Annotated in this window: 194 protein-coding genes, 2 tRNA genes and 6 pseudogenes (1 of these 202 only partly in view); 111 read left to right on the top strand and 91 right to left on the bottom strand. The window is 62.3% G+C overall.

What is annotated here, in order from left to right:
- Nucleotides 1–753 (bottom strand): annotated as a pseudogene (locus WG900_RS12120) (IS5 family transposase); the annotation flags it as partial.
- A gap of 717 nt (nucleotides 754–1,470) precedes the next feature.
- Nucleotides 1,471–1,866 (bottom strand): MerR family transcriptional regulator, encoded by a 396-nt coding sequence (locus WG900_RS12115; protein WP_339967415.1) that lies wholly within the window; start codon nucleotides 1,864–1,866, stop codon nucleotides 1,471–1,473.
- Nucleotides 1,867–1,936: 70 nt separating this feature from the next.
- On the opposite strand from WG900_RS12115, the gene WG900_RS12110 reads away from it, so the two are divergent.
- From WG900_RS12110 to WG900_RS12075, 8 genes are all read left to right on the top strand, one after another.
- A complete protein-coding gene (locus WG900_RS12110) occupies nucleotides 1,937–2,578 on the top strand; it encodes a cation efflux transmembrane domain-containing protein (protein ID WP_339967413.1) in 642 nt (213 codons plus the stop codon).
- A gap of 25 nt (nucleotides 2,579–2,603) precedes the next feature.
- Complete coding sequence (locus WG900_RS12105; RefSeq protein ID WP_339967412.1) at nucleotides 2,604–2,954, top strand: DUF3703 domain-containing protein; 351 nt, start codon at nucleotides 2,604–2,606, stop codon at nucleotides 2,952–2,954.
- A 46-nt stretch (nucleotides 2,955–3,000) separates the two neighbouring features.
- Complete coding sequence (locus WG900_RS12100; RefSeq protein WP_339967410.1) at nucleotides 3,001–3,339, top strand: hypothetical protein; 339 nt, start codon at nucleotides 3,001–3,003, stop codon at nucleotides 3,337–3,339.
- 66 nt (nucleotides 3,340–3,405) lie between these two features.
- Nucleotides 3,406–3,864, top strand: a complete 459-nt coding sequence (locus tag WG900_RS12095; RefSeq protein ID WP_339967408.1) for a hypothetical protein — start codon at nucleotides 3,406–3,408, stop codon at nucleotides 3,862–3,864.
- A 1-nt stretch (nucleotide 3,865) separates the two neighbouring features.
- Nucleotides 3,866–5,077, top strand: a complete 1,212-nt coding sequence (locus tag WG900_RS12090; protein ID WP_339967406.1) for a TolC family protein — start codon at nucleotides 3,866–3,868, stop codon at nucleotides 5,075–5,077.
- Nucleotides 5,078–5,080: 3 nt separating this feature from the next.
- The gene (locus tag WG900_RS12085) at nucleotides 5,081–6,265 is read left to right on the top strand and encodes an efflux RND transporter periplasmic adaptor subunit (protein ID WP_339967405.1); all 1,185 of its coding nucleotides are present in this window, start codon (nucleotides 5,081–5,083) and stop codon (nucleotides 6,263–6,265) included.
- Nucleotide 6,266: 1 nt separating this feature from the next.
- Complete coding sequence (locus tag WG900_RS12080; RefSeq protein WP_339967404.1) at nucleotides 6,267–9,509, top strand: efflux RND transporter permease subunit; 3,243 nt, start codon at nucleotides 6,267–6,269, stop codon at nucleotides 9,507–9,509.
- Between the two features lie 12 nt (nucleotides 9,510–9,521).
- The gene (locus tag WG900_RS12075; RefSeq protein ID WP_339967403.1) at nucleotides 9,522–11,468 is read left to right on the top strand and encodes a heavy metal translocating P-type ATPase; all 1,947 of its coding nucleotides are present in this window, start codon (nucleotides 9,522–9,524) and stop codon (nucleotides 11,466–11,468) included.
- 215 nt (nucleotides 11,469–11,683) lie between these two features.
- Here WG900_RS12075 and WG900_RS12070 read toward each other — a convergent pair whose 3' ends face one another.
- The 6 genes and pseudogenes from WG900_RS12070 to trmB all read right to left on the bottom strand — a co-directional run bounded on the left by WG900_RS12070 (nucleotide 11,684) and on the right by trmB (nucleotide 17,141).
- Complete coding sequence (locus tag WG900_RS12070; protein ID WP_339967402.1) at nucleotides 11,684–12,601, bottom strand: nucleotidyltransferase and HEPN domain-containing protein; 918 nt, start codon at nucleotides 12,599–12,601, stop codon at nucleotides 11,684–11,686.
- A 158-nt stretch (nucleotides 12,602–12,759) separates the two neighbouring features.
- Nucleotides 12,760–13,694 (bottom strand): annotated as a pseudogene (locus WG900_RS12065) (IS5 family transposase).
- A gap of 367 nt (nucleotides 13,695–14,061) precedes the next feature.
- Nucleotides 14,062–14,559 carry a DUF2285 domain-containing protein gene (locus WG900_RS12060; protein WP_339967401.1) on the bottom strand — a complete coding sequence of 166 codons (498 nt, stop codon included), beginning with the start codon at nucleotides 14,557–14,559 and terminating at the stop codon, nucleotides 14,062–14,064.
- Between the two features lie 79 nt (nucleotides 14,560–14,638).
- Nucleotides 14,639–14,848 carry a transcriptional regulator domain-containing protein gene (locus tag WG900_RS12055; RefSeq protein WP_339967400.1) on the bottom strand — a complete coding sequence of 70 codons (210 nt, stop codon included), beginning with the start codon at nucleotides 14,846–14,848 and terminating at the stop codon, nucleotides 14,639–14,641.
- 131 nt (nucleotides 14,849–14,979) lie between these two features.
- A complete protein-coding gene (locus WG900_RS12050) occupies nucleotides 14,980–16,272 on the bottom strand; it encodes a tyrosine-type recombinase/integrase (RefSeq protein WP_339967398.1) in 1,293 nt (430 codons plus the stop codon).
- A 152-nt stretch (nucleotides 16,273–16,424) separates the two neighbouring features.
- On the bottom strand, nucleotides 16,425–17,141 hold the full coding sequence (trmB, locus tag WG900_RS12045) for a tRNA (guanine(46)-N(7))-methyltransferase TrmB (RefSeq protein WP_339967396.1): 717 nt from the start codon (nucleotides 17,139–17,141) through the stop codon (nucleotides 16,425–16,427).
- A gap of 115 nt (nucleotides 17,142–17,256) precedes the next feature.
- On the opposite strand from trmB, the gene WG900_RS12040 reads away from it, so the two are divergent.
- Nucleotides 17,257–18,081, top strand: coding sequence for a helix-turn-helix domain-containing protein (locus tag WG900_RS12040; RefSeq protein ID WP_339967394.1), 825 nt, complete (start codon nucleotides 17,257–17,259; stop codon nucleotides 18,079–18,081).
- Nucleotides 18,082–18,165: 84 nt separating this feature from the next.
- Here WG900_RS12040 and ctrA read toward each other — a convergent pair whose 3' ends face one another.
- The 5 genes from ctrA to dksA form a co-directional block, all read right to left on the bottom strand.
- Nucleotides 18,166–18,861: a response regulator transcription factor CtrA gene (ctrA, locus tag WG900_RS12035; protein ID WP_264414075.1), complete on the bottom strand. Its 696-nt coding sequence runs from the start codon at nucleotides 18,859–18,861 to the stop codon at nucleotides 18,166–18,168.
- A 157-nt stretch (nucleotides 18,862–19,018) separates the two neighbouring features.
- On the bottom strand, nucleotides 19,019–19,435 hold the full coding sequence (locus WG900_RS12030) for a DUF4112 domain-containing protein (RefSeq protein ID WP_339967392.1): 417 nt from the start codon (nucleotides 19,433–19,435) through the stop codon (nucleotides 19,019–19,021).
- Nucleotides 19,436–19,480: 45 nt separating this feature from the next.
- Nucleotides 19,481–20,956, bottom strand: coding sequence for an ABC transporter substrate-binding protein (locus WG900_RS12025; protein WP_339967391.1), 1,476 nt, complete (start codon nucleotides 20,954–20,956; stop codon nucleotides 19,481–19,483).
- A 46-nt stretch (nucleotides 20,957–21,002) separates the two neighbouring features.
- On the bottom strand, nucleotides 21,003–21,374 hold the full coding sequence (locus tag WG900_RS12020) for a PilZ domain-containing protein (RefSeq protein ID WP_339967389.1): 372 nt from the start codon (nucleotides 21,372–21,374) through the stop codon (nucleotides 21,003–21,005).
- A 146-nt stretch (nucleotides 21,375–21,520) separates the two neighbouring features.
- Nucleotides 21,521–21,979 carry an RNA polymerase-binding protein DksA gene (dksA, locus tag WG900_RS12015; protein WP_339967388.1) on the bottom strand — a complete coding sequence of 153 codons (459 nt, stop codon included), beginning with the start codon at nucleotides 21,977–21,979 and terminating at the stop codon, nucleotides 21,521–21,523.
- Between the two features lie 250 nt (nucleotides 21,980–22,229).
- On the opposite strand from dksA, the gene WG900_RS12010 reads away from it, so the two are divergent.
- A complete protein-coding gene (locus WG900_RS12010) occupies nucleotides 22,230–22,559 on the top strand; it encodes an SEL1-like repeat protein (RefSeq protein WP_339967386.1) in 330 nt (109 codons plus the stop codon).
- On the opposite strand, the gene WG900_RS12005 is transcribed toward WG900_RS12010, so the two are convergent.
- From WG900_RS12005 to WG900_RS11985, 5 genes are read right to left on the bottom strand one after another with little or no spacing between them, the layout of a single operon-like run.
- A complete protein-coding gene (locus tag WG900_RS12005) occupies nucleotides 22,556–23,695 on the bottom strand; it encodes a GNAT family N-acetyltransferase (protein WP_339967385.1) in 1,140 nt (379 codons plus the stop codon). The two genes, WG900_RS12010 and WG900_RS12005, sit on opposite strands and share 4 nt — an antisense overlap.
- Entirely contained in the window at nucleotides 23,692–24,465 is a 774-nt protein-coding gene (locus WG900_RS12000; protein WP_339967383.1) for a glycerophosphodiester phosphodiesterase family protein, read from the bottom strand. The genes WG900_RS12005 and WG900_RS12000 overlap by 4 nt, the downstream gene beginning before the upstream one ends.
- A complete protein-coding gene (locus WG900_RS11995) occupies nucleotides 24,437–24,907 on the bottom strand; it encodes a RidA family protein (protein WP_339967381.1) in 471 nt (156 codons plus the stop codon). The genes WG900_RS12000 and WG900_RS11995 overlap by 29 nt, the downstream gene beginning before the upstream one ends.
- A complete protein-coding gene (locus WG900_RS11990) occupies nucleotides 24,900–25,532 on the bottom strand; it encodes an HAD family hydrolase (RefSeq protein WP_339967379.1) in 633 nt (210 codons plus the stop codon). Before WG900_RS11990 ends, WG900_RS11995 begins: the two co-directional genes overlap by 8 nt.
- On the bottom strand, nucleotides 25,529–25,765 hold the full coding sequence (locus WG900_RS11985) for a DUF3572 family protein (RefSeq protein ID WP_339967378.1): 237 nt from the start codon (nucleotides 25,763–25,765) through the stop codon (nucleotides 25,529–25,531). The genes WG900_RS11990 and WG900_RS11985 overlap by 4 nt, the downstream gene beginning before the upstream one ends.
- A gap of 74 nt (nucleotides 25,766–25,839) precedes the next feature.
- On the opposite strand from WG900_RS11985, the gene WG900_RS11980 reads away from it, so the two are divergent.
- Entirely contained in the window at nucleotides 25,840–26,214 is a 375-nt protein-coding gene (locus WG900_RS11980; RefSeq protein WP_339967377.1) for a response regulator, read from the top strand.
- 12 nt (nucleotides 26,215–26,226) lie between these two features.
- On the opposite strand, the gene WG900_RS11975 is transcribed toward WG900_RS11980, so the two are convergent.
- Complete coding sequence (locus tag WG900_RS11975; RefSeq protein WP_339967376.1) at nucleotides 26,227–26,697, bottom strand: c-type cytochrome; 471 nt, start codon at nucleotides 26,695–26,697, stop codon at nucleotides 26,227–26,229.
- A gap of 202 nt (nucleotides 26,698–26,899) precedes the next feature.
- Between WG900_RS11975 and WG900_RS11970 the strand changes: the two genes are divergently transcribed.
- The 4 genes from WG900_RS11970 (at nucleotide 26,900) to WG900_RS20230 (ending at nucleotide 29,251) form a co-directional block, all read left to right on the top strand.
- A complete protein-coding gene (locus WG900_RS11970) occupies nucleotides 26,900–27,139 on the top strand; it encodes an acyl carrier protein (RefSeq protein WP_339967375.1) in 240 nt (79 codons plus the stop codon).
- The gene (gene spt / locus WG900_RS11965) at nucleotides 27,136–28,338 is read left to right on the top strand and encodes a serine palmitoyltransferase (protein WP_339967373.1); all 1,203 of its coding nucleotides are present in this window, start codon (nucleotides 27,136–27,138) and stop codon (nucleotides 28,336–28,338) included. The genes WG900_RS11970 and spt overlap by 4 nt, the downstream gene beginning before the upstream one ends.
- A gap of 87 nt (nucleotides 28,339–28,425) precedes the next feature.
- On the top strand, nucleotides 28,426–28,947 hold the full coding sequence (locus WG900_RS11960) for an SGNH/GDSL hydrolase family protein (RefSeq protein WP_339967372.1): 522 nt from the start codon (nucleotides 28,426–28,428) through the stop codon (nucleotides 28,945–28,947).
- Nucleotides 28,916–29,251 carry a GDSL-type esterase/lipase family protein gene (locus WG900_RS20230; protein WP_417597740.1) on the top strand — a complete coding sequence of 112 codons (336 nt, stop codon included), beginning with the start codon at nucleotides 28,916–28,918 and terminating at the stop codon, nucleotides 29,249–29,251. The genes WG900_RS11960 and WG900_RS20230 overlap by 32 nt, the downstream gene beginning before the upstream one ends.
- On the opposite strand, the gene WG900_RS11955 is transcribed toward WG900_RS20230, so the two are convergent.
- Nucleotides 29,166–29,807 (bottom strand): YqaA family protein, encoded by a 642-nt coding sequence (locus WG900_RS11955; RefSeq protein ID WP_339967371.1) that lies wholly within the window; start codon nucleotides 29,805–29,807, stop codon nucleotides 29,166–29,168. The genes WG900_RS20230 and WG900_RS11955 overlap by 86 nt on opposite strands.
- 138 nt (nucleotides 29,808–29,945) lie before the next feature.
- On the opposite strand from WG900_RS11955, the gene WG900_RS11950 reads away from it, so the two are divergent.
- The 3 genes from WG900_RS11950 (at nucleotide 29,946) to WG900_RS11940 (ending at nucleotide 32,478) form a co-directional block, all read left to right on the top strand.
- On the top strand, nucleotides 29,946–30,227 hold the full coding sequence (locus WG900_RS11950; RefSeq protein WP_339967370.1) for a hypothetical protein: 282 nt from the start codon (nucleotides 29,946–29,948) through the stop codon (nucleotides 30,225–30,227).
- A 492-nt stretch (nucleotides 30,228–30,719) separates the two neighbouring features.
- Complete coding sequence (locus WG900_RS20225; protein WP_417597737.1) at nucleotides 30,720–31,226, top strand: DUF2793 domain-containing protein; 507 nt, start codon at nucleotides 30,720–30,722, stop codon at nucleotides 31,224–31,226.
- 124 nt (nucleotides 31,227–31,350) lie between these two features.
- Entirely contained in the window at nucleotides 31,351–32,478 is a 1,128-nt protein-coding gene (locus WG900_RS11940) for an OmpA family protein (RefSeq protein ID WP_339967369.1), read from the top strand.
- A 107-nt stretch (nucleotides 32,479–32,585) separates the two neighbouring features.
- Here the strand turns inward: WG900_RS11940 and queC are convergent, their stop codons facing one another.
- The 6 genes from queC to WG900_RS11910 form a co-directional block, all read right to left on the bottom strand.
- On the bottom strand, nucleotides 32,586–33,278 hold the full coding sequence (gene queC, locus WG900_RS11935; RefSeq protein ID WP_339967368.1) for a 7-cyano-7-deazaguanine synthase QueC: 693 nt from the start codon (nucleotides 33,276–33,278) through the stop codon (nucleotides 32,586–32,588).
- A gap of 35 nt (nucleotides 33,279–33,313) precedes the next feature.
- Nucleotides 33,314–33,727, bottom strand: coding sequence for a hypothetical protein (locus WG900_RS11930; RefSeq protein ID WP_339967367.1), 414 nt, complete (start codon nucleotides 33,725–33,727; stop codon nucleotides 33,314–33,316).
- Between the two features lie 103 nt (nucleotides 33,728–33,830).
- Complete coding sequence (gene hslO, locus WG900_RS11925) at nucleotides 33,831–34,736, bottom strand: Hsp33 family molecular chaperone HslO (RefSeq protein ID WP_339967366.1); 906 nt, start codon at nucleotides 34,734–34,736, stop codon at nucleotides 33,831–33,833.
- Nucleotides 34,733–35,662, bottom strand: a complete 930-nt coding sequence (argF, locus tag WG900_RS11920; protein ID WP_339967364.1) for an ornithine carbamoyltransferase — start codon at nucleotides 35,660–35,662, stop codon at nucleotides 34,733–34,735. The genes hslO and argF overlap by 4 nt, the downstream gene beginning before the upstream one ends.
- Nucleotides 35,659–36,849, bottom strand: a complete 1,191-nt coding sequence (locus WG900_RS11915; protein ID WP_339967363.1) for an aspartate aminotransferase family protein — start codon at nucleotides 36,847–36,849, stop codon at nucleotides 35,659–35,661. The genes argF and WG900_RS11915 overlap by 4 nt, the downstream gene beginning before the upstream one ends.
- A gap of 138 nt (nucleotides 36,850–36,987) precedes the next feature.
- Nucleotides 36,988–37,758: a cold-shock protein gene (locus WG900_RS11910; RefSeq protein ID WP_339967362.1), complete on the bottom strand. Its 771-nt coding sequence runs from the start codon at nucleotides 37,756–37,758 to the stop codon at nucleotides 36,988–36,990.
- 308 nt (nucleotides 37,759–38,066) lie between these two features.
- Here WG900_RS11910 and WG900_RS11905 point away from each other — a divergent pair, with 308 nt between their 5' ends.
- The 3 genes from WG900_RS11905 to WG900_RS11895 are packed head-to-tail and all read left to right on the top strand — an operon-like array spanning nucleotide 38,067 to nucleotide 39,798.
- A complete protein-coding gene (locus WG900_RS11905; protein ID WP_339967361.1) occupies nucleotides 38,067–38,495 on the top strand; it encodes a protein tyrosine phosphatase family protein in 429 nt (142 codons plus the stop codon).
- The gene (locus WG900_RS11900; protein ID WP_339967360.1) at nucleotides 38,492–38,899 is read left to right on the top strand and encodes a hypothetical protein; all 408 of its coding nucleotides are present in this window, start codon (nucleotides 38,492–38,494) and stop codon (nucleotides 38,897–38,899) included. Before WG900_RS11905 ends, WG900_RS11900 begins: the two co-directional genes overlap by 4 nt.
- 56 nt (nucleotides 38,900–38,955) lie before the next feature.
- Nucleotides 38,956–39,798 carry a sterol desaturase family protein gene (locus WG900_RS11895; protein WP_417597734.1) on the top strand — a complete coding sequence of 281 codons (843 nt, stop codon included), beginning with the start codon at nucleotides 38,956–38,958 and terminating at the stop codon, nucleotides 39,796–39,798.
- Between the two features lie 129 nt (nucleotides 39,799–39,927).
- Here the strand turns inward: WG900_RS11895 and WG900_RS11890 are convergent, their stop codons facing one another.
- From WG900_RS11890 to WG900_RS11880, 3 genes are all read right to left on the bottom strand, one after another.
- Complete coding sequence (locus WG900_RS11890; protein ID WP_339967357.1) at nucleotides 39,928–41,352, bottom strand: ammonium transporter; 1,425 nt, start codon at nucleotides 41,350–41,352, stop codon at nucleotides 39,928–39,930.
- Between the two features lie 21 nt (nucleotides 41,353–41,373).
- The gene (locus WG900_RS11885; RefSeq protein WP_264414026.1) at nucleotides 41,374–41,712 is read right to left on the bottom strand and encodes a P-II family nitrogen regulator; all 339 of its coding nucleotides are present in this window, start codon (nucleotides 41,710–41,712) and stop codon (nucleotides 41,374–41,376) included.
- Between the two features lie 158 nt (nucleotides 41,713–41,870).
- Nucleotides 41,871–42,566 (bottom strand): endonuclease/exonuclease/phosphatase family protein, encoded by a 696-nt coding sequence (locus WG900_RS11880; RefSeq protein ID WP_339967356.1) that lies wholly within the window; start codon nucleotides 42,564–42,566, stop codon nucleotides 41,871–41,873.
- Nucleotides 42,567–42,777: 211 nt separating this feature from the next.
- On the opposite strand from WG900_RS11880, the gene WG900_RS11875 reads away from it, so the two are divergent.
- Entirely contained in the window at nucleotides 42,778–44,028 is a 1,251-nt protein-coding gene (locus WG900_RS11875; protein WP_339967355.1) for a spinster family MFS transporter, read from the top strand.
- Here the strand turns inward: WG900_RS11875 and WG900_RS11870 are convergent.
- Nucleotides 44,025–45,614 carry a GMC family oxidoreductase gene (locus WG900_RS11870; protein WP_339967354.1) on the bottom strand — a complete coding sequence of 530 codons (1,590 nt, stop codon included), beginning with the start codon at nucleotides 45,612–45,614 and terminating at the stop codon, nucleotides 44,025–44,027. The two genes, WG900_RS11875 and WG900_RS11870, sit on opposite strands and share 4 nt — an antisense overlap.
- Nucleotides 45,611–46,366: a sulfite exporter TauE/SafE family protein gene (locus WG900_RS11865; protein WP_339967353.1), complete on the bottom strand. Its 756-nt coding sequence runs from the start codon at nucleotides 46,364–46,366 to the stop codon at nucleotides 45,611–45,613. The genes WG900_RS11870 and WG900_RS11865 overlap by 4 nt, the downstream gene beginning before the upstream one ends.
- 112 nt (nucleotides 46,367–46,478) lie before the next feature.
- Between WG900_RS11865 and WG900_RS11860 the strand changes: the two genes are divergently transcribed.
- From WG900_RS11860 to WG900_RS11850, 3 genes are all read left to right on the top strand, one after another.
- Nucleotides 46,479–46,913 carry a VgrG-related protein gene (locus WG900_RS11860; protein ID WP_339967352.1) on the top strand — a complete coding sequence of 145 codons (435 nt, stop codon included), beginning with the start codon at nucleotides 46,479–46,481 and terminating at the stop codon, nucleotides 46,911–46,913.
- A 39-nt stretch (nucleotides 46,914–46,952) separates the two neighbouring features.
- Nucleotides 46,953–47,204, top strand: a complete 252-nt coding sequence (locus WG900_RS11855; RefSeq protein WP_339967351.1) for a DUF5654 family protein — start codon at nucleotides 46,953–46,955, stop codon at nucleotides 47,202–47,204.
- 137 nt (nucleotides 47,205–47,341) lie between these two features.
- A complete protein-coding gene (locus WG900_RS11850) occupies nucleotides 47,342–48,631 on the top strand; it encodes a dipeptidase (RefSeq protein ID WP_339967350.1) in 1,290 nt (429 codons plus the stop codon).
- On the opposite strand, the gene WG900_RS11845 is transcribed toward WG900_RS11850, so the two are convergent.
- Genes WG900_RS11845 through dapD form a run of 3 tightly spaced genes read right to left on the bottom strand, consistent with a single transcriptional unit; the run spans nucleotide 48,628 to nucleotide 50,230 of the window.
- Nucleotides 48,628–49,062, bottom strand: a complete 435-nt coding sequence (locus tag WG900_RS11845) for a potassium channel family protein (RefSeq protein ID WP_339967349.1) — start codon at nucleotides 49,060–49,062, stop codon at nucleotides 48,628–48,630. The two genes, WG900_RS11850 and WG900_RS11845, sit on opposite strands and share 4 nt — an antisense overlap.
- A 56-nt stretch (nucleotides 49,063–49,118) precedes the next feature.
- Entirely contained in the window at nucleotides 49,119–49,334 is a 216-nt protein-coding gene (locus tag WG900_RS11840) for a hypothetical protein (protein ID WP_339967348.1), read from the bottom strand.
- A 59-nt stretch (nucleotides 49,335–49,393) separates the two neighbouring features.
- Nucleotides 49,394–50,230 carry a 2,3,4,5-tetrahydropyridine-2,6-dicarboxylate N-succinyltransferase gene (gene dapD / locus WG900_RS11835; protein ID WP_339967345.1) on the bottom strand — a complete coding sequence of 279 codons (837 nt, stop codon included), beginning with the start codon at nucleotides 50,228–50,230 and terminating at the stop codon, nucleotides 49,394–49,396.
- 131 nt (nucleotides 50,231–50,361) lie between these two features.
- Between dapD and WG900_RS11830 the strand changes: the two genes are divergently transcribed.
- Both WG900_RS11830 and WG900_RS11825 read left to right on the top strand, forming a co-directional pair.
- On the top strand, nucleotides 50,362–52,761 hold the full coding sequence (locus WG900_RS11830) for a S8 family peptidase (protein WP_339967344.1): 2,400 nt from the start codon (nucleotides 50,362–50,364) through the stop codon (nucleotides 52,759–52,761).
- Between the two features lie 63 nt (nucleotides 52,762–52,824).
- Entirely contained in the window at nucleotides 52,825–53,628 is an 804-nt protein-coding gene (locus WG900_RS11825; protein ID WP_339967342.1) for an SDR family oxidoreductase, read from the top strand.
- A 3-nt stretch (nucleotides 53,629–53,631) separates the two neighbouring features.
- Here WG900_RS11825 and gmk read toward each other — a convergent pair whose 3' ends face one another.
- The 3 genes from gmk to WG900_RS11810 are packed head-to-tail and all read right to left on the bottom strand — an operon-like array spanning nucleotide 53,632 to nucleotide 55,202.
- Nucleotides 53,632–54,264, bottom strand: a complete 633-nt coding sequence (gene gmk / locus WG900_RS11820; protein ID WP_339967341.1) for a guanylate kinase — start codon at nucleotides 54,262–54,264, stop codon at nucleotides 53,632–53,634.
- Between the two features lie 31 nt (nucleotides 54,265–54,295).
- Nucleotides 54,296–54,697 (bottom strand): hypothetical protein, encoded by a 402-nt coding sequence (locus WG900_RS11815; protein WP_339967339.1) that lies wholly within the window; start codon nucleotides 54,695–54,697, stop codon nucleotides 54,296–54,298.
- A 7-nt stretch (nucleotides 54,698–54,704) separates the two neighbouring features.
- Nucleotides 54,705–55,202, bottom strand: coding sequence for an SspB family protein (locus WG900_RS11810; RefSeq protein ID WP_339967336.1), 498 nt, complete (start codon nucleotides 55,200–55,202; stop codon nucleotides 54,705–54,707).
- A gap of 96 nt (nucleotides 55,203–55,298) precedes the next feature.
- On the opposite strand from WG900_RS11810, the gene hisB reads away from it, so the two are divergent.
- The 13 genes from hisB to pal all read left to right on the top strand — a co-directional run bounded on the left by hisB (nucleotide 55,299) and on the right by pal (nucleotide 63,743).
- Nucleotides 55,299–55,892, top strand: coding sequence for an imidazoleglycerol-phosphate dehydratase HisB (gene hisB / locus WG900_RS11805; RefSeq protein ID WP_339967334.1), 594 nt, complete (start codon nucleotides 55,299–55,301; stop codon nucleotides 55,890–55,892).
- A 56-nt stretch (nucleotides 55,893–55,948) separates the two neighbouring features.
- Nucleotides 55,949–56,578, top strand: coding sequence for an imidazole glycerol phosphate synthase subunit HisH (gene hisH / locus WG900_RS11800; protein ID WP_339967333.1), 630 nt, complete (start codon nucleotides 55,949–55,951; stop codon nucleotides 56,576–56,578).
- A gap of 2 nt (nucleotides 56,579–56,580) precedes the next feature.
- A complete protein-coding gene (gene hisA / locus WG900_RS11795; protein WP_339967427.1) occupies nucleotides 56,581–57,309 on the top strand; it encodes a 1-(5-phosphoribosyl)-5-[(5-phosphoribosylamino)methylideneamino]imidazole-4-carboxamide isomerase in 729 nt (242 codons plus the stop codon).
- Complete coding sequence (hisF, locus tag WG900_RS11790; protein WP_339967332.1) at nucleotides 57,306–58,067, top strand: imidazole glycerol phosphate synthase subunit HisF; 762 nt, start codon at nucleotides 57,306–57,308, stop codon at nucleotides 58,065–58,067. Before hisA ends, hisF begins: the two co-directional genes overlap by 4 nt.
- Before the next feature lie 114 nt (nucleotides 58,068–58,181).
- Entirely contained in the window at nucleotides 58,182–58,364 is a 183-nt protein-coding gene (locus tag WG900_RS11785) for a hypothetical protein (RefSeq protein WP_339967331.1), read from the top strand.
- Between the two features lie 132 nt (nucleotides 58,365–58,496).
- Nucleotides 58,497–58,817 (top strand): phosphoribosyl-ATP diphosphatase, encoded by a 321-nt coding sequence (locus WG900_RS11780; RefSeq protein WP_339967329.1) that lies wholly within the window; start codon nucleotides 58,497–58,499, stop codon nucleotides 58,815–58,817.
- Complete coding sequence (locus WG900_RS11775; RefSeq protein WP_339967327.1) at nucleotides 58,817–59,194, top strand: histidine triad nucleotide-binding protein; 378 nt, start codon at nucleotides 58,817–58,819, stop codon at nucleotides 59,192–59,194. The genes WG900_RS11780 and WG900_RS11775 overlap by 1 nt, the downstream gene beginning before the upstream one ends.
- A gap of 72 nt (nucleotides 59,195–59,266) precedes the next feature.
- On the top strand, nucleotides 59,267–59,728 hold the full coding sequence (locus tag WG900_RS11770; protein ID WP_339967325.1) for a YbgC/FadM family acyl-CoA thioesterase: 462 nt from the start codon (nucleotides 59,267–59,269) through the stop codon (nucleotides 59,726–59,728).
- Nucleotides 59,725–60,423, top strand: a complete 699-nt coding sequence (locus tag WG900_RS11765; RefSeq protein WP_339967324.1) for a MotA/TolQ/ExbB proton channel family protein — start codon at nucleotides 59,725–59,727, stop codon at nucleotides 60,421–60,423. The genes WG900_RS11770 and WG900_RS11765 overlap by 4 nt, the downstream gene beginning before the upstream one ends.
- Nucleotides 60,423–60,875 (top strand): ExbD/TolR family protein, encoded by a 453-nt coding sequence (locus tag WG900_RS11760; protein ID WP_339967322.1) that lies wholly within the window; start codon nucleotides 60,423–60,425, stop codon nucleotides 60,873–60,875. Before WG900_RS11765 ends, WG900_RS11760 begins: the two co-directional genes overlap by 1 nt.
- Before the next feature lie 9 nt (nucleotides 60,876–60,884).
- The gene (locus tag WG900_RS11755; protein WP_339967321.1) at nucleotides 60,885–61,802 is read left to right on the top strand and encodes a hypothetical protein; all 918 of its coding nucleotides are present in this window, start codon (nucleotides 60,885–60,887) and stop codon (nucleotides 61,800–61,802) included.
- Entirely contained in the window at nucleotides 61,799–63,169 is a 1,371-nt protein-coding gene (gene tolB / locus WG900_RS11750) for a Tol-Pal system beta propeller repeat protein TolB (protein WP_339967319.1), read from the top strand. Before WG900_RS11755 ends, tolB begins: the two co-directional genes overlap by 4 nt.
- Before the next feature lie 43 nt (nucleotides 63,170–63,212).
- On the top strand, nucleotides 63,213–63,743 hold the full coding sequence (gene pal, locus WG900_RS11745) for a peptidoglycan-associated lipoprotein Pal (protein ID WP_339967318.1): 531 nt from the start codon (nucleotides 63,213–63,215) through the stop codon (nucleotides 63,741–63,743).
- 37 nt (nucleotides 63,744–63,780) lie between these two features.
- Here the strand turns inward: pal and WG900_RS11740 are convergent, their stop codons facing one another.
- Nucleotides 63,781–63,957: a hypothetical protein gene (locus tag WG900_RS11740; protein ID WP_339967315.1), complete on the bottom strand. Its 177-nt coding sequence runs from the start codon at nucleotides 63,955–63,957 to the stop codon at nucleotides 63,781–63,783.
- A 143-nt stretch (nucleotides 63,958–64,100) separates the two neighbouring features.
- Here WG900_RS11740 and WG900_RS11735 point away from each other — a divergent pair, with 143 nt between their 5' ends.
- The gene (locus tag WG900_RS11735; protein ID WP_339967313.1) at nucleotides 64,101–64,634 is read left to right on the top strand and encodes a J domain-containing protein; all 534 of its coding nucleotides are present in this window, start codon (nucleotides 64,101–64,103) and stop codon (nucleotides 64,632–64,634) included.
- A 3-nt stretch (nucleotides 64,635–64,637) separates the two neighbouring features.
- Here WG900_RS11735 and WG900_RS11730 read toward each other — a convergent pair whose 3' ends face one another.
- Nucleotides 64,638–65,858, bottom strand: coding sequence for an MFS transporter (locus WG900_RS11730; protein WP_339967311.1), 1,221 nt, complete (start codon nucleotides 65,856–65,858; stop codon nucleotides 64,638–64,640).
- A 224-nt stretch (nucleotides 65,859–66,082) separates the two neighbouring features.
- Here WG900_RS11730 and WG900_RS11725 point away from each other — a divergent pair, with 224 nt between their 5' ends.
- Nucleotides 66,083–67,381 (top strand): DUF418 domain-containing protein, encoded by a 1,299-nt coding sequence (locus tag WG900_RS11725; protein WP_339967310.1) that lies wholly within the window; start codon nucleotides 66,083–66,085, stop codon nucleotides 67,379–67,381.
- A gap of 16 nt (nucleotides 67,382–67,397) precedes the next feature.
- Here the strand turns inward: WG900_RS11725 and WG900_RS11720 are convergent, their stop codons facing one another.
- Complete coding sequence (locus WG900_RS11720) at nucleotides 67,398–68,693, bottom strand: cystathionine gamma-synthase family protein (RefSeq protein ID WP_339967309.1); 1,296 nt, start codon at nucleotides 68,691–68,693, stop codon at nucleotides 67,398–67,400.
- Nucleotides 68,694–68,774: 81 nt separating this feature from the next.
- Between WG900_RS11720 and WG900_RS11715 the strand changes: the two genes are divergently transcribed.
- Both WG900_RS11715 and WG900_RS11710 read left to right on the top strand, forming a co-directional pair.
- Nucleotides 68,775–69,158, top strand: coding sequence for a DUF6632 domain-containing protein (locus WG900_RS11715; protein ID WP_339967307.1), 384 nt, complete (start codon nucleotides 68,775–68,777; stop codon nucleotides 69,156–69,158).
- Nucleotides 69,159–69,253: 95 nt separating this feature from the next.
- Nucleotides 69,254–69,661: a VOC family protein gene (locus tag WG900_RS11710; RefSeq protein ID WP_339967425.1), complete on the top strand. Its 408-nt coding sequence runs from the start codon at nucleotides 69,254–69,256 to the stop codon at nucleotides 69,659–69,661.
- Nucleotides 69,662–69,694: 33 nt separating this feature from the next.
- Here the strand turns inward: WG900_RS11710 and infC are convergent, their stop codons facing one another.
- The 3 genes from infC to WG900_RS11695 form a co-directional block, all read right to left on the bottom strand.
- Nucleotides 69,695–70,216 (bottom strand): translation initiation factor IF-3, encoded by a 522-nt coding sequence (infC, locus tag WG900_RS11705; RefSeq protein ID WP_339967305.1) that lies wholly within the window; start codon nucleotides 70,214–70,216, stop codon nucleotides 69,695–69,697.
- A gap of 238 nt (nucleotides 70,217–70,454) precedes the next feature.
- Nucleotides 70,455–73,208, bottom strand: coding sequence for a [protein-PII] uridylyltransferase (locus WG900_RS11700; RefSeq protein WP_339967304.1), 2,754 nt, complete (start codon nucleotides 73,206–73,208; stop codon nucleotides 70,455–70,457).
- Nucleotides 73,209–73,211: 3 nt separating this feature from the next.
- Nucleotides 73,212–74,912 (bottom strand): class I adenylate-forming enzyme family protein, encoded by a 1,701-nt coding sequence (locus tag WG900_RS11695; RefSeq protein WP_339967303.1) that lies wholly within the window; start codon nucleotides 74,910–74,912, stop codon nucleotides 73,212–73,214.
- A gap of 106 nt (nucleotides 74,913–75,018) precedes the next feature.
- Between WG900_RS11695 and lgt the strand changes: the two genes are divergently transcribed.
- The 4 genes from lgt to WG900_RS11675 are packed head-to-tail and all read left to right on the top strand — an operon-like array spanning nucleotide 75,019 to nucleotide 78,311.
- The gene (gene lgt, locus WG900_RS11690; protein WP_339967302.1) at nucleotides 75,019–75,882 is read left to right on the top strand and encodes a prolipoprotein diacylglyceryl transferase; all 864 of its coding nucleotides are present in this window, start codon (nucleotides 75,019–75,021) and stop codon (nucleotides 75,880–75,882) included.
- Nucleotides 75,879–76,928: a class I SAM-dependent methyltransferase gene (locus tag WG900_RS11685; protein WP_417597686.1), complete on the top strand. Its 1,050-nt coding sequence runs from the start codon at nucleotides 75,879–75,881 to the stop codon at nucleotides 76,926–76,928. The genes lgt and WG900_RS11685 overlap by 4 nt, the downstream gene beginning before the upstream one ends.
- Nucleotides 76,904–77,530, top strand: coding sequence for a 1-acyl-sn-glycerol-3-phosphate acyltransferase (locus WG900_RS11680; protein WP_339967299.1), 627 nt, complete (start codon nucleotides 76,904–76,906; stop codon nucleotides 77,528–77,530). Before WG900_RS11685 ends, WG900_RS11680 begins: the two co-directional genes overlap by 25 nt.
- Nucleotides 77,523–78,311, top strand: coding sequence for a DUF1295 domain-containing protein (locus WG900_RS11675; RefSeq protein WP_339967298.1), 789 nt, complete (start codon nucleotides 77,523–77,525; stop codon nucleotides 78,309–78,311). Before WG900_RS11680 ends, WG900_RS11675 begins: the two co-directional genes overlap by 8 nt.
- Before the next feature lie 9 nt (nucleotides 78,312–78,320).
- On the opposite strand, the gene WG900_RS11670 is transcribed toward WG900_RS11675, so the two are convergent.
- Both WG900_RS11670 and gyrB read right to left on the bottom strand, forming a co-directional pair.
- Nucleotides 78,321–80,108: a bifunctional metallophosphatase/5'-nucleotidase gene (locus WG900_RS11670; RefSeq protein WP_339967296.1), complete on the bottom strand. Its 1,788-nt coding sequence runs from the start codon at nucleotides 80,106–80,108 to the stop codon at nucleotides 78,321–78,323.
- A 64-nt stretch (nucleotides 80,109–80,172) separates the two neighbouring features.
- Nucleotides 80,173–82,695 (bottom strand): DNA topoisomerase (ATP-hydrolyzing) subunit B, encoded by a 2,523-nt coding sequence (gyrB, locus tag WG900_RS11665; RefSeq protein ID WP_339967294.1) that lies wholly within the window; start codon nucleotides 82,693–82,695, stop codon nucleotides 80,173–80,175.
- Between the two features lie 328 nt (nucleotides 82,696–83,023).
- On the opposite strand from gyrB, the gene WG900_RS11660 reads away from it, so the two are divergent.
- Both WG900_RS11660 and WG900_RS11655 read left to right on the top strand, forming a co-directional pair.
- Complete coding sequence (locus tag WG900_RS11660; RefSeq protein ID WP_339967293.1) at nucleotides 83,024–85,843, top strand: CHAT domain-containing protein; 2,820 nt, start codon at nucleotides 83,024–83,026, stop codon at nucleotides 85,841–85,843.
- A 147-nt stretch (nucleotides 85,844–85,990) separates the two neighbouring features.
- On the top strand, nucleotides 85,991–88,078 hold the full coding sequence (locus tag WG900_RS11655; RefSeq protein WP_339967292.1) for a TonB-dependent receptor: 2,088 nt from the start codon (nucleotides 85,991–85,993) through the stop codon (nucleotides 88,076–88,078).
- Nucleotides 88,079–88,416: 338 nt separating this feature from the next.
- On the opposite strand, the gene WG900_RS11650 is transcribed toward WG900_RS11655, so the two are convergent.
- On the bottom strand, nucleotides 88,417–89,667 hold the full coding sequence (locus WG900_RS11650) for an MFS transporter (RefSeq protein ID WP_339967290.1): 1,251 nt from the start codon (nucleotides 89,665–89,667) through the stop codon (nucleotides 88,417–88,419).
- Nucleotides 89,668–90,080: 413 nt separating this feature from the next.
- On the opposite strand from WG900_RS11650, the gene guaA reads away from it, so the two are divergent.
- On the top strand, nucleotides 90,081–91,640 hold the full coding sequence (gene guaA, locus WG900_RS11645) for a glutamine-hydrolyzing GMP synthase (RefSeq protein WP_339967289.1): 1,560 nt from the start codon (nucleotides 90,081–90,083) through the stop codon (nucleotides 91,638–91,640).
- 7 nt (nucleotides 91,641–91,647) lie between these two features.
- On the opposite strand, the gene WG900_RS11640 is transcribed toward guaA, so the two are convergent.
- The 4 genes from WG900_RS11640 to tldD all read right to left on the bottom strand — a co-directional run bounded on the left by WG900_RS11640 (nucleotide 91,648) and on the right by tldD (nucleotide 94,457).
- A complete protein-coding gene (locus WG900_RS11640) occupies nucleotides 91,648–92,142 on the bottom strand; it encodes an asparaginase domain-containing protein (protein WP_339967287.1) in 495 nt (164 codons plus the stop codon).
- On the bottom strand, nucleotides 92,139–92,561 hold the full coding sequence (locus tag WG900_RS11635; protein ID WP_339967286.1) for a DoxX family protein: 423 nt from the start codon (nucleotides 92,559–92,561) through the stop codon (nucleotides 92,139–92,141). Before WG900_RS11635 ends, WG900_RS11640 begins: the two co-directional genes overlap by 4 nt.
- 9 nt (nucleotides 92,562–92,570) lie before the next feature.
- Nucleotides 92,571–92,975: a hypothetical protein gene (locus WG900_RS11630; protein ID WP_339967284.1), complete on the bottom strand. Its 405-nt coding sequence runs from the start codon at nucleotides 92,973–92,975 to the stop codon at nucleotides 92,571–92,573.
- Between the two features lie 63 nt (nucleotides 92,976–93,038).
- Nucleotides 93,039–94,457, bottom strand: a complete 1,419-nt coding sequence (gene tldD, locus WG900_RS11625; RefSeq protein ID WP_339967283.1) for a metalloprotease TldD — start codon at nucleotides 94,455–94,457, stop codon at nucleotides 93,039–93,041.
- A gap of 103 nt (nucleotides 94,458–94,560) precedes the next feature.
- On the opposite strand from tldD, the gene WG900_RS20220 reads away from it, so the two are divergent.
- Together WG900_RS20220 and WG900_RS11620 are read left to right on the top strand one after the other, a co-directional pair.
- Nucleotides 94,561–94,992, top strand: a complete 432-nt coding sequence (locus tag WG900_RS20220) for a methyl-accepting chemotaxis protein (protein WP_417597677.1) — start codon at nucleotides 94,561–94,563, stop codon at nucleotides 94,990–94,992.
- Nucleotides 94,889–95,320 (top strand): methyl-accepting chemotaxis protein, encoded by a 432-nt coding sequence (locus WG900_RS11620; protein ID WP_339967281.1) that lies wholly within the window; start codon nucleotides 94,889–94,891, stop codon nucleotides 95,318–95,320. Before WG900_RS20220 ends, WG900_RS11620 begins: the two co-directional genes overlap by 104 nt.
- A 14-nt stretch (nucleotides 95,321–95,334) precedes the next feature.
- On the opposite strand, the gene WG900_RS11615 is transcribed toward WG900_RS11620, so the two are convergent.
- Nucleotides 95,335–95,535, bottom strand: coding sequence for a zinc-finger domain-containing protein (locus WG900_RS11615; RefSeq protein WP_339967279.1), 201 nt, complete (start codon nucleotides 95,533–95,535; stop codon nucleotides 95,335–95,337).
- 71 nt (nucleotides 95,536–95,606) lie between these two features.
- On the opposite strand from WG900_RS11615, the gene WG900_RS11610 reads away from it, so the two are divergent.
- A complete protein-coding gene (locus WG900_RS11610; protein WP_339967277.1) occupies nucleotides 95,607–96,542 on the top strand; it encodes an ABC transporter ATP-binding protein in 936 nt (311 codons plus the stop codon).
- Nucleotides 96,543–96,572: 30 nt separating this feature from the next.
- Here WG900_RS11610 and WG900_RS11605 read toward each other — a convergent pair whose 3' ends face one another.
- Complete coding sequence (locus WG900_RS11605; RefSeq protein ID WP_339967275.1) at nucleotides 96,573–96,761, bottom strand: hypothetical protein; 189 nt, start codon at nucleotides 96,759–96,761, stop codon at nucleotides 96,573–96,575.
- Between the two features lie 161 nt (nucleotides 96,762–96,922).
- Between WG900_RS11605 and nadB the strand changes: the two genes are divergently transcribed.
- Entirely contained in the window at nucleotides 96,923–98,497 is a 1,575-nt protein-coding gene (gene nadB / locus WG900_RS11600) for an L-aspartate oxidase (RefSeq protein WP_339967274.1), read from the top strand.
- 78 nt (nucleotides 98,498–98,575) lie between these two features.
- Here the strand turns inward: nadB and WG900_RS11595 are convergent, their stop codons facing one another.
- A complete protein-coding gene (locus tag WG900_RS11595) occupies nucleotides 98,576–100,639 on the bottom strand; it encodes a molybdopterin-containing oxidoreductase family protein (RefSeq protein ID WP_339967272.1) in 2,064 nt (687 codons plus the stop codon).
- A 69-nt stretch (nucleotides 100,640–100,708) separates the two neighbouring features.
- Here WG900_RS11595 and WG900_RS11590 point away from each other — a divergent pair, with 69 nt between their 5' ends.
- Together WG900_RS11590 and WG900_RS11585 are read left to right on the top strand one after the other, a co-directional pair.
- Nucleotides 100,709–101,029 (top strand): hypothetical protein, encoded by a 321-nt coding sequence (locus tag WG900_RS11590; RefSeq protein WP_339967271.1) that lies wholly within the window; start codon nucleotides 100,709–100,711, stop codon nucleotides 101,027–101,029.
- A 402-nt stretch (nucleotides 101,030–101,431) separates the two neighbouring features.
- Nucleotides 101,432–102,940: a PAS domain-containing protein gene (locus WG900_RS11585; RefSeq protein ID WP_339967270.1), complete on the top strand. Its 1,509-nt coding sequence runs from the start codon at nucleotides 101,432–101,434 to the stop codon at nucleotides 102,938–102,940.
- 46 nt (nucleotides 102,941–102,986) lie between these two features.
- Here the strand turns inward: WG900_RS11585 and WG900_RS11580 are convergent, their stop codons facing one another.
- The 3 genes from WG900_RS11580 to WG900_RS11570 form a co-directional block, all read right to left on the bottom strand.
- Nucleotides 102,987–103,367: a response regulator gene (locus tag WG900_RS11580; RefSeq protein ID WP_339967268.1), complete on the bottom strand. Its 381-nt coding sequence runs from the start codon at nucleotides 103,365–103,367 to the stop codon at nucleotides 102,987–102,989.
- Between the two features lie 43 nt (nucleotides 103,368–103,410).
- On the bottom strand, nucleotides 103,411–104,085 hold the full coding sequence (locus tag WG900_RS11575; RefSeq protein ID WP_339967267.1) for a sigma-70 family RNA polymerase sigma factor: 675 nt from the start codon (nucleotides 104,083–104,085) through the stop codon (nucleotides 103,411–103,413).
- A 105-nt stretch (nucleotides 104,086–104,190) separates the two neighbouring features.
- On the bottom strand, nucleotides 104,191–104,709 hold the full coding sequence (locus WG900_RS11570) for a hemerythrin domain-containing protein (RefSeq protein ID WP_339967265.1): 519 nt from the start codon (nucleotides 104,707–104,709) through the stop codon (nucleotides 104,191–104,193).
- A 414-nt stretch (nucleotides 104,710–105,123) separates the two neighbouring features.
- Between WG900_RS11570 and WG900_RS11565 the strand changes: the two genes are divergently transcribed.
- Entirely contained in the window at nucleotides 105,124–105,912 is a 789-nt protein-coding gene (locus tag WG900_RS11565) for a response regulator (protein ID WP_339967264.1), read from the top strand.
- Nucleotides 105,913–106,024: 112 nt separating this feature from the next.
- Here WG900_RS11565 and WG900_RS11560 read toward each other — a convergent pair whose 3' ends face one another.
- Nucleotides 106,025–107,704, bottom strand: coding sequence for a CHASE domain-containing protein (locus tag WG900_RS11560; RefSeq protein ID WP_339967262.1), 1,680 nt, complete (start codon nucleotides 107,702–107,704; stop codon nucleotides 106,025–106,027).
- A 221-nt stretch (nucleotides 107,705–107,925) separates the two neighbouring features.
- On the opposite strand from WG900_RS11560, the gene WG900_RS11555 reads away from it, so the two are divergent.
- Nucleotides 107,926–108,090, top strand: coding sequence for a NepR family anti-sigma factor (locus tag WG900_RS11555; protein WP_339967260.1), 165 nt, complete (start codon nucleotides 107,926–107,928; stop codon nucleotides 108,088–108,090).
- Nucleotides 108,083–108,655, top strand: coding sequence for a sigma-70 family RNA polymerase sigma factor (locus WG900_RS11550; RefSeq protein ID WP_339967259.1), 573 nt, complete (start codon nucleotides 108,083–108,085; stop codon nucleotides 108,653–108,655). The genes WG900_RS11555 and WG900_RS11550 overlap by 8 nt, the downstream gene beginning before the upstream one ends.
- Nucleotides 108,656–108,698: 43 nt before the next feature.
- Here WG900_RS11550 and WG900_RS11545 read toward each other — a convergent pair whose 3' ends face one another.
- Nucleotides 108,699–109,307, bottom strand: a complete 609-nt coding sequence (locus WG900_RS11545; RefSeq protein ID WP_339967257.1) for a superoxide dismutase — start codon at nucleotides 109,305–109,307, stop codon at nucleotides 108,699–108,701.
- A gap of 134 nt (nucleotides 109,308–109,441) precedes the next feature.
- Entirely contained in the window at nucleotides 109,442–109,711 is a 270-nt protein-coding gene (locus WG900_RS11540; protein ID WP_310534762.1) for a GlsB/YeaQ/YmgE family stress response membrane protein, read from the bottom strand.
- A 102-nt stretch (nucleotides 109,712–109,813) separates the two neighbouring features.
- On the opposite strand from WG900_RS11540, the gene WG900_RS11535 reads away from it, so the two are divergent.
- From WG900_RS11535 to WG900_RS11520, 4 genes are read left to right on the top strand one after another with little or no spacing between them, the layout of a single operon-like run.
- Entirely contained in the window at nucleotides 109,814–111,052 is a 1,239-nt protein-coding gene (locus tag WG900_RS11535; RefSeq protein WP_339967256.1) for a diacylglycerol/lipid kinase family protein, read from the top strand.
- A gap of 22 nt (nucleotides 111,053–111,074) precedes the next feature.
- Nucleotides 111,075–111,332 carry a hypothetical protein gene (locus WG900_RS11530; RefSeq protein ID WP_339967254.1) on the top strand — a complete coding sequence of 86 codons (258 nt, stop codon included), beginning with the start codon at nucleotides 111,075–111,077 and terminating at the stop codon, nucleotides 111,330–111,332.
- 16 nt (nucleotides 111,333–111,348) lie between these two features.
- A complete protein-coding gene (locus WG900_RS11525) occupies nucleotides 111,349–111,636 on the top strand; it encodes a hypothetical protein (protein WP_339967252.1) in 288 nt (95 codons plus the stop codon).
- Nucleotides 111,637–111,658: 22 nt separating this feature from the next.
- Nucleotides 111,659–111,958, top strand: coding sequence for a hypothetical protein (locus WG900_RS11520; protein ID WP_339967251.1), 300 nt, complete (start codon nucleotides 111,659–111,661; stop codon nucleotides 111,956–111,958).
- A 273-nt stretch (nucleotides 111,959–112,231) separates the two neighbouring features.
- On the opposite strand, the gene WG900_RS11515 is transcribed toward WG900_RS11520, so the two are convergent.
- Together WG900_RS11515 and WG900_RS11510 are read right to left on the bottom strand one after the other, a co-directional pair.
- The gene (locus tag WG900_RS11515) at nucleotides 112,232–113,500 is read right to left on the bottom strand and encodes a hypothetical protein (protein ID WP_339967249.1); all 1,269 of its coding nucleotides are present in this window, start codon (nucleotides 113,498–113,500) and stop codon (nucleotides 112,232–112,234) included.
- Nucleotide 113,501: 1 nt separating this feature from the next.
- Nucleotides 113,502–114,815, bottom strand: a complete 1,314-nt coding sequence (locus WG900_RS11510; RefSeq protein WP_339967248.1) for a glycosyltransferase 87 family protein — start codon at nucleotides 114,813–114,815, stop codon at nucleotides 113,502–113,504.
- 117 nt (nucleotides 114,816–114,932) lie between these two features.
- Between WG900_RS11510 and WG900_RS11505 the strand changes: the two genes are divergently transcribed.
- From WG900_RS11505 to WG900_RS11495, 3 genes are all read left to right on the top strand, one after another.
- Nucleotides 114,933–115,685, top strand: a complete 753-nt coding sequence (locus WG900_RS11505) for a glycosyltransferase family 2 protein (protein ID WP_339967246.1) — start codon at nucleotides 114,933–114,935, stop codon at nucleotides 115,683–115,685.
- Complete coding sequence (locus tag WG900_RS11500) at nucleotides 115,682–116,389, top strand: TVP38/TMEM64 family protein (RefSeq protein ID WP_339967244.1); 708 nt, start codon at nucleotides 115,682–115,684, stop codon at nucleotides 116,387–116,389. The genes WG900_RS11505 and WG900_RS11500 overlap by 4 nt, the downstream gene beginning before the upstream one ends.
- Before the next feature lie 146 nt (nucleotides 116,390–116,535).
- Nucleotides 116,536–118,629, top strand: coding sequence for a RelA/SpoT family protein (locus tag WG900_RS11495; protein WP_339967242.1), 2,094 nt, complete (start codon nucleotides 116,536–116,538; stop codon nucleotides 118,627–118,629).
- 47 nt (nucleotides 118,630–118,676) lie between these two features.
- On the opposite strand, the gene WG900_RS11490 is transcribed toward WG900_RS11495, so the two are convergent.
- A complete protein-coding gene (locus tag WG900_RS11490; protein WP_339967240.1) occupies nucleotides 118,677–120,167 on the bottom strand; it encodes an amidase in 1,491 nt (496 codons plus the stop codon).
- Between the two features lie 168 nt (nucleotides 120,168–120,335).
- Between WG900_RS11490 and WG900_RS11485 the strand changes: the two genes are divergently transcribed.
- Nucleotides 120,336–121,028 (top strand): ATP-dependent Clp protease proteolytic subunit, encoded by a 693-nt coding sequence (locus tag WG900_RS11485; RefSeq protein WP_339967238.1) that lies wholly within the window; start codon nucleotides 120,336–120,338, stop codon nucleotides 121,026–121,028.
- Between the two features lie 159 nt (nucleotides 121,029–121,187).
- The gene (clpX, locus tag WG900_RS11480) at nucleotides 121,188–122,444 is read left to right on the top strand and encodes an ATP-dependent Clp protease ATP-binding subunit ClpX (RefSeq protein WP_339967236.1); all 1,257 of its coding nucleotides are present in this window, start codon (nucleotides 121,188–121,190) and stop codon (nucleotides 122,442–122,444) included.
- Nucleotides 122,445–122,476: 32 nt separating this feature from the next.
- Here clpX and WG900_RS11475 read toward each other — a convergent pair whose 3' ends face one another.
- On the bottom strand, nucleotides 122,477–123,049 hold the full coding sequence (locus WG900_RS11475; RefSeq protein WP_339967233.1) for a nuclear transport factor 2 family protein: 573 nt from the start codon (nucleotides 123,047–123,049) through the stop codon (nucleotides 122,477–122,479).
- 151 nt (nucleotides 123,050–123,200) lie between these two features.
- Between WG900_RS11475 and WG900_RS11470 the strand changes: the two genes are divergently transcribed.
- Nucleotides 123,201–124,064: a VOC family protein gene (locus tag WG900_RS11470; protein WP_339967231.1), complete on the top strand. Its 864-nt coding sequence runs from the start codon at nucleotides 123,201–123,203 to the stop codon at nucleotides 124,062–124,064.
- A 98-nt stretch (nucleotides 124,065–124,162) separates the two neighbouring features.
- Here WG900_RS11470 and WG900_RS11465 read toward each other — a convergent pair whose 3' ends face one another.
- From WG900_RS11465 to WG900_RS11450, 4 genes are all read right to left on the bottom strand, one after another.
- A complete protein-coding gene (locus WG900_RS11465; RefSeq protein ID WP_417597656.1) occupies nucleotides 124,163–124,759 on the bottom strand; it encodes a fasciclin domain-containing protein in 597 nt (198 codons plus the stop codon).
- Between the two features lie 77 nt (nucleotides 124,760–124,836).
- Entirely contained in the window at nucleotides 124,837–125,532 is a 696-nt protein-coding gene (locus WG900_RS11460) for an anti-sigma factor (protein ID WP_339967229.1), read from the bottom strand.
- On the bottom strand, nucleotides 125,529–126,077 hold the full coding sequence (locus tag WG900_RS11455; protein WP_339967227.1) for a sigma-70 family RNA polymerase sigma factor: 549 nt from the start codon (nucleotides 126,075–126,077) through the stop codon (nucleotides 125,529–125,531). Before WG900_RS11455 ends, WG900_RS11460 begins: the two co-directional genes overlap by 4 nt.
- On the bottom strand, nucleotides 126,061–127,020 hold the full coding sequence (locus tag WG900_RS11450) for a cation diffusion facilitator family transporter (RefSeq protein WP_339967224.1): 960 nt from the start codon (nucleotides 127,018–127,020) through the stop codon (nucleotides 126,061–126,063). The genes WG900_RS11455 and WG900_RS11450 overlap by 17 nt, the downstream gene beginning before the upstream one ends.
- Before the next feature lie 347 nt (nucleotides 127,021–127,367).
- Here WG900_RS11450 and WG900_RS11445 point away from each other — a divergent pair, with 347 nt between their 5' ends.
- Nucleotides 127,368–130,136 carry a TonB-dependent receptor gene (locus WG900_RS11445; protein ID WP_339967223.1) on the top strand — a complete coding sequence of 923 codons (2,769 nt, stop codon included), beginning with the start codon at nucleotides 127,368–127,370 and terminating at the stop codon, nucleotides 130,134–130,136.
- A gap of 77 nt (nucleotides 130,137–130,213) precedes the next feature.
- On the opposite strand, the gene pdeM is transcribed toward WG900_RS11445, so the two are convergent.
- Nucleotides 130,214–130,888 (bottom strand): ligase-associated DNA damage response endonuclease PdeM, encoded by a 675-nt coding sequence (gene pdeM / locus WG900_RS11440; RefSeq protein WP_339967221.1) that lies wholly within the window; start codon nucleotides 130,886–130,888, stop codon nucleotides 130,214–130,216.
- 44 nt (nucleotides 130,889–130,932) lie between these two features.
- On the opposite strand from pdeM, the gene hemF reads away from it, so the two are divergent.
- Nucleotides 130,933–131,799: an oxygen-dependent coproporphyrinogen oxidase gene (gene hemF, locus WG900_RS11435; RefSeq protein WP_339967220.1), complete on the top strand. Its 867-nt coding sequence runs from the start codon at nucleotides 130,933–130,935 to the stop codon at nucleotides 131,797–131,799.
- 71 nt (nucleotides 131,800–131,870) lie between these two features.
- Here the strand turns inward: hemF and WG900_RS11430 are convergent, their stop codons facing one another.
- The gene (locus WG900_RS11430) at nucleotides 131,871–132,032 is read right to left on the bottom strand and encodes a hypothetical protein (protein WP_339967219.1); all 162 of its coding nucleotides are present in this window, start codon (nucleotides 132,030–132,032) and stop codon (nucleotides 131,871–131,873) included.
- 138 nt (nucleotides 132,033–132,170) lie between these two features.
- On the opposite strand from WG900_RS11430, the gene selA reads away from it, so the two are divergent.
- Together selA and selD are read left to right on the top strand one after the other, a co-directional pair.
- The gene (selA, locus tag WG900_RS11425) at nucleotides 132,171–133,538 is read left to right on the top strand and encodes an L-seryl-tRNA(Sec) selenium transferase (RefSeq protein ID WP_339967217.1); all 1,368 of its coding nucleotides are present in this window, start codon (nucleotides 132,171–132,173) and stop codon (nucleotides 133,536–133,538) included.
- Entirely contained in the window at nucleotides 133,538–134,587 is a 1,050-nt protein-coding gene (selD, locus tag WG900_RS11420) for a selenide, water dikinase SelD (RefSeq protein WP_339967215.1), read from the top strand. The genes selA and selD overlap by 1 nt, the downstream gene beginning before the upstream one ends.
- On the opposite strand, the gene selB is transcribed toward selD, so the two are convergent.
- Entirely contained in the window at nucleotides 134,584–136,512 is a 1,929-nt protein-coding gene (selB, locus tag WG900_RS11415; RefSeq protein ID WP_339967213.1) for a selenocysteine-specific translation elongation factor, read from the bottom strand. The genes selD and selB overlap by 4 nt on opposite strands.
- A gap of 84 nt (nucleotides 136,513–136,596) precedes the next feature.
- Here selB and WG900_RS11410 point away from each other — a divergent pair.
- Nucleotides 136,597–136,690: transfer RNA gene (locus WG900_RS11410), tRNA-Sec, on the top strand.
- Nucleotides 136,691–136,795: 105 nt separating this feature from the next.
- On the opposite strand, the gene WG900_RS11405 is transcribed toward WG900_RS11410, so the two are convergent.
- Together WG900_RS11405 and WG900_RS11400 are read right to left on the bottom strand one after the other, a co-directional pair.
- Nucleotides 136,796–137,275, bottom strand: a complete 480-nt coding sequence (locus tag WG900_RS11405; protein WP_339967211.1) for a tyrosine-type recombinase/integrase — start codon at nucleotides 137,273–137,275, stop codon at nucleotides 136,796–136,798.
- A gap of 29 nt (nucleotides 137,276–137,304) precedes the next feature.
- Nucleotides 137,305–137,502, bottom strand: a complete 198-nt coding sequence (locus WG900_RS11400) for a hypothetical protein (protein WP_339967209.1) — start codon at nucleotides 137,500–137,502, stop codon at nucleotides 137,305–137,307.
- Nucleotides 137,503–137,564: 62 nt separating this feature from the next.
- Here WG900_RS11400 and WG900_RS11395 point away from each other — a divergent pair.
- The 11 genes and pseudogenes from WG900_RS11395 to WG900_RS11345 all read left to right on the top strand — a co-directional run bounded on the left by WG900_RS11395 (nucleotide 137,565) and on the right by WG900_RS11345 (nucleotide 160,743).
- Nucleotides 137,565–138,423: pseudogene (locus WG900_RS11395) on the top strand (IS5 family transposase).
- Between the two features lie 97 nt (nucleotides 138,424–138,520).
- Entirely contained in the window at nucleotides 138,521–138,781 is a 261-nt protein-coding gene (locus tag WG900_RS11390) for a hypothetical protein (RefSeq protein WP_339967208.1), read from the top strand.
- Between the two features lie 656 nt (nucleotides 138,782–139,437).
- A complete protein-coding gene (locus tag WG900_RS11385; protein WP_339967206.1) occupies nucleotides 139,438–143,067 on the top strand; it encodes an Ig-like domain-containing protein in 3,630 nt (1,209 codons plus the stop codon).
- 55 nt (nucleotides 143,068–143,122) lie between these two features.
- A complete protein-coding gene (locus WG900_RS11380) occupies nucleotides 143,123–151,975 on the top strand; it encodes a calcium-binding protein (RefSeq protein ID WP_339967204.1) in 8,853 nt (2,950 codons plus the stop codon).
- Nucleotides 151,976–152,100: 125 nt separating this feature from the next.
- On the top strand, nucleotides 152,101–152,691 hold the full coding sequence (locus WG900_RS11375) for a hypothetical protein (protein WP_339967203.1): 591 nt from the start codon (nucleotides 152,101–152,103) through the stop codon (nucleotides 152,689–152,691).
- A gap of 144 nt (nucleotides 152,692–152,835) precedes the next feature.
- The gene (locus tag WG900_RS11370; protein WP_339967202.1) at nucleotides 152,836–154,377 is read left to right on the top strand and encodes a methyltransferase regulatory domain-containing protein; all 1,542 of its coding nucleotides are present in this window, start codon (nucleotides 152,836–152,838) and stop codon (nucleotides 154,375–154,377) included.
- 19 nt (nucleotides 154,378–154,396) lie between these two features.
- Entirely contained in the window at nucleotides 154,397–155,623 is a 1,227-nt protein-coding gene (locus WG900_RS11365; RefSeq protein WP_339967200.1) for a glycosyltransferase family 4 protein, read from the top strand.
- A gap of 133 nt (nucleotides 155,624–155,756) precedes the next feature.
- Complete coding sequence (locus WG900_RS11360; protein WP_339967199.1) at nucleotides 155,757–155,978, top strand: hypothetical protein; 222 nt, start codon at nucleotides 155,757–155,759, stop codon at nucleotides 155,976–155,978.
- A gap of 162 nt (nucleotides 155,979–156,140) precedes the next feature.
- Nucleotides 156,141–157,457 (top strand): TolC family protein, encoded by a 1,317-nt coding sequence (locus WG900_RS11355; protein ID WP_339967197.1) that lies wholly within the window; start codon nucleotides 156,141–156,143, stop codon nucleotides 157,455–157,457.
- Nucleotides 157,454–159,568 (top strand): ATP-binding cassette domain-containing protein, encoded by a 2,115-nt coding sequence (locus WG900_RS11350; RefSeq protein WP_339967195.1) that lies wholly within the window; start codon nucleotides 157,454–157,456, stop codon nucleotides 159,566–159,568. Before WG900_RS11355 ends, WG900_RS11350 begins: the two co-directional genes overlap by 4 nt.
- Before the next feature lie 20 nt (nucleotides 159,569–159,588).
- The gene (locus WG900_RS11345; protein WP_339967194.1) at nucleotides 159,589–160,743 is read left to right on the top strand and encodes an HlyD family efflux transporter periplasmic adaptor subunit; all 1,155 of its coding nucleotides are present in this window, start codon (nucleotides 159,589–159,591) and stop codon (nucleotides 160,741–160,743) included.
- A gap of 294 nt (nucleotides 160,744–161,037) precedes the next feature.
- Here the strand turns inward: WG900_RS11345 and WG900_RS11340 are convergent.
- Nucleotides 161,038–161,280: pseudogene (locus tag WG900_RS11340) on the bottom strand (integrase core domain-containing protein); the annotation flags it as partial.
- Between the two features lie 238 nt (nucleotides 161,281–161,518).
- Between WG900_RS11340 and WG900_RS11335 the strand changes: the two are divergent.
- A pseudogene (locus WG900_RS11335) lies at nucleotides 161,519–161,728 on the top strand (IS110 family RNA-guided transposase); the annotation flags it as partial.
- Nucleotides 161,729–161,950: 222 nt separating this feature from the next.
- Here WG900_RS11335 and ribB read toward each other — a convergent pair.
- A complete protein-coding gene (gene ribB / locus WG900_RS11330) occupies nucleotides 161,951–163,237 on the bottom strand; it encodes a 3,4-dihydroxy-2-butanone-4-phosphate synthase (protein ID WP_339967193.1) in 1,287 nt (428 codons plus the stop codon).
- A gap of 269 nt (nucleotides 163,238–163,506) precedes the next feature.
- Between ribB and ftsH the strand changes: the two genes are divergently transcribed.
- Nucleotides 163,507–165,441 carry an ATP-dependent zinc metalloprotease FtsH gene (gene ftsH, locus WG900_RS11325; RefSeq protein ID WP_339967191.1) on the top strand — a complete coding sequence of 645 codons (1,935 nt, stop codon included), beginning with the start codon at nucleotides 163,507–163,509 and terminating at the stop codon, nucleotides 165,439–165,441.
- Nucleotides 165,442–165,511: 70 nt separating this feature from the next.
- Here the strand turns inward: ftsH and WG900_RS11320 are convergent, their stop codons facing one another.
- Both WG900_RS11320 and WG900_RS11315 read right to left on the bottom strand, forming a co-directional pair.
- Nucleotides 165,512–166,045 (bottom strand): glycine zipper 2TM domain-containing protein, encoded by a 534-nt coding sequence (locus WG900_RS11320; RefSeq protein WP_339967190.1) that lies wholly within the window; start codon nucleotides 166,043–166,045, stop codon nucleotides 165,512–165,514.
- 117 nt (nucleotides 166,046–166,162) lie between these two features.
- Entirely contained in the window at nucleotides 166,163–167,230 is a 1,068-nt protein-coding gene (locus tag WG900_RS11315; protein ID WP_339967187.1) for a DUF3667 domain-containing protein, read from the bottom strand.
- A 91-nt stretch (nucleotides 167,231–167,321) separates the two neighbouring features.
- Here WG900_RS11315 and WG900_RS11310 point away from each other — a divergent pair, with 91 nt between their 5' ends.
- On the top strand, nucleotides 167,322–167,696 hold the full coding sequence (locus WG900_RS11310; protein WP_339967185.1) for a hypothetical protein: 375 nt from the start codon (nucleotides 167,322–167,324) through the stop codon (nucleotides 167,694–167,696).
- Between the two features lie 63 nt (nucleotides 167,697–167,759).
- Here WG900_RS11310 and rpoZ read toward each other — a convergent pair whose 3' ends face one another.
- Entirely contained in the window at nucleotides 167,760–168,104 is a 345-nt protein-coding gene (gene rpoZ / locus WG900_RS11305; RefSeq protein ID WP_310534834.1) for a DNA-directed RNA polymerase subunit omega, read from the bottom strand.
- 132 nt (nucleotides 168,105–168,236) lie between these two features.
- On the opposite strand from rpoZ, the gene WG900_RS11300 reads away from it, so the two are divergent.
- Nucleotides 168,237–169,463: an MFS transporter gene (locus tag WG900_RS11300; protein ID WP_339967183.1), complete on the top strand. Its 1,227-nt coding sequence runs from the start codon at nucleotides 168,237–168,239 to the stop codon at nucleotides 169,461–169,463.
- Here the strand turns inward: WG900_RS11300 and WG900_RS11295 are convergent.
- Nucleotides 169,454–170,968 (bottom strand): replicative DNA helicase, encoded by a 1,515-nt coding sequence (locus WG900_RS11295; protein WP_339967181.1) that lies wholly within the window; start codon nucleotides 170,966–170,968, stop codon nucleotides 169,454–169,456. The two genes, WG900_RS11300 and WG900_RS11295, sit on opposite strands and share 10 nt — an antisense overlap.
- Nucleotides 170,969–171,088: 120 nt before the next feature.
- Here WG900_RS11295 and WG900_RS11290 point away from each other — a divergent pair, with 120 nt between their 5' ends.
- From WG900_RS11290 to WG900_RS11270, 5 genes are all read left to right on the top strand, one after another.
- The gene (locus WG900_RS11290; RefSeq protein ID WP_339967179.1) at nucleotides 171,089–171,574 is read left to right on the top strand and encodes a UPF0262 family protein; all 486 of its coding nucleotides are present in this window, start codon (nucleotides 171,089–171,091) and stop codon (nucleotides 171,572–171,574) included.
- A gap of 24 nt (nucleotides 171,575–171,598) precedes the next feature.
- A complete protein-coding gene (locus WG900_RS11285; RefSeq protein ID WP_339967178.1) occupies nucleotides 171,599–172,297 on the top strand; it encodes a glycoside hydrolase family 25 protein in 699 nt (232 codons plus the stop codon).
- Between the two features lie 9 nt (nucleotides 172,298–172,306).
- Nucleotides 172,307–172,732 carry a cytidine deaminase gene (locus WG900_RS11280; RefSeq protein ID WP_339967176.1) on the top strand — a complete coding sequence of 142 codons (426 nt, stop codon included), beginning with the start codon at nucleotides 172,307–172,309 and terminating at the stop codon, nucleotides 172,730–172,732.
- A gap of 60 nt (nucleotides 172,733–172,792) precedes the next feature.
- Nucleotides 172,793–173,683 carry an SDR family NAD(P)-dependent oxidoreductase gene (locus WG900_RS11275; protein ID WP_339967175.1) on the top strand — a complete coding sequence of 297 codons (891 nt, stop codon included), beginning with the start codon at nucleotides 172,793–172,795 and terminating at the stop codon, nucleotides 173,681–173,683.
- 103 nt (nucleotides 173,684–173,786) lie between these two features.
- Nucleotides 173,787–174,815 (top strand): hypothetical protein, encoded by a 1,029-nt coding sequence (locus WG900_RS11270; protein WP_339967174.1) that lies wholly within the window; start codon nucleotides 173,787–173,789, stop codon nucleotides 174,813–174,815.
- 404 nt (nucleotides 174,816–175,219) lie between these two features.
- Here the strand turns inward: WG900_RS11270 and WG900_RS11265 are convergent, their stop codons facing one another.
- From WG900_RS11265 to WG900_RS11255, 3 genes are read right to left on the bottom strand one after another with little or no spacing between them, the layout of a single operon-like run.
- Complete coding sequence (locus tag WG900_RS11265) at nucleotides 175,220–176,356, bottom strand: M14 family metallopeptidase (protein ID WP_339967172.1); 1,137 nt, start codon at nucleotides 176,354–176,356, stop codon at nucleotides 175,220–175,222.
- Complete coding sequence (locus WG900_RS11260) at nucleotides 176,353–176,946, bottom strand: DUF4136 domain-containing protein (protein WP_339967171.1); 594 nt, start codon at nucleotides 176,944–176,946, stop codon at nucleotides 176,353–176,355. Before WG900_RS11260 ends, WG900_RS11265 begins: the two co-directional genes overlap by 4 nt.
- Nucleotides 176,947–177,001: 55 nt before the next feature.
- Complete coding sequence (locus tag WG900_RS11255) at nucleotides 177,002–177,745, bottom strand: hypothetical protein (RefSeq protein WP_339967169.1); 744 nt, start codon at nucleotides 177,743–177,745, stop codon at nucleotides 177,002–177,004.
- Between the two features lie 150 nt (nucleotides 177,746–177,895).
- Here WG900_RS11255 and WG900_RS11250 point away from each other — a divergent pair, with 150 nt between their 5' ends.
- A complete protein-coding gene (locus WG900_RS11250; protein ID WP_339967168.1) occupies nucleotides 177,896–179,095 on the top strand; it encodes a DUF418 domain-containing protein in 1,200 nt (399 codons plus the stop codon).
- Between the two features lie 49 nt (nucleotides 179,096–179,144).
- Nucleotides 179,145–180,143 carry a UDP-glucose 4-epimerase GalE gene (gene galE, locus WG900_RS11245; RefSeq protein WP_339967166.1) on the top strand — a complete coding sequence of 333 codons (999 nt, stop codon included), beginning with the start codon at nucleotides 179,145–179,147 and terminating at the stop codon, nucleotides 180,141–180,143.
- Between the two features lie 10 nt (nucleotides 180,144–180,153).
- Here the strand turns inward: galE and WG900_RS11240 are convergent, their stop codons facing one another.
- Genes WG900_RS11240 through WG900_RS11230 form a run of 3 tightly spaced genes read right to left on the bottom strand, consistent with a single transcriptional unit; the run spans nucleotide 180,154 to nucleotide 183,235 of the window.
- Complete coding sequence (locus tag WG900_RS11240; RefSeq protein WP_339967164.1) at nucleotides 180,154–181,512, bottom strand: hypothetical protein; 1,359 nt, start codon at nucleotides 181,510–181,512, stop codon at nucleotides 180,154–180,156.
- Between the two features lie 8 nt (nucleotides 181,513–181,520).
- Complete coding sequence (locus WG900_RS11235; RefSeq protein WP_339967163.1) at nucleotides 181,521–182,525, bottom strand: glycosyltransferase family 2 protein; 1,005 nt, start codon at nucleotides 182,523–182,525, stop codon at nucleotides 181,521–181,523.
- Nucleotides 182,522–183,235: a class I SAM-dependent methyltransferase gene (locus tag WG900_RS11230; protein WP_339967162.1), complete on the bottom strand. Its 714-nt coding sequence runs from the start codon at nucleotides 183,233–183,235 to the stop codon at nucleotides 182,522–182,524. Before WG900_RS11230 ends, WG900_RS11235 begins: the two co-directional genes overlap by 4 nt.
- Before the next feature lie 235 nt (nucleotides 183,236–183,470).
- Between WG900_RS11230 and WG900_RS11225 the strand changes: the two genes are divergently transcribed.
- The 4 genes from WG900_RS11225 (at nucleotide 183,471) to WG900_RS11210 (ending at nucleotide 186,180) form a co-directional block, all read left to right on the top strand.
- Nucleotides 183,471–183,830, top strand: coding sequence for an EamA family transporter (locus tag WG900_RS11225; RefSeq protein ID WP_339967161.1), 360 nt, complete (start codon nucleotides 183,471–183,473; stop codon nucleotides 183,828–183,830).
- Nucleotides 183,823–185,205, top strand: a complete 1,383-nt coding sequence (locus WG900_RS11220) for a DUF2142 domain-containing protein (protein ID WP_339967160.1) — start codon at nucleotides 183,823–183,825, stop codon at nucleotides 185,203–185,205. Before WG900_RS11225 ends, WG900_RS11220 begins: the two co-directional genes overlap by 8 nt.
- A gap of 115 nt (nucleotides 185,206–185,320) precedes the next feature.
- Complete coding sequence (gene ykgO, locus WG900_RS11215; protein WP_004210176.1) at nucleotides 185,321–185,446, top strand: type B 50S ribosomal protein L36; 126 nt, start codon at nucleotides 185,321–185,323, stop codon at nucleotides 185,444–185,446.
- Nucleotides 185,447–185,538: 92 nt separating this feature from the next.
- Nucleotides 185,539–186,180, top strand: a complete 642-nt coding sequence (locus tag WG900_RS11210) for an HAD family hydrolase (protein ID WP_339967159.1) — start codon at nucleotides 185,539–185,541, stop codon at nucleotides 186,178–186,180.
- On the opposite strand, the gene WG900_RS11205 is transcribed toward WG900_RS11210, so the two are convergent.
- Nucleotides 186,173–186,493 carry a CC_3452 family protein gene (locus tag WG900_RS11205; RefSeq protein ID WP_339967158.1) on the bottom strand — a complete coding sequence of 107 codons (321 nt, stop codon included), beginning with the start codon at nucleotides 186,491–186,493 and terminating at the stop codon, nucleotides 186,173–186,175. The genes WG900_RS11210 and WG900_RS11205 overlap by 8 nt on opposite strands.
- Before the next feature lie 141 nt (nucleotides 186,494–186,634).
- On the opposite strand from WG900_RS11205, the gene WG900_RS11200 reads away from it, so the two are divergent.
- Both WG900_RS11200 and WG900_RS11195 read left to right on the top strand, forming a co-directional pair.
- On the top strand, nucleotides 186,635–187,159 hold the full coding sequence (locus tag WG900_RS11200; protein WP_339967157.1) for a winged helix-turn-helix transcriptional regulator: 525 nt from the start codon (nucleotides 186,635–186,637) through the stop codon (nucleotides 187,157–187,159).
- 10 nt (nucleotides 187,160–187,169) lie between these two features.
- Nucleotides 187,170–187,847, top strand: a complete 678-nt coding sequence (locus WG900_RS11195) for a peptidylprolyl isomerase (protein ID WP_339967155.1) — start codon at nucleotides 187,170–187,172, stop codon at nucleotides 187,845–187,847.
- Here the strand turns inward: WG900_RS11195 and WG900_RS11190 are convergent.
- The 3 genes from WG900_RS11190 to WG900_RS11180 all read right to left on the bottom strand — a co-directional run bounded on the left by WG900_RS11190 (nucleotide 187,844) and on the right by WG900_RS11180 (nucleotide 189,796).
- A complete protein-coding gene (locus WG900_RS11190; protein ID WP_339967154.1) occupies nucleotides 187,844–188,152 on the bottom strand; it encodes a DUF1905 domain-containing protein in 309 nt (102 codons plus the stop codon). The two genes, WG900_RS11195 and WG900_RS11190, sit on opposite strands and share 4 nt — an antisense overlap.
- A gap of 106 nt (nucleotides 188,153–188,258) precedes the next feature.
- Nucleotides 188,259–189,266: a peptidylprolyl isomerase gene (locus WG900_RS11185; protein ID WP_339967421.1), complete on the bottom strand. Its 1,008-nt coding sequence runs from the start codon at nucleotides 189,264–189,266 to the stop codon at nucleotides 188,259–188,261.
- Nucleotides 189,267–189,391: 125 nt separating this feature from the next.
- Nucleotides 189,392–189,796, bottom strand: coding sequence for a metallopeptidase family protein (locus tag WG900_RS11180; RefSeq protein ID WP_339967152.1), 405 nt, complete (start codon nucleotides 189,794–189,796; stop codon nucleotides 189,392–189,394).
- An 84-nt stretch (nucleotides 189,797–189,880) separates the two neighbouring features.
- Between WG900_RS11180 and WG900_RS11175 the strand changes: the two genes are divergently transcribed.
- From WG900_RS11175 to WG900_RS11155, 5 genes are all read left to right on the top strand, one after another.
- Nucleotides 189,881–189,971 (top strand) — tRNA-Ser (locus WG900_RS11175).
- Between the two features lie 630 nt (nucleotides 189,972–190,601).
- Nucleotides 190,602–192,050: a site-specific DNA-methyltransferase gene (locus tag WG900_RS11170; RefSeq protein WP_339967151.1), complete on the top strand. Its 1,449-nt coding sequence runs from the start codon at nucleotides 190,602–190,604 to the stop codon at nucleotides 192,048–192,050.
- Nucleotides 192,043–192,483 (top strand): DUF5681 domain-containing protein, encoded by a 441-nt coding sequence (locus tag WG900_RS11165; RefSeq protein WP_339967150.1) that lies wholly within the window; start codon nucleotides 192,043–192,045, stop codon nucleotides 192,481–192,483. Before WG900_RS11170 ends, WG900_RS11165 begins: the two co-directional genes overlap by 8 nt.
- 1 nt (nucleotide 192,484) lies before the next feature.
- Nucleotides 192,485–193,903, top strand: a complete 1,419-nt coding sequence (locus WG900_RS11160; protein ID WP_339967149.1) for a phage terminase large subunit family protein — start codon at nucleotides 192,485–192,487, stop codon at nucleotides 193,901–193,903.
- Nucleotides 193,904–194,010: 107 nt separating this feature from the next.
- A complete protein-coding gene (locus WG900_RS11155) occupies nucleotides 194,011–195,486 on the top strand; it encodes an ADP-ribosylglycohydrolase family protein (protein ID WP_339967147.1) in 1,476 nt (491 codons plus the stop codon).
- Nucleotides 195,487–195,594: 108 nt separating this feature from the next.
- On the opposite strand, the gene WG900_RS11150 is transcribed toward WG900_RS11155, so the two are convergent.
- Nucleotides 195,595–195,987 (bottom strand): hypothetical protein, encoded by a 393-nt coding sequence (locus WG900_RS11150; RefSeq protein ID WP_339967145.1) that lies wholly within the window; start codon nucleotides 195,985–195,987, stop codon nucleotides 195,595–195,597.
- A complete protein-coding gene (locus tag WG900_RS11145; RefSeq protein WP_339967144.1) occupies nucleotides 195,980–197,173 on the bottom strand; it encodes a PDDEXK family nuclease in 1,194 nt (397 codons plus the stop codon). The genes WG900_RS11150 and WG900_RS11145 overlap by 8 nt, the downstream gene beginning before the upstream one ends.
- Nucleotides 197,174–197,299: 126 nt before the next feature.
- On the opposite strand from WG900_RS11145, the gene WG900_RS11140 reads away from it, so the two are divergent.
- Nucleotides 197,300–197,515, top strand: coding sequence for a helix-turn-helix domain-containing protein (locus WG900_RS11140; protein ID WP_339967142.1), 216 nt, complete (start codon nucleotides 197,300–197,302; stop codon nucleotides 197,513–197,515).
- Between the two features lie 15 nt (nucleotides 197,516–197,530).
- Here the strand turns inward: WG900_RS11140 and WG900_RS11135 are convergent, their stop codons facing one another.
- On the bottom strand, nucleotides 197,531–197,905 hold the full coding sequence (locus WG900_RS11135) for a DUF2779 domain-containing protein (RefSeq protein WP_339967141.1): 375 nt from the start codon (nucleotides 197,903–197,905) through the stop codon (nucleotides 197,531–197,533).
- Here WG900_RS11135 and WG900_RS11130 point away from each other — a divergent pair.
- Both WG900_RS11130 and WG900_RS11125 read left to right on the top strand, forming a co-directional pair.
- Nucleotides 197,894–198,022: pseudogene (locus WG900_RS11130) on the top strand (IS91 family transposase); the annotation flags it as partial. The gene WG900_RS11135 and the pseudogene WG900_RS11130 overlap by 12 nt on opposite strands.
- A gap of 743 nt (nucleotides 198,023–198,765) precedes the next feature.
- Nucleotides 198,766–199,900, top strand: partial view of a DNA cytosine methyltransferase gene (locus tag WG900_RS11125; RefSeq protein WP_339967140.1) — the 5' portion only. The gene runs 251 nt beyond the window's last position; 1,135 of the gene's 1,386 nt are visible here — the first part of the coding sequence; the start codon lies at nucleotides 198,766–198,768; its stop codon lies off the right edge, out of view.

The following is a 199,900-nucleotide window of genomic DNA, read 5'->3' as shown; positions in this document are numbered from 1 at the left end:
CAGAGCCAGTAGCAGCATGTTGCGGCGATTGAGATGGCGGACATGAAGGTGTGCGAGCAGCGATCATAGCGTGTTGCGACCCTGCGCCAATCCTTGATCCGCCCGAAGACGTTCTCGATTTTGTGGCGCTGGCGATAGAGGTGTTTGTCGTAGTGGTACTGGACCTTGCGGTTCTGACGCGGGGGAATGCATGGGGTGGTTCCTTGTGCGAGCAGCGCGGCGCGGAACCAGTCGCTGTCATAGCCTTTGTCTGCCAGCAGTTCCTTGGCGCGCGGGAGTGCCGGGAACAGCAGGAATGCGCCCTTATGGTCGCTCATCTGGCCCTCTGTCAGCATCATCACGATGGGGCGACCCTCGCCATCGCAAACAACATGCAACTTCGAGTTCAAGCTGCCTTTGGTGCGCCCGATACATCTGGAAAGAGCCCCCCTTTTAACAGGCTGGCCGCTGTGCGGTGCGCCTTGAGGTGGGTCGCGTCGATCATGATCCGCTCGGGCTCTCCGGCCTCACCCGCCAGTTCGGCGAATATCCTGTTGAACACGCCCAGGCGGCTCCAGCGAATGAACCGGTTGTAGATCGTCTTGTGCGGACCATAGCCCTTGGGCGCGTCGCGCCACATCAACCCATGCTTGACGACATAGATGATGCCCGACACAATCCGCCGGTCATCGACCCTCGGAATCCCATGCGACAGCGGAAAAATGGCTCGATCCGGCGCATCTGCGCCTTGCTCAGCAACAACGGTACCTCCATCGGCAGCGCCTCCTCGACGCTGCCATTGAATCAACCAATCAGGCCTCGTGCAAGCGATTTAATAGGTCCTGAGCCTAGCAAGCGTCTGGCTATGAAGCACCGTCTGTTTGTGTATCTTTCAATGGTTTTTGTCGCCCTGTTTCCGTTGGAAGCAAGCTCTGCGCCGGTGGATTGTGCGGCTATGTCCATTGGCATGGATCATTCAGCACCGTCCGAGGATTGTGCTGGCTGCGCCGATGAAGAACGAGAATCCTGCAAGTCGATTTGCGGCTCACAGTGTCAACTGTTTCCACTTGCACTGATGATCGAGGTTCGGACACTTGCAGTTTCAGTTGATAGGCAAATTCCATTTTCCCCGAGACTTAGTCCATCATGGGATGGCGGGCCTGAGCCGCCACCTCCGCGATTAGCCGTCTGATATCAGGACTTAATTTATCAACGGAGAAAAAATTATGAGAAAGCTTATCATCTTCGCAATTGCACTGTTTGGCTCCAGTTCGGCGGCTTACGCTGCTGCCCCGGAGCAGGTTGCCAGCGCTGCCATGGCCTGCTGCGACCTCGTGATGGCATGTTGCGAAGCGGCTATGGATTGCTGCCCCTAAAGGGCTGCGTTCATAAATGAGTAAGTGGGCGCTCGGCCGAAAACCGGGCGCCCCTTTCGTTGTCATTTGCAAAGCACGACATCACTTGACGCCGGGCGATCGCATGGCCTTTCGTTTAATTTGATCGCGGTCCCAGCGTCTCGATGATCTTGCAGTCGGCAACCGTCCAGTGTCGGCACGAACCGATAACGCGGTCGAGTTCTCCGCGCAGCGCAGTTAGGTCGGCGATCTTGCGATCGATTTCGTCGAGGTGGGTTCTGGCGATTCCATCGACCGCTTCGCACGATTGCGCCTTGTCGTCGGACAGCGTGAGCAATTCGCGGACGGCTTCGAGGGTGAAACCCAGATCGCGGGCGCGCCGGATGAAGGACAGGCGCGCCAGATGCTCGATTCCATAAGCTCGATAATTGGCGGATGTCCGGCTGGGCGGTGGCAACAGGCCGATCTTCTCGTAGTAGCGCACAGTTTCGACCTTGGTCGCGGTTGCACTTGCCAGTTCGCCGATCTTCATCGCTTGACCCTGTAGTTGCTACAGGGTGTAGATAGGTGTCCGACTCGGAATTTGTCGAGAAGGAAGTGAAATGGCGGACAGTTGCTGCGAAAGCGCTTGTGGAAGCGAAACGGCCAAGGCCGATCCGCGCTGGCGGCGCATTCTTTGGGTGGCGCTGATCGTCAATGCGGCCATGTTCCTTGTCGAGATGGTCGCGGGTTCGACGGCAGATAGCCGCGCTCTTCAGGCAGACGCACTCGATTTTCTGGGGGACGCGGCCAATTATGCAGTGAGCCTTGCGGTCGTCGGGACGGCGCTGGCGTGGCGGGCACGGGCTGCCCTGCTCAAATCGCTGTTCATGCTCGGATTTGCCGCATGGGTATTTGGCAGCGCAATCTTAGCATTTGTGAACAGCACCGCGCCGGATCCGGCGACAATGGGTGCAGTGGGCGCGCTCGCGCTTGCGGCGAATGTCGGGGTCGCCTTGCTGCTCTATCGCTATCGGACAGGCGACGCGAACATGCGCTCGGTCTGGATTTGCTCGCGCAACGACGCCATCGGCAATGTCGCGGTGATGCTGGCCGCACTTGGCGTCTTGGGGACCGGCAGCGCGTGGCCCGATCTGATTGTCGCGGGCATTATGGCGGCGCTGGCGCTGACCGGGGGTGTGCAGGTGCTGCGACATGCGCTGGCGGAGCTGAAAGCCGGTCCCGCAGCGGCGAAACCGGCATGACGACCGGCAATAGTGAGGCGACAGTATGACTCGTGATCTTGCACAAGCCGTTATGGCAGAGGAGTTCGCGGCGTTTGACGCTGCGCATCGCGCCGGCAACAGGGAGGCAGCGTGGCATGCGCTTGAGCACGCCCATATCGTGGCTCAACCCTATCTTGGGCTACATCTGGCCAGTCATTGGACCATGCTCACTTACGCGCTTCGCAGGAGGGACGGCAGGGAAGCTTTGGGGCAATGCCTGCGGCTTGCCCTCGTTCCTCTGGGTGCCATTACAGGTCGCTTGCCTGTCGGAAATACAGGTCGCTCCCATGTGAGTGCTTTTCGTCCGATGCCTATCCCGCAGGCACTTCTGAATAGAATGGACGGCAAGCCGTGAGCAATTTCTTGTCAGCTTCACGTGCGATTGCTAGTTCACTGCTGTGATGGCCCGTTTCTTCTCGATGCTCTTGGTATTCGCCATATTGTATGGCGGCATCACTGCGCCGGAAGCTGCGCATGCCGAAAGTCTTCTGACCGCACAGGGCATAGAAGGTCTCGTCCCTCATGACCACGAAATGGCCGACAGCGAACAGAACCAGCAGGAAAAAGGCAGTTCGCCTTGTCACGCGCTGGTCCATCACCACTGCGGTCTCGCATTGGCGGCAGATACGGCTTCCGATTGTTCAGCGGTCGGGAGCGGCAAGGACTCAGTGATGTCACTCATCGTTGAACCGATGGCGTCACTGGCCACTGCCCCCCCCACCGAGCCGCCCGCAGTCTGAAATCCCAGCTTTGAACCCGCCGGACTAAACCGGCGTCGATACTGGCTATTTCAGGATACTCATGACATGCGACATTTCATTTTTGGCGCGATTGCGCCTGTGGCGCTTATCGCCACGGCACCTGCTGACGCGCGTGCGACACGCGTCGATATTCCGGTCCAAATAGAACCGAACAATTTGGTCTATATTCTCTGGGTGAAAGTAAATGCTGACGAGGGCCGCACAGCTGTCAGAGGCTATGTCCGTAACAAGCAGTGGTTCGCCCGAAAGAGAGGGGATCTGCACGTTGAGTTTCTGAGGCGCGGGCAGGTGGTCGCCTGTCAGGAAACAGACTGGAAGAAATACCGATATCGGTCGCGGGGGCAGTGGCGCTTTTCAACATCGGCTAACGTATCCGCCACGACCATCGATATCGTTCGTATATCGCATGTGATTCATGACCGGGAAAGGGACCGCGCACGCAACCCTGTGAACGCTTGTTCTGGATTGGCCGAGCCAACCTCATTGAACCCCGGCGGCGCGTGACATGAAGTTCCGATTTTTGATTGCATCCGCCATATTGGCGAGCAGCGCCCATGCTTGGGCGGCTGAGGTTTCGCTTTCTGCCGCACTGGCACAAGGTGCGGAGACCTCACCGCGCGTTCAGGCAGCGAAGGCGAAAGCTGACGCAGCCGAGGCGCGAGCAAGGCAGGCAGGAGCCTCGCCGAATCCCGAACTCAGCCTTGAGGTTGAGAATTTTGCCGGGAGCGGTGCCTTCCAGGGGCTGCGCAGCACCGAAACGACACTGGCACTGAGCCAACGGATCGAGTTGGGCGGAAAACGCAGCGCGCGCTTAGCCGTCGCTACCTCCGAACGCGATTTCGCTTTTCTGTCGCTTCGTGCCGCCGAAGCTGATCTCGCGCGCGACATTCGCATCGCCCATGCCGAATTGCGCGGCGCTGAGGACCGTGCGATGCTGGCTCGCGAAAATGCAGGTCAGGCGGTCGAATTGGCTCGCACGGCCCGGTTGCTCGTTGAGGTTGGACGCGATCCGCCCCTGCGCCAGCTCCGCGCCGAAGCTGTGCTTGCCGAAGCGCAAGCTGAGGAAGCGCGCTCCTTTGGCGAACTTCTGGCTGCGCGCCGCTTCCTTGCCGACCTGATCGGCAGCAGCGATCCTGACCTGTCGGCAATGGTTGCGGACGGCGAGGTTGCGCCTGGCGCACTACCACCCGCGACCCCTTCGCTTGACGAACAGCTTGCCGCTGCCGAACGCGACGCTGCACAGGCGCGCATTCGCGTGGCCCGCGCCGAAGCTGTCCCCGACGTGACCGCAAGCGGAGGTGTGCGTCGGTTTGGCGAGGGCCGCGAAACCGCATTCATCGCGGGCATTTCGATCCCCTTGCCTTTTCGTGACCGAAATAAGGGCAATATCGAGGCGGCACAGGCCGACAGCCTCGCCAGCGAAGCATCGCTGCGACTGGCGTCAATCAATGCTCGCCGCACCCAGCATGACGCTCGAATGATGCTCGGGGCAGCCAACGCCCGGGTCGCGGTGTTGTCTGGACCATCGCTGGCACAAGCTGCAGAAGCCGTGCGGCTCGCCAGCATCGGATACGGCGCAGGCAAATTCAGCCTGCTCGAACTGCTTGACGCGCAATCCGCGCTCACCACCGCCAAAACCGCGCTGATCGAGGCCCGCTTAGACCGTGCCCGCGCGCTTGCCGCACTGATCCGCGCCCAAGCGCGCGCAGGGAATTGAACCATGATCGAAGAAACCAACAGAACGAAACTGATCGCCGGACTTTCCGTAGTTGCGCTCGCGCTTGCAGGCTCTGGCGTCATGCTGGGCCGCTCGCTGCTCGCGCCGAGCGCCGCAACCGCACCCGCAACCGCTGGGGAAGGTGAGCATGGCGAAGAAGAAGAGCATGGCCCTGAAGGCTTCGTTGCAATGGATGCCGCGCGGACGCAGGCCGCAGGGATCGCGACCGAAGCCGTCAGCCCCGGTGGGTTGGCAGCGGAAATCATCGCACAGGGTGTTGTCGCGACGACGTCCGAAGGCGAAGCCGTGCTGACCGCCCGTGCCGACGGGGCGATTGTGCGGATCACCCAACATTTGGGCGACAATGTTCGCGCCGGCGAGACCATCGCACTCCTGGAGAGTCGCGAAGCCGCCACATTGGTTGCCGATCGCAGCAAAGCAGCCGCGCAGGCCAATGCCGCGCGTTCGGCCTATGCGCGTGAAAAGCGACTGTTCGATGCGCGCGTGACAGCCCGGCAAGATCTGGAAGCGGCGCAGGCGGGGCTTGCCGAAGCCGAGGCAGAATTGCGACGTTCGCAGTCTGCGGCGGGTGCGTCTAAACTGTCTGGCGATGGCCGGACGTTGGCGATTACCAGCCCCGTCACTGGAAGGTTGACCCGCGCCGATGCGCGCCTTGGCGCTTATGTGCTGGCAGGCACCGATTTGTTTCACGTCTCCGATCCCAACCGCTTGCAGGTCAACGCATCAGTGCTGCCTGCCGATGCACGGCGGGTCCGGGTTGGCGATACAGCGGTCATTGAACTGGCAGGTGGCGAAACACGGATGGCGACGGTCCATTCGATCACCCCGGCCCTCGATGCACAAAGCAAGACGGCAACGCTCATCCTGACCCCACAAGGTGCGGCGCAACTGACCGCAGGCCAGGGTGTGCGCGTCCGCGTCCGTCCCGGCGGCCAATCGAGCGACGGTCGCATGACGCTTCCTGAGGATGCCGTCCAGACTGTCGAGGGCAAGAACATGGTGTTCGTGCGCGGTCCCAAGGGGTTTCAGGCGACCGAGGTCGTGATCGGCGAGCGCAGCGGCGGGCGGATCGAGATCGTCAGTGGTCTTCCCGCTGGCACAGTCGTCGCGACAAAGGGCGCTTTCCTGCTCAAGGCCGAACTCGGCAAGGGCGAGGCGGAGCACTGAGATGATCGAAAAACTACTCGACGCGGCGATCCGCTTCCGTTGGGGCGTGGTCGTTGTCACGCTCATCATCGCAGCCTTCGGCGGGGCGCAGCTTTTGAAGCTGCCGATCGATGCTGTGCCCGACATCACCAACAAGCAGGTGCAGGTTAATACCGTCGCGCCTGCTCTCGGCCCGCTCGACATGGAGCGGCTTGTTACATTCCCGGTCGAAACCGCGATGGCAGGAATACCGGGGCTGGAAAGCTCTCGCTCGATTTCGCGCAACGGGTTTTCGCAGGTGACAGTCGTATTCGACGAAGGCGTCGACCTGTATTTTGCGCGCCAGCAGGTTGCCGAACGGCTGACCCAGGCGAAGGAAAGCCTGCCCGACGGCGTTGAGCCGCAGATGGGACCGGTGACGACGGGCCTTGGCGAAGTGCTTATGTATGTCGTCGAGTTTGAACCGGCTGGAACGGCGAAGAACCCCAAAGTTGCGGGAAAACCGGGCTTCCAGCCCGATGGCTCCTATCTTACCACCGATGGCAATTCGCTGACCGACGAGGTGTCAAAGCTCGCCTATCTGCGCACGGTGCAGGATTGGGTGATCAGGCCTCAATTGAAGACCGTTCAGGGCGTAGCCGGGATCGACAGCATTGGTGGCTATGAAAAGCAATTCGTAGTGGAACCCGATCCGGCCAAACTCGCCAGCTATCACATTTCCTTCTCCGAACTCGCCGAGGCGCTGGAAAAGGCCAATATCTCTGTCGGGGCAGACTTCGTTGAGCGTGGCGGCGAGGCGTTTCTGGTCAAGGCCGATGGCCGTATCCGGACCTTGGACGAAATCGGGCGCGCGACCGTGGTGACCCGGGGCGGTGTTGGAGTTGCGGTGCGCGATGTTGCCACTGTTCGCATCGGCGGCGAGTTGCGCACGGGTGCTGCATCAGAAAACGGCAATGAAGTCGTTGTCGGCACCGCCTTGATGATCGCGGGTGGCAACAGCCGCATCGTTGCCAACGCCGTCGCACAACGATTGGGCGAGGTCGCCAAAGCGATGCCGCCGGGAATCAAGATCAAGACCGTGCTGGATCGCTCGAAACTGGTCAACGCAACAATCTGGACGGTCGAGAAGAACCTGCTCGAAGGCGCGCTACTGGTTATCGCGGTGCTGTTCTGGCTGCTTGGGAACATCCGCGCAGCCGCCATCGCGACGCTGGTTATCCCGATATCGTTCCTGATGATGGCAATGGGAATGAACGCCACCGGCACTTCGGGCAATCTGATGAGCCTCGGCGCGCTCGATTTCGGGCTGATCGTCGATGGCTCGATCATTATCATCGAGAACTGTCTCAGGCGATTGGCCGAACGACAACATCATGAAGGGCGATTGTTGACGCTTACCGAGCGGTTGCACGAGGTGTTCGAGGCTTCACGCGAGATGGTGCGGCCCACGATTTACGGACAGGCAATCATCTTCCTCGTTTTCGCGCCTTTGCTCACCTTTACGGGCGTCGAAGGCAAGATGTTCGGGCCAATGGCGATCACGGTGATGCTGGCTTTGGGCGGTGCGTTCATCTTGTCGCTCACCTTTGTGCCAGCAATGGTTGCGCTGCTCATTCGCGGCGAAGTGGCCGAAAAGGACGTCAAGGCCGTGGCCATGGCCAAGGAGCGCTATGTTCCTTTGCTCGACAAGGCCGTGGCGCGGCCCTGGCCGTGGATCGGCGCGGGCGTCGGTGCGTTCGTGCTGGCGGGGCTGCTGTTCCTGATGCTGGGCCGCGAGTTCATCCCGCAGCTCGATGAAGGCGATATCGCACTGCAAGGCATTCGCATCCCCTCGACTTCTCTGGGCCAGTCGTTGGCCCTGCAACGTCAGGTGGAAAAGGCCGCTATCAAGCTGCCAGAAGTCGCCTATATGTTTTCGAAAACCGGGACGGCAGAGGTTGGCACTGATCCGATGCCTGCGAATATCTCGGATAGCTTTGTCATCCTCAAGCCTAGGAGCGAATGGCCTGCTGGTGTCACCAGCAAGGAACAGGTGATTGAGCGCCTCGAAGCCAAACTCAAACCCTTGGTCGGCAGCGCTTTCGAGATCAGTCAGCCAATCCAGCTGCGCTTCAACGAACTGATCGCGGGTGTGCGCGGCGACATTGCGATCAAGCTCTACGGCGATGATCTCGAAGCGATGAGCGCCGTCGGCGCAAAGGTGGCGGCGGTGCTGAAGACCGTTCCGGGTGCTGCAGACGTCAAGGTCGAGCAGACCGAGGGCTTTCCGCAGCTCGACGTGAAGTTCGACCGCGATGCCATCGCGCGCTACGGCCTGACCTTGCAGGATGTGACTGACACTGTAGCTGCTGCGCTTGGTGGTCGCGAGGCCGGGATCGTCTTCGAGGGTGACCGGCGGTTCGATATTGTCGTGCGCCTGCCGGGTGCAGGACGCAACGATCTTGATGCCGTGGGCGCTCTTCCGATCATGCTGCCGCAGGAAGGGGCATCCATTCCGCTGAGCGCTGTGGCCAGCTTCAGCTTCTCGGAGGGACTCAATCAGGTCAGCCGAGACAATGGCCAGCGCCGCGTCGTCGTTCAGGCGAATGTTCGGGGGAACGATCTCGGCAGCTTCATCGCCGAGGCCCAAAGTAAAGTCGCAGCGCAAGTCCAGTTGCCGCCCGGCAGTGCGATCGAATGGGGCGGGCAGTTCGAGAATCTGCAAGCCGCCTCGCAGCGCCTGTCGCTGGTCATCCCCATCGTGTTCGCGGCGATTTTTGGCATTCTGTTCGTTGCCTTGCGCGGCTTCAGACCCGCCATCGCCGTCTATTCGGCAATCCCGTTGGGGTTGGCGGGTGGTGTGTTCGCGCTGGCGCTCGCGGGTCTGCCCTTTTCGGTATCGGCGGCAGTGGGCTTCATCGTGCTGGCGGGTGTCGGCGTCTTGAATGGTCTGGTCGTGATGACGGCAATCAACCAGCGGATCGACGAAGGGCTGCCAGTTGCGAAAGCCATCGTGGAAGGCTCGCTCGAACGCTTTCGTGCGGTGCTGATGACCGGGATCGTTCCCGCCATTGGCTTCGTTCCGATGGCGCTGGCTACCGGACAGGGCGCGGAGGTGCAAAAGCCGCTCGCTATCGTCGTGATCGGCGGGCTGATTACCTCGACCATCCTGACGCTGTTCGTCCTGCCGGCGATCAGCCAGCTTTTGCTCAGGGGCAAGCACATGCACCACGAAACCGGCGAATATACCGATGTCGATACGCTCGGCAGCGGACTTCCGGCATAGAAAGGGCGGAACATGAATCGTGACCACAATCATCCCGATGATGCCGCCAACAACGTCGCCCACCATGACGATGACGGCCACGCGCATGGCGGCGGAGAAGAAATGGGCCTGCGCATTTTCCTGTTTGCCTGCGCCGTCGCGGCTGTTGCCTATGGCGTTTCGTGGCTGCGACCCGAATGGTCACGATGGGCCTATGGCTTGGGCGCAGTGCTTTCGGTGGCACCATTCGCCCGAACGGCGTTCGTCAAGGCGCTGAAGGGCCGCCCGTTCAGCATCGAAACGCTGGTCACGGTGGCGGTGCTGGGCGCGATTCCAATCGACGCCGGGGCCGAGGCCGTTGTCGTGGTAGCGCTGTTCTCGCTGGGCGAACTGCTTGAAGGTTTCGCCGCCGCTCGCGCGCGCTCCGGATTGAGCACGCTGGCAAAGCTGTTGCCATCGCAAGCGGTGATCGAGGTCGATGGCGAGCGGCGCACTGTTGATGTTACAACGCTCAGCATAGGCGCGATCATGCTGGTTTCTGCAGGAGACCGGATCGCCGCCGATGGCCGCATCATCAATGGCAGCTCCGCGCTCGACGATGCGGCGATCACGGGTGAATCACGTCCGGTAGATAAGTCGGTTGGTGCCGATGTCTACGCGGGATCGATTAATGGCGATGGCACCTTGAAAGTCGAGGTGACCAAGGATGCATCGAGCAGCGTGGTGGCAAGGATCGGTGATCTCGTGGCGCAGGCTCAGGCCACAACTGCGCCGACTGCCCGCTTCATCGACAATTTCAGCAGCTGGTATACGCCCGCCGCGATAATCCTGGCGACGCTGATCGCATTGGTGCCTCCTCTTGCCTTTGGGGGTGAATGGGCAACCTGGACCTATCGCGCGTTGACGGTGCTGCTCATCGCCTGCCCCTGCGCGTTGGTGCTTTCAACACCCGCCGCGATTGCCACCGGCATCGCAACGGCTGCGCGCAGCGGCATCTTGATCAAAAGCGGCGAAGCGCTGGAACAGCTCGCCAAGATCGGTATCGCTGCCTTCGACAAGACCGGCACGCTGACGCGCGGACACCCGGTGGTTACCGATGTCGCTGGTGAAAACACGCTGGAAATTGCTGCGGCTGTCGAAACCGGTTTGACGCATCCGGTCGCCAAAGCGATCGTTGCCGAAGCAGAGCGGTTGAAAGTCGCTGTTCCCAAGGCGACCGATGTCACCATAAAGCAAGGCGAAGGCGCTGTCGGCATGGTAGGTGGCAAGCAGGTGGCGCTGTTCAGCCCCCGCGCGGCGGGTTCGCTAAGCGCCGACGTAGCAGCGAGCATCGATGCGCTTGAACGCGCGGGCAAGACGGTCGCGGTGTTGCTGGTGGACGGCAAATATCTGGGTCATATCGCAGTTCGCGATGAAGCACGCGAAGACGCCAAGCCCGCCATCGCGGCCCTCAACGCGCTTGGCATTCGAACGCTGATGCTCAGTGGTGACAATCAGCGCACGGCAACGGCTGTCGCAGAAGGGCTGGGCATGGAAGCCGAGGGCGAATTGATGCCGGCCGACAAACTCAAGCGGATCGAGGCGCTCAAGACTGAAGCGCCGGTCCTGATGGTGGGGGACGGTGTCAACGATGCCCCGGCGCTTGCGACGGCAACACTTGGCCTGGCCATGGGCGGCGGCACCGATGTCGCGATCGAGACCGCCGATGTCGGCCTGCTCAAGGACCGCCTGTGGGGTGTGCCAGATGCCATCCGGTTAGCTCGCAAGACCCGCAAGACGATCTTCGCCAACATCGTCATTGCGGTTGGGCTAAAGCTTGTGTTCCTGGTGCTTGCGGTGTTTGGCATCACCAATCTGTGGACCGCCATCATCGCGGACACGGGGGCCACGATCCTGGTGACGTTCAACGCGCTACTGCTGTTCTGGACCTTTCAGCCTACTGCGGTTGATGAAGGTTCAGTCGCCAGTACGGAAGCGTGAGGATGGCTTATACGACATGCAGCCATGCGGACTGACATCGAAGTTTGCGGGTACGTCCTTAAACAGCGCGTTGTACCAATGCGTCTCACGATTGCTACGGTGAATTTTTCATTTTTTTCGACAAGACTGAAAGCAGATAGCCGCGTGCGGCATCCCGATACCTGCCGTTCCAGAATGTCGACAGAGCAGTCATTCTGGCAATCGGTAGAGTGTGTTCAAGCCTTGCTATCCAGCTCCGCAATCCGCTCCGCACAAACCTCGTGCACAACTTGGCCGAGTTCTTCGACCCGCTGGCCGAGCCAAGCCAACTCGACATCGCTGATTCGGTAATGCTTCGAATATCGCGCCTTGACATAGGCTTCCTTGAGTTTCTCAAAAAGCGCGCGGTGCCTGCGATTATCGGCGGGCCAGACGTATGTTAGGCGTCGGTCTAGCCGCTCGGCTTGGGTGCGCAAAAAGCCGAGGTTATGAACGTGCGGTGTGTAGAAGGTGCAGACCAGCAACACGCAGTGGTACAGGCGCTCTGTTGCTTGATGAAGATTGAAGGCAGCTTCCTTCAAGCCTCCCTCTGATATCAAGTGGTTTGAAGCGCTCTGAAATCGAGCCGCGCTCGGAAACCACTCCTCAAAATATTCCTTCGCCATCGCCAGCGCCTGCTTTGGCGTTTTGGGTTTGGGCGTGTGCAGTTCCGTGTCGTCGCTCTGGTAAAGCGCAACACCCTCTTTGGCGACATCTATGAAGAAGTAGCGGCCATGGGCGAGCCCGTCGTTCACTTCCTGCAGGGTATGGACGATGAAGTTGACCGGCGTGCTGAGCGTGCCGGTGATGCCATATTCGCGCATCAGCCGGTCATCGAGCTTGGCCCAGTACTTGACCCGGTCCGTCAGCCGCTTGTCGCTTACGATGATCAGCAGGTCGAAGTCAGACTTGTAGCCCTTGGCGGTGTGCGGCTCATCGATCCACCCGCCGCGCGCATAGGAGCCGTAGAGGATGACCTTGAGGATCCGCCCGGCCTTCTTCCATTCGTGCTTGGCCAGCGCGAAGGCGTCTTCGAATTCCTCGAACAGGATCTGCACCACGCGCTCAAGTTCACGCTGCTTTTTGGCCGGAAGATGATCGAGGTCGGTGCGCATCAGACGCTCATGCTAGCAGAGTAGAACAGGACCTGCCCAGTGGGGCCACCGCAAAATGAGCCACAATTGTGGTATTCGTGGTGCCAGAAACCGTTGCTTGATCTGCGCCGAGACTTTTCGCATCGCACCACTTCATGATCGCGGTTGGATGCAGTTTGTCACGTGTACTCCCAAGCTCCGGCGAGGAGACTCCACCGCAATGGGCGACACACGAATTTGCGAGCCACAATCGTATGTGGGAACTGATGAGGGAATGCGCAAAAGTCAAACTGAAGATAACAGATGAATATCATCATGTTAATAGAGGTTGACTGGGTCGTGTTGACAAAAGACTTCAACCATAGCCTTGCCGCTGCAAGGTTGAGGAAGCTCTCGAAGGATAAGACAGTCTTGTCATAACGGGTGGCGATGCGCCGTTGTTGCTTGAGTTTGCCGAACATGCGTTCGACGCGGTTGCGATCTTTGTAGCGCCGATAATCGGGATGGACCGGTGCCTTCCGGTTCGAGCGTGGCGGAATGATGGGCAGAATGCCGCGCATGAGCAGGTTTTCGCGGAACCTGTCGCCATCGTAGCCCTTGTCGGCCAGCAGAGCCTTGGGCTTGGGTAACGGCAGGGCCATCAGGTCGTCGGCGGCCGTATAATCCGATGCCTCGCCGCCGGTCAGGATGAAGCCGATAGGGAGGCCTTGATTGTCGCAGCGGGCGTGGACTTTGCTCGTAAAGCCGCCGCGTGATCGACCAAAAGCCTGCGCAACAGCCCCCCTTTTCCGCCCGCTGCCGAGACATGGCCGCGAACTGTGGTGCTGTCGATCATGTGCTGCCAGTCGTCGGTGAGGCCCAGATCGACCAGCGTTTGCAGCAGAGCATCCCAGACGCCTTGCTCAGCCCAGCGCCGGAACCGGACATAGACCGAGTTCCACTTGCCATAGCGCTCGTGCATGTCGCGCCAGGGGCAGCCGACCCGCAACACATGAAGCATACCATTGAGAAAACGCCGGTTATCGCCGGCCGGTCGCGCCCATCGCCCACGCTCAGGCGGCAGCAGCGTCCCGATCAAACCCCATTCTTCGTCCGACAAATCCCCACGGCCCATGACTGCTCCCCAAAGAGCAGCCTTGAATCAGAACTCAAGCCGTTTGGGAATCCCTTTTGTCAACACGGCCTGGATGCCCCGCGATCATCGGTGTGTTCCCCAACATCTCACCGAATGATCGTCCAGTCTGTTCCGAAATCAACGGCTTCCATCCGTGCTTCCGGGCATTTTCCATTCTCACAGCAAGGTCCAGTTCGGGCCGGCTCCAGGCGACTTGGCTTATTGTGAAAGCTCAGGGCGGCATGGCGTACTGAATTGGCTTTACCTCCGGGCACAATTCAAGATTTCCATACTGTTAAACCACGGTGTTTCCAATAGGCACATTTCCGGAGAGATGGTATATTTCATCTTAATTTCAACATGTTCATCATCGCAACTGTCCTTTGAGCAGGGCGCGGTAACCGCCGTTCATCAGAGATGTTGCTTCATTGACGAGACGCTGCGTCCGCCGCCTTTCGGACGATGTCTTCCACTCGGCGGCACTTGCAAACCTTGTGCGGGGATAGACGATCAACTGGCCGATTTCCCGGATCAGATTGGGATTGCCGGCGTTGTCCGCGAGATAGTCGAGAATCCTCAGCATCAGATTGAGTCTGCTGCACTGAAACGGGGTCGGGAACAGGCAGTTGGGACCGGGATATGAAGGCGAGTCCCGTAATGAATGGTGAAGCCATTGCAGCGCAGCGATGCGGACAGCGATCAGGTTATCGGTTTGAATGACGCAGTTCAATCCGGCATCCGGTGGAGAATTGTCGAGGCACAGCCGCAAAGGACCTTGTGGATTAGCGAGCACGAGGTGGCGCAGCCCGTCAATTGTCTGATCCAGCAGCGCCGCGCGGCCAGCTATGATCTGGTCAAGCTTCAATGCCACAGCTCCAGGAGTTGCCTGCTCGAGGATTACGATTGCAGGCGACAATTCCGTGCACCAAGCCGCGGGGGCCATATCAGCCGGTACGTCTGGCTGGCATGGGAAACATCAGGCCCCAGGTTCGGGCCATCTCCTTTGCTTCCCTGGGCAGCGTGTCGGGCGCCATCGCTTCAGAGATCCTGGCATATTGCGCCCGATACTCCCGGTTCCGTCGCAGGAACTCCTGCGCGAAGCCGGTGAAATCCAGCACCGGTAGCCTTTGCTTTGCTTCAGACCCCGTCGACACTTGCTTCCCTCCGGCACATGCGGAGGTTGTCGAGGATCAGGTCGGTTGCTCACATTCCGGACCTTGGGCAGGGCACTGCCCAGATTTTGGCAGGTTTCGTGCCTGGGGCCGCGGGAGCGGAAGGGACTTGGTCAGGCTGCTTTGGCAGTGTCGGAATGGAGAGAGGACTGCGCTGCGAGCCTACTCGAGGCCTGGCGGAAGCTTACCTCAGTGATAACTTCACCCACCTGCGAGAGAATTGAAACGATGTGATCATTCCAAAGGCCCAGCGCGTCGCGTTTCTCTGCCTTCCAATCATGCCGTTGATATATGCCAGCGACCCCAGCACGGGAGCCGCCAACATGGTTCAGCACGGCTTCGGTAACCTCGAATCGGACGCCTAGCCGCTGGAAACCTGTTGCGAGTGTTCGGCGAAGGTCGTGAAGGCGCCACGGTGCAATCGGATCACCCCCATCTTCACATACCAAGCGATCAAGTTTCTTCTTGCCCTTATCGTAGGCGGTGAATCCCCCGCCCGTTGACGTGGGAAATATCTTCCCTCGGCGGGGCCAGTTTTCTCCGCCCGCAATTCCATCCAAAACATCGACAGCAAGGGTGTTCAAGGGTATACGATTTGGCTCGCCATTCTTCGCGCGATCACCAGGAAGTGTCCACATCAGCTCACCTCGGTCGAGTTCCTCCCAGGAGAGCGACGCCACTTCTTCTCGGCGTTGCCCGGTCACAATCAACAGTCGGACAATTGGGCCAAAGCAGCGGTGGGTCTTGTATGTCTGATTCCACACTCGCCCCAGTTCAACATCCGACAGCCAGCGGTCTCGAGCTTTTACGGGCGGCGGCGTCTCCATGCCCTCCATCGGGCTTCGCTCGATGTCGCCGCGACTGATAGCCCAACGGAACAAGCGTCGCAGGACAGCAAATACATTACGTCTGTTTGCGACCTGCGGGCCGGGCATCCGGTCGAATACCGATACGACATCTGCTCGTGTGATCTTGGGGAGTGGCTTCGATCCAAAGACCGGCAATACATGGATCCGAAATGAGCGCTCGACCAGAGTCTTCCAGCCCTTGCCGACGCAGGATTTCTCGAAGCGGTCTGCATAATTGTTGAAGGCCAGATCGATAGCTTCTCGGCGTCGTTGCTTTTCAACTTCGACGGGGTCGATTCCTTGCGCAATTAGCAACGAGACACGTTGGGCTTCATCCCGCGCAGTCGTCGGTGTCCACGGCGAACCATGGCTCCCTATCGTGTAGCGCCTTGTTCTGGCTTCACGTCCGCCCATGCGGAATTGCAAGATGTATGAGACAGCGCCTGACTTGGTGATTTTGGCACCGAAGCCTTTGAGGCTATCGTCCCATAAAATGCCTTCCGCACCGAACGAGATCAGTGCATCGACTGACCTCTTTGTAATTTTTCCACTCGCCATTTTTGCTCTCCAAACCCGGCGTCCAGCAATCACCCAGCAATCACCCAGCAATCACCGGGCAATCACCGAGGCGGAAATTGCCGCCAAGGGTTGAGAAGCGTAGCGTAGATAAGCTATTGCGATAACGCGGTTTTTCTACGCCAGACCTACCCTTAAATACGCCTAAATTTGAAGTACCAGACTTCGTGGCCGTAAACCGTGCGGGCCTTGGTCTCGTAGCGGGTTTCCGGCCAGCCCCCCGGACGCTTCAGGAAGTCCTCCGGCTTTTCGCCCAGCCAGTCGAACTGGTGCTTGTGGCGGCGCATCACCATCAGCGCGTGGCGCAAATAAACCGCGTGGTCGGTGCCAAAGCGGAATTCGCCGCCGGGCTTCAGCTTGGCCGCGAACAGGTCAACCGGGCCATCGTTCATCATCCGGCGCTTGGCATGGCGGGCCTTGGGCCAGGGGTCGGGATGGAGCAGGTAAAGAAAGCTCAGCGCGCCGTCGGGAATTCGTCGCAGCACTTCCAGCGCATCGCCGTGATGGATGCGGACATTGCCTAGCGGCGGATTTGCGCCGTTATCGCCGTCGACATGGGTCAGGGCCTGGGCGACGCCGTTAAGGAAAGGCTCAGCGCCGATGAAGCCGTGATCGGGCAGCATGTCGGCACGGAAAGCCATGTGTTCGCCGCCGCCAAAGCCGATTTCGAAGTGCAGCGGACGATCATCGCCAAACAGCACCTGCGAAGTGATCGGCCCTTCGGCAGGCATGGCAATGCGCGGCAGAAGAGTATCGACCAAACCCTGCTGTCCAGCGCGGAGTGGTTTACCCTTGGCGCGGCCGTAGAGCCGGTTGAGCGTTGTCGGGTCACCAGATTTGTGCGCTGTCATGGGGCGGGCGTTTGGCAGTCGGCCCGGCAAGGGTCAAGATTGCGCTGTGAGCCGCAATTCCGCAGACAAAAAAATTGTGATAGACGCCCTGCATGGCCTGTGGTGAGCAAGGGCCATGTCGGCCCATCATCGCCTGCCTGTGTCGCTTGATCGTCTTACGGACAAGGAGCTGGAAATCCTCCGACTTCTCGCGGCTGGGCATACCGTCAAGTCTATTGCTGCCCGCTTGGGTCGGTCAGAAACCTCGATCAACGAGCGTCTGCGCGACGCTCGGCGCAAGACCGGGGTTGGCAGCAGCCGTGAATTGGCGAGATTGCTAGACACCCAGAAAAATTGGGACAACAAATTCGATCTATCTCGGCAGGGGTCTTCCTTCGACGAACCATTACCGCCCGCATGCGACGGGCGCCGAAAGTCGAAGGGAATTAAGATCATGCTTATCACAATGCCTGTTGTGGCGCTTGGGCTCGTCATCATGTCCGAAGGGTCGATGGATCAATCCACGTCCCCGCCGGTCGCTTACGCGGCCGCATCGCTGCAAATTCCCCTGGTCGGCAAATGGGCACTTGATGTCGATCGAATTCCCGCCGGGGAACGGCCACGCCGGGTAACCTTTGATTTCCGCGTAGCACCGGACGATCGATGGACAACACACGTCGAAATCGTCGCTCCCGATGGTTCCGTACAGCACGCTGAATCAACGGCCATGCCTAATGGCAAGCCCGCCCCGATCAGCGGGAATATGGATTTAATTGACACTGTTTCCCTGCGCCGTCCTGCGACGGACACTCTGGTGATGACGCTGGGAAAGAACGGCGCACCGGTCTCAACGCGGGTATATACGGTCGCCAAGGATGGCAAATCGATGACCGAAACCATCATTTGGGCCAACAACGGCATCCCGAAACTTGAAACGACGCATTTCAACCGAGTTCTATGATGCCGCAATGCAAGCGGCCCGCCTCCCCCAGAGACGGGCCGCTGCCCCCAACTGGACCGCGTTGCCGCGGTCCGGTATCTTTCCTCAGGCGGCTTCGGCCTGGGCGTCAGGATCGCGCAGCACATAGCCGCGGCCCCAAACGGTTTCGATGTAGTTTTCACCGCCGCAGGCATGGGCAAGTTTCTTGCGCAGCTTGCAGATGAACACGTCGATGATCTTGAGTTCGGGTTCGTCCATGCCGCCATAAAGGTGGTTCAGGAACATTTCCTTGGTCAGCGTGGTGCCCTTGCGCAGCGACAGCAGTTCGAGCATCGCGTATTCCTTGCCCGTGAGGTGGACGCGGGCGCTATCAACTTCGACGGTCTTGGCGTCGAGGTTGACCGAAAGCTTTCCGGTGCGGATGACCGACTGCGAATGGCCCTTCGAACGGCGCACAACCGCGTGGATACGGGCAACCAGTTCTTCGCGGTGGAACGGCTTGGTGACGTAATCGTCCGCGCCAAAGCCGAAAGAGCGCACCTTCGAATCCATTTCCGAAATGCCCGACAGGATTAGGACCGGCGTCTGCACCTTGGCCACGCGCAGCTTCTTGAGCACGTCATAGCCGTGCATGTCCGGCAGGTTCAGGTCGAGCAGGATGATATCGTAATCATACAGCTTGCCCAGATCGAGGCCTTCCTCGCCCAGATCGGTAGAATAGACGTTAAACCCTTCGGTCGTGAGCATAAGCTCAATTGCACGAGCCGTAGTTGGTTCGTCTTCGATCAAAAGCACTCGCATGGGTGATTCCCCTTTGCCCCGAAACCTTGGCAACACCTCGGTAAGTGGTGTTTCCAGCAATTAACCATAGGACCTATGAAGAGGAAAGGTTAATTTAGCGTAAATGAAGGGAATCCGGCGAGTCGCGTGATTTTAGTCGTGCAGGGCAAAGTCGGCCTCAGCCCTCGATTACGCGTGTTTCCGGATGGTGCCGGTCCAGATGCGCGCGAATTATTTTCAGGTTGCGCGTGTTCGAACGGTAAAGAAAATCGAACAGGTCACCCGCCACGGGAATCGTCCCAATCGCGGTATCGAAGCCGATATTGGCGATCATGCGCCACTGCTTCCAGCGCGGCAGGCCCAGGTTGCGGGCCTCCCAGACGGCATAGATGCCCATCATCGCGGTCAGCAGATCGCCGGCGAAGGGGATCAGGCCGACAATGGCATCAAGCCCGACCTTGCTCCGCAAGACCGGGATCGTCACGACGCGTTCGAGGATCCTTTCCATCGCTTCGATGCGCTGGCGCACGTCGGCAGGACTGGTGCCGAGCGGGATCTGCATCTCCATGCGGCGTGCGGTCTTGGGAAGTTCCATCGTCAGCAACCCTCTGTCAGCCCCTGCAGATGCGGGCGCCTGCCCTTACTTGGGGCGGCGGGCAATCGGCGACAAGGGGTGATAGCCGCGCGGATTGATGGCAAAGCCGGGTTGCGGATCGCGCACCAGCGACCAGCGGATCGGGTTGCCCAGCGGGATATAGGCGTTGGCCAGGGTCAACTGAGCCTCGGCCTCTGACAGGAACTCGGCGCGCTTGGCGGGGTCGGTTTCGGCCCGGGCATCGGCGGCGCGCAGGTCGGCCGCCGTGCTGCACAGTGTCCGTCCCGATGCACAGGCGAACTGGTTAAGGAACCAGTCGGCACGATTATAGCGCGCCACGTTGTCAACCAGCCGCAGGTCCGCAGAGCCAGCGATGTTAACGCGCCTTGCGGTAATGCCGATCGCTGCGAAATCGGATTGCAGGCGGGCAAAAAGCACATCGGCGCCAATCCCGGCGGGCAATGCGATACGCAGTTCGGGCAATTTTCCGCCTTTCGTGGCGCGCGCGAAGCGTTGGCTCGCGGTTGCCCGCCGCGTGGCCATGTCGCTGTTTGTCCATCGCTCCGAGATACCGGCGGCGGCATCGGCTACGCCGGGCGGAATGATCCGCGATGTCGGGACCCAGCCCGGCAATGCCAGGTCGATTGCGAGCGCGTCACGGTCGATCGCCATGGCCAGCGCTTCACGTAGCTCCGCCTTGCCGAGCAAGCCATCGCTGCTGCTGACGGTCAATCCGAACAGGCCGACAGCCGGATCGATGCGCAGGAACCGCTGCGACAGCCCTGAGACCGCGCGTCCGGCCGCATAGTCCGAAAGCGTGCCGCCCAGGACTATATCGGTCTCCTTGTCATTGAACGCCTTTGCTGCGCGCTCACTTGTCATGGGCTTTAGGAAGAGGCTGCGTACCGAGCCGTCCCATTGCGGATCGGCAGGCAGGGCCCGCTTTTCCGGGGGCACCGGTCGCAGCAGCCCGCCGCCCTTCGCTTTGCGGAACTGGAACTCGCCGGCACCCCTGCCGCGGTCAAGCAAGGCCAGTTCAGGCTGAGCCAGCAGGTCGAGCAGGTCAGGCATCGGGTGCGACAGCCGGATTTCCAGGACGCGCCCGGTCATTGCGCGGACTTCGGAAATCCCGTCAAGATCGAGCGCCAATGCCGTTCCCTTGAGGCTGGCGAGCGTCTGGCGCAACGCATCGCGTGCCTTTTCGCCGGTCACTTCGCCGCCGCCGGCATCGCTGCCTTCGCGCAGACGGAAGATATAGGACATGCCGTCGTCGGTCACGATCCAGCGATCGGCGAGCGCCGGCACGACACGGTCCTCGGCATCGAAGGCAACCAGCCCTTCGGTTGTTGCGGCGCGAACCATTCGTCCGGCATCGGACAGCCGCACGCCTGTTTGGGAAAGATCCGCCGCATCGGCAATGATGGCCACCGGGATCTCGTCCTCGTCGGGCGACGTGCAGGCGGAAAGTCCGGCCAGGGCGACGCCGGTGAGGAAATCGAGCAGGACTGGGCGGCGGGGCATCGGATCAGGGTTAGGCTGGCCAGCTGCAAACCTCAAGCAGGGGCGCTCAGATCTTGCGCAGCGGGCCTTCGCTGCGCGCGGCGAGCGCCGCGTTGGGGCGGTGGATCAGCAGGCCATCGTTCGCAGCTTTCGTCGCTTGCGGCGCGCGGGCAAGCTTGGGATCGATTTCTTCGCGAAAGGCAATGCCGAAGCGGCTTTCCTGCACCCAGGCGATCGATCCTTCGACCCAGCCGATATTGCGCAGGTTCACCCAGACGACGAGCCCGCGCATCGCCAGCACGGCGCCTTCGGCCATCATCCCGCCGGCGGAAAGGTTGCGCATTTTCACGCGGTGCAGGGCCTGTTCCCCGTCGATACGCAGTTCGACGAGAACGAACAGGCTGTCGCGCGCAATTTGCCGGTTGTCGGCCTCGGCCATGATGCTCGTCTATTCCTCCGCACAAATCGCCAGACCTCCGTGCAAACGGAAGCCGATAGTACGCCATGCGTCGCAATTAGCGCGGTGACGGCAAACAACCCGTTAATGATTTTTACAGGCGTAACCCCGGGTGCAAATAAATTTGCTCAATCGTCGCGCGAAACCTTTTCGCGCCGCTCGTGCGCCTGCTGTGCCTCGACGGTCATGGTTGCGATCGGACGGGCAATCAGACGGCCGAGGCCTATCGGCTCACCAGTGACCTCGCAATAACCGTATTCGCCTTCCTCGATGCGGCGCACGGCCGAATCAATCTTGGCGATCAGCTTGCGCTGGCGGTCGCGGGTGCGCAGTTCGATGCCCCAATCGGTCTCGCTCGATGCGCGATCATTGAGGTCGGGCTCGCGGATCGGGCCTTCCTGCAAGTGCTGCAGGGTATCGGCCGAAGAATCCAGGATCGCCCGTTTCCACGCCTGCAACAGGCGTCGGAAGTAGTCGAGCTGCGGCTCGGACATGTAGTCTTCATTTTCCGAAGGGACGTAGTCGCCAGCAAGGGCGCGTTTGGCCTTGGCCAGAATGTCGATATCGTCAGCCAGAATACTGGGCATCGGTAATCCTTTTCCTCCCGAGAGGTCGCCCGGCGAAGGGCCCTGCAGCCCCGGATTTTTCCGATGACTGCCCTGCCGCCATTGTGAGCGGGCCTATAGTGATCGCCCCTGTCTCGCACAAGCGGCAAACGCCGTGGAAATACGGCCCTGCACTTTTTAACCTTTGCGTTAACCTTTTGTTATCCATGATCGCCCAGCTTGCACCTCATCGGCGGACAAAAAGGGGTTCCGCCTCAAGGGGGTACGAAGGATGAGCGCAGTTTGGACCAAGCCGGTCGAATTCAGCCCGGCCGACGAAACCGATACCGACATTCTGGTGGCGAGCTGCCTTGCTGCCGCCACACAGGGCGACCTTTCCGCCTACTTCGATCTGGGCGTTGCCTATTCGACCGGAAGCCACGGCGCGCCGTGCGACCTGATCGAGGCGCACAAGTGGTTCAATCTCGCAGCCGTTGCCGGTTACGAGGATGCCGCTCATTGCCGGGCCGACATTTCGGATGAAATGACCGCTCGCGAAATCGCCGAAGCTCAGCGCCGCGCCCGCGAATGGATCGCTGCGACCAGCCGCAAGGCCGCCTAGACCTGATCCTTCCGGAACGGGGTCCTCTGGCCGAGCCACAACTGCTCGCTTGCGACCCCGGTTCGCTCTTTCTCGAGAAAATCGGCGATCGCTTCCCGGAAGCCGGGGTGGACGATATGATGCGCTGACCAGGTCTGCACCGGGGCATAGCCGCGAGCCAGTTTGTGACCGCCCTGCGCACCGGCCTCGACCCGCGCCAGACCCAGCTCGATCGCCGCGTCGATTGCCTGATAATAGCACAGCTCGAAATGAAGGAAGGGCTTGTCGAGCAGCGCGCCCCAATAGCGCCCGTAAAGCGCGTCACCGCCGATGAAGTTGAGCGCGCCCGCCACCGGAGTGCCGTCAATCTCGGCCATGACCAGCAGAACCTTGTCCGCCATGCGCTCGCCGATCAGGCTGAATGCCTCTCGCGTCAGATAGGGCCTGCCCCACTTGCGCGCGCCAGTGTCCTGATAAAAGTTCCAGAAGGCATCCCAGTGATGCTCCTTGATATCGGCCCCGCTCAGACGGCGGATTGTCACCCCATCCTGCGCGGCGCGGCGCTCTTTGCGCAGACCCTTGCGCTTGGCCGAGGACAGTACGGCAAGGAAATCGTCGAAGCTGGCATAGCCATCGTTCTGCCAGTGGAACTGGATATCGCTGCGCAGCAACCAGCCGGCGTCCTCAAACAGCGGCAACTGGGCGGGGTCGATGAAGGTGGCGTGGGCGGATGACAGCCCGTTCTGTGCGCAGACCTGTTCAGCGGCGCGCAGCAGGAACGGGGCAAGGCCGGAATCGCGGGTCAAGATCCTTGGCCCGGTCGCAGGCGTGAAAGGGACGGCGATCTGCAGCTTCGGATAATAGGATCCGCCCGCCCGGTGCCAGGCATCGGCCCAAGCGTGGTCGAAGACATACTCGCCCTGGCTGTGCTCCTTGGTATAGGCTGGCAGGGCTCCGGAGAGGCCGGCTTCACCGCTCAGCAGCAGCGGCGCCGGGGTCCAGCCGCTTGACCCGCCAACGCTCCCGGACTCCTCAAGGAGCGTCAGGAAGGCGTGAGAAACGAACGGGTTCGTCCCATCATGCAGGGCGTCCCAGTCAGCCGCGGCGACCTGGCCGACGGACCCGGCCAGCCGAATTTCCGCTGCACCTTCGGTCATCCCACGCCCGCGCCCTCTGCAATCGGGGCGTCTGCATGGTGCGCGGCGCGCTCGCGGAGTTCGGTGCTGCGCACGGTCCAGGTGGCAACAGGAATGCCGCGCTTGCGCTGGCTGGCGGCGAACCGGCTCGGCAGGTCGCGGATGTCATATGCAAGGAAATCGGGCTTCGCCAGCCACAGCCAGAGATGGCGGCGGATCCGGCCGACCAGCGCCTTGTCATTCTCTTCGGTGACGACCAGTCCGCGTGGGGTAAGCGGGGCATGGCGGGCAAACCACGAGCCAACCCGCGGATCGAAGCTCATGATGGCATGCGGCCCACGATAGCCTTCCAGTGCGCGGCGGACCGCCAGGCAGATCGCCGGGACCGGGCGCTTGCGCTTGGACTTGATCTCGATGAGGATTGGCACTGCACCGCTGATCTGGTCCAGCACTGCACGGAGCGATGGAATGGTATCCGTACTGCCCGAAAGCATGATCGCACCCAACTGCGCGCTGCTGCGGACGTTTATCGGGCCTTGCTCTGCGGTCAGCCGGTCGAGTTCGAAATCGTGGAAGACCATGGCCTGATCGTCGCTCGATTTCTGGACGTCGCACTCGATGCCCCAGCCGCGTGCCTTGGCGGCGGCGAAGGCGGACGGGCTGTTTTCCGGCAGGCCATCGCCGTGCAGTCCGCGATGGGCAAAGCGCGCGCCCGGCAGCCAGCCCACCCGGCTTACGCGCGGGGCCGGTGCCAGCCAGCGATCAAGCGGGGTTAACAGCGACAATCGCATCAACCTCCACAGCCGCGCCCAGCGGCAGGCAGGGAACGCCGACCGCGCTGCGCGCGTGCTTGCCGGCATCGCCGAACACTGCGACCATCAGTTCGGATGCACCGTTGATCACCTTGGGCTGGTCGGTGAAGTCACCCGCCGCATTGACGAACCCGCCAAGCTTCACGACGCGCTCAACCCGCGAGAGCGACCCCAGCGCGGCCTTGAGCTGTGCGAGGATCATCAGCGCGCAGGCCTGAGCCGCGGCATTGCCCTGTTCGACCGAAACGTCTTCGCCCAATCGGCCGGTCACCAGCTTGCCATCAATGAACGGCAACTGGCCGGACACGTGGGCCAGCCCGCCTGCCACGACTACGGGAATATAGGCGGCAACAGGCGCGGCTGCCACGGGAAGGACAAGGCCGAGTTCGGCCAGGCGGCTTTCGATTTCGCTATCAGTCATGGCTCTCTCCGTAGAGCTTTCCGGCAATCCAGGGCAAGGCTTCGTTCCAGTTGTCGATCCGGGCGTGAGCCATGCCAGATTCGTGCGCGCAGGGGATATGCGGCGACAGCAACGGTTCGCCGCAGAGGTGCAGGCGGTGGACGTCGGGGGCCAGGTCGGCAACCGAACCGTGGTGGTGGTGAATGTCGTCGATGAACAGCGCCCGGCTGGGACGATATTCGGCGAGGATCTTTTGCAGCGCTGGCCCCTTTGGCCCCTGATTGGTGAACACCTTCAGGCTGAGACCGTGTGAGAGCAGTTGGGCCGTGCGCGCCTCGTTGAAATGGTCCTGCAGGTTGGTGAGTACGACCACGTCAGCTTCGCGTCCGATCTCGCCGATTGCCTCTATCGCGCCCGCAATAGGATACTGGCGGTCCATTTCGGTCTCGAAGAAGGCACCAAGCAGCCGCCAGGTCTCCTTCTGGGGAACCAGTTCGCCGTTGGCGATGTAATGCACAGCCTTGGCGAAATCGTTGCCGTTCCAGTGGAAATCGATGCCGTGGAATTCGGCCAACCAGTCGCGGAACGGCTTGACCATGTGCAGCAGGACTTCGTCGCAATCGGTAATCAGCAGGGGGCGGGTCAAGCATTCAGCCTTTCAGACGCGGCGGCAAGGACTTGCGGTTCAACGCCCAGTGCGTCGCTTGCCGCGATCAGGTCGGGCTCATGGGCGCAGAGGAAGTCGAGCACCGCGCACAAGACGGCGGAATCGCCGAGTCCGGCGCGCAGTTCCTCGGGTGCCATGCCGGTCAGGTCCATCAGCCGCTGGCGGCGGTCTTCGTCGCCCAGCACCCAGACGAGCGCGGACAGGGCCAGCACCTGCGGGTCGGCATCGGGGGATTTGGGATCGCGCAGAATTGCCAGTCACTCCGTTCCAAGGTTAGAAGACGCGCATGGCAAAGCGCATCCTCGTTGTCGAGGACAACGACCTCAACCGCAAGTTGTTCTGCGACGTCCTGAAAAGCCAGGGCTACGTGGTCGAACCCGTGGCCGATGGCCATGTCGCCTTGCAAAGGGCGCGCGAATTCGTGCCCAACCTGATCATCATGGACATCCAGCTGGCCGACGTTTCGGGTGTCGAACTGATCGAACAGGCCAAGCGCGATCCGATCCTGCGACCGATCCCGGTGCTGGCCGTCACCGCCTATGCCGGCAAGGGCGACGAGGACCGCATTCGCGACGCCGGGGCCGAGGGCTACCTCGCCAAGCCGGTGTCGATCGGCCCGTTCATGGCGGCGGTGAAGGGGCTGGTCGAGCGCACCGTGTGAGCGCGCCCCCGATCAGTCGGTCTTGAATCCGTCGTGGCACTTCTTGCAGGTTCCGCCAGCCTGCTTGACCGCTTCCTGCAAGCCGACAACCGGCTGACCAGCGGCAAAGCCGTCGGCGGCCGCCAGCAGCTTGACCGACGAGTCCTGGAACGCGGTCATTACCGTGCGGAATTCGTCAGGCTTGGTCCAGACATCGGCCTTGGCATCGGTCTTGAGGCCGGCATCCGGCCCGCTGCCGGCGGGGAACCAGCCTGGCATGTCCTTGGCCTTGGCCGCGACAGTTGCAGCGGCGGCGCGGACCTTCTGGGCATCGGGTGCCTGGGCCTTCAGCTCGTCGCCGATCGTCTTGAATGCGTCGCCCAATGCTTCGAAATTCTCGTGCCGCGCATCGGCTGCCCGGCCGCCGGGCGTATCGGGATTGCCGCAGGCGGATAGTGCCAGCAGGGGGGCGAGAATGGCGATGGCACTAAGGGAATTGCGCATTAGTGGTCCTTTCAGGTCGGCGGCGACACCACCGGGAACAGGATGAAATCGGACCTTGGTTCCCGGCCTTGCGCCAGTGATGCCTGCAGATGGCGCGCTTGCCAAGGCTTGACATTTGGCCGCCAGCGCCGCTTTTCGGCCTCAATCGTTGGCCAAGGGGCCGGTGAATTCGCAACTGCAGATTTCGGGAGCACCTTAACTGATGGACCGCCAAGCCACCGATGAGAAGATTCGTGAGCTGCTCGATCCCTTCAACAAGAAGAACGTCGAGGTTACCGACGCGACGACCTTTGCCGAGGATCTTGAGCTCGACAGCCTGTCGGTGATGGATTTCGTCGCCGCCATCGAGGATGAATTCGACATCATCATATCGATGAACCAGCAGGCCGAGATCGAGAATTACGGCCAGCTCGTCGATGCTGTGGTGAAGCTTCAGGCATGACCGATCTGTTTTCCAAATTCGACCCGCTGATCGAGCTGCGGACCAACCTGCTGTCCGCCGGCCAGACCGATCCCTTCGGCATGGTCATGGAAAAAGTGCTCTCCCCCACCGTGGCGATTTGCAACGGGCGCGAGACGATCCTGCTCGGCACTTACAACTACATGGGCATGACTTTTGATCCGGATGTCATTGCATCGGGCAAGAAAGCGCTTGAAGAATTCGGTGCCGGCACCACCGGAAGCCGTGTCCTCAACGGCACTTATGTTGGACACCGTGCGGTCGAGGAAGCGCTCTGCGATTTCTACGGCATGAAGCACGCCATGGTCTTCTCGACCGGATACCAGGCAAACCTCGGGATAATTTCCACGGTTGCCGGCAAGGGCGACTACATCGTTCTCGACATCGATAGCCATGCCTCGATCTGGGATGGCTGCAAGCTGGGCGATGCCGAAGTCGTGCCGTTCAAGCACAACGATATCGAGGCGATGGAAAAGCGCCTGAAACGCATTCCCGAAGGCGCCGGCAAGCTGGTCATCCTCGAGGGCGTCTATTCGATGCTCGGCGATATTGCCCCGCTCAAGGAAATGATCCGCGTCGCCAAGGAAAACGGCGCGATGGTGCTGGTCGACGAGGCGCACTCGATGGGCTTCATCGGCCCCAATGGTCGCGGCGTGGCAGAGGATCAGGGCTGTCTCGACGATGTCGACTTCGTCATCGGCACATTCTCCAAGTCGGTCGGCACGGTCGGCGGCTTCTGCGTTTCCAACCACCCGAAGTTCGAGATCCTGCGGCTGGTCTGCCGTCCCTACGTCTTCACCGCGAGCCTGCCGCCCAGCGTTGTCGCCACGGCCTGCACCTCGATCCGCAAGCTGATGCACGCCGGCGACAAGCGCGCGCACCTCTGGGAAAATTCGAAGACGCTGCACAAGGGGCTGAAGGACGCCGGCTTCCAGCTCGGCACCGATGAGCCGCAAAGCGCGATCATCTCGGTGATCATGCCTGATCTTGAGCGCGGCGCGGCGATGTGGGAGGCCCTGCTCAACGAAGGGCTCTATGTGAACCTTGCCCGTCCGCCTGCAACGCCTGCCAACATGACCCTGCTGCGCTGCTCGCTTTGCGCCGAACACACGGCCGAGCAGGTCCGGACTATCATCGGCATGTTCAAGCGCGCCGGCGCCGCAGCGGGCATCCTCGGCTGAACCTCGGGGTGGCCCGACGTAGAAACTGGCGCAAGTCAGCATGCCGGCTGGAGCTGTATCTGCTGGCTTTCGTCGGGGCGCTCCACCTTGCGGCAAACTGGCTGCGACTACCGATCCGAGGCATGTCCGAAGCGGCTTTGCGGCGAATTCGGCGGCGGCACCGGGCGGCAGGCAGCCAATCTGCTGCGCCACCTTCTCGGCGATCGGCCCTTTGCCGATAACTGGACCGACACTTGCGCCTTCGCCGGCCAGAATGCCAATGTGCTGCGCGCCGGACAGAAGATCGATGTGGCCTTCATCGGCGATTCGCTGACCAGCCATTGGCAGGATTTCGATGCCGCCCTGTTTGGCGAAGGCCGCACCAACCGCGGCATTCCAGACCATTCGAGCGCCCACGTTCTCACCCGCCTTGGCTCAGGCGCCCTCGCGCTCAAACCGCGCGTCGCCCACGTGCTCACCGGCACGAACGAGGTGCTTGGCGTCCACGGCCCGGTCACCCCGGCGATCTGGCAAGGCACCATGCGCGCGATTGTCGATTCCGCGGGGGCCAATGGCGTGACCGTGATCCTCGGGCACCCTGCCGCCGCTGACGAGAAACCCGTTCGATGAAGATCAGCGCCCCGCCGCCGTCATCGCCGAACAGAATCGCTGGCTGCGGTCACTGACGCAGGAAAAAGGGCTGGTCCTCGCAGACTATCATGCCGTGCTTGCTGGCGCACATGGCGGCTATAAGCCGGGCCACACCGAAGACGGCCTCCACCCGTCGGCCGCCGGCTATGCCGCGATGCGCCCGGTGTTCGACAAGGCGCTGGCAGAGGCTGGGAGCCTTACGCCGGCGCCCCGATTGCCGCCGGGCTTTCGCACTTGGCGCTGGTCTTGCCGGGAGCGCCGCTCATGTAGGCCGCCAGGATGAAGCCGCCGACGACCAGCACCACGAAGGCCGCCGAAACCAGCGCGAGATACTTGTCGATGAAGCGCTTGATCGGCGCGCCGAACAGGCGGAACAGGCCGCCGACCAGCAGGAACTGGAAGCCGCGGCTGGCCATGCTGGCAAGGATGAAGGGGACCAGCGGCATGGCAATGAAGCCGGCGGTAATGGTCAGCAGCTTGAACGGAATCGGGGTGGCGCCCTTGATCAGGATGATCTCCACGCCGAATTCGCGCAGGTAACAGGCCGCCTTGGGAAAGCTTTGCGCCAGCCCCAGAACGTCAAGGATCTGCGCGCCCAGTGCCTCGAACACGAAGAAGCCGATGGCATAGCCAAACAGGCCGCCCAGCACCGAAGAGATCGTGGTGATCAGGGCAAAGCGCATCGCCTTTTTCGGCTCGGCCAGACACATCAGCCCCAGCAGCGGGTGCGGCGGGATCGGGAAGAAGCTCGATTCCATGAAGGAGAACGCGGCCAGCCACCATTCGGCGCGCGGATCCGATGCCTTGGCCATGGTCCATTCATAAAGGCGGCGAAGCATTGGATTCCCCTGCAAAGGCATAAGGCCGGATCAGTTGCGCGCCCTCATATCGGCAGCACCGGAACGGGGCAAGCGCGGCCAGTGATTAACCGATATGGTTCTTTATTCTTGAAATCTTCATGTTATTTCGGTACATATATGAAAGATCGCGATGAACCGATTCGGGGCTTCGCCCAATTATCCCGCCTTCACCGCCCCCTCCCATTTCCGAAAGCCCCCTTGCTCATGGCCGACTTGCCGGACGGCAAGCAGCCGTCGCAATCCCGTCGCCGCTTTGGTGCGCCCAAGAACTGGCGTGCCACGTTTCTGGCCACCCTGGCCGATACTTCCAACATTTCCGCCGCGGCTGCCGCTGCCGACATCAGCCTGAGCTGGGTCTACAAGACACTCCGCGACGATGCCGAATTCCGCCGCCGCTGATTCGATGCCCTGTGCGAAGGCTATGACAACCTTGCAATGGAACTGCTGCACCGGCGGCGCATGGGCGAAAGCTAGGACAGCGAGCCAAGCTTGATGCCATGCACAGCCGCGAAAAAGCGGTTGCCATGATGCTCGCCGATGAAGCGGGTTAGCCGAACGTCGCTCCTGGCGATGGAGGATGACGAGCGCCAGAAATTCCTCGCCACACTTGGGAAGTGCGAGAAAGATCGCAGTCGCTGGTTCTGGGACGTTTGGTCCCGCCCGCAACAGCGCGCACTGCAGGGTGACTGGCAGACATGGCTGCTGCTGGCCGGACGCGGCTTTGGCAAGACCCGCGCCGGGGCGGAAAGGGGTCCGCGAAATGGCCCGCCGCCATCCCGAAGCGCGGATTGCCCTGATCGCGTCCTCGCTGGGCGAAGCGCGCCGCGTGACGGTTGAAGGCGAAAGCGTCTTGCTGGCCATCGCCCGGCCCGAACAGCGGCCACTGTATGAATCGTCGCTGCGCAAGCTGACCTGGCCCAACGGGGCGCAGGCGCAGAAGAAGCTTTCGTCAACGGGGCGCTCGTCCGAATCGATGCGCTGCTGCATGCCCGGGTCGAAGGCGTCGCCAGCTCGCCACCAACGTCGCCAGTCGATGGGGATTGCTGGATCGTTGGGGCAAATCCGCAGGACGAATGGGCGGGGAAAGCCGCCAACATCGCTTGCGGTGCGGCGGGCAACTGGCTGTTCGTAGGCCCCCAAGACGGAATGTCCGTGGCCGTAAGCGCCAGCGGCCAGACCATGCGATATCGCACGAGCCAATGGTCCCTTCCCGCTGCCGTCGCGGCCCCGCAAGTGGGAGTAACCGTCGATTCTCAGGCGCGTACTGCGATCTCTGACTTGCTTGCACGACTGATTGAAGCGGCCTGCTTCCTGCCGCCTGAGCGCGGTCAGAGCGCTTGGTGTGCCCATTTGCATGTAAAACCCGGAAAGTGGTGTCTTTTGCGATCATTTTCTTGACCAAGGCATGGAAAATGCGGCATTCCTGCAACAGGTGCTGCCTTTGACCGCTTGCGCGGCAAAACCTTAGGCGATAGACAGTCGTAACTCGGTGGCATCAATTCCAAAAAGAGGGGAATTTGTAATGCGGAAACTGGTCATAGGGATGGCGTTGGCTTCTACTGCCCTCGCCACGCCGGCTCTGGCCCGTGACGATTCATGGTATGTCGAAGTAGATGGCGGCGCCATGATTGTCGAAGACCTGAAGTACGATATCGGCACGACGGCTTCGGCTATGTCGGTCGATCATGAGTACGGCTACGATTTCGGTGGCATTGTCGGTTACGACTTTGGCATGTTTCGTCTCGAAGCAGAGGCGAGCTGGCGTGAAGCTGATCCCGACGTTCTGACGTCGACGGTCCGCATTCCCGCTGCTGGCAGCGTTGCCAGCCTGAAGTCGGGCATTGGTCGTTACGACTACGTCGCTGGTGACAGCAACGCGCTCAGCTTCATGCTCAACGGCATGATCGATTTCGGCGAAGATGATGGCCTTCAGGGCTTCATCGGCGGCGGTGTCGGTGTTGCTCGTGTCGGCGCTCAGTACTCGATCAACTCGGCTGGCCCGGGAATCGTGAACGACAGCGACTCCGGCTTTGCATGGCAGGCAATCGCGGGCGTGCGCGCTCCGATTACCGACCACTGGGACGTTGGCCTCAAGTATCGCTTCTTCAACGTGAACAACGTTGACATGGTTGATACCGACGGTCGCGCGCTTTCCACCCGTTGGCGGTCGCACAGCCTTCTTGGCTCGCTGACCTACAACTTTGGTGGTGCGGAAGCTCCGCCGCCGCCGCCGCCGCCTCCGCCGCCTCCGCCGCCTCCCCCGCCGCCTCCGCCGCCGCCGCCTCCGCCGCCGCCGCCGTGCAACAAGGGTCCGTACATCGTGTTCTTCGACTGGGATAAGTCGGACATCACGCCTGAAGCAGCGTCGATCCTCGACAACGCAATCACGGCTTACGGTAATTGCGGTAGCGCTGCGATCTCGCTTGCCGGCCACGCTGACCGCTCGGGTTCGCCCAAGTACAACGTCGGTCTCTCGCAGCGTCGTAACGAATCGGTCACGGCTTACCTGACCAGCCATGGCGTCCCGGGTGGTGTTGTCACCAGCCAGGCCTTTGGTGAAACGGTGAACCGCGTTCCGACCGCCGACGGCGTTCGCGAACTCCAGAACCGTCGCGTTGAGATCAACTACGGTCCGGGTTCGGGCAACTGATCTCAGCCGAAAGGTTGTTAGAATTGAGGGGCCGGAGAAATCCGGCCCCTTTTTCTATGTCTGCTCAAGACTGAAGCCGTGCTGACCCATTGCCGTGCGGCCCCGCATCACTCGGCGTAGTCGGTACCGTCGCAAATACCGGCCTGGTTGAATCCAGCCTTGCGCAGCCGGCAACTGTCACAGGTTCCGCACGCCCGCCCGTCAGACGTTGGGTCGTAGCATGACCAACTGTCTGCCGTATTGAGACCCAGCCGGTCGGCCTCGGCAGCGATCTCGGCCTTGCCCATGAACTGCAGGGGTGCATGGATGCGGAAGAGTTCGCCCTCCGCACCTGCCTTGGTTGCCAGATTGGCGAGCTTGGCAAAGCTGTCGATGAACTCCGGTCGGCAATCGGGATAGCCCGAATAGTCGAGCGCATTGACGCCAATGAAGATATCGCGCGCGCCAAGGGCTTCGGCCCAGGCCAGTGTGAGTGACAGGAAAACCAGATTGCGCGCCGGAACATAGGTGACCGGAATGTCGTCTGTCAGCCCGGTCTTCGGAACGGCAATATCATCGGTCAGCGCCGAGCCGCCGAACTGGCGCAGGTCCAGCTTCAGAATTTCGTGCCGTTCCGCGCCAAGCTTTGCGGCAATCTTGCGAGCTGCTTCAATCTCTATGCGGTGCCTCTGGTTGTAGTCGATGGTCAGGGCATGAACCCTGAACCCGGATTCCTGCGCCAAAGCAGCGGAAACCATGGAGTCCAGCCCCCCGGAAAGAAGGACGACTGCAGCAGGACTGGCGAGCTTTGGATTTGTCATGGCTTGCAGCTACTCACTCGGCAGCGCTCACGCAATCACTGGTCGCAGCTCCCCAGTCGCCGCACCTCTGCCGCAAAGTCGAAGGGCAATCCTCCGGCGATACCTTGGGATTCAAGCTGGACCAGCTGGTTGCTCTCCATCCGGATATGCGTTCGACCGTATCCTCGGCCGCGGCAGATATACTGCACTGTCACCGAGCTCGGCGTATCTTCGACTACCAGGCGATCGCATGGCTGCTCTGGATGGCGTAGCTGGATCAGGCTTAGCCCATTACGGAGGCAGATGCGCTCAATTGGACGTCGCTCGCCCCGCATCCGAATTTCCCAACGTCCCTCAACAAGCTGGTCCAGCATCGTCAGCTGCCGGCGCTGTCCAGCCGCTGGAGTGACACCAAGAGTTGTGAGCAGAAGAACCGCAAGAAACGGCTTGGCAATTTTCGACTTAGGCATGCATTTTCCTATCGGCGCGCATAAGGCCGCGCCTGCTTCAATTCCTACATATATCCTAATTCGGAATGACGGCCAAATGTGCGGTGTGATCGACCAAACGATCTCAAAATTCGATGTGGAACAACTTCGAGCAGAATGCGCAGTCGACAGTGATACTTCCATCATCCCCACGCATGTCATCGACTTCCACTTGCGGAAAGCGCGAAAGCACATCGCGGTAGTGATCGGCATTGCAGCGACAGCCCTTGGTCAGGAGATGGCGCGGCTCGACCCGGATCTCGCCTTCGTCATGGAAAAGGCGCCAGACCACCTGCTCGAGTGACAGGCCGCCGTCGATCAGCTCCTCTTTGGTCACTGATCCTGCCATGATCGAAACGTGTTCCCATTCTGGATGATCCATCCGCACGTGCAACCGTTCGCGGCCTTCCTCGCCATCCGCGAGGTGCTGGACGAGCATTCCCCCTGCAACCGTTCCGCTTCGCGAGAAGCGCACGCCAATGCGAAGCAGCGTCGGTACCTGCTCCGATTGTGCGAAATAGGCCTCGCAGGCCTCGGCGAGCGAATCTCCTTCGAGAGGCACGATTCCCTGGTATCGCTGCCCGGTCTCCCCGATGTCGAAGGTTATGGCGAGGTAGCCCTTGCCGAACAGCTCTGACAGCGACGGCATGACCTCGAGTGCGGCCAGCCGCTCGGGATCGTGCATCACATAGCCGCGAAGTTCCCCCGACCGATAATCACAGACCAACAGCTGGACGATGCCATCTTCCGAATGGGCCTGCATGGTGAGCTGGCTGCCGTCGTCCTTGAGCAGCGAACCTAGCAGCGCTGAAAGCGTGAGGGCCTCGGCAAGCAGTTGCCGGGTCGCAACCGGATAGGAATGCGATGACAATACTTCATCCAGCACAGGGCCCAGGCGGACGATGCGCCCCCGGGCATTGCGGTCGGGGATCGTAAACCCGAGGACGCGGTCAAATCCGCTGTCCTCGATCTGGATGCCGTCCTCGCTCACAGTTTGCCGAACGCCCAGAGGAGGATGCTCTTCTGAGCGTGGATACGGTTTTCCGCTTCGTCCCAGATCACCGATTGCCGGCCATCCAGCACGCTGTCCGTCACTTCTTCCCCGCGGTGCGCGGGAAGGCAGTGCAGAAACACGGCATCGGGCCGGGTAAGGGCCATCAAGGTATCATTGACCTGGTAAGGTGCCATGGCCGCGATGCGCGCCTCTGCGCCAGTTTGCCCCATGGATATCCATGTATCGGTAACGATGACATCGGCGCCTGCAACAGCCTCGCGTGGGTCCCTTGTGACCGAAATCGTTGCCCCGCGCGCGCGCGCCAGCTCGATGAAGCCGGCATCGCAATCATAACCTTCAGGCACGCCGATGCGCACGGCGAACTTCATCAGTCCGGCGGCTTCGACGATCGAATTGAGCACGTTGTTGCCATCACCAAGCCATGCGACCTGAAGGCCAGGCAGCGCCTTGCCGTGTTCGATGACAGTGAGCAGGTCGGCGACGATCTGGCAGGGATGCGACAGGTCCGTCAGGCCATTGATCACCGGTACCGAGGCATGGGCGGCCATGTCCTCAACCTTGGTGTGGTCATCGGTGCGGATCATGATCGCGTCGACCATCCGGCTCAGTACGCGCGCAGTATCCGCAATCGTCTCGCCTCGGCCAAGCTGCGTCGACCCGGCATCCATGATGATCGCCGTGCCGCCAAGCTGGCGGATTGCCATGTCAAAGCTGACGCGGGTGCGGGTCGAGCTCTTCTCGAAAATCATGGCGAGTGTGTGGCCCGCAAGAGGCGCGTCGGCATCGGCCATGCCCTTGGGCAACAATGCCCGTGCTGCCTTGCGGTCAATCGCGTCATTGATCATCGCGGCGAGGGCATCGCCACCCGCATCGGCCAGATTAAGGAAGTGCCTGCCGCTCACTGGACTTCTGCCACAGCAAAGCTGGCCGCGCCTGCCGACAGGCGTTCCATGAATTCCTCGACGTGGCCGTCATCAATGACCAACGGCGGGACGAGGCGGAACGTGCTGTCTCCGCCTGAAACCGTCAGCAGCTGGTGGTTATCACGCAGGTGCGCGACGAACCCGCGCGGTTCGACTTTCATCTTAACGCCCAGCATCAGCCCCTTGCCGCGGACCTCCTCAAACAGTTCCGGGTAATTGCCGATGAACTGTTCCAGCCGAGCGCGCAGCTTGTCACCCATTGTGCGAACCTGCGCGAGGAACTCCTCGTTACCCACGACGTCCAGCACAGCTTCGCCGGCTGCCATGGCCAGCGGATTGCCGCCATAGGTCGAACCGTGCGTGCCGATGACCATTCCCCGTGCCGCCTTTTCCGTGGCCAGGCAGGCACCAAGCGGGAATCCTCCGCCGATGCCCTTGGCGCTGGCGAGGATGTCAGGCTCGATTCCGTAATGCTCATAGGCGAAAAACTTGCCGGTGCGCGCGTAGCCGCACTGAACCTCGTCAAGCACCAGCATCAGGTCATGTTCGTCGGCCAGAGCGCGCAGGCCTTTCATGAATTCGTCTGACGCGGGGCGGATGCCGCCTTCACCCTGAACCGGTTCGACCAGGAAGCCGGCCGTGTTAGGGCCAATTGCTGCCTTCGCAGCTTCAAGATCGTCGAATTCAACGTATTTGAATCCGGCAAGCAGGGGCAGGAAGCCCTTGTGCATCTTGTCCTGATTCGACGCGCTGATCGTCGCCATTGTCCGACCGTGGAAGGCGTTCTTGAACGTTATCAGTTCGTACTTGTGATCGTTGCCGACATGGCTGTGATAGGCGCGCGCGGTCTTGATCGCGCATTCCACTGCCTCGGCGCCGGAATTGGTGAAGAACACCGTATCGGCAAAGGTCAGATCGACGATCCTGCTTGCCAGCGACTCACCTTGCGGACTGCCGTAAAGGTTCGACACGTGCATCAGCGTTTCCGCCTGACGCTGGATCGCACCAATCAGCCCCTTGTGCGAATGGCCCAGAATGTTGACCGCAATCCCGGCTGCAAAGTCGAGATAGCGCTGTCCGTCTTCACCGATCAGGTGGCAGTGATCGCCTTTGACGGGCCGGAACGCGCACCGCGGATAGACGGGCATGAGCGGGGTAATCGACATCGAACGTATCCTTTGAACTCAAGATTTGGCTGAACCGGGACCGCAAACGACAAATGGCGACTCCATAGGAGCCGCCATTGCCACGTATTTATTCGTTTGCGGACTACCGGTCAATTTCCGGCAGCAGATCGCCGGCAGTCAGTCCTGACGCGGCGTCAGGTTGACCGCCGAGTACTTGCCTCGTCGATCGACCTCGATGTCGAATTCAAGCCGGTCGCCTTCGTTAAGGCCACGCATGCCCGACCGTTCAACCGCGCTGATGTGCACGAATGCATCCGGTTGGCCGTCGTCACGGGTAATGAAGCCGAAGCCCTTCATCGAATTGAAGAACTTGACTGTTCCCGTAGCCTTTTCGCCGGTCAGTTCGCGCTGGGGTGCCTCTTCGCGCTTTTCAACCGCGATGACATCTCCAAGAACGACAAGGTCGCTGGCCGAAATCTTGCCGCCGCGATCGACGAGCGTGAATTCAAGGCCCTGACCTTCTGCCAGACCGTCAAGGCCTGCACGTTCAACCGAGCTGATGTGAACGAAGACGTCTTCGCCGCCACCTTCCTGCTGGATGAAGCCGAAGCCCTTTTGCGAGTTGAAGAACTTTACGACGCCCTTGCCCTGGCCAACAACCTGGGCGGGCATGCCGCCGCCTCCACCGCCGCCGCGCGGGCCGCCGAAGCCGCCACCACCGCCGCGCGAGCCGCCGCTGAAGCCGCCGCGATCACCGCCGCCAAAGCCGCCACGACCGCCGCCGCCGCCGAAGCGATCACCGCCTCCGCCGCCGCCAAAACGATCACCGCCGCCGCCGCCGAAGCGATCACCGCCGCCGCCGCCACCCATGAACGGGTCGAAACTTTCTTCGCCGAAACCGTCCCGCTTGTCGCGCCCCCGGCCGCGACGTCCTCTATCGAAACCCATAAACCTGCAATTACCTTCGCTTCGCCCAGTTGTCGCTGCCCGGACGGCGTGGACGAAACGCGCCGGGCGACAGGTCGAGCAGCCGCCTTTTAGCGGGCGGTACTCCCCTCTGCAGGGTCGGGCATAGACCAAAATCCGCACAAGTGCGAATAGATTCAGATTCATCAGGTTTTGTCATTCGCGGCGTGACATTTCTGCACAGAGACGCCTGCCCGCCACGCCTCACTTGAAACGCGCCTGCGTCTTGCCGCATAGCTGCTGGCAAAGCCGGTAAGGGATCGGCGCGAAGCTTGAGAGGAAAGCCGGCAATGTTTCGAAAACTCACTGACAGGATCTATGCCAGCCCCCAGATCGGGCTCGATGAGGTCGCCCGCGCGGCCGAGGAAGGCTTCTCGCTGATCATCAACAACCGTCCCGAGGACGAGAGCCCGGACCAGGTGCCGGGTGATGTGATTGGCTCGGCAGCAAGGGCGGCGGGGATGGACTACATCGCTATTCCGGTAACCCACGCCGGTTTCAGCGAGCCGCAAGTGCGCGCCATGGCTGACGCGCTCGCCGGCGCTGACAAGGTCCTTGCCTACTGCCGTTCGGGTACGCGTTCGACCCTTCTGTGGACCTTGGCAGAGGCCAGCCGCGGGGTAAGCCCGGACGAGCTTGCGCAAGCGGCGGAACAGGCGGGATATGACATCGGTCCCGTGCGCGCGATTGCCGACATGCTGGCCACAAGATCGCAGTGACCGCGCAGGTCGTCCAACTCCTTGCATCGCTCGTCGCCATATTCGGCCTCGCGTGGCTGGCGAAGCGGATGGGCCTTGGCGGTGATGTGCGGCTGCGCGATGAAGACGAGGCCAAGGCGCTTGCCCGCGCCGCGTCCTGCGGTTTCGAACCTGTCGATACGGTCCTTGACCGCGCGGGTATCGCTGCCCTGCTGCGGGATGAGAGCGGACGGATAATGCTGCTGCGGCGGCACGGCGTGCACTTTGCCGCCCGGCTTCTGGCCAGCCATGAAGGCGCGAGGCTTGACCGGAACTTTCTCACCATTTCGACCGGTGAACGCAGCTTTGGCGCTGTAACGCTCGACCTTGGCGGGCGGGCGCAGGAATGGGCCGTGGCCTTGCGCCGGCTGGGAGGCGTGACGTGAAACTTGACCCCGTCACTCTGGCTACGCCGTTCTTCATCCTGCTCGTCTTGGCTGAAATGGTCTGGGCACGGCGGCGCAAGGCTCAGGCCTATGAGCCGCGCGATACGCTCAATTCCCTGCTGATGGGGCTGGGCAGTGTGCTGACCGGGATGCTGTTTGCCGGAACGGTCGCTGCTGTCATGCTTGCTGCCTACGATGTGAGGCTGGCGACGATCGGCTTGCAGTGGTGGGCGTGGAGCGCCTGCTTCGTGCTCGACGACTTCGCCTATTACTGGATTCACCGCAGCGGTCACCGCGTGCGCTGGTTCTGGGCGAGTCATGTCAATCATCACTCGAGCCAGCACTACAATCTGTCTACCGCTCTGCGGCAGAGCTGGACCAGCGTGATCGCGCTCAATTTCCTGATCCGCTTGCCGCTGGCCGTGGTCGGCTTTCATCCTGCGATGATAGCCGCCGTTGCTGGCGTGAACCTCATTTATCAGTTCTGGATTCACACCGAGGCAATCCGCCGAATGCCGCGCTGGTTCGAGGCAGTAATGAACACACCAAGCCACCACCGGGTGCATCACGCGACCAACCCGCAATATCTCGATCGAAACTATGCAGGGGTTTTCATCGTCTGGGACCGGATGTTCGGCACGTTTCAGCGCGAACATGATGACCTGCGGATCCACTATGGCATCGTCAAGCAGCTCGGCAGTTTCAACCTGCTGTGGACCGCGTTCCACGAATGGATCGGCATGGCTCGCGATGTCTGGAATGCGCCGTGGCGGCACAAGCTTTCCTACATCTGGCGCGTCCCCGGCTGGACCCACGACGGCAGCCGCGACACTAGCGACATGATCAGGACGCGCTGGCAGTCCTGCCAGCCGGACTGTGGCACTTCCCCAAAGCCCTGACAAAATAAGGGTCCGAGCGGCTGGCTCGGACCCGTTTAAGTTTGCGTTCGCAGGAGGAACGTCCGGAGGCGGAACCGGGAGGAGGAGAGGAGGAGGAGCTCCCGATCCCGCCAAGCTTTGTACGAGCGCTTAGTAGTTGTAGGCGCGCTCGCCGTGTTCGTTGAGGTCAAGGCCTTCACGCTCGGCATCCTCGGTGGGACGCAGGCCGAAGATCTTGTCGATGACGAAGAACAGGACTGCCGAGACACCGCCCGACCACAGCAGGGTCAGACCGACTGCCTTGATCTGGGTGATGAGCTGGGTTGCCATGTCGTACTCACCGGGAACGGCGGGGAACTTCGTGTAGTCGAAGAAGCCCTGGCCGCCGAGCGCCGGGTCGGCGACGATGGCCGTGCCGAGCGCGCCGACAATGCCGCCGATGCAGTGTACGCCGAAGACGTCGAGGGTATCGTCGTACTTCAGCTTGTTCTTCACCGTCGAGACGAAGAGGTAGCAGATCGGCGAAACCACCAGGCCCAGCGCGATCGCCGTCATCGGAGCAGCGAAGCCCGAAGCCGGAGTGATCGCGACGAGACCGGCGACAGCACCCGTTGCAGCACCCAGCATCGAAGGCTTGCCGTGGTGTGCCTGTTCGACAAGCGACCAGGACAGCGCGGCAGCAGCCGTGGCGACGAAGGTGTTGATGAAGGCGACCGCGGTCACGCCGTTGACTTCAAGGTTGGAGCCGGCGTTGAAGCCGAACCAGCCCACCCACAGCAGCGAGGCGCCGATCATGGTCATGGTCAGCGAGTGCGGCGGGGTGGCTTCCTTGCCGAAGCCCAGACGCTTGCCGATCATGAGGCAGCCGACGAGACCAGCGATACCGGCGTTGATGTGAACCACGGTGCCGCCAGCGAAGTCGAGTGCGCCCATGCCCCAGAGCAGGCCGTAATCGGTTGGAGCGTCGGGCAGGAAGTCCGGGCCAGCCCAATACCATACCATGTGCGCGATCGGGAAATAGGCGAAGGTCAGCCACAGGACGGTGAACAGCATCAGCGGCCAGAACTTCACGCGTTCGGCAAATGCACCGACGATCAGCGCCGGCGTGATGCAGGCAAAGGTCATCTGGAAAATGACGAAAACGAATTCAGGCAGATAGACATTGTTCGAGAAGGTCGCGGCATAAGTCGAAGCCGAAACGCCCTTGAGGAACGCCTTGTCGAACCCGCCGACCAGCGTGGGCCACGGCGTGTTGGTCGAGGTGAAGGCCATGGTGTAGCCCCAGCCCACCCAGACCAGCGCGGCAATGCTGACGATCATGAAGACCTGCATCAGCACCGAAAGCATGTTCTTGGTGCGCACCAGGCCACCATAGAACAGCGCCAGTGCGGGAATGCTCATCATCAGGACGAGCACGGAGGAAACGAGCATCCAGCTGGTGTCGCCCTTGTCGACCATGCCGGCCATCTGCTCGACCGTGGGGGCCTTGATCGGCCCGTCTTGTGCGAAGGCGGCGGTGGCAGTGAGCATCGAGGCTCCTGCCATTCCGACGCCGGAAATCAGTTTGCGGATCATACTATATCCCTCCTGTTAGCGTCAGAGCGCCGTGTCGCCGGCCTCGCCGGTGCGGATGCGCACGGCCTGGGCCAGGTCGAGGACGAAGATCTTGCCGTCGCCGATCGCGGACGTGCTGGCGACCTGCTGGATGGTTTCAACCACTTGCGGGGCAAGATCGTCGCTTGCGGCGATTTCGATCTTCACCTTCGGAAGCATGTTGGTCGAATACTCGGCGCCGCGATAAATCTCGGTCTGCCCTTTTTGCCGTCCAAATCCCTTGACCTCGGAAACGGTCATACCGGCGATGCCGATCGCGCCGAGGGCCTCACGGACCTCGTCGAGCTTGAACGGCTTGATGATGGCGATGATGAACTTCATCGGTAACCCCCGTAAGCCTGCCGGACCCTTTCCGGCTCATCGACATCAGCAAGGGGTGTGCCAGAATCCGATTCTGGCGGCATTTCATCCGTTTGGCTGAAACGTGCTCTCAGCATTTGTTCCGAGTTGCGCCCGATTCGCGGGCATGTGCCCAAAAATTAGGCAGATAACTCGGCAAAAACCGGCAAGTGGTCCGAAGCAAGCGCGGACAAGGCGCTGTGATGGACGCCCTTGGCGGTGCAGTTCAATTGCGCCGAAACCACGATCCGGTCGAGCGCGGCGACCGGCTGGCGCGAGGGAAAACTGTTGCCAGGAACCAGTTGGGTCCAGTCGCCGTTAAACTCGCGCATGGCACCGCGTGCGTGCGACCACTGGTTGAAATCCCCCATCAGCACCGCCGGACCCTTGCGTCCGCATCGGGCCAGATGATCGAGCACGGCGCGCAATTGATGGCGGCGGCGCAGGCCGGAGAGATCAAGGTGCATGCCCGCCACCAGTAGCGGTTTTCCCGCCACCAGCAATTCAGCGAAGACCGCGCCGCGTGGTTCCAGCATCGGCAGGGCCACCGGCTCGGCATGGACAACCTCGATGCCGCGCCGCACCAGCAGGGCATTGCCGTGCCAGCCGATGGAATCGGCGCGGGTGCGCAGCGGCACCGCGCGCCAGGGAGAATGGTCGTCGATCGCTTGGCGTGGCAGCACGCTGGCGCGGTCGCCAAAGCGCCGGTCCGCCTCCTGCAAGGCGACAACGTCGGCATCGATCTCGCGCAGGACGGCCAGGATGCGATCAGGATCACAGCGCCGGTCGAGGCCGACTGCCTTGTGGATGTTGTAGCTGGCAACCTTCAGACGCATGGATGGTTCAATCGGGGGTGTTTCAATCGGGAAAGTTTCTGCCGGGCGCGGATGCGCGAAAGTAAGTGGTGATGACGGGCTCCGATTTCACCGCGCCTGTCTCGACATCGCGGCCCTGAGGGCTAAGTGTCCGGATTGCCATCCCTTGGTGGCTAGCCGAAGCGGCGCGGCTTGGATAGACCTGCTGCCTGACGATTAGCAGGAGCATCGCGTGCAAGAGGCACCGCAGGAAACCAAATCCCATTCCCCCAACGCCGTGCTCGGCATGTTGCTGGTGGTCTATACGTTCAATTTCCTCGACCGGCAGATCCTCGCCATTCTGGCCAAGCCGGTGCAGACCGATCTGGGCCTCAGCGATACCCAGATGGGCGTGCTGGGTGGTCTGGCTTTCGCACTGCTGTTCACCACGATGGCCATCCCCTTTGGCGTGCTTGCTGATCGCAAGGGCCGGGCTAAAGTCATCGGCTGGAGCCTTGCCGTCTGGAGCGGGTTCACCGCGCTGTGCGGTGTTGCAACCGGGTTCTGGCAGCTGTTCTTTTTCCGTCTGGGCGTTGGCATTGGCGAAGCGGGCGGCGTTGCCCCCAGCTATGCGATCATCGCCGACCGTTTTCCGCCCGAAAAACGGGGCCGGGCGCTGGCGACCTATTCTCTGGGCATTCCGCTCGGGCAGGCAATTGGCGCGCTGTTCGGCTCGATCATTGCCGCCGCCGTCGACTGGCGGCTGGCTTTTATCGTGCTGGGGCTCGCCGGATTGTTCGTTGTGCTGCCGTTCCGCAAGGTGGTCAGGGACCAGCCCATTCCCGTTGATTATGTTTCAGTCCCGATGATGACAACGTTTCGCCGGCTGGCGAAACTGCCGGCCTTCTGGCTGCTGTCGCTTGGCGCTGCGACCGGCTCGCTCTGCGCTTACGGCATGGCCTTCTGGGTGCCGACGCTGCTGCAGCGGACTTACGGTCTGACGCTGGTTGAAGCCGGGCGCTTCCTCGCTGCGCAGCTCGTCCTTGCTGGATGCATCGGCATGTACGCTGGTGGTTTCTTCGCCGACCGCGTCGGCACGAAAGACCGCGCCGGATACGCCCGGATTGCCGCTTACGCCTATATCCTCTGCTTCCCGACGATCTTCCTCGCCTTTAGCAGCGCAAGCATACTGGCGCTGTTCCTGCTGTTGCTGCTGCCATCGGGGCTGGTCTACATCTGGCTCGGCCCGGTGACGACGGCGATCCAGCATCTAGTGCCAGCGAACGAGCGCGCGACGGCTTCGGCCTGCTACCTGTTCATCAACAACGGTATTGGCCTGAGTTTCGGCTCGATCGTCATCGGCGGCCTGTCCGATGTGCTGGCGCCCGAATACGGCACGGATTCGCTGCGGATGGCGATCATTGCGGTCACCTCGCTCTACCTGCTTGCCGCCACTTTCATGCTGATCGGTGCGCCGAAGCTGCGCAAGGCGTGGATTGATTAGGGGGCGTCCTCGCGGAGCATCGCCGCGCCCTTTTCGGCGATCATCATCACCGGCGCATTGGTATTGCCAGAAGTGATCGTCGGCATGACCGAGGCATCGATCACGCGCAGGCGCTCGACACCCTGCACGCGCAGGCGGGCATCGACGACGCTGCCCATGGCGGCCGTGCCGACCGGATGGAAGATTGTCGTCCCGATCTGGCCGGCGGCTTCGATCAATTGCGCCTCGTCGGCATATTGCAGGCCGGGGCGCATTTCCTCGGGGTGATAGCGCGCGAGTGCTGGCTGGGCGACGATCTGGCGGGTAATGGCGATCGACCGCACGGCAACGCGGCGATCTTCCTCGGCGGACAGGTAGTTTGGCCGGATCGCCGGATGATCGTCCGCCCGTGCGCTGCGGATCAAGGACGTGCCGCGGCTCTCGGGACGCAAGTTGCAGACCGAGGCAGTGAAGGCGGGCCAGGGATCAAGACCCCCGCCGAACGCTTCCAGGCTGAGCGGCTGGACGTGATATTCCAGGTTGGCGCTTGCCTGCTGCTCGTCGCTTTTCACAAACATGCCGAGCTGGCTGGGCGCCATCGCCATCGGCCCGCTGCGGCGCAAGACGTATTCCAGCCCGATCATCGCCTTGCCCAGCAGGTTCCCCGCGCGCTGGTTCAGCGTCGATACGCCCGACACCTTCCAAGCGCAGCGCAGCTGCAGGTGGTCCTGCAAGTTCACGCCGACTGCCGGGGCGTTGACCTTAGCCGTGATGCCCAGTTCCCCCAGCCGCGCTGCATCGCCGATGCCCGAACGTTCAAGGATCGCGGGTGAGCCGATCGCTCCCGAGGCGAGCAGAACTTCGCCATCGGCCCGCGCAATCCGCACCAGACCACCGACCGAATAGGCAATGCCGACCGCGCGTCCGTCCTCGATCACCACCCGGTCAACCAGCGCGCTGGTCACGACCTTCAGGTTTGGCCGACTGCGCACCGGGCGCAGGAAACCGTCCGCCGCGCTCCAGCGCCAGCCGCTGCGCTGGGTGACCTGAAACAGGCTTGAGCCTTCGTTGTCGCCGCGATTGAAATCGTCGGTGCGCAGCAGGCCCCACTCTTCGGCAGCGGACTGAAAGGCGTTGAGGATATCCCAGCGCAGGCGTTGGCGCTCGACCCGGATTTCGCCGCCGGTGCCGTGGAACTCGCTCGCTCCGTCGAAGTGGTCCTCGGCCTTGCGGAACAGCGGCAGGACATCGTCCCAGCCCCAGCCATTGAGGCCCAGCTGCCGCCAGTGGTCATAGTCACGCGCCTGGCCGCGCATGTAGATCATGCCGTTGATAGACGAGCAGCCACCCAGCACCTTGCCGCGCGGATATTTGAGCGCGCGGCCGTTCAGGCCCGCCTCGGCCTCAGTCGACATGCACCAGTCCGTGCGCGGATTGCCGATGCAATAAAGGTAGCCGACCGGCACCTTTACCCAGACATAATTGTCGCGCCCGCCCGCCTCAAGCAGCAGTACCCGGGTACGCGGATCGGCCGAGAGGCGGTTTGCCAGCACGCAGCCTGCGCTGCCGGCACCCGCGATGATATAGTCGAAGCGTTCCTCGCTCATGTGATCCCATCCCAGATCAGCTTTGCTCCCAGCAGCACCATCAACCCGTAGACGATTGTGTAGAACCTGTGCGAATTCAGCCGCCGCAGAATGCGCAGGGTGATCAGCGTGCTCACCACGGCTAGCGGCATCAGCAGCGCCGCAGCCATGAACGTCTGCCGGTTCAGGGTGCCCAGCATGACATAGCTTGGCACCTTGAACAGGTTCATCAGGGCGAAGAGCACAGCATTGGTGCCCATGTAGGTAATATGCGGCAGGCGGCGCGGCGTGACCCACATCTGGAACGGCGGCCCGCCGGCATGGGCGATCTGGCTGGTGACCCCGGCGGCGACGCCAAACAGGGTGCCGACCCAGCCGGGCGAATTCGATGCGGCAACGATACGTCCCCCGCGCTCGGTCCACAATCGGAACAGGCCGAAAGCCAGTGTGATAACGCCGAGCAGCAGCAGCAGCCAACGCTCGTCCACCGATGCGGAAAAGCCGGTGGCCAGCGCGATCCCGACGATTGTCCCGGGCAGCATCCAGCCGACAATCCAGCGGTTCCAGTCATGATGGAATGACCATACGCTCACTGCGTCCTGGACGATGATCACTGGCAGCAGGATGGCCGCCGCGACCGCCGGCGGCAAGGCCAGTGCGAGGATCGGCGCGCCGAGCGCGCCGACGCCGCTCAGCCCGCCTTTAGCCGCGCCGATGACGATGACGGCAAGGCAGGCCAGCGCCAAGGCATAGGGATCGGCAAGCAGCGACATGGCTTTTGCGCCAAGCACGAATGATGACCCCGCGCAAGTTGGCCTGTCCTACAGACCCGGGCCTGTGAGAGGATTGTGCGGGGCGAAACCAGCATTCACCATGGAGAATTTCATGAACACTGATGGCAAGACCCGCCACCGCCTGGGCTCGATTTCCGAACGCTTTGAAAGCGGCAGCCGCGGGCCGGGCACTGTCTCTGGCGGGCAGGGCGATCCTGGCGGCGTATCCTATGGCACGTACCAGCTCGCCAGCCGCACCGGCACTGCCGGATTTTCCTCTGCCTGGAAAGACATCGCCCTGCGCGAGGCGGAGGCCTTGGCCTCGGCCCAGCATGCCTTCATCGAGCGGACGCATTACCGGCCGGTAATCAAGGCCGTGGCGGCGGGGCCGGACTATGATCTCGGCCAGCGCCATGCCGCTGCGTGCGACGCCGTCTGGTCAACCGCTGTGCAGCACGGCGGCGCGGCGGGGCTGACCACGGTCGCCGATCGCCGCTATCCTCAAGAACTTGCCGCGGCTCTGGCCTTGTTCGATCATGGCGATTAGGAAATAGGGTGCATTATCAATCGCAAAAGGGGGAATACCATGAATCCACGCGCAATGGTCCAGACCATGATTACTTTGGCATCGGCTTCACTGGGGCTGGTCGCAGCGCTGGCCTGGAACGAGGCGATCAAGGCCACGCTGGCGAAGCTGGGCCTCGGCGATGATCTTACGGGCCTCTACACTTATGCCATCCTCGCCACGGTCATCGCGATTGGCGTGCTCACCTTGCTGGGGCGCATTGCATCGCGCATTGGCGGTCAGGCCGCGTTCGAGCGCGAGGCGGAAGGCTGATCCTTGCCGATCTGACAGAACCTGGCCGCGCGGTTTTTTTGCGCGGCAGGTTCCTGCACCCATCAAGGTGCTTGCTGCGGCGGGCGAAGTGTCGTTTGCTTGGGCCTGAGCCATTTCCGATTCCCGAAAGGAACCCGATGCGTCATTTCCTCGCCGCCGGCGCGAGCCTGCTGTTCCTTCTTGCCGGTCCATCGGCGGCAGGCCCAACTGCAGCAGGCCCAACTTCCGCAGGAACGCCCGAACAGGTCGCCGATGCCGCGCTGAAGTCGGCACCGGTGTGGGATGGTCACAACGACGTGCCCGAACAATTGCGCGACCGGCGCAAGAACATACTTGCCGGGTTCGATTTCAACGACACCACCGGAACGGCTGACACGGCCAAGGGCTTCATCGCCATGCAGACCGACCTCAGCCGGATCCGCAAAGGCAAATTGGGCGCGCAGTTCTGGTCAGTCTATGTCTCGGCCAACCTGACCGATCAGCAGGCGGTACAGGCGACGCTCGAACAGATCGACACGGTGAAGCGGCTTGTCGCGATGTACCCCAAGGACCTGCAGTTCTGCGTCGACAGCACCTGCGTGATCGCGGCCCAGAAGGCTGGCAGGATCGCCTCGCTGGTCGGTATGGAGGGCGGCCACTCGATTGGCGGCAGCCTCGCGGTGCTCCGCCAGATGCATGCGCTTGGCGCGCGCTACATGACGCTGACCCATTTCAAGAACACTGCCTGGGCCGATGCCGCGACTGACGATCCCAAGCACGATGGCCTGACTCCCTTCGGCGAAGACGTGGTGAGGGAGATGCAGCGGCTGGGTATGCTCGTCGACCTCAGCCATGTCAGCGAAGCCTCGATGATGGATGCCTACCGCGTCGCAAAAGCGCCGGTCATCTTCAGCCATTCGAACGCCCGCGCGCTCAACAGCCATCCGCGCAACGTCTCGGACGCGGCGTTGCAGGGGCTCAAGGCCAATGGCGGCGTGTTGATGGTCAACTTCTACCCCGCCTATGTCGTGGGTGACACCCGCGCCTGGAGCGTGCGCCGAGCCGGTGAGAAGGCACGGATCGATGCCAGCCACATCGGCGATTCCGCCGGTGCCAAGGCCGAGCTTGCGGAATGGGAAAAGGCGAATCCCTCTCCCAACGGCGGCATCACCGATGTTGCCAACCATATCGACTATGTGGCCAAGCTGATCGGCCCCGACCATGTCGGATTGGGCGGCGATCTTGATGGCATCGATACCACGGTGAAGGGAATGGAAGACGCGTCGACCTATCCCGCGCTGTTCGTGGAACTTGCTCGCCGCGGCTGGTCGCAGGCCGATCTGGAAAAGCTGTCCAGCCGGAACCTGATGCGCGTGCTCAAAGCCGCCGAAGCCTATGCCGTTTCGCGTCGTGCCGACCCGCCGATCGAGAACCCGACGACGTTCTAGTGCGCGTCAATGCGGCTGAGCATGCGGAAGAAGAACGCGGTCGACCAGCCGAGCAGGAAGACGCCAAGGATGGATTCAAACGCCCCCAGCAGCCGCCATGCGTCGCTGATGTGCGCGTCGTTATAGCCCACGGTCGAATAGGAAATCGTCGAGAAGTAGAGCGCGTTCTCGAGTCCTGAAACCGCGCCGGTCAGCACATAGACGCCGGCAAAGGCCCAGATTTCGATCCCGTGCAGCGCCAGCATCGATACGACGGCGATGAGGGTGAAAATCGCCCCGCGCCGGCTAAGCGGGTCAATATTGCGCAAGCGCTCGATCGACGCTTCGGTGCGGATCGCCTTGCTCAGGCTGAACAGCCCAATGCCGTGGATCGCGACGCACAGCAGGACCATGATCGACGAGACGACAAACTGGACGAGCAATTGCGACATGGCCGTCCTTTGCCCGCAAGCAGCCCGGGAATCCAGCCCTCGCCCCCGGTTTTACGTCAGGGCGTTGGCGTAGGTGTCGGCGATGCCTGATTCGAAATGCCGTCCTGGCGGTGATCCTGCGGGGCATTGAGCGCGCCAGTGATCCACATGGCGCTCAAGATGACGATCGCCAGGAACAGGCTGATGACCAGGATGTTCCGCGCGTGATTGCCCCGGTTGCCCGCTTTGGCCTCCGTCTCGGTGACGTGAATTTCTTCGCCTTCGCGTTCCATGTTCGCTTCCTCGTGAATTGCTCACAAGTAAACGAACAGGGGCTCGCCCGGTTCCCTGATCAGTCGCGCAGCAGCTCGTTGATGCCGGTCTTGGACCGCGTCTGGGCATCGACCGTCTTGACGATCACCGCGCAGTAAAGCGACGGCCCGGGTGTGCCATCGGCCAGCGGCTTGCCGGGGAGGGCGCCGGGGACAACGACACTGTACGGCGGAACCTTGCCGATGTGGACTTCGCCGGTCGCGCGGTCGACGATCTTGGTCGATGCGCCGATGAACACGCCCATCGAAATCACCGCGCCGGTGCCGACGATCACCCCTTCGGCAACTTCGGACCGCGCCCCGATGAAGCAATTGTCCTCGATGATCACCGGGCCAGCCTGCAGCGGCTCAAGCACACCGCCGATGCCGGTGCCGCCCGAGATGTGGACGTTCTTGCCGATCTGGGCGCAGGAGCCAACGGTGGCCCAGGTATCGATCATCGTGCCTTCACCCACGTATGCGCCAAGATTGACGAAGCTCGGCATCAGCACGACGCCCTTGGCGATGAAGGCGCTGCGCCGCACGATTGCGCCGGGCACCACGCGCACGCCGGATTCGCGGAATTTGGCATCGTCCCAACCAGTGAACTTCAATGGCACCTTGTCGAACGCAGGAGCGCCGGCCGCGCCGTATTCCATCACGCCATTGTCGTTCAGGCGAAAGCTGAGCAGCACGGCTTTCTTGAGCCACTGGTTGACCTTCCAGCCGCCCTCGCCGTCAGGCTCAGCCACGCGCGCCGCGCCGCTGTCGAGCAGGTCCAACGCCTGATCAACGATGGCCCGCACTTCGGCCGAGGCCGGGGTCACGGTGTCGCGCGCTTCGAATGCGGCTTCGATCTGGGCGGCAAGATCGGTCATCTGGCAATATCCCGCTGATTTTCGGTTCGCGCCGCGCCTATCGTTCCTGTGTCTTTGTAGCAAGCAAACGTTACAAACCGGATGGTCAACTGTTCACCCTTCCGTCATTCTAATCGGCTTAGGGGATTGCCATGGTCGCAAGAATCGGAGCGTCTGCGGGACGCAGGGACACCCGTCGGTCAAAGCGCGCTGTCGCGGCGATCACCTTTACGCTGCTGCTTAATGCCTGCGGAGGTGGCAGCTCGGGCGGACCGATCAGCACGCCGCCGGTCAGCCCGCCGCCCGCGCCCGCGCCCACGCCGACACCAGCACCCACGCCGACGCCTACAGCCGTATTCGATACTGCGGAATATCGCCGTTCGGACGGGCCCTCTTTCCACAATGTCATTCCTGCCTGGCAACTGGGCGCGACCGGCGTTGGCGTGACGCTCGCCATTATCGATTCGGGCATCGACACGACCAACCCGGAATTTGCCGGGCGCATCTCGGCCGCATCGGCAGATGTCGCCGGCAGCCGCGGCGTGAGCAATGCGGATTCGAGCCACGGCACACAGGTCGCGCTGACAGCGGCGGCGGCGCGCAACAACACCGGCATCGTCGGCATTGCCTATGACGCGACGATCCAGGCCCTGCGCGCCGATTCCCCCGGCTCCTGCGCCACGCCGAAAGTGGGCGATTCGGGCGGCTGTACCTTCTTCGATTCGGCAATTGCCCTCGGGGTCGACCGGGCAATCAGCGCCGGGGCCAAGGTCATCAATATTTCGCTCGGCGGGTTTCCGCCGAACAACGCTCTGCGCGCGGCGATTGTCCGCGCGGCCAATGCCGGGGTGGTGGTTGTCGTCTCGGCCGGGAATGACTCTGTATCGAGCACGACCAATCCCGATTCGCTTGCCGTCGGCATCAGGCAGGCGGGCAACGGCAATGTCATCATCGCCGGGTCGGTCGATGAAAACCGCCAGATCTCGACCTTCTCAAACCACGCCGGAACCGAAGCGCAGTGGTACCTGATGGCGATGGGCGACCGGATCTGCTGCGTTTACGAAAACGGCGCGATCAAGATCACCACCAATGACAGCGGACAGCAATTCGTCACCGTCGTGTCAGGAACCAGCTTTGCCGCGCCGCAGATTTCCGGCGCAGTCGCGCTGCTGCGGCAATATTTCCCCACCCTGACCGCCGCGCAGACGGTCGACCTCCTGCTGCGTACGGCCAACGATGCCGGCGCGGCGGGGACCGACGACATTTATGGCCGCGGCATCATGAACATCGGCGCGGCCTTCGCTCCGCAAGGCGCGACAACTCTGGCCGATAGCTCGAACGCGCTGGTGCCGATCGGCGAAACGAGCGTCTCGGGCTCGCCGGCGATGGGCGATGCGGCAGGTGGCCAGTACCTGCCCGCGACCCTGCTCGACAGTTATGGCCGCGCCTATACCGTGAACCTTGGCGCGACGATGCGCGCGGCGCAGGTTGCGCCAAAGCTGGGCGGGGCGCTGCTGGGCGGAAGCCGCGCAGTGGATAGCGGCGCGGGCCCGCTGAGCATGGCCTTCTCGGTCGCCGATCCGCTGCGTTCAGGTCGGCCAATGGGCTGGGCCGGACAACTGCGCCTTTCCCCCCGCGATGCCGAGGCGGCCCGCGTGCTGGCCGCGCGCGTGGTCGCAAGGCTCTCGCCGCGTAGCACCATGGCCTTTGCCTATGCACAAGGCGTGGACGGTGTCGTCGCGCAGCTTCAGGGCCAGTCGCGCCCGGCCTTCCTCGTCAGCGGCGATCCATCGGGCGATTTCGGCTTCCACCGTACCGGCCTCACGGCAATGGCGCTGCGCCGGCAGGTCGGCGCAACCGGCGTCACGGTGATGGCGGAGAACGGCAAGGTGCTGACCGGCTCGCCGATCACGTTCGCCAATAGCCTGCTGAACCCGCGCCTCACCGATCCCTTCTTCCGCTTCGGCGCCTCGCTCGACCGCCGGCTGGGGCCGATAGAGGCCACACTCGGCGCCAGCTGGCTGCGTGAGGATCGCACCGTGCTGGGCGCTCGGCTTCATGCCGGGCTGGCGGGCAAGGGTGGGGCAAACAGCCTGTTCGTCGATATGGGCGCGGCATGGCAGCCAAACGAGAACTGGCGGCTCGGCGGCACTGTGCGGCGCGGCTGGACGGCGGCGCACCAGAGCGGAACCATCGCCGCCGGGTCAAAGCTTGCAAGTTCGGGCTGGTCGGTCGATGCCAGCCGGATGAACCTGTTCCAGCCGGGCGACAGCCTGTCGCTGCGTGTCTCGCAGCCGCTGCGCGTCAATTCGGGCGGCCTCAGCCTGCGCCTTCCCGGCGTCTACGATTATGCCACGCTGGCCGCGACCAGCGCCATCCGCCAGCTTGATCTCAGCCCGAGCGGGCGCGAACTGATGCGCGAACTGGCGTGGAACGGGCTTGTTGCCGGCGGATCGCTCACCGCCAGCGCATTCTGGCGCAGCGAACCGATGCACTATTCGCAGGCGCCCGATGACTACGGCGTTGGCGTGAGCTGGGCGACCCGGTTCTGACCTTCTGACACTTGCCCCCCGGCAGCCGCTCGTTCAGACCACCGGGCGAGAGGAATTGCCGCCATGGATGTCTCCCGCCTGTTCTCGCTCGAAGGCAAGGTTGCGCTGGTCACCGGAGGATCGCGCGGCATCGGGCGCATGATCGCCGAGGGCTTTCTCGGCGCCGGCACGGAGCGTGTCTACATCACGGCGCGCAAGGCGGATGAGGTCGAAGCCACGGCGGCTGAATTGGGGGAGCGCTGCGTTGCCCTGCCCGGAGACATCGCCACACTTGCCGGGATCGAGGCGCTCGCCGCCGAACTTTCCACACGCGAATCTCGCCTTGATGTCTTGGTCAACAATTCCGGCGTCGCCTGGGGCGCACCCTTTGATATCTTTCCCGAAGGCGGCTGGGACAAGGTCATGGACCTTAACGTCAAGACGCCGTTTTTCCTGACGCAAAAGCTCCACGCCCTGCTGCGCGCTGGTGCGAGCGACATCCGCCCCGCCAAGGTCATCATGATCGCTTCGGTCGATGGCATGCGGCTCAATCCGTGGGAAACCTATCCCTATCAGGCGAGCAAGGCGGCACTGATCCACCTCACCCGGCGCATGGCCGCGCGGCTGGCGGGCGAGCATATCGTCGTCAGCGGTATCGCGCCCGGCATGTTTGCCTCTAAAATGAACAGAGCCGCCGATCACGCGCCTGACAGGGTGGCGAGCCAGATCCCGGCGGGCCGGGTCGGCGCGGACGAGGACATGGCCGCAGCCGCAATCTACCTAGCGAGCCGCGCAGGCGATTACGTGGTGGGCGAAACGATCACGGTCGACGGCGGCTGGGTCAACGCATGGGTGCCGGGCGATTTTGTCGGGCCGGCGGGGGAGTGAACCCTACTTCATCAATTCCCGCACAAACCCGATCAGCCCGGTCTGGCGCTGGCGGCGCATACGTTCGGCTTCGAGGATTTGGCGCACTTTATCGAAGCACAGGTCGATGTTGTCGTTGACCACGACATAGTCATAGCCGTCCCAGTGGCTGATTTCGGCGCGGGCGCGGTCCATGCGGGCCTGGATGACGACTTCGCTGTCCGTTGCGCGGCCGTTGAGGCGGCGGCGCAGTTCCTCAATGCTGGGCGGCAAAAGGAACACGCGGACAACGTCCTGCTGGTCCTTCTGGTAAAGCTGCTGGGTGCCCTGCCAGTCGATATCGAACAGGAAATCCTCGCCCGCTTTCAGTCCGGTGCGGATCTGCGACTTGGGCGTGCCATAGCAATGGTCGAAAACGTGCGCCCATTCGTAGAACTCGTCCTCTTCAACCATGCGGTCAAATTCGGCCTGGCTGACAAAATGGTAATCCTTGCCGTCGATCTCACCCGGACGCATCGGGCGCGTGGTGACGGAGACCGAAAGTCGGATCTCTTTGTCCTGCTCCAGCAGGCGGCGCGCGATCGTGGTCTTGCCTGCGCCCGAAGGCGAGGAGAGGATGAACATGAGGCCGCGGCGGTGGAGGGTATCGGTTGCCATAGCCGCCCATGCCGCAGCACGGGGGCGCGAATCAAGACGTTTCGCCGCTTTCCGACGCATTGGCCGCTTGCTCGACTGCCTGTTCTTCGCCCTTTTGCGCCGAAGCGACCTTGCGGCGGCGCTCGTAAAGCGCCTTGGCCAGCATCCCGCCGCCGACGACAATCGCGCCCGGCACGGACTTCGTGGCGATCCGCGCCAAGGCCGTGCCGACCAGGGTTTGCGCCATCGACCGGCCCTTGACGATCTTCTTCGCCTTGCCCGGAGTGAAACTGGCACCCAGCACGGTTCGCTCGACCACGTTCTTGAGCAATCGCCCGCCACCGCGCAGCAGCACGTCGGTGATCAGCAAGTTGGTCATGGGATTGGGGCTGAGGCCGCCCTGATCGACGACTTCCGAAAGCTTCTCTTCGGCCTTGGCGCGCTTGCGGGCCATTGCGGCCTTACTTCTTCCGCCCGAAATCGATGGTCACTACGTTTGAACCATCTTCGTTGGTGATGACCGGTGGGCCGTCGGCGTCGGGCGAATCGTTCTCCGCCTCGTCATGCGGTTCGGGTGCCAGATCGGCGACAGTGGCCTGGAATTGCAGCCCGAAATCGACCGCGGGATCGACGAACGCGGTAATCGCGGCGAAGGGAATTTCCAGCTTGGCCGGCATCTGGTTAAACGACAAACCAACGCTGAACTGGTCTTCGCCGACGTTGAGGTCCCAGAACTTGTTCTGCAGGACGATCGTCATTTCGTCGGGGAAGCGTTCCTTCAGGTGCTGCGGGATGTTCACCCCGGGTGCGGCAGTCTTGAAGGTGATGTAGAAGTGGTGATTGCCCGGCAGGGTAGCCCCGCTGTCCGCAATCTGGCCGAGCACGCGGCCCACCACGGCGCGCAGCGCTTCCTGCACGATTTCGTCATAGGGAATGAGGCTGTCAGGCGTGTCAGTCATGATTTTTCCCAAGTGGCCCCGACTTACCCCCGGGTCAAGGGTAGTTGCGCTTGCTGTCCGCCGGTCTATAGGCCCGCCAAGGATAAGGAATCGGCCATGCGCACCGCCTCGATCACTCGCAAGACGCACGAAACCGACATCGCGGTCGAAGTGAACCTCGATGGCACCGGGGCCTATCAGGTCTCCACCGGGATCGGCTTCCTCGATCACATGATCGAACAGTTCAGCCGCCATTCGCTGATCGACATCTCGTGTCGGATCAAGGGCGACCTCCACGTCGACCAGCATCACACCACCGAAGACAGCGCCATCGCCATCGGGCAGTGCATCGTACAGGCGCTGGGCGACAAGGCCGGCATCGGCCGCTACGGCGAGGCGCATTCGGCTATGGATGAGGCGCTGAGCCGCGTCGTGGTCGATATTTCAGGCCGCCCGTGGCTGGTGTGGAACGCGAAGTTCACGCAGGAACGGCTGGGCGAGATGGATACCGAGCTGTTCCAGCACTGGTTCCACTCGATCGCGCAGGCCGTGGGCATCACGCTGCACATCGAGCAGATCTACGGCGAGAACAACCACCACATCATCGAAGGCATCTTCAAGGGTTTCGCCCGTGCCATGCGGCAGGCGGTGGAACTCGATGCGCGCAAGGGCGGGGCGATCCCTTCGACCAAGGGCGTTCTTGGTGGGTAGCGCCAGCCGCCTCCGCGACTGGCCGGTGCCGTTCCCGCGAGAGCGAGAGTCGAATCATGGCTGAAGTTGTCGCCCTCGTCGATTATGGCGCGGGGAACCTGCATTCGGTCGAGAACGCGCTGAAGGCGGCTGGCGCCGGCAGCGTCGCCGTCACCGCTGATCCTTCGATTGTCCGCGCCGCTGATCGCATCGTTCTGCCCGGTGTGGGCAGCTTCAAGGCCTGCGCCGAAGGGCTGCGCGCCATTCCCGGGCTGGTCGAGGCGATGGCAGAGCGGGTCCACGTGGGCGGCGCGCCGTTCCTTGGCATCTGCGTGGGTATGCAGCTTCTCGCCACGCGCGGGGTTGAACACGGCGTCACGCCGGGGCTCGGCTGGATTGCCGGCGAAGTCCTGAAGATCGAGCGGACCGACCCCGCCATCAAGATCCCGCACATGGGCTGGAACGATGTCGCGCTGCCGGTCCATCCGCCTGCGGGCGGCCTGATCGAGCCGGGCGAGGCCTATTTCCTCCACTCCTACCACTTCGCCCCCGAAGACGGCCACGCCATCGCCGCGATGACCGATCACGGCGGCGGGGTTGTTGCTGCCGTGGCGATGGACAACGTGGTGGGCGTGCAGTTCCACCCGGAAAAAAGCCAGTCCTATGGGCTGGCACTACTGGCCCGTTTCCTCGACTGGAAGCCGTGATGATGATCGTATTTCCCGCCATCGACCTCAAGCAGGGGCAGGTCGTGCGCCTGTCCGAAGGCGATATGGACCGCGCGACGGTCTATGGTGACAACCCTGCAGCGCAAGCCTTGCTGTTTGCCGAGGCGGGATCGCAGTTCCTCCATGTGGTCGATCTGGATGGCTCCTTCGCGGGCGAGCAGCGCAATCGCGAGGCGGTGGAATCGATCCTTGAAGCCTTCCCCGGTCACGTGCAGCTCGGCGGCGGTATCCGCACGCGCGAAGCCGTGGCGGGCTGGTTCGACCTTGGTGTCAGCCGCGTCGTCATGGGATCTGCGGCGCTCAAGGACCCGGAATTCGTCAAGGACTTGGCGAAAGAATTTCCCGGCGGTATCGTTGTCGCGGTCGACGCCCGCGACGGCATGGTCGCGACCGAGGGCTGGGCGGACGTGTCCGACGTGTCGGTGGTCGATCTAGCCCGCCGTTTCGAGGATGCCGGCGTCGCCAGCCTGCTTTTCACCGATATCGGCCGCGACGGCCTGCTCAAGGGCGTGAACATCGACGCCACGGTGGACCTCGCCCGCCGGGTGGATATTCCGGTGATCGCCAGCGGCGGGGTCAAAGGGCTGGATGACATCCACATCCTCTCGCTCCATGCCCACGAAGGCATCGAAGGCGTGATCACCGGCCGCGCGCTCTATGAAGGCCGGCTCGATCTGGCTGCCGCGATTGCGATGGCCAATCGCACATGACCGTCCGCGTCCGCGTCATCCCCTGTCTCGACGTTGCCAATGGCCGGGTGGTCAAGGGCGTGAACTTCGTCGACCTCAAGGACGCGGGCGATCCGGTGGAACAGGCCCGCGCCTATGACGCGGCGGGGGCGGATGAACTCTGCTTCCTCGACATTACCGCCAGCCACGAAGCGCGTGGGACGCTGCTCGACATCGTCCGGCGCACGGCAGAGGTATGCTTCATGCCGCTCACCGTGGGCGGCGGGGTGCGTACGGTGGAAGATGCCCGCGCGCTGCTGCTTGCCGGGGCCGACAAAGTGGCTGTGAACTCCGCTGCCGTCACTCGGCCCGAAGTCGTTTCCGACATTGCCGAGAAGATGGGCAGCCAGTGCATTGTCGCCTCGGTCGATGCGCGGCGGGTGAAAGATGGGCGCTGGGAAATCTTCACCCACGGCGGCCGCAAGCCGACCGGGATCGATGCGGTCGAACACGCCGTGCGGCTGGCGCAGCTGGGCGCCGGTGAATTGCTCGTCACTTCGATGGACGGGGACGGGACCAAGGCTGGTTATGATCTGTTGCTTACCCGTTGCATTTCCGATGCAGTGTCAGTTCCGGTGATCGCCAGCGGCGGCGTGGGCACGCTCGATCATCTGGTTGAAGGCGTCACTGAAGGCCACGCCAGCGCGGTTCTCGCCGCCTCGATCTTCCATTTCGGCACCTATTCGATCGCCGAGGCCCATGCCGCGCTGCGTGCTGCCGGATTGCCTGCAAGGGGCTGAAACTGTCGGTTAATTTTACGGTAACCATAAAGCCGGAGCGGGCGTTAACCACTGACTCGGCAGGATTTATCAGAGTCACCCCGCACTGGCACGGCGCTTGCGTTAACATTGGTGATGGGAACCAACCTCGCCTTGCTCGCCGCCTATCCGGTGGTCCTGCTGGCCAGCAACACCGCTGGCCGCGTGGCGAATGCCATTCCCGAACCGTCCGACTTTGCCCTGTTCGCATTCGGCATCACAGGTCTGCTGATCGGCCGCCGCATGGCGATGAAGCGCAAGGACAAGGACGGGGATTGACTTGGTCGTGTCGCAGGCTGCCGGTTTTCTCCTTTTTTCCGGTGGCAGGCGACCAGGGGGGGCGCCCGGACCGACACGGGCGCCCTTTTTCGCGCTCTTGACCCCCGCGCGATGCCGCCGCATGGCAGAGCGATGAGCGACACTCTCCAGCGTCTTGAAGCGACCATCGCCGCGCGCCGCTGCGCCGATCCCGACGCCAGCTATGTGGCCAAGCTGCACAAGCGCGGCCTGTCCAAGATCGCCCAGAAACTGGGGGAGGAAGGCGTCGAAACCGTCATCGCCGCATTGGCAGGCGACCGGCAGGAACTGGTCGGCGAGGCGGCGGACCTGCTGTTCCACCTGTTGATCCTGCTTGGTGCCAAGGACGTGCTTCTGAAAGAAGTGCTGGCCGAACTTGACCGCCGCGAAGGCACTTCCGGAATCGCCGAAAAAGCCAGCCGAAAGACCGACTGATGCCCATCGATCCCCGCGCACCCTATGATCCGAACAACATTTTCGCGAAGATTCTGCGCGGGGAAATCCCGTGCAAGAAGGTCTATGAAGACGACTTCTCGCTCGCCTTTCATGACATCAATCCGCAGGCTCCAGTCCACCTGCTGGTGATCCCCAAGGGTGCTTACGTCAGCTGGGATGACTTCTCCGAAAAGGCCCCGGCAGAGGAAATCGCCGGCTTCATCCGCGCCGTCGGGCAAGTCGCGCGTGAGGCGGGACTGGTCGATCCTGGCTACCGGATGCTCGCCAATGTTGGTGGACATGGCCATCAGGAAGTGCCGCACTTGCACGTCCACTTGTTCGGCGGGCGCCAATTCTACGCAATGGTTCCGCAATAGAGCGCACCTGCCGCACATTTCGGCATACCCTTCGCTTGCCCTGCGAGTCCCGCACCGGCTAAGAGTCCGCCGATGGCTGCGTACCCTGAACCTCCCGGCGGCGTGCTCGACGGGCCGATCCACCGTTTCGCGGTGCGCGCCTATTTTGAGGATACCGACCTGTCGGGCGTGGTATATCACGCCAATTATCTGCGCTGGTTTGAACGTGCGCGCTCAGATTTCCTGCGCCTGCTGGGCATAGACCAGCGCGCCGCGCAGGAAGCCGGCGAAGGTGCCTATGCAGTGAGCGAACTGACGATCCGCTATGCCGCGCCGGCGCGGCTGGATGATACCGTGCTGATCGAAAGCGTCGCCGAGGAAATCCGCGCGGCTTCGTGCCGCATTCATCAAAGGGCCATCCGCGACGGCGTCCTGCTCGCCGAGGCGCGGCTGCGTGTCGGTTTCATTGCGCCGGATGGCCGCCCCCGCCGCCAGCCAGACACCTGGCGCAAAGCGCTCGCCACCCTGTTGCCCCCGCAAACGGAAGAATCATGACCATAACTTCAGTCCTTGCTGCCCCCATCCTCGCCGGCCCGCTGAACCCGCTGCGGCTGTTTCTGCAGGCCGATATTGTCGTGCAGGTGGTCATGGCCGGGTTGCTGATCGCCTCGATCTGGGTCTGGGGTACGGTCATCGCCTTTCTCTGGCGGATGCGCGGCATCAATGCGCGGGGCGAGGCCTATGAGGCCGAGTTCTGGAAGGCCAAGGATATCGAGGCCTATCAGGCCGAGCACGGCAAGGGCGACATCCCCTCGGCCCGGGTCGCGGGCGCGGCGATCAACGAATTGCGCCGCTCCCTCTCAGTCAAGAACCCCGATCCCGAAGGGCTGCGCCAGCGGCTGGGCATCGCCATGACCGGCACTGTAGAGGGCGAGGCGGACAAGTTGGCAGCGCGGCTCAATATCCTGGCCACGGTCGGCACCTCCGCCCCGTTCATCGGTCTGTTCGGCACGGTCTGGGGCATCATGCGCACGCTGGGTGCCTATGCCGAGGAAAGCTTCACCATGGCCCGCGTTGCGCCGGAGTTGTCGGAGGCACTGTTCGCCACGGCCATCGGCCTGTTCGCCGCCATCCCCGCAGTGATCGCCTACAACCGCCTGAGCCTGAAAGTGAACCGCTTTGAATCAAGGCTGCAGCGCTTTGCCGACAAGGTACACGCCGCGCTGACCCGCGAAATCGGCGCGCGCTGATGGCGGGCGGGCTTTCCTCGAGCTCTGGTCGCCGCCGTTCCCGCCGGGGCGGGCGTGCGCCGATGGCCGAGATCAACGTTACGCCGCTGGTCGACGTGATGCTGGTGCTGCTGGCGATCTTCATGGTCACCGCGCCGCTTCTCGCTGCCGGGGTCAAGGTGGACTTGCCCGAAAGCCGCGCCGAGGCCCTGCCGCAGCCCGCGCAGCAGGTGACCCTGTCGATGACGGGCGATGGCCGGATGTGGCTCGACGCGGACGAGCTATCTCCCGGCGAACTGCCAGATCGGCTGGCGCAGGCTGCCGCTGCGAATGGCGGCAAACCGCCGCAGTTGACCCTGCGCGCCGATCGCGGACTGCCTTACGGCACGGTGATGACGGTGATGGGGGAGATCAACCGCGCTGGCATCCAGTCGATCGCGCTGGTCACCGACAGTTCAGTTTCGGCCCCATAGCCCGGTACCATGGCAGCCACGCGCATCAGGGCAGAAGACGTTGTCGGCATCGGCATTGCCGTCGCCGCGCATGTCGCGCTGTTTGCGTGGTTGATCTTCGCGCGCGCGCCGGAACCGCCGCCACTGCCCCCCAAGGTGACCGTAACACTGCAGGGCCCGGTTGCCGCCGAAGCCGGTTCGCCATCGCGCGAGGAGGCCACCGCTGCTCAGGCACCGACGCTATCCGAAGAACCTGCGCCGCCGGTGGAGGCCGCACCCGCTCCACCGCAGCCGCAGCAAAGCGCGGTCCGGCCCGAGCCGCCGCGCCCTGCACCCAAGGCCCTGCCCACACCGCCGCGGCCGCAGCCCATTCCGCGTGCTGCTGCACCCGCGCCGCAGCCGCGCGCGCAACCTCGCCCGGTCACTCCGCCCGCAAAGGCATCGCCGCCCCAGCAGCGCCAATCCCGGGTGGGCAGCGATTTCCTGCCGGCGCGGCCTTCGCGTGTCGGCAAGGACTTCCTGCCGCCCGCGTCCCAGCGCACGGGCGGGGCCAGCCGGATCGGCAAGGATTTTCTCCCCGGTGCGGCAGCAGGCAATGGCAAGGCAGCGACTCCGCCCGGCCCGTCGATAACGCCGCAGGTGCGCTCCTCGCTTGCTTCCGAAGTCGCGCGCCAGCTCAAGCCGAGGTGGCAGGCGCCCTCGGGGCTTGATGTGGACCTGCTCGCCACGACGGTTGAATGGGACCTCAATCGCGATGGCAGCCTGTCCGGCGCTCCCCGCGTGACGGGCCAGACGGGGGTGAACGCCGCCAATCGCTCGCAGGCCGATCGCCACAAGGAACAGGCCCTGCGCGCCGTGCGACTTGCCGCACCATTCCGCCTGCCGCTGCAATTCTATGCCGGCTGGCAGCGCCTTCGTTTTACCTTCGACAGGAAATTGAGCCAATGAAGCCGATAATCGCGATGCTGCTTGCAGGTCTCGCCGTACCTGCACTGGCGCAAAACGCCCCCGTCCCCGCACCCGCCACGCCGCCGCCGACGACCGGCGAAGTGCTGACCGGCACTGTCACCGATGACAGCGCCTGGGCCGACCTCGGCATCGCCATCCCCGCCTTCCCGACGAACGCCGATGTCGCCACGCAGGCGAGCGCTGGCGGAACGGCGGCAACCGGCCGCGCACTGGCGCAGGTGATCACCGACGATCTCAAGAACAACGGCCTGTTCAAGCCGACCGGTCCCTCCAGCCTGCCGACGCCATCGATGGCGGAAGTCACGACCCCGGCCTTCGCCACCTGGCAAGGCAAGGGCGCGGAAATGCTGGTCCACGGTTTTGTCCGCGCCAATGGCGACGGAAATCTGACCATCGGCTGCTACCTCTACGACGTCGCGCTAAGCCAGCAGCTGGTGAAGGGCGCATGGGTTGTCGGTCCGGGCGAATGGCGCCGCGCCGCGCACAAATGCGCTGACATCGTCTATTCGCGCTTGTCTGGCGAGAGCCCGTTCTTTGACAGCCGCATCGCCTATATTGCCGAAACCGGGCCAAAAAACCGCCGCAAGAAGCAGCTGGCGATCATGGATTCGGACGGGGCAAACCACCGCTTCCTGACCAGCGGGCAGGCGATTGCCCTGACCCCGCGCTATTCGCCGGACTACAAGCAGATCGTCTACCTCAGCTACCTCAACGGCAACCCGCGCATCTACATCTACGATACCGAACGCGGCACGCAGAAGTTGGTGACGCAGAGCGGCAATCCCACGTTTGCGCCGCGTTGGTCGCCCGATGGCAAGTGGATCCTCTATTCGATGGCGGTGGGCGGCAATACTGACATCTACCGCGTTTCGGCGGCCGGCGGCGAGAGCAAGCGGCTGACGGACAATCCCGGTATCGATGTCGGCGGATCGTTCTCGCCCGATGGCAGCAAGATCGTGTTCGAAAGCGACCGTTCGGGCGGCCAGCAGATCTATGTGATGAACGCCGATGGATCGGACCAGAAGCGCATCTCGTTCTTTGGCGGCCGCGCGGCGACGCCTGAATGGAGCCCGCGCGGCGACCAGATCGCTTTCACCCACATCGCCGGCGATTTCCATATCGGCGTGATGAGTGCGGGCGGCGGCGGTATGCGCACGCTGACCGGCGGCTGGCAGGATGAAGCCCCGACCTGGGCGCCAAATGGCCGCGTCATCCAGTTCTTCCGGACTGAAAAGGGCTCGGGCCGCTCGGCGCTGTGGCAAGTCGACCTGACCGGCAAGAATGAGCGCCGCTTGCCCACGCCGGTAGACGCGTCAGATCCGGCCTGGGGTCCGGTTTTGCCTTAATTGGCCGTTAGCTATAGAGTTCCCGGGGGCAAAGGAGTTGATTATGAACCAGCAAGTACGAAGCACGGCGAAAGCCCTGATCCTGCTTATGGCAGGCAGCGCCGCACTGGCCGGTTGCTCGCCCAAGCCGCCCAAGCAGTTGCCTCCTGAACCCGGCAATGCCGCAACCTCGACCGATACCGGCCAGAGCACGATCGGCGCGCCGATCCCCGGCAGTCAGGCCGACTTCGTCGCGACCTTGATGGGTGCCGATTCGATCTATTTCGATACCGACAAGTTCAATATCGACAGCACCGATGCGGTTGCCCTGCAAAGTCAGGCGCAGTGGCTGATGAAGTATCCGGCCAAGCGCGCCACGATCGAGGGGCACTGCGACGAACGCGGCACCCGTGACTATAACCTTGCGCTCGGCGAAAAGCGGGCGAATTCGGCGAAGAACTATCTCGTCAGCCTCGGCGTGGATTCGGCCCGCCTGACGACGATTTCCTATGGCAAGGAACGCCCGCAGGCGACCGGTTCGAACGAGGACGCCTGGGCGAAGAACCGCCGCGCGGTGACTGTCACTATCGATTGAGGGGTGTGAAGGGTGCCCGGAGAGTCCGGGTGCCCGCTCAGTGCAGGATCGGCAGGCTCGGCAAAGCCGGGAGCGCAGGCATTTCGATCTGCGCGGGCAGCAGCGATGCTTGCGTGGTCTGGGTGTCGGCATCGATCGAAGCGCCGCCGAACATCGCGAAACCGGCCATCAGCATGACCGAAAGTACGGACGAAAGGGCGAGTTTCTTGCTCATGTTCATGCGATCCGAATTGCTGACCTTAGTTACTATAACTAAGGCAGGTAGATGTTGCAATGCAATATAACGTGCAAATATGAACACCGGGTTGCCGTTTCAAGACCTTGCCCAACCCTTGCCCGCACGCCTAAGGCTGGACGATGAGCCGCTCACGCAGATCCGATAATTGGGGATTCCCGCGCTGGGGCGGATACGGCGCCGCGCGTGACGCGGTGACCGTGCGGCTGTGCGACCGCGCCGGTTGCAATGAAAAGGGCGATTGCCCCGCACCCAAGAGCCCCAACAATCCGGACCGCTGGTATTTCTGCCAGCGCCATGCGGCGGAATACAATTCCGGCTGGGACTATTTCGCGGGCCTCGACAAGGAAGAGGCGGCCGAGCGCGAGGCCAGCGAAACGCGCGACAATTCCGGCTATCAAGAAGCGGCGCATTACGGCTGGGGCGGATCAGGCGATGGCAGCCGCAGCCGCGACGAGATGCGCGCGCTCGAGGTGCTGGGGCTTGAAAGTGATGCCGATTTCGATGCGGTCAAGAAAGCCTGGCGTGCCAAGGCCAAGCTCGTTCACCCCGACGTGCGCCCCGGCGACGAGGACGCGGCCAAAGCCTTCCAAGCGCTGCAACTGGCATATGAAGTCCTCCGCGCCGCCGAAGAACGGCGCGAGTGGAAGGGCTGATATCTAAGCCGGGACCGGATGCGCTTCCTCGTCCCGCTTCTCATTGCGGCCGAGCAGCAGCAACATCAGGGCGCCGAGCACCACCGATACACCGGTGATCACCAGGAACACGTTGAAGTTCCCCGTCGTGCCCAGCGTGTAGCCGAGCAGGATCGCTCCCAACGAGGTTGAGACAGAAGTGATCGCCGTGATCAGTCCCATGACCGACGAATAGACATCGATGCCAAAGCGCTTCGCCACGAGATAGGCGACGACATCGCCTTCCGCGCCGAACGTGAAGCCGATGCAATAGACTGACAGCAGGACGAGCACATGGGCATCAAGACTGCTTGAAAGGAAGAACAGCCCGATGCTCGGTAGCGCCATGGTCAGGAAGGCGACGCGGTAGGGGTTCATCTTGTCAATCGCGAGGCCGGCAAGGATGCGGCCCGAAAGCTGGCCGAGCATCATCGCCACGGTCGCCTGCCCCATCATCATCCCGGTCATGCCGTTCTCGAGGATCAGGTTCTTGAGCTGTGCCTGCGGGATCGTCTGCGGCAGGTTGCACAGCATCATCGATCCACCGAGCATCCAGAACGCCGGATTGCGGAAGATCATCGGATAGTCTTCGCGCGCCTTGCGTTTGGTCTTCAGCACACCGTGAGTTTTCGCGCCCGGCGGGATCAGCAGGAAAGTGACGACAGCCATGATAATGGCAAACACCGCCAGCGCCTGATAGCCGCTGCGCCAGCCCAGCGTCTCGACGATCCAGTTGAGCATAATGCCCACCGGAATGCCGAAGAGTGCCGGCCCGGATGCGACGATGGCCAGCGCCAGCCCGCGCGACTTCTTCACGTACTGCACAGCCAGCCGGCTGTAGACCGTGGCCGTTGTGGTCATGCCGAGCACGCCCTGGGCGACGAACAGCATCGAATAGACCTCAATCGATCCGTTCATCAGGCTGAGGCCAAGGTAGATCAGGGGCATGGCCAGCATGCCGATCAGCGCGGTCATCCGAACGCCCAGCACGTCGGCCAGACGCCCGACAAAAGGCAGCGCTAGCGAGGAAAACAGGCCAAGCGATCCGACATAGGCGAAGGACGAAGGCGTCCAGCCGTTCGCATGGATCAGCGAAGGCGCCATCGTGCTGATGACCGTACCGGCAAGCGACATGCCCGAGCCGAGCCCGACCGTCGCGGCGAGCAGCGGACGCCAGTTATCGCGAAGTTCGCTCAGATAGGCCATGTGCCGAAATTCTCCCAATCGGTCGGCTGCGGCCTTCCTTGGGCGCGGGTTGTCCGCGATTGCCCGGGCGCGGTCAATCGCAAGGGCAATCGCCGAGGCGGTTTGCCGCGCTTGCCAAGGTCCGGACCTGCGCGTAGTTTCCACCCCATCGCCCGGCCACATGGGGCAGGCCACCAGCGACCAGGGTCCGCACGCAAGGCACTCGCCTCGGGGGGAATGGACCTATGTCTGCAGATACCGTCGCGCCGGTGGCCAAGGCCGCCCGCGTCCAGTCGCTCGATGTCCTGCGGGGCATTTCGCTGCTGGGCATCCTGATGATGAACATTACCGCCTTTGGGCTGCTCGGTCAGGCCTACAGCAATCCGCTCGCCGATGGCGGCGCGGAAGGCTGGAACAAGGTCGCTTACGACGTGATCCAGATCGGCTTCGAAGGGACGATGCGCGGCATCTTCTCGCTGCTGTTCGGCGCCGGGATCGTGCTGCTGACTGACCGCATGGAAAACGCCGGTGCCGGCATCATGGCCGCCGAGATCCATTTTCGCCGCATGCTGTGGATGATGCTGTTCGGCGTGATTCACTGGGCCTTGCTGCTGTGGTACGGCGAAATCCTGTTCGCCTATTCGATCTGCGGCATGCTGCTGTTCGCGCCGCGCAAGCTGCCGGCCCGTACCCAGATCATTGCCGCGTTGCTGCTGCTGGCCTGCGCTGCCGCGATCACCAGCTACAAGGGCAATGTGCTCCTCGAAACTTACGCCACCGCGCAGTTTGCCGAACAGGCCAAGGCCGCGGGCACTCCGCTGACCAGCGAACAGACCACCGCGGTCACGGAATGGGCCGAGGCGCTCGATCACTACACGCCAAACGCCGAATCCGCTGCCGGGCAGCGCGCGCTGCATTCCGGTTCGTGGTGGCAGGCTGTCACCGGTCAGTGGGATTCCAGCTATGAGTTCCAGTGGACCGGAGCGCCTTACTGGCTGCTGTTCGACATGATTCCGTTCATGCTGCTGGGCATGGGCCTGCTCAAGCTGGGCTATCTTGGCGCGGGCAAGCCGGCGCGCACCTATGGCCTGATGATGGTTGGCGGTTATGCTGTCGGGCTGTTGCTCGGCTGGAACGAGCTGCATCATATCTATGCCGGTAATTTCTCGCCAATCGCCTTTTCGGAGGCCGACCGGACGTACCAGTTTAGCCGGCTGGCCATGGTTATTGGGCACCTCGGTCTGGCGCTGCTGGTGATCCGGCTCGGCTGGCTAAAAGGACTGCAGCGCGCACTGGCGGCGGTCGGGCAGATGGCGCTGAGCAATTACATTGCCCAGACGCTGATCTGCACGGCGTTGTTCTATGGCTTCGGTTTCGGTCTCTACGGCCAATTCGAACGGTACCAGCTCTATCAGGTGGTTGCGGCGATCTGGCTGGTCGAACTGGTGTGGAGCCCGCTGTGGCTGGCGCGCTTCCGCTTTGGCCCGATGGAGTGGCTCTGGCGCTCGCTGACCTACTGGGAACGCCAGCCGATGAAGATCTGAAGTAACTGGCGGCGGATCAAACCGCCGCCAGTGCCTGTTCAAAATCGGCGATCAGGTCGTCTGCATCCTCGATGCCCACCGAAATCCGCACGAGGTTGTCGGTAATTCCCAGCATAGCCTTGCGCTCGGGCGGGACAGACAAGTGCGTCATCGCCGCCGGGTGGCTGGCGAGCGTTTCGGTGCCGCCAAGGCTGACCGCCAGCTTGGCGATCTTCAGCGCGTCGAGGAAGCGGAAGCTCTCGGTCTCGCCGCCCTTGATGAATACCGAGAAGGTGCTGCCCGCGCCGGTGCAGTGGCGGTTGTAGATGTCCTGCTGGCGCGGATCGTCGATATCGCCAAGGTAGCCGAGGCCTTCGACCTTGGGGTGCCCCTTCAGGTAAGCGCAGACCTTCGCCGCGTTCTGGCCCGAGCGGGTCATGCGCAGTTCTACCGTCTCAAGGCTGCGCAACAGCATCCAGGCGGTGTTGGGATCGAGAATCGTGCCCATCGTGTTGCGCAACATGCGGATGGGATCCATCCAGCGCTTCGCCCCCGTAAGGCCGCCGGCAACAAGGTCGGAATGGCCGCCGGCATATTTGGTCAGCGAATAGACAACGATATCCGCGCCGTGCGCCAGCGGGTGTTGCCAGAGCGGGCCGAGGAAGGTGTTGTCGATGGCGATCGGGCAAGCAGCGCCCAGCAAGGCATCGCGCGCGGTTGACACGGATTCGATGTCGACGAGCGCATTGGTCGGGTTCGCCGGGCTTTCGAGATAGACCATGGCGACCTTGCCGCCCTGCGCCGTTGCCAGGTCCTTGCCCTTGGCCAGCGCGGCCTCGATCTCGGCGGGTTCAGCGCCGGCGGGGAAGTCGACATAGCCGATACCGAAGCGCGACAGGGTCTTGGCGATGAAGCCTTCGGTGGCGGCATAAAGCGGACCGGAATGAACGATCACGTCGTTCTGATTGCAGAAGGCGAGGAGTAGCGTGGCGATGGCCGACATGCCGCTGGAGAATACCAGCGCCTCTTCGGCAACGTCCCACAAAGCGAGGCGTTCTTCGAGAATCTGCTGGTTGGGTCCGTTGAAGCGCGAATAGACGAGACCATCGCTGCCGCCCGGGCGCTTGCCGGTGATCCCTTCAAAGAACCGCTTGCCTTCCGCCGCGCTGGGGAAGGCGAAAGTCGAGGTAAGGAAGATCGGCGGCTTCAGGCTGCCTTCGGAAAGAGCGGGGTCATAGCCATAGCCCATCATCAAGGTGGAGGGCTTCAGCTGGCGATTGCCGATCGTGGTGTCTTTGGATGATTTTGCCATAATGGTTTCGCTTGTAACCATGTTGGCAGTGTTTGGCGAGCGGCTATTGCAATTGCGACGAAATAGGCGCGCAATGCTTCAGGGTCGCCGGGGGAAATGAACATGCCTGACAATTCACGACTTCTATCCATGGCGCTGACGGTGTTCGGCGTGATCTTTTGCCTGATCTATCCGCTGGCGATGTTCTGGCCGTCTGGCTGGGCCTGGCACGAAGGCGTTCCCGCCTCGGACAACTATTTCATGATGATCGTCGGCGTCTATGCGACCTTGGGGATCTTCCTGATCCGCGCGGCGCGCGACCCGCTCGCCCATGCTTCGCTGATCTCGTTCACCATCTGGTCGAGCGTGGTCCATGCCGCGGTCATGGCCTTCCAGTCCGGTCGTGACCCGATGCATGCCGGCCATATGCTGGGCGACGTTCCGGCTTTGCTGCTGGTTGCCGTTGTGCTCGGCGTGCTCATGAGCAAGGCCAAGACGAAGCGCTAAGCTTTAAGTCCAAAGCCCTGAAATTGCTTCTGCTTGCCGTCCTGCCGATCCTGCGCCTACCATGGGTGCGCGATTGGCAGGAGGACAAAGCAGGCATGACTCTGGATGGCAAGGTTGAGGATGGCAGGGTTCACGGCATCGGCGGATTGTTCTTCCGCGCCCGCGATCCCGAGGGCTTGAACGCCTGGTACCGGACGCATCTCGGCGTTGGCGCGGGCTGCTCCGGCACGGATGAGCCGGCGGGTGAATGGTTGTGGAACGCTGCGGGCGGACAGACGGTTTTCGCGCCGTTCAAGCACGACACCGACTATTTCGCCGCCGACAAGGCCTTCATGATCAATTTTCGCGTTAGCGGCCTTGATGCGCTGGTCGCGCGGCTGGCTGAGGCCGGCATTCCTGCCGAACGCCGCGCAGAATGGGATAACCCTGCAGTCGGCCGATTCGCCCGAATTCACGATCCGGAAGGTAATGCGATTGAATTGTGGGAGCCCCCTGCGGGGTAATCCCTCTCCCCGGTAAGGGAGAGGGGTCCAGCCTTACTTCGGTGAAATCACCATCAGCATCTGGCGACCTTCCATGCGGGGATAGGCTTCGATCTTGGCGATCTCGGCAGTATCTTCCTGCACGCGGCGCAGCAGGTTCATGCCCAGCTGCTGGTGCGCCAGCTCGCGGCCACGGAAGCGCAGGGTCACCTTGACCTTGTCGCCTTCGCCGATGAACTTGTGGATCGCCTTCATCTTCGTCTCATAGTCATGATCGTCGATGTTCGGACGCATTTTGATCTCCTTGATCTCCTGCGTCTTCTGGGTCTTGCGGGCGAGGTTAGCCTTCTTCTGCGCCTCGTAGCGGAACTTGCCGACATCGAGGAACTTGCAGACCGGCGGATCAGCGTTCGGCGATACCTCGACCAGATCAAGGCCGACTCCGGCCGCCTGTTCGATTGCCTCGCGGGTGTACATGACGCCGATATTCTCACCAGTCTCATCGATCACGCGGACCTTGTCCGACTGGATGAGCTGGTTGTAGCGCGGCCCGCTCTTGACGGGGGGCTGCAGCATGCGCCGGGGTGGGGGAGCTATAGTGTCTTCTCCTGTAATGGGTCTACGCCGCGTCCTTAGTGCGAATCGCGAGTTTGGGGAAGGGCGTTATTGGAGTCTTAGTTGGGTGAGCTCCTGACATCTGTCTGGTGCGCCAGTCGCGGATGCGACTGGCGCACCAGACAAGAACTCCGGGAGGAGAGCGGGCCGGTGCCGCAGGAATGCCGGATGGCTTTGCGCACCGCCTTCAGGCGGACAATTACGCCGCTTCCACCTCGACCGTATCCTCGCCCGCCGCCTCCAGCAGCGCGGCTTCGACTTCCTTCATGCGACCGGCGTTCTCGACCTTTTCGCCCAGCACGTCAGTGACATAGAACGTATCCACCGCGCGTTCGCCATAGGTGGCAATGTGCGCCGAATGGACCACCAGCCGCGCTTCGAACAGCGCGCGGGCGAGGCGGTTGAGCAGGGCGGGGCGATCGCGGGCGGCGACTTCGACCACGGTGAAGCGGTTCGAAGCCTTGTTGTCGAAAGCAACGCCGGGGCGCACGACAAAGGCCTCGGCGCGCGGGCGGGCGAGGGGGCGGGCGGCTAGGCGGGGAACCAGCTTGACCCGGTTGGCCAGCGCATCGGCGATCATCGTCTCGATCCGCTGAAGCTGACTGCCTTCGCTGAACGGGCGGCCAAGCGGGTCCTGGACCAGGAAGTTGTCGACCGCAAAACCGTTGCGCGCGGTGTGGATGCGCGCGTCGATGATGTTGCCGCCAGCCAGATGGATGCCGCCGGCGATGCGATAGAACAGGCCGGGGTGGTCGGCGGCGATCACTGTCACCAGCGTGGCTCCGCGCGCCGCATAGTAGTGGCAGGCGACATGCAGCGATGCGCCCTTTGCCGCGTCGAGCTGGCGCAGGTTCCAGGCGATGATGTCCTCGGGCTCGGCGATCCAATAGGCATCGCCAAGTTGCTGGCCGACCGAATCGACGAGGTCGCCGGACTTGCCGAGCTGCGCGCGAACCTTGTCCTTGCGCGCGGCAACCCGGTGGCTGCGCCCGTGCATGGCGTGGCCGAGCCGCAGGCGCTCTTCCGCCGCTTCGTAAAGGTCGCCGAGCAGCTGGCGCTTCCAGCTGTTCCACGTGCCCGGGCCGACCGCGCGGATATCGACAATGGTCAGCAGTGAGAGCTGGCGCAGGTTCTCGATCGAATGGACGACCTCGACGAAATCGCCGATCGTCTTCCAGTCGGCCAGATCGCGGCGGAAGGCGGTGTCGCTCATCATCAGGTGATAGCGCACGAGCCAGGCGACCATCTCGGTCTCGGCCTCGTCCAGCCCGAAGCGGGGGCACAGCTTGCGCGCAACTTCGGCGCCGAGCACCGAATGGTCGCCGCCGCGCCCTTTGGCGATGTCGTGCAGCAGCACCGCGCAATAGGTCACCCGGCGTGAGCGGATCTGCGGGAACAGACGGGTGGCGAGCGGATGGTCCTCCTTCTGCTCGCCGCGCTCGATCTGAGCCAACAATCCGATGGCGCGGATGGTATGCTCATCGACCGTATAGTGGTGATACATGTCGAACTGCATCTGCGCGTTGACCCGGCCGAAGTCGGGAACAAAGCGGCCGAAGACATCGGCCTCGTTCATCCATCGCAGTACTGTTTCAGGGTCGTTGCGGCTGGTCAGCACGTCCAAGAACAGGGCATTGGCGCGCGGGTCGGCGCGCACGGCGGCGTCGATCAGCTTGGCATCGCGCGCGGCGCGGCGCATCGCGGCGGGGTGAATTTCGAGCTGTTCGGATGCGGCCAGCTGGAACAGTTCGACCAGCCGCACCGGGTCCTTTTCGAACCAGTCGTCCGACGGGGTGTCGATCTTGCCGCCGAACACGATCCAGCCGCCGGCGATCGTGCGCGGGCGGGCGCGGAATCCGGCGAGAAGTCCGCGCGGCTGCTTCTTTGCGAACTGTTCGTCGAGCTGCGACAGGAACAGGCCGGTCAGCGCGCCAACGCGTTTTGCCTGCAGGAAAAAGTACTGCATGAAGCGCTCGACCGCGCTCTTTCCGGGGCGGTCGGCAAAGCCCATCCGCGCCGCAACTTCGCGCTGGAGGTCGAAGGTCAGGCGGTCTTCGGCCCGGTTGGTGATCGCGTGGAGGTGGCAGCGCACTGCCCAGAAAAACGTCTCGGCGCGCTTGAACGCGCGGTATTCGGTGGCGGTGAGCAGGCCGACATCGACCAGTTCCGAGGAATTGCGCACCTTGTGGATGTATTTGCCAATCCAGTAGAGCGTGTGCAGGTCGCGCAGGCCGCCCTTGCCTTCCTTGACGTTGGGCTCGACGACATAGCGGCTGTCGCCCTGCCGCTTGTGCCGTTCATTTCGCTCGCCCAGCTTTTCGGAGACGAAATCGCGCTCGGTCCCGGCGACCACTTCGGCCCAGAAGCGGCGGTTCGCCTCGTCAAACAGGTCCTGATCGCCCCAGACGTAACGTCCTTCAAGCAGCGCCGTGCGGATCGTCAGATCGCTGCGCCCCATGCGCACCATGTCATCGAGGCTGCGGCTCGAATGGCCGATCTTGAGCCCCAGATCCCACAGAAAATAGAGCATCGCCTCGATCACCTGCTCGCACCAGGCGGTCTGCTTGCCCGGAGTGAGAAAGGCGATGTCGACGTCGGAATGGGGCGCCATTTCGCCCCGGCCATAGCCGCCGACCGCCATGATCGTCAGGCGTTCACCGGTCGAGCGGTTGCTGGCGCGGTAGACGTTGCCGACGACATGGTCGTGGATCACGCGAACAAGCTGGTCGACCAGGAAAGCCTGCGCGGCGGCGCATTCGTGCCCGGCGGAGGGCTTGTCTATCAGGCGACGCTCGATCTCCGCCTTGCCGTCCCTCAGCGCGGCGCGCAGCAGTTCGACCACGCGGGGACGGGCCTTTTCGGCGCCCAGCTCGGCGACGCCATCGGCGATGGCAGAGGCAAGCGCGCGCCGGTCAATGATGGCGCGCTGGTTGGCAATACGTTGGAAGGTCAAATGTCAGGCCCGCGTTTCAGCGCCCGTCCACTGTGCCGCAAAGCGCGCTTTGAGGGCACGCTTGTCGACCTTTTCGGTTCCGAGCCGGGGCAGCCTATCCGATTCCCGCCAGAAGTGCACCGGTATCTTGAACCCGGCGAGCTGGGTGCAGAGGAATTCGCGCAGGTCATCGGGCGTCACATCGATCCCGTCATGCGCAACGTAAACCGCCACCGGCACCTCGCCGAGCCGGTCATCCGGCAGGCCGAAGACGCTGGCCTCGGCAATGCCGGGATGGCCGTAAAGTGCGGCCTCGATCTCGCTGGCGGTGATATTCTCGCCGCCGCGGATGATGATGTCCTTCTTGCGGTCGACGATGAACAGATAGTCGTCCGGGTCGAGATAGCCGAGGTCTCCGGATAGGAACCAGCCGTCCCCGGTCATCGCTGCGGCGGTTGCCTCCGGGTTGTTCCAGTAGCCGATGAAGTTGCAGATTGACCGGATCGCCACTTCCCCGATCTCGCCCTGCGGCAGGGGGTGACCATCGCTGCCGAGGATTCCCACCTCAACCAGCGGGCGGCTGGCTGGACCGGTCGAACCCGGCTTGGCGAGGTAGTTTTCGTTGAAGTTACCGCAGCCCACGGCGTTCGTTTCAGTCAGGCCATAGCCCAGGATCGGGTAGCCGGTGGGCAAGGCATCGCGGATCGTGCGGACGTGCGATTCCGGACGCGGGGCGCCGCCGGCGGCGAAATGGACGCAGGTGGAGAGGTCGTATTTCGTCCGGTCGGGATGGCTGGCGATCTCGTAGCTCATCAGGGGAACGCCGACGAAATAGGTGACCTTCTCGGCCTCCATAAGCCTCATCGCCTCGGCTGCGTCCCAGCGCGCCATCATCACCACCTTGCGGCCGGTGATCAGGCTTTGCAGCAGCAAGGGTATCTCGCCGGTCACGTGGAAAAGCGGTACGGCCACCAGGGCGCAGGGCAGGCGGCCTTCGGGCACTTCGCCGCGCGCTGCATGATACTGATAGAGCATCAGCGTATTCGCCGCGAAGTTCACTGTCGCCTGCACCACAGCCCGGTGGTCCGACAGCGCGCCCTTCGACTGCCCGGTCGATCCCGAGGTGTAGAGGATGGTGGCGAGATCATTGCCGGTCAGCGCCGGCAGATCCGCCGCGCCTGAACCGAGAAGGGCGGCGAGGCCTTCCGCCGGTTCGCCGTGATCAAACACCAGCACCTCTGCGCCGTGGTCAAGCGCGTCGATCCGCGCGGCGCGCTGGGCATCCGCAAGGATCATGCGGCAATCGGCAAGGCGGATGCCGTCGGCCATTTCCTCGCCGGTCCACCAGCCATTGAGCAGCGCCGCGCAGCCGCCCGCCAGCAGAACGCCGAAATAGGCGATCACCCAGTTCGCCGAATTGCGCGCGGCAATGCCTATCCGGTCACCCTTGGCGATGCCGTGCCGGTTGACCAGCCCGGCGGCGACTTCACGCGACAGGGCCAGCGTCTCCGCAAAGGTCAGCCGCAGCTCGCCATCAACGATGAATTCGCGGTCCGAGTGCTGTGTGCAATAGTGCATGAGCAGTGCCGGCACGCTGGGCGGCGCATTGCGGAACACCGTCCAGCTGCGGCCACGCACGTTCACCTGCGTGGTTTCCAGCATCGCTCCGGGCGCGGTCATCGCGTCCATGATGGCAGTGAAAGTCCGGTCGAGTTCGCTTGGCATGGCCGGTTGGCAATCCTTTCCCGCGCGCGTCCGTGTTCACAAGCGGTTCCATCGCGGGCCGCGCTGTGCCAAGACTGCTGCAACAAACATTTAGGGGTTCACGTCCTTGCTGTCACTATTGCTTGCCGCCGTTTCGCAGCCGATCAATTTCGATGATCTGGGGCTGACGCGCGGCATCGATCTCGGCTTCTTCACCCTGCGCTGGTACAGCCTCGCCTATCTGGCGGGCATCATCCTCGCCTATTGGCACACGTCTAAGGCAATCCGCACGCCGGGAGCACCACTGGCGCAGCGCCATGCCGACGACCTGTTCTTCTACTGCACCCTAGGCATCATCCTTGGCGGACGGCTGGGCTATGCAATGTTCTACGCGCCGGAGCTGCTCGCTCAGCCGGGCGAACTGATCAAGCTGTGGGAAGGCGGGATGAGTTTCCACGGCGGGCTGATGGGCGTGGTGCTGGCGTTTGCCTGGGTATCATGGCGCGGCAAGCTGAACTTCCTGCGCGTGGCGGACTATGTCTCGGTTGCGGTGCCGTTCGGTATGCTGTTCGGCCGGCTGGCCAACTTCGTCAACGGCGAGCTGTGGGGCCGGCCTGCCGGTCCCGACGTGTCCTGGGCCATTGTCTTCCCCGATGCGGGGCCGCTGGCGCGCCACCCCAGCCAGCTTTACGAAGCCGGACTGGAAGGGCTGCTGCTGCTCATCATCATGATGCTGCTGTTCTGGAAAACGCGCGCACGGTTCCGTCCGGGCCTGCTCGCCGGCACCTTCACGGCGGGCATCTCTGCCGGGCGCTTCGTGGTCGAATTCTTCCGCGAACCCGATGCCCAGCTGCGTGAATTTGCCCTGTCGACCGGGCTGTCGATGGGCCAATGGCTGACGATTCCACTGTTCCTTGTCGGCCTGTTCTTCATGGTTCGCGCGCTGGTCCGTCCGCCGCTCGGCACAGCTGAATCGCCTCCGCCAGCATGATCAGCGAGGGGGGACTCTCGGCAATTTTTGAACGCCTGATCGGACATTCCGGGCCGATCAGTGTTGCCCATTACATGGCGGAATCGAACGCGCGCTACTACGCGTCGAAGGACCCGTTCGGCGAGGACGGCGATTTCATCACTGCGCCGGAAATCAGCCAGATGTTCGGCGAACTGATCGGCCTGTGGCTGGCCGACATGTGGATCCGCGCCGGGCGTGAGGAGCCGGTCCATTACATCGAGCTTGGCCCCGGACGCGGCACCCTGGCGCGCGATGCCATGGCCTCGGCTAAGCGCTATGGCCTTACCCCGCGCGTGCATTTTGTCGAAACCTCGACCCAGCTCAAGGATATCCAGCTGGGCACTATGCCAGGCGCAATCTGGCATGATGACTTGTCGACCGTGCCCTACAATGGCCCGATCCTGCTGGTCGCCAACGAATTCCTCGATGCCCTGCCCGTGCGCCAGATGGTCAAAACGCCCGATGGCTGGCGCGAGCGGATGGTCGGTTTTCAGGATGGTCGCTTTCTGCCTGTCGCAGGTCATATGCCGATGGATCCGGCTGTGCCCGAGGCGCGCCGAAATGCCCCCGATGGCACGATTATCGAGACTTGCCCCGGCGCGGCGGCGATCATGTATGAAGTCGCCGGGCGGCTGGTCGAACAGGGCGGGGCGGCGCTTTTCATCGATTACGGGTCCGACGTCGTCCGCGATGGTTCGACGCTGCAAGCCGTGCGCAGCCACCGCAAGGTCGATCCTTTCGCCATGCCGGGCGAGGTCGATCTGACCGCCCATGTCGATTTCGCCTCGCTCGCGCCGGTCGTCGAATCGCGCGGCTGCCGCTGGCTCGGCACGGTGCCGCAGGGGCGCTGGCTGCGCGCACTGGGGATCGAGGCCCGGGCCGAGGCGCTCGCCCAATTTGCCCCGCAGCACGCCGCCGCGATCCGCTCCGCGACCGACCGTTTGATCGGTGAAGGCCAGATGGGCCTGCTGTTCAAGGTGTTCGGCATGGCCAGCCCGCGATGGCCCGATGGAGCGGGTTTCTGAAGCCCGCCCGCACCCGCTATTCGCTGATGACGCGGCTGGTGCGCGGGGTCTTGCTGGCCCTGTTCCGCTCGCAGCGCTGGACGCTTGATCCGTGGCGGCCGCGGTCGCGCAAATTTATCATCATCGGCGCGCCGCATACCAGTAACTGGGATTTCCTGTTCTTCATCGGCGCAACCGACGCACTCGGAATCCGGCCCGCATTCATGGGCAAGCACAGCCTGTTTCGCTGGCCGATGACGCGTTTCATGCGCGAAATGGGCGGCGTGCCGGTGGTCCGTTCGGCCAGCCACAACTATGTCGAACAGATGATCGACGTGTTCAATGCGCGCGACGAACTCATGCTTGTGGTGGCCCCCGAAGGCACCCGCAAGGGCGCGGCGAAGTGGAAGACCGGCTTCTATCATATGGCGCTGGGCGCCGGCGTGCCTATCGTGCCGGCCTGGGTTGACCATGCCGTGCGGCGCGGCGGGCTTGGGCCGGAGATTGTGCTCACCGGCAACAAGGCGGTCGATTTCGCCCGCATCCGCGCCTATTTCGAAGAAAAGCTGCCCGGCCATCCGCGTTGGCAAGCCATTACCGCAGGGATTGATGACGATGACTGAAATCCTTCTTACCAACGCGGCGATCATCCTCGTCACCATGCTGGCGCTGTGGCTGGCGGCGGCGAAAATCGGCGACGTGTCGTTCATCGATGCGGTCTGGGGCGGCGGTATGGCGCTTCTGGCGGCGACGGCATGGCTGCAACTGGGCGAGCCCGGACAGCGTGCCTCGCTGATTGCGGCGATGGCGGTAATCTGGGGCGCGCGGCTGGCGATCCACCTCTACACCCGCTGGCGGGCGAGCGGCGAGGACCCGCGCTATGCCAAGATCCTCGGCCCCGCGCGCGACAAGGGCCGCTATGCGCGCGGCGCGCTGACCCGCGTGTTCCTGCCGCAGGCGGTGCTACTGTGGATGACCTGTCTGCCCGCGCAAATGGGCGTGGCGGGTTCGGGCGCGGAGGCCATTGGCTCGTTGGCGATGGCAGGGGCCGCGCTGTGGCTGGTCGGCATGGTGTTCGAGACCGTGGGCGACTGGCAGCTCTCCCGCTTTCGCGCTGATCCTGCCAGCAAAGGCAAGGTGCTCGACTCCGGGTTGTGGCGCTATACCCGTCACCCCAACTACTTCGGCGATGCCTGCGTATGGTGGGGCATCTGGCTGGCGGCGAGCGAGGCCGGCTGGCCAGTGGCGCTGGGCAGCCTGATCGGCCCGGCCTTCCTGACCTTCACCCTGACCAAGTGGTCGGGCAAGCCGCTGCTGGAAAGGGGCATGGCCGACCGCCGTCCCGGTTATGCTGAATACGTTCGCAAGACCTCCGGCTTTCTGCCGTGGTTCCCGAAGAAATAAGCGTCCCGATCAGCGGTATTTCTGTCCCGGCGGGGCGTTGCGTTTCAGGGCGTTGAGATCGGGCCGGGCATCGATGGCGCGCACCTCTTGCGGCGCGGCGCGGGGCGGGACAGCCTTGAGCCAAGCCTCGAGCGCGTCGATCTCCATCATACCTTCCACCGGGTCGCGGCCCTTGGTGAAGGCATCGAAGCTATCGCCGCCTTCGGCCATGAAACGGCTGATCGTCACGCGGTAAGACTTGGCCGGATCGATCGGCGCGCCGTCAAGATTGATGGCGGTGATCCGTGAGCCGATGGCATTGCTGCGGTCATAGGTAAAGTTGAACCCGGCAGAAGGCGCGAGGACCTGTTCGGGGGCGTTGGCATCGAAGCCCTGCTCCAGCGCTTCCTTGATCTCCGCACCGGTCAGGCTGACCGTGACCAGCCGGTTGCGGAACGGCTGGACAGCGAAGAGATCGACAAAAGTCACTATGCCATCGGCGTCCGCGTTCAGAGACCGGCGGATGCCGAAGGGGTTCATGAGCGCAATCTGCGCGCCCGCGCCAGTTGTCGCGGCAAGCTGGGCATCGGCGATCAGATTGCCGAGCGGGCCGCCGGTATTGGCGAGCGGGCCGTCGAGCTTGTCGACCGGTGCGGCAATCCTGCCGACCACACGCTTTGCCACCACATCGGCAGCCTTGACGTAAGTCGCGACATAATCCGCCACGTCCTTGCGCGGTTCGAACTGCGGAAATTCCGGCCGGCTGGCGATGAAGGCGGTCGATGCCCGGTAGCCCGGCGACTGAACAATCACCTGCTGCGCCTTGCGGCTGACGACCTTGTTCGCAATCGGATCGATCTCCAGCGTGATGTCGGTCACCATCTTGCCCCACAGCCCCGCGCTGGTCAGCAGGAAGTGCTTGTCCTTGTTGATCGCACCGTACTCGCAGACATAGTCCCAATGCGTATGGCCCGAGATGACGAGGTCCACGCGGGTGTCGAGCCGGTCGAGGATCGGCTTGATCTCACCATAAAGGCCGGGGCAGCCGTTGGGCGCGGGATCGGTCGTGCGTCCTCCCTGGTGGATCACCACGACGACGGCGTCCGTCCCCTTGGCCTTGAGCGTACTGACCAGCGCATTGGCCGTATCGGCTTCGTCGGCAAAGCGGATGCCCTTCACGTTCTCCGGCTTTTGCCCGACGCCGCTGTTCTTGAGCGTCAGGCCGATAAGTCCGACCTTGACCCGCATGCGCCCCTTGCCGAAGCTGCGGATCGCATAGGCCGGCAATAGTGTGGAACCATCGTCCTTGATGGTATTGGCGGCGAGGAAGGTGAATTTCGCGCCCTTGAAGCTTTCGATCTGGCAAGGCTTGATCGCGCTGAACTGCCCGCAACCGCCCTTCTGCTTTCGCAGCAGCTCTTCCGTGCCGCTATCGAATTCGTGATTGCCCGCCGCGTTGAAATCCAGCCCGATGCGGTTCATCACCCCGATCGCTGGTTCGTCGAGGAAAGATGAGGAGCTGAACGGACTGCCGCCAATCATGTCGCCCGCCGATACGGTCAGGTGATAGCGGTACTTGGCGCGCACGGAATCGACCGCGCTGGCCAGCCATGCCGCTCCGCCGGCGGGCACCTGTATGAAGTCGCCCTTGCCGTCAGGGACCACCACCGATTGCTGCGGGGGTTCCAGCGTGCCGTGGAAGTCGTTGATCGCGGCTATGCCAACGGTAACGGTGCGCGGTGCCTTGTCCTTGGCCGCCAGCGGGCTGACGTTGGCGACCAGCGCGGCGATGATGAAGGCGGTCGTTGAGCGGATCATGCGCACCCCGGTACTTGCTGGTCGTGACCGCCTTGTGACGAATGCTTCGCGACCGGCCCTTGCCCTAAACGTCGAGGTTGGCGACGTTCAGTGCGTTTTCCTGAATGAAGTCGCGGCGCGGTTCGACGATGTCGCCCATCAGGCGGGTGAAGATCTCGTCGGTCACGTCGGCGTCCTCGACCTTCACCTGCAGCAGGATACGGTTTTCAGGATCGAGCGTGGTTTCCCAGAGCTGCTCGGCGTTCATTTCGCCAAGGCCCTTGTAGCGCGAGATCGACAGGCCCTTGCGGCCATTGGCGAGCACGGCGTCAAGCAGTTGCGAAGGCCGTGTGATCGCGCCATCGCCCGCAACGGCGCGGATCGGGGCGGCGATCTGATCGTCGCCTTCGCCGGGGTTGCCGGCATCGGCTTCGGGCTCCGGCTCAACTTCGACAGCGGTGACGCGCACCAGCCTTGCGGTGCCCGAATAGACGTCGGCCTGCTCGGCGGCGAGGCGGGCAAGCTTGCGCGCTTCAGCGCTGGCGAGAAAGCTCGCTTCGATCGGATAGACGTCGGACACGCCGCGCCACAGGCGGATGATCTGCACCGAGCCATCGTCGAGGACCTTGGCCGTCCACGTCGCTTCGCTGTCAGCGCGGCCCAGCCATTCGCCGGTCTTGGCCACGGCCGCAGCCCGCGCGGATGCTTCCATGTCTGGCTGGAGCGCGCCCGACAGGGCCAGCGCCTCGACCACGGCGGGATCGTACTTGCGCTGCACGAAGGCCATCAGCGAGCGCAGGCGCATCGCGTGTTCGACCAGTTCGGTAAGCTCTTGTCCGCCGCGTGCGCCGCCTTCGGTTTCGAGCACGCGCCCGGCGGTGCCGGCTTCGACCAGATAGCGATCGAGGGCGGCGGCGTCCTTCAGGTAGACCTCACTGCGCCCCTTGCTCACCTTGTACAGCGGCGGCTGCGCGATGAACAGGTGCCCGGCCTTGATGATTTCCGGCATCTGGCGGTGGAAAAAGGTGAGCAGCAGAGTGCGGATATGCGCGCCGTCGACGTCGGCGTCAGTCATGATCACGATCTTGTGATAGCGCAGCTTGTCCAGGTTGAATTCGTCGCGGATACCAGTGCCCATCGCCTGAATCAGCGTGCCGACTTCGCGCGAGGAAATGATCCGGTCAAACCGGGCGCGTTCAACGTTGAGGATCTTGCCGCGCAGGGGCAGGATCGCCTGATATAGGCGCTCACGGCCCTGCTTGGCCGAGCCGCCGGCGCTGTCACCTTCGACGAGGAACAGCTCGCACTTCGAAGGATCGCGCTCCTGGCAATCGGCGAGCTTGCCAGGCAGGCTGGCAATGTCCATCGCGCCTTTGCGCCGGGTCAGTTCGCGGGCCTTGCGCGCGGCTTCTCGGGCAGCGGCGGCATCAATGATCTTGTGGACCACGGCCTTGGCATTGGCGGGGTTTTCCTCAAGCCATTCGAGCATGCGGTCGGCCATCAGGCTTTCCAGCGGCTGGCGCACTTCTGAGGAGACCAGCTTGTCCTTGGTCTGCGACGAGAACTTGGGATCGGGCAGCTTGACCGAAACAATCGCGGTCAGCCCTTCGCGCATGTCATCGCCGGTCAGGTTGACCTTTTCCTTCTTCAGCAGCCCGGACTTTTCGGCATAGCTGTTGAGCGTGCGGGTCAGCGCAGCGCGGAAGGCAGCAAGGTGCGTGCCGCCATCGCGCTGCGGGATGTTGTTGGTGAAGCACAGGACATTTTCGTAATACGAATCGTTCCATTCCAGCGCGACATCGATGCCGATACCATCGCGTTCGGAACTGATGGCGATCGGGTTGGGCAGCAGCGGCTGCTTGTTGCGATCGAGGTAGCTGACGAAAGCACCGATGCCGCCTTCGTAGAACAGGTCATGTTCGACCTGCTCTTCATGGCGCTTGTCGCGCAGCAGGATGCGCACGCCCGAATTGAGGAAAGCGAGCTCGCGGTAGCGGTGCTCAAGCTTTTCGAAATCGAATTCCAGCACGTTCTTGAACGTCTCTGTCGAGGCGACGAAGGTCACGCGGGTGCCCTTCTTGCCTTCTGGCGCCGGCCCTTTAACGACCAGCGGGCCAACGGCATCGCCGTGTTCGAACCGCATCCAGTGCTCCAGCCCGTCGCGCCAGATCGTCAGTTCGAGCCATTCGGACAGGGCGTTGACCACCGAGACGCCGACACCGTGGAGGCCGCCCGAGACCTTGTAGGCGTTGTCGTCCGACGTGTTCTCGAACTTGCCGCCGGCGTGGAGCTGGGTCATGATGACCTCGGCCGCCGAGACGCCTTCTTCGGAGTGAATGCCAGTTGGAATGCCGCGGCCGTTATCCTCGACCGAGACCGAGCCATCGGGGTTCAGCTCGATCAAGACAAGGTCGCAGTGCCCCGCCAGCGCCTCGTCAATGGCGTTGTCCGACACCTCGAAAACCATGTGGTGCAGGCCCGACCCGTCGTCGGTATCGCCGATGTACATGCCGGGGCGTTTCCGCACGGCGTCGAGGCCCTTGAGAACCTTGATCTGGTCGGCGCCATAAGCGTTGGCGTTCGGGATATTTTCGGGCGTTTCAGACATGCCCGCGATATAGGTGCAGAGGCGCGGAATCGGAAGGGTTTTGTGCCTTCCATCCACAGGCGGAGACTGGCTGGTTTCGGTGCGGTCAGACCAGGCCTGCCCAGTACCATCGCGGCCGGCGTACTAGCGGAAGATTTCCGAACAGGCCGAGCCTGATCGAAAGAAGCAGACTATTCACGCTCAAACTGCCTGCCCTCAGTTTGGTCAGCAGAATTGTCATTTTTCTTCTTCCCTTTACCTTGTTAGCTGTCGGACAAGTTCTCCACCCATGGCGCATCTGCTCCATAGTGAAGGTCCAGAGAATATGTCACGATTCCGCGCGAATACAATGGCTTGCTTGCTTGCGATCCTGCCTGCGGCCGGTTTTGCGCCATTCGCTGTCGCCGCGCCGGCGCCAGCTGCGGCGGAACAGGCGGGAATCCCTGCGGGCGTCGCTCGTTTGCAGAAGATGGATCCGGGCGAGAATCCGGCCGCCTACATCGCGCTGGCTCAGGCAAATCTTGCGGAAGCAAAGTCCAGGCGCAATCCCGATCCTTTGACCATTGCGGAGCGTCAGGTCGATCTCGCCGATGGGCTTCTGGCGGGCGAACAGCTCGACGCGGTGGCAGAGAACCTTGTTGCTGCTTTGCCCGGTCTGGAATCCGGGGGTGCAAAAACCCGCAACGCCTATCTTCGTGCCTTGCTGGCCAATGGCGGGGTGCTTCACGCCAGGGGCAGCTACGCGGCAGCTGCCACCGACTTGCGCAAAGCAGTCGACGGGTTGCGGGCAAGCAGCGCCGCGCAAAGGGACAGACTGCTGGCAGAAGGCCTAGCGGCGCTCGGGCTGGCCGAGGTACAGATGGGCAAGGTCGACCCGGCAATGGGTGAGGTCGATGAGGCGCTGATTCTGCTCAAGGGCCTGAAGCCGGTCCCGGGTATCCTGCCGCAGGTCTATTCGGTAAAGGTCGAAGTGCTCAATACGGCCGGGAAGACCGCCGAGGCGCTTGAAGTGGCGCGCAAAGGCATTGCCGAAAGCGAGGCGCTGCTGAAGCCCGGCGATGCGCGGATCGCCAATCTTTATGGCAGCATGGCGACTTTGCTGGTCCAGCAGAACCGCCCGACCGAAGCGCTGGCGATTGCGCGGCGGGCTTTCGAGGGGCTTGAACTGGCGCGCGGCGGACCCACCGCGACCAGCGCTATGATCCGCGCGATTGCCTCAACCGCGTTGATCCAGGGCGGCAAGTTTGACGAGGCCGAGCCGTTCCTTGCCCAGGCGCTGCCGATCATGGATGCAAAAATGGGTGTGGCGCACCCGCAGACGCTGCAAGTGCGGGAAATCTATGCCCGCGTCCTGCAGCGCCTTGGCCGCGGGCGGGAAGCCATCGGCATCCAGCAGCAATTGCTGAAAACACGCGACGAGGCTTTGCCCAGGCTGCATGCCGACCGGATGACCGGGCGGGTCAACCTTGCGGTCATCGCCATGCGGATCGGCGAGTTCAAGATTGCCACGGCAGCGATGGACGAGGGCCTCGCCTTGCGCCGGGAAGCCGTGCCGACGGTCCATCCCGAATTTCTCGCCGAGCGGGCGCTGGCGCTGCACATCCGCGCGCTGGATGGGCAAGGCGGTGCGGCGCTGGCGAAGGAAGCCCATACGGTTTTGGGCGGACTGCGCCAGATCATGGACCTCGATCTCGATGCGCCAACGCCGAACGGTGCCCACGCCGGTATGCTCTATGTCGGCGAATCGCTGTTCCGCTCTGGCGACAAGGATGGCGCATTTCGTGCCCAGCAATGGACCGCGCGAACCAGCGTTGACGATGCCGTCGCCCTGACGCGGATAAACCGCGCCGTGGCTGGTGAGCAGGCGAGCCTAGCAGTTCTGGCGGATCGCAAGAACCTGCTCGTCCAGCGCGCCGCGATTCTCTCGTCCGTCGATGCCCAGCTGCGCGAGCCGGACGCGCAGTTCGACCTTGCCCGGGCAAACCAGCAGATGGAGGCGGTTGATGGCAAGCTGGCCAAGGCGAGCGCTTTTCTGACGGCGGCGGGCGTGCCGTTTCAGCGGTTCCGGGAATCCGGCATTGCCGAAGTCCGGCAGCGGATTGGCCGGGATGACCTGTTCGTAATGATCAGCCGGATGACTGATCGCTACATGATCACGGCGATCAGCCGGAACGGCGAATGGCAGTACCTGACCAAGCTTAACTCGCGCGAGATCGACGTGCTGGTGAACAAGATTCGCCGTTCGCTGGCGGGTGCGGGCGATCTTGCCGACTTCGACCGGGCAAGCGTTGACCAGCTCTATGGCGAACTGTTCAGCCCTGAGGTGCAGGCCGCGCTCGGCAAATCCCGGAACTTGCTGGTCAGCAGCAACGGCAAGCCTGCCGCCCTGCCGTTCGCACTGATGCCGGATCGCAAGGGCGGATCCGGGTTCCTGATCGACCGGATCCCGGTGACCCGGCTGCCGGGGGCTCCGCAGGAAAGCGCGCCAACGTCTCGTCGCCAGAACGTCCCCGGCAAGTTCGTCGGGCTTGGCGATATTGCCCAGAGTGCGCCTGCCGCCGGTAGCGGCACGCCGCGACGCGGGGCCGATGCCTTGGCGCGGCTCCCAGCGCTTCCAGGCGCTGCCGGCGAGCTGACGGAAATTGCGCGGGCTGTAGGGGACAAGACGCCGCTGATGCTGACCGGCGCGCGCGCCACCGAAGCCAATTTCAGGAACGTGAAACTGCCGCGCGGTGGGGTCCTCGCTTTTGCCACGCACGGACTTGTCTCAGGAGAAATCCCCGGCCTGCGCGAGCCTGCCCTTTTGCTTAGCGAAAGCCCCGGCGACGATGGCCTGCTGACCGCCAGCGAGATCGCCCGGCTTGACCTGCCGGCATCGTGGGTGATCCTTTCGGCCTGCAACACGGCGGCGGGATCGGGTCCCGATGCGGCCAGCTTGTCGGGCCTCGCCCAGGCTTTCATCCTTGCCGGGGCGGACCGGATCATCGCCACGCACTGGCCGGTGCGCGATGACGTGGCCAGCGCGATTACTGCCGGAACGCTGCGCTATTCGGGCAAGGGCACGTCGCCGGCCGAGGCTCTGCAACGCTCGCTTAGTGACTGGCGCAAGGGTGCCGGGGCCAAGGCGCACCCCTCGCTATGGGCGGCGTTCGAACTCGTTCGGCCCTGATCGCCGGCAAGTCGCAGCCTGACAACGGTTAGTCGCATCTGCTTCAAATGATATGTTGTAACACCTCGCGGCTTGCGCTAGTCGCAGCCGCGGAGGGGGCGTCTGTGTTTTTCATATCGTGTTTTTCATGTTGGGTTTGAGCTTTCGATGAAACGTCCCCTGCTTCTCGCTTCCGCTGCTACCTTTGCTGTCATCGCTTCGCCCGTCCAGGCGCAGGAGGTTGACGACCATCACGCGCCTGAAGAGATCGTCGTCACCGGCACCCTGATCCGGGCGCGGCAGGATGTGCTGTCTGGTGTGGCGGTGATCCAATCGCAGGAGCTTGCGCAGGCGCTGCGTCCCTCGATTGGTGAAACGCTGCAGAACCTTCCCGGCGTATCTGCGACCTCCTTCGGGCCGAGCGCCTCGCGTCCCGTCTTGCGCGGCCTCCAGGGTGAGCGCGTGCGCGTGCTGACGGACGGTATCGGTGCGATCGACGTGTCGAACACTTCGGTCGATCACGCGGTGGTGGTCAACCCACTGCTGGCGGAGCGGATCGAGGTTCTGCGCGGGCCGCAATCCCTGCTTTACGGTGCCTCGGCAATCGGCGGCGTGGTCAATGTCACTGACCGCCGATTGCCCACTAAGGTGCCCAGCGAGAAGGTGCACATCGGGGCCATTGCTAGCTATGGCTCGGCAGCCAACGAACGCTCGCTGTCCGCCAGTACGGACGTGCTGATCGCCGAGAATCTGGTTTTCCATGCCGACGGTTCATGGTCGAAGAGCGATGATCTGCGGATCGGCGGTTATGCCCTGTCGCCCGCGCTCCGGGCACAGGCGCGCGCATCCAGCCTCTTGCCGCCCGACCCTGATGCCGATGTCGATTTCGCGTCAAACGCCGCACTGGCCGGCACCTTGCCGAACACCTCGGCGCGCGCATGGACGGCCGGTGTCGGCATGACCTATGTCAATGATGGCGGGGCCATCGGTGTTGCCTACAGCCATACGGACAATATCTATGGCATTCCGGTCCGCTTCGCGACCATGCCTGGCGAAGAGCAGGAAGCACCGCGCATCGCGCTCAAGCAGGACCGCATCGATGGCCGCGCCGAAATCAACACCGAAGGCAGCCTGATCAGCAAGCTCGCCTTCCGCGTGGGCTATGCCGATTACCAGCATTCTGAGCTTGAGCCTGACGGCAGCGTCGGCACCACGTTCTATAACAAAGGCGTGGAAGCGCGCTTTGAGCTGGCCCAGGCGGATCGCGGCGGCTGGAAGGGCGTGACCGGCGCGCAGATGGTGATCCGCGATTTCGACGTGGTTGGCGACGAGGCGTTCCTACCGAAGAATTCAAGTGCGCAGGTCGGATTCTTCACGCTCCAGCAGTATGAAACGGGACCGTGGAATCTTGAAGCCGGCGCCCGCTTTGAGCACAGCCGCATCACCTCAAAGCCGCTGCCCGCACAGTCGCAGTTTTATAACGGCCGGCTGAGCTTCGACACCTTTTCCGCTGCTCTGGGTGCGATGTATGAAATCACGCCGCAGTGGAAGTTCGGCGTCAATCTGTCGCGCACCGCGCGTGCGCCGGCGGCGGAAGAGCTGCTCGCCAACGGTCCGCACGCCGGCACCGAATCCTACGAAGTCGGTGATCCCGGCCTGAAACCTGAACGCGTATGGAGCGCCGAGGCTATCCTGCGCGGGCACGGCGAGCGGTTCTCTTTCGAAACTTCGGTCTATCACAGCTGGTTTTCGAACTTCATCTACGACAACCGCACCGGCGCGGTGGTCGATGGCTTGCCCGAATACCGGCTGCAGCAGGCCAACGCGCGGTTCTATGGCTTTGAGGTGCAGGGCGATTACACGCTGGCCGAACTCGGTGACTGGAAGCTCAAGGCCGAAGCGCTGGCCGACTATGTCCATGCTGATATCGATAGCTACGGCCCCGCGCCGCGCATCCCGCCGCTGCGGATCAAGGGCGGGCTCGAACTGTCGTCATGGAAGTGGGACTTCAAGGCCAATGTCGAGCGGGTCACCGGGCAGGACCGGGTTGCGCCGAACGAGGATCCGACCCCGGGCTACACGCTTGCTAATGTCGAAGTTTCCTGGCGTCCGTGGGGCCGGGACAAGCCGCTCAGCTTGCTGCTCAGCGCGAACAACCTGTTCGATGTGAACGCGCGGCGCCACGCCAGCTTCCTCAAGGACTATGCCCCGCTGGCCGGGCGTGATGTCCGCGCGACGCTGCGGCTGGAAATCTGAAAACGAAACGGCCGCCCGGCTTGTGCCGGACGGCCGCTTCTGTGGGGAGTGCTTGCTAGAGCCGATCAAACGGCTCTAGACGCTCAGTTTCCTGTCGGTCGTGATTTCTGAATCGCCGGATGCTGCCATCCGGCTTGAAATCACTTCAGGCGAGCGTCGCGGTGAAAATGAGGCCGCTGGACATAGCAGCGACAATCACCGGCAGCACGATCGAATAGATGCTGCGCATGGGTATCTCCTGTTGCATTCGCGAACCGTGTTCGCAGTTGCAACATAACCTGACAGGTAGACATTACAAACGCAAAGGGCGCGCAAGCAGTTGCAGGAAACGCAATTGCTCAGCGTGTAGAGTTTGCGGGCAGTCTCCGCGCCCCGGCCAGGAACAGGCCCAGCGCGATCAGCGCGAAGAATGCGGCGACGAACAGCGGCATCGAAGGGAAGGGCGCAATCGCCTGTGCGCCGCTGAACTTGGCGAAAATTCCGGCGTACAGCGGCGGGCCGATGATCGACGCGATCGAGCCGATGGACTGAACTGCGCCTTGCAGCTCTCCTTGGCTCCTCGCATCGACTGCGCGGCTGTTGAGCGCTGAGATTGATGGCTGGATCAGACCCTGCAGCGCGCCGACAGTGATCGCCAGGTAGACTATCGCCGTACTCGTTGCCACTGCATAGATCACCGATGACAGGCAGACCCCGATAACCCCGGTCGCCACGGCCCACTTTTCGCCCATGCGCGGCGCGATGAAGCGCAGGCCGAAGCCCTGCACCAGCGCGCTGGTCAGCCCGACCATGCCGAGCGCCAGCCCAACCTCGCGTTGCGAGAAGCCATAGGCGGCGATGGCGAAATAGGACCAGATTGCCGGATAGACGATGTGCGACAATTGCCACACCGCCAGCGCCGCGATGAACCACAGCACCGTAGCGCTCTGTCCGCGCAGCGCCTTGAGCGCCGAAAACGCGTTGGCCTGCCGCCATCTGAATGCCCGACGATTCTCGGGCGCCAGAGTTTCCTGCAGGAAGAACAGCCCGAACAGGAAATTGGCAAAGGCCAGCGCGGCGGCGGCATAGAACGGCGCGCGCTCGCCGAATTCGGATAGGATGCCGCCAATCGCCGGCCCCGCGATAAAGCCGAAGCCGAAGGCCATGCCCATCAGGCCAAAATTTGCCGCGCGCTTTTCCGGCGGAGTGATGTCGGCAATGCAGGCATAGGCGGCGGAATAGCTCGCCCCGGTCATGCCCGCCGCCAGCCGGCCGATCACGAGCCACCACAGCGCCGGGGCCATGCCTTGCAGCACATAGTCGATGGCCATGGCCAGCACGCTGGCAAGCATCACCGGGCGGCGGCCGAACCGGTCGGACAAGTTGCCGATCACCGGCGCGAACAGGAATTGCGTCGCCGCATATCCCGCACCCAACCAGCCGGCGAAGACCGCTGCCTCGTCGATGTTCATGTCGCCCAGTTTCATGATCAGCCCCGGCAGGACCGGCATGATGATGCCGAAGCCCAACATGTCGATCAGCACGATGGCGAAGACGAAGCCCATGGTTGAGCGATGCGATGGGCCGGAAGTTGCGGGGTGGGCAGTCATGGGGTGTCCGGCGTTGGGGGGCACTCGTCGATAGCAGGCAGGGCCGCGCTGGCAATCTAGCCGGAACCAAAAAAAGGGGCCGCCCGATTGCGCGGGCGGCCCATTGGGAGGGACCTGGCGTCTGAATTCAGGTCCGTTCGGGTTCGGAAATTCGATTACATCAGCGTCAGGGCGAAGCCCAAGGTGCTGGCGAGAATTGCGAGGACGGCGCCGAGCACCGTTTCATTGCGAGTGATCATGGTTTGCTCCTGATTTCCAGCCGTTTCCGGCTTCCTTACCTACATTACTATAACCTAGGTTAGTAAATGTCAAGAGCTTTTTCGCATATGCAGCAATCGTAGCTGATGCGCGGATTTGGGGATCGCGGACACCATCGGCTGGACAGGCCGGTAAGCCGCCATTATCGGCTCTGCATGACCGTCCAGCCCTCTGATTCCGTCCTCATTGTCGACTTCGGCAGCCAGGTGACCCAGCTTATCGCGCGCCGCGTGCGTGAAGCGGGCGTCTATTCCGAGATCGCGCCGTTCAATTCGGCCGAGGAAGCCTTTCACCGGATGAAGCCGAAAGGCGTGATCCTCTCGGGCGGCCCCGCCTCGGTCACAGCCGAGGGCAGCCCCCGCGCACCGCAGGCGATTTTCGATTCTGGTCTCCCGATTCTCGCCATATGCTACGGCCAGCAGACGCTCTGCGTGCAGCTGGGCGGCAAGGTCGAAGGCGGTCACGCCGCCGAATTCGGCCGCGCCGACGTGCTGATCCACAAGGAAAGCCCGCTGTTCGACGGGTTCTGGGAAGTCGGCCAGAAGTACCCGGTGTGGATGAGCCACGGCGACCGCGTGACCGTAGCCCCGGATGGCTTCGAAGTCATCGGCACCTCGCCCAACGCGCCCTTCGCGATCTGCGTGAACGAGGCGAAGCGCTATTACACCACCATGTTCCACCCCGAAGTGGTCCACACGCCCGATGGTGCAAAGCTGATCTCAAACTTCGTGCACAAGATCTGCGGCCTGGCCGGTGACTGGACCATGGCCGAATTCCGCGCCACCAAGATCGCTGACATCCGCGCGCAGGTCGGCAAGGGCCGCGTGATCTGCGGGCTCTCGGGGGGCGTCGATTCAGCCGTGGCCGCCGTGCTGATCCATGAGGCGATCGGCGACCAGCTCCACTGCGTCTTCGTCGATCACGGCCTGCTGCGAATGAACGAGCGCCAACAGGTCGAAGAGCTGTTCCGTGGCCACTACAACATCCCGCTGGTCGTCGTTGACGCCGAAGAGCGGTTCATGAAGGGCCTTGCCGGCGTCACTGACCCGGAAAAGAAGCGAAAGTTCATCGGCGCCGAATTCATCAACGTGTTCGACGAAGAAGCAAAGAAGCTCGGCGGCGCGGACTTCCTGGCGCAAGGCACGCTCTATCCCGACGTGATCGAAAGCGTCTCCTTCACCGGCGGCCCTTCGGTGACGATCAAAAGCCACCACAACGTCGGCGGCCTGCCCGCCCGCATGAACATGGCATTGGTCGAACCCTTGCGCGAACTGTTCAAGGACGAAGTGCGCGAACTGGGCCGCGAGCTCGGCCTGCCCGAGATTTTTGTTGGCCGTCACCCCTTCCCCGGCCCGGGCCTTGCAATCCGCATCCCGGGTGAGGTTAATCACGAACGCTGCGAAATCCTGCGCAAGGCCGATGCGGTTTACCTCGAAGAGATCCGCAATGCCGGTCTCTACGACCAGATCTGGCAGGCCTTCGCCGTGTTGCTCCCGGTCCGCACCGTCGGCGTGATGGGTGATCACCGCACTTACGACAACGTCTGCGCGCTGCGTGCCGTGACCAGCACCGACGGCATGACCGCCGACATCTACCCCTTCGACGCCGCCTTCCTTAGCCGCTGCGCCACGCGCATCATCAACGAGGTCAAGGGCATCAACCGCGTGGTTTACGACTATACGTCGAAGCCGCCGGGGACCATTGAGTGGGAATAGGGCCGGCCTAAATCGCCACAAACTTCTCCGCCTCGCGGTCTTTCCGCACCTTCAGTCCGTCGAACACTTGCCCGCTCATCGCGATCCACACGCCGGGGCCGGCGGTCTGGGCGGCGGCGAAGGCCATGCCGAGGTTGAACGGGGCGTCGGTCTCGGCAAAGCGGGCCGGACTGAGTGCGCCGGTGAGGACAACTGTCTTGCCGGGAACGGCCTTAGCCAGCACCTTTGCGGTTTCGGTCATCGTGTCTGTGCCGTGAGTGACGACGATATGGGTTTCCGGCGCTTGCCTGGCGGCTGAGGCGATCAGGGCGCGGTCGGCGTCGGTCAGTTCAAGGCTGTCCTTGCGCATCAGCTCAACCATGCGGAACGGCACCGAGACGCGGGCCTCCTTGAGCAGGGCGGGGATGCCGCTGTCGACAATCTGGTATTCGGACAAGGCGTCGAAATAGGCCTTGTCGATGGTGCCGCCGGTGGTGAGGACGAGAATGGAGGTCTGGCTCATTTCCGCGCCTTAGCCGCGTGAGCGGTGAAGGACCAGCGGATGACATCTGCGGCCCACAGTGCCAGCCAGATCAGCACTGGCTGGAAGGCAAGCCGCGGCACGTGATAGCCAAGGCCCGCGCCGCCGTCGGCTTTCGCCATATCGAGCCACATATGCTGAAAATTCGCCGGCCAGACGCAGAACGAATAGAGCGCTAGCCCGATCCCGCCGGCTTTCCGTAGCGGCACTGACCACGGTTGAACCAGCGCCAGCGCCCCGGCAATCTCCGCCACGCCAGTCGCTGCCACCACGAAACCGGGAGCCGGAACCCAAGGCGGCATGATGCCGGCAAAGGGTGCGGGGGTGACCAGATGCAGTACGCCTGCGACGAAATAAAACAGGCTCAGCAGCCAGCGCCCCCAAGTCTGACCGCGCGTCACGGGGCGTTATCAGCCACCCTTCGGTACCTTGCGATAGGGCACGAAGTCATCAAGGCTGACGAAGCCGCGATACCACATGCCTGTGCGCTCGTGCAGCTTCACCACGTCGAGCCGGCACAGCTGACTGCCATGCGTTTCAGTGACCAGCACGTCATCTTCGTCGAGCGAGGAGGCCAGCCTGGGACGGTTCACGTAGATCGTGGATCCCGAATTGTACACGATCGCCGTCTTGTCGAAGATCTGCGAATCACGCGCGTTGGTCAGGCTGATGCAGGATACCGGCTTGCCCGGAACGCGGCCTTCCAGCAGTTTGGCGAGCTTTTCTTCGGACGTGAGCTTGGGCTTCTTCGCCGAAACGGCAACAGGCGAAGCCAGCACGGCCGCTGCGGTGAGAGCGAGAACGATCTTCTTCATCACGATTCTCCCGGGAATATGAATGCGATTTTTATGCCTTGCCGCCTGAACCTGCGATGAAAATCACGCCGTGCCCCCCACCGTCAAGCCCTCGACCAGCAAGGTTGGCTGGCCGACGCCGGCGGGAACGCTCTGCCCGCCCTTGCCGCAAACGCCGACTCCGTGGTCGAGCGCCATGTCATTGCCGATGCCGGTGACGCGGGTCAGGACGGTCGGCCCGTCACCGATCAGCGTCGCGCCCTTGATCGGTGCGCCCAGCTTGCCGTCCTCAACCTTGTAGGCCTCGGTGCAGGAAAACACGAACTTGCCCGACACGATATCGACCTGCCCGCCGCCAAAGCTCTTGGCGTAGATGCCGTTCTTGATCCGGCTGAGCAGTTCGGCGGGATCGTCATTGCCGCCGCGCATGAAGGTGTTGGTCATGCGCGGCATCGGCGCATGGGCATAGGATTCGCGCCGCCCGTTGCCGGTGGCGGGCACGCCCATCAGCCGCGCATTGAGCCGGTCCTGCATATAGCCCTTGAGCACGCCGTCCTCGATCAGCACGTTTTCCTGTGTTGGCGTGCCTTCATCGTCGATCGACAGCGATCCGCGCCGCGCGGCGATCGAGCCATCGTCGACCACGGTGACCCCGGGTGCGCCGACGCGCTCGCCGATGCGACCGGAGAAGGCCGAGGTGCCCTTGCGGTTGAAATCGCCCTCAAGTCCGTGGCCGACTGCTTCGTGCAGCAGCACACCGGGCCAGCCGGGGCCGAGCAGGACGGTCATTTCGCCAGCGGGAGCATCGACGGAATCGAGGTTCACGAGTGCCTGGCTCAGCGCATGGTCAATCGCCTCGTTCCACGCATCGGGCGCGAACAGGTCGTCATAGAGTTTGCGGCCGCCCATGCCGAACGAGCCGGTTTCGCGCCGGCCGTTCTGCTCGGCTACGATCGAAACGTTGAGCCGCACCAGCGGGCGCACATCGGTGGCGACAAAGCCATCGGCGCGGACAATTTCGACCACGGACCAACTGGCGAGCAGGGTGGCGCTGACTTGCGCCACGCGCGGATCACGGGCGCGGGCGACACGGTCGATCTCCTCGAGCAGTTTGACCTTGGCCTCGAACGGCACGGCATCGAGCGGCGAGGCATCGGTATAGAGGTGGCGGTTGGTCGGCTTGGGCGGCGGCGACATGCCCTGCGCGGCAGGATCGAGCAGCTTGAGCGTCTCGCCCGCGCGGCGGATGGCAGCGGCGCTGATCTCGTTGGCGTGGGCAAAGCCGGTCATCTCACCCGAAACCCCGCGCAGGCCAAACCCGGCATCGCGCGAATAATCGGCGGTTTTCAGCCGGCCATCGTCAAAGCCAAAGGCCTCGCTGGCGATGAACTGCATATAGAGTTCGCCATCATCACAGGCGCTGAGCGTGTCGCGGGTAAGCGCAAGCGCCTCGGCAGGATCAAGCTGGCGATACAGAAGTGAACGGGGATCGGTGAAGGTCATGCGAGGGATATAGGGTGGGCCGGCGCGGATGGCCAGAGAGCCGCGCGATTGGAGCGCCAGTCAACCTTGATCGGCCGCAAGTCCGTCCACTGGTGGGCATTGATTGCGCAGCAACGGTGCTGGCCCGCGTATCTGTGCCTGGTTCGGCCCTATCAGTAATCAAACCCGGACGAAGGCGAATTCCATTGAAACGACCTTGCGGACGATTTCGGCGCTCAGCGAATCGGTTGGTTCCGGGGCCAACAAGGCGAACGAGGCCAGCCAGGCCCCTATCCATTCCCGCCAGCAGGCAGAGGCCGGCTATGCCGTGGTCCGGCAGGCCATGGAAGCGATGGCATCGATCGAAAAGTCGTCGAGTGCGATTGCGCAGCTCCTGACCCTGATTGACGGCATTGCCTTCCAGACCAACCTCCTAGCGCTGAAATGCCAGGATGGAAGCGGCGCAGGCCGGCGATGCCGGCATGGGTTTTGCCGTGGTGGCCAACGAAGTGCGCGCGCTGTCACAGCGCTCGGCGGAAGCCGCGATGCAAATTAAGGAACTGGTCAACAATTCCACCAAGCAGGTTGCCGAAGGCGTGACGATGGTCACCGAAAGCGGCAAAGTGCTGGAAAGCCTGATGAGCCAAGTGGTCCATATCGCGGACCTTGTCAGCACGATCGCCCAGTCCGCCAATGCCAGTGAGCTCAACAGCGTGAAGGATTCGTTCGCCCAGATCGAAATGGCGACTCAACAGAACGCCGCAATGGTAGAGGAAAGCAACGCGGCGCTGCGCACCCTTGACGTCGAGGCGCTTGCCCTGACCCGGGCCATCGAGAAATTCAATGTCGAGCGGGAAGACCGGCCTCTGGCCCTCGTAGCCTGAACGGTCGGCCCGGCTTAGTGATGCCCGCCATCAAGCACGAACCGCTTGTCGCAGTACCCGCAGTCGACATAACCCTTTTCGTCGATTTCCAGCCAGACGCGCGGGTGGCCCAACGCGGGCGAAATCTCGCTTGCGCCATCACACTTCACGCGGGTTGAGGTGACGGTGACGGTTTCAGGGGCGATATCGGCAGGAGAGTGAGCGGCGTGTGTCATGGTGCATCCCGGGGGCAATTCGCTTGGCTTTCCCCTTTACGCAAAGCCGGGTCTGTCGCAAGAGCCGATCCATGCAAGACAGCAACCTTGGCCCCGCAATCTCGATCCGCAACCTTTCCAAGACCTATGCAGGTGGCAAGCAGGCGCTGAACGATGTTTCGTTCGATGTGCCGGCAGGGCAGATCTTCGGCCTGCTCGGACCGAACGGGGCGGGCAAGTCGACCCTGATCAACATCCTTGCGGGCCTCGTCAACAAGACCTCGGGCCATGCCTCGATCTGGGGGCATGACATTGATGCAGACCCGCGCAACGCCAAGCGGGCCATCGGCATCGTGCCGCAGGAAGTTGTCTTCGATCCGTTCTTCACCCCCGCCGAAGTGCTTGAAAATCAGGCCGGTTTCTACGGCGTGCCCAAGGCGGCGCGGCGGACGCTGGAGCTGCTCGCAGCAGTGCACTTGTCGGACAAGGCCAATGCCTATTCGCGCACGCTTTCGGGCGGCATGAAGCGGCGGCTGCTGATCGCCAAGGCGCTGGTGCACAATCCGCCGGTGATCGTGCTTGATGAACCCACCGCCGGCGTCGATGTCGAATTGCGCCGCCAGTTGTGGGAACTGGTCAGCCAGCTCAATTCCGAAGGGGTGACCGTGGTACTGACCACCCATTACCTCGAAGAGGCCGAGGAGCTGTGCGACCGCATCGCGATCATCAACCACGGCCGCGTGATTGCTGACAAGCCGACCCGCGAACTGGTCAACATGGCGCATGAAAAAGTCGTGGCGCTGACCCTTTCGGAAATGGTTGGCGCGCTGCCCACGCACCCGGCCTTTATCAAGTGCGAGGCGGAAGGTGAGCGCGGGCTGGCGATCACTTATGACACCAGCCGGATGAATGCCGGCGAAGTGCTGGCGCTGGTTCAGGCGCAGGGGCTGTCAATCATCGACGTGACAACCCGCGAGCCCGACCTTGAGGATGTCTTCGTAAGCCTGACGAGCGCAGCCGCCGGCTGATTTCCCCCCACATGGCGGCGGACTGGCGGATCACAACCAGGCCGGCTGGCCTTGGTGGTCGGGTTCCCAATCCTTGTGCCAGCGGCCAGTGCTGCGGCGGCGTTTGCCCTCACCGCAGAAGCGGCAGGTCGAAACGAAATGGGTTCCGTCCCACTTCGCGCGGTCACGGATCGGGGGGTGGCGGTTGAACCAGCACAGAGGAAATTCAGGTTTGCGCACCGGCTTGTCTCCGGGGCATGCAGGATGCACACTTTTAACCCGGACGCAGATCTGAAGGTTTCTGAAACGCTTCCATTCTGGAGGCTTTGGCGACGAACCAGAGCGGCAAAGCGGCAAGGCGCTTTTCTTGGACCGCCAATTGCGCCAAGGATCAGTGCGAGATGCAGCACGATGTGATCATTGTCGGATCCGGCGCCGCGGGGCTTACCGCAGCGCTGGCGCTGGGCCAGAACCTCAAGGTTCTCGTCCTGGCCAAGGGCGGACTTTCCGGCGGGTCAACCGCCTGGGCGCAAGGCGGGATCGCCGCCGTGCTCGATGCCGGTGATACCTTTGAGAACCACATCCGCGATACGATGGTTGCCGGGGCCGGACTCAATCGCCTCGAAACGGTTGAATTTGTCATCGAGCGCGCGCCGCACGCGATCGACCGGCTGGCGCAGCTGGGCGTGCCGTTCAACCTTGACGGCGAACACCTCCACCTGACGCGCGAGGGGGGGCATTCGCACCGCCGGATCGTCCATGTGAACGACGCCACAGGCTCAGCCGTGCAGGAGGCGCTGCTGCGCGCCTGCGAGGCCAATGCCAACATCACCCTGCTGCCGCACCGCGCCTGCGTCGACCTGATCACTGGCCGGCACGAGGAACGCTATTCAGGATCGGGCCGGGTCTGGGGCGTCTATGCGCTCGATGAATCCACCGGCAAGGTTGAGGCGCACACCGCGCGCGCCACGGTGCTGGCGACGGGCGGGGCGGGGCGCGTCTATCAGTTCTCCACCGCGCCGCGCGGGGCGACCGGCGATGGTATTGCCATGGCCTGGCGTGCCGGTGCGCGCGTCTCCAACATGGAGATGATGCAGTTCCACCCGACCTGCCTCTACAACCTGGACGTCAAGAATTTCCTGATCACCGAGGCCGTGCGCGGGGAAGGCGGGCACCTGCTCAACCCCAAGACCGGGCATCGATACATGGCCGATTACGATGAGCGGCTGGAGCTTGCCCCGCGCGATGTCGTCGCCCGCGCCAACGATGCCGAAATCAAGCGCGACGGGCTCGATTTCGTCCACCTCGACATCAGCCACCAGCCCGCCGATTTCGTGAAGACGCACTTCCCGAACATCTACGAAAAGCTGATCGGCCTTGGTATCGACATGACCAGGGAGCCGATCCCGGTGGTGCCAGCGCAGCATTACACCTGCGGCGGGATCCTCGTCGATCTGGACGGGCGGACCGACCTGCCGGGGCTCTATGCCGCGGGCGAATGCACCGAAAGCGGACTGCACGGCGCGAACCGGCTCGCCTCCAACTCGTTGCTCGAATGCTTCGTCTTTGGCGAGGCCGCGGCGGCGCATATCCTCGCCAACTGGGATGGCTTCGATGCTCCACCAAAAGTGCGCGGTTGGGATGAAAGCCGGGTGACGGACTCGGACGAAGAAGTGATCATCAAGCAGAACTGGACCGAAATCCGCCGCTTCATGTGGAACTACGTCGGCATCGTGCGCACCACCAAACGCCTCGAGCGCGCGGCGCACCGGATCAAGCTGCTGACCACCGAGGTGGAGGACTACTACGGCCATTTCCGCGTTTCGACCGACCTGATCGAACTGCGCAACCTGCTGCAATGCGCCGACCTGATTGTGCGGTCGGCCCTCGCCCGCAAGGAGAGCCGGGGGCTGCACTATACGCTGGACTATCCGCAGACCCTGAAGATCGCGCGCGATACGGTGCTGGTGCCTTAGTCCGCGAAGTAATGCTGTTCCTGCCGAAAGCGTCATCCTGAACTTGTTTCAGGATGACGCAAATCGGAAGGCGAGTGACTAACCGACCAACTCCACCTCGACAAACGCATCGTAATACCCCGCGCCGCCGCCCCAGTCGGTCGGCGCCTCATCGGTCAGCACGTTGACCCCGCGCCGCACGCCGCTGGCGTCTTCGAGGTGGCCGAAGGGCATCCAGGCGATACCGGGGCGCAGGCGGTCCGATAGGCGGCAGCGCGCGTGGACTTCGCCAAGTGCGTTGTGGACGCGCACCTTCATGCCCTCATCCAGCCCGCGCGCCTTGGCATCGGCGGGGTCGAGTTCGATGAACAGCTCGCCGGCACGTTTGCGGTGCGGGTTCATGTGGCTGTAGCCGGAATTGAGGAAGGCATGGGCCTTGCCGGTGATCAGTTGCAGCCCCGCCTCGCGCCGGATCGCGCCGACGCCGGGGAGCGGGTCCTGCCCCATAGCGGCGAGAGTGTCGGACCACAGCTCGGCCTTGCCCGTAGGTGTCGGAAAGCCGCCGTCAGCGAAAGGTCGCCAGTCCTCGGGCGCGGACAGGCGCGCATGGCCGTCATCCCATATCCGCTCGTAAGTGACGCCCTCCAGCCACGGATGCCCGCTGGCGAGCGCTGCGCGGATCATGCTTTCGTCACTGTCGTAAAGCCATGGCTCGGTCCGCCCAAGTGCCTTGGCCAGCCGGCGGAACAGCTCGGTGTTACACAATGCCTCGCCCGGTGGAGCGATCGCTGGACGATTGAGCGCGAGATACAGATGCCCCCAGGCCGGCGACAGGTCGAGATGCTCGATCTGGCTGGTCGCCGGCAAAACATAGTCGGCAAACCGCGCGGTGTCGGTGACGAACAGGTCATGCACCACAGTAAACAGGTCTTCGCGGGCGAGTCCCTGCGCGACCAGCGCCTGATTGGGGATCGTCACGGCCGGATTGGCGCCATAGACCATCAGCGCCTTGACCGGAGGGCTGAGCGCCGGGTCGCACAGGTCCTTGCCCAGATCGCGCATGTTGAGCGTGCGCGCGGGTTGCCACAGGTCGGGGCGTTCGACCGACTGCATGTCGAGCGCGGCGTAGTGCAGCGCGTGGGTCGACCGCGCAATGCCGCCGCCGCGGTGGCGAAACGCGCCGCTCAGCACCGGCAGGCACGATACGGCGCGGAACTGCATCGCGCCGTTGATGTGATGTTCGATACCGATCAGCGGGCGCAGCAGGCTCGGCTGGGTGGTGGCGTAGAGCCGGGCGAAACGCTCGATTTCCGCCACTGGCAGTCCGACAATCGGGGCCATGGCTTCAGGCGAATGGGCGGGCAGGCGCTCTACCAGCGCGTCATAACCCACGGCGTGGGTGCGGACGTAGTCTTCGTCCACCAACCCATCGCGGTGCATCACGTGCATCACCGCCATGGCAAGCGCAGCGTCGCTGCCGGGGAGCGGCTGAATATGCCAGTCAGCCTCCTGCGCGGTGCGGGTACGGACCGGATCGATGACCACGAGTGTCGCCCCGGCCTTCTGCGCGGCCTTCACTTGCGGCCAGTAATGCAGGTTGGTGACGACAGTGTTGGTGCCCCACAGCACGATCAGCTTGGCACGGGCTACATCCTCGGGATCAATGCCCGAACCCACGCCCAGCGTGGCCGTCATCCCCGCTGCGGCAACCGCACCGCAGATGTTGCGCTCCAGCCGGCTGGCGCCCAGCGCGCCGAACAGCCGCATGTCGAGCGAGGCTTGCTGGACGAGGCCCTGGACCCCGGCGGACGAATAGGGCAGGATGGCCTCAGGCCCGTGTTCGCCGATGATCGCCTGCCAGCGCGCGGCGATGTCGGCCAAGGCCTCGCCCCAGGAAACCCGTTCGAACTTTCCGGCACCCTTTGGCCCGACGCGTTTGAGCGGATGGAGCACGCGCTCCGGGTGGTAGACCTTTTCGAGGTAGTGGTTGACCTTGGCGCAGAGTGTGCCGCGCGTGAAGGGATGGTCACGGTCCCCCACCAGCGCCGTGGCGCGGCCCTGTTCCACCGTCACCACCCAGCCGCATGTATCGGGGCAATCGTGCCCGCATGCGCCTTTGACTGTGGTGGAGAGGGAGTTCATCGCTGACCTGTCTTCGCGCATTTTCGCGGCGACCATAGCCGCAGAGCGGGCCGGGGCAAACCGCCGCCGCAACCGGCAAGGGAACAAATCGTGCGAACAGGCATTTTGAGGGCAATCGTCTCGCCGGGATCGGCAAGGTCCGGCAAGCAGCAAAATGAGGAATTCGACATGAACGATCCCAACAATTCACCCGACCACGTCACGATCATCAAGGAACGCAGTTCGGGTGGCGGGGTCGTCCTCGGCATGGCCGTGGCCGTGATTCTCGCGATTTTGGCTTTCATGGTCTTCTCAGGTTCGGACAAGGCTGATCCGTCGGACGCATCGATCAAGGCAGCCGCCGAGAAGGTCGGTGCCGCTGCGGACAAGGTCGGCGATGCCGCGCAGGATGCGGCGAAGAAGGTCCAGTAGCACCCCAATACTGAGTTTTATCGCCAAGGGTCGCAGGGCCCCGGTTCCTGCAAAGGGTCCGGGGTTTTCCCTATGCCTGCGATTGCGGCCTGCGCCTGACATGCGAAAACGCCGCCCCAATGGGACGGCTGCTGGGTCTGGCGGTTGGGGTGTAGCGTGGAGCCCCCGCACTCGGCGGCGGATGAAAGCGAGAGCTCCACGTTATGTTGTGACTGCCGGCATAAAGAGGTCCGGCGCGTCGTCGGGAGGGTAAACCGACCGGGCCGGCAATTTGTTCCCTGACTTGCAAAACTCTTTGCGATTGATTCGCGGGCCTGCTTTTTGACGGGAACCCAGCGGCACTGACCTGCGTTCCCCCAGAAGCGCGACCATCCCGCCGCTGACGCCTTTCGGAGATTGCGTTTGACCACCCCGACCCGCAGCGAAGCAGAGGCCGAGCGGCTGCGCATCCTTGACCAGTATCCCCTCGACCGGTCGGACGAAAACCGGTTGAACCGCATCGCGCGGCTGGCGGCAGAGATCTGCAACGCACCTATCGGTCTGGTTTCGATCGTCGAGAAGAACCGGCAGGTCTTCATCGGACGTTCCGGTTTTGATGTCTGCGAGACGGAGCGCGAACATTCGTTCTGCGTCCATGCCATGGGCCAGACGCAAACGATGGTGGTGAACGACGCCACGCAGGACGATCGCTTTGCCACCAACCCGCTGGTCACCGGTGGTCTGGGTATCCGCTTCTATGCCGGTCAGCCGCTGGTTTCACCCGAAGGCCAGCCGCTTGGCGCGCTGTGCGTGATCGATCATGCGGCGCGTGACGGGCTTACAACACAGCAGGCTGACGCGCTCGCCACACTGGGGGAAGTGGTGATGAGCCTGCTTGAAGGGCTGCGCGCCGATGCCCGCGCGGAACTGGCGCGCAGCGAATCTCTGGTTCAGGTGGCAGAACTGGAACAGCGTTTTGCCGTTCTGGCGGATTCACTGCCGCAGCTGGTCTGGTCGACGCAGCCTGACGGACTGTCGGACTATTTCAACGGCCCCTGGTGCGATTTCACCGGCCTGCCAGCCAAGGCGAGTTATGGCACCGGCTGGCTATCGCTGCTTCACCCGGAGGACGCGCCCGTCGCCGCACAGGCATGGAGCCGCGCCGTTACCACCGGACACTCCTATGAAGTGCGCTATCGCCTGCGCCGTCATGATGGCGCCTATCGCTGGGTGATAGCGCGCGGGCTGCCGCTGTTTGATGCCAATTGCGAAGTCATGCGCTGGATCGGCACCTGCACTGACATCGACGATGAAATGGCCAATGCCGATGCGCTTGAGCTTCTCAGTCAGGAGCTGCATCACCGCATCAAGAACATCTTCGCGGTCATCGGCGGGCTGGTTTCGCTGAGCTCACGCAGCCATCCCGATGCCGCCGATTTCGCCGCCGAGCTTTATGGCCGCATCCTTGCGCTGGGCCGTGCCCATGCCTTTGTCGGCAGTCCCGGCAGCCGCAGCGATGGCACCACACACGGCGGGCTGAAAGGCATGCTGGAGGAACTGCTCTCGCCTTACATGATCGCTGGCAGCAACCGCATCACGATCACCGGCGACGAGATCGCGGTCGACGATCGCTCGGCCACGCCGCTCTCGCTGGTGTTCCATGAACTGGCGACCAATTCGGCGAAATACGGCGCACTGGGCGTGGATGAGGGAACGGTCCAGATCGCGCTCGAGGCTGGCGACACGGTTTACCTGCGCTGGATCGAGCATGGCATTGCCAAAACCGGCGAGGCCATGCCGGGCGGCTTTGGTTCGCGCCTGATCGACATGAGCATCAATCGCCAACTGGGTGGCAGCTACATCACCACCTGGGGCGATGGCAGCCTGGAACTGGTGATCAGCATTCCGTCAGGAAACGTCCAGCGGGCCTGACGGCAGTAGCTTCTGCTGGCCGGGGAAAGTCTCGGCCGCCGCGCCCTTAATTGAGCTTGTGAACGCCTTTGGGGGGATGGTTGCCGGCAATCGCCGCTTCGACTGCGGATACGACCACATCCGGGCGGAACGGCTTCTGGACATAGCCGATGGCAGTTGCCGGCGGATCGGTGATCTGCGCCGGGTTGGCGGTGACGAAGATGATCCGCGTGCCGAACTGGCTCGCCAACGCGCGCGCAACTTCATTGCCGGTCGGCCCATCGCGCAGGTTCAGGTCGACGAGGGCAACCACTGGCGCACGCTGGATCGAGTCTGCGCCCTTGCGGTCGGCTACGATGCCAAGGACATCGAACCCTCCGGAGGTGAGAATATCCTCTAGGTCGAGTGCCACGAGGAGTTCATCTTCAACGATCAGGATATCACGCATTTCAATTCTAAGCCTATAATTTCCTTACCAAAAAGCCACCATGTCAGGCAGCTTGCAGCATGAGTTGGTGGCTGCGGGTTCCGCCGTTGGCGATATGACGCATACGGGCGAACAGCAGTTCGGTTGCATTTCCTTCCATGACAAAGTCATGGCGCGAATCGGCCAGCTGGCCACCGTCGATGATGGCAGCAAGCATGGCGCGGGCGCGGCAGATGCGGCTTTTGACCGTACCCAGCGCAATGCCGCAGATCACCGAGATCTCCTCATAGGAGAAGTCGCCGATCGCGACGAGGATCAGCGCATCACGATAGGATTCCGGCATGGATTCCAGCGCGCGAAGCACGTCTGTCAGTTCGAGGCATTCTTCCTGGCCGCCCTTCGTGCGTAGGGTGCGTTCAGCCATTTCCTCGTCATACTCGCCGGTAAAGCGGGCGCGGCGGGTTTCGCTGTAGAACTGGTTGCGCAGGATGGTGAACATCCACGCCTTGAAATTGGTTCCGGCGCGGTAGCTTCCGCGGGCCGACCATGCCTTGAGCATGGCCTCCTGCGCCAGATCGTCCGCGCGTTCCGAACAGCCCGACAGCGTACGGGCGAAACCACGCAGATGCGGCGCGATACGGGTCAGGGCGGTACGGAATTCTTCGTCGCTGAGGCTGGGTGCCGGCACAATCTCAACCGTGATTTCCGGTTCGATCGTCAGGGTTGCGTGCTGTGCCAAGGGGGCCTCCTCCATCTTGTTCATGGGGGTTGAACACGGATGGAGGCGAAATGGTTCCCGGATTTGCAAGGTTACTGCATGACCATTGCGACGCTGCCGAAAGCCTCAATGCGCGGCGTGGAGCTTTGGGGTTATCTCGGCCTTGTCCTTTTCCACCGGTTTGCGGCGCGAAAAGACGCTTTCCATATAATCGCGGTCAGCCTTGTCTAGGTGCCTGGACACGGCCTCAAACAGTTCCTGCTCCTCCTCGCGGATGTGGTGCAGGTATTCCTCCTTGAGCGCGCCGAAGCGCACCAGCCATGATCCCTTGGACATATCGCGCGCCGCCAGTTCGTTTAGCAGGTCGTCGATTTCCTTGTGCTCGGCGACGGCATGGCGGCCCTGCTCGGTAATCTCCGGCTTGCGCAGTACGCTGGACCACAGGGCTTGTTCTTCGGCGGCGGCGTGTGCCTTGAGCTCGTAAGTCAGCTCTTCGAACAATGTCGCGCGTTCGGGAGTATCGCCGCTCGTCTCCGAGACCGCGGCGAGCAGTTCGCGGTGGCGGTCATGGTCTTCGATCAGGCGGCCGAAAATGCCGGGCTTGTCACGAAAGCGGGTGTCGGGCTTGCTGCCGATGCGGGCCATGGAATGCTCCTGAGAGGCGGGAAAGGCCGGCGGGGCGAATGTCCCCCGGCCATGTGCGTCAAAAAACGTTCTGGCAGCGGCGATGTTCCCTGCGATTTCACGGGAACCAATCCGGATCGGGCGCGTTTGATTGGTCGCAAAGGCCGGATTCCGGCCGCCGGGGAGTTTGTGTGACCAATCAGCGCATGATCTGGCAGGCCGGGGATCCGAAGCGGGTGCGCGTCGTTGGTTTCGACCGCCGGCTTGCCGTGAGCCCTGACCCGAAGCTTTTCCGCGCTACTCGTTTCTCTGGCCGTTCCTGCTGGACCCGCGCCCCGTCCGCGCCCTTGCCTCTACCAGCCTTAAGGCATATCCCAGTCACACAAGCTCCGGACGCATGTCCGGCAACACATCCGCGAAAGTAGCTAACAGACCATGGCATTCAGACAAATACTGGCCGAACGGCTACCCTTCCTGCGCCGCTATGCACGCGCCCTGACGGGCTCGCAGCATTCGGGCGACGCCTATGTGCGCGAACTTCTTGAAGCCGCCTTGCAGGACGAGGATCTTCGCGAGGAACTGGTGAGGGGCCGCGTCCAGCTATACCGAGCCTTCACGCGCATCTGGTCGAATGCCCATGTCGAGCTGGCCTATGGCGGAGATGTCGCGGCCCCTGAAGCCGGCGCCAATTCGCGGCTTGGCCGGATTCCGCCCGAGCATCGTCAGGCGCTGCTGCTGACCACGCTTGAGGATTTTTCCGAGGCCGAGGCTGCCGAAGTGCTCGACCTGCAGCCCGAGGAAGTCACAGCTCTGGTCATCCGCGCGGTCGAAGAGATCGAGGCGGAGAGTGCCTGCAGTGTGCTGATCATCGAGGATGAGCCGCTGATCGCGATGCAGCTGGAAGAGCTGGTTACCGATCTGGGCCACACCGTTGCCGCCACCGCGACCACGCGCACCTCTGCGACCGAGGCTTTTGCCCGTCTGCGCCCGAACCTCGTCCTCGCCGATATTCAGCTGGCCGATGCAAGTTCGGGGATCGACGCGGTTGAGGATATCCTCGCCATGGCATCGGTGCCGGTGATCTTCATTACCGCCTATCCCGAACGCCTGCTGACCGGCGAACGGCCCGAACCGACCTATCTCGTCACCAAGCCGTTCCAGGAAGAAACCGTGCGAGCCACGATCAGCCAGGCGCTGTTCTTCGGCACGACCGCGCCTCTCTAACGCCCTGCAAATTGTAACGCAGCAAATTCGAAAACTGAAACAAGGGCGCTGCCTCTTCGGGCGGCGCCCTTTTCCGTGTGGCCCATGCGGACCGGACGATCGCGGTCGTCGGTCAGGCTCGTGCGGGGATCGGTCCGGTGCGAATGGTGAATTCGCGGGGGCTGCGCAGCGGGACGACCAGCGTGCAGGTGACACCGTTGCTATCGAAGCTCAGGTCAACCGGCGCTTCGAGTTCCTGGCTGACGATCTTCTCGATCAGTTCGAGGCCGAAGCCGCGGCGGGTTGGGGCCATGACGGGCGGACCGCCCTGTTCCCGCCACGATACCGAAAGCCGGTCCGGCGAAATGATGTCCCAGGTGACCGAAACCTTGCCGTCAGGCACGCTAAGCGCGCCATATTTGGCGGCATTGGTCGCCAGTTCATGCAGCGCCAGCCCCAGCGACATGGCGTCATTGGGGGCAAGCAGGGCATCGGGGCCGAAGATTTCGGCGTGGGGGTCCTCGGGGTCGAGATAGGGTGCCAGTTCGCTCTCCACCACATCGCCGACCAGCGCATTGGTCCATTCGCGCTGCGAGAGGATGTCGTGCGTGGCGGAAAGCGCGCGCAGGCGGCCGCTCAGCCCATCGGCGAATTCGTCAATATCGCGGGTCCGGCGGCGGGTGAGCGCGACGATCGACAGGACATTGGCCAGCGTGTTCTTCACCCGATGGTTGAGCTCGCGGGTCAGCGAAGTGCGCAGCGCTGCCTGATTGGTCAGCCATTCCAGCACCTTGCGATCCTCCGCCGCGCGGCTGGTCACCAGCCAGGCCACGGCCATGACCAACAGGCTGATCAGCGTGCCCAGGCCCAGCACAAGCATCGATATCCGGGTCAGTCCCGCCCCCTGGTTGGCGGACACGACGATGGTCCACTCGCGCCCGGCGAAGTCGACCTTAGCGCGCGAGAATTCGTTTTCATTAAAAGCGCCGGGCGTTGCAGCAAGCAGTCTGGCAGGATCGGGCTCACCGTCATAAACCGCCACGCGGCCCGTGTTGCGATGCGCGCCGGTGATGGCCGTGCCAAGCAGTTCGGGAACCCGGACCGGAGTATAGATGAACCCCTTCAGTGGACCGAGCGCTTGCGCTCCTTCCTGGCGGCCATAGACCGGCAGGAATATCAGGACGCCGCTGACCGGCGGCCTTCCTGCGTCCTGGACCAATTGCACCCGGCCTGACCCGACAGGCCGGTTCAACTTTACGGCCTGTTGCATCGCCGTGCGGCGGATCTCTTCGGAATACATATCATAGCCAAGCGCGCGGATGTTATCCGCGGTGCGCGGCGCGAGCAGGGATATCACTGCCTTGTCGCCGATCGGGTCGGTCGCAGGATAAATGCGAAAGGGTGCGTCGGGGTTGAGCCGCTGCTGTTCAGCTTCAAATGCGGGGGCGCTTCCGGCAGGAACCCAGGTGGCCCAGCCCATGCCAAGCGCGCCGCGCGAGCTATGGTCTGCACTCATCTCGGCAACGAACTGCGAGAATTCGCCGTGACTGACATCCTTCGACATGCCGAAAAGCGCTGCCGCCGCCTTGAGGTATGCCGTATTCTCGGAAGCCTTGCGCTCAAGCTCTGTGGCAAGCGCAGTCACGTCGGTGTCGAGCGTCATCTTGCGCGCCACCGCATCGGCCTGCTCGATATTGAGCACGAACAGCGTAGTTATCAGCAGTCCGATCGTCAGCAAGGTTAACGGCAGGCTGCGCGGGTAACGGTGAAACAGGGCCTGTTTTTCGACCCGGGAGAGCAGCGCTTTATCCATTATCTTGCTTTTCGTACCCCCAGCGTGGCGGCGCAGCCACGGACCAGTTTCATTATGCGACAGTCCGAACTGGTAATACGGGAACCAAGCTGACGATTAATTGTTCCAAGACTTGCCGCAAATTGGCAAGCTGTTTTACTGAATTACCGCGCACTCGCTTCGCATCCGCGCCACGGAGCCATCCCTTGACAGATCATGACCCCAAACCCGCCCCCCGCGCCATGCCTCCAAGGCGTGATCCGCAGGCGAAGACTGGTAGGCAAGGAGCTGGCAAGCAAGGTTGGGCCGACGGCCTGCGCAAGCTTTACGACGGTGTCGTATCGGAACCCTTGCCGGACAGCTTCGAGGACTTGCTCAAGCGACTGGACAAGGAAGGAAATGGCTAAGCCCGCAACCGTCAAGAAAACAGCCGAAACTGTCTCGGCAACGAGCACGGTCGCCAGCCAGGATGCCGCACAGCCATTTCGCGAGGCTCTGGTCGGGCTGCTGCCGCACCTGCGCGCTTTCGCCCGCGGGCTGTGCGGTCAGGCTGAACGCGCCGACGATCTGGTTCAGGAGGCCGTGCTGCGCGCGTGGACTTCGCGCGATTCGTTCAAGCCGGGCACCAATTTCAAGGCCTGGGTGTTCACCATCACGCGCAACAACTTCCTTAACGAACTGCGCCGCTATCGCCGCGAGACGCAGCTTGACGACGGCGTGGCCGAAACCATGCTGGTGACGGCCGCCGATCAGGAAGATGCGCTGCACATGAATGACTTGCAGCGCGCGCTTGACCGGCTGCCACCCGAGCGGCGCGAAGCCCTGCTGCTGATCGGCGCGAGCGGCTTTTCCTATGAAGAGGCCGCGCAGGTCTGCGGCGTGGCCATCGGTACGATGAAGAGCCGGGTTGCGCGCGGCCGTGCGCAGCTTGGTCTGCTGCTCAACGAGGGCGCCTCGTCACCTGCAGAGTGATCGAGGCCGCCCCCATTCACGCATCAATCGCGCCAGATGCCGGTCAGGCTGGATAGGTCCAGCGTTCACCGCTGGCATAGTTGGCCGAGGCGAAGTCCCAGTTGAGCAGTTTCGCCGCGGCCGTCAGGTATGCCTTCCGATCGTTTCGGCGGTCGATGTAATAGGCGTGTTCCCAGACATCGAGGACCAGCAGCGGCGTGCCTTCGCCTTCGTCCGGCAGGCCGGCGTCATGGGTCGAAATGACCGCAAGCTCGCCGCCGCGCGACACCAGCCATACCCAGCCCGATGCGAAATGGGCTACGCCTTCCTCGATCAGCTTGGTGATCATGGCGTCATGACTGCCGAATGCAGAGGATAGGGCCTTTGTCAGTTCGGCTGAAGGCTCGGTCTTTTCCGGGCTGAGCGATGCCCAGTAGAAGCCGTGATTCCACACCTGCGCCGACTGGTTGAACAGCTTTTGGTCCTTGCCCTTGGCCGAAGCAATGATCGCTTCAAGCGGCTTGCGTTCCAGGTCGGTGCCGGCGGTCAACTCGTTGGTCTTGTCGACATAGGCCTTGTGATGCTTGCCGTGATGAAACTCGAGCGTCTCGGCAGAGATGGCGGGTTCAAGGGCGGTCTTGTCGAACGGCAGGGGCATCAGCGTGATCGGCATGGGAAACTCCGGGGGTTGGGAAATTTCATTCTGCGGACCTTAAACGAACTTGGGGGCGGTGCTTGCGCAAACCGCCCCCAGGCCCAGGTCCACCCGGATGCCGACGGGGCGGCATCGGGAATGTGGTTCAGTGCTTAACGCACGGCACCGCGGCGGAACAGGTTCACGATCGCGAGGAGCACAACCGCGCCGATGAACGACGAGATGAGCGACATCGCGCTGAACGAACCACTGGTGATCGGCGCGCCGCCGATAAGCGGGGTAATGAGGAAGCCGGCGAGCAGTGCGCCGACGATACCGACGACGACATTCAGGATGATGCCCTGCTGGCCATCAGTGCGCATTACCATGCTGGCGAGCCAGCCGATGATGCCGCCGACGATGAGAACGAGGAGAAGAGTCATGGTTGGGGTCCTTCCAAGCGTAGTGTGACTTCAAAACAGTTCAGCGCGGGTTCGGTTCCGGTCACCGGGAAACTTTTTGTGCAGCGACCCGTTGCTGCGGACATGGAACCGACCCCCCAGCAGGCAGGCGCACCGGCCTCTCCCCGCGCCGCCCTCATCGTCAATACGCACAGCCGCAAAGGTGCCGATCAGTTCGCGCAGGCACAAAGCCTGTTCGAAGCGGCGGGCTTGCCGCTGGCAGAAGCGCATGGCGTACGCGATCCCTCGCAGATGCGTTCTACCGTAGAGAAGGCGCTGGCGGATGGGGCGCAGCTGGTCATCGTCGGCGGGGGCGATGGTTCGATATCGACCACGATTGGCGCCATGATCGGCAGCAAGGCGATCTTCGCGCCGCTTCCGCTCGGCACAGCCAACAGCTTTGCGCGCGGCCTGGGGATCGGGCCGGGAATTGAAGAGGCTGTGGCAACCATTGCTGCCGGCCACTCGATCTGGGTCGACCTTGCCGAGATCGACGGCAACATGTTCGCCAATAGCGCCGGAATGGGCATGCCGCCGATGATCGGCGATACCATCCCGCCCAAGGTCAAACGCTGGTTTGGCCGTGTGGGCTATCTTGGCTGGGCGATCTACAGCCTGATCCGCTTCCGCCCTTTCCGCCTGACGCTGGAAAGCCCGGATGGCACCGAGCAATGCTGGGCGACCGAACTGCGCATGCTCAACGGGCAATATACCGGCGGCATCAAGGTGAGCGACGAGGCCCAGCTCGATGATGGCGCGATCCTGATCCAGATCGTCTCGGGCAAGAGCAAGTGGTCGCTCGCCCGCGACTGGTATCTCAGGCTGCTCGGCCTGCGTCGGCGCGAAGGCATGGCCTGCGAGATCAAGGTGAAGCAGGCTCGGATCGATGCCCGTCCTTGCCAGAAAGTGGCGATCGATGGCGAAGTGCTGGCCCGCACGCCATTCGACCTGAGCATCCACCGCCGTGCCGTGCAGGTGATCGCCCAGCACCCGGACGCCGCGCCGCAAGGCGAAGGCCTCGGCGCGGCGCTGCTTTCGGCAGCACAATCGCTGATGCCCGGGGAACCAGTGCAAGGTCTTGCGGGTTTAGGTAACAACGGGCCGCAACGGCCCCCCCAATCCGGGAGAAAAACCATGGACAAGCAGAAAATCGGCGAAGGCAATTACGAAGCCGCCGAGGAATTCCAGAACGAGCAGCACGAATTCGCCAAGTCGGGCAAGGCTGAGCAAAAGGCTCGTGAAGCCGCCGATGCGCTCGATGGCCCGGAAGCCGAAGAGCTGGAAAAGGCCCGCAAGGCTTCGGCTGACGGCCGCTCGTCCTGAATGACCGGCGCGGAGCCCTGCCATGTCTGCCCTGACCTTTGCCCTCGTGCTGCTCGGCTGTTCCGATGCCGGTGACGAGTGCCAGGCCCTGCAGACCCAACAGGCAGTCTTCGCCACTCGCGCCGAATGCACGGCCCAGATCGAACCCGCACTGATGTCCGGTATTGCGGCGCGGGCCGATTATCCCTCGGTTCTGGCGCGCTGTGAAGTCCGCACCAGCAAGGTCGTCCAGACCCCGCCCAAACATCTCATAATCAACACCGTGCGCCCTGCGCGCTGATCTTCAGGAGTAACCGATGAAAACCCTGTTCACTTCCGCCTTTGCCGGAAAGTTCGCTGATGCCGCGAGCGATATTGTCGGCACGAACCCCTTCGTCCGCCTGGGCGCAGCCGGGCTTGCCACGCGCATCGCCGCAGCCTCTCTCCCGCTCGCTTTGGTTGCGTTCGGCGCGGTGACAGTCTGGAGCCGCTATCACAAGAGCGACAAGGCCAAGACGCGGACGGGCAGTCGCCGCAAGGGCAAGAGCACTCCCTCGGCCAAGAAGGCGAGCGCCCGCACTAACCCCCAAGCCGCCGCCGCCTGATCCATCGCGAAAGGACAAGACCATGACCGATATGACCCCGGCAGACGCGATCAAGCTGGATGAAACCAGCGATCGCGCGCCCGATCCGCGCAAGCACTATGCCAGCCCCGAGGATTTGCTCGAGGATATCGACCTTAACCCCGCCGAGCGTTCCGCCCTGTTGACCCAGTGGAAGGACGAGGTGGATTCCCAGCTTGCGGCTGAGGCTGAAGGCATGAGCGCCTCTGATCCCATCCGCGCCGAAGCCGAGGCCAAGCTCGCCGGCGAGGCGCGCCGGGTCAATGAAGCCTTGCAGGCAGCCAAGCTGGCCGACTGCGCCTGATCTGGCCAAGCTGAAAAAAGAGAAGCCCGTCCTCGCAAGAGGGCGGGCTTTTTCGTGCGGCTCGGCAATGTTTGCCGGGGTCCGGAAAAGAAGACGGGGCCCCCGGTTGTTACCGAAGGCCCCGAGAGTCACACAGCCGACAGTGGGGGGGAGGGAGGGAGCGTCAGTCTGTGTTGATGATGAAACACGCCACCATCCTTCTGGGTTCCCGCCCCGCTTAAATTATTTGAAAAAATGTTTCGCGCCTTCTGCAACGCGCGCAATTGGCCGATATCAGCGCCCTGAAGTGGCTCGCCGGAGCAGCGTAAATGCCCGGCCTGGCAGCGGCGCATCGCGCAGCAGGGCGACGACGGCGCCAAGCAGGGCCGGGATCACCGCCCACCACAGCAGGTCGCGCACAAACAGGGCCACATAGCGCAAGGCATCGAACTGACCCGTGCTGGCCATCAGGCCGTCCTCCCACACCATCCGCCATGCGCCGGTCCATAGCAGGGCCAGCGCCGCGCCGGTGATCCAGCGATAGATCGGCCTGCTGGTAACGGCGATCAGCGCGGTCAGCGCCGGCATGACAAGGATCAGGTTGATCGCGCGGTAGCCGATGTTCTGGGCCGAGAAATAGCACGAGCAGCACATCAGCGCGCCGACGAGCAGGAACGAGCGCTCGCGCGGCGTCAAGCGTGCAAGATCGGCGTGGAGCCGCTGCCCCAGCCCGATGCGGAGGCCGAGGGCCAAGGCGGCGAGCGACAGGGACAGCCGCACGAGCGGATCGACCCATCGCGGCGCGCCGAACAGTTCGACCATGGTCAGACCTACCGATTTGGATCCGAACATGTCGGTGTAGAACTGCCCGATCGGGATTGAGCGCAGGACGCGGACCAGATCGCTCCATGTCGCCAGCGCCGCCAGCGCAGTGACTGCAATCGACACCGCCGTAATGACGAGGAAACGCCGGGGCTTTTCGCGCAGGGCAATGGCCATCGCACCCAGCGGATAGTACTTGAGCAGGCCGGCCAGCAGCACCAGTCCATAACCCACGCGGCGCAGGGCAAGGCGGCGGATGGTCAGCACGGCGGCCAGCGAAACCAGCGCGAAGATCACCAGATCGTTGTTGCCGCGCTCCATGGCGTAGACACTCGCGCTGGATGCGGTCGAAGCGATCATGATCACCTGCGCCTCACGCCCGCGCGCGGCGGGCAGCAGGAACAGCGAGCCAAGGAACAGCACCACCCATGACAGGCCGACCCACGGCACCCATGCCTCGGTCACCGGCATTACGGTCATTGCCATCCACAGGGGCGAATAGGTGAACACGCGAAGCTGCGGGTCGCAGGGGTTGAACACATAGGCGTCGACATCCTGCCGCAAGCAGCGGACGGCGGAGAGCACAGTGTCGGTATCGAGGAACGGGAACCAATAGGCCTTGTTACCCAGCAGCAGGTTGGCGTCGCGGTAGAAGCCGTGCGGGGCAATGCCAAAGGCGATGGCGAGGATTGCCGCGACAAGGCAGGCAGCAATCGCCGGGGCTTTGCGTTTCAGGAACATGTCAGGCGGCTGTCGAAGCTGGCTGGCGGCGCAGGCCCAATGCGAAGTCCACCATCGTCAGAGGACGGATCAGCGCCGTGGCGCAGGCGATCAGCAGGGTGACCATCCACCACCAGGCAATCTCGCGGCCGAGCCAGCCCAGGCCGAATTCGAGCACCGTGCCCAGCGTCCCGCCGGCGATGGCGGCAAAGGCCTGAATCCAGTGAAACAGCAGTTCCGCCCACAGCAATCCTATCGCCACCAGCGCCATGGCCTTGAGCGCACGCGGCGCATCGATCAGCCGCAAGGCGGTGAGCGAGGGCAGGACCAGCAGCAGGTTGATCGTGCGGTAGGATATGTTCTGCGCGCTCATGAAACAGCCGATGGTCATCAGCGCGCCGATCAGCAGGAAATCCCGCTCACGCACCGAAAGCTGCGCCATCGTCGCGCCGGTCGCCGGGCGCAGACCATAGCGGATGCCGATGGCGAGCGCCGCCAGCGTCATCACGCCGCGCAGGATCGATCCCACCGGTGCAGGCAGATTGAACAGCACCACCAGTCCCTTGCCGAAATTGGGCGCACCGAACATCTCGTAGATCGGCGATCCTTGCGGCACGATCATCCACGTTCGCACCAGATCGTGCCAGGTGACGGCGGCGGCCAGCAAGGTCACGATGATCGAGGCAGCGGTAATGGCGAAAAACCGCGCCGGCTTTTCGCGCAGCGCCGCCAGCATGACCAGCATCGGGTAGAACTTGAGCAGTCCGGCCAGCAGCCCCATCGCATAGCCAGCCAGCCGCGCGGTGGCAGAGCGGCCCATCAGCGCCGCCATCCCGGCGACCAGCGCGAAGTTGACAAGATCATTGTTGCCGCGCTCAACCGCCAGCACGGTCGCGCTGGACAGCAGGCCGATGACGATCAGGATCACCGCCTCGCGGTTGCGCCCGGCGGGCAACAGCCACAGCGCGAAGACGAACAGCGCGAAGAATGCCAGCCCCACCCATGGAATCCAGCCGATCGTCACCGGGAACCATGCCAGCACCATCCACAGCGGCGAATAGCCATAGGTCCGCGCCTCGGGATCGCAGGGGTTGAAGGCATAGACATCGGCCCCCTCGCGCAGGCAGCGCGCGGCGGACAGTACGGTATCGGTATCAAGGAAAGGCCAAGGCCAGGCCCGCACGCCCCAGGTGCCAAGCACTTGCCGGTACGTCGGCCAGCTCGCCTCAAGGTAGAGCGCGGTCATGGCGCAGAACACGATGACGGCCACGAGCGGCGGTACGGCGCGCCTTTTCAGTTCGTTCTGCACCTGCCCAAAGCACCCCTTGCCTGCCACCGCGCTATGTCACGGCGCCCCCGGATCGTAAATAGCTGTTGACGGTCGATTCTCGGTATCTAGGGGAATGCCGCAGGGTCTGGCAGACCCGCCGGAAATGGGGATCGGACGCATACGATGATTGATGGTCGCAAAGTGGCGGTCGTGCTGCCGGCATACAACGCTGCGCTCACGCTGAAGAAAACGTACGACGAAATTCCGTTCGACGTGGTCGACGACGTGATCCTCACCGACGATTGCAGCCGCGACGATACCACCGAGGTGTCGCGCGCGCTGGGCATCCATACGATCGTCCACGTCAACAACCGCGGCTACGGCGGAAACCAGAAGACCTGCTACGCCGCCGCGCTGGAACGCGGGGCGGACATCGTCATCATGCTCCACCCCGATTACCAGTACACCCCGCGTCTGGTCACTGCGATGGCCAGCATGATCGCCTCGGACCAGTTCGATGCCGTGCTGGCCAGCCGCATCCTCGGCACCGGAGCGCTCAAGGGCGGGATGCCGATGTACAAGTATGTCGCCAACCGCGCGCTGACGCTGATCCAGAACCTGCTGATGGGTCAGAAAGTGTCCGAATATCACACCGGCTACCGCGCCTTCAGCCGCAAGGTGCTGGAAACCCTGCCGCTTGAGGCTTGCTCGGACGATTTCGTGTTTGACAACCAGATGCTGGCGCAGGCCACCTGGTTCGATTTCCGCATCGGCGAGATTTCCTGCCCGACCAAATATTTCGAAGAAGCCAGCTCGATCAACTTCAAGCGCAGCTGCATCTACGGTTTCGGCGTGCTGGGCACGGCGCTGTCTTTCCGGCTGGCGAAGCTGGGATTGGCCAAGCCGGCGATCTTCCAGCTCGGCGCGGGGCAATGACGCAGCCTGACCGGCCCAGTCGCCGGCCGGGAAAAGGGACGATCATCGGCGGCGTGCTGCTGGCGATCGCCCTAGCGGCGGCGACGGTCATTTCCTACGTTCCCAAGACCCGCGCCAGCGCGCTGCGGCTGTTGACCGAGCTTAGCGCCTATCCTTCCGAACACTGGTTTGCCTTCGCCGTCGGGCAGGTGCTGATCGCGGCCTGCGGCGTGCTGCCCGCCTCGGTCATGGCGGTGATGGCGGGCGCGGCTTACGGCATGGTCAAGGGGCTGGCGATTTCGGTGGTCTGCACGCTGCTGGGCGGCTGGATCGCCTTCCTGCTGTCGCGCTCGATCCTGCGGCCGTGGATCGAACGGCTGATGGCACGCTCGAAATTCGCCGAGCGGCTGGACGAGGCGCTTGAGGGCGAGGGTTGGCACTTCGTCTTCCTGCTGCGGATTTCGCCGGTCATGCCTTTCGCACTGACCTCCTACGGCTTCGGTCTCACCCGCATCCGCCAGCGCGATTACCTGATCGGCACGCTGGCTTCGTTGCCGGCGATGGCAAGCTATGTCGGGCTGGGCGCGGCGGGCCGGCAGGGCATGGAAATGAGCCTGACGACAGCGTCCCCGATGCAATGGTTCCTGCTGGTTGTCGGCATTCTCGCGTTGCTGTTGGCGGCATGGCGCACCGGGGCCGTGGTGAAGAAGGCGATGAGAAAGTAGGGGGCACCCCATTAGGGATGTTCGCCAGCCTTGGCATCGGAATTCCCCCTGTATTTCCACGAGGCTAGCTGCTCGCAGCTTTATCCGCCAACACTTGTCAGCTTTTTCCTTGCCCTTGCCGCCGGTGACCCGCCATCTAGGAAGTGATGTTCCGCCAATACGAACTTGTTGAACGCGTCAAAGCGTATGATCCCAACGCCGACGAGGCGCTGCTGAACCGCGCCTATGTCTATACCGTACAGAAACACGGTAGCCAGAAGCGCGCCTCGGGCGATCCCTATTTCAGCCATCCGGTTGAAGTTGCCGGCCTGATGACCGAGCTCAAGCTCGATCAGGAAACCATCGTCACCGCCCTGCTCCACGACACGGTGGAGGACACGCTGGCGACCATCGAGGAAATCGAACGCCTGTTCGGTCCCGAAGTCGCGCGGCTGGTTGATGGCGTGACCAAGTTGTCGAAGATCGAGGCGATGGGCGAGAATGAGCGCGCCGCCGAAAACCTGCGCAAGTTCTTCCTGGCGATGAGCGAGGATATCCGCGTCCTGCTGGTCAAACTTGCCGACCGCCTGCACAACATGCGCACGCTGCATTTCATCAAGAGCGCGGAAAAGCGCCTGCGCATCGCGCGAGAGACGATGGATATCTATGCCCCGCTCGCCGAGCGCGTGGGCATGTACGAATATATGCGCGAAATGCAGCTGCTCGCCTTCGAGCAGCTTGAGCCCGAAGCCTACAAGCTGATCACCAACCGTCTTTCGCAGATCCGCTCGAGCGAAGGCGGGCAGGTCGATTCCATTGCGCTGGCGATCAAGCAGGCGCTGGCCGAAGGCGGGGTCAAGGTCGAGGTTTCCGGGCGCGAGAAGCATCCGTTCTCGATCTGGAAGAAAATGGGCGAACGCCACGTTTCTTTCGAACAGATCACCGACATCATGGCCTTCCGTGTGCTGACCGACAGCGAGGACGAATGCTACCGTGCGCTGGGGGTCTTGCACCGGACCTGGCACGTGCTTCCGGGCCGCTTCAAGGATTACATCTCCACCCCCAAGGCCAACGGCTACCGCTCGCTGCACTCATCTCTGATCTATGAAAACTCGATGCGCATGGAAGTGCAGATCCGCACGCATGAGATGCACCGGCTCAATGAATTCGGCCTCGCCGCGCATTGGGCCTACAAGCAGGGCAGCGTTCGTCCCGATGGCCAGGTCGGCTGGCTGCGCGACCTGATCGAAATCGTCGATGCCAGCCATGATGCCGAGGAACTGCTCGAACACACGCGCATGGCGATCTACCAGGACCGCATCTTTGCCTTCACGCCAAAAGGCGCGCTGCACCAGTTACCCAAGGGCGCGACACCGATCGATTTCGCCTATGCCGTGCACACCGATCTCGGCTCGATGGCGGTTGGCGCGAAGATCAACGGGCGGCACATGCCGCTGCGTACCAGCCTCAACAACGGCGACGTGGTGGAGATCATCAAGAGCCGCAAAGCCAGCCCGCAGCTCGGCTGGCTGAGCTTTGTCGTTACCGGCAAGGCGCGCGCGGCCATCCGCCGCGCCGTGCGCATGAAGGAGCGCGAGGAAATCGCCGCGATCGGCCGCAAGCTGTTCGACGAGATCGCTGCGCGCCTGCCCGGCAAGCTGAGCAAGAAGGCGATCAAGGATGCATTCAAGCGGCTGAAGCTGGAAGACGAGGAAGAGATGATGGTGCGGATCGGCACTGCCAAGCTCGACGACCGGCAGGTGATGGAGGCATTGGTCCCGGGAAGCACGGCCAACCTGCCTGAGCTGGAGGACTGGCCCAAGCAGGAACGCGCCATCTCGATCAAGGGGTTGACCGCTGGGATGGGCTTCCATCTCGGCGAATGTTGCCACCCGGTGCCGGGTGACCGCATCGTCGGCCTGCGCCGCAAGGGGCAAGGCGTCGAAGTTCACACGATCGATTGCCTGTCGCTGGCCGACGGGGTCGATGCCGACTGGCTCGACCTGTCATGGGGGGAGACGACGACCGGCGCGATCGGCCGCATCCGCGCCGTCCTGCACAACCGCCCAGGCACGCTGGCCGAAGTCACCGGCATCTTCGCCGGTAACCGCGCCAACATCATCCACTTGCAAATGGCCGGCCGTGACGAACTTTTCGGCACGTACGAAGTCGATCTGGAAGTCACAGACCTCGCCCACCTCGCCCGCATCATCTCGGCCCTGCGCGCCAGTGATGCTGTAGCCGAGGCGGAGCGACTCTGAGCCTTGACGGTCATCACCGTGAAACAAGTTCAGCATGATGTTGTTTTTTATTCGCCCCAGCGCTTGAACGACGGCTTGGGCAAAGGCGCGGTGCGGGCGCGTTCGTAGGCTGCGCCAGCATCCAGCACCGCCTTGTCGGCCCACTGCGCCGCGATGATTGACAGGCCGACCGGCAAGGTCTCCACCGCGCCCATCGGCACCGACAAGTGCGGGTATCCGGCGACCGCAGGCAAGCTGCCCACACCAATGCCGGGGAGCGAGGCACCCCCGGTGATGAGATCAATTGACCATGCCGGGCCTTCGGTGGGGAACACCAGCAGGCTGACCTTGTGTTTGGCCAGCAGCATGTCGATGCCTTCCTTGCCCGCCAGCCGCAGCGAATTTTCGCGCGCCTTTTTGTAGGCGGCCTCGTCAGTCAGCTTGTCGGCGGCTTCGAAGGTGTCCTGCCCGAACCAGCGCAGTTCCTGCGCCGCGTTGACCTTGTTCCACGCGATGACGTCTGCCAGACTGCGCACCGGCGGATTGCCGGGCAGCGATTGCAGCCATGCGGTAAGGTCGTGCTTGAGCTCCCAGCGCAGGACGAGGCTCTCGTCGCGGTACATGGTGCCATCGGGCTCCCAGTCGATATCGACGAGCACGGCACCGGCGCGCTTCATATCGGCCAGCGCGGTTTCGAACAGGGCCATGACGCCGGGATGATTGCCCACCCCGCGCCGCATCACGCCGATGCGGAGGCCCGCTAGGCTGGCGCTGTCGATCCCCTCGGCAAAGTCCTGCGCGTGGAGATCAGCCCGCGCCGTGGCCGGATCGCCGCCATCGACGCCAGCCATCGCGGTGAGAAGCAGCGCGGCGTCCTTCACCGTGCTGGTCATCGGTCCGGCGGTGTCCTGGCTGTGGCTGATCGGCGCGATGAAACGCCGTGAGACGAGCCCGACCGTGGGTTTCAGTCCGACAACGCCGTTGGCGCTGGCCGGGCAAGTGATCGAACCATCCGTTTCGGTGCCGATGGCGGCCCAGGCAAAGCCGGCGGCGACAGCGGCGCCGCTCCCGGCGGATGATCCGCAGGGGCTGCGATCAAGGGCGTGCGGGTTGCGTGTCTGCCCGCCGATGCCAGACCAGCCGGAAGAGGAGCGCGAGCCCCGGATATTCGCCCATTCGGACAGGTTCGTTTTGCCCAGGATCACCACGCCCGCCGCGCGCAGCTTTGCCACCAGCGGGGCATCGCGGCCGGTGACGTTGTCCTTGAGCGCAAGGCTGCCGACCGTGGTGGCCATCCGGTCCGCCGTTTCGATATTGTCCTTTATCAGCACGGTCTTGCCCGCCAGCGGTCCGGGCATAGCCTCTGCCCGGGCGGCATCGCGCAGGGCATCGGGGTTGATCGCGATCACCGCACCCACCCGCGGCCCCTGATCATCGAGCGCATCGATCCGCTGGACGTAGCCGGAAGCGTTTGCTGGGGCCGAGCTAAGGTCGGGCTTCGGGATCGAACCACAGGCCCCCAGGGCAAGAGGAAACAGCAAGGCAAGGCTTCGATTCATCTGTGCGACCCCCCATCTGTTACCAAGCTGCGGCCAAGCGGCCGAACATGCAAGGGCGGATGAATCGGTTTTGAGAGGGTTAATGCCCTTGAACATCGCGGGCGCAGCGCCGACATAGGCGCGTCAATTCATACGCCAAGATTACACCAAGCCTACAAGAGGGACTTCATGATCGACCTGTTCAACCAGCCCGGCGCGCAAGGCAGATTTTCCGTCGATCCGATCACTGGCGCGCTCGTGCCGATGGTTGTGGAGCAAACGAGCCGCGGCGAACGCAGCTTCGACATCTATTCGCGTCTGCTGCGTGAACGCATTGTCTTCATCACCGGCGAGGTGGAAGATCACATGGCTTCGCTGATTGTGGCGCAGCTGCTGTTCCTCGAAAGCGAGAATCCTTCGAAGGATATCTCCATGTACATCAACTCGCCCGGCGGCGTGGTGACGGCGGGTCTCGCGATCCACGATACCATGCAGTACATCCGCCCGCGCGTTTCCACGGTTTGCATCGGCCAGGCCTGCTCGATGGGCTCGTTCCTGCTCGCCGCGGGTGAGCCGGGCATGCGCATCGCGCTGCCGCAGGCGCGCATCATGGTGCACCAGCCTTCGGGCGGCGCGCGCGGCATGGCCAGCGACATCGAAATCCAGGCCCGCGAAATCCTGCGCCTGCGCAAGCGTCTGAACGAGCTCTATTCGAAGTTCACCGGCAAGACGGTCGCGGAAATCGATACCGCGCTCGATCGTGATACCTGGCTCGATGCCGAGGAAGCAAAGACCTTCGGGCTGGTCGACAAGGTCTTCGAAAGCCGGCCGGACAGTGATACGGTTGGCGATGCAACCGGCTCGGGCGGGGCTCCGGAATAAGGTTTGCGGGGTCTTTCCGCGAAAATAAGGCCAACGCCGCCACGGTTTTCAGCCATCTGAAAGCTTCGTGCGTTATAGGGCAGGATTGATTCTGCGGGGGGCGGAGCTAGACTCCGGCGAATCCCCCGCGATAATTCGGACGGGTCGACAGGATATAGAATGACGAAATTGAGCGGATCCGACGCGAAAAGCACTCTCTACTGCAGCTTCTGCGGTAAGTCGCAGCACGAGGTGCGCAAGCTCATTGCCGGGCCGACGGTATTCATCTGCGATGAATGCGTCGAACTGTGCAACGACATCATCCGCGAGGAAACCAAAGCCGGAATCGCTGGCAAGAAGGATGGCGGCGTACCCAGCCCCCGTGACATCTTCGAGACGCTGAACGATTATGTGATCGGCCAGGACCGCGCCAAGCGCGTGCTCTCGGTAGCGGTGCACAACCACTACAAGCGGCTCAAGCACAGCGCCAAGGGCGGCGACGTTGAGCTGTCGAAGTCGAACATCCTGCTCGTCGGGCCGACCGGTTGCGGCAAGACCCTGCTGGCGCAGACGCTCGCCAAGACCTTCGACGTGCCTTTCACCATGGCCGATGCCACCACGCTGACCGAAGCCGGCTACGTGGGTGAAGACGTTGAGAACATCATCCTCAAGCTGCTTCAGGCCAGCGACTACAATGTCGAAAAGGCACAGCACGGCATCGTCTATATCGACGAGATCGACAAGATCAGCCGCAAGGCGGAAAACCCCTCGATCACCCGCGACGTGTCGGGCGAAGGCGTGCAGCAGGCGCTGCTCAAGCTGATGGAAGGCACCACTGCCTCGGTGCCTCCGCAAGGCGGGCGCAAGCATCCGCAGCAGGAATTCCTGCAGGTGGACACCACGAACATCCTGTTCATCTGCGGCGGCGCATTTGCGGGTCTCGACAAGATCATTTCGGACCGCCTGCAGAAGCGCTCGATCGGCTTTGGCGCTCACGTGGCCGATCCGGACAAGCGCAAGGTTGGCGAACTGCTGCAAAAGGCAGAGCCGGAAGATCTCCTCAAGTTCGGCCTGATCCCCGAATTCGTCGGCCGTCTGCCGGTCATCGCCACGCTGGAAGACCTCGATATCGAGGCGCTGGTGAAGATCCTCAAGGAGCCGAAGAACGCGCTGGTCAAGCAGTACGCCAAGCTCTTCGATCTGGAAGACGTGGCGCTGACCTTCACCGACGACGCGCTTGAAGCGATCGCCAACAAGGCCATCGCCCGCAAGACCGGCGCGCGCGGCCTGCGTTCGATTGTCGAGGCTCTGCTGCTCGACACGATGTTCGACATCCCGACCGAGACCGACATTGCCGAAGTCGTGGTCGATGCCGAAGTCGTTGCCGGCCGCAAGGAACCGGTGCGCGTGCTGAAGGGCAAGGAAGAGGCGGCCTGAGCCGCCCCTTCGCTACCTATCCAATAATGTAATCAGTTAGCCGGCGGCGGGGGCGGTGCACCTTCGCCTCCGGGGCCGCCGCGTCCTTCACCGCGGCGGCGGGGCGGGATCGGGTCGCCCTTCTTGAAGCTGCGCATGACCACGCCGTCGCGCTTCATGGTCACTTCCTGAACTTCGGTCGACTTGAGCAGCCACGTGGTGCCTTGCTGAACCCAGGTGTCGTTCGATGAAGTGATGAATTCGCCCTGATGCATCACGCCGTCGCGGCCCTCGCGCTGCATCTTCATGCCGCGCGTCTGCACCACCTTGGCGCTTGGTCCTTCGACCGTCACCGAAACGATGGTGCTGTCGGACTTCATCGCGGGATCGACCGGAATCATCGCCAGCCGGGTGATCATGTCATCGGCGTCCGAGGGCTCGCCCGAAATGTCGACTGACTGGAAATCCTTGGTCAGGAATTTCTTGATCGCCTTGTCGTCGCGCTCGTCCATCGCGACCTTGAGGCCGGCGGCGCGCGCCTCGATATCGCTGCGCGCATCGGCCAGCAGCGGGGCGGAGACCAACAGCATGGTTGCGGTCAAAAGCGCTGAAACCGTCTTCTTCATCGTGGTCCTTCCAAGCGGCTCCGGAAAAGGGTAGCTGCCCCGCCCGGATTTGCCAAACCAATCGCGGCAGCGGAAAGTGCCCCGCCGTGCTTGTGCGCCATGCCGCAACCCGCCTAGCCCGGCGATGAACGCAAGGCAGGGAGCTGGGTAAATGACTGACCGCATCAAGGTATCGCGGGTGATCCACACGATCCATGCGACCACTGACATCGCCAGGTGCCGCGCGCTCTATCAGGATGCGCTTGGCGGGCTTGTCTTTGCCGAGAACTACTTCCCGGCCGAGGACAGGGACGCGGCGCTGCTCTATGTCACCAACCACATGGTCGAACCGATGGCGCCGCGCAATCCGGACGACCTGACCAAGCCTTTCGCGCGGATGGCTGCCAAGATCGGGCAGGCCTTCCATTCGTTCGAGCTCAAGGTGGCTGATGGCAAGGCGGCAAGTCAGGCCTTTCGCGATGCCGGTGCGGTGACCGCCAGCGACTATGGCTTCTTCTTTTTCGTCAAGGCGGAGAGCACCGGCGGCGTCCTGCTCGAAGTATGCGAAGTACCAATGCCCAACGATCCCTATGACCGGCGTGGCTGGGGACCAGAGGTGGGGCAGGGCCATGCCTCGGGCGTGCTGCGGCTTGATCACATCGCCAGCGTGGTGGCCGATGTCGACAAGGCTCTGCACTTCTTCAGGCAGCTTTGCGACGGCGAGGTGATTGAGGATGCGCGGACCGGATGTCCGCAGCCGGGCCGCCGCGTGTTGATCCAGCTTGGCGATACCCGGGTGGCCTTCATCCAGCCGGACGATGCCGAAGCCGGCGCACTTGGCGCGTTCCTAAGCAAGGTGCAGAACGGGATCTACGCGCTTGTCTGGCAGGTCGAGGATGCGGCAAAGGCCAGCGCGTACTTCACGGGGAAATGCAGCCTTCGCGTCACTGCGGAAGGCTGCATCTCATCGGGCTTTGCTATCGATCCGGAAGATTTCCTCGGCGCGAGGCACGAGTTCATTTCCGGCGCGATCTAGCGGACTTAGTCTGAAGATAGAGGGCGCCCTGCCCCCGAAGGGCAGGGGGAGGGGCAGGGCGCGGCGCTGTGTCGGTTATCGCAGCGCCAGGGGATCGATCAGCGCGGAATGAAGACGCCGTTGGTGACGTGGATCACGCCGTTCGATTGAAGCACGTTGGCCTGAGTTACCGTCGCCTTGTTGCCCATGGCGTCGGTGATCACGATGGCCTTGCCCATCATGCGCGCTGTCAGCTTCTGGCCCTGGACAGTGGCAAATTCAGCCTTGCCGCCGCCTGCCTTGATCATCTTGGCCAGGTCGGTCGAAAGCACGCGGCCCGCGACGACATGATAGGTCAGGATCTTGGTCAGGGTGTCCTTGTTCTCAGGCTTGACCAGCGTTTCTACCGTGCCGGCGGGCAGCTTGGCGAAAGCGGCGTTGGTCGGAGCGAACACGGTGAACGGTCCGGGGCTGGACAGCGTTTCGACGAGGCCAGCGGCCTTCACCGCGGCGACCAGCGTGGTGTGGACCTTCGAATTGACGGCGTTCTCGACGATGGTCTTCGTCGGGTACATCGGCGCGCCGCCGACGACGGGGGCCTTTGCGCTGTGGCCCATGTGATGGCCGGCCAGCGCCGGGCCGGAAACTGCGAGCGAAGTCATGCCAAGGGCGACAACGGCGCCAACAATCTTGAGGGAGAGCGACTTGCGATACATCCTGAAATCTCCTGCATTCCGCAAGGCTGGGGGCGCCTTGCATGGGGAGTTACGCAGCCGGTCCGGCTATGGATGCATCAGGTGGGAGAAAATTTTGTTGTGGAGACAATTGGCCCGGCCGGACGGCCTTGCGACCCGCCCAGCGGCTCGCGGGTGAGGGCCAGCGTTGCCCCATCGCGCAGGCGGGCAGCGAGGTCATCAGGCAAGTGCAGTCGGACCGACTTGTCCGGCGCGACGAGGCCGAGTGAGATCGTCTTGCCCTCGGGCGGAACCAGCCACAATTCGTGATCGTGCACCCCGTCGCCTGGCAGGCCGGCAGCATCGACCAGCAGGTCGCGCTGGGCGGGGAGCCATGTCACGCCGAGGCGCGCAGGGGTGGATGGCAGGGTAAAGCTCGCCACCAGCGGCGCTTCGGGGGTCTCGGGCGGGCGCGGGGCGAGGATTGGCGACAGTACCACCAGCGCCAGCGCGCAGGCGGCAATCGCCGATACCGCCGCAGCGCGCTGCCAGGTGCGCAAGCGGCGCTGAAGAACGGCGATCTGCGCACCGCCTTCGGGCCGGGCCGACAGCTCGGCGGCGATGCGGTCCCAAAGCTGTTCGGGCGGCGTTTGCGCGCCGATGGTATCGAGCATCGGGGCGAGCTGCTGCTGCCAGCTTTCAACCTGCCGGGCAAAGTCCGCGTCCGATGCAGCAAGGCCGTGCGCGGCGACCAGCTCTTCGCCGTCCAGCAGGCCGAGCGCCAGTTCGGCGGCAAGATAATCGCGTTCGGTCATGCGTCGAGACACTGCTTGAGGCGGGCGAGACCGCGCCGGACCCATGATTTTACCGTGCCCAGCGGCACGTCCTGCCGGGCGGCGAGATCGGCATAGGTTACGCCGTCGAAAAAGGCCGTGCGGATAACGCCGCGCTGCCGCTCTTCCAGCGTTTCGAGGCAGGTATGGATGCGGGCGTTCTCCTCACCGGCGAGCAGGGCATCCTCGGCCAGCGGGGCAGCGTCGGCAACGTGCTCGGCCGCTTCCAGCGGCGCGCTCGCATCGAGCCGCCGCCGCCGGCGCAGACGGTCGATCGTGCGGTTGCGCGCGAAGACGGCGAGCCAGCTCACCGGGCTCGCACGCGCCGCATCAAAGCGGCCAGCGGCATTCCACAAGTTGACGTAGACGTCCTGCAAGGCGTCCTCCGCTTCACCCCTGTCACCCGAGATACGCAGGCAGATGCCAAAAAGCTTCGCCGAAGTTGCGCGATAGACAAATTCGAGCGCCTTGCGGTCGCCCTTGGCAATGCGTGTAATCGCGTCAGCCAGCTCAATCCGCGTGGTCATGTCCGGCCTCGTGCATGCGGGCAGCATGGCACGGTCCATCGGCGGTTTCCACCTGGAACGTTGCGTGGTCGATGCTGAAATCGTGATCGAGCGCATGAGCGAGCTCATGCAGGAAGGCATCGCCGGGATGGCCGCCGGGCATGATCAGGTGCGCGGTGAGTGCGGTTTCTTTGGTGCTCATCGGCCAGATGTGCAGGTCGTGCACGGCTGTCACGCCCGGTTGGCCGGATAGCAGGGCGCGCACCTTGATGGCATCGATTCCGCGCGGCACGCCAAGCAGACCCATCTTCACCGCCTCGCGCGTCAGGCCCCAGGTTGACCAGCCGATCACCGCGACGATCAGCAGGCCGGTCAGCGTGTCTATCCAGATGTAACCGGTCCACAGGATCAGTAGGCCGGCCACCACCACCGCCGCCGAAACCGCGGCATCGCCCATCATGTGGATGAAGGCTCCGCGCAGGTTGATGTCGTGCTTGCTCCCTTTGACGAACAGCATGGCGGTGAGAGCGTTGATCGCGATGCCGATGGCGGCGACGATCATCATCGTCTGGCCGGCGACCGGTTCGGGGCTGAAGAAGCGGTGGATCGTCTCCGCCCCGATCGCGCCGATGGTCAGCATCAGCAGCGCCGAATTGGCCAGCGCAGCAAGGATCGACGAGCTCTTGTAGCCGTAAGTGAAGCGTTCCGATGCCGGTTTGGCAGACAGGCTATCCGCAGCCCAGGCGATCAACAGGCCGAGGACGTCGGACAGGTTGTGCCCGGCATCGGCCACCAGCGCCATCGATCCCGATAGAAAGCCGTAGCCCGCCTCGACGATGACGAAAGCTGTGTTGAGCGCAATCCCGATGGCAAAGGCGCGGCCGTGAGAGCCATGTCCATGCCCGTGGAGATGCCCGTGCGCATGCCCATGACTCTCCCCGTGATGATGGTGATGCGCGCCCAAAAGTTCCTCGAAATTCCGTTTCAGTCGTAACCGTTGCACAATTGCCGCAGTGCAGCAAGAATCGTTGAGCGCCTATTTGCTGAACGACGGCCAAATCAAGGGAAACATGCTCGGTTAGGTAAAATTATTACCCGAACAGGACTGTGAGGGAAAGGATATTCCAAACGCCACTTCCTGCCTACAAGACTGTCAACAGGCTGTCATCAACGGGGTGTTCAGGTGGCGCGCCGGTGCTTGTATGAGCCTGGCAGAACCGGATTTACCGCTGATTCGCAGCATATTCCGGCACGCATCTTTTGCCAACTTCCTCCTGGGGCAAATCGGGGGGCAACCGGGGTTGAAAAGCCATGCAGTTCAAGTCGTTCCTTGCCGTCACCGCGGCCACCGTTCCTTTCGCTTTCGGCCTCGCCACGCCTGCCTTCGCGCAGTCGACCGGTTCGGTGGACTTCGACAAGGAAATCATCGTCACCGGCACCCGCAGCGGCGTGCAGGAAGTTGGCGGCATTTCCGCACCTGACTCGGCCAAGGCCAAGGCGGTCCTGACGCAGGAAAACATCGCCCGCCAGAACCCCGGCCAGACCATTCTCGACACGATCAACCAGATCCCCAGCGTCTCGTTCCAGAACAACGACGCCTACGGTTCGTCGGGCGGCACGCTGAACATTCGCGGCTTTTCTTCCGACCGCGTCAGCCTCACCTTCGATGGTGTTCCGCTGAACGATTCGGGCAACTATGCGATCTACTCGAACCAGCAGATTGATCCCGAACTGATCGAGCAGGTCAACGTCAACCTTGGCACCACCGACGTCGACAGCCCGACCGCTTCGGCGGCCGGAGGCACGGTGAACTATCGCACCAAGAAGCCCGACCGTGATTTCGGCGCCATGCTCTCCGGCTCGGCCGGCGAGTATGATTTCATGCGCATCTTCGGCAAGATCGAAACCGGCGACCTCACCCCCGGCGGCATCCGCGCCTGGGTTTCGGCATCGATGGCACGCAACGATAACCCGTTCAACAATGTCGGCAAGACCGACAAGCAGCAGTACAACGCCAAGCTGTACATCCCGCTGGCGGGTGACGATTTTGTCTCGATCGCGGGCCACTACAACCAGAACCGCAACATCTTCTTCGGTTCGCTGCCGCTTCGCCTTGACACCACCCGTACGGCAACCGTCAACGGCGTAGCCAACGTAGTTGTCCCGCGCATCGTCGGCTCGCTCGCGCAGAACCGCTATCCGGCCAACGCGTCTGAGCGTGAATATCTGATCAACTACCCCTGCTCGATGGCTGTCGGGACCAATGGCGTGGCAGATAACCCTGCCGCTTCGCGCAAGCCGGATGGTTCGGTTGACACCAATGGCGACTATGGCAGCTGCGGCACCGAATTCGATCGCCGCTTCAACCCGTCGAACACCGGCAACATCCGCGTCAGCTCGCGCTTCAGTCTGGCCGACAACATCGTCCTGACCGTCGATCCGAGCTTCCAGTACGTCAAGGCCAACGGTGGCGGCACCACTACCGCTCGTGAAGGCTTCCGCGACATTAATCCTACTTCGGCCACGACCAATGCCACCGGCTACCTTGGTGGTTCACCTTACTTCGGCCGCGACATCAATGGCGACGGGGATACTCTCGATTCGGTTACCGTGCTTGCGCCTAGCCAGACTCAGACCAAGCGCTATGGCGTAATTGCAGGCCTCCGGTACGACATCAACGATGCGCACACCCTGCGCATTGCCTACACTTGGGATCGTGCCCGCCACCGCCAGACCGGTGAAGTTGGTCTGCTGCTCCAGAACGGCAACCCGGTCGATGTGTTCCCGGTCAATGCGGGTGAGGCAGACGCAACCGGCGCTATCCTGCAGAAGCGCGACCGTCTCTCGTTCGCCATCCTGCATCAGGTTTCGGGCGAATACCGCGGCGAGTTCATGGACAACCGCCTTGTCGTCACGCTTGGTGCGCGTATGCCGTTCTTCAAGCGTGACTTGACGAACAACTGCTTCACCAGCTCGGCCAGCGGTTTCGTCGAATGCTTCAGCACCAACTCCGCGCTGGCCACCTCGGCGCAGACCCTGAACCCCTATTCGGCAACGACCAACGCGACCACCGGCGCTATCAGCGTTACCGGTTGGGCAACGCCGCAGCGCCGCGTTTATAACTACAAGAAGCTGCTCCCCAGCGCCGGTTTCGTGTTCAACGCGACCGACAATGTCAGCGTCTTCGGTAACTTCAGCCAGGGCCTCTCTGTCCCGGGCACCGACAACCTGTACAACGCGTTCTACTTCCCACTTGGCACCAGCAACGCGCAGCCCAAGCCGGAAACGACCGACAACTTTGACCTTGGCGTGCGTTATCGCTCGGGTTCGGTCCAGGCGCAGATCACTGGCTATTACAACCAGTTCCACAACCGTACGGCTTCGGCCTACGATCCGGAAATCAACCAGACCGTCTATCGTAACCTTGGTGACGTGAAGAAGTACGGCCTTGAAGGTTCGTTCGCATGGCAGCCGATCGATGCGATCACGCTCTATGCCTTCGGTTCGGTGATGAAGTCGGAGATCAAGGAAGATCTGGCGATCGGTGAAAACCGCGATGGCACCCCGATCTACGCGCTGACCGCGGGCAAGCGTGAAGCTGGTGCACCCAAGTACTCCTTCGGCTTTACCGCACGCGGCACCGTCGGCCCGGTCGAGCTCGGCGTGACCGCCAAGCGCACGGGTGAACGCTACATCTACGATACCAACGAAGCGACCTTCACCGGTTCGTTCGTTCCGAACGGTGCCAAGGCCTGCACCACGGCAGCAACGCCGGTCTGCACCATCCCGGTGGCGCCGGCTGCACCGACCCAGGTCTACACCGCCACGGCAGCTGCCTATTGGCTGGTCAACCTCGATGCCCGCGTGAACCTGTCGTTCATTGGCCTCAACGAGAAGTCCTATTTCCAGATGAACGTCTACAATCTGTTCGACCAGTTCTATGTCGGCGGTTTCGGCGGCAACCTGGTACAGAACCCCTCGTTCAACCAGACCACGGGCATCGCTTCCTACGGTAACCCCGGCTTCGTCCAGATCGGCGCACCGCGCACGGTCAGCGGCACGCTGGTCTTCGCGTTCTGATAAGCGCGAACGTCAACAAAAACGGGAAGGGGCGCTTCGGCGCCCCTTCTTTTTTGTCTGGCCGGTGCGTGCCGCTCTCAGGCCGCGACCCAGAGTGGAAACTCCGCCACTTTGTCCTTCGTCGCCAGCAATGCCCGGATCCGCAGCGCGGGTTGCAGGGCGGAGAGTATCGCCGGATCGGCCGCATCCATCCCGCCGGTGAAGGCGCCAAAGGCGGGCAGCACAAGCCGGTTCTCACTGGCAACGGCGCAGGGCCGGACGATATTGCGCCCGCGCACGGAAAGCCGCAGGCGCGGGTGGAAATGGCCTGACAGTTCCGGCGCGGTTTCTCCCGTGCGGGCATGGTGGCGCAGGATCACGCCGCCAGTCTGTATCTCGCGGACCAGCGTTCCGCCTTGTCCGGGCCTCAGTCCTTCATCGTGGTTGCCGGTGATCCATGCCCAGTCGGTCGCCCGGGTGAGCGCGGCGAGCATTCCGGCGGCATGCGGTTCCAGCCGCTGCGCTCCGGCATTGTCGTGGAACGAATCGCCGAGGCAGAATACGCGCCGCGCGCCGCTTTGTCTTACGGCGAGCGCCACGCGTTCGAGCGTTTCGCGGCTGTCGTAAGGCGGGATCATCTGACCGAAGCGCGCGAAGAAGCTGCCCTTCTCCAGATGCAAGTCCGCAACCAGCAAGGCATTTTCGCGCGGCCAGAACAACGCGCCGCTGGGCAGCAGCCGCCATTCCTCACCAGCGAACGAAAAGGGAACCATGGCTTTCCCTTGCCCCAGCCGCCATCCCTTGGCAAGGGCAGGGCATGACTGACTGGACCCCCATGACTGCCCGCGCCTCGGCCTGGTTCGAGGACCTGCGCAACCAGATTTGCGCCGAATTCGAAGCCATCGAACGCGAGGCTGGCTCCGACGCCGCCTTCCAGTACGATCCGTGGAAGCGCAGCGAAGTGGACGGCGAAGTCGGCGGCGACACGGGAGGCGGCACGCGCGGCCTCATGAAGGGTAAGGTGTTCGAGAAGGTCGGTGTCAATATCTCGACCGTTGCGGGCGACCTGCAAAAGGACTTTGCCGGGACGATCAACGGCGCTTCAGCCGAACAGAACGCCTTTTCCGCCACGGGCATCAGTCTCGTCGCCCACATGGCGAACCCCCACGTGCCGGCGGTGCACATGAACACTCGGTTCCTCACCACAACCAAGGCGTGGTTCGGCGGAGGCGCAGACCTCAATCCGCCGCTTCCTTATGAGGACGACACTGAAGAGTTCCACGCCGAATTCCGCGCCGCCTGCATGAAGCACAATCCGACTTACTACGAACGCTACAAGAAGTGGGCGGACGACTATTTCTACATCCCGCATCGGCAGGTGCACCGCGGCGTCGGCGGGATCTTCTACGATCACCTCGAATGCGACGATGAAGCCGCTTGGGAGCGCAATTTCGCTTTCACGCAGGATGTCGGGCGGGCGTTCCTCGCCGTGTTCCCGCGCCTTGTGCGCCGCCGCATGGGGATGGAATTCACCCCCGCCGACAAGCGCCAGCAGCTCGCTTGGCGCGGGCGTTATGCCGAATTCAACCTCGTCTACGATCGCGGCACGCTGTTCGGGCTCAAGACCGGTGGCAATATTGATGCCATCCTGATGAGCCTGCCCCCCGAAGCGGTCTGGGAATAGGCGCGGCCCGGCGCAGTTCGGGCTGATCAGCCCCGCGTCGCGATCAACGACTTGGTCAGTCCGGCAAAGCGCTAACGCCGGAATTCCGCGTCGGTACACAGTTCGCGCAATTGCCGCCCGGTCACCAGCCGCGTGTTCTCGACGATTTGGCGGGCGAGCCGGCGATCGGTGATCCGGTCCGCAGTGGCAAAGCTGAAGCGCGTCAGCAGTTCGGTGCGCACGGCTTCTGGCATCCCCCCGGCAATTAAATTGTTCCGACCAATTGTATCGCAATGCAGCAAAGGTATGTTCAGAAATGTATCCTAACCGCCACGTCGGCGAATTGACGGCGTAGCTTGATTTGCACCGACAAACTGGACGAAGTTGCTCTGGTGAACCTGTCTGGACCTCGCCTGCCGTCGCTCGACGCCCTGCTGCGCCTGCCCGAAATGGCGGATGCGGTAGCCTTGCACGGCCATGGCGCGGCTGTCTTGGCGCTTAGGACCGTGCTGGACGACTGCCGCGCCGCCGCCGAACTGCCGTCGCCGGTGGATCTTGCGGCGCGTGCATCGGCGCGGCTTGCGGACCTGGCCCGGCCCCGGCTGCGGCGCGTGTTCAACCTGACCGGGACAGTGCTGCACACCAATCTTGGCCGCGCGGTGCTGTCTGACGCAGCGATTGCTGCGGCAACAATGGCCATGCGCGATCCCTGCGCGCTTGAATTCGACCTCGACAGCGGCGGACGCGGAGACCGCGATTCTCTGGTCGAGGGCTTGCTCTGCGAACAGACAGGTGCCGAGGCGGCAACGGTGGTGAACAACAATGCAGGGGCCGTCCTGCTGGTCCTCGCCGCCCTTGCCGCGCGGCGCGAAGTGGTGGTCAGCCGGGGCGAATTGGTAGAGATCGGCGGCGCCTTCCGCGTGCCCGACGTGATGCGCGCGGCAAACGTGAAACTGGTCGAAGTCGGCACGACCAACCGTACCCATTCGCGCGATTACGAGGCGACCATCGGCCCGCGCACGGCGGCGCTGATGAAGGTCCACGCCAGCAATTACCGGATCACCGGCTTTACCGCCGACGTACCGCGCGCCGAAGCAGCGCGAATCGCACACGACGCCGGGCTGCCGTTGATCGAGGACCTCGGCGCCGGCAGCTTGATCGACATGACAGTGTTCGACCTGCCGCCGGAACCTGTCGTGCGCGATTGCATTGCGGCCGGTGTCGACGTGGTCACCTTCAGCGGCGACAAGTTGCTCGGTGGTCCGCAGGCCGGCTTGATCGTCGGCCGCAAGGATCTGATCACGAAGATCCGCAAGCACCCATTGAAGCGCGCCCTGCGCGTATCAAAGATGACGTTGGCCGCTCTCGAGGCAACGCTGATCGCCTATCGAAGGCCCGACCTGCTGCCGCGTGACCTGCCGACGCTGCGCCACCTGACCCGGCCCATCGCTGAACTGGAAGCTATGGCCAGGCGGCTTGTTCCCCTGATTGGCGAGCGGCTCGGAAGCGCGTGGACCGCCAGCGTCGCAGCCAGCGCGGCGCAAGTGGGCAGCGGATCGCTACCCGATGCGGCGATCCCCTCTTGCGCGGTGGCATTGAGGTCAGTGAAGAATTCGGGCAGGGCGCTCGCCGCGCTCGCCGCCCGGTTGCGCGCCTTGCCGGTGCCTGTGATTGGCCGGATTCACGACAACGCGCTGCTGCTCGATCTGCGCTGCCTTGACGATGAAGCCGGCTTCGCAGCCCAGCTGGAACACTTGTAATGGCCGAAGAACCGCGCCTGACCTCGCTCAGCCATGGTGGCGGCTGCGGGTGCAAGATCGCGCCGGGCCTGCTCGAGGAAATGCTCAAGGGCACGGCAGGCCTGCCGGTACCGCCCGAACTGCTCGTCGGCATTGAAACCAGCGACGACGCGGCCATCTACCAGTTGTCGGACGACATTGCCGTGGTCGCCACCACCGACTTTTTCATGCCGATCGTCGATGATCCCTACGACTTTGGCCGCATCGCCGCGACCAATGCGATCAGTGATGTCTATGCCATGGGCGCGCGGCCGATCATGGCGCTGGCGCTGGTGGGAATGCCGGTGGGGGTGCTCAGCCCGGCAACCATCGGCCGCATCCTCGAAGGCGGAGCGGCGGCGGCGGGGGCAGCAGGAATTCCGATTGCCGGCGGGCATTCGATCGATTCTGTCGAGGCGATCTACGGACTGGTGGCGCTGGGGGTGATTCATCCGGATCGCATCCGCACCAATAGCGGCGCGCAGGCGGGTGATGTGCTCGTTCTCGGCAAGCCGCTGGGCGTTGGCGTGCTGTCAGCCGCGCTCAAGAAAGGCGCGCTGGACCAGCGCGGCTATGCGTCGATGATTGCAGCGACGACCCAGCTGAACACGCCGGGGCCTGATCTGGCGGCGATTGAGGGCGTCCATGCCATGACCGATGTGACGGGCTTCGGCCTTGCCGGCCATGCGATTGAGATGGCGCGCGGATCGGGCTGTGCAATCCGGCTCGACTGGCCCGCTGTGCCGCTGCTGCCGGGGGTGCGCGATCTGGCAGTGGCAGGGTTCGTCACGGGAGCCTCAGCGCGCAATTGGGATGGGTACGGGGCGCAAGTGAGCCTTGCAGGGCTAAGCGCCCAAGATCAGACCCTGCTGACCGATCCGCAGACCAGCGGCGGACTGCTGGTGTCCTGCGCGCCGGACGCACTCGGTGCCGTCATGGACTGTTTCACCCGCCATGGCTTCCTGTCTGCGGCAGTTATCGGACGTGTGGAAACGGCAGGCACTGCGCCGCTCCTGGCGGTTTTGGCCTAGGAGGCAGGCTTGCGCCAAGGCGGTGCCATGCCGACCACGGCTTGCCAGGCTCCGCGCATTCGCCGAATTTCGCCGCTGCGCCGGGTCACGCCGATGCGGTCGAAAAATTCGAGCAGCTGGATGATGAAATTGCGCCCGATGCCGCTGACGTCACGAAACTGGGCAGCGGTAAAGCCCGCGCCGCTACCTGCATCCAGCTCGGCGGCCAGCGCGACCAGTGCGGCGACATGATCTCGCAGCATGAACTTGCCATCCGTCACTTGCCACAAGTCGCCGTTCGTCCGGCGGCGCTGGAGCATGGCCTGAACCGCCGGTTCGCCCAAACGGTGGTCACGCGCGAGTTCGGCGGCGGTGATGGTAACCAAGGCGCGCTCCTCGGCAAGTCCGATGGCACGGCGCCAGAAGGCATTCTCTGCCTCGCTGAAGCGCGCTGAGTGGCCGGGCAGCCGTAGCAGCGCACCTGCGGTCTCGATCCGGCCCTGGGCGGAGAGATCGCCGAGCAGTCCGGCGAACAGGTCGGATGAAACCGGCTCCTCCAGCACCGCGCGGGCGGCGCTCAGAGGTAGTCCGCTCTCATCGGGATGGCGCGCGTGATGGTCTGCGAGCGCTGCGATCAAGCGATCACCCAGCGCCGCGTGACGCGCGGACGAAACGACAATCGCCCGCGACTTGCCGGCGAGCACATGGCCCTCCAGCAGCGCGGTCATCGTACTGGGGGTGAGGTTGCAGGCCTGCGCAAACCAACGCGCGTCCGGTTCAATCCCCGGCGCTGAGGCGAGTGCTGCCAGCTTGTCGGCAGGATTGGCAAGCGCCAGCGCCGCCGCGCGCCCCTCGCGTTCGGACACTGATCGCCGGTGGTTTGTCGCAAGCGGATCCAGCACCACCCCGCCGCCCAACAATTCGCGGCCAGAGGAATCGCGCAGGACAAACCGGTCACCCGAAGCCGCCTGTGTGGGCGCGTCGAGCACAAGCACGACGCTGCCCGCAACCCCCGGGTCCAGGCCCTTCTGCCGGGGCATCTGTACCCGCGCAACCAAGTCCGCCGTGCCGATGTGCAGGTGCACACGGCTGTCATGCCGCAGTGGCGCAGCGCGGTCGGCGAGGATCGTCACCCGCGCCTCGATGCGGCTTGTCGGGGCGTGAGCCACCGGGGCCACCAGCCAGTCGCCGCGGTGGATTTCGCCGATCTCAACGCCGACAAGGTTGATTGCACAGCGCTCGCCTGCGCCGATGGACTCCACCTTTCGGTCGCCGCTCTGCATACCGCGCAGACGTACCTCGCGGCCCATGGGAGACAGTAACAGCGCCTCGCCAGTCGCGGCCTGGCCGGCCAGCACTGTCCCCGTCACGACGGTCCCGGTGCCGGTGACCGAGAAGGCGCGGTCGATGGACAGGCGGAAATTCTGCTCGGGTTTGGCGCCTTTGGTTTCGCGTGCTTGACGCAGGGTCGCGCCGAGTTGCCTAATTCCGCTCCCCGTTAGCGAGGAGACCTCGAAGGTTGGTGATCTCTCCAGCGTGGTCCCGGCGAGCAATTCGGCCATGTCATGCGCAACTTCAGCCGGGCGTCCGGCATCCACCGCGTCTACCTTAGTCACGACAACCAGTCCGGAGTTCACCCCCAGCAAGTCGAGGATCCGCACATGTTCGCGCGTTTGCGGCATCACGCCGTCGTCAGCCGCGACGATCACCATGGCAAAACCCACGCCGCTCAACCCGGCGATCATGGTGCGCACAAAGCGTTCGTGCCCCGGAACATCGACAAAACCGATCATGGGTCCATCGTCGGGCCGCCAATAGGCAAAGCCCAGGTCGATCGAAATACCGCGTGCCTTTTCTTCGGGCAGGCGGTCAGTTTCAACCCCGGTCAGCGCCCTGATCAGCGAAGTCTTCCCGTGATCGACATGGCCGGCGGTGGCGACAAGCATGGGCCGGTCCTAGCACTTGTCGACGGGCCGATGCTAGCGCTTCGCGCGGTAGACGCCGCCACGCCCGCCGCCTAGGAAGGTGACGGAAGAGAAATTCCCCCGGTGGGGTGCGCGGACTTCAAATCCGTTGGGAGGCGCCCGGCGTCTCCGGCAGGTTCGACTCCTGCCTCTTCCGCCAGATGCTGCGCGCCACTGTGCCCTGGTATCCATCTTGAACCTGAATTTGTTCGGGAATTAGGACGGCGTGCGCGTGCGTATCCGTGCGTGTCCAACCCAGACAATCTCAGGCAGTAGGGTCAGGATTGGGGTCGGCAGCTGCAAGCTGCTCGCGTACATGGTGCTCGCCGGCGCAGTACGCTGCCCAAGCCATCATAAGCTCCTGCCGCTTATCGAAGGCATTGCCGCGCCGGTACGCACGCTCGGTCGCGCTTCCAACGATGTGGGCCAGGGCCATTTCGGCTACGTCGCTCTGGAACAGAGTCGCCTCACCGACCCAGTCGCGGAATGACGAGCGCAAGCCATGGATCGTGTAATGCGACATCTTCGTGCGCCGCAGACACATTTCCATCGCCATATTAGAGAGCGGCTTGCTCTCGGTCTGGCCTGGGAAGACGAATTCGTCGGTGGTCTTAAGGTCTTCGAGCAGAGCCATGACCGCCGGTAACACCGGAACCCGATGCTCGCGGCCTGCCTTCATGCGCTCCGCCGGAATGACCCAAGTCTTGGCATCGAGAACGAACTCCGACCATTTCGCCCGTAGCACTTCGGACGTGCGCGCTGCGGTCAGGATGGTCAGCTCGAGGCCCGCGCTGACAATGCCAGGAGCTGGCGAAGCTTGATCATGAAGTCAGGAACCTGGGCAAAAGGCATCGTGGCTTGGTGGTTCTGCTCATCTTTCTTCCTGCGGGGCAGGAGCAGGGCGCGGTTACCGCGCCGCGCATCGGGGTTTTCGCCGCTGCGCAGCCCGCGGGCCTTGGCGGCGTCGAGCACGCACTCGATTCGGCCGCGCACCCCATCCAGCCGTCTCGGCCTTGGTGAACCAGATTGGCTGGATGATCGCGAGGACGTCATCGACGGTAATCTGGTCAACAGGCGTATCGGCACCGTGCGGTGGCCACGGTCGGTCCGCTCATTTGTCACATAGTGCGATCGAGCTGTGCCTGACGCTGAAGGCGCTGTTCAACTTGCCGCTGCGCCAGGCGACGGGATTGGTGGCGAGCTTGCTCAAGTTGACTGATCTGGATTGGGCTGTGCCCGACTATACGACGTTGTGCCGGCGCCACAAGACGTTGCCAGTGATGCTTGGCAGGCGCCCCAGTTCGGGTGGGTTGCATATGCTGGTCGATAGCACCGGCATCAAAGTGATGGGCGAAGGTGAGTGGAAAACCCAAAAGCATGGGGCCTCATATCGTCGCCAGTGGCGCAAGGTGCATATCGGGATCGACGCGGAAACGTTGGTCATTCTGGCCATCGAAGTCACTACCAACGCAACTGGAGATGCTCCTGTCCTCCCCGATCTACTGGCGCAGATCCCACCAGGTGAGCCGATCAGCAGCGTCGGTGGGATGGTGCCTACGACGCCAAAAATGCCATGCTGCAAATGCGACGCGCTGGGCCGATGCGATCATGCCTGTTCGTCGCAATGGGCGGCCATGGAAGGAAGATCCCTGCCCGGCAGCTCGAAATCAAGCGCTGCGGGCGATCAAACTGCTCGGCCGCATGATCTGGAAGAAGTGGAGTGGATATCATCGCCGCAGCCTGGCCGAGACGAAAATGCACTGCATCAAACTGCTCAGCGGCCGCGTCATGGCCCGCACGTTTGATCGTCAGAATACCGAGCTCAAAGTCCGTGCTGCAATACTCAACCGCTTCTCACAAATCGGCACACAAAATACCATTCGTGTCGCATAGTAACATCAAATAACACCCGATTTAAGCCGCCCGGGAGTTATGCAACAAAGCCCCTCAGCAATGATCATGCCGGCGACCACAAGATAGCGGACTGGCGGTGATCTATCGCCACCTTGGCAATAATGCGAAGATCGGTGTCGGCTTCTCGGTTTCCGACTTCTCTGACGAACTGACGAACCAGAGTTATACCATCAACCGGGTCTTCGTGAACCTTTTGGGCAAATTCTCACCGAGTTCAAGAATCATTGTCGGGCGCGTGCCGCACGCCTCAAACCGGCGCGCATCCATTAGAGCCGCGCGGCAATACGGATTAGCCCCGAGGCCGGTTGCCATCTGTGCAGCACAAGAAGGCGGCTGATTCCGCTTGCCATCTGCCTGCTCGCTCGTCGCACGACATCATCTCGTTACCTGCGTTAGAGCTCCCTACATGCATTGGACCAATTTGAACCTGCATTAGGGAATTCTGGGTTATACCAAACGCCGCCGGATCTCGTTCACTCCGCCGCGGGACCACCCGTTAGCAATTGTTGCAGGCAGGAGGGCGACAAAATGCTGAGAACAGGTGTGCACAAGTGCAGATAACTCTTGTGCTTTTTATGCCTTGAACAGGATCAGAAACCGCTATAAGACCAAAAATGCGTCGCGTACTTCGTCCTCAAAAAGCGGGTCTGAAGTGCGCGAACCTGAAACAAAATGCTGCATTTTTAGGGGCCTATAATGACTAAGCAAGCATTCGAGGGTGTAAAGAAAGCCGACGACGCAAATAGTGCTCGTTTGCATGATGGGTCGGTGAAGGTGAGCCCTCATGCCCCTGCGCAGACGTTTCCGGTTGTTAATTCTTCTGTTAATTCTGCGCCTGCAGGGATGGTCAAGGCCCCGGGTGCTCAACCCGGGGTAGCATCGGGCAAGGTTGCGGCCGCTGGTAAGTCAGCGGCGTTTGTCGTTCGGGACGCGGACAAGGATTCTGCCAATCCGGACGGCCACGAAAAAGCCGCAGATGCCAAGAAGCTTGCGATGGCTGATGTTGAGTCCCTGGAAACTGCAAGGGGTTATGCCCCCGCTGAAGGCCAGGCAACTGCTTCGGATGCAGGCGGAAGTTCTTCGAGTGATGACGACGATGGCGGTAGCGCTCTTCCTCTGATTCTTGGTGGTGTCGTTCTGGCGGGCGGTATCGCCGCTCTCGCCGGTGGCGGTGGCGGTGGCGGAAGCGGTGGCGGCTCGACCCCGGCCAATACTGCTCCGGTCGTGGCGGCAACCCAGGCGGTTGCAGGCACGGAAGACAAGGCTTCAACGGTTACCGTTGCGGCGACTGACGCCAACAACGACACACTGACCTATACGGCCGGGGCTGCCGGCAAGGGCACCGTGACTGGCGGCGCTGGTGGTGTTTTTACTTACACCCCGAACGCCAATTTCAACGGCGCTGATACCTTCACGGTCACCGTCAGCGACGGCAAGGGCGGCACCGCAACCCAGACGGTCACCGTCAACGTGGCGGCTGTTAACGACGCACCGACCGCAAATGCGGCAACGGCTGCTGCAACTGAAGATGCGGCTGCAGTAACCGGCAAGGTCACGGGCGCCGACGTCGATGGCGATACGCTGACATATTCGCTCAACGCCCCGGTCGCCGGTCTGACTATTGCGACTGACGGTTCCTATTCCTTTAATCCAGCCGATGCAGCTTATCAAAGCCTGGCGGTTGGTGAAACGAAGGCAGTTGTTGCAAACTACACCGTGTCTGACGGCAAGGGTGGCACGGCAACGTCCACACTGACGGTCACTGTAACTGGTGTGAACGACGCGCCGGTTGCGAAGGCGGATGTCGGAACTGCAACCGAAGACGGTGCAATTGTCAGCGGTTCTGTTGCGACCAACGATTCTGATATCGATAACGGTGCAGCCCTTACTTACGCCGTATCTGGCACTGCTCCGGCTGGCTTCACGCTGAACACCAACGGTAGCTATACTTTTGATCCTGCCAGCTATGACAGCATTGCGGCCGGCAAGACGCAGGATGTCGTTGCCAATTATACGGTTTCGGACGGTAAGGGCGGTACCGCGACTTCTGTCCTGACCGTTACCGTTACGGGCGTTAACGATGCTCCCGTTGCTGTTGCTGCCACGGCTGCTGCAACCGAAGACGGCGCCATTGTCACCGGCAAGCTGGCTGCAACAGATGTCGATGCAGGCGATACGCTGACCTACTCGGTAGTTGGAACGGCTCCTGCCGGCCTGACGCTCAATGCTGATGGCAGCTTCAGCTTCGATCCTGCCAGCTATGACAGCCTTGCTGCCGGCAAGACGCAGGATGTGGTTGCGACCTACTTGGTCAAGGACGGCAGTGGGGCAACCTCTCAGTCGACCCTGACGGTCACGGTTACTGGCGTGAATGATGCGCCGGTCGCAGTAAACGATGCGTTTTCAGTCGCCGAAGACACCGCGATCAGCGGAACAGTCGCCAAGAACGACAGCGACGTCGACGTTGGTGACGCTCTTACCTACGCATTGACGGCTGCTGCACCTGCAGGTCTGAACTTCAGCAAGGACGGAACCTTCAGCTTCAATGCTGATGACCCATCCTATGACAAGATCGCTGCCGGCAAGACCCAGGATGTGAGCTTCAGCTACACAGTCTCGGACGGTAACGGCGGATCTTCCACCGCTACCGCCACGGTTACGGTTGTCGGTTCGAACGACGCACCGGTTGCTGTTGCTGCCAAGGATGCTGCCACCGAAGACGGTGCCATTGTCACTGGCAAGCTGGCTGCGACCGATGTCGATGCAGGCGATACACTGACCTACTCGGTAGTTGGAACGGCTCCTGCCGGCCTGACGCTCAATGCCGACGGCAGCTACAGCTTCGATCCGGCCAGCTATGACAGCCTTGCTGCCGGCAAGACGCAGGATGTGGTTGCGACCTACTTGGTCAAGGACGGCAGCGGAGCCACTTCGCAGTCGACCCTGACGATCACGGTCACCGGCATCAACGACGCACCGGTTGCTGTTGCTGCCAAGGATGCTGCCACCGAAGACGGTGCCGTTGTCACTGGCAAGCTGGCTGCGACCGATGTCGATGCAGGCGATGTGCTGACCTACTCGGTAGTTGGAACGGCTCCTGCCGGCCTGACGCTCAATGCCGACGGCAGCTACAGCTTCGATCCGGCCAGCTATGACAGCCTTGCTGCCGGCAAGACGCAGGATGTGGTTGCGACCTACTTGGTCAAGGACGGCAGCGGAGCCACTTCGCAGTCGACCCTGACGATCACGGTCACCGGTATCAACGACGCACCGGTTGCTGTTGCTGCCAAGGATGCTGCCACCGAAGACGGTGCCGTTGTCACTGGCAAGCTGGCTGCGACCGATGTCGATGCAGGCGATGTGCTGACCTACTCGGTAGTTGGAACGGCTCCTGCCGGCCTGACGCTCAATGCCGACGGCAGCTACAGCTTCGATCCGGCCAGCTATGACAGCCTTGCTGCCGGCAAGACGCAGGATGTGGTTGCGACCTACTTGGTCAAGGACGGCAGCGGAGCCACTTCGCAGTCGACCCTGACGGTCACGGTCACCGGTATCAATGACGATCCGGTTATCACGTCAGCCAGCACTGCAGCGATCGATGAAAACGTCGCCGCTGGGACCACGGTCTACACCGCCACGGCAACCGATGTGGATGTTGGCGATAGTCTGGCTTACGGCCTCACGGGCACCGATGCTTCGCTCCTGTCGATCAACGCCACCACGGGCGTTGTGACCATCAAGAGCTCGCCGAACTATGAAGCAAAGCAGAGCTATTCGTTCAACGTCACGGCATTCGACGGTATCGCTACCGTCAGCAAGGCAGTCACGCTGAACGTAAATAACCTGGTTGACGTGCTCAGCATCGATCAGGGCAATGCCAATACGCCGGTGACGATTGATGCCAGCGGTGTGCTTCCCGCAGACATTCTCGACGTGAACTATCAGTTCGACGAGAATGCCGGCCTGCCCAGCGATGTAATCATCCAGAACTTCGGTGCGAATGATTACATCCAGTTCAGCCCGAACCTCGGCAACTACAACTTCAACAACTCTGGTGGCGATCTGATCATCACACAGAACAATGGTGGCGTTGTCAGCACGATCAATATCGACAACATCCTGTCCCCCAACCTGCAGCTCGCCAATAACGAAGCAGCTGTAGAGGCTGCGCTCAACGCCGCCCTGGGAACGACAGGCGTCGATTATCTGCGCAGCCCGAGTTTCGCAGCCGTCACGCGTTCGGCCGATGTCGACAACGACAACAACTCGAACACGGAAGCATCCGCGACGGGCCCGAACCCGCTTACGCCAATCCCGGGGCTCGATGCTGCGGCGGCGGCAGTGAACTTTACCGAAAATGCCAACATCGCCAACTTTGTACGCATCAGCAACTTCGGCAGTGATGATCACATCACGGTCACGAACGCTGCCAGCGGCAGTTACAACTTTGTCGTTGAGCCCAACAATCAAGATCTGACGATCACGTTCAATAATGGAGGAACAATCAACTCGATCACGCTGGAAGGGATCTTCTCTTCGCCACCGCCATTCAATGTCGCATTCAGCAACAGTGAAACGGTCATCGAACAGTTTGTTGGTTATGATTTCTTTTCATTCGCCTGACGCTTGAACGTCACGTCAATCATCAGTTTTAAATATTCAGACGGGGAAATTTACTATGGCTAATAATCGCCTTATTGTGCAGCAGGGACAGACCGCCGGCGCTATCGGCGGCACATATGACGTTTTCGGCACCAACCTCGGTGCCGAAACCCTCACCGTGTTTGACGGCACCACCGTCAACTTCCAGGGCGACTTCTCGCGCGGCGGAGACACCATCCGCCTGACCGACGTGGCGACCGACTTCACGGTTGTCATCGCCGGCTCAAACGCAATCCTGACCAGCGTCTCCGATGGCATCACCATCGTAGTTCCCATCCCGAACGTCGGCACCCTGGGAACCACGATCATCTTCGAAAACGGCGCTGGCGACATCGTTGACAGCCGCGTTCTCGTATTCAACGGCACCAATGTCGTACTCGGTACGCAGACGCTGACGACCTCGTCGCAGGCAGTCGCCCCGAACGGCAACGGCAACAGCCAGAATTCGATCATCCTGACGGCTGGTGCTGACACCGCGCCTGGCGGCGCTGCCGACGACACCTTCATCGGGTTCAACAAGACGCTTAACGCAGGCGACAAGCTTGACGGCGGCACGGGCTTCAACACCCTCAGCCTGTCGACCGACGTGTCACTCACGGGTGTTGGCGATCCCGCCTTCACTTACGGCGGCTTCACCACGGTGAACGTGCAGCGCATCGAAGTTACCAACGACGATAACCTGCCTGTCACCCTCGATCTCTCGGGCGCCAAGGGCGTTGAGACCGTCGTGGCTCTTAACAGCTCGATGGACACAACCTTTGCGCAGATCACCGGGCTCAATACCGGCACCAACAACGATGGCAACGACATCGAGCTCAACAATGTCACCAACGGTGCACCTGCCGATCCGACTCCGGACGTTACCGTCCAGTATCAGGACAGCGTGGTCGCTGGTGCGACCACGGTTGACGTTCTGATCAAGACGAGCAACGCTGACAACCTGACGATCGGTAGCGTTTCTGACGCCAACGGCGGCATCGAAACGGTCAATATCACGAACACCGCTGGTGCGTCGACGCTCGACACGCTGGACACGGATCTGACCACGCTCAATATCCTGGCGACCCAGAACCTGACCATCGACGATGCGCTGAATAACACAGTGCGCACGATCAATGCGACCGGATCGACCGCTACGCTTGACATCGACTTCTCCGATAACGACGGAGCCGGCGAAGGTGTTACTTATACCGGCAGCGCCGGCGTCAACCTGGTTCAGGGTGGCAGCGCGGCTGATAACATCACCACTTTCGATGCCAACGACGTCATCGTTACCGATGACTCGATCGGCTTCGTAGACGGCAACGATACTGTCAACGCAGGTAACGGCAACAACACCGTAACCTCGGGGATCGGCGCTGACTCGATCACTTCGGGCACCGGCAATGACGTTATCAACGCCAACAATGGCAACAACATCGTTAACGCTGGCGATGGCCTCAACAATGTCACCACCGGCACCGGCAATGACACGATCACCACCGGCAAGGATGCCGACACGATCTCCTCTGGTAACGGAAACGACCTGATTTCGTCGGGCGACGGTGCAGACTTGATCACGATTGGGTCGGGTGAACACACAATCAATTCCGGTGCTGGCGCCGATACGGTTGTGGCTGGTGCGAACTTCGATGCCAGCACGGCAGCGGGCCCGAATATCCTCGACCAGATGGATTTCGGAGCCGACATCGATGAACTTCAGCTCAATGCTGGCGCTACCGACGCCAAGTTCACCAACGTTTCCAACCTTGAAATCCTGACGCTGACGAGCGCCGGGACGACGACCCTGAACAATGGGGTTGGCGGCAATGGCGACAGCGCTGCCCAGGCAGCTGGCATCACCACGATCAATCTCAATGCCGGTAATGACAGCGTGAATGCTGCTGATTTCACCTCGGCACTGACCATCAATGCTGCCAATGGCGGCGACGACACGGTCCAGACCGGTTCGGGCAGCGACGTGTTCAACTTGGGTGGTGCTCTGACCGACGCTGACAGCTTCAACGCCGGTGCAGGCAGCGATACGCTGAACCTTGATGGCGATGTTACTGTCACGGGCGGTGGTTTCACGGGCTTTGAAACCGTCAATCTTGATGACGACGAAGGTATTGGAGCAAACTCCTACAGCCTGACGCTTACCAACAGCAATGCGCCGAATCCCTCGACCTTGCTGACCATCAATGGGTCGGCTCTGCAGAGCGACGAAGGTGCGTTCATCAGCACCGCTGCGGTAGGTTCCTTCAACTCGAACATCACAACCGGTGCCGGTAACGATACGGTTATCTCGGGTGCGATTGGTGACGTCATCACCACCAATGGCGGTGCGGACACTGTCAACATCAAGGCTGGCGGCTTCGACAACGCGAACCTTGGCGACGGCAATGACCTTCTGCTGGCTGGCGGTGCGCTGACCACCAATGACACTGCTGTTGGCGGCGCCGGAACGGACACCGTCGACGTAGTTGACGCTGGCCGCACGATTGTTGACGCGGACTTCACCAACGTGTCGGAATTCGAAGTCCTCAACGTCGCTGAAGCACAGACCAACACCCTTGGCGCTCAGGCACAGGAAGCTGGTCTCCTGAAGATCGTTTCGACCAACGGCACCAGCGGTACGGTAATCAACGCCAGCGGTTATACCGCAGGCGTTACCGTTGATATCTCGGCAACTGGCGGCGGTCTCAACAACGACAACGTCACCACCGGTTCGGGCAATGACACTGTAATCGCCGGTGTTGGCGACCAGAGTGTTTCGCTCGGCGCGGGCGACGACCAGGTCGTTGTCGACGGTTCTGAGTTCACCTTCGCCGATACGGTTTCGGGTGGTTCGAACACTGCCGTGGGCGACTCGATTGTCCTCGACAACACGCTTGGCGGTGTCACCGCTGGCGTAAATCTCAACAACGTGACGGGCGTTGAGAACTTCCAGTTCAAGACCGATGGTAACGTTGGCGGTGGTCTATTCGAACCCAACGCCAGCACGATCACCTTCACGGGTGGCAATGTGCTGACGCAGACTGCGCTGAACATCACCGCAGCTGCACTGGCCGACACCTCTGACAGCCTCACGGTTGTTATTGATGGCGGCCAGACCGATGCTGACTTCCGCTTCAATGTCACTGGTTCGGTCGCTTCGACGACGGTCATTAAGCAGAACGTTGATACCAACAACGACATCAATTTCCAGGGTGGCACGGGCGTCGATCGCCTTGAAATCCACGGCAATGACCTCGGTTCGACCGTGACCATGGAAGGCGGCGCCGGACGTGACGTTATCGCCCAGACGGGCGGCAAGTTCACGGATGATGGTTTCGTCAATATCAACGGCGTCGAGATCCTGACCGCAACGGGCGGCGCCAAGATTGACGCAACGCTCGGAATCCGCGCTTCGGGTGCCGATCTGGATACCATTCAGGACACCAACAACAACGATCTGGTCACGCTTGATGCCCAGTTCACCAATGCTCTGACTGTTAACCTGAGCGGCGGCAACGATACGATCAACGGTGCTGCCTCGGCAGCGGTGCTGACTTTCAATGCGATCGACTCCAACCTCACGGCTGCAGATGCACTGACCGGTGGTACGACTGCAAGCGACGTCCTTAACGTTGACGCCAACAACGGCGTCGCCGATCTGACGTCGGTCACCAAGGTTGAAACGATCAACATCGTTGACAACGACAACCCCGAACCGACTGCTGCCTCCACCACCCTGATCATCGATACGCAGGTATCGGATCTCAGCTCGGGTACGGTCCAGACCATCAACGCTGGGGACCTGGATGCTTCTGAAGTCCTCAACCTCCAGGGTGCGGGCGCAGGTGCAAACCTGGCCGTCACTGGCGGTGCGGGCGCTGACATGATCACCACTGGTAAGGGTGCAGACACGGTCGTTGCCGGTGAAGGCAACAATACGGTCACCACGAACGCTGGCAATGATCTGGTCACTTCGCTGTCAGGCAATGACACGATCACCACCGGGACCGGCAACGACTCGATCGACGCAGGCAACGGCAACAACCAAGTCTTCGCTGGCCTCGACAACGACGTGGTCATGACTGGCGGCGGCAGCGACATTGTCGATGGCGGTGACGGCAACGACACCATCTCGTCGGGTGGCGGTGACGACCAGATCTATGGCGGCCTTGGCCTTGACGTGATCGACAGCGGCGCCGGTGCAGACCAGCTCCTCTATCGTGCACGTGCCGAAAGCTCGACCTCGACCGGCCGTGACACGGTAACTGGCTTCACTTCGGGTTCGGACGTCATCGACGTGCGTTATGTTGCAGAAGCCATCGCCAACTACGGTGAAGGTGCATCGATCAACTTTGCCGGAAACCTCGGCAGCTTCGGCGACGCGCAGGGTGCGACCATTGCTGGCGACGGGATCATGGACGTGGTCTATGACACCAGCACGGGCAACCTCTGGGTTGACCTGAACGATGACGGCACACTCAACGGCAACGATCTCCAGATCGTGCTTGAAGGTGTTGCTACCCTCCAGGCCAAGGACGTCCTCGACACTGCCGCTACCGGGGTGAAGATCGGCCAGACCAGCGTGGAATTCGGTGGCCCGGCTGCCGTTGGAACCTTCCTGGCTGACAACTTCGTCCTGGTAGACGAGGTTGCCGGACCTGGACCGGGTGCCTGGACCGTCGATGGCGGACTTGGCAACGATCAGGTGCAGATCGACGGTGATGACATCTCCACCTCGTCGATCACCAACGTGGAAACCGCGGTGATCAACGGTTCGGGCACCATGACCTACGCTCAGCACAACGCCTTCGGCGCTGTGGTCAGCGGTACGGGTGAACCGCAGAGCGTTAACCTGACAGGCCCTGTAGAAGCCGTGACTGGCGCTGCCACGATCGAAACCTACAACCTGCTTGGTACGGTTGATGGCATCGGCAATCCGGCCGGTGACAACTTCACGCTGGGCGCAAGCGGCCAGAACGTGAACGCTGGTTCCGGCAACGACACGATCAACTCTGGCGCAATCGAGATCGTGACCGGCAAGATCGATGGCGGGCTTGGCACCGACGTTCTGAACCTTGATACGGGCGATGACATTTCGGGCGCAGCCCTGTTCGGCATCGAAAGCACCGTGATCAACCTGTCTTCGGTCACGATGAATGCCGAACAGCATGGTTCAAACGGGCTCAACGGATCTGCCGGTCAGATTGTGGATCCGGGCGATACCTTCCCGAACACGACGGATACCATCACGATCACCACCAGCACGCTGGCGGCAGTCGCGATTGATGCCAAGAATTCGGTTGGCTTTGCTGGCACCGGCATCACCGGTGTCCCGCAGGTCGAGAACTATGTCCTTTCCAACCTTGACGACAAGTTCACGCTCGGCTCGCTGGGCCAGAACGTCAACACCGGCGGTGGCACCAACGAAATCACCACCGGCGCTAGCGACGGTCAGTACACGGGCACCATCGGTGGCTCAGGTGCCGACACGCTGACGCTGGATGCTGGTGACAACATCGGTGGCGTAAACACCGGTTTTGGTGTCTTCGGAAACGGCAACGGTGATTTGATCACTGGCGCGGCCAATGTCTCGGCGGTTGAAACTCTCAAGCTTACGACGGGTACGGTGCTCATGACCGTTGCCCAGCATGAAGGCTTCACCACTGTTATCGACACAGGCGGTGCTGATACCGTGCAGCTCACCACCGGTGGTACTGTAAACGCCGAAGTGGTTGTCGATACCTATGTTGCCGATGGAAATACCGACACTCACCTGATCGTAAACAGCGGCAATGCCGATGTTAACTTCACGTCGATTGATGGTGTCCCCGGTGATTATGACGACTCAGTCACCGTCGGCAGCTTCGCGGTGAACGGTACGTGGGCTGTCGGTGGTACCACTGACACCCTCAATGCCACGGCTGGCGGCGCTGACATCAGCGGCGTGAACACGGGTAACGCGACCACTCTCGAGATCCTCAATCTCGCTGGTGCGATCACGGCTACCGAAGCCCAGCATGATGCGTTCACCACGATCAACGCTGCGGGGGGTGCAGACTCCTTCACGCTGACCAGCAGCAACGGTAACGATAGTGTCACCGGTAACGCTGCGGTTGAAAGCTACACCCTCAACGATGCCTTCACCTTCACGCTCGGCTCGAACAAGCAGAACGTGACGGGCAACGCCGCCAACAGCCAAACCGTGATCGTTAACGGCTTGACTTTGACCGGCAACACGCTGGACGGAGGCACCGGTGCGGGCGATCCTGATACCCTGACGCTCAACACCGGCACGAACATCACTGGTGCAACGTCGATCACGGGCTTCGAGAACGTCACCGTCAACGGTGCGGTTTCGATGACCTACGCTCAGTACAATGCGCTGCTGCCCACCGGCGGAGCGGGTACCGACACGATCACTCTGATCGGTCCGGTTGCTACGATCCTGGGCCGCACCGGAATCGAGAACTACGTACTGGCCAACCTGGCTGGCAACGACTTCACGTTCCACCCCGATACGGACAGCGTCGTCACCACCGGCAGCAACAACGACATCGTTCGCAATGGTTCGGTGACCAGCTTCGCGGGTGTAACCATGGACCTTTCGGCAAACGCCGGTGGCATTGGTGACCTGCTGAGCCTGACCGGTACCGTGAACATCTCAGGCATCAATGCCGGGGCTGAAACGACTGCCGAAACGCTCGAAATCCTGACTGACGCTGTCACCACCTCGATGACAGTGGCCCAACACGAAGGATTTACCGGCTCGATCATCGCAGCTGGTGTTGCCGATACGATCGCGCTCACAACCGACGGCAAGGTCTTTGCCGAAGAAGCGATCGAAACCTACGATCTGGGTTCGAACAAGAACACGGTGGTGGTCAACGAGCTGAAGGGCGAAGTGAACATCGTCGACACCTCTGCCACGGGCGACAATGACACCGTGTTCATCGGAACCGGTGTGGTGGCCAATGGTACCTGGAACCTTAGCAACTCCAGCGACACGCTCGAAGTATCGGGTACGTCAACGAAGATCTCGGGTGTCAATGCAGGCGCGGCTACAACTGCCGAAAACCTGGTTCTCTCTGGGGTTCTCAACAACCTCACTCTGACCCAGGCCCAGCATCAGGCGTTCACCGGAACGGTGACGGCGACGGCTGGAGCGGATACGCTGATCATCTTGGGTGCAGGCGCGGTCACGGCCTTCGACAACGTGGAGAACTACAACCTCTCCAACGCGTCGAACCAGCTGACGATCAATGCCGCTGAAACCGGCGTGAATATCCTGGCCATTGGCGGCTCCAACGACACGATCATCGTTGGTGGCAACAAGGTAACCGGAAGCTGGGGCCTTGGCGCTGGTGACGATACCGTGACTGCTGCGAATGGCGCTGACATCAGCGGCGTGAACGGAGGCGGGGCTACCACCGTTGAGAACATACAGATCGCAAACAATGCCAACGTGACCATGACTGTTGTCCAGCATGAAGCTTTCGACTCGGATCTTCTGGGTGGCTTCAGCGCGATTGGCAGCAACGTGATCACCCTGACCACGGATGGCACGATCAATGCTCGTAACGAGGTTGAGGGTTACATCCTGAACGGGGACGGCGTTGGCGGAAGCACTGTCAACATCAATGACAACTTCATTGGGCCTGACAGCAACTTCGCGGTTTCGGTGACGGGTGCCGGTGGTGCTGATACGATCAACATCAATGGCAACTTCTTCTCCGGCACCCTCGTCGCTTCTGGCGCGTGGGCACTGGCAGGAGCGGATGATACCCTGGTGTTCAACAATGGCGGCCAGACTGTAGACATCTCCGGAGTAAACGCCGGCGCTGCTACGACTGCCGAAACCCTCGACATCGCGGGTAACGGCGGTGATGCGATCATGACCGTTGCCCAGCACAAGGGCTTCACCACGCTTACGACTTCGGGTGGTGGCACCAACTCGGTGACCTTGACCAACGACGGCACTGTCACGGCGTTCAACGCGATTGAGGTTTACAACCTCAACAGCGATGGTGTGGGCGGATCGACGATCAACCTCGGTACGAATGCCGGTGTAGACGTGAATGGTACCGGCGGCGCCGATACCGTGAACATCGGCGGGTTGGTCATGGGCGCCACGGCAGACTTCACCCTGAGTGGTTTGGACGATACCTTGATTGCGACCAACGGTGCTGATCTGACTCAGATCAACAACGGCAATGCAACCCAGGCTGAAACCCTGAACATCACTGATGACATCCGCCTGACGGGCACGCAGTACAACGCCTTCACCAGCGTTGTCGGTGCGGGCACTTCGGATGGTGTCACGATCTCGACTGGCGGCACTTACACTGCCGTCAACGCGATCGAACAGTATGTCCTGCAGGGTAACAGCACGATCACCTTCTCTGGCACTGACGCAATTCAGGCCGGCCAGTCGGTTGATCTTGGTACGACCCAGAGCATTGTTGCTATCACCAACACCTATACCAGCGCACTTGACGGTACGGACTCGTCGGTTGCGATCCTGAACTTCACCACCAATGACGCAATCGACGTCAATGGAGGAGCTCTGGTGACAACCAACTTGGTTGCTGCGGCCGGTGCGAATGCCAACCAGACTGCCGACATCATCGTGATCAACGGTCTGGCGCAAACCGATCTCACCGACACCACGAATGGCGGTGACGTTGAACAGGCGATTGCCCAGGCAATCGGATCGTTGACGGCAGGTACCCACCTGATCGTGCTGGAAAGCCCGAATGGTACCGGTCAGTCGGGTCTGTACCTGATCAATACGGCTGGTGTTGGTGACCTGCAGACTTCGAACTTCGATGTCGAGTTCGTCGGTCTGGTCGGCCATTCGGCAGGCTTTGACTGGACTGCCGGCAACTTCGCCTGATTAAATAGCTGCGGGCCTGGACCCTGGCCCCGCGACTCCTACTGGCCCCTGCGTTCTGCGCAGGGGCCATATTTTTCTGAAAAATACCGATAAATCCGGAGGACAGTACTATGGCTAACAATCGCTTGATCGTCTCACCCGGCGGCTCCGGTGGCGCCATCCTCGGGTCTTACGATGTGTTCGGCACAAATGCTGGCGCAGAAACCCTGACAGTTTACGACAACACGGTAGCCGTGTTCCAAGGCGATTTCGCCCGCGGCGGGGATACGATCAGATTGACCGACGCAGCCGGCGATTTCACGGTCCGCATTGCTGGATCGAACGCCGAGCTGATCAGCCTCAGTGACGGCATCGTCGTGACCGTGCCGATCGGCGCAGCAGGTGTCTCGATCAATTTCCAGACCGCTTCGAATGTCTATGCTGATGCCCGGACGCTCAAATTTGATGGAACCAATGTGGTGCTGGGCACCCAGGTCCTGACAACTACCGCCACGGCACTCGACGCCTATGCTCCGCCGCAGGGCGCGTTGGGGTTCGGCTTTGTGGGGGAAGCGCTTGAGATTGTCGAAGCCGGATCTGAGCTGTTTGATGATGCCAATCCAAAAGCGGAGCCGATATCTTCCCTTGACCTGCAGCCAGCCAATGACGTCGGCGTGGACTTCAATGTTGGATCCAGCTCGTTTGTTGTATTCCAGGATGTTGGAACTTTCGCCTGATTAGCTAGAATAAAGCTGCAAACAGATTGGCGCTGGTTAAAACCGGAAGTAGTAATCTATAGACAAGCCGATCAAGCGGTCGGCCGAGCGGGTTAAAGGTCTTGCTTTGCTGCCAAGTTTCTGAAAACGGGGACAAATTTCACGATGTCTGATTGGTCGCACGGATACAACGTCTCATTGGGCTATACCTACGGGTTCTACCGCGAAATCGCCCCTGACTGGCTGGATTTCTGCGCCCGGATCGCTGGAAATGTACCGCCTGCACGACAATCATCGGGCGCGTTCCGCTATCTTGAACTTGGTAGCGGGCAGGGTTTCGGGCTGTGCCTGCTGGCCGCAGCCAATCCCGAGGGCGAATTTGTCGGCATTGACTTCAACCCGCAGCATGTCGCCCATGCAACTGCGGTTGCGCGCTCTGCCGGGCTCGAAAATATCCGCTTCATCGAAGGCGATTTTTCCGAACTGGGGGCCAACTGGCCACAGGACCTGGGGCAGTTCGAATATGTCGTGATGCACGGTATTTATAGCTGGATTCCACTGGTGGTTCGGCTCGGGCTGGTGCGCTGCCTCGATCATGCCTGCGTACCGGGCGGGCTGGTTTACAATAGCTACAATACCAAGCCGGGCTGGGTCAGCACGATGCCGTTCCAGCATATGGCACGCCGGATGCAGATCGTCGGCGCCAGGTCAGGGCCTGATGCCATCGATGCAGCTGTGCAATTGTTTGAAAGCCTTGGCACGGAGAACAGCGCGATCTTCCGGGTTCTGCCAACACTGAAAGCACGCGTAGACACGGTAAAGACTCAGAACCGTCCTTATCTTGTGCAGGAATACCTGCATGATAATTGGCACCCGCTATGGTTTTCGGAGGTTGTCGAGGAGTTTGATACCGCCAAGCTCCAGTATGTTGGTTCCGGCACTGTCTCTGAATTGATGCTACCGGGATTGCTGGCGGCGCCGCTGCGGGATCTCATCAATTCAGAACCAGACCCTGTTTTCCGTCAGGAAGTACAGGACTGCGCGATCAATCAGAGCTTCCGCCGTGACATATTCTGTCGCGGCGGGCGCAAGGGATTCGGCCGTGGCTTTGAAGCGGCGATGGAGACGATCTTCCATCTGATTTCCGCACCGCATGAAGAGGCGCTGAAAATTAGCACAAGTTTCGGAGAGGTTTCGATCAAGCAGGAACATTTCGGTCCCGCGATCGAAGCGCTTGAATCTGGCCCGAAGACCCTCGCGGAACTGGTTGCCGTCGCCGGCATGCAGCCGCAAGGACAGGCCAGCGCAATCCAGAACATCATGCTGCTGGTTCATGCAGGAGCTCTGGCGATCGGGCGTCCCAATGCCGCAGGTAAGGAAGCGTCGCAGCGCCTTAATAAGGCCATTGCCAAAGCGGTAAGCGGTGGAGCTCCCTATGGACATCTCGCTGTGCCGGCGCTCGGCTCAGCGCTTGCCACAAGCGACATTGATTGCATGCTGCTGGATACCTGGCTGAAGAACCCCAAGGCCGATGCAGAAGCGCTGGGCAATGGTTTGAAGGAGAGGCTCGGCCGTCTTGGCCGCAGTCTCGCCCACCAGGGCCAACCACTCGAGGGAGATGCCCTGGCAGAACGCATATCGACGATGTCGAGGGCCTTCATCGAGAGTAATGTTCCGCGGTGGCGCAAGCTCGGCGCAATACCTTGATGATAAGCTGCGTTTTCGCATGAAAGTTCTGTTCGTCCATCAAAATTTTCCAGGACAGTTCAGATCCCTTGCACCAGCTCTGGTTGCCCGGGGTGATACAGTCCTGGCAATGGGAGTAAACAACTTCGCTGGATATCCTGGGATCCGGTACGTTCAGTGCCGACCAGATCGCAACACCATGACTGATGGGCACCCGTGGACAAAAGACTTCGACAGCAAGGTCATCAGAGGTCACGCCGCATTTCGTGCCGCACTCAATCTGCGCAATGAAGGTTTTGATCCGGACGTAATCATTGCCCACCCTGGTTGGGGCGAAGCTTTGTTTCTGAAATCCGTCTGGCCTGAGGCGCGGCTTGGCATTTATTGCGAGTATTTTTATTCGGCAGACGGTGCAGACATGCAGTTCGATGCGGAATTTCCCAGCGGCTCGGTTGAAGAAAATCGCAGCCGATTGCTGGTCAAGAACGCAGCGAACTTATTGCAGATGCCACAAGCTTCGGCTGCCATTGCCCCAACGCGCTGGCAGGCCGACACCTTTCCGGAGGAGTTCCGGGACCGGATTTCAGTGATCCATGACGGCATTGACACCTCTTTGGTCAAGCCTAACCCGGCTGCCGGCATTCAATTGAACAAGAGGGTTAATCTCACACGCAGCGACGAGGTGATAACCTTTGTAAATCGCAATCTTGAGCCATATCGGGGCTACCATGTTTTCATGCGGGCGCTGCCAGAGTTGCTCGCCCGGCGGCCTAATGCACATGTCATTATCATTGGCGGTGACGATGTCAGCTACGGCGCGGCTCCACCAGCTGGTCACTCCTGGAAAAATATCTTCTTGCGGGAGGTGAGCGGCAGGATTGACGCGCAGCGGGTCCACTTTCTGGGGAAAGTACCATACAAGGACTACTTGGCTGTTCTTTGCACATCGGCGGTCCACGTCTACCTGACGTATCCATTTGTACTATCCTGGAGCTTGATTGAATCAATGGCGATGGAGTGCGCGATTGTTGCGAGCGACACTGAGCCGGTTCGGGAAGTGTTAAGCGATGGCGAGCAGGGCATTCTGGTACCCTTCTTTGATGGCCGCAAGCTTGTCGATGAAGTCTGCGGTCTGCTCGACAACCCGGAGAAACGCCGATCGTTGGGTCAAGCTGCGCGTTCGCGAGCGATTGCAGAATTTGACTTGCGCTCGGTGTGCCTGCCGCAGCAATTGGGCTGGGTCGACAAATTGTTTGCGGCAGATTAGCTCTATCGTTGCATAGCTAGGTACCGTGCCCTATAGGCGCGTCACACGTCGTTTGGTCCTGTCGGATCTGGCGTACGGCAGTCAATTTGAACCGAACGCGCGCAAGTAACAGGGTTAATTGGAAGGTTATTTTATGTACTTTGAAGGATTGGGTGGCGCATCGGTTGTCAACGGCGTGCTCCGGGTCGAGACGTTCTATCGCAACGCGCGTGGTGAAGACGTCAGTAGCGGTGAATTGATCTTGCCGGCTAATCGTGTTGTTCCGGTTGTCGAAGCTCTCCAGTCGCTGATCGAGCAGATTCGCACACAGGATGGCGCTCCCGCTTCTGGCGATGCTACCGCCAAAAAGAAATAAGGTACTATCGCAGGGAATGAAGGGTTTCGGGCGCTTTATTCCGCATATAGAGATCGCGGCAGGTTTAGAGTTTGGCGAGCAGATTCTCCGTTCGATTCGGATCCGTGCTGTGTTTCCAATAACATTGGACGATTCATGATCCGACATAGACATTTCCTGGCCATGTTTGCCACGACAGCGGCGTGGTGGATGTCAGGACCTGTTCTGGCCGATCCTGGCGAGAAGTATGGCCCGCCGTCACCTGCTCAGGAGGCGATCGAGGCAAAGGTCATTGTTCCACCCAGGGAGATTCCTCCCGCCTTGGCGGCAGCGGCTGAATTGGCTGCTGACGACTACCCCACTGTGCGAAATGCAAAGGCACAGGAAAGGGCGGCTCGATCCGAACTTGGCGGCGCGAAATGGTTGCGATTTCCGAGCCTGTCGCTGGAGGCCCTTGCCGTAACAAGGGGCAATACCAGCACTTCACAAAATGGTATGGCTTTAAACGTTACAGTTGAGCAGCCTTTATTCACATTCGGGAAGATTTCTGGAACAATCGATAAGGCCGATGCGCTCCTGCTAGCGCGGCGCGCTGGCGTCGATGAAGCGATCCGGGACCTGACGCTCCGGGTGACGAATGCATACTATTCCCTCGGCTTGTCTGCGCGCCGTCAGGACGTTCTCGAAGAAAGCCTCGCACAGCACAAGACTCTGCTTTCGACGATACAGAACCGTGTTCGTCAGGAGGTTAGTCCACAGGCGGATCTTAACCTCGCTTTGTCCAGGGCTTCGGCGATTGAGCAGGAATTGTCGCAAGCAAAGGCGCAGCGCGCCATCAGCTTGAGCCAATTATTTGAATTCGTCGGTTCCGTAGGTTTCGATCCGGGCAATGTCCCGACATATGATGCGGCTCTGTCGCATCCAAGCGAAGTCGACGCAATCAATGAGGCCATCACCTGCGATCCAAAATTGCAGCGCCTTCGTGCGGAGCAGGTTGCAGCGCAGGCCGATGCAAAGGTAGCCAAAGCGTCGATCTTCCCGCAACTCCTCGGCCAGTTGACGCACAACGATATCACCGGCACCCGGGTTGGATTTGCCTTGCGTGCGCAAACTGGAGCAGGCCTGTCTCAGGTTGCCATTACGGACGCTGCACGAGCGCGGGCCGACGCTTCTGGATTCGCCATTGCGACCGCCGAACGGGAACTCCGGGACGCGCTGCAGCTGGACTTCGTTACAAATTCGTCTTCGAAGGTTCGAATCACAGCCAGTGCCCTCGCTGCCGATACCTCTGAGCTTGTAACCGAGTCCTACCGCCGACAGTTCATCGCGGGTCGCAGGACCTGGCTGGATGTGATGAATGCTGTCCGCGAAGCCACTTCAGCGAAGCTGGCGAGGACAGATGCTGAATTCGGAGCGATGGCATCGAGTGCGCGAATCCTTCTGCGGACATGCAGGTGGGAACCAAGCTCGCGTCGAAGTGCAAATCAGGACGTGAAATGATGACCCAAAAATTAGGCATACGCAGCGCCCTGGAGCATTTTGCGCATGTAAAAAGCATCGGACTGCCGCCCAATTGGGACGAAGGCATTGAAGAAGGCGCTTTGCCCGAAGGACCTGAGTCTCTGGCGCAGATTTGCGCACAGCTGGGATGGCCGCTCCCGCAATCGCTTCATTCGCGGCCGCGGGCAGATCAATTCCCGCAACTCGTTTACTATCCAGAAGTAGGTTGGGCTGTCGCCGAACAGTGGGAAAATGAAGACATGATCCGGTTGTCGGGTCTGCATCTACCGCTTCTGGCATACGACGACGGTCTGACGTTCTTCGACGTTTCCTTCCCGGACCCTCTCGTGGGGGAAAAGACCCCGCGCGCTGTCTCGATCTTCTGGCGCGCTGTCATCAAGCGCAAGCATGTTTTGCTCATGGCGACGTTGGCAACGGTAGTTGCCAACTTGGTGACGCTTGGCACATCCCTCTATTCGATGCAGTTGTTCGACCGGGTTATTCCGCTCAACAGCTATTCGACGCTTTGGGTGCTCACCGTCGGTGTGTTGGCCGCTTTGGTTATCGATTTTGTCCTCCGGACTTTGCGGGCGAACATGATCGAGCGCGAAGCCGCTGATATTGACGCGGAAGTGTCAGAGTATTTCTTTGCGCGTTCTCAGTCGATCCGTTTGGACGCCAGGCCTCCGGGCATCGGGACAATGGCCTCGCAGCTGCGCGGGTTGGAGCAAGTGCGCGCAGTTATGTCGTCGGGCTCGCTCTTCCTGCTTGCCGACTTGCCTTTCGCCCTGTTTTTTATCGTCGTGATAGCCCTTATGGGCGGCGTGGTAGCGATCGTTCCGATCATCAGCCTGCCGATCGCAATAGGCATGGCAATCGGATTGGCCCGTCTGATTCGCGACGGTACAGACCGTGCTCAGGTTAGCGGCAATCGCAAGAATGGTGTCCTGGTTGAATCGCTTGATGCAGCAGAAACAATCAAGGCTGGCCGTGGCGGTTGGTTGATGCTGGCGCGTTGGAACCGCTTGATCCGTGAAATCCATCACTATGAAGATCCTATAAAGCAGAACTCCGCGCTTGCCGGCTCGATCTTCTCCACCATGCAGCAGGTTTCATATGTGGCGATCATGGCGGTCGGTGCGTTCCAGGTTGGCAATGGCAGCATGACAACCGGTGCTCTGCTGGCGTGTTCAATCATTGCCGGCCGTGTCAACGGACCACTGATCGCAATGCTTCCGAACCTAATTGTTCAGTGGGGCTACGCGCGTTCATCGCTCAAGGCGCTCGATGGCATCTTGGCCCTGCCGCTTGACCGCACGTCAGGCGACACTGCCCTGCGGCCCGGCAATCTTTCCGGACCAATCCTGCTGGAAGGCGCTGCCTTTACCTATCCTGGCGCCAAGGATGGTCTCGCGGTTCAGCGGCTTGAGTTCAAACCCGGAGAACGCGTTGGCATCATCGGCGGGGTGGGCTCAGGCAAAACGACCTTGCTTCGAATCGTGGCTGGATTGTTCCATTCGCAAGCTGGCTCGGCAAAAATTGCCGGTATCGACGTCACCCAGCTTGCCGAGGATGTGTTGCGGCATCATATCGGATATCTTCCTCAAGACTATCGCTTGATCAATGGCAGTCTGCGCGAGAACCTCCTGATGGGCCTGCCAAGCTTTGGCGATGATGCTGTTTTGGAGGCTGCGAAGAAGACTGGCCTGATCAATCTCATTGCGGCGCACCCTCAGGGGCTCGAACTGCAGATCCAAGAAGGCGGACGAGGATTGTCGGGCGGTCAACGCAGCTTGGTCGGGCTGACGAGAATGTTGCTTGCGTCCCCCAAGGTCTGGTTGCTCGACGAACCGACGGCAAATCTTGATCAAACGACCGAGCAGGTCGTCTTGGATGCTCTTTTCGCATCGCTGCAACCAGACCAGACGCTGATTCTGGTAACGCATCGGCTTCAATTGCTGACACGTGTAAATCGGGTACTCCTCATGGCAAACGGCCGCGCCATCCTGGATGGTCCGACAATGGAAGTAATCAAGCGGCTTCAAGGGCAACCAGCCAACCAGCCCACTCCAGCGAATGTCTCGCCAATCGTCACCACAGCGGCTCGCTGATCCGTTTTGAGGCTCTGAAAATGTTCAAAATTGCGAAGACATCCAGCTGGATTATCATTACCATTGTGCTGGGCCTTGCCGGGTTGCTCGTATGGTCCATGTGGGCTGAACTGGACCAGATTACGCGGGCTCCAGGCAAAGTGATCCCGATTGGCAGGGTGCAGATCATCCAGAGCGCTGATGGAGGAGTCATCGGAGAAATCAGGGTGCGCGAAGGTGACCTGGTACGCCGCGGGGAAATCTTGGTCGTTCTCGACAAAGTCAAACTCGGCGCAGCGGTTACTGAATCCAGCTCCAAGGTCGCAGCACTAAAGAGTCAGATGGCGCGCATCAAAGCCGAGCTTTACGATCGGCCATTGGTCTTCCCGAGTGACGTCCTTCCATATACGGAGTTCGTGTCGAACCAGCAGCAGTTGTATCTGAAACGACGGGCGGCGCTGAGTTCCGATTTGTCTGCACTCCAGTCTATGCGCAGATTGATGGGAGAGGAACTGAACCTCAATTTGCCGCTTCTCAAAACCGGCGACGTTGCGAGATCCGAGATTATCCGGATGCAGAGAGGCATTGCCGATATCGATGGGCAGATTTCGGGCAAGCGCTCAAGGTACATCCAGGAGCTCCAGACGGAGTTCGCCAAGACCAACGAGGACTTGGTTACCGCCGAGCAGATCTCTGCTCAGCGCAATGATGCATTGAAGGCGACTGATCTGATCGCACCGACGGACGGGATCGTTAAAAACGTCCGTCTCACCACTGTGGGCGGCGTACTCAGGCCAGGCGACGAAGTACTGCAAATCGTCCCGACCGGCGAAAAACTTATCGTCGAGGCACAGGTTCCTCCAAGGGACATTGCATTCGTCAAGGTTGGGCAGACGGCGTCTGTCAAATTCGATGCTTATGACAGTGCCATATACGGACCTGCAAAGGGCCGTGTTACTTATGTGAGCCCTGACACGCTCACCGAACAGCGTCCAGACGGCTCGGCTAGTATCTACTACCGGGTCAATCTCGAGGTGGATATCCGTGGGTTGAAGCCGCGTAACCCAGGTGAAGTGATCTTGATTCAGCCAGGGATGACCGTAATCTCTGAAATCGTCACCGGCAAAAACACGGTCTTCAGGTATCTGACAAAGCCGATTACCAAGACGCTTTCGGAGTCGTTAGGTGAAAAGTAAATCACGACCTTGCCGCTTCGAATTTGAAGGCGCACCATCTGGTTTTCTGTTTACGAACGCCAGTTGCGAGAAGCCAAAAGAATGCAAGCTTGTGCGATGATTAAGCAGTTGATCCAGCTACAAGAGGCCAAAAGCCGAACAACACTCTATATATCCCGACGCAAGAAATCTCGCCTGGATTGAGAGGTGGCTTCTGCCATGAGCGCGCTGCGCCCGATTGGCGCATCGATCGGGCTGGCGCTGCTGATTGCTGTTCCAGTATTTGTTCGCTGCATGCGTATTATGGTGGCACCTCTAATCGGTGACCGGTCCCACTGAGTGGTGCGCAGTGATTGATAGTGCAAGATTGCGGCCGGAAATGGCTGGCCGTAGGTGGAGCGAAGCGGAACCGGAGGGCAGCCATGGCGGTGTCGCCGCGTTGTAGTCTCTGCGCCAAGCCTCGCATTTTTGGACCGCGTCATCCAGGCTGAAGAACCAGTGGGCGTTCAGGCATTCTGCCCGGAACTTCCCGTTGAAGGAATGGATGTAGGCGTTATCCGGCATGATGTAGCCGGTGCCCCAGGTCCCCGACTCAAGTGGTCGTGTAGGTTCAAGTGATCCGGGCCTCGGGGCACCGGGAGCACGCAAGTGCGGGCAGGCCGTCGCACTGACATGAACTGCGAGTTCGAGGTCGTTATCTGGCCGCCCCTGCGACTAGCCCGGATGCGCTGCGAGCGCGGATCCGTCATTGCCGTGTTGCCCGCCGCTCCCTTTTGCACTGACCAAGGAGGGAGACATGCGCATCATTGGCATGGATATTCACCGAGTTGCTGCCGAAGTGGTATCGCTGCTGGACGGGCAGCTTCACCGTATGGGGCGGATCCCCATGGCCCGGGACAGCCTGGAAGCATTTGCCCGGAAGGAACTGACGCACGATGACCACGTGATCGCCGAGGCCACGGGCAACGCCGCCGCTGTTGCTGAGGTTCTGGCGCCCTGCAGTGGCGTCAAACGGTGACAGGGCCGAACCTTGTGGCTGAAGTCGATTAAAGTATCCTGAGTTGAGGTACTTGGTTTGCGGCCTCCTCGTTGGCAGTTGATGGCCTCGAGCTACCTGACGCGATGCGGCGAGTCATTCACCGATCGAAGCGTACCCGGGGTCAGGCGGCAGACAGCTGGTTTCAGATGAGCGAAGTCAAGGCGGCAACCCGCGCCCCCCGACCCGCCTTCAATCGATGCGACGTTCCGCGACGATCGACAGGCCGTAGCCCTCCAGCGCGACCAGCGAATGGTGGGTGTTGGTCAGCAGCACCATGTCGTGCACGCCCAGTTCGGCAAGCACCTGCGCGCCGACTCCGTAGTCGCGCAGTTCCTCGATCGGGGCTTCCTGGCCGGCGCGGACCTGTTCCTTGATCTCGATGGTGCGCGACATCAGGCGCTGCATAGGGCGGTTGATGATCACGATCACCCCGGTGCCTTCGTCAGCGATGATCTTCATCGCCCGTTCGAGCAGGTGCGAACGTTCGCCGGTCTCGTTGAAGATGTCGGCGAACATCGACAGGGTGTGCATCCGGACCAGCGTGGGCTTGGTCGGATCGATGCGGCCTTTGACGATCGCCATCGTTTCGTCGCCCGTGGCCTTGTTGTAAAAGGTACAGGCCTTCCACGTCCCGCCCCATTCGCTCTGGAAATCGAGCTCGGCCTTCTTGGTGACGAGGTGATCGTGGCGGCGGCGATAGGTGATAAGATCGCGGATCGTGCCGATCTTCAGGTCATGCAGCCGGGCGAAGGCGATCAGATCGTCCAGCCGGGCCATTTCGCCATCGTCGCGCATGATCTCGCAGATCACGCCCGAGGGATTGAGGCCCGCCAGACGTGAAATATCCACCGCCGCTTCGGTGTGCCCGGCGCGCACCAGTACGCCACCCTCGCGGGCTTTCAGCGGGAAAACGTGGCCGGGCGATGTAATTTCGGCCTTGGACTTCGATCCGTCGATCGCCACCGAAATGGTGCGAGCACGATCGGCGGCGGAAATACCGGTGGTGATCCCTTCGCGCGCTTCGATCGAGACGGTGAAGGCGGTGCCAAGCGGTGTGCCGTTGACCCTTGCCATGGGTTCCAGCTCCAGCTGCTTGCAACGGTCGGAGGACAGGGCCAGACAGATCAGGCCGCTGCCGTGCTTGGCCATGAAAGTGACGCTTTCGGGCGTCGCCATCTGCGCCGGGATGATCAGGTCGCCCTCGTTCTCGCGGTCCTCGTCGTCGACCAGAATGAACATGCGGCCATTGCGCGCTTCGTCGATGATTTCCTCGATTGGTACGAGCACCGGCCGGTCGTCGTTCGCTAGGAGGAAGCGTTCGAGCTTGCCGAGCGTTTCGGCCGTAGGGTTCCAGTGCGGTTCGCCGCAATCGCGCAGGGTATTGGCGTGGAGGCCCGCTGCCCGCGCAAGGCCGGCCCGGGACATATTGCCGCTGGCGACCAGCGATGTGACGCGTTCGATGAGATCTGTGGACATAAACGCGCAAAAGCACATTTCAATGTGATTTTCAAGAGATGAATTGCCGAAAATGTCCACAGAGCGAGCGAACTTCCAAAAAGGCATCACATTACAATAGGGCTTAAGACTCTTCCGACCTGCCAAACACGCCAGCAGTGCTGCGAATCGTATCTCACCTGCACAGGGCAAGCGTCCGGTCCGCCTTGGCAGCAGAAACCCGCGTTCCTGCTAACTTGTCATTCAGCCGGGCCGTCCTACATTGGCAACGCGAAAGGACTCTCCCCCCGATGAACGAAGATCAGCCGAATCCGAACCCTTGGCTCCGCAGCCTGATGGTCTGGGGCGGAATATTCCTGGCCCTGGTGCTCGTCGTTTCAATGATGAGCCCGCGTGAGGCAGCAACCGGCCCCGCGATCGCCTATTCCGATTTCCGCGCCAAGGTGGTTGAAGGCAGCGTGTCCGAAGTGCAGGTCGCGAGCGATAAGATCACCGGCAAGTTCAAGAATGGCGACACATTCTCCACCGTGCCGATTCCGGGCGATACCTCGCTCGGCGCGCTTCTGGCTGACAAGGGCGTGAAGTTCGCCGGCAAGCCCAAGGAAGAGATGTCGGTCGTCACCTACATTCTCATTCAGGCGTTGCCGTTCCTGCTGATCATGGGCATCGCCATATTCGCGCTGCGCCAGATGCAGAAGGGCGGCGGATCGGGCGCGATGGGCTTTGGCAAGTCGAAGGCCAAGCTGCTCACCGAACGTCAGGGCCGCGTTACGTTTGACGACGTTGCCGGCATCGACGAAGCACGTGAGGAGTTGGAGGAGATCGTCGAATTCCTCAAGGACCCGCAGCGCTTTGCCAAGCTGGGCGGCAAGATCCCCAAGGGCGCGCTGCTGGTCGGCTCGCCCGGCACCGGCAAGACCCTGCTCGCCCGCGCCATCGCGGGTGAGGCGGGCGTGCCGTTCTTCACCATTTCCGGTTCGGACTTCGTCGAAATGTTCGTCGGCGTCGGCGCCAGCCGCGTGCGCGACATGTTCGAACAGGCCAAGAAGAACGCGCCGTGCATCGTCTTCATCGACGAAATCGACGCGGTCGGCCGTCACCGTGGCCACGGCCTCGGCAATTCGAATGATGAGCGCGAACAGACGCTCAACCAGTTGCTGGTTGAAATGGACGGGTTCGAGGCGAACGAAGGCATCATCATCATCGCCGCCACCAATCGCCCCGACGTGCTTGACCCGGCGCTGCTGCGCCCGGGCCGGTTCGATCGTCAGGTCGTGGTGCCGATCCCCGACATCGAAGGCCGCGAGAAGATCCTGAGCGTCCACATGAAGAAGGTGCCGCTCGCCCCCGACGTCAATTCGCGTACGATTGCGCGCGGTACGCCCGGGTTTTCAGGCGCGGATCTCGCCAACCTCGTGAACGAGGCTGCACTGCTCGCAGCGCGGCGTAACAAGCGCCTTGTCGCCATGCAGGAGTTCGAGGACGCCAAGGACAAGGTCATGATGGGCGCGGAACGCCGCTCGATGGTCATGACCGAGGACGAGAAGAAAATGACCGCCTATCACGAGGCTGGTCATGCCATCGTCTCGGTCAACGAGGAAGCGTCTGACCCGATCCACAAGGCGACGATCATCCCGCGCGGCCGCGCGCTGGGCATGGTCATGCGCCTTCCCGAGCGCGACTCCTATTCGTACCACCGTGACAAGATGCACGCGAACCTGTCGGTCGCGATGGGCGGCCGCGTCGCCGAAGAGCTGATCTTCGGGCATGACAAGGTCAGCTCGGGCGCCTCGTCGGACATCCAGTATGCCACCGGCCTTGCTCGCGCGATGGTCACCAAGTGGGGCATGTCGGACAAGCTTGGCCCGCTGCAGTATGAGGATACCCAGGAAGGCTACCTCGGTTACGGCGGCACCCAGCGTACGATGATGTCGGAAGAGACCAACAAGCTGATCGATACCGAGATCCGCGCACTGGTCGACGGCGGCCACAAGCGTGCGACCGACATCTTGAAGGCGCAGGAAGACAAGCTTCACCTGCTGGCCAAGGCCATGCTTGAATACGAGACGCTGACCGGCGACGAGATCAAGCAGTTGCTCGACAGCGGCAAGATCGATCGGCCCGAAGAGCCCAAGGGCGGCGTCGGCGTTCCGGCACCGGTGCGCGGTTCGGCGATTCCCAAGGCCGGCAAGCGCTTTGGCGGGACTGCCCCGCAAGGGGCGTGATCCTCCTGCATAGGCGCACACGAAAAGGGCCGGTCTTGCGACCGGCCCTTCTTGTTTCGGCAGTTGCCGTTCAGTTGCAGCGCAGGCTGCCGCGCTCAATCTCGCGGCCCAGCAATGCGCCGGCGCCGCCGCCGATGATGGTGCCGACGACCTGCGAACCACCGCGGTCAATCTCGCGGCCCAGCAGGGCACCAACGGCACCGCCGATAATCAGGCCGGTCGTGCCGTCATTGCGGCGGCAGTAGTAGCGACCGTCATTGCCGCGATAGATGCGGTCATTCCGGCTCAGGCGGCGGTCGGAATAATACCGCCCGTCACGGTAATAGCGGTCTGCGTAGTAGCTGTTGGCGCCCGGTTCGTAACGATTGTAGTCGTAGCGGTTCCATTTGCGCCAATCCTGCCGATTGGCCTTGGCCAGTTCGCGGCGGCATTCGCGCAGTTCGCGGTAATATTCGCGCCGCGAGTCGGTACGGCGAAGTTCACGGTTACATTCGCGCAGTTCCTGATTGTAGCGCGGGCCATTGTTGTACTGCGCCAGCGCGGTGGTCGTCGACGCCGGAATGGCGATGGCCGCCAGCGCGGCTCCCAGGACGAGCTTGTTCATTTTACCTGCTCCTTGTGATGACATTTTCAGATACAAGGTTGAAACGCATTTATCCGGTCGAGGTTTCTCGCTCCATCGCTTGCGGTGACCGGACTGGCTCTCCAGCAGCCGAGCATGTCAGTCCAGGCCGATGGCGATGATTGCCATCAGGAACGCCGTCAGCGCCGCCGCAGCGTAGACCAGGATCGCGAAGGTCCGCCAGCTCGCGCCGAAACGCGACACCGCATAGGTGTGCTTTACGTGCTTGTAGATGTGGAGCGGCGGGATGAAGGTCATGCCGATCGGAAGGATGCTGAACCACAAGGCTGACAGGCCCGTAAGCAGGCTTACCAGCAGCATCATGAAGGCCAGCGAATAGGTCACGAAGACCGTGTGATCATAGAGCCCGAAGCGCCGGCTGAAAGGAAACAGCAGCCAGAGGAACGGCACCGAAATCGGAATGAGCAGCCATGAAAATTTGTAGGCATTAGTGCGCAGCTTGTAGAGGGCCAGCTTGGGGTTGGAACTGGCTTGCCGCAGGATGTCATTGATCGCGGTGATATCGCTGTAGATGCGGGGCTTGCCAGTCGCCTTGCGCTCGCCGCCGCCGGCGATCGTCTCCTCAAGGGGGCTGTCGAGCTGTTCCATGACGGCGATGGCGCTCTGCCGGCCCTCGATCTGGCCATCGATCGCAGCGGTCGGTTTGCCCTGCCGGACAAGTTCTGCACGGTCTGCCTCAAGCCGGGCGATCTCCGCCTTGTTGGCTTCCAGCCCCGTGATCTGCTTGCCCTTGACGTTGACGTTGGTGCTGTTGCCAAAGGTGCCGCCGATATTGCTCACCACGGCGAACATCAGGAACACGCTGAACAGGAACAGCGCGATGGGCGAGACGTAGCTCGCACGCCGCCCGTCGATATATTCGCGGGTCATGCGGCCCGGTCGCAGGGCCAATGCGGGCACGGTGCGCCAGATCTTGCCCTCGAAGTGGAACACGCCGTGCAGAAGGTCGTGAAAGAACGCGCCGATGGTCTTGTGGACATGCGCGACTTGGCCGCAGGCATGGCAATGGCTGCCGATGAGCGCCGTCCCGCAGTTGAGGCAGGCCTGCTCGTGGGTGTGCCCGTCTCCCTCACCATGTGCCGGCTCAAGCGCCCGGGCGACCATTGCACCTTCGATTACTTCGCCAAGCGATTCCGCCCCGCTCATTCGCCGTCCCCTTGCCTTCGGTGCCGTTCATGGTCTTGCAAGGTTGCGCAGGTCAAGCCACCGTGCTGCAAAGTCACGAAGGGGATCGGGAATGAAGCGTATTATCACGGGCTTGACCGCTTGCTTCTTCATGGCCGCGCCGGCTCAGGCGGCACCAGGCGACATGTCGGTTGCGACCTTCGTCACCAAGGTCGACGCATTGAAGGCCAAGGGGCTGGCGGCGATGTTTTCCAGCGATGTGAAGCTGCTGCAGTCCGAGGGTCAGGCTGCCGGCGTGGCCTACTTCAACCGGCTCAAGGCCGAACGCGCGGCTGGCCGACCGAGCAGCTGCCCGCCGCAGGGCGTGAAGGTGAGCTCAGATGCCGTGATCACCCATATGAAGTCCTATGCGCCGCAAGTGCGCAGCGGCACCAACTTGCGCACCGCCATGGCGGACTTCTTCATCAAGTCCTATCCCTGCCGCTAAAAAGCAAACGGCCCGCCACCATGGGGTGACGGGCCGTTTTGAAGCCTATTGCAACGAGGGCAATCAGCCGTCGTAGTCGCCGCCAAGTGAAGTATTGCGGACCGGAGCGGCTGCGGTGATGCGCAGCGCTTCGGCCGATTGGCTGAGCGAGCCGATGTCATCAACCTCGTCGTCATCCTCGGGCAGCACGCGCTGCAGTGAATTAACCAGCGTTTCCTTGAGGATCTTGGGCACCACGGTCTGTTCCGCGATCTCCCGCAGAGCGACGACCGGGTTCTTGTCGCGGTCGCGATCGATGGTCAGTTCGGCGCCGCCCGAAATTTCGCGCGCACGCTGTGCGGCCAGCAGGACGAGGTCAAAACGGTTGGGGACCTTGTCGACACAATCTTCAACGGTAACGCGCGCCATGGGGGGCACTCCAGCAAACGAGAATCTCGGGAAGGCCGGCAGCTAGTAACGCGGGGGCGAAAAGTCAAGGAAATCGCTTGCCGCCCTGCCAGCACCCGCCAATATCGCCGCATAACGACGGACGGGGATGAGATGATCGAGCAAGGCGAATTCCGCCGCAACTGGCGGCCACTGGCGGGCGCCTTCCTTGGCATCGGCACGGCGCTGTCGCTGAACTCCTTCATCCTCTCGATTTTCGCGCCCTATTTCCTCAAGGAATTCGGCTGGACGAAGGAAGAGTGGTCGTGGGTTTCGACCGTGCAGCTGCTGGTGATCTTCTCGATTCCCGTCTCGGGGCGATTGGCGGACCGTTTCGGCGTCTGGCGCATCGCGGCGATCGGCGCGATGAGCTTTCCTTTGTTCCTCGTCGCCATCGCGCTGATGGACGGCAGCCTGACGACCTATTTCTGGCTCTACGTTGCCCAGACCATCGTCTGCTCGACCACCACCTCGACCGTCTACACCCGTGTCGTCGCGCAGACTTTCACCAAGAACCGGGGCTTGGCCATGGGCCTGGCGGGGGCCAGCGCGCCGCTGTTCGGAGCACTGGCCGCGCCTTTGGTCAGCGAATTCGTGCGGACGCAGGGGTTCAGTGCGGGCTATTTGCTGGTCGCTACCTTCTGCCTTGTCGGCGCCGTAGCTACGCTATGGCTGCTGTGGGGTGTCGAGCAGCGCCGTCCTGAAAGCGAACGCGCCCGCCGGGGCGAAGGCTGGCGCGATTACCGCGCGATCATTTCCACCCCAGCGTTCTGGGTCATGCTGCTGGCGACATACCTCGTAAACCTGCCGTTTGCCCTCGCGACGACCCAGACCAAGCTGCTTGCCGCCGAACAGGGGCTGGGCGATGCGGCGGCGGCGCTGATGATCTCGACGCTGGGGCTGTCTTCGGTCGCGGGCCGGTTCATCTTCGGCGCGGCGGTAGACCGCCTCTCGCCGCCGAGGGTGGCGGCTTTCGGCTTTGCCTTGCCGGCAATCGGGTTGCTCCTGCTCGCCTCGCCGCTTGACGGGATGCCTGTGGTCTTCGTCTCGTTCATGCTGATTGGGCTGGCGTTCGGCAGCGAGGCAGACGTCATCCCGGTGCTGGTCGTGCGCCAGTTCGGCATCCGCCTGTTCGGCACCGTGCTCGGTCTGCTGACCGCAGCGATGGGCGCGGCGATGGGCGGCGGGCACGCCATGGTCGCGCTGGTACAGCGCGCGACTGGCAGCTTCGATGCGTTTCTCTATATCGCGACTGGTGCTTCACTGGTCGGCAGCGCAATGTTCCTGCTGCTCCACCGGGGGCGCTTTGCGCCCTCAGCCGCAGTCCCGGCTCACTCGTAGCTGTAGGACTGGTCCGCCAGTTCCTCAGGCGCGAGGTCGGAAAAGCGGGTGATCCGCGCTTCGAAGCGCAGCCGAACCTTGCCCGTCGCGCCGTGGCGCTGTTTGGCGACGATCAGTTCGGCAAGGCCGGTGACCTGCTCCATCTTCTGGACCCACTTTTCCCACTTGTCGCGCACGTCGGGGGTGTCGCCATCGGCGGGCATCTTGGGCTCGGTCATCTTCATGTAGTAGTCTTCGCGGAAGACGAACCAGACCATGTCGGCGTCCTGCTCGATCGAGCCTGATTCGCGAAGGTCGGAGAGCATCGGCTTCTTGTCTTCGCGGCTTTCGACTGCGCGGCTGAGCTGTGACAGTGCGATCACCGGGACGTGCAGTTCCTTGGCCAGCGTCTTGAGTCCGCGGCTGATTTCCGAGATTTCGTTGACGCGGTTGTCGCTGGCACGGCCAGTGCCTTGGAGCAGCTGCAGGTAGTCGACGATGATCATGCCGATGTTGTGCTTGCGCTTCAGGCGGCGGGCGCGGGCGCGGAGCGCGGCGATGGTCAGCGCCGGGGTATCGTCGATGAACAACGGCAGTTCGGCGAGCCGCTGGCTGGCGAAAGACAACTGCTGGAAATCTTCGCGGCTGATCCGTCCAGTGCGCAGCGATTCGGATGAAATTCCCGAGTTTTCCGCAAGGATACGGGTGGCAAGCTGGTCGGCGCTCATTTCCAGGCTGAAGAAGGCGACGGCCGAGCCGACCGAGGCACTTTCCTCGATCCCCGCCTGAATGTCGGTCAACAGGCGATTGGCGGCGTTGAAGGCAATGTTGGTGGCGAGCGACGTCTTGCCCATGCCCGGACGGCCGGCGAGGATGATAAGGTCCGAATCGTGCAGGCCGCCGATGCGCTCGTTGATCGAGGTGAAGCCGGTTGTCTTGCCCGCGATATGGCCGCCCGAGTTCAGCGCCTTTTCGATGGCGGTGATGGCAACGCGGGTGGCATCGCCAAAGCTGGAGGCCTGACTCTGGCTCGATGCCCCTTCGGCCACGGCATAAAGCGCGGCTTCGGCCAGATTGATCTGTTCTAGCGGATCGACGCTTTCCGACGTGTCCATCGCCTTGGTGACGAGGTCGCGACCGACCGTGACCAGTTCGCGCAGCAGCGCCAGTTCGTAGATTTGCTCGGCCAGTTCCTTGGGCGCCAGCAGACCCTGCCCATCAGCGGTGAGCCGCGCGAGGTAAGTGACGCCGCCGACCGCCTTCAGCGCCTCGTCCGCCTCGAAATAGGGGCGCAGGGTGACGGGCGTGACCACGGCCTTGCGGTCAAGCAATTGCACGACGCGCTCATAGATGCGGGCGTGGATCGGCTCGAAGAAGTGATCGGGGCGCAGCGGCGTCGCCAGTTCCTCGATCACGCGGTTGTCGATCAGCACCGCACCCAAAAACGCGGCCTCGGCCTCGAGATTCGAGGGCAGGGTGCGGATGGGAGTTTCGTCGGGACGCAGGGGAATCGCTTGTTCGGCCATAGGACAGGGCAATGCGCGCAGTCCCCGCGCGCCGCAAGGGGGGCAGCGATGGTCTGCCTTGTGGATAGCGGGGATGGATATTCCCTTGCCCGCAATTGCTGCGTCTGCGAGATAATCGCAATGGCCGCACCCCGCATCTCTGCGATCGATTTCGACGAAAGCTCGCTCGTGCGCCGCAGCGCCGAGATCGAGCAGGAGCGCCGCGTCGCGATGTTCGACCTGATCGAGGACAACGTGTTCAAGCCGATTCGCGCTTTTGCCGCGGGGCACGAAGGGCCGTACCGTCTGGTGATGGCGGTGCACGACGGGCGGCTGCAGCTTGACGTATTTGCCGATGGCGGCACCGAGCTGCTCGAAAGCTTCATGCTGGGCATGGCGAAGTTCCGCCGGCCGGTTCGCGAATACTATTCGATCTGCGAGAGCTACAACAAGGCCGTTCGCCGCGCCTCGCCGCATGAGATCGAGACGATCGACATGGCGCGGCGCGGCGTGCACGACCGGGCGGCGGAAATGCTGCTTGAAAGGCTTGATGGCAAGGTCGAGACCGACTTCGCCACGGCACGCCGGCTCTTTACGCTGATCTGCGTCCTGCATATCAGGGCGTGACACGGGAACCGGGACGCATCTGAAATGGCTAAAAAGGGAGCGAGCCGCTGGCGGCTGCGATTCGCCGCGCTGGCAATTCTGCTCGCGCTGGCGGGCGGCGCCGCGCTGTGGTGGCACTTGCGCGGCTGGCAACCGTCGCGGCAGCAATGGCCGGTGCAGGGGGTCGAGGTCGGCGCTGAGGATGGCACGATCGACTGGACCGCGATGAAAACCATCGGTGTCGACTTTGCCTATGTCGATGCCTCGGCCAGCGTCTTTGCGCGCGATGCCAATTTCACCGCCAACCTTGAAGGTGCCCGCGCGGTCGGTATGCAGGTCGGCGCGGTGCATGAATATGATCCGTGCCAGCCTGCGGACAAGCAGGCGGCGAATTTCGTCACCGTCGTGCCGCGCGATTCGCGGTTGCTGCCCAGCGCTGTCTCGCTTGACCGGCTGGCCGAGAACTGCCCCGGCAAGGTGACCGAGGCTGGCGTCGAGAGCGAGCTGACCACCTTCCTCAATCAGGTCGAAACGCATACCGGCAAGCCCGTGATCCTGAAGCTCAGCGCAAAATTCCAGGACCGTTACCGAGTTGCCTCGGCGGTAAACCGAAACCTGTGGCTGGTGCGCACCCGGCTTGAGCCCGACTATGCCGGCCGGCCGTGGACGCTGTGGACGGCCAATGGCGGGCTTCAGACCGAGGCGGCGGAAAAGCCGCTTCGCTGGCTGGCCGTCCAGCGCTAGGGTGGCGCAATGATTGACCGAGATACCCTTGTCGAAGCCGCCCGCTTTGCGGCCACCCGGGCCTATGCGCCCTATTCGAACTTCCATGTCGGCGCGGCGCTGGCCTTTGCCGATGGCTCGGTGGTGATCGGGGCCAATGTCGAGAATGCCAGCTACGGCATGACGCTCTGCGCCGAGACGGTTGCCGTGGGCAAGGCGCTTTCGGAGGACTGGCGCGGTCCGCTCGAAGCCGTCGCGGTGATCGGCGGCAAGGCGGGCGAGGTTGGCGCGGGCGATCCCGTTACCCCCTGCGGCCGCTGCCGCCAGATGTTAAACGAAGTGGCCTCGCTCGGCGGCAATGACCCGCTGGTGTGGTGCGCAGGGGAGACCGAAGTGCTCGAAATGCGGCTGTCGGAATTGCTTCCACACGCATTCGGGCCGGGGGCTCTTGAATAGCGGCGACTTCCAAAGCACAATGAAACCCGAACGTCGCATTAAGCGGCGCCGGGAGAAGGCATGACCGACATCGCAGGCAAGGCCGCCGTGGTCACGGGCGGCGGATCGGGCATCGGCATGGGGTTGGCGAAGGAGCTTGGCCGCCAGGGCGCCCGTGTCGTCGCCGCCGATATCCAGCTCGCCAAGGCCGAGGCGGTCGCCGCAGCCATCCGCGATGCCGGGGGCGAGGCGATTGCCATTGCCTGCGACGTCACCGAACGCGCCTCGATCAACGCCATGCGCGATGCTGCCATTGCCGCGCTCGGCCCGGTCAGCCTTGTCTTCGCCAATGCCGGTGCGACCAGCTTTACCTCGTTGGTCGACATGACCGACGCCGACGTAGACTGGATCGTCCAGGTCAACCTGATGGGCGTGATGAACACCACCCGCGCCTTCCTGCCCGGCATGATCGCCGCGGGCGGCGGACACATCTGCGCCACCTCCTCGATGGCCGGACTGCTGCCCGGCTGGATGCCGGTCCACGTGCCCTATTCGGCGGCGAAAATGGGCATCATCGGCATGATGATGAACCTCGCCATCGAGACCCGCCCGCACAATGTCTTCACCACCATCTACTGCCCCGGCGGCGTGGCATCGGGAATGAAGGCCAACAACGGCGCTTACCGGCCTGAGAAGTTCGGCGGACCCGAACCCGTGGCCGAAGTCCAGTTTTCCGGCACTGACAAGACCCACAGCTCGATGGCATTCTTCCGCCCCGAAGACGTCGCGCCGATGGTGCTTAACGCTGTCAGCAATAACCGCCCCTTCGTCTTCGATCACGCTGACCAGCGCCGCCTGTTTGCCGAAACCTACGCCTCGGTGGTCGAGGCCTGCTACGACGACCTTGACCAATGGCACGCCCGCCACGGCGTCCCGCAAGGCAATCCGACCGGGGCCGACCTGATTGACTAGGTGTTCTCCTTTATCCTGCCGTTAACCATTCCAGCCTAAAAAAATCCGAAATCCGGCGCTCTTGCCGGGGTATTCCCGTGGGCAGGACTGGGCAAGCCAAGGCATGATCCGGACGAAGACAACGCTGATCGTCGGGGCCGGGGCCAGCCAGGAAATCCACTTGCCCTCCAGCCTTGAAGTGCTCGACCGCACTGCAGCGGCCTATGATTTCTACCGCTTCGGCGGCGAGCAGATGACGAAGGATTCGTCGGTGCTGCTGCGCCACCTGAACAAGCTGGCTGAGCGCCCGGGCAACAGCCTGGAAAAGCTTTACGAGGCCACCGAACGGCTGCGCATCTCTGCCCGGATGAGCAAGATGATCGACAGCGTGATCGAACAGAACGACGATAATCCGCTTGTTACGCTGACCGGCAAGCTGGCCCTCGCGCACTTCATCTGCCAGGGCGAAGCGCGGTCCAACCTGCGTCCCGCGCCCAAGAACCCCGGTGAACTGCCGCTGCAGGCGGGCGATTTCTGGCTGCTCGAACTGGGCAAGCTGATGACCACCGGCGTGCCGCGCAGCAAGGTCCACCAGTGCTTTGAGAACCTATCGATCATCTCGTTCAATTACGACCGGTCGATCGAACACTTCCTGCCCTATGTGCTGATCACCGCCTATGGCATGACCCTGCCCGAGGCACAGCGCACGGTTTCCGAACACCTCAAGATCGTCCACCCCTATGGCACGATCGGGCGCCTGCCATGGCAAAAGGGTGAAGGCGCTGACGTTGAATGGGGCAACGAAAACCCCTGGAACATGATCAACCTCGTCCACAACATCCGCACGCCCGGCGAGCTGGCGCGCGATAACCGGGCGACGATGGAAGTGCGCAATGCGATGCTGAAATCGCAGCGGTTGGTGTTCACCGGCTTTGGCTATCACCCGCAAAACATCGACCTGCTGGTCGATTCCACCTTCTCGCACAACCCCGAGGTGCTCTGCGGCATCCACGGCCTGACCGGCCCGGCGCAGACCACGGTGGTGCGCATGATGCGGCGCAAGCTGAACCTCGACAAGGACGACCGCCTGATGGTGATCAACGCCAAGTGCTTCGACCTGTTCCGCGACTATGGGATGATGCTGGAAAGCTGATCCACTTGCGCGAAATGCAAGTTGATGAAACACACCCGAAGTTCTGCGCGTGAATTGCCATAGAGCGAGGCCCAGATGCGCGAAAGCCGCGCTGGGGGCGCGGCTTTCGGGAGAGCATTGCTGATGCGGAACGCGCTCATCGCGCGGTCGCTGGCCGGTGGGGCATGAGGGCAAGGATCGCAGATCAGGCCCGTGTAGGAAGGTTACACCTGGCTGGGCACTATCTCCAGCGCCGAGTGAGGACTCCCCATACCCAACCCTCGCCCCCGCGCAGGCGGGGGCCCATCCTGGCGAGCCTTCAGACATAAAGTCAGGAGCAGCCGGCCACGGCAGATAGATCCCCGCCTGCGCAGGGATGACGCGGGGTTTAGGTTCTGGCGAGGGTCATGAGCTTCTGGCGAGGGTCAGGGCTTGGAGAGCACCCATTCCCCCAGCGCCGCCATGCAATCCCGCCCCAGCAAGGCCGAGCGTTCCGGGCTCCATCCTTGCGCTGCACAGGGCAAGTCAGAGTTGTCCTTGAACGGCATTTCCAGCGTCATCGACACCGCGCCGTACCGCTCGGCGAGCTGGTTGGTCGACATGGCGAGGTTGGCCTTGCCCGCCGGGGCCTTGGGATAGCCGTGGCGGGTCTGGAAATCGGGGGTGCGGCGTTCAAGGATGGCCTTGTAGCGGTCAAGCGCCTCGACCTGTCCCGGTTTCATCGATGGGATGCCTTCGAACCCGGCGATGAATACGTGGGGGATCGCCTCGTCGCCGTGGACGTCCATCGCCACATCAACGCCGGTTTCGTCCATGGAATTGCGGATCGCCAGCACTTCGGGCGAACGCTCCGCGGTGGGCTCGTGCCATTCGCGGTTGAGGTTCACGCCCACTGCATTGGTCCGCAAATGCCCGCGCCGCGACCCGTCCGGGCAGAGGTTCGGCACGACATGGATCGTGCACTTCTGGCGCAGGGTGCGGCCCCACGGATCGGCGGAATCGGTCAGGCATTCGAGCGCGCCTTCCATCCACCATTCGGCCATGGTCTCGCCGGGATGCTGGCGGGCATAGAGCCACACCTGCAAAGGGCCTTCGCCCATGTCGAGACAGTCGATCGGCTGGCCATCAAGGCTGGTGCCGAGCGTGCGGTGGGTGACGCCTTCCATGAGCGCGGCGCGGGCGATCAGGTCGTGGTGGCGCTCCATCGAATAGGGCGCGAAATAGGCGAACCAGGCGAGGTCGCCGGCGGGCGTGTGGCGGATGGTCAGGGTGCCGCCATCCTCGTCCGCGTCCCAGCTGGTGTCGGTGCGACCCCAGAACTCGCGGTCCTCGGAAAAGGCGGCGCGGTAATTCGGCCAGCCGCCGGGGTAGGCGCTCTTGCCCAGCCCGGTGATCTTGAGTTCCAGCGCGCGCCCCTTCGCGCCCGATACGCGAAAGTGGTACCACTGGAAGAATTCGCTGTCCTTGTCCTGCCGGATGGCGAGGCGGGCTGAGGTGCCGGAGGTGGACAGGACTTCGATGTTCCCGGAATCAAAGTCCGAGTGAATTTGGATGTTGGTCATTTGACCGTGATAGTCTCACCCGAATTGCCGGGGAAGCCCGCAAACAGCGCGGCGGCCATCTTTGGTGCGCCAAGCTGGGTCGAGGCGAGCGGCGAGCTGGCCTTTACCGTGAAGCTGGCACGGCCTTCCCACAAGACCTTGTCGGTCTTGCGGTCGCGGATTGCTACGGCCAGTTCGGTTTCGACCTGCTCCGGCGGCGGGCCGGACAGGTTGAGCCCGATGCCTACACCCAGCCCCGAGCCATAGGAGCCGGTCGATCCGCCGACGCCCACACTCACCGGGCCGCCGCCGCTGCGAGCGGGCTGGAAGCGCTCGCGGGCGAGGCGTACGATTGCCACTTGGCCGCCGCTGCCGGCTGTCGCATCGCCATAGCCCAGCCGCTGCAATTCGGTGCGCACCGCGCCCATGAAGCTCTGCACTTCAAGCGAATTGCCGTCAGTCCCCGTGCCTGCCTCGACGGCTATGGTGCCCTTGGCGAGCATCGATGTGTCAGGCACGTGGAAGCGGGTGACTTCGATCGGGCCGGTCGGCGCGATGCAGCCGGTAACCAACGCCAGAAGGCCAAGCGGGGCGAGCAATTTCAAGCGCATGGGCAGCGATCTCCTGAGCGCCGAATCTGCGCTTGACCCGCCCGCATTGCAAGCCTCACCGCTGCGAAAGGTGCGTTTCGCCGGGCTTGCCGGGGAACTTGTCAAACAGCGCGCCGGCCAGTTTGGTCGCCACCGCGCCTTCGGTCCACTTGTCGCTGCCGTCGCGGGTGACCATGTCGGCGCGGCCTTCCCACAGGGTCTTGCCGCTGGCGACGTCCTTGATCCGCGCTTCAAGTCGGGTGGAGACGAGCGCCTTGCGCGGCTTTGACAGGTCGATGTTGATGCCCATGCCCATCATCGTGCCGCGATTGGAAACGCCAACTTCCATCTCGCCGCTGACCGGGTTCCGCTTGCCTTCCTCGGGCATCACGACATCGCGGGTGACACGCAGTTCGACGACTTGTCCGGCGGCGGCGGCCGTGGTGGCGGTCTGATAGCCAAGGCTGGCCAGCCGGTCATCGACTGCGGCGGCATAGGGGCGCAGTTCGCTGTCGGCGAAGCCGGTGCCCGAGGGCGAGGGGATGGAAACCGCGCTGCCCTTGCCGAGCAGGTCGGCGCCGCCATCTTCGGCGACAAAGCGCGTCACTTCGACCTTGCCTTCGGCCGGGCCGGTGCTGCGGCGCAGGCGCTGGTCGGAGGGATAGGGATAACCGTGGCGACCGTCGCGCACGCCGGGGCTGCTCCAGCCGTAATCGAGATCGTTGCCGAACCGGCCCGGGCGGGCCGCTGCCGGGGCGGCAAGGCCGGCCAGCACGATGACGATCAGCGCGGCACGTGCTGCAGGGTGGCGAGTGATCATCCGGGGAGGCTCCTGAGGCAAGATGGGAAGGCCCTGTCAGCCCCGCGCTAGGCGCTACATTCTTTCGGCTGGATGAACCAGACCCGTGCCGCGCTTGTGACCTTGGCGTTACACGCGTAACCTTGTGCCATAAACAGGCGGGGAATGGGCATGGCTAGGCAGGGGAAGGCGGTCGCCTATGCGACTGCAGGTGGCGATCGCATTGAAATCCTTGATGCCTTGCGCGGGTTCGCGTTGCTCGGCATCCTGATTGCCAACCTGCCGGTGTTCACCGGGTGGTACATGATGCCGCCCGATCGGCAGGCGGCGCTGGCGGCACCGGGTGCCGGTGTGCTCTATGACCAGCTCATCAAGTTCTTCGTCGACGGCAAGTTCTACACCATTTTCTCGATGCTGTTCGGCATCGGCTTTACCCTCCAGCTCGACCGGCTGGAAAAGCGGGGCGCGGCCGGGATCGCCGTGTTCCGCCGCCGGATGCTGGTGTTGCTGGCGATAGGTTTCGTCCACATGACCTTCGTCTGGCAGGGCGATATCCTGACACTTTATGCCGCGCTCGGCCTGCTGCTGCCGCTATTCCGGCCGTGGAAGGAGCGGTCGCTGCTGATGCTCGCGCTGTTCCTGCTGGCCCTGCCGCTGGTGCTCGTGCCGTTTTGCTCCTGGGCCGGTATCGACCTTGGCCACTGGCTCGAGGAGATCGGTTTGCAGATCGTTCAGGCCGTTGGCGGACCCTTGCTCGGTTCACCTATCGATTACATGGAAAGCCGCGACTGGAGCGCCTTTGCCGCCTGGCAATTGTCCGGCCTGCCGTTCCGCATCGAGCACCTGCTGGTGACATGGCGCGTGCCAAAGGTGCTTGGCATCATGCTGCTGGGCATGGTGCTTGGCCGGCGGCTGATCGCGGGAACGCTGCTGACGGATCGCAAGCTGCTGCTACGCACGCTGGTGTTCGGCCTGCTGATCGGAACTCCCGCGAGCCTCGTCTTTGCGCTCGATCCCAAGGTCTATCAGGAACACTGGTCATCGGTGCTTGGCACGGTGCCGCTGGCGCTGGCCTATGCCGCCGGTTTCGTGCTCGCCTGGCCCAAGGCGAAGGGAGCGCTTGGCATAATGGCGCCGGTCGGGCGCATGGCGCTGACCAATTACCTTACCCATACGCTGCTTGGCGTGCTGATGCTCGGCGTGTTTTTCGGCATCGCCGGCAAGCTCGGACCACTGGAAACCACGCTGGTCGCGCTGCCGATCATCGTGTTCCAGATCGCCTTTTCGCGCTGGTGGCTGGCGCGGCATGACCAAGGCCCGATGGAACGGCTGTGGCGCTGGGGAACCTATGGCTCGGTAAAGACACGGTAATCGTTTCGCGCTAGGAGGCTGCAAGCCAATCGCTGGCTGAGAGAGTCGCATGTCCAAAGTACCCGTTCTCGTCACCGGCGGCGCCGGTTATATCGGCAGCCACGCGGTGCTGGCGCTGCTCGATGCGGGCTGGCCGGTCGCGGTGATTGACAACCTGACCACCGGCTTCCGCTTTGCCGTGCCCGATGGCGTGCCGTTCTATGAAGGCGATATCGAGGATGCCGACCTCCTCGCGCGCATCTTTGCCGAACAGGGCACGCGCGCCGTGATGCATTTCGCCGGGTCGATCATCGTGCCGGAATCGGTCGAGAACCCGCTCAAGTACTATCACAACAACACCGCGAAGAGCCGCGCGCTGGTCGCAGCCGCAGTCACCGCCGGGGTGCCGCACTTCATCTTCAGCTCCACCGCCGCGACCTATGGGGAGCCGGAAGTTTCCCCCGTTCGCGAGGATTGCCCGCAGATCCCGATCAATCCCTATGGCATGTCCAAGCTGATGACCGAGGTCATGCTCAAGGACACGGCGGCAGCCCATCCGATCAACTACTGCGCGCTGCGCTACTTCAACGTTGCCGGCGCCGATCCGCAGGCGCGCTCGGGCCAGTCGACCGCCGGGGCCACGCACCTGATCAAGGTTGCGGTCGAAGCCGCGCTCGGCAAGCGCAGCCATGTCGGCGTGTTCGGCACCGATTTCGACACGCCCGACGGCACCGGGGTGCGCGATTACATCCACGTTTCCGACCTTGCCGCCGCCCACGTTTTAGCGCTCGAAGCGCTAATCGCCGAGCCGAAGCGCTCGCTGACGATGAACTGCGGTTATGGCCGGGGCTTCTCGGTGATGGAAGTGCTCGACGCGGTCGACCGGGTGACGAACCTGACCATCGAACGCCAATTGCAGCCGCGCCGCGCCGGCGATCCCGCCGCACTGGTGTCCGACAATTCGCGCATCAAGGCGACCCTGCCGTGGGTGCCGAAGCATGCCGAGCTTGATACCATCGTCGCCCACGCGCTGGCGTGGGAGCGTAAGCTGGCAGACCTGCGCGGCTAGGTCCCGCCGGTTAATCCGGCATCGAGGCGATCCAGCGCCTCTCCATTTCTTCCCAGTGGCCTTCGCAATATTCGGGGTCGGTAGGACCCGCCACTTTCGGACAGCGCGGTGATCCGGGGGCAAGGTTGACCGTCCAGCCGTCGCCCGGCCAGACTTTCAGACGGTAATTTGGATCGGCGCGCCATTTCGCCACTTCATCCGGCCAGGCGGGGCCGTCGGCCATCAGCGCGGTGGGCCCGGAGATGAAAATAACCGCAACCATCACCTGCAAGGCCACAACCCCGCTAAAGAAGCGGGCAAGACGTCCGCGCGAAGTCGTTGCTAGAGCGATCAGCGACAGGCCGAAAAGCACATTGGGAACGAAGGAATAGCGTTCGCCAACCAAGGGAAGCAGCATCGATTGCGGGGTGGCGATGGCACCGTAATAGCTGATGGAGGCGATCACCAGTGCAGGCAGGGAGAGCCAGATCGAAGGCTGGCGCCAATTGCGCAGGCCCATGGCCAGAAGCGATCCGAACAGCAGCACGCAAGCGGCCAGTGTCACCAGCATCATCGAGCCGCCTTCGCTGCTTTTGAAAATGGCAAACCCCGCATCAGACGCGACGAAGGGACCGGCGGTCGGCAAAATCGCCTGCCGGATCAGCAACAGTGTGGAGAGCATGGCCGGATCGAAGCTGTGGCCGCGCACAGTGACCGGGAAGTAGAACAGGAGCAGCTGGATAGCTGCTCCCAAACCCAGGGCGGCGCATTCGATCATGCGCGCAGGCTGGCGCTCGACCAGGGTCCGCAGGGCCAGGAAGGGGAGAATGACGATAGCCGCCGGTCCGCACAGCGGGGCCAGCGCCAGAATGAAGAGCCGCAGCGCGCGCAAGGCTCTCGATTGCGGGATATCAAGCACCACGATCAGCGCCACGCAGATCGTCAGGTGGAACTGGCTGTGCAAGGTATGCAGCCAGACTTCATGTGCCACCGGTGCTGCGGCGATGAGCAACAAGGCGGCCGGCTTGGCAAGGCGGGGGGCGAGCCAGGCATCGCGGGCCGTGACGATCACGACGGCAGGCAGCATCTGGAAGGCCAGGGCGATAAGTGCCGTCACCCAGGGGGCCCACTCCAGCGGGATAAGGCCGCCGCCTGCCAGTGCTCTGGCAAACAGGGTTCCGCCCGAAGCCACGATGTTGAGATAGCCGCCAAGCGGGTGGAACAAGGCCTCCCACCATTCCATGTGCCAGGCATAGGCGAAGAAATAGCTGCCCTCTTCACCAAAGAACCGGCCCTTCAGGAACACATTAGGCAGGCGCAGGATCACGATCAGGGCAAAGGCCAGAAGCAGGAACCAGCTGCTGAACCCGGGACGGGATTTGCTAGACATGGCGTTGGTCATTGTCCCTTGCTGCCGGAGCGTCCGAAAGTCTTGCCGAGCAATGGGCCGATCGGCTCGGACGGGGCGCTGGCGATGTCATAGCCGATGAAGGCCAGCATGAACTGCAGCCCCATCAGGATCGGCAGGACCGCCAGCATGACCGTGCCGATGGGGGTGGCAACTCCCGCCTGCAGGTTGACGATCCAGGTTATCCCGCCAAGCAGCAGGCCGAACAGCAGCATCAGCGATCCGACGACGAGCTCGATCGAGGCAACCGAAAAATCGCGCAGGAAATAGCTGTAGGTGATGCGCTTGAAGGTGTTCACCAGGTGGCGGCCAAAGAAGTGCGGCACCATCTTCACCGGATTGAGGCTGGAATTCTCGCCATCGTAGACCGCGCGCATCGGCAGGTCGATCACGCGGGCGCGCAGCGTGCCGAGCCGGAACAGCATGTCGCTTTCAAAGAAATAGCGCCGCGCGATCTTCTCGAACGGCAGGTTCGCTGCCACTCGCGCATCGATCGCGACATAGCCGTTGTTGGGATCGAATAGCGACCAGTACCCGGTCGACAACTTGGTCATGAAGGACAGCGCCAGATTGCCCAGCAGGCGGCCTCGCGGCATGCCGCGTGCGTCCTCAGGGCTGAAGAAGCGGTTGCCCTTCACATAGTCGGCGCGGCCCGCGGCAATCGGCGCGGCGAACAGCGGGATCAGGGCCGGGTCCATCTGGCCGTCGCCGTCGATCTTGATGATGATGTCCGCGCCGTCCGCCAACGCCGCGCGCATACCGGTCAGCACCGCGCCGCCCACGCCCTGATTGGCATCGTGGCGCAGCACTTTCACGCGCGGATCGGTGCATTCGGCGGCAATCCGCTCGCCCGACTTTTCCGGGCAGCAATCGTCAACCGCATAGATCGCGGTGCATTCCGGGCCGATGCGGGCGATGACGCTCAGCACCTTGTCGGCCACGCGGTAGCACGGCAGGACGGCGGCAATGCGCAGGCTGGATGCCGCGCCCGTCATACGACGGCGTTCATGCAGTAGATCAGGTTGAAATCGGGCGAAGCGAAGCCCAGCGGCCACCATGCCTCCTTGCGGTTGGGCAAGTGATAGCGCAGGAGCTGGCGCAGGTTGTAGATCGAATTCACATGCTCGCGCGCCATGTAATAATCGTAGTCCAGTCCGGCAGCCTGCGCGCGCCGGCGCGGGCCGAAATGGCGGCCCAGTCGCCATGCCAACCCGGGATCGCAAGGCAGGATCAGCGACAGCGTGCCGCCCGGTTTCAGCACCCGCACCCATTCGGCCAGCGCGAGGTGCGGTTCCGGAATGTGTTCGAGAACGTGGGTGGCGATCAGCCGGTCAAAGGTGCCATCGGCAAAGGGCAGGGCGCCACCTTCGAGCCGTTGCAGCTCCACACCCTCACGCAGCGGCCTGGTCTGCGCTGCGGCGATCAGGTCGGCGTTCATGTCCGAGGCGATGTAGCGGTCAAAGCCGTGCCGGATCGATTGCAGGTGCACCATCGTGCCTGCGCCCACCTCAAGCACTTGTCCGAAGCGGCGGTTGGGCCCGAAATCGCGTTCAAGCAGCGCGTGGCTGCGCATCAGCACCGATCCGGCCATGTTGGCGTCATAGTTGGACTGGTCGTAATTGCCCGCCCAGGCAGCCGTCATCGCCCCGAAATCGGGAAGCGGGACAAAGCCGCGCCGTGCCGTTCCGGCTTCAATTTCACTCATCGCGCGTTCCCGCTTCCCCGCCAGCGATACATGCGCCGGGCATCTACCTGTTTGGCAAGCTTTCTGCAAACCGGCGGGGTCACTCGATTTCGGCACGGCAAAGCGGACCCTGCCGGTTGGGCCCCCGCCGGTTGGGGCTAAGTCACCCGCCCCTATCGACTTGGTTCGCGCCATGAGCCATCAGCGCTTCGCAGGCGAGCAGGCACGTTGGGCCGGGCAACATGGAGGTCGGGGCATGACGAACAACCAGGTGGCGGCGCTGCTCGGCATTTCGGCGCTGCTGGCTGCGGGACAGACCCTGTTCAAGGTCGCTGCACTGAAGCTGAAGGGCGCGGGAGAGGCGAGCGCCGACATGTTGGCGCTGGCGCTGATCCCCAGTTTCTGGCTGGCGCTGGTGCTTTATGGCCTTGGCACATTGCTGTGGATCTACATTCTGCAGACAGTGCCGCTCAGCCGCGCCTATCCGTTCATGGCGCTGGCCTTTGTCATGGTGCCGCTGCTCGCCGTGGCGTTCTTCGCCGAGCGGCTCAACCTGACCTATATCATCGGCGCCTTGCTGATTGTTGCCGGAGTGGTGGTGACCGCGCGTGCCTGATCCGGTCGCAGGAGTGTCGGCAGCGGACGCGCGGGTCCTTCGCCTGTTCACCTGGCTGGCCCCTGCGCTCTACCTGCTCTTCGCGCTTGTCACGCCGCCGTTCCAGACGCCGGACGAACAGCAGCACCTGTTCCGCGCGTGGCAACTCAGCACGTTTCAGCTCATTGGTGAGCGGCAGGGCGAGATTTCGGGTGGCTACCTGCCCGCAGGCGTGGTTCACGCCGCCGCGATCGAGCTTGGCAGCACCAAACCGCACGACAAGAAGGTATTCCAGCCAACCGGGTGGGGCGAACGCTTCGCCCGCGCCACGCCGATCGGGGCAAATGAACCGCTGGTCTTTACCAATTTTGTCGGCTCGGTGTCCTATTCGCCGGTCGGCTATGTGCCGCAAATCATGGCGGTGTGGGCGGGCAGGGCGCTTGACCTGCCGGTTGAATGGATCGTGCGGCTGGGCCGGGTGCTTAACGCCGGGCTGACTTTCGTCCTCCTGCTTTTCGCGTTGCGCGCCCTGCCGCTAGGGCGGCAGGTGCTGATGCTTATCGCCTTGCTGCCGATGACGGCGGCCTGCGCCGGATCCTTTGGGCAGGACGGTCTGGTCATCGGAGCCAGCGCCTGGCTCGTCGCGCTGTGCCTGCGCGCGGTGCTCTCAGGCGCCTGGCAGCGTGAAGACGTTGTGCCGGCCGTGCTGCTGACGTTGGTCGTCACGCTGGCCAAATTTGTCTACCTTCCGCTAGCGGGTCTTGCGTTGCTATTGACGAAGAAGGGCGGCCGCCTGCGGATTGGTTGGCCCAGTCTGATTGCCATTGCGCTTGCTGCGGCCGGGCTGCTGCTCTGGGTCATGCCCAACGGCGATCTCGTCGTGCGGTCCAAGCCGCAACTGGCGGTTCCATCCCAGCAGCTCGCCTATATGGTGCATCACCCCTGGGCGTTTCCGCAGGCGTTCGCCAGTACCTTTGACCCGCATGGGCTCTACCTGGTCCTACGGAGCCTGGGATGGTTTGCCTGGTTCAATGTCGGCCCGGTGATGTCCAGCCTTTTCCTTACCCTCCCGGCCTTGGCACTGGTGATGTGGATGGGAGACCGGCGCGCGCGCGACTTGCTACCGCTCTGGCGGGTCTGGTCGCTGGTGATCTGCGCGGGCGTGTTCGTAGTGATCGCCTTGTCGATGTATCTCGCCGCCACCCCGCTGGGTGCCCGCCACATCTACGGCGTCCAGGGCCGCTACCTGCTGCCCTTCCTGCTTCCCTTGCTGCTGTGCTTTATGCCGCCCCGGAAAAAGCCGCCGGCAGCGTGGTTGGTCAATGTGGTCGCCGGGACGTTGGTGCTGGCCAATGTCACCGCGCTTGGCGCAATTGCGCAGGCGTTTTATCGCTGATCGCTCCATCTGCCTTGACTCGGCCGCGACCCGCCACTAACGGCGCTGCTTCCAATTTCGCGGGTTCTTGCTCGCACCAACCAGATTCGCGGGCTCGACCGCACCCGAGGAAACCATGAAGATTCGCAACAGCCTCAAGTCGCTCAAGGGCCGCCACCGGGACAACCGCGTGATTCGCCGCCGTGGCCGGACCTACGTGATCAACAAGACCAACCGCCGCTTCAAGGCGCGCCAGGGTTAATTCCCTGCGGGCCGGGACCATTCCCGGCCGGTTTGTCAACGGCCCGCCTCCCAGCCGGAGCGCGGGCCGCTGTCATGTCTGGAGTGCGTGAATTGTCTGGTCATCCCGCACCTGTCGAAGCGCCCCCCGTTCAAGCGGTCGTCTTCGATGTCGGCCGTGTCCTGTTCGAATGGGACCTGCGCCACCTCTTCGCCAAACTGATCGCCGATCCGGCAGAGCTTGAATGGTTCTGTACCACTGTCGTCACCCCGGAATGGCATTTCCAGCATGACGAGGGTGTGTCGCTGTCGGTCATGGTGCCGGCGCGCAAGGCCGAATTTCCCGACCACGCCGATCTGATCGACGCCTATGCGGCGCGCTTTGGCGAATCGATCCCCGGGCCGGTCCCCGGCTCGATCGAGATCGTCGACGAACTGGCCGCGCGCGGCGTGCCGCTGTTCGCCATAACCAATTTCGGGGCGGAATTCTGGCCCGACTTCCGCGCGCGCGAACCGGTATTCCGGCACTTCCGCGATGTCATTGTCTCTGGCGACGAGAAGCTCGCCAAGCCCGACCCCGCAATCTACCACCTCGCCGAACGCCGCTTCGGCGTGCCGCGCGAAGCCATGCTGTTCATTGACGACAACGCCGCCAACATCACGTCGGCGGCGCGTCTGGGGTGGCAGGTCCACCACTTCACCGGGGGGGCTGAGGGGCTAGCGGCGGACCTGCGGTCTAGGGGCCTGATTACTTAGCGTTGCACTTGGCCAGGTCGTCGGCCGAGAATTCCTTGGCACCCGAAGCAAAGCGCGACACTTCGCCGAATTCCTTCGCCACGCGCTGGCAGGTGAGCACCGGGCGGCCGCCCGAATTTGCCGCCGTGCAGCGGTCGCCCGCGCACTTCCACAGGACATCACCGAGGATCTGCTGCTTCGGCGCAGAGAGCGGCTGAGCGAGCGTGGCGACGTTGCCGCCGCTGGCAGCAAAGGCCGGGGCAGCGGCAAACGAAACGGCGGCGACATGGGCGAAAATGGCAAGCGGGATTGCCCGCGAAAGCACGGTCTTCATCTCGGTTCTCCTGTTGCAATCGCGTCCGGGGAGGAGCGCGCAGATTTAAGTTGCGAATCGATACTTATAATGGTTAGTTGCGATATGCAACCCATTTCCGACAAAATTTCCCAAGTGCCCGACAACGCGTTACACAGCCCCATGGGCAAAGTGCGCGAACAGCTCGACGATCAGGATTGCGGCCTGCCGCTCGCGCTTGAGGCGATGGGCGATCGCTGGTGCTTCATGATCCTGCGCGCCGCATTGAACGGCGTTCAACACTTCGAGGATTTCCTCAGCGCCACCGGCATCGCCCGCAACATCCTGTCCAACCGGCTCCTGCGGCTGGTGGAAAGCGGTATTCTCCAGCGCCAGCAGATGGAGGACGATCGCCGCAAGGTCCTTTACCGCCTGACTGACAAGGGGATGGACCTGCTTCCCGCCATGCTCGCGCTGCGCCAGTGGGGCGAGAAATACGGGCTGGGTGTGCCGTCGAACCCGGTGCTGGTCGACAAGCGCGATTGCCTGCCGATCCAGCCGATCGCCGTCCACGCCCACGATGGCCGTGTGCTGGCGAAAGAAGACCTGCAGTGGCTCGATAAGGCGAACCTCGGCAAGGCTGGCGAGCCGTGCTCCGGCCCTGCCGAAGCTGACCTGCCGGGTTGGCGGGGTGACATGCTCTGCTAGGATCGGGCGCATGAACCGCCGATTCGTCCTCATCGCCGCGCCGCTCCTGCTGGCGCTCACCGCCGCCGCCCCGGCCAAGCGCCGGGCTCCGCCTCCACCGCCGCCGATCGCGGACCATGTGACGATCAACCTCGTCACCACGCTCGGCACAATCCAGATCGAACTCGATCACAAGCACGCGCCGCTGACCACGGAGAACATCCTGCGCTATGTCGACCAGCGCCGGCTCGACAATTCCTCGTTCTATCGCTCGATGCGCCTTGCCTGGGGCACGCCGCCCAACGGGCTGATTCAGGGCGGGGTGCAGATGGACCGCAAGCGCACGCTGACGCCGGTGGCGCATGAACCGACCACGCAGACGGGCCTCAAGCACAAGGCCGGCGCGGTCAGCCTCGCACGCAATGCGCCGGGTACCGGCATGGCCGAATTCTCGATCCTGCTGTCTGACCTCGAATCGCTCGACGCTGATCCGAAGGGCACTACGCCCGATGCCCAGGCCGGCTTCGCAGTGTTCGGCAAAGTCACCAGCGGTATGGACGTGGTCCGCAAGATCTGGGATTCGCCGCTGAGTGCCACAAAAGGTCAGGGCTCGATGAAGGGCTCGATGATCGACGTTCCGGTAAAGATTCTCACCGTGCGGCGGGCAGCGGTTGCGCCGGTGCCACCGCCATCCCTGCCAAAGCCCTAAAGCTCTAGCACCACCGTTACCGCATCACCCTCGCCGAGGGCCTCGGCCTTGCGCACGGATGCCTTGACGGGGAGCATCCAGCCTTCAGACTTGGACGGGAAGACCGAGGTGCGAAAGGCGCTGTCGCCGATCGTTGCGAGCACCTTCAGCGATCCGAACCCGCGCGACAGCCCCTCCATTCGCCGCATCAGCGCCGTGGCGGACAGTGCCTCGCCCGCCTCGCCATCGATGGTCATGAAGTGCCAGGTGCCGCCCGTGCCACCGGTCCAGCGCCACAGGGTGCCGGTGTGGGTGAGTATCTCCATCACCAAACTACCTCGTCATCCCCTCGCAGGCAGGGATCCATCGACGCCGGCCTGGATGGATCCCTGCCTGCGAGGGGATGACGAACTGGGTGGCTGCGAAGCGATCTCACTTCACGCGCCGCACCGGCACCGGGATGTTGCAAACGTCCGCACCGCCCGCCGGCCGGATGAAGAAGGCATCGCGCCGGTTGGCCCGCGCATCGGCGTATTGCGCGAAGCTGCCGCTCTCGGTGGAGAGGAATTCATAGGTGGGCAGGCCCGCCACTTCGTTGCCGATGCGGACCGAGCGAATCTTCGTCCGCTCCTTTGCGGTCCTGTAGAACCCCAGCGCCTCCGTCCCGCGCGGCAGCGAGGAGAGGTGCTCGATCCCTTCGATCACCCGGCCGACCACCGCGATGTTGCGATCAAGGTGGCGCGGCGCGTGGCCGATCACGGTGTAAAGCTCCGCGCCGGTGCCGGTGTCGGGCGAGAGGTTCCGACCTACGCCGACCATGCCGTAGCAGTGGACGGGCCAAGCACGAGCTTCGAAATCCAGATTATCATGAGCAACCGGCCAGCCCATAAATGGCGCCGACTGGAGTGCATAGCTGTCACCGCCAATGGCATTTCGGATCGCGAGAATATTTTCCCGTACCTTCGATTTTTCTCTTTTCGCAAAAAAGTCCCTGATTTCAGCCTCAGAAGATCCTCCAACCCACACTTTGGTCATATCTGCATGGCTGATCGTATACGCACTCTCCGGCACCTTGGCCAAACCCGCCGGTAGCGCCTTCTTCTCGGTCGCATCGCCCCACTGCACGACATAATTGTCCTGCACCCGGTTCACGCTCGTCCCGTCCCAGAACCGCGCGGCGGCGAGCTTGCGGATATTGCCGACCCAGCCTTGCGAGAACGGCGGCGGCATCAGCTGGATCACCACGCGGCGTGGCTTGCCCTCGGCGTCCGGGGCAAGGTCCATGACCAGCAGATCTGACGGCGCGATTGTCGTCCAGTCCGCCTTTGGCGCAGCTGCGACGATCTCCGACGGGGCGAGCGCGGGGGCCGGCTTGTCCTGCGCACCGATGGGTGCGGCGGCGATCAGGGCGAGGGTGAGGGCGGTGAAGGTCTTCTGCATGCCGCGCATCCTGCCAGCATCGCGCTTGATTGCAACCAGGCCCACCCCCGACCCCTCCCGCAAGCGGGAAGGGAGCGAGACTTGTCCGAACCGCAGGTGAGGCTAGTCGAAGCGGGGTGGGCCACTCACCGCGAGCTTTCCTCCAGCCCGTGCATGTCCGCATCAGACAGGCCAAAATGATGCCCGACCTCATGAATCAGCACATGGCTCACCAGATGCTCCAGCGTCTCATCCCCGCGCGCAATCCATTCATCGAGGATGGGGGAGCGGAACAGCCGGATGCGGTCCGGCATCACGCCGCTGACGGCGAGGAACTTCTCGCCCACCGGCACGCCTTCGTAGATCCCGGTCAGGTCATAGGGATCATCAACGCCCAGCCCTGCCAGCGTCGCCTCGTCAGGAAAGTCCTCCACCACCAACCGCACCCCGTTCAGGTGGGCGCGAAAGGCATCGGGCAAGTCCTCGATGGCTTTACGGGCGATGGCATCAATCTCGTCCAGCGAGGGCGGCAGGGCAAAGGTTCGGTTCATGGCTCAAAGATAGGAAGCAAAGCCCCCACCGCAACGCTTGCGCATCGCCGCCCATAAAGCTAGGGCGCGCCTTCCAGTGCATGCGGAGCGGTGGCCGAGTGGTCGAAGGCGCTCGCCTGGAAAGTGAGTATACGTCAAAAGCGTATCGAGGGTTCGAATCCCTCCCGCTCCGCCACGCAGTCTGTCTCTGACATGAGAGCGTCCGACTTCCGCTCAATTTCGCGCTGTTCTGCGTACTCTGGCAGTACATTCCGTACCAAGAGAGAAACTCACGGCACCGATTTGCCTTGATCCCGGCGCTCATTCTCTGCGGTCTGTGTCGGTGGTACGTTTTTGCATATCTCTTCAAAACGGTCATCGCCGAGCATGGTCAACGATTTCAGCTGGCTGATGAACGTCGTCCTGCCTGGGCCAATTCCGGGCGACACATTCCGTGTTACAACCCGATAAACAGGGAAAAGTCGAAAAAGTACACGGAAACGAGGCGGTCGCCGGGCTAAATCGCCTGATTTGTGTGAAGTTCGCTGGAGGTCATAGAGGATTGGAACACGGAAAAAATTGGTGGCTATCACGGACCCGAAAATGCGGGGTCCCGCTGAATAAAATTCAAAGGCAGGTTACGAGGCGCTTGCTTTTCCGAAGGCACGTGTCCATTTTGGCTCGACATTGACCTGATACGGTGCGGCGCCAAGCGTCGTGCATGTGGGCCCCAAGCTTCCTGGGGTCAGGTCTTGCTTTCCGATCGGGGGCAGGACTTGGCGCGCGCTGACCTCCTCCGTCGGATGACCGACAGGAGGAAGCGAGCATGGCCAAGGACATCTGTAAAACGACAAAGCTGAAGAAACTGCTGCAAGAGACTTCGGCACAACGCCGTTCGTCAAACCAGGCCGCGAAGGACGTTGAGGCAGCCCGCCATATGCCGGGTCGGAATGATTTGCAGCCGAGGCTTCAAACGCTTTCCAGTCCGATAGATGCGCTCACGGTATCGGCGAACCGAACGCGCGAGACGACGCCCCAACTGCTCGAAAGCTTGATCCGGTCGATAAAGAAGTTCGGCATGATTACCCCGATCCTGATCGACCAGGATAATGTTATCGTTGCCGGGCATGCGATCTGGGAAGCGGCCCGAAAACTTGGCCTCGAAGAGATCGAGTGCCGTGTCATCGACCATCTCGATCCAATTGAGCGAGAGGCACTCGCGCTGGCGCTTAATCGCATCGGTGAGATCGGCAAATTTGATCTCGTCAAACTCCGCGAGAGGATTATCACCATCGAGTCCCACGGGATCGAGCTGATTTCGACGGGCTTCACTCTGCCTGAAATCGATCAGATCAAGTTCGTGCCGCTCGTTGAAGGGGCTGGGGAAGAGTCTGAGGCTGAGATTGAGGCTGAGACCCGCACAAGCCGGCTCGGGGATATGTTCAGGCTTGGCAGAAACAGGCTGCAATGCGGCGATGCACTCGACGAACGGTCGTATCGGCGCGTCCTTGGCGGCAGCCTCGCCCATGCGATATTCAGTGACCCCCCTTATAACTGCAAGATCGAAGGCTTCGTCGGCGGTCTCGGCAAGCACAAGCATGAGGATTTCATCAAATTTGCAGGTAAAGAGAGCGCTGAAGAATTTGCCATGTTCCTGGCCACCTATTTGCAGCTTTGCCGCACGTTCAGCAGTCCCGGCGCTGTTGTATTCGCCTGTATGGACTGGCGGCAGATCGAACTGCTTTTGACAGCTGGTAGCGAGGCCGGCCTTCATCGGATCAATATGGCGGTCTGGAACAAGGGCTCGGGCGGGATGGGCGGCCTGTACCGTTCGGCCCACGAACTTATCACGGTCTTCTGCAATGGCAAAACGCCGATAACCAACAATGTCGAGCTTGGCGTCCACGGACGTGACCGCACAAATGTCTGGACCTATGCAGGTGCGAACAGGCGGGGTTCATCTGCCAGTCTCGCCTTGGCCGATCACCCAACCCCGAAGCCCGTCGAACTCGTTGTCGATGCACTTCTCGATGTTACCCGACCGGGAGATTCAGTTCTCGATCCTTTCATGGGTTCCGGGACAACAATCATAGCTTGCGAGCAATGCGACCGGGTGGGTTACGGCATCGAACTCGATCCAAAATATGTCGACCGCGCGATTAACCGCTGGGAGGCGCTGACCGGCGAAAACGCGGTGCACATCGATAGTGGACTGACCTTTGCCGAACTGCTGGAGCAGCGCGCTGAGCATCAGGTGGAGATTGGAGATGTCTAAATCCGGCCCGCCTTCAAAGCCGTCCAAGCCCGTGAAGTCCGACCAATCGTCCAAATGGGGCAAAGGCAAAACCGACCCGGATAGCTGGTGGCAAAAGGGTGGACCGTCCCCCAACCCGAAAGGCCGACCGAAGGGATCAAAGAACCAGAAAACCCTCTACAAGGAGGCGTTCGAGGTGAAAATCACAGCGCAGGTGGATGGCCAGCCGAAGACCATGACCAAAAAGGAGCTGGCCTATCATCAGCTTGCTCAAAAGTCCGCTAGCGGCGACCTCAACGCATTCAAGATACAAAAGGAACTCGACGAGAAATTCGACCCTCCAGAAGTAGCGCTTCCGTCTCCAGAGGAATCGGCCGCAGACCAAGCGACGTTCGAGGCCTGGCTGGCCCTGCGCGAGAAATTCAAAGTATTCAAGAAAGCGCCGGATTCATAACGTGACTGATGCGCTTGACCTTCAACGGATCGTCGACGGCTTATGTCGAAGCGATTTTCGCTCGTTCGCGATCCGTGCTTTCCCCGTGATCGAATCGCGTCAGCTCGACCAATCAGCCCATATCGATATCATCTGTCGGCTTCTCGAAAAGGTATATGCTGGCACGGTGCGGCGCGCCCTCGTCTGCATCCCGCCACGCTACCTGAAAACTTATCTGATATCGCTCGCCTATACCGCGTGGCTGCTCGGCAAGAACCCTGCGGCACGTATTATCTGCGTTTCATATGGTGCGCAGCTGACTGAGAAGTTCAGTGCCGATACGCTGCGATTGATGCGCTCGTCCTGGTATCGGCGCATATTTCCGGGAACTGTCCTCGATCCGAAGAAGCAGACTGTTACCGAGATAGGTACAACTGCGGGCGGCTACCGTTTTGCAACTTCGATCGGAGCTACGCTCACAGGTCGTGGTGCCGACATCATCATCATCGACGATCCGCTCAAGGCTAATGAGGCGCATTCCCCTACGGCTCGCCAAAACTGTGTCGATTGGTTCAACTCTTCGATTCATACCCGCTTCGACAATCCGAAAGAGGGTAAAATCATTGCCGTAGCCCAGCGCCTCCATGCCGAAGATTTGCCGGGCCATCTTATCGAGATAGGAAGTTGGGAAACCTTGGTACTGCCCGCGATCAATCCTGTGCAGCAGAACTATGACATCGTCGCCGATGGTTTGAAGGCCAGGTTTGACGCAGGCCGCATCCTTCAGCCTTCGCGCCACGACGAGATGGATCTGGCCCTGCTCAAGAAGGAAATGGGCGAGCACGATTTCGAAGCCCAGTTCAATCAGCGGCCCATTCTCCCTGGCGGCGCGATTTTCAAGAACTCCTGGATCAATCGCGATGACAAGCGGCCCGGGCCCGAAAAAATCGAGGCAATAATCCAGAGCTGGGATACCGCATATCAGGGCGATGAAACAAACTCCTACACGGTTTGCACAACGTGGGCGAAATGCCCGGACGGTTACCATTTGCTGGACGTTTGGCGCGATCGCCCGGCCTTCTCCGATCTCCTGAAACAGGTCTATGCCCTGAAGGCCAAGTGGAACGCGACAATCGTTATCGTTGAAAAGGCGGCGAGCGGCATCAGCTTGATTGAGGAGATCAACAAGGATGGGCTAGTCCTGTGGCTGCTCTATAAAGGCCCTGCAAAGGGCAAGGTCGAACGTGCCGAACAGCAGTCCGTCAAGTTTGAGCAAGGCCTGGTGTGGCTGCCCCGGGAAGCCGACTGGCTGCCGGCTTATGAGTCCGAGCTCTTTCAGTTTCCGCACTCAAAATTCAACGATCAGGTTGACTCAACGGTGCAACTTTTGTCAGCGACCGACGCTCACACGTTTCACCACCGGCTCAAGATGTTGGCTTGAAGCGCGGCCAGCATGATTGCCCTACGCGCTACAGAAACATTTTCAGCAGTGGTCGTCGTACCCAGAACTGCTCGACTTGCTGCAACTTCCAAGCCATTGCCAAGCACATGCGCACAAGCATTTCACACCCGCTGGAGATCGCTTCGGTTCGGCCCGCTCCCGGCTTTGGCCGGGTGGGGATCACGTTTTGCCCGGGCAAACAGCAGCCCTCCGCGTTGACGGGTTCGTGGCAGCGTGACCTCAAGCTCGATGTCGAGGCGATTGCTGACTTTGGTGCCGCCGCGGTGGTCACGCTGATCGAAGATCATGAGTTCGAAGAGCTTGCGGTTCGAGGCCTGGGCGATGAGGTGCGCCGGCAACATATGGAGTGGGTGCACCTCCCGATTGCCGACATGGGAACGCCGAGCTCTGCGTTCGAACGGCGATGGTGCGAAGCAAGCCCTGGCTTGCATGCACGGCTGCGGGATGGGTTCGACGTCGTGGTTCACTGCAAGGGCGGGCTCGGGCGGGCAGGAACGATCGCTGCGCGGCTGCTGGTCGAACTGGGAATGTCGCCGACCCATGCAATCGCGCAGGTGCGGGATGTCCGCCCCGGCGCTCTCGAAACGCAAGAGCAGATGCAATATGTCCATCGTCTGCCAGGGCCGGTTGCCGGGCCGACGCCGCGGACAGATGACGAAGCTATCCGCGATCGCGCCGTCGGTGCATTACTCGGCCTTGCAGTAGGCGACGCGCTTGGCACCACACTCGAGTTCAAGGGCCGCGACACCTACCCCCCGCTTACCGATATTGTCGGCGGCGGCCCGTTCAGTCTCAAGCCCGGGCAGTGGACCGATGATACAGCTATGGCGCTCGCGCTCGCCGAGAGCCTCGCGCACTGCGATCCGTTCAGTCCAACTGACCTGATGCATCGGTTCGTGGCCTGGCGGCGAGAGGGCGAGTACTCCTGCACCGGCTCATGTTTCGACATCGGGGTTACAACGTCTGCCGCACTTGGCCGCTTTGAGCGGACCGGGGATCCGTTCGCCGGTTCGATTGACCCCCAAACTGCCGGTAACGGTTCGCTCATGCGCCTCGCGCCGGTCGCAATCCGCTATTGGCGCGACCACTCCATTTTGCGGCAGGTGGCCATCGACCAGAGCCGCACCACGCATGGCGCGCCTGAGGCTGTGAGCGCATGCGCGGCATATGCGGGCATGCTGGCCGATGCGATCGCCGGGGTGCCGCGCGAAGGCGTGCTGTCGCAGCAAAGCGACGGCTATGCTGGCTCTGTGGCAAAAGTCGTGCGCGGCTCCTGGCGCGGCAAGGCGCGAACTTCGGTGCGCTCGGGCGGCTATGTGGTTGAATCGCTCGAAGCTGCGTTATGGGCGATCGGACGGACCAGCGACTTTCGCGGCGCGGTGCTGACCGCAGCAAATCTGGGTGACGACGCAGACACCACCGCGGCTATTGCGGGGCAGCTCGCAGGCGCGCTGTATGGCGCCGATGCAATCCCCCGCGAATGGCTGGAAAAGCTTGCCTGGCGGGAGCGGCTCGAGAAGCTCGCCGCCACGCTGTTTGACTGCAGCATGACGCCGGACTGAGCTAGTCTTCCCGATTTGCACCAGGCGCAAAACGAGCGGGCTGCTGCTGCTCGAATCAACGGGCCGCTGAGTAGACTTCAGCTCACCTGTTACCTCAACGGGCCGCCCTCATCCTGCCAATGCCAGAAACGCGCGAGGGATCGGTTGCCCGCGTTGATCGAACAGGTGCCGACTAATCACGTCCCGCAGATTTGCAGACATCCACCCGGGCGTAAGCGCCATGATCACATAGGTGCGGTCTTCGACTTCGGTCTCTTCGGCGACCAGATGTGAATTGGCCCGGCGCAGGGTGCGCAGGACCTTATGGAAGCACTGGACGCCTTGCGCGTAACCCAGGTTGAGGAAGCGGAGCTCGAACCGGCGTTGTCCGAGCGGGTCAATTCCATCGACCCGTATCGGCGAATGGTAGGGTTGATCGCCGTATCCCGGGTACATGGTCAGTCCGTACCACGAGTCCCGCTCGAGCGTGAACCGGAGTGCCGATGACGCGGGTTCAGCCATGGGTTACTCGCTCAGCGCTGTCGGCATTGGCGTCATTGACCGAACGGATCACGGTTTCGATCGCGGCAACGAAGTCGTCGTGATGCGCCGGCAGCAGCTGCCCGATCCGGGGCGCCGACCTGCCCTTGACGGCCACGAAGCTGTTGCCAGGTTCGTCGATCACCGCGCCGCCAACCAGCGAAGCAAGCGTCGCGAAGTACTGCCGCCAAATCCTGTCGGGGAGGCTCCAGGCCGCGGGGTTCGCCCAGAACTGGCCGTTCTTGGCGATGTAGCCGAAGTTGATCGGCTTCTCGCAGTCCGCAAGGTCGGCCTTGAGATTGAGACTGGCCTTGAGGTCGGCGTAGACACCCAGCGGCTCAAGAGCGGCCAGGAAAGTGCGGATCGCCGATGGCAAGGCCGGGTCCTGTTCGGCAAGCTTCTCCCAGAACTGGGCCATGCTGATCGACTGGGCCTTCTGCGGGGCATCCTGCGGTACCGGTTCGATGACCGCTCTGCCCCGCTCGAGCCGGACAATCCCGCGCTCGATCATCACCGTCTTGGCAAGCGTGCTTGGAATCGCGAGGATGTCGCCGGTCTCGTTGTTGCGCCATGTCGCCAGCTCAACCAGTGCGAACGTAAAATGCGCTCCGGCGTGGCTTTGCAGCAGGCCACTCAGCGCCTCGGTCTCGCTGCGGATTCCATCGCCCAGAACAATCGCCAGCATCCGTCCGCGCTGAAGATTGAGCGAGACGGCATCGATGAAGGCTGGCTCGTCGAGCGCTTCGGGATTGTCAGCAACAAGGTCGTAGAGCCGTTCAGGCGCCGATTGACCGCGCGCGACCGCAGCCTCGAAGGCTTCAAACGACATCGACGTCAGCGCAGCTACATAGTCGAGCACCTGCCCCACGACCTCGCGGCGCATCTGGCTGTTGCGCCACAGCTTGGTCTCGATCAGCACGATGTCGCCGGTGGGCGTGAGGTAAAGGTTGTCGATGATGCCATGCCCGCAAGGGACCTCCCGGGCCGCGGCAATCAGTTCGCCAAACCCGGGCTCGATGTCCGGGATCGGCAGGATCGCGGGATGGAGGTGGATCAGTTCCTGCAGCCAGCTCTCGGTGAAGGTCCCGTTGCCCAGGTGAATGCGCTCGAGGGGGGAGCGGAGGTTGTCCGCCCTCACCAGAACCGGAACTGCCAGTGACCTTGCCATGGCGACAGCTGTGCTCGAAGTGCGTGGGGCAGTCCAGTCAAAATGAGACTTATAAGTCGTGGGCTGATCAGCCGCACTGCATGATCCCTGCGCGGTATGGACATCCGCGTGCGCATTGGCTGGAACGTGAGGCGCCTGCGCGCAGAACTGGGCATCACGCAGGAAGATTTTGCCACCGATAGCGGGTTCGATCGCGGCTATATCAGCGGTGTCGAACGCGGCGTGCGCAATCCCTCGGCCCTGGTGCTGGCTCGCATCGCAGGCGCGCTTCAGGTTGATCCGGCGGACCTGCTCGACAGCGCGAAGGCGGCGGCCTTTGCCAGGGCCTCCCGGCGCCAGTAGCACTGCGCGTGCCGGCTACCGTGTCAGCGCATCCAGCACGATCATCATCGCTTCGGTATCACGGCGGCAATAGTCGAGCAGGGCGCCTTGCAGAAATTCCTGACGCTCGGGCTGTGTGGCGGGATCGATTGCTTCGAGATAGCCCGCCTGGGCATCGGTACCGGACCTGACCTCGACCAGGCTGCTGTAGCCTTCCGGGTCGAGCGTAGGCAGCACGCTCTTCAGTGACCAGCTGCCCATCATGTCGCGGTGGTAGTAATGGCGCCGCGCTACTGGCAAAGGGTCGACCAACCGCTCGGCCAGGCTGGTCAGGGCGGGGGCCAGGTCAGGGAATAGAGCGGCGAGTTCCAGAAGGCGGCTATGCTCGAACCCGGCGTGCCATGCGATCACCGCCCGCCATGCCCATGCTGCGGTGGACACATGACCATCATCGACACCTTCGCCCGCTGGTGCCAGGCACGCGCGCCGCCATCACCGACGCCGCCACTCCGGGAGAACGCGCCATGATCCGGCATGGCTTAGCCTGCATGACGGTCGCGCCCATGGCGCATCGGCCGATGCCCCCGCGCGTGCCTGTCCCGGGATTGAACACGGCGCAGCGCATACTGGGCCGCAAGGCCAACGCCGCTGGCGGTCTGACGCCGGGCAAAATCACGCTGATCCAACCAATGATGGCACTACCGGCGCGGCAACGCTTACCAGCCAGGACCATCCCAAAGCCTATTTACCCATAGACCAGTGCGTGGGGCCCGCGGGTTCCTGCACTGGAGGCTTTCGTACGCAAGCGCCCGAAACCCTTCACAGACCCAGTCGTTCAGATCAGCTAGGGCGAACGTCTGCTCCTGACCGAAGCTGCCGATGGAGCGCTCCGAAGCAGACCATCAGGAAGGCGCCCCCATCCCGGCCATTCCGGGCCCGCTCCGCCGATCATGAAGTTGCCGTTCGTTCATCTTGTTGAAGTGGCGGGGAAGCACGGCCGACATTGAGCACTTTTCTGCCCCACTGCCTTACTCATCAAAATCCCGGAGGCGCTCGTCGATGCAACAGAATGGGAAATTGGGGTTGCGCGGAATAGATTCGATCAGGCTTGGAGTGGCCGAGTCTAGGCCGTCTCCCTTGCGCGTCCCCCGGGGACAACTCCGCGTGGAAATCAAGAAGCCGTTGGACATACTGCGAGAAATGTCGCTAGATCGCTGAGCAAATCAAGAGGGATCCTGCCCGATTAGGCAGAGGCGGACTGCGCTGAGGTAATGAGAACTAGTAAAGAGGCCTTCCATTTCGTCGACCTCTTCGCTGGGCTGGGGGGGTTCCACGTCGCCCTCAATGAGTTGGAGGGGCGTGGTGTGTTCGCTGCAGAGAGGGAGCCCAAACTGAAGGCGCTCTATAAGTTCAACTTCGGCGTCGACGCTTGGGGTGACCTTAATGAGTTGAGCAGCGACCAAATAATATCTCTCAACGTGCCAGATCACCACGTCCTTACCGCGGGTTTCCCTTGCCAACCTTTCTCTAAAGCAGGAGACCAGTTGGGCTTTAAGGACACAAGTCAGGGCAATCTCTTCTTCAAGGTGCACGACATTTTGCGCGTCAAGAGGCCACCACACTTCATCTTGGAGAATGTGCCTAATATCCTCAAGCACGACGGCGGCCGCACCAGTATCACGATCATTCGCCTGTTGGAGGAGCTTGGCTACTCCGTCGCAGTAGAGCACTTCTCCCCCCACGATTTCGGCATCCCACAGGTACGAGACCGCGCATACTTCGTAGGATCACTTCAGGGGCTCGATCATTTTGAGTGGCCAGCGAAGCATAAAGGTTCAACCGAAATCCAGTGGGTGCTGAGTCAGAGAGGGCATTCCGGGCGCGCCATCCCCGAACAGACACTGCGTGCCATTGACATGTGGGGCGACTTCCTGCGCCGCTCACCGACTTCGCTGAAGTTGCCTTCTTTCCCGATCTGGTCGATGGAGTTTGGGGCAACCTATCCCTTCCAGGACGAGACTCCAGCAGGGGTTTGGGTTCGCAGACCTGTGCGGGGTCTTAGTCGGATGGGTTTCAAGGGCAGCTTCGGCCAGTCCCTTGACTGCGCGCTCGACGAACAAACTGCGAGGATACCTAGCCACGCTAACCGCCCGGCCGATTTGAATTTCCCGCAGTGGAAGCGGACTTTTATCAGGCAAAATCGCGAGTTTTACCAGGCAAACCGCCACTGGATTGATCCCTGGATCGCAAGATGGAGCCCACAAAGCTTCCCGTCTAGCTTTCAGAAGATGGAGTGGAATGCGCAGGGTGAGGACCGTGACATTGACAACTTCGTACTACAGGTGCGTGCGTCAGGACTGCGAGTCAAGCGTCCCACCACCTCCCCAAGTCTCATCGCCTTCACGC

The sequence above is a fragment of the Novosphingobium aquae genome, assembly GCF_037572715.1.
Lineage (GTDB): Bacteria > Pseudomonadota > Alphaproteobacteria > Sphingomonadales > Sphingomonadaceae > Novosphingobium > Novosphingobium aquae.
The sequence above is the reverse complement of the archived record's forward strand: the minus strand, read 5'-3'. Positions and strand labels throughout refer to the sequence as shown.

What these genes read in the sequence shown, in the direction of transcription:
- WG900_RS12115 (WP_339967415.1), bottom strand. Translation starts at nt 1,866, where the DNA reads ATGAAGATCGGCGAACTGGCAAGTGCAACCGCGACCAAGGTCGAAACT.
- WG900_RS12110 (WP_339967413.1), top strand. Translation starts at nt 1,937, where the DNA reads ATGGCGGACAGTTGCTGCGAAAGCGCTTGTGGAAGCGAAACGGCCAAG.
- WG900_RS12105 (WP_339967412.1), top strand. Translation starts at nt 2,604, where the DNA reads ATGACTCGTGATCTTGCACAAGCCGTTATGGCAGAGGAGTTCGCGGCG.
- WG900_RS12100 (WP_339967410.1), top strand. Translation starts at nt 3,001, where the DNA reads ATGGCCCGTTTCTTCTCGATGCTCTTGGTATTCGCCATATTGTATGGC.
- WG900_RS12095 (WP_339967408.1), top strand. Translation starts at nt 3,406, where the DNA reads ATGCGACATTTCATTTTTGGCGCGATTGCGCCTGTGGCGCTTATCGCC.
- WG900_RS12090 (WP_339967406.1), top strand. Translation starts at nt 3,866, where the DNA reads ATGAAGTTCCGATTTTTGATTGCATCCGCCATATTGGCGAGCAGCGCC.
- WG900_RS12085 (WP_339967405.1), top strand. Translation starts at nt 5,081, where the DNA reads ATGATCGAAGAAACCAACAGAACGAAACTGATCGCCGGACTTTCCGTA.
- WG900_RS12080 (WP_339967404.1), top strand. Translation starts at nt 6,267, where the DNA reads ATGATCGAAAAACTACTCGACGCGGCGATCCGCTTCCGTTGGGGCGTG.
- WG900_RS12075 (WP_339967403.1), top strand. Translation starts at nt 9,522, where the DNA reads ATGAATCGTGACCACAATCATCCCGATGATGCCGCCAACAACGTCGCC.
- WG900_RS12070 (WP_339967402.1), bottom strand. Translation starts at nt 12,601, where the DNA reads ATGCGCACCGACCTCGATCATCTTCCGGCCAAAAAGCAGCGTGAACTT.
- WG900_RS12050 (WP_339967398.1), bottom strand. Translation starts at nt 16,272, where the DNA reads ATGGCGAGTGGAAAAATTACAAAGAGGTCAGTCGATGCACTGATCTCG.
- trmB (WP_339967396.1), bottom strand. Translation starts at nt 17,141, where the DNA reads ATGACAGCGCACAAATCTGGTGACCCGACAACGCTCAACCGGCTCTAC.
- WG900_RS12040 (WP_339967394.1), top strand. Translation starts at nt 17,257, where the DNA reads ATGTCGGCCCATCATCGCCTGCCTGTGTCGCTTGATCGTCTTACGGAC.
- ctrA (WP_264414075.1), bottom strand. Translation starts at nt 18,861, where the DNA reads ATGCGAGTGCTTTTGATCGAAGACGAACCAACTACGGCTCGTGCAATT.
- WG900_RS12030 (WP_339967392.1), bottom strand. Translation starts at nt 19,435, where the DNA reads ATGGAACTTCCCAAGACCGCACGCCGCATGGAGATGCAGATCCCGCTC.
- WG900_RS12025 (WP_339967391.1), bottom strand. Translation starts at nt 20,956, where the DNA reads ATGCCCCGCCGCCCAGTCCTGCTCGATTTCCTCACCGGCGTCGCCCTG.
- WG900_RS12020 (WP_339967389.1), bottom strand. Translation starts at nt 21,374, where the DNA reads ATGGCCGAGGCCGACAACCGGCAAATTGCGCGCGACAGCCTGTTCGTT.
- dksA (WP_339967388.1), bottom strand. Translation starts at nt 21,979, where the DNA reads ATGCCCAGTATTCTGGCTGACGATATCGACATTCTGGCCAAGGCCAAA.
- WG900_RS12010 (WP_339967386.1), top strand. Translation starts at nt 22,230, where the DNA reads ATGAGCGCAGTTTGGACCAAGCCGGTCGAATTCAGCCCGGCCGACGAA.
- WG900_RS12005 (WP_339967385.1), bottom strand. Translation starts at nt 23,695, where the DNA reads ATGACCGAAGGTGCAGCGGAAATTCGGCTGGCCGGGTCCGTCGGCCAG.
- WG900_RS12000 (WP_339967383.1), bottom strand. Translation starts at nt 24,465, where the DNA reads ATGCGATTGTCGCTGTTAACCCCGCTTGATCGCTGGCTGGCACCGGCC.
- WG900_RS11995 (WP_339967381.1), bottom strand. Translation starts at nt 24,907, where the DNA reads ATGACTGATAGCGAAATCGAAAGCCGCCTGGCCGAACTCGGCCTTGTC.
- WG900_RS11980 (WP_339967377.1), top strand. Translation starts at nt 25,840, where the DNA reads ATGGCAAAGCGCATCCTCGTTGTCGAGGACAACGACCTCAACCGCAAG.
- WG900_RS11975 (WP_339967376.1), bottom strand. Translation starts at nt 26,697, where the DNA reads ATGCGCAATTCCCTTAGTGCCATCGCCATTCTCGCCCCCCTGCTGGCA.
- WG900_RS11970 (WP_339967375.1), top strand. Translation starts at nt 26,900, where the DNA reads ATGGACCGCCAAGCCACCGATGAGAAGATTCGTGAGCTGCTCGATCCC.
- spt (WP_339967373.1), top strand. Translation starts at nt 27,136, where the DNA reads ATGACCGATCTGTTTTCCAAATTCGACCCGCTGATCGAGCTGCGGACC.
- WG900_RS11955 (WP_339967371.1), bottom strand. Translation starts at nt 29,807, where the DNA reads ATGCTTCGCCGCCTTTATGAATGGACCATGGCCAAGGCATCGGATCCG.
- WG900_RS11950 (WP_339967370.1), top strand. Translation starts at nt 29,946, where the DNA reads ATGAAAGATCGCGATGAACCGATTCGGGGCTTCGCCCAATTATCCCGC.
- WG900_RS11940 (WP_339967369.1), top strand. Translation starts at nt 31,351, where the DNA reads ATGCGGAAACTGGTCATAGGGATGGCGTTGGCTTCTACTGCCCTCGCC.
- queC (WP_339967368.1), bottom strand. Translation starts at nt 33,278, where the DNA reads ATGACAAATCCAAAGCTCGCCAGTCCTGCTGCAGTCGTCCTTCTTTCC.
- WG900_RS11930 (WP_339967367.1), bottom strand. Translation starts at nt 33,727, where the DNA reads ATGCCTAAGTCGAAAATTGCCAAGCCGTTTCTTGCGGTTCTTCTGCTC.
- WG900_RS11915 (WP_339967363.1), bottom strand. Translation starts at nt 36,849, where the DNA reads ATGTCGATTACCCCGCTCATGCCCGTCTATCCGCGGTGCGCGTTCCGG.
- WG900_RS11910 (WP_339967362.1), bottom strand. Translation starts at nt 37,758, where the DNA reads ATGGGTTTCGATAGAGGACGTCGCGGCCGGGGGCGCGACAAGCGGGAC.
- WG900_RS11905 (WP_339967361.1), top strand. Translation starts at nt 38,067, where the DNA reads ATGTTTCGAAAACTCACTGACAGGATCTATGCCAGCCCCCAGATCGGG.
- WG900_RS11895 (WP_417597734.1), top strand. Translation starts at nt 38,956, where the DNA reads ATGGTCTGGGCACGGCGGCGCAAGGCTCAGGCCTATGAGCCGCGCGAT.
- WG900_RS11890 (WP_339967357.1), bottom strand. Translation starts at nt 41,352, where the DNA reads ATGATCCGCAAACTGATTTCCGGCGTCGGAATGGCAGGAGCCTCGATG.
- WG900_RS11885 (WP_264414026.1), bottom strand. Translation starts at nt 41,712, where the DNA reads ATGAAGTTCATCATCGCCATCATCAAGCCGTTCAAGCTCGACGAGGTC.
- WG900_RS11880 (WP_339967356.1), bottom strand. Translation starts at nt 42,566, where the DNA reads ATGCGTCTGAAGGTTGCCAGCTACAACATCCACAAGGCAGTCGGCCTC.
- WG900_RS11870 (WP_339967354.1), bottom strand. Translation starts at nt 45,614, where the DNA reads ATGAGCGAGGAACGCTTCGACTATATCATCGCGGGTGCCGGCAGCGCA.
- WG900_RS11865 (WP_339967353.1), bottom strand. Translation starts at nt 46,366, where the DNA reads ATGTCGCTGCTTGCCGATCCCTATGCCTTGGCGCTGGCCTGCCTTGCC.
- WG900_RS11860 (WP_339967352.1), top strand. Translation starts at nt 46,479, where the DNA reads ATGAACACTGATGGCAAGACCCGCCACCGCCTGGGCTCGATTTCCGAA.
- WG900_RS11855 (WP_339967351.1), top strand. Translation starts at nt 46,953, where the DNA reads ATGAATCCACGCGCAATGGTCCAGACCATGATTACTTTGGCATCGGCT.
- WG900_RS11850 (WP_339967350.1), top strand. Translation starts at nt 47,342, where the DNA reads ATGCGTCATTTCCTCGCCGCCGGCGCGAGCCTGCTGTTCCTTCTTGCC.
- WG900_RS11845 (WP_339967349.1), bottom strand. Translation starts at nt 49,062, where the DNA reads ATGTCGCAATTGCTCGTCCAGTTTGTCGTCTCGTCGATCATGGTCCTG.
- WG900_RS11840 (WP_339967348.1), bottom strand. Translation starts at nt 49,334, where the DNA reads ATGGAACGCGAAGGCGAAGAAATTCACGTCACCGAGACGGAGGCCAAA.
- dapD (WP_339967345.1), bottom strand. Translation starts at nt 50,230, where the DNA reads ATGACCGATCTTGCCGCCCAGATCGAAGCCGCATTCGAAGCGCGCGAC.
- WG900_RS11830 (WP_339967344.1), top strand. Translation starts at nt 50,362, where the DNA reads ATGGTCGCAAGAATCGGAGCGTCTGCGGGACGCAGGGACACCCGTCGG.
- WG900_RS11825 (WP_339967342.1), top strand. Translation starts at nt 52,825, where the DNA reads ATGGATGTCTCCCGCCTGTTCTCGCTCGAAGGCAAGGTTGCGCTGGTC.
- gmk (WP_339967341.1), bottom strand. Translation starts at nt 54,264, where the DNA reads ATGGCAACCGATACCCTCCACCGCCGCGGCCTCATGTTCATCCTCTCC.
- WG900_RS11815 (WP_339967339.1), bottom strand. Translation starts at nt 54,697, where the DNA reads ATGGCCCGCAAGCGCGCCAAGGCCGAAGAGAAGCTTTCGGAAGTCGTC.
- WG900_RS11810 (WP_339967336.1), bottom strand. Translation starts at nt 55,202, where the DNA reads ATGACTGACACGCCTGACAGCCTCATTCCCTATGACGAAATCGTGCAG.
- hisB (WP_339967334.1), top strand. Translation starts at nt 55,299, where the DNA reads ATGCGCACCGCCTCGATCACTCGCAAGACGCACGAAACCGACATCGCG.
- hisH (WP_339967333.1), top strand. Translation starts at nt 55,949, where the DNA reads ATGGCTGAAGTTGTCGCCCTCGTCGATTATGGCGCGGGGAACCTGCAT.
- hisA (WP_339967427.1), top strand. Translation starts at nt 56,581, where the DNA reads ATGATCGTATTTCCCGCCATCGACCTCAAGCAGGGGCAGGTCGTGCGC.
- hisF (WP_339967332.1), top strand. Translation starts at nt 57,306, where the DNA reads ATGACCGTCCGCGTCCGCGTCATCCCCTGTCTCGACGTTGCCAATGGC.
- WG900_RS11785 (WP_339967331.1), top strand. Translation starts at nt 58,182, where the DNA reads ATGGGAACCAACCTCGCCTTGCTCGCCGCCTATCCGGTGGTCCTGCTG.
- WG900_RS11780 (WP_339967329.1), top strand. Translation starts at nt 58,497, where the DNA reads ATGAGCGACACTCTCCAGCGTCTTGAAGCGACCATCGCCGCGCGCCGC.
- WG900_RS11775 (WP_339967327.1), top strand. Translation starts at nt 58,817, where the DNA reads ATGCCCATCGATCCCCGCGCACCCTATGATCCGAACAACATTTTCGCG.
- WG900_RS11770 (WP_339967325.1), top strand. Translation starts at nt 59,267, where the DNA reads ATGGCTGCGTACCCTGAACCTCCCGGCGGCGTGCTCGACGGGCCGATC.
- WG900_RS11765 (WP_339967324.1), top strand. Translation starts at nt 59,725, where the DNA reads ATGACCATAACTTCAGTCCTTGCTGCCCCCATCCTCGCCGGCCCGCTG.
- WG900_RS11760 (WP_339967322.1), top strand. Translation starts at nt 60,423, where the DNA reads ATGGCGGGCGGGCTTTCCTCGAGCTCTGGTCGCCGCCGTTCCCGCCGG.
- WG900_RS11755 (WP_339967321.1), top strand. Translation starts at nt 60,885, where the DNA reads ATGGCAGCCACGCGCATCAGGGCAGAAGACGTTGTCGGCATCGGCATT.
- tolB (WP_339967319.1), top strand. Translation starts at nt 61,799, where the DNA reads ATGAAGCCGATAATCGCGATGCTGCTTGCAGGTCTCGCCGTACCTGCA.
- pal (WP_339967318.1), top strand. Translation starts at nt 63,213, where the DNA reads ATGAACCAGCAAGTACGAAGCACGGCGAAAGCCCTGATCCTGCTTATG.
- WG900_RS11740 (WP_339967315.1), bottom strand. Translation starts at nt 63,957, where the DNA reads ATGAGCAAGAAACTCGCCCTTTCGTCCGTACTTTCGGTCATGCTGATG.
- WG900_RS11735 (WP_339967313.1), top strand. Translation starts at nt 64,101, where the DNA reads ATGAGCCGCTCACGCAGATCCGATAATTGGGGATTCCCGCGCTGGGGC.
- WG900_RS11730 (WP_339967311.1), bottom strand. Translation starts at nt 65,858, where the DNA reads ATGGCCTATCTGAGCGAACTTCGCGATAACTGGCGTCCGCTGCTCGCC.
- WG900_RS11725 (WP_339967310.1), top strand. Translation starts at nt 66,083, where the DNA reads ATGTCTGCAGATACCGTCGCGCCGGTGGCCAAGGCCGCCCGCGTCCAG.
- WG900_RS11720 (WP_339967309.1), bottom strand. Translation starts at nt 68,693, where the DNA reads ATGGTTACAAGCGAAACCATTATGGCAAAATCATCCAAAGACACCACG.
- WG900_RS11715 (WP_339967307.1), top strand. Translation starts at nt 68,775, where the DNA reads ATGCCTGACAATTCACGACTTCTATCCATGGCGCTGACGGTGTTCGGC.
- WG900_RS11710 (WP_339967425.1), top strand. Translation starts at nt 69,254, where the DNA reads ATGACTCTGGATGGCAAGGTTGAGGATGGCAGGGTTCACGGCATCGGC.
- infC (WP_339967305.1), bottom strand. Translation starts at nt 70,216, where the DNA reads ATGCTGCAGCCCCCCGTCAAGAGCGGGCCGCGCTACAACCAGCTCATC.
- WG900_RS11695 (WP_339967303.1), bottom strand. Translation starts at nt 74,912, where the DNA reads ATGCCAAGCGAACTCGACCGGACTTTCACTGCCATCATGGACGCGATG.
- WG900_RS11685 (WP_417597686.1), top strand. Translation starts at nt 75,879, where the DNA reads ATGATCAGCGAGGGGGGACTCTCGGCAATTTTTGAACGCCTGATCGGA.
- WG900_RS11680 (WP_339967299.1), top strand. Translation starts at nt 76,904, where the DNA reads ATGGCCCGATGGAGCGGGTTTCTGAAGCCCGCCCGCACCCGCTATTCG.
- WG900_RS11675 (WP_339967298.1), top strand. Translation starts at nt 77,523, where the DNA reads ATGACTGAAATCCTTCTTACCAACGCGGCGATCATCCTCGTCACCATG.
- WG900_RS11670 (WP_339967296.1), bottom strand. Translation starts at nt 80,108, where the DNA reads ATGATCCGCTCAACGACCGCCTTCATCATCGCCGCGCTGGTCGCCAAC.
- gyrB (WP_339967294.1), bottom strand. Translation starts at nt 82,695, where the DNA reads ATGTCTGAAACGCCCGAAAATATCCCGAACGCCAACGCTTATGGCGCC.
- WG900_RS11660 (WP_339967293.1), top strand. Translation starts at nt 83,024, where the DNA reads ATGGCTTGCTTGCTTGCGATCCTGCCTGCGGCCGGTTTTGCGCCATTC.
- WG900_RS11655 (WP_339967292.1), top strand. Translation starts at nt 85,991, where the DNA reads ATGAAACGTCCCCTGCTTCTCGCTTCCGCTGCTACCTTTGCTGTCATC.
- WG900_RS11650 (WP_339967290.1), bottom strand. Translation starts at nt 89,667, where the DNA reads ATGACTGCCCACCCCGCAACTTCCGGCCCATCGCATCGCTCAACCATG.
- guaA (WP_339967289.1), top strand. Translation starts at nt 90,081, where the DNA reads ATGACCGTCCAGCCCTCTGATTCCGTCCTCATTGTCGACTTCGGCAGC.
- WG900_RS11640 (WP_339967287.1), bottom strand. Translation starts at nt 92,142, where the DNA reads ATGAGCCAGACCTCCATTCTCGTCCTCACCACCGGCGGCACCATCGAC.
- WG900_RS11630 (WP_339967284.1), bottom strand. Translation starts at nt 92,975, where the DNA reads ATGAAGAAGATCGTTCTCGCTCTCACCGCAGCGGCCGTGCTGGCTTCG.
- tldD (WP_339967283.1), bottom strand. Translation starts at nt 94,457, where the DNA reads ATGACCTTCACCGATCCCCGTTCACTTCTGTATCGCCAGCTTGATCCT.
- WG900_RS11620 (WP_339967281.1), top strand. Translation starts at nt 94,889, where the DNA reads ATGGAAGCGGCGCAGGCCGGCGATGCCGGCATGGGTTTTGCCGTGGTG.
- WG900_RS11615 (WP_339967279.1), bottom strand. Translation starts at nt 95,535, where the DNA reads ATGACACACGCCGCTCACTCTCCTGCCGATATCGCCCCTGAAACCGTC.
- WG900_RS11610 (WP_339967277.1), top strand. Translation starts at nt 95,607, where the DNA reads ATGCAAGACAGCAACCTTGGCCCCGCAATCTCGATCCGCAACCTTTCC.
- nadB (WP_339967274.1), top strand. Translation starts at nt 96,923, where the DNA reads ATGCAGCACGATGTGATCATTGTCGGATCCGGCGCCGCGGGGCTTACC.
- WG900_RS11595 (WP_339967272.1), bottom strand. Translation starts at nt 100,639, where the DNA reads ATGCGCGAAGACAGGTCAGCGATGAACTCCCTCTCCACCACAGTCAAA.
- WG900_RS11580 (WP_339967268.1), bottom strand. Translation starts at nt 103,367, where the DNA reads ATGCGTGATATCCTGATCGTTGAAGATGAACTCCTCGTGGCACTCGAC.
- WG900_RS11570 (WP_339967265.1), bottom strand. Translation starts at nt 104,709, where the DNA reads ATGGCCCGCATCGGCAGCAAGCCCGACACCCGCTTTCGTGACAAGCCC.
- WG900_RS11565 (WP_339967264.1), top strand. Translation starts at nt 105,124, where the DNA reads ATGGCATTCAGACAAATACTGGCCGAACGGCTACCCTTCCTGCGCCGC.
- WG900_RS11560 (WP_339967262.1), bottom strand. Translation starts at nt 107,704, where the DNA reads ATGGATAAAGCGCTGCTCTCCCGGGTCGAAAAACAGGCCCTGTTTCAC.
- WG900_RS11555 (WP_339967260.1), top strand. Translation starts at nt 107,926, where the DNA reads ATGCCTCCAAGGCGTGATCCGCAGGCGAAGACTGGTAGGCAAGGAGCT.
- WG900_RS11550 (WP_339967259.1), top strand. Translation starts at nt 108,083, where the DNA reads ATGGCTAAGCCCGCAACCGTCAAGAAAACAGCCGAAACTGTCTCGGCA.
- WG900_RS11545 (WP_339967257.1), bottom strand. Translation starts at nt 109,307, where the DNA reads ATGCCGATCACGCTGATGCCCCTGCCGTTCGACAAGACCGCCCTTGAA.
- WG900_RS11540 (WP_310534762.1), bottom strand. Translation starts at nt 109,711, where the DNA reads ATGACTCTTCTCCTCGTTCTCATCGTCGGCGGCATCATCGGCTGGCTC.
- WG900_RS11535 (WP_339967256.1), top strand. Translation starts at nt 109,814, where the DNA reads ATGGAACCGACCCCCCAGCAGGCAGGCGCACCGGCCTCTCCCCGCGCC.
- WG900_RS11530 (WP_339967254.1), top strand. Translation starts at nt 111,075, where the DNA reads ATGTCTGCCCTGACCTTTGCCCTCGTGCTGCTCGGCTGTTCCGATGCC.
- WG900_RS11525 (WP_339967252.1), top strand. Translation starts at nt 111,349, where the DNA reads ATGAAAACCCTGTTCACTTCCGCCTTTGCCGGAAAGTTCGCTGATGCC.
- WG900_RS11520 (WP_339967251.1), top strand. Translation starts at nt 111,659, where the DNA reads ATGACCGATATGACCCCGGCAGACGCGATCAAGCTGGATGAAACCAGC.
- WG900_RS11515 (WP_339967249.1), bottom strand. Translation starts at nt 113,500, where the DNA reads ATGTTCCTGAAACGCAAAGCCCCGGCGATTGCTGCCTGCCTTGTCGCG.
- WG900_RS11505 (WP_339967246.1), top strand. Translation starts at nt 114,933, where the DNA reads ATGATTGATGGTCGCAAAGTGGCGGTCGTGCTGCCGGCATACAACGCT.
- WG900_RS11500 (WP_339967244.1), top strand. Translation starts at nt 115,682, where the DNA reads ATGACGCAGCCTGACCGGCCCAGTCGCCGGCCGGGAAAAGGGACGATC.
- WG900_RS11495 (WP_339967242.1), top strand. Translation starts at nt 116,536, where the DNA reads ATGTTCCGCCAATACGAACTTGTTGAACGCGTCAAAGCGTATGATCCC.
- WG900_RS11490 (WP_339967240.1), bottom strand. Translation starts at nt 120,167, where the DNA reads ATGAATCGAAGCCTTGCCTTGCTGTTTCCTCTTGCCCTGGGGGCCTGT.
- WG900_RS11485 (WP_339967238.1), top strand. Translation starts at nt 120,336, where the DNA reads ATGATCGACCTGTTCAACCAGCCCGGCGCGCAAGGCAGATTTTCCGTC.
- clpX (WP_339967236.1), top strand. Translation starts at nt 121,188, where the DNA reads ATGACGAAATTGAGCGGATCCGACGCGAAAAGCACTCTCTACTGCAGC.
- WG900_RS11475 (WP_339967233.1), bottom strand. Translation starts at nt 123,049, where the DNA reads ATGAAGAAGACGGTTTCAGCGCTTTTGACCGCAACCATGCTGTTGGTC.
- WG900_RS11470 (WP_339967231.1), top strand. Translation starts at nt 123,201, where the DNA reads ATGACTGACCGCATCAAGGTATCGCGGGTGATCCACACGATCCATGCG.
- WG900_RS11465 (WP_417597656.1), bottom strand. Translation starts at nt 124,759, where the DNA reads ATGTATCGCAAGTCGCTCTCCCTCAAGATTGTTGGCGCCGTTGTCGCC.
- WG900_RS11460 (WP_339967229.1), bottom strand. Translation starts at nt 125,532, where the DNA reads ATGACCGAACGCGATTATCTTGCCGCCGAACTGGCGCTCGGCCTGCTG.
- WG900_RS11455 (WP_339967227.1), bottom strand. Translation starts at nt 126,077, where the DNA reads ATGACCACGCGGATTGAGCTGGCTGACGCGATTACACGCATTGCCAAG.
- WG900_RS11445 (WP_339967223.1), top strand. Translation starts at nt 127,368, where the DNA reads ATGCAGTTCAAGTCGTTCCTTGCCGTCACCGCGGCCACCGTTCCTTTC.
- pdeM (WP_339967221.1), bottom strand. Translation starts at nt 130,888, where the DNA reads ATGGTTCCCTTTTCGTTCGCTGGTGAGGAATGGCGGCTGCTGCCCAGC.
- hemF (WP_339967220.1), top strand. Translation starts at nt 130,933, where the DNA reads ATGACTGACTGGACCCCCATGACTGCCCGCGCCTCGGCCTGGTTCGAG.
- WG900_RS11430 (WP_339967219.1), bottom strand. Translation starts at nt 132,032, where the DNA reads ATGCCAGAAGCCGTGCGCACCGAACTGCTGACGCGCTTCAGCTTTGCC.
- selD (WP_339967215.1), top strand. Translation starts at nt 133,538, where the DNA reads ATGGCCGAAGAACCGCGCCTGACCTCGCTCAGCCATGGTGGCGGCTGC.
- selB (WP_339967213.1), bottom strand. Translation starts at nt 136,512, where the DNA reads ATGCTTGTCGCCACCGCCGGCCATGTCGATCACGGGAAGACTTCGCTG.
- WG900_RS11385 (WP_339967206.1), top strand. Translation starts at nt 139,438, where the DNA reads ATGGCTGATGTTGAGTCCCTGGAAACTGCAAGGGGTTATGCCCCCGCT.
- WG900_RS11380 (WP_339967204.1), top strand. Translation starts at nt 143,123, where the DNA reads ATGGCTAATAATCGCCTTATTGTGCAGCAGGGACAGACCGCCGGCGCT.
- WG900_RS11370 (WP_339967202.1), top strand. Translation starts at nt 152,836, where the DNA reads ATGTCTGATTGGTCGCACGGATACAACGTCTCATTGGGCTATACCTAC.
- WG900_RS11365 (WP_339967200.1), top strand. Translation starts at nt 154,397, where the DNA reads ATGAAAGTTCTGTTCGTCCATCAAAATTTTCCAGGACAGTTCAGATCC.
- WG900_RS11360 (WP_339967199.1), top strand. Translation starts at nt 155,757, where the DNA reads ATGTACTTTGAAGGATTGGGTGGCGCATCGGTTGTCAACGGCGTGCTC.
- WG900_RS11355 (WP_339967197.1), top strand. Translation starts at nt 156,141, where the DNA reads ATGTTTGCCACGACAGCGGCGTGGTGGATGTCAGGACCTGTTCTGGCC.
- WG900_RS11350 (WP_339967195.1), top strand. Translation starts at nt 157,454, where the DNA reads ATGATGACCCAAAAATTAGGCATACGCAGCGCCCTGGAGCATTTTGCG.
- WG900_RS11345 (WP_339967194.1), top strand. Translation starts at nt 159,589, where the DNA reads ATGTTCAAAATTGCGAAGACATCCAGCTGGATTATCATTACCATTGTG.
- ribB (WP_339967193.1), bottom strand. Translation starts at nt 163,237, where the DNA reads ATGTCCACAGATCTCATCGAACGCGTCACATCGCTGGTCGCCAGCGGC.
- ftsH (WP_339967191.1), top strand. Translation starts at nt 163,507, where the DNA reads ATGAACGAAGATCAGCCGAATCCGAACCCTTGGCTCCGCAGCCTGATG.
- WG900_RS11320 (WP_339967190.1), bottom strand. Translation starts at nt 166,045, where the DNA reads ATGAACAAGCTCGTCCTGGGAGCCGCGCTGGCGGCCATCGCCATTCCG.
- WG900_RS11315 (WP_339967187.1), bottom strand. Translation starts at nt 167,230, where the DNA reads ATGAGCGGGGCGGAATCGCTTGGCGAAGTAATCGAAGGTGCAATGGTC.
- WG900_RS11310 (WP_339967185.1), top strand. Translation starts at nt 167,322, where the DNA reads ATGAAGCGTATTATCACGGGCTTGACCGCTTGCTTCTTCATGGCCGCG.
- rpoZ (WP_310534834.1), bottom strand. Translation starts at nt 168,104, where the DNA reads ATGGCGCGCGTTACCGTTGAAGATTGTGTCGACAAGGTCCCCAACCGT.
- WG900_RS11300 (WP_339967183.1), top strand. Translation starts at nt 168,237, where the DNA reads ATGATCGAGCAAGGCGAATTCCGCCGCAACTGGCGGCCACTGGCGGGC.
- WG900_RS11295 (WP_339967181.1), bottom strand. Translation starts at nt 170,968, where the DNA reads ATGGCCGAACAAGCGATTCCCCTGCGTCCCGACGAAACTCCCATCCGC.
- WG900_RS11290 (WP_339967179.1), top strand. Translation starts at nt 171,089, where the DNA reads ATGGCCGCACCCCGCATCTCTGCGATCGATTTCGACGAAAGCTCGCTC.
- WG900_RS11285 (WP_339967178.1), top strand. Translation starts at nt 171,599, where the DNA reads ATGGCTAAAAAGGGAGCGAGCCGCTGGCGGCTGCGATTCGCCGCGCTG.
- WG900_RS11280 (WP_339967176.1), top strand. Translation starts at nt 172,307, where the DNA reads ATGATTGACCGAGATACCCTTGTCGAAGCCGCCCGCTTTGCGGCCACC.
- WG900_RS11275 (WP_339967175.1), top strand. Translation starts at nt 172,793, where the DNA reads ATGACCGACATCGCAGGCAAGGCCGCCGTGGTCACGGGCGGCGGATCG.
- WG900_RS11270 (WP_339967174.1), top strand. Translation starts at nt 173,787, where the DNA reads ATGATCCGGACGAAGACAACGCTGATCGTCGGGGCCGGGGCCAGCCAG.
- WG900_RS11265 (WP_339967172.1), bottom strand. Translation starts at nt 176,356, where the DNA reads ATGACCAACATCCAAATTCACTCGGACTTTGATTCCGGGAACATCGAA.
- WG900_RS11260 (WP_339967171.1), bottom strand. Translation starts at nt 176,946, where the DNA reads ATGCGCTTGAAATTGCTCGCCCCGCTTGGCCTTCTGGCGTTGGTTACC.
- WG900_RS11255 (WP_339967169.1), bottom strand. Translation starts at nt 177,745, where the DNA reads ATGATCACTCGCCACCCTGCAGCACGTGCCGCGCTGATCGTCATCGTG.
- WG900_RS11250 (WP_339967168.1), top strand. Translation starts at nt 177,896, where the DNA reads ATGGCTAGGCAGGGGAAGGCGGTCGCCTATGCGACTGCAGGTGGCGAT.
- galE (WP_339967166.1), top strand. Translation starts at nt 179,145, where the DNA reads ATGTCCAAAGTACCCGTTCTCGTCACCGGCGGCGCCGGTTATATCGGC.
- WG900_RS11240 (WP_339967164.1), bottom strand. Translation starts at nt 181,512, where the DNA reads ATGTCTAGCAAATCCCGTCCCGGGTTCAGCAGCTGGTTCCTGCTTCTG.
- WG900_RS11235 (WP_339967163.1), bottom strand. Translation starts at nt 182,525, where the DNA reads ATGACGGGCGCGGCATCCAGCCTGCGCATTGCCGCCGTCCTGCCGTGC.
- WG900_RS11230 (WP_339967162.1), bottom strand. Translation starts at nt 183,235, where the DNA reads ATGAGTGAAATTGAAGCCGGAACGGCACGGCGCGGCTTTGTCCCGCTT.
- WG900_RS11225 (WP_339967161.1), top strand. Translation starts at nt 183,471, where the DNA reads ATGACGAACAACCAGGTGGCGGCGCTGCTCGGCATTTCGGCGCTGCTG.
- ykgO (WP_004210176.1), top strand. Translation starts at nt 185,321, where the DNA reads ATGAAGATTCGCAACAGCCTCAAGTCGCTCAAGGGCCGCCACCGGGAC.
- WG900_RS11205 (WP_339967158.1), bottom strand. Translation starts at nt 186,493, where the DNA reads ATGAAGACCGTGCTTTCGCGGGCAATCCCGCTTGCCATTTTCGCCCAT.
- WG900_RS11200 (WP_339967157.1), top strand. Translation starts at nt 186,635, where the DNA reads ATGGGCAAAGTGCGCGAACAGCTCGACGATCAGGATTGCGGCCTGCCG.
- WG900_RS11195 (WP_339967155.1), top strand. Translation starts at nt 187,170, where the DNA reads ATGAACCGCCGATTCGTCCTCATCGCCGCGCCGCTCCTGCTGGCGCTC.
- WG900_RS11190 (WP_339967154.1), bottom strand. Translation starts at nt 188,152, where the DNA reads ATGGAGATACTCACCCACACCGGCACCCTGTGGCGCTGGACCGGTGGC.
- WG900_RS11185 (WP_339967421.1), bottom strand. Translation starts at nt 189,266, where the DNA reads ATGCAGAAGACCTTCACCGCCCTCACCCTCGCCCTGATCGCCGCCGCA.
- WG900_RS11180 (WP_339967152.1), bottom strand. Translation starts at nt 189,796, where the DNA reads ATGAACCGAACCTTTGCCCTGCCGCCCTCGCTGGACGAGATTGATGCC.
- WG900_RS11170 (WP_339967151.1), top strand. Translation starts at nt 190,602, where the DNA reads ATGGCCAAGGACATCTGTAAAACGACAAAGCTGAAGAAACTGCTGCAA.
- WG900_RS11165 (WP_339967150.1), top strand. Translation starts at nt 192,043, where the DNA reads ATGTCTAAATCCGGCCCGCCTTCAAAGCCGTCCAAGCCCGTGAAGTCC.
- WG900_RS11155 (WP_339967147.1), top strand. Translation starts at nt 194,011, where the DNA reads ATGCGCACAAGCATTTCACACCCGCTGGAGATCGCTTCGGTTCGGCCC.
- WG900_RS11150 (WP_339967145.1), bottom strand. Translation starts at nt 195,987, where the DNA reads ATGGCTGAACCCGCGTCATCGGCACTCCGGTTCACGCTCGAGCGGGAC.
- WG900_RS11145 (WP_339967144.1), bottom strand. Translation starts at nt 197,173, where the DNA reads ATGGCAAGGTCACTGGCAGTTCCGGTTCTGGTGAGGGCGGACAACCTC.